Genomic DNA, 228,986 nt, shown 5'->3' on the forward strand with positions numbered 1-228,986 from the left:
GGGAAGTGGCCTCAGCGCCGTTCCCGTGTGCTGCGAAGTTTCCTTCGTAGCGAGCCGCCTATTATGCCGGACTTTTCGAGTCCGTCAACACCTTTCGTTCGATCATCTCGTTCGGCGGTGATGGCGTCCCTTGTGCCGCTGAAGCCCCTTGTTGGCGACCCCTGCGACGGGGGAGGGAAAGTATGTCCCTATTCGCGGCCTTTGTGAAGGGGGTGTGGCAACTTTTTTCATCGGATGTTGCATCCGTTCATGCAGAAGGTCCTGGCAGGGACTATTCCGCGGAGAGCAGAAGCAGCCGAGCGTGGGCTCGGCTCTACAAGAGCACAAGGAAGGGCCGGCTTGCGCCGGCCCTTCCTTGTTGTCAGGCAGCGACCAGGCGCACGCGGGCGAAGGTGCGCTTGCCGACCTGCAGCAGGCCCTCGAAGCCCGGCTGCAGCACCTGCTGGCCGTCTTCCACCACTTCGCCGTCCACCTTCACCGCACGCTCCTTGAGCTTGCGGTTGGCCTCGGAGTTGCTCGGGGTCAGTCCGGCAGCGGTCAGCAGAGCCGCGATGCGCAGGCCCTCGGCCGGGATCGCCACGTCCTGCAGCGGCAGCTGGGTGATATCGCCCTGCCCCGTGACAGCCGCTTCCCAGCCGGCAATCGCCTGTTCGGCGGCTGCAGCGTCGTGGAAGCGGGTGGCCAGTTCACGGGCCAGGCGCAGCTTCACCACGCGCGGGTTCAGGCCTGCGGCGATCTGCTCGCGCAGGGAGGCCGCTTCGGCCTGGCTGATATCGAAGGACAGCAGCTCGATCCAACGCCACATCAGGGCGTCATCCACCTTCATGGTCTTGGTGACGATGTCGATGGCCGGTTCGCTGATGCCGATGTAGTTGCCCAGCGACTTGGACATCTTGTTGACGCCATCCAGGCCTTCCAGCAACGGCATGGTCAGCACCACCTGCGGCTTCTGGCCGTGGTGCTCCTGCAGGCCACGGCCCATCAGCAGGTTGAACTTCTGGTCGGTACCGCCCAGCTCGACGTCCGCTTCCAGGGCCACCGAGTCGTAGCCCTGCACCAGCGGGTACAGGAATTCGTGGATGGCGATGGACTGCTGGGCGGCGTAGCGCTTGGCGAAGTCGTCGCGCTCGAGCATGCGCGCCACGGTGTGCTGGCCGGCCAGGCGGATCATGTCGGCCGCGCTCATCTTGCCGAACCACTCCGAATTGAAGCGGACCTCGGTGCGGCTGCGGTCCAGCACCTTGAACACCTGCTCTTCATAGGTGCGGGCGTTGGCCAGCACGTCGTCGCGGCTGAGCGGCTTGCGGGTGAGGCTCTTGCCGGAGGGGTCGCCGATCATGCCGGTGAAGTCGCCGATCAGGAAAATGACCTGGTGGCCGAGGTCCTGGAACTGACGCATCTTGTTCAGCAGCACCGTGTGGCCCAGGTGCAGGTCAGGCGCGGTGGGGTCGAAGCCGGCCTTGATGCGCAGCGGGCGGCCTTCCTGCAGGCGCGCGCGCAGATCCTCGAGCTTGAGGATCTCGTCGGCACCGCGGCCGATCAGGGCAAGGGCTTCTTCAATCGAGGACACGTGACTACTCCCGGCAACGCCGTTTCTTATGTGGGGTGTTAAAGCGAAGTTAACCCGATCGGCTTCACAAAAGCCAATAGGCACAAGGGTTTGACGCGAATTTGTTAGGTGTCTATGTTACCGGCGTTTGGGCCCGCGTTCCCGGGTCAGCCAGAGACCGACATCTGATGCTCAATTCCGATCAAGGCCGCGCACGCAAGCAGCGCTTCCAGGAACGACTCCACGTCCTGCACGACAACGCCCTGCACCGGAAGCTGAGGCAACACCTCCCCGCTGCGTTCAATGAGCGCTGGACGCGCCGTCATTGGATGCACGCCAGCCTGTTTGTGACCATCGGCGCACTGGTAGCCACCATCGTGCCGGGCTTCTCGCACACCATCGATGCCCCCTACGCCGACAGCCACACCAGCCTGGCCCTGCCGTTGCCCCCGCTGGCAATGGCCCGCCAGCAGCAGATCCCCGGTGACAGCTGGCAGGTGCTGCGGGTACAGCGCGGGCAGACCCTGAGCGACCTGTTCGACAAGGCCGGTATCTCCGCGACCACCCTGCACCGGGTGCTGGACCATCCAGGTGCGCGCGAATCGCTGACCAAGCTGCGCCCGGGCGCCGAGATCGCCTTCGACATGCCGCTGTCCGGTGACCTGCGCAGCATCCGCTTCGACCGCGATGCCGACAACCGGGTCGAGCTGAGCCTGAGCGGCGATGACATCAAGGAAACGGTGACCAAGCGCGAGACGTCCACGCGGACGGTGGTTACCAGTGGCGAGATCACCAGTTCGCTGTATGCGGCTGCGCGTCGCGCAGGACTGTCGCCATCGGCAATCGCGACGATGACCGACGACATCTTCAAGTACGACATCGACTTCTCCAAGGACCTGCAGCCGGGCGACCGCTTCAGCGTGGTGATGGACGAGACCTGGCGCGAGGGCGAGAAGGTCGATACCAGCAAGATCCTGGCCGCGACCTTCACTACTGGCGGCAAGACCTATTCCGGCTTCCGCTTCGACCGCAACGGCAAGTCCGAGTACTACGACATCAGTGGCCGTTCGCTGAAGAAGAGCTTCATCCGCATGCCGATCCCGTTTGCGCGGCTGAGCTCGACCTTCGGCGCGCGCAAGCACCCGGTGCTGGGCAAGATGCGCATGCACAAGGGCGTGGACTATGCCGCGCGCACCGGTACCCCGATCATGGCCGCCGGCGACGCGCGGGTGCAGTTTGTCGGCGTGCAGCGCGGTTACGGCAACGTGGTGATCCTCGACCATGGCCGCGGCCACACCACCCTGTACGGCCACATGTCGCGCTTTGCCGGGATCAAGAACGGCCAGCGCGTGGCCCAGGGCACGGTGATCGGCTACGTCGGCTCGACCGGCCTGGCGACCGGCCCGCACCTGCACTACGAATTCCGGGTCAACGGCGAGCACCGTAACCCCCTGACGGTGACCATGCCGCCGCCGGAGCCGCTGAAGGGCGCCGAGCTGGTGGCCTTCCGGGCGCAGACCGCGCCGGCGATGGCCCGCATCCAGGGCATGGAGAAGCTGATCTACGCCGACGCCAGCCCCGCCCCGGCCGCCGAAAGCGCGACCACCGAGGTGGCCAGCGCCAAGGACAAGGCGCCGGCAGGCCGCAAGCGCGGCTGAGCCCTGCGTTGACGAAGGAGGACACGGCAGCACAAGCTTGCCGTGTCCTTTTTTTATGCCCGCCATGAACACCACTGCCGATCCGTCCCTCCCCCTCTACCTGGGCCTGATGTCAGGCACCAGCGCTGACGGCATCGATGCCGCGCTGGTGCAGTTCCCGGCCGACGGAGGTTGCCGCTTCGTGCATGGGCTGACCGCCCGCTGGGAGCCGGTGCTGCGGGCGCGGCTGGTAGCGCTCGGTGAAGGCGGTCCGCTGCAGTCGCTGGAAGAGCTGGGCGAGCTGGACGCGCGGATTGCGATCAGCTTCGCCGCCGCCGCCAACCAGCTGCTGGACGAAGCCGGTTTCGAGCGTTCGCAGGTGCGGGCCATCGGCTCGCACGGGCAGACGGTGCGCCATCGACCGCTGGCCGATCCGGCGTTCACCCTGCAGCTGGGCGACGGCAACCGCATCGCCGAACTGACCGGCATCACCACCGTGTGCGATTTCCGCCGCCGCGACGTTGCCGCCGGCGGCCATGGCGCGCCGCTGATGCCGGCCTTCCACCTGGGCATGCTGGGTGCGGCCGATGAAGACCGTGCGGTGCTGAACCTGGGCGGGATCGCCAACCTGACCCTGATTCCGCGCGAAGGCGTCGTGCGTGGCTTCGATACCGGCCCCGCCAATGCGCTGATGGATGCCTGGTGCCAGCGCCATACCGGGCGCAGCTTCGACGCTGACGGTGCCTACGCGGCCAGTGGTGCGGTGGATGACAGCCTGCTGGCTGGCTGGCGCGCGGACCCGTGGTTTGCGCTGCCGCCGCCCAAGAGCACCGGGCGCGAGCAGTTCCACCTGCCGTGGGCCGAAGCGCACATGGAGGAAGGCCAGTTTGCCGCCGCCGATGTACAGGCGACGCTGCTGGAGCTGACCGCGGCGACGGTGGTGGATGCGCTGCTGGCCCAGCAGCCGGACACCCGCCGGGTACTGGTATGCGGCGGCGGTGTGCGCAACGCGCAGTTGATGCGGCGGCTGGCGGCGCGACTGCCGGGCGTGGTGGTCGAATCCACGGCACTGCACGGGCTGGACCCGGAGTATGTGGAGGCGATGGGGTTTGCGTGGCTGGCGCAGCGGACGATGGACGGGCTGGCGGGCAACCTGCCGAGCGTGACCGGGGCGAAGGGGCCGCGGATTCTCGGGGCGATCCATTTGGCATGAAGTGACGCCATCCGCCGGGCATGGCCCGGCGACCCGACATCAGATCAATCGAAGCCTTGGCCGGCAGGGAGGGCCTGCAGTGCGGCGATCGCGTCGGACAGGGCGTCGACTTCAGGATCGCCGAAACCGGAGCGGACCTCCAGTTCACTGCTGAACAGGCCCTGCTCCAGCAGGACCGCGCAGGTTTGTTCATGGGTCCAGCCTCGGGCAACCGAGACCCGTTTGATGCGTTCCAGCAGCAGCGGGTCCAGGTCCCGCAGCACTACGTCGGCCATGCTCACTTCCCCGTTCGCAAGGCACCGCCCCCTCGGCGCGTCGGGGCGATCATCCCGCAGTAAGCGCGGACAGGCAATCAGGCGGCGGGTGACGGTCCACGATCAAGGATGCGTGGCCACAGCCAGGCCAGCAGCAGCATGGTCGGCACCACCGTGACGGCGCTGAGCATGAAGAAGGTGCTGTAGGACGTCGCTTCCACGATGTAGCCGGAGACGCCGCCGACGAACTTGCCCGGCAGGTTGGCCAGCGATACCAGCAGGGCGTACTGGGTCGCGGTGAAGTTGCGATCGGTCAGCGAAGACATGAATGCCACCAGCACCGTGCCGGCGAAGCCCTGGAACAGGTTGTCGGCACTGAGCGCAGCGTAGAACGCCCACAACTGCCCCGGATTGTGCGCCATCAGCAGGAAGGCCAGGTTGGACAGGGCTACGCCCAGCGCCGCGACAAGCAGCATCCGGCGGAAACCGAAGGCGGCGACGGCGATACCGCCAATGAACGCGCCACCAATACCCATCCACACGCCGAACAGCTTCGATACGGTGGCGATGTCGGCCTTGTCGAAGCCCGAGTCGAGATAGAAAGGTCCGGCCATCACGCCGATGACCTGGTCGGGAAACTTGAAGAACCCGACGAACGCGAGCAATGCCAATGCCAGTGCCATGCCGTTGCGGCTGAAGAAGCTGGTGATCGGCTGTACGAACGCTTCGGCAATGTCGATGCGGCGTTGGACGGCGTTGGCCGGACGCTCGGGCTCGCGGCAGAACAGGGTGGTGATGATCGGCACGATCATCAGGGCGGCCATGGCCAGGTAGGCAATGATCCAGCCTTCGAACTGCGCGAGGTACAACGCGCCGGCACCGGCCAGGATCAGGCCGATGCGATAGCCCAGCGTGTACGTGGCGGCCAGGGCGGCCTGCGCGGTCTGCGGCGCGATCTCGATGCGGTAGGCGTCGACCACCGAATCCTGGGTGGCGCCTGCAAACGACGCCACCAGTACCCAGGCCACCAGCGGCCACACGCCCTGCTCCGGCCGCACGAACGCCAGTGCAACCAGGCCCACCAGCACCAGGATCTGCGAGACCAGCAGCCACGAGCGGCGGCGGCCGAGGAAACCCAGCAACGGAAACGCGTAGCGATCCAGCAGGGGCGCCCAGACGAATTTGAGCAGGTAGAAGAAGCTGGCCAGGCTGATCAGGCCGATGCTGCCCAGATCGAGGCCGACATCGCGCAGGCGGGTGGACAGGGTCTGCGAGGCGATCAGCAGGAACGGCAGGCCGCTGCCGAAGCCCAGCAGGGCCATGGTGAGCGCCGAGGGCGTGCCGAACGCACGCTTGATGCCGGCCCAGCCCTTGTAGCCGGCCGGCTTGGCAGCCTCGGTCACAGGTCGTAGTCCACGATGAACGGTGCGTGGTCGGAGAAGCGCTGGTCGCGGTAGATCGAGCAGCTGCGCAGGCGGTCACGCAGGCCTGGGGTGATGAACTGGTAGTCGATTCGCCAACCCACGTTGTTGGCGCGGGCGGCGCCACGGTTGCTCCACCAGGTGTAGTCCTCGCCGGTCGGATTGAGCAGGCGATAGGCATCGGCCCAGCCGCGACCGCTGGCCACATCGGTGGCCTGGCCGTGGTCGGCGCACAGGGCATTGAGCCAGTCGCGTTCTTCGGGCAGGCAGCCGGAGTTCTTCTGGTTGGACTTCCAGTTCTTGATGTCCAGCGCCGAGCGGACGATGTTCCAGTCGCCACACAGCACGTAGTCGCGGCCGCTGCGCGCCCACTCTTCGAGGATCGGCCGCAGCCACTCCATCACTTCGAACTTGAAGCCCTGCCGCAGGTCACCCGAGCTGCCGGACGGAATATAGAAGGAGACCACGCTGAGGTTGCCGAAGCGGGCCTCGATGTAGCGGCCTTCGTCGTCGAACGGCGCCCAGCCCAGCGAGGTGATGACCTGGTCCGGTTCGCGCTTGCTGTAGATCGCCACGCCGCTGTAGCCCTTCTTGGTGATGGCATCGCGGTAGAAGCAATGGTGGCCGTCCGGGCGGAACATCGGGTCGGTCAGCTGGTCTTCCTGGGCCTTGGTCTCCTGGATGCAGAGGACGTCGGCGTCCTGGCCACGGAACCAGTCGAGGAAGCCCTTGGTGGCGGCCGAACGGATGCCATTGGCATTGAAACTGATGATGCGCATGCGGAAGAACCTACGGCGGGAAACCGGGCAAGCATACCGGTTGCCTGCCGGGCTGAGCAGCCCGCGGGGGCCGCCCCGGATACCCGCGTGAAGGGGCCGGACGAGCGCAGAAAGCCCAGCTGGATTAGGATTTGCGCTCCAAATGAAGATGAATCGAGTTTTGATGAGCGACCACCGTCACCGTTTCCTGCAGCTGGCCCTGACCGCCGATGCCCTGCGCTTCGGCCAGTTCACCCTCAAGTCCGGCCGGCTGAGCCCCTATTTCTTCAACGCCGGCCGTTTCGACTCCGGCTCCCTGCTGTCGCAGCTGGGGGCGTGCTATTCCGACGCCATCGACGCCACCGGGATCAAGTACGACGTGGTGTTCGGCCCGGCCTACAAGGGCATTCCGCTGGCCACCGCAATGGCCTGCGAGCTGGCCCAGCGTGGCCGCGACCTGCCGCTGTCGTTCAACCGCAAGGAAGTGAAGGACCATGGTGAAGGCGGCCAGTTGATCGGCGCCGACATGACCGGCAAGCGCGTGCTGATCGTCGACGACGTGATCACCGCCGGCACCGCCATCCGCGAGGCGCTGGCGATCATCCGCGCCGCGGGCGGCATTCCGGCCGGCATCGTGGTGGCCCTGGACCGCCAGGAGATCGCCTCGGACAGCGACCATCGCTCCGCCGCACAGGCCGTGGCCGAAGAAGCCGGCATCCCGGTGATCGCCGTGGCGACGCTGGCCGACCTGCTTGATTTCGCGTCCGGAAATCCGGAACTTGTAGGCTACCGGCAGCCGCTGGAGGCCTATCGCGCCCAGTACGGCGTCCGTTCCACGCGCTGACCACCAGGGGGAAGGTCGCATGTTCCGAGTTCCTGCCATCGTCGCCGCCAGCCTGCTGCTGGTGATGCCGCAGATGCTGCTGGCACAGTCCGGCGGCAAGGCTGCAGACAAGAAGCTGTACTGCTGGAACGAGGGCAAGGAGCGGATCTGCAGCGATGCGCTGCCAGCCGATGCGGTCAACCACGCCCGCGATGAGTTCAGCGCCAACAGCGGCCTGCGTAATGCGCAGGTGCAGCGCGCGTTGAGCGATGAGGAACGCGCTGCCGCCAGCACGGCGGCGGCGCAGGCCCAGCTGGACCAGATGGCCGAACAGACCCGCCAGCGCACCGAACAGGCGATGCTGACCACCTACGGTGATGAGAACGCGCTGCGGCGCGTGTTCGCCGAGCGCCAGGAGGTGCTCGACAACAACCTCAAGACCGCCCAGTACAACGTGGCCAGCCTGCGCGATTCGCTGGTGGCCCTGCTTGCTGCCGCCGGTGACCGCGAACTGGCCGGCGGCAAGGTGGTCGACAAGCAGGCCCAGGCGATCGCCCAGCGCCATGCGCAGCTGAAGTCGCAGCAGCGGCTGCTGGCCAGCTTCGAACAGCAGCAGCAGGCATTGAAGGTCGAGATCGAAAGCAGCCTGCAGCGCTATCGGCAGCTGAAGGGCGTGGCACCGGCGAGCCAAGCCCCGTGATTGCCGGTAGAGCCGAGCGTAGGCTCGGCTCTACAGCAGGCGGGGCTGGTTACGGGTTGGCCCACGGAATTTATGCACTCTTTACGCGTCGGCCCGGTCCGGCGCGTAGTGCGTTTATGGGGGTGGGGACGACGATGACGGCCTGAGGTGGAGGGGTTCCACCAGGTCTCAATTCCATGTCCCCCTGGCTGTCGTTGCTGTGTGGCGTGCTGGTGCTGGTTGCCGCCGCCTATCTTCTTTATGTCGTGCTGCGGCCCGAGTCGTTCTGAGCGGAGCCTGCCATGACTGAAATTCTTGCCATTCTTGCCGCCAGCCTGCTGCTGGCCTGGCCCCTGGGCCTCTATCTTGCCCGGGTGATGCGCGGCACGCCGATGAAGGTCGACGTGCTGTTCCACTGGATCGAAAAGCCGCTGTACAAGGTGCTCGGCGTCGATCCTTCACGTTCGATGTCCTGGCGGGGCTACGTGCTGGCGTTCGTGCTCAGCAACGTGGTGATCGCGGTGCTGACCCAGGCCGTGTTCATGACCCAGGCGTGGTTGCCGTTGAATCCGGACCAGATCCCGAACATGCGCTGGGACACGGCGCTGCACACGATGATCTCGTTCCTGACCAACACCAACCAGCAGCACTACTCCGGCCAGGCGCAGCTGTCCTACTTCTCGCAGATGACCGGCATCACCGGCCTGCAGGTGGTGACGCCGATGATGGGCCTGGCGCTGGCCGTGGCGACGCTGCGGGCGTTGTTCTCGCGTGCGCCGAAATCGGTCGCCGCGCCCGTCGCGGGCGATGACCGCCAGGTGGCGGTGGGCAATTACTACACGGACGTCGTGCGCTTGTGCGTGCGCTTCCTGTTGCCGCTGTGCCTGGTATGGACGCTGCTGCTGACCAGCCAGGGCGTGCCCTCCACGATGGCCGGCGGCCCGCAGGCCACGCCGATCGACGCCAGTGCCGGCATGGCGCAGCAGAAGCTGCCGCTGGGTCCGGTTGCGGCGATGGTCGCGGCCAAACAACTGGGTGCCAATGGTGGCGGCTGGTATGGCCCGAACAGCAGCTTCCCGCTGGAGAACCCGACCCCGGTGTCGAACATGCTGGAGGTGATCGGCATCCTGCTGGTGCCGATGGCGGTGATCTTCATGATCGGTGCGTTCACCGGGCGCCGTCGTTTCGGCGCGCTGGTGTTCAGCTGCATGCTCGGCATGTCGCTGCTGTCCACCGGCGCGATGGTGTGGAGCGAGGGCCATAGCGCCAGCGCGGCCACGCCGCTGCTGATGGAAGGCAAGGAAGTGCGCTTCGGCGCCGATGGCACCGCGCTGTGGGCGGCGGTGACCACCCAGGTCTCCAACGGTTCGGTCAACGGCATGCACGATTCGCTGAGCCCGCTCTCTGGCGGCCTGGCAATGGTCAACATGCTGGTCAGCGCGATCTGGGGCGGCATCGGCTGCGGCCTGCAGCAGTTCATCGTGTACCTGCTGCTGGGTGTGTTCCTGGCCGGGCTGATGACCGGCCGTACGCCGGAGCTGTTCGGTCGCAAGCTGGAAACGCCACAGGTGCGCCTGCTGGCCCTGCTGGTGCTGCTGCAGCCGATCACCCTGCTGCTGTTCACCGCGATCACGCTGGCCGTGCCCGGTCTGGCCGGTACCTCCAATCCCGGTTTCCACGGCATCAGCCAGGTGTTCTACGAGTATGTCTCGGCCTACGCCAACAACGGCTCGGGCTTCGAGGGCCTGGGCGACGCCACGCCGTGGTGGAACCTGAGCTGCTCGCTGGTGCTGCTGCTGGGCCGCTTCCCGCTGCTGATCATCCCGCTGGTGGTGGCCGCGCAGCTGGCCGCCAAGCGGCAGGCCCCTGAATCGGCTGGCAGCCTGCAGATCGAAACGCCGACGTTCGCCCTGACCCTGGTCTCGGTGATCGTCATCCTGACCGTGCTGCAGTTCATGCCGGCGCTGGTACTCGGCCCGATCGCCGACCACCTGAGCCTGGGACTGCACTGAGGACACCCCCATGAGTAGTCACGCAACCGCAAACCGTTCCTCTTCCGTGGCGTCCCGCCCGGCCCTGCTCGATGCCGCCGGCCTGCGCCGCGCGCTCATCGAGGCCGTACGCAAGCTTTCGCCGATGCACCTGGTGCGCAGCCCGGTGATGGCGGTGGTGATGGCCGGCACGATCGTCGCCGCGATCATCACCCTCACCGGCAATGCGCCACTGGGCTTCGGCCTGGCGGTGACGGCGATCCTGCTGGTGACCGTGCTGTTCGGCAATTTCGCCGAGGCCGTGGCCGAGGCACGTGGCCGTGGTCAGGCCGCCTCGCTGCGCCGCGCCCGCCAGGACCTGGTGGCGCGCCGTCTGGCGTCGGCGCAGGCCGGTGCAAGTGAAACCCAGGTGCCCGCCGCGGAACTGCGCCCCGGCGACCACGTGATCGTCAGTGCCGGCGAGCTGGTGCCGGCCGACGGCGAGATCGTGCAGGGCCTGGCCACCATCAACGAAGCGGCGGTGACCGGCGAGTCGGCACCGGTGCTGCGCGAGGCGGGTACGGATCGCTCCGGCGTGATCGGCGGCACCAAGGTGCTGTCCGACCAGATCGTCGTGCGCATCACCGCCGAGCCGGGGCACAGCTTCCTGGACCGGATGATCGCGCTGGTGGAAGGCGCCAACCGGCAGAAGACACCGAATGAAATCGCGCTGACCCTGCTGCTGGCGGCGATGACGCTGACCTTCCTGGTGGTGGTGGCGACGCTGCCGGCAATCGGTGCCTCGGTGGGCGTCAAGGTGGATCCGCTGCTGCTGATCGCGCTGCTGGTATGCCTGATCCCGACCACCATCGGTGGCCTGCTGCCGGCCATCGGCATCGCCGGCATGAACCGTGCGCTGGCCGCCAACGTACTGGCCAAGTCGGGCAAGGCGGTGGAAGTGGCCGGTGACGTCGACGTGCTGCTGCTCGACAAGACCGGCACCATCACCTACGGCGACCGCCAGGCGAGCCACTTCCATGCACTGGCCGGGATCGACGCCGACCAGCTGCGTGAGGCAGCGCTGCTCTCTTCGCTGGCCGACCCGACGCCGGAAGGCAAGTCGATCGTGCGCCTGGCCCGTGAGCAGGGCTGCACCACCGCCGAGCCGGACCAGGCCGACTACCTGGCCTTCAGCGCGCAGACCCGCATGTCCGGTGTCGACCTGCTGCACGGCCGGCAGATCCGCAAGGGCGCTGCCGATGCGATCCGCACCCATGTGCTGGCGCTCGGCGGCACCGTGCCGGCGGAACTGGCCGGGCGCGTGGACCAGGTCGCACGCAATGGTGCCACGCCGCTGGTGGTGGCCGAGGGTCGCCATGTGCTGGGCGTGATCGAGCTGTCGGACGTGGTCAAGCACGGCATGCGCGAGAAGTTCGCACAGCTGCGGGCGATGGGCATCCGCACGGTGATGATCACCGGCGACAACCCGCTGACGGCCGCCGCGATCGCTGCCGAAGCCGGTGTGGACGACTACATCGCCGAGGCGCGGCCGGAGGACAAGCTGGCACGCATCCGTGCCGAGCAGGCCGGTGGCCGCCTGGTGGCGATGGTCGGCGACGGTACCAACGATGCGCCGGCGCTGGCCCAGGCAGACATCGGCCTGGCGATGAATTCGGGCACGCAGGCGGCCAAGGAGGCCGGCAACATGGTCGACCTGGATTCGGATCCGGCCAAGCTGCTGGCGGTGGTGGAGGTGGGCAAGCAGCAGCTGATCACCCGCGGCGCGCTGACCACGTTCTCGCTGGCCAACGATGTATCCAAGTACTTCGCGATCCTGCCGGCGTTGTTTGCCGCCACCGTGCCTGCGATGGCCGCGTTGAACGTGATGCAGCTGTCGAGCCCGCGCAATGCGGTGCTGGCGGCGCTGATCTTCAATGCCCTGGTGATTCCCGCCCTGATTCCGCTGGCGCTGCGCGGTGTGCGCTTCCGCCCGGCCACCGCAACGGCGCTGCTGCGCCGGAACATGCTGGTGTACGGCCTGGGTGGCGTGCTGCTGCCGTTCGCGGCAATCAAGTTGATCGACCTTCTTCTTGTCCTGGTATTCGGCGCATGAACCGTTCTGACTCCCCTTCCCTTTCCCGCGAGCTGAAGAGCGAGGCGCGCGTGGCGACGCTGCAGGATGGCGCCAGCTGGCGCCCGGCCATCGGCCTGGGCGTGGCCACCCTGCTGCTGGCCGGTGCGGTCTACGCCGGCATCGCCACAGGTTTCGCCGGCCTGTCCTTCCCGGCGCAGGCCGAAGGCAGCCTGCTGCGTGATGGCAGCGGCCAGGTGCGTGCTTCGGCATGGCTGTCGCAGCCATTCACCGGCGATGGCTACTTCCAGGCAAGACCGTCGGCGGCCAACTACGACCCGATGGCAGCGGCCGGTTCCAACCTGGCTCGCAGCAACCCGGCGCTGGCCGAACGCGTGGCGGCGAGCACTGCGGCAGTGGCCGCGCGCGAAGGCGTAACGCCTGCGCAGGTACCTGCCGATCTGGTCACCCAGTCCGGCGGCGGCCTCGATCCCCAGCTGTCGCCGGCGGCAGCACAGCTGCAGGTGGCACGCGTGGCGCGTGCACGAGGCCTGCCGGTGGAGCGCGTGCAGGCGCTGGTGAAGGCCAACACGCAGGGCCGGCAATGGGGCGTGTTCGGCCAGCCACGAGTGAACGTGGTGACGCTGAACTTCGCCCTGGACCACGCGGCACGCGCGCCGTGATGCAGGGCTGCACCCGCTGCGCGCACAATGGCGACCATGACAGCGGCTCCCATGACTGATCTGCGGACCCGCCAGGCCAATGCCCTGGTGGAAGGCCTGCAACGCGAAGCCGGTGGCAAGCTCACCGTGTTCCTCGGCGCTGCGCCCGGCGTAGGCAAGACCTACGCGATGCTGACCCGCGCGCAGGAACAGCTGCGACGTGGCGTGGACCTGGTAGTGGGGCTGGTGGAGACCCACGGCCGTGCCGATACCCAGGCCCTGCTGGAAGGGTTGCCGCGGTTGCCGCTGAAGGACGTGGCCTACCATGGCCACGTCCTGCAGGAGATGGATCTGGACGCCGTGCTGGCACGCAGGCCGGCGCTGGTGCTGGTGGACGAGTTGGCCCATCGCAATGCGCCGGGCAGCCGCCATGAACGGCGCTGGCAGGACGTGATGGAACTGCTGGACGCCGGCATCGACGTCTGGACCACGGTCAACATCCAGCATCTGGAAAGCCTCAACGATGTGGTGATGCGCATCACCGGCGTACGCGTCAGCGAGACCGTGCCCGACGGCGTGCTCGACCGCCTGCACGACATCGTGCTGGTCGATCTGCCGCCGCGCGAACTGATCGCACGCCTGCAGCAGGGCAAGGTGTACGTGCCCGAGCAGGCCGCGCAGGCACTGCAGGCGTTTTTCTCGCCGGCCAACCTGACCGCGCTGCGCGAACTGGCGATGCAGGAAGCGGCCGACCGCGTCGACAGCAGCCTGCGCGAAGCGCGCGCCGCGCGCGGTGAGAGCAATCTGCCGCTGCGACGTGGTGTGCTGGTGGCGATCGATGGCGGCGGCCAGAGTGAATACCTGGTGCGGGTGGCGCGACGCATCGCCGAACGCCGCGATGCACCGTGGACGGTGGTGACGGTGCAGGGACGCCGCCAGGACGAAGCAACGCGGCGCGAGATCGATGCGGCGTTCGCGCTGGCCCGCCGCCTCGGCGGCGAAGCCGAGCTGCTGCACGGCTCCAGCATCGCCGACGCATTGCTCGACCACGCCGCGCACAACGGCGTATCGACGCTGGTGCTGGGCCGCACCCGCGAGCGACCACTGGCGCGGATGTTCAACCGCACCCTGACCCAGCAGCTGATCCAGCGCGGCGCGCACTACGAGATCACCATCATCAGCACGCCGCAGGCGCGTGCGCGTTCCCGTCGTGAGGGGCTGCTGCCACCGATGCGTGGGATCAGCCACGAGCCGTTGCAGGCGCTGTTGGCTACTGCGCTGGCCTGCCTGGTGGCGTGGCTGGCCGAACGCTGGGTGGGCATGGCCGATCTGTCGATGGTGTTCATCGTGGCCGTTGTGGTGGTAGCCGCGCGTACCCGCGCCAGCGTCGCGGTGATGGCGGCGATCCTGTGTTTCCTCGCCTACAACTTCCTGTTCATCGCGCCACGCTTCACCTTCGCCATCGGCGCACGGCAGGGCGTGATCACCGTGTTCCTGTTCCTGGCGGCGGCACTGGTTGCCGGACGCCTGGCGTCGCGCCTGCGCATGCAGGTGATCGCCCTGCGCGCGGCCAACCGCCATGCGCGTGCGCGCCAGCAACTGGGCCGGCAGCTGGCCAGCGCAGCCGGCAACGGTGAAGTGGCACAGGCCGGCCGGCATGCGCTGGAACAGGCCATGGATGTTCCGGCATGGCTGCGGATCGGCGCCGATATCGCCGCCGGTGGCCGTCACCTGCCCGGTGATACCGACCTGGCAGCGGCCGACTGGGCCCTGCGCCATGGCCAGCCCAGTGGCCGCTTCACCGATACCCTCGCTGGCGCGCAATGGTGGTTCCTGCCGCTGTTGGACGGCGAGGACCGTGCGATCGGCGTGGCCGGCCTGTACCTGCCGGGTGCGCAGGCGCGGCTGCTGCCCGAACAGCGCCAACTGGCCGAAGCGATGGTTGATGACATCGCCCAGGCCGCCTTGCGCACGCGCCTGGTGGCCGAGCTGGAACAGGCGCACGTCAGCAACGAGACCGAACGGCTGCGCTCTGCCCTGCTCTCCTCGGTGTCGCACGACCTGCGTTCGCCACTGGCGGCGATGATCGGCTCGGCCGACAGCCTGGCCAGCTACGGCGCGGCGATGGATCTGGCCGACCGCCGCGCCTTGCTGGACACCATCCTGGTAGAAGGCGAGCGCTTGGACCGCTACATCCAGAACCTGCTGGACATGACCCGGTTGGGCCACGAGGGCCTGAAGATCAACCGCGACTGGATAGGCGTGGATGAGCTGATTGGTTCGGCCGCCCGCCGCCTGCAGCGTTACCAGCCGAAGGTGCGGCTGGAGCTGGATATTCCGGCGACGCTGGCACCGATCTGGGTGCATCCGGCACTGGTCGAGCAGGCAGTGTTCAATGTGATGGAGAACGCTGCCAAGTTCTCGCCGGCCGATGCCGCCGTGCAGGTGCTGGCGCGCGAACTGGATGGTCAGCTGCGTATCGACGTGATCGATGCCGGCCCCGGCATTCCCGACGACGAGCGCGCGCGGATCTTCGATATGTTCTACAGCGTCGAACGCGGCGACCGCGGCCGCCACGGCACCGGCCTCGGCCTGACCATCTGCCAGGGCATGATCGGCGCGCATGGCGGCAGCGTGCAGGCGCTGCCCGGGCGCGACGGTCGCGGTACCCTGATCCGCATCACCCTGCCCCTGCTCAAGCCAGCCTCCCACGATGAGTCCGACCCCGACTGACGCCAGCGCGCCGGCCCCGCGCGTGCTGGTGATCGACGATGAAACCCAGATCCGCCGGTTCCTGGACATCAGCCTGCGCGCGCAGGGCTACCAGGTGCGCCAGGCTGCGACCGGCCAGGAAGGCCTGCAGATGGCCGCCAGCGAGGACATGGACCTGGTGATCCTGGACATCGGCCTGCCGGACATGGAAGGCCACGAGGTGCTGGAACAGCTGCGGCAGTGGAGCCAGGTGCCGGTAATCATGCTGACCGTGCGTGCCGGTGAAACCGAGAAGGTGCGTGCACTGGACAACGGCGCCAACGACTACGTGACCAAACCCTTCGGTACCCAGGAGCTGATGGCACGGGTGCGGGCGCTGCTGCGCACACGCAGCGTGCCGACCGATGGCACGCCGCCGGTGTTCGACGACGGCCACCTGCATGTGGACCTGGTGCGCCGCGAAGTGGCGATCGATGGCGAACTGGTGGCGTTGACCCGCAAGGAGTACGCGTTGCTGTCGCTGCTGCTGCGCAATGCCGGGCGCGTGGTGACCCAACCGCAGATCCTGCAGGAAATCTGGGGACCCACCCACCAGCACGACACCCACTACCTGCGCATCCTGGTCGGCAAGCTGCGGCACAAGCTGGGCGATTCGGCGCTGGATTCACGCTACCTGTTCACCGAGCCCGGTGTGGGGTTGCGGTTCAAGGGGTGAGGTGTGCCGACCAACGGTCGGCACCCACCAGACAAGTAGATCCACGCCATGCGTGGATGGACATCCATTGAAGCGCATCCACGCATGGCGTGGATCTACTGTGTCGACCAAGGTCGACACCTACCAAGAGCAGCCGGACCCACCCCGCCATCCCGCAGGAAGCCAGCGGTTGAAGACGTTGACGTGGATTCGGCGGGTGCCGGGCGCAGCCCGGCGGCACCTCAGAATCCCAGCGGGGTGTCGCCCAGCACCGGCTGCAGCTGGCTGCGGAACAGCGCCTGGATGCGTTCCAGTGCCGCTTCGTCGTTGCCTTCGAAGCGCAGCACCAGCACCGGCGTGGTGTTGGACGCGCGCACCAAGCCCCAGCCGTCGGCGAAGTCCACCCGCAGGCCGTCGATGGTCGACAGGCGACCGCCGACATACGGGTTGTCCGGCGACTGCGCAGCAGCCACCAGCATCGCCACCAACGCATGCGGGGTTCCCTCGGCCACCGGCACCTTCAGCTCCGGCGTCGCCACCATTTCCGGTAGTTCGGCCAGCACTTCGTCCGGCGCTTCTTCGCGCTGGGCCAGGATCTCCAGCAGGCGTGCAGCGGCGTACAGGCCATCGTCGAAGCCGAACCAGCGCTCCTTGAAGAAGAAGTGGCCGCTCATCTCGCCCGCCAGTTCGGCGTCGGTCTCGCGCATCTTCGCCTTCATCAGCGAGTGCCCGGTCTTCCACATCAACGGGCTGCCGCCATTGCGCAGCACGTGATCGGACAACTTGCCCGTGCACTTCACGTCGTAGATCACCATCGCGCCCGGGTTGCGCATCAGCACATCGGCGGCGAACAGCATCAGCAGACGGTCGGCGTAGATGATCTTGCCTTCAGCGGTGACCACGCCGAGGCGATCGCCATCCCCATCGAACGCCACGCCGAGGTCGGCGCCGAAGCGCTTGACCGTCTGCACCAGGTCTTCCAGGTTGGCCGGTTCGCTGGGATCGGGGTGGTGGTTGGGGAAGGTGCCGTCGACATCGCAGTACAACGGAATGACTTCGGCGCCGATCGCTTCCAGCAGCTGCGGCGCGAGGGCACCGGCCACGCCGTTGCCCGCGTCGGCGACCACCTTCAACGGGCGGTCCAGCTGCACGTCATCGGCAATACGCTGGATGTAATCGGCGGCGACCTCGCGCTGCTGGTAATCACCCGGCTCCGCAGCCTGGACCAGACGGCCTTCGACAATGCGCTGGTAAAGGTCGGTGATCGCATCGCCGGACAGGGTCTCACCACCGATGACGATCTTGAAACCGTTGTAGTCCGGCGGATTGTGGCTGCCGGTGACCGCTACACAGGTACCGGTGCGCAGGTGGAAGGCGGCGAAATACACCACCGGGGTCGGCGCCAGGCCGATATCGATGACCGTACAGCCGGCACGCCGCAGGCCTTCGGCCAGCCCCGCCGACAGTTCCGGACCGGACAGGCGGCCATCGCGGCCGATCACCACCTCGCGCAGGCCCTGCTCGAGGGCGACGGTGCCAATGGCCTGGCCGATCAGCGCGGCGGTGCGCGCCGTCAGTTCGCTGCCGACCACGCCGCGGATGTCGTAGGCGCGGAAGATGCCCGCAGCCAGTTCCTCAGCGGGAACCGGTGGCGGCGGAGGCGGCGCAGCCTCGGCCACTGCCTCGCCGGGTACCGTCGGCGGCGCCATCTGCAGGCTTTCACGCAGGGTCGGGCCGTGATCGGCGTCGGCCACCGCGCTGCGCCGGCTGGGCAGCGGCAGTGACTTCGGCAGTCGGCCACGGCCTACCACCAGCAGTACCGCGATGAAGGCCAGCAGCAGGGCGACAATCGCGCTGGCCAGGGCTCCCAGTCCCAGTGGGCCGGGTTCCACATTGGGCACCCCGGCGGCCAGTCGCAGCGGGGTTCCGGCCACCGGGCGCGCCATTGCCTCGGCGCTCTCGGACAGGCCGGTATCGCCCTGCACCACGATGTTGTGCGTTCCCTGGCGCAGCGCCAGGAAACCGTTGCCGGGGGCGCGCACCTGGTCCAGCGGTGCGGTCAACCGCAGCAGCGGCTGGCGCACATACACCACCGCCGGTCCGACACCGGCCAGCTGTACCGGCGCGGCCAGACCCAGACGGTTGCCGCCGCCATCGCGGACCACGCGCAGGGTTGCCTTGCCATCGGCCAGCGCCGATTCCAGCAAGGCCAGACGTGCATATCCAAAGGTGGCCGCATCGACGTAGCCCGCGGCCAGGTCAGCGCCCAGCACCTCCACCTTCTCGACGCCGGTCCAGCTTTCCCGCAGCGCCAGCGCGGCGCCGGCGGCATCACCCGCCTGCAGCGCCTGCTGGACGCGGTCGCCCTTCAACTGCTGCTGCAGCTGTTGCAACTGGCCGGAGGCGGCCTGCTGCAGCCCTTGCACGGCCTGGTCGCGCGCCTGTTCCAGCGCGTCCCCGCTGGCTGCCTGCCGCCACTGCTGTACCGCGCTCCAGCCGAACCAAGCGGCCAGCAGTACCAGCAGCACACCCAACAATGGCGCGCTCCGTCCCAACGACTTTCCCCGCTGTGCTTCCCCGATGCCGCTCATCGATGTCCCCTGTCAACGCACCCCGGTATGGCCGAATCCACCCGTTCCCCGCACGCTGTCGGTGAAAGTATCCACCACCTGCAGGCTGACGCGGGCAATCGGCACGACCACCAGCTGCGCGATGCGATCGCCCGGCTCGATGGTGAAGGCCTCGCGGCCGCGGTTCCAGACACTGATCAGCAGCGGCCCCTGGTAGTCGGCGTCGATCAGGCCGGTGCCGTTGCCGAGCACGATGCCATGGCGGTGGCCCAGGCCCGAACGCGGCAGGATCACCGCACACAGATGCGGGTCGGCGATATGGATGGCCAGCCCGCTGGGGACCAGTGCGGTATCGCCCGGCTGCAGGGTCAGCGCGGTTTCCAGCGCCGCGCGCAGATCCATGCCGGCGCTGGCTTCGGTGGCATAGGCCGGCAGCGGCCAGCTGTCACCGAAGCGCGGGTCGAGCAGCTTGACCTGCAACGGTTGGGGGGTGAATCCGTGGGTGTTGCTTGCCTGGGTCATGCCTGGAGTCTCCGCGCGATCAGCGCCAGCAGTTGTTCGGCCAGCTCACGCTTGGAAGTAGCCGGGAATACCTGTTCGCCATCCTGCCAGAAGGCCGTGGCGGCATTGTTGTCGCTTTCGAAACCACCGCCGCTGATGCCCACCTGGTTGGCGATCACCAGGTCCAGGCGCTTGTCGACCAGCTTGCCGCGCGCATATTTCTCCACATCGTGGGTCTCGGCGGCAAAGCCGACCACCAGCTTCAACGACTGCGTCTGCGCGGCAACCTCGGCCAGGATGTCCGGGGTGCGCACCAGCTCGATCACCAGCGACTGGCTGTCGGCGGTCTTCTTCAGCTTCTGCGCGGCCACCTGGCGCGGGGTGTAATCGGAAACGGCAGCAGCACCGATGTAGATGTCGGCCGGCAGCGCATTCAGTACCGCCTCGCGCATCTGCGCCGCAGAGCGCACATCGATGCGCTGCACGCCGGGCGGCGTCGGCAGCTGCACCGGGCCACTGACCAGCACCACCTGGGCACCGAGCCCGGCGGCAGCGGCGGCCAGCGCGTAGCCCATCTTGCCGCTGCTGCGGTTGCCCACGTAACGCACCGGATCGATGTCTTCATAGGTCGGGCCGGCGCTGATCAGCAGGCGCAGACCCTGCAGCGCATGCGTCTCCGGCGCTGCAGCGACGGCGGCAGCAGTGCCGTTGGCGGCCAGGGCGGCGACGATGTCGCCCGGCTCGGCCAGACGGCCAGGGCCGGACTCGCCTTCGGCCAGCGGCCCATCGACCGGACCGATCACCTGCGCGCCACGCTGGCGCAGCAGGGCGATATTGGCCTGGGTGGCCGGATGCAGCCACATCCGATGGTTCATCGCCGGGCACACGGTCAGCGGCGCGGTGCTGGCCAGGCACAGGGTGCTGACCAGGTCGTCGGCGTGGCCCTGGGCAAGGCGTGCCAGCAGGTCGGCGGTGCCCGGCGCAATCACGATGCGATCGGCCCAGCGTGCCAGTTCAATGTGGCCCATGGCCTGTTCGGCCGCGCTGTCCCACAACGTGGTGCGGGTCGGCTGGCCGGAAAGGGCCTGGAAGCTGAGTGGTGTAACGAACTGCTGGGCGCCGGCCGTCATCGCCACCTGCACCAGCGCACCGGCATCACGCAGGCGTCGAACCAGTTCCAGGGCCTTGTAGGCCGCGATCCCGCCGCCGACACACAAGAGCAGTTTCTGGCCTTCCAGCGCGCGGATCCGCGTCGGGGAAGCGTTGGGAGAATCAGCCACCTGGAATTCCTGTGCAAACGAGGGCGTTAGCTTACCCGAAGGCCAGCAACGTCCCGGTGCACGCAGCACATAGCGGGCGGCTATCAGCACATGGACAGCCCCCACGGAGCTTTCCGGGTTTGCGGCGCTCCGTTTCGGAACTTTCCTATACCTCTTCGCGTCCCCGCTTTGCAGAATCGTCGCAGGCCACCTTGGTGCGCCGTTCGATTTCCCAGGAGTTCCCCGTGCAACCGCGCATCATCATTGCCGACGACCATCCGGTCGTCCTGCACGGCATCCGAATCGTGCTCGAGCGTCACCAGATGGACGTGGCCGGTGCCGCTGCTGACGGTGCTGGACTGCTGCAGCTGCTGGTGCAGCAGCCCTGCCATGCCGTACTCACCGACCTGTCCATGCCCGGCCCGGGCCCGGATGGTCCCGAACTGCTGGCCGTGCTGCGCCAACGCCATCCCGAACTTCCCGTGGTGGTACTGACCGGGGCCAGGCACCCGGGGTTGCTCGATGGCCTGCTACGCGATGGCGTACACGGCCTGGTCGACAAAAGCGCCGACTTCGCCGAGTTGCCGCAGGCCCTGCATGCCGCCATGGCAGGGCAGATATTCGTTTCCGATCAGCTGCGGCGCCACCTGCAGGCCCGCGATCTGCTGTTCCCGCATCCACCGGCCGCGTTGTCGACACGCGAACTGGAAGTGCTGCAACTGCTGACCGACGGCCTGAACATCAATGCCATCGCCGACCGCAGCGGGCGCAGCCCGAAGACGATCAGCCGGCAGAAGGCCGAAGCCATGCGCAAGCTGGGCCTGCAGAACAACCAGGAGCTGTACGACTACCTGCAGACCCGGCGCGACTGAGGACTTGGCCGACCCGCGGGTACGGCAAGGGCTTATGGGAGCGGTCGGCGATGATCGCCATGATGGGTGCCATGCCCATCCATGAATGGCCCGAAGAAGAGCGTCCCCGCGAAAAGCTGTTGGCCCGGGGCCCCACGTCACTGTCAGACGCCGAACTGCTGGCCCTGTTCCTGGGTTCCGGCATTGGCGGCCGGGACGCCGTACAGACCGCGCGCGACCTGTTGCTCGCCCACGGTCCATTGCGGGTGCTGCTGGACCGCCCCGCCCGCGAACTGTCGAAACTGCCTGGGTTGGGGCCGGCGCGCAGCTGCACGCTGGCCGCAGGGCTGGAACTGGCCCACCGCTACCTGGCCGCTGAACTGCAGCAGGGCGAAGCGGTCGGCAACAATCCCGTGACCGTCGGCCGCTACCTGCAGCACCGTCTGCGCGGGCAGGCCCGCGAGCTGTTCGTGGTCCTGTTCCTGGACAACCGCCACCGCCTGATCGCCTGCGAGGAACTGTTCGCCGGCACCATCAACGCAGCCCCGGTCTACCCCCGCGAAGTGGTGCGCAGAGCCCTGCTGCACAACGCCGCCGCGGTCATCCTCAGCCATAACCACCCCTCCGGCGACCCGGAACCCTCGGCCGCCGACGCACAGATCACCGAAGAGCTGCATCGGGCCCTCGCCCTGGTCGACATCCGCCTGCTGGACCACTTCGTGGTGGGCGAGGGGCGTCCCGTTTCGTTTGCTGAACGAGGCCTTCTACCACCACTGCAGGCCCGCCTGGTCGGATGAGCCCCCGGCAGCAGCCGGTGGCCAGACCTGCCCTGGCAGGCAGGCCCCGGTCAGCGTTGGGGCCGGCATCTGCGCTAAAATGGGCGATTCCGCCGCTCATTCTCACAGCAGGCCTCGTGAAAAATCTCCTCCGCGCCCTGATCAGCCAAGGCATCGAAGCCTTGCGCGCCAATGGCACCCTGCCCGTCGACTCCCTGCCGCCGGACTTCGTGGTCGAGCGCCCGAAGACCCGCGACCATGGCGACTTCGCCACCAACGCCGCGATGCTGCTGGCCAAAGCCGCGCGCAGCAATCCGCGCGCAGTGGCGCAGGCGCTGGTCGAGGCGCTGCCGCGCAGCGAAGACGTCAGCAAGGTCGAGATCGCCGGCCCCGGTTTCATCAATTTCCACCTGGCACCGGCCGCGTACCAGCGTGAAGCCGTCACCGTGATCAAGGAAGGCGCCGATTACGGCCGCAACCTGTCCGGCAATGGCCGCACGGTGGGCGTGGAGTATGTGTCGGCCAACCCGACCGGTCCCCTGCATGTCGGCCACGGCCGCGCTGCGGCCATCGGCGACTGCGTGGCACGCGTGCTCGATGCCAACGGCTGGAACGCCAAGCGCGAGTTCTACTACAACGATGCCGGCGTGCAGATCGAGAACCTGGCGCTGTCGACCCAGGCCCGGGTGAAAGGCATCGTTCCGGACCAGGAAGGCTGGCCGGAAGGCGGCTATCGCGGCGACTACATCGCCGACGTGGCGCGCGCCTACATGTCCGGCGCCAGCGTCGACCTGGAAGGCACCCTCGTGGTTGGCGCCAAGGACCCGGACGACATGCAGGCGATCCGTCGCTTCGCCGTGGCCTACCTGCGCAACGAGCAGAACCTGGACCTGGCCGCGTTCGGCGTGGATTTCGACATCTACTTCCTGGAAAGCTCGCTGTACGCCGACGGCAAGGTGGCCGAGGCGGTGGCCAAACTGCAGGCGTCCGGCCATACCTATGAAGAAGGCGGCGCGCTGTGGCTGCGCAGCACCGACTTCGGTGACGACAAGGACCGCGTCATGCGCAAGTCCGACGGCACCTTCACCTACTTCGTGCCGGACGTGGCCTACCACCTGTCGAAGTGGCAGCGCGGCTACGAGCGCGCGATCACCGAGCTGGGCGCTGACCACCACGGTTCGCTGGCGCGCGTGCGTGCCGGCCTGCAGGCGATGGAAGTGGGCATCCCGCAGGGCTGGCCGGAATACGTGCTGCACCAGATGGTGACCGTCATGCGCGGCGGCGAGGAAGTGAAGCTGTCCAAGCGTGCCGGCAGCTACTTCACCCTGCGCGACCTGATCGAAGAAGCCGGCCGCGACGCGACCCGCTGGTTCCTGATCGCGCGCAAGCCCGATTCGCAGCTGACCTTCGACATCGACCTGGCCCGCCAGCAGAGCAACGACAACCCGGTGTTCTACGTGCAGTACGCCCATGCCCGCGTGTGCAGCCTGCTGCGCCAGGCGCAGGAGAAGGGTCTGGTCTACGAACAGGGTACTGGCCTGTCCAACCTGGGCCGTCTGGACGATGACGCATCGCTGGCCCTGATGAACGAGATCTCGCGTTATCCGGAAGTGGTGGAAGCGGCCGGCGTGGCGCTGGAGCCGCACCTGGTCGCGCAGTACCTGCGCGAATTGGCACACGCCTTCCACACGTGGTATCACGGGACGCCGGTGCTGGTGGACGACGCGACCGATCGCAATGCCAAGTTGACCCTGGCCTGCGCAGCGCGCCAGGTACTGGCCAACGGCCTCGACCTCCTGGGCGTTTCCGCCCCGGAAAAAATGTAAGTCTCAGGAGACGCAGTAGACATGGCAGCACGACGCGGCAAGACACAGGCTCGGCGCAACAGCAGCCAAGGCACGCCCGGATGGGTGTGGCTGGTTGCCGGCGTGGCGATCGCCGCCGTGGTGTTCCTGGCGGCGCCGAACCTGTTCAAGGGCGAGGGCGATGGCTTCCTGCGCGCCGGTCCGCAGCCGAACCCGAACGCGCAGCCGGCGCCGGTGGCTGATGGCGAAAGCGATGTCGGCACCCAGCCGGCCGCACAACCGGCCACGCCGAAGCCGGCTGAACCGGAAAAGCCGGCGGCCACCCAGTACGACTTCTACACCCTGCTGCCGGGCAAGGAAGTTGAAATGTCCGACGCCGAACTGGCCGCCAGCGCGCGTGCCGAAGACCAGCGCCGGGCCAAGGCCGAAGCGCAGCGCGCGCAGGCCGCACTGGAAGGCAAGCCGGTGCCGGCGGTTGCGGCCGCCGCACCTGCGGCGACGGCGAGCGTTGCCAGCACCGCGCCGGTGACCGCCACCAGCCGTCCGCTGCCGACCCCGGTAAGTGAACGCCCGACAGCAGCGACGCCGGCAGCCGGCACCACCGCGCCGGCCAGCACCGTTGCCGCCACTCCTGCGGCACGCAGCGAAGCCGCGCCGGCCGCCGCCAGCGCTGCGGCAGCCCCGGCACCGGCCGACAATGCCCGCTACATCCTGCAGGCAGGTGCATTCGGCGCTTCCGGTGATGCTGAAGCGACCAAGGCCAAGCTGGCGATGATGGGCCTGGCTGCACGCGTGGAGTCGGCGCAGATCAACGGCAAGACCGTGTACCGCGTACGCATGGGGCCCTATGGCAGCGCTGGTGAGCTTTCCGAAGCCAAGCAGAAGCTGGATGGCACCGGCCTGCAGGCGATGGCGATCAAGGCGCAGTAAGTCTGCAGGCATGAATGAAAAAGCCGGGCGTTGCCCGGCTTTTTTTTGCCTGTGCGCATCCAGGGCGCAGATCAGCCCTCGCGGGCAACCTGGAAGCCGGCGAACGACTGGCTGACCGGCATCAGCTCCAGGCGATTGATGTTCAGGTGCGGCGGCAGGCTCGCTACCCAGAAGATCTGCTCGGCGATGTCCTCGGCGGTCATCGGATTGGCGCCGGTATACAGCTTGTCCGACGCGACCTGGTCGCCATGGGTGCGGACCACGGTGAACTCGGTTTCGGCCATGCCCGGCTCGATGGTGGTCACCCGCACGCCGGTACCGTGCAGGTCCGAACGCAGGCCCAGCGAGAACTGGCTGACGAAGGCCTTGGTGCCGCCATAGGCATTGCCGCCCGGATACGGGTAGACACCGGCCACCGACGAAATGTTGATGATGGCGCCCTTGCGCTCCACCAGCTGCGGCAACAGGCGATGGGTCAGGGTGACCAGCGCGGTGATGTTGGTGTCGATCATCGTCGTCCAGTCCTTCAGGCTGGCGCTCTGCGCCGGCGCGGTGCCCTGGGCGAGACCGGCATTGTTGACCAGCAGGTCGATGTCGCCGAAGGCCGGCGGCAGTGCCAGCAGCGCCGCTTCCATCGCGACCGGATCACGCACGTCGAACACGGCCGCGTGCACCACCTCCTTGCCGTAACGCTCGACCAGCGGCTGCAGGCGTTCACTGCGACGGCCGGTGGCGATCACTTTCCAGCCCGCCTGGGCGAAGCGGTGGACGGCAGCGGCGCCGAAGCCGGACGTGGCGCCGGTAATCAGGACGGTTCGGGTCATCAGACAACTCCGTGGGAAACCAGACCGCCATTCTGGCACCGTCGGTCCACGGCTGCGTTGCCTGATCGGCCCGCTGCGGTGCGCGCGGTCAGCGCAGGCGGAACACGCGTGCCTTCGGCAGGTCTTCGTCAACCTGCAGGAACCAGCGCCCGGCGATACCCGGGATCACCTCGATCTGCGGTGCCTGCAGGGTCTTGCGCAGCTTCATCTGGCCCTTCATCACCTGCCACTGCTGGCCGTTGTCGAGGGTGAACACCGTGCCCGGCTCCCAGCCCGCAACGTCGCCGACCACGCGGGCACTGACCGGGCCCTCTTCCAGGCCCAGGTGCATCGCCGCCGGGGCGGGAACGTTGGCCGGCAACGGTGCGCCGGGGCTGGCGGCAACCGGTGCGCGCATGGGGACAGGCGCAGATGCCTCTGCCTCGCGCAGCACGCGGTTCAGGGTCTGCAGCTGGGTCGCGTCCAGGCCCACTTCGGCCAGCTGGGCCGCGCTGAGACGCTGCTCCACGGGTACGTAGCGGTCCTGGGCGGTGGCGGCAAAGCTGCTGGTGACCAGCAGGAAGGAGAGGAGGTACCGGCGCATCGGAGAGGGTCTCTGCAGAACAGCGCTCACGATGCTGCAATCCGGTGACAGTCCGGTTACGGCCGCCGGGCCGGTACAATGGGCCATGATCAATAATGATGTGCTGCGCAGCGTGCGCTACTCCCTGGACCTCGGCGACCACCACGTGGTGACCCTGTGCCAGATGGCCGATCCGGCGTTCGAGGTGGATGTCGAGCAGGCCAAGGCCTGGCTGCTGCGTGAAGACGAGCCGGGCTTCCAGCCAATGAGCGACAGTGCGCTGGCGCACTTCCTTGATGGCCTGATCCTGCACCTGCGCGGTCAGGATGAGGGCCAGGCGCCGCGCGCGGTGGAAACCCGCATCGACAACAACCTGGTGCTGAAGAAGCTGCGCGTGGCCTTCCAGCTGCGCGATGTCGACATGATGGAGATCTTCACCAGCATCGGCTTCACTGTCTCCAAATCCGAACTCGGCGCGCTGTTCCGCCAGCCCGGCCACAAGAACTATCGGCGCTGCCTGGACCAGATGCTGCGCAACTTCCTCAAGGGCCTGAGCCTGCGCCTGCGCGGCTGAGCACGGCATCGACGAAGGCGCGTGCGGCTGGCGTCGGCAGGCGCTGCCAGACCAGATGTACGCGCCGGGTCGGGGTCGGTTGCAGAGGCACCTGCACCACCCCTTCGAAATCGTCGGCGATCAGCACCGGCACGATCCCCACCGCCAGGCCGTGGCGGACGAAGCGCTCGACCAGTTCCATCAGGTTGACCTCGAAACGCACCTGATGCGGCAGGCCCGCTGCGGCGAACGCATCATCGGTCTGCCGGCGCGCGCCGGTACCCCGCGGAAAATCGACCAGGGCTTCATCCTGCAGCGCCGCCAACGGCAATCGCTGGCGCGTGGCCAGCCGATGCTGCGGCGCCAGCACGGCCACCAGATCCTCTTCCTGCAGCATGTGGTGGCAGACGCCTTCAAGATCGGCCGACGGTGCCAGCCCCACCAGCGCCACGTCCAATGCACGTGACTGCACCTGCTCCAGCAGGGTCTCGCTCTTGTCCACCCGCAACTGGAATTCGACCTGCGGGTGCTGCTGCTGGAAGGCCGCCAGCAACGCCACCACGTCGATGCCGGTCAGCGACGATATCTGCCCGATCGCCAGCAGCCCGCGCACCTCACCACTGACGGCAGCGACGTCGGCACGCAGGTGGCGCAGGCTGGCCAGCACCTGCCGCGCGTGCACCAGCAACGCTTCGCCCGCGGCCGTAGCGCGCACCTGGCGCGGCAGTCGCTCGAACAACACGGTGCCCAGCTCCTGCTCCAGATGGGCGATCTGGTGGCTCAAGGCGGACTGCACCACGTGGCAGCGCGCGGCCGCACGGGTGAAGTTGCCCTCTTCAGCCAGGGCCACGGCGAATTCGAGCTGCTTGAGGTTCACGCCTGTATCTCAATTCCAGATGACAGGGATGATGATGATTCATTTCCATCATGCCTGCAGCAGGCGGACACTGTGCTGCCCTGCTTCAACGGAACATCGCGTGTCCCCTTCCCTTCCTCCCCTGCAGCGCTGGCAGATCCTGCTGATGGCGGTCGCCACCGGCGTCGCGGTAGCCAGCAACTACTACGCGCAGCCATTGCTGCATACCATCGCCGATGCCTTCGGCGTGCCGTTCGGCCAGGTCGGCATGGTGGTCACCGCTGCCCAGTTGAGCTACGCCGCCGGCCTCATCCTGCTGGTGCCGTTGGGTGATCTGTTCGAGCGCCGCCGGCTGATCGTGGTGATGACGTTGTTGTCGGCCAGCGGACTGGTGATCAGCGCGTGCGCGCCGTCGTTGCCGTGGCTGCTGGCCGGGACCGCGATCACCGGGTTGTTCTCGGTGGTGGCGCAGGTACTGGTGCCGTTCGCCGCCACCCTGGCCGCACCGGAGCATCGCGGCCGCGTGGTCGGCACCCTGATGAGCGGACTGCTGCTGGGCATCCTGCTGGCACGCACCGTGGCCGGGCTGCTGTCGAGCCTGGGCGACTGGCGCCTGGTCTATGCGATCGCCGCTGGTACGCTGGTGCTGACCGCACTGGCCCTGCAGCGTGGATTGCCGCGCTTCCACCACACCGCCGGGCTGGGCTATTTCGCGTTGCTGCGCTCGATCGGCACGCTGTTCCTGCAGGAACCGGTGCTGCGCCAGCGCACACTGCTCGGCGCATGCAGCTTTGCGATGTTCGCGATCTTCTGGACGCCGTTGGCCTTCCTGCTGGCGCAGCCGCCCTATGCCTACAGCGACGCCACCATCGGCCTGTTCGGGCTGGTCGGGGCCGCCGGTACGCTGGCTGCCGGCCTTGCCGGGCGCATGTCGGATCGTGGCCAGACCGGCCGGGCCACGGCCATTGCGCTGGTGCTGTTGTTGCTGTCCTGGCTGCCTCTTGGGCTGTCGGCGCACTCGCTGCTGGCGCTGCTGGTCGGCGTGGTGGTGCTGGACCTGGCCGCGCAGCTGCTGCATGTCAGCAACCAGAACCTGATCTACGCGCTGCAGCCGGAGGCCCGCAACCGCCTCAATGCCGGTTACATGACCGGCTACTTCATCGGCGGCTCGCTGGGCTCGCTGCTGTCGGCGCAGGTCTACCAGCGCTTCGGCTGGACCGGTGTGTGCGTGGCCGGTACCGCGGTGGCGGTACTGGCCCTGCTGGTGTGGCTGCCCTCTGCCTGGCGCACCCGCCAGGCAGCATCGGCCGACTAGAAGCTGCCCTGCAGCGCCAGCTCCCAACGTCCACCGGCATTACCCGGGAACAGCCGCTTGGCGGCGCTGTCGGTGTCATGTACGGTGGCGCGCACTTCCCAGGCCGGCGTCAACGTGGCAATGGCACTGAGCTGGCCATGCAGGTAGTCCGGCCCCTGCGCGGTGGCCAGCCAGTACTGCCCCACCGCTGCTTCCAGGCGCACGCGCTCGTTCAACGGCACCCGCACGCCCAGCTGCGCGTAGGTGCCGCGACGGCCGCCGGCCAGCGCATCGTTGGAGTGGGCGACCTGCAGCCAGGCGCGTTGCTTCCAGGTGGTGGTGACATTGAGTTCGGTCCAGTCCAGTGCGCGACCGGTACCCGGATAGACATAACGGGTGAGGTTCGCATCCAGGCTCCAGTCCGGCGACAGCGCACCGGACCAGCCGGCGACCAGATCGAACTCGCTGCGTGCACCGTTGTCCGGCGTGAACGAGACATTGGAGCCCCACGCGCTGGCATACCAGCCCGACCCCACCGTCACCTTTGCCCCCACCTGCGCGGCCGGATCGCCGTCGCTCTGCGAGCTGCCGCGCCACACATAGTCGCTGGTCACTGCCGCCGTGCCACTCACCTGTACCTGCGCCTGCACGCTGCCGGCGCACAGCAGCCCCGCCAGTGCGGCCGCGCTGGCCACGATCGTCCCCTTGCTCTTCACTGCACTCACTTCCTCGTCGAAGGCGGTCTGTCCGCCCGGGACGGCAGTGTCGACGGCATGGCCGTAACGGTTCGATGGCGATGCCGCCGCGCCAGCGCAAATTCAGCGTAAATCCGCGCCGCAACGAGCGCGGTATCATGCAGTCCTATTTCCAGGAACCAACCACGTGGACGCCATCCTGACCCCGGTATCGATCGGCGAGCTGATCGACAAGATCACCATTCTCGAGATCAAGGCCGAGCGCATCGACGATGCGACCAAGCTGGCCAACGTGCGCACCGAACTTGACGGCCTGCTGCCCCTGCTGCAGCAGCAGCTTGACGCACAGCCGGCACTGGCCGCGCTGAAGACGCAGCTGAAGGCCATCAACGAGCGCATGTGGGAGATCCAGGACCAGCTGCGCGACAAGGAAGCAGCGCAGGTATTCGACGAGGCGTTCATCCAGCTGGCGCGCGGCGTGTACGGCACCAATGGCGAACGCGTGCAGGTGAAGAACGAGATCAACCGTGTCGCCGGTTCGGCGCTGGTCGAGGAAAAGCAGTACCAGGGCGAGTAAGCACGCCCGTCAGCCGCACTCCAGCAGGTGGCGGATGCGGAACAGTTCGACATCGCTGCGGATGCCCAGCTTCTGGTAGGCGGCTTTCTTCTGTGTGCTGATGGTGCTGGCCGAGCGCTGGAAGCGCCGGGCCACTTCGCCGGTGCTGCAGCCCTGCAGCAGCAGCCGCAGCACTTCGCGCTCACGCCTGCTCAAGGGCGCCAGGGTGGGCGCCGACATGCGCCGCGAGCGTGATCGATTCAGCTGCGTGCGCAGATCCGGGGGCACGAAACGCCCACCGCGGGCAACCACGTCCACCGCGCGCAGCAGCATTTCCGGCGTGGTCGCCTTGGACAGGAAGCCGCGTGCACCGGCCTGCATCGTCGTGGCCACGGTGCTGGCATTGCAGTGTGCCGACAGCACCAGTATCGGCACGCAGGGCCAGCGCCGGGACAACCCGCGCAGCAGCTGCAGGCCGTCGCCAAGATCGCCCAGCGGCAGCGCATCGATCAGCAGCAGGTCAACGCTGCCCGGTTCGCTCTCCAGCAGTTCCAACAGGTCACGTTCGTTGGCGTAGCTGCCGCGCACGTGGACGCCGCTGTGCTGGCGCAGCAACACCTCCACCCCCAGCCGCAGCACCGGATGCGGATCCAGCAGTGCCAGGCGGCGCGGCCGATCGGGGAGCAGCGGTGGGAGGACGGGCGGCATCGCGGTGTATCCGGCAGCACGGGATATCCACCGTAGGCCACCACTGGCGGTGGCGGAATCCAATTCATTGCAATGCAACATGACGCCCGCATCGCAGTCAGGCTCTGTTCTGATTCCCCACAACGCAACAGGCCCGGCAATACCGGGCCTGTTGCAGCACGAACAGCGCGCGGGCGCGCCGTAGATGCAATTACCAGCTGAAGCGCGGGCCGACGGTGTATTCCTTGTCGCCGTGACGGTTCATCTTCAGCTCGCCGTTCAGGCCCCAGTTCTGGTTCAGCTTGACCTGACCACCCAGACGGCCGTACCACTGGCCGTCGATGTCGACGCCGTGCTTCTTCGAATAGTCTTCGTAACCGACCAGGCCGTAGACCTCAGCGTGGGCACCGAACGCGGTACGGATACCGGCTTCAGCGCTGTAGCCGTTGAAATCCAGGCCGTGCTTGCGGTCGAACTTCTGGTAGGCAACGCGGGCAACGAAGTCGGTCGACGGAGCGATTTCGACGTTGTAGCCGGCACCGACCTTCCACTGGTCAACCTTGATGTTGGTGTGGTCGACTTCCTGGCGGCTGTATTCGCCGAACGCGTGGAAGTTCGGCAGGAAGCCGTAGGAACCCTTCACGCCCCAGCCATCAGCCTTGATGCCGTCAACGTCGGTCTTGGCGTAATCAGCCTCGGCGTAGTTGTAGGACAGGTTCTCGGCGGCCGAAGCGGTGAACGGCAGGGCAGCGGCCAGAGCCAGAGCAATCAGCGAATTCTTCATGGGGGTACACCTTTACTTTCTTATGGTGTGCAGCAGCGCCAGGGCGCCATCGCATCGGGAATGTAAATTCTCCGTTATTCGCCACAACGCTCCCTGAAAACAGCGGTCTTCGCATTGCTGAATTTTTTGCATTGATTCAGCAAGGCTCAGGCATACGCGCGCGGTACGCGCACGCGCTTCGATTCAACGGTGCAGCAATCGATGTCGATTTTCCGCGCCCTGAAGCGTCGACTCATTGAAGGCCGTGCACCTGGCATGGTCCATTCCGGAGGCAAGCGATGAGCTACATCGATGGTTTCGTACTGGCAGTGCCGACCGCCAACAAGGAGAAGTTCCTCGCCCATGCACGCACAGGTGATCCCGTTTTCATCGAGTACGGCGCGCTGCGCGTGGTCGAGTGCTGGGGCGATGACGTGCCGCACGGCAAGACCACCGACTTCTTCGGCGCGGTGAAAGCCACGGCGGAGGAAACGGTGGTGTTTTCCTGGATCGAGTGGCCGGACAAGGCCACCCGCGATGCAGGCATGCAGAAGATGATGGAAGACCCGCGGTTGGACCCGACGAAGAATCCCATGCCGTTCGACGGTGCGCGGATGATCTACGGCGGATTCGAGCCGATCTTCGAACTCAAGCGCTGACCCCGGCGGGCGTCCTCAGCGGGCGCCCGCTTCATCCTCGCCGGCCGCATGGCCGGCACCCAGCGCAGCACCCGCGCCAACACCCAGCCCGCCCATTCCGGCGCCCATGCCACCGCCGCCGCCACCACCGGTGCGACCGCCCTTGCCTTCGCCCTCGCTGCGGCCCTTGCCACTTCCGCCACCGCTACCTGCGGGTCGGGTAGGCCCCTGCGGCGGGATCTCCAGGTCGGCCGGCACCGGCGCAAGGTCCAGCGCTTCGCGGACGAAGTCGCGCAGCGAGATCACCAGTTCGTGTGTGTGCACCGGGCGCCCCTGCGCCAGTTCACTGGCAGCGCGGGCAGCCAGTCGTACCTGCTCGTCGGTGCCCAGCAGCAGAATGTCCGACAACGCCGCTTCGACCGCATCGCGGATGCGCCGGGCCCGATCCGAGCCTGGCTCGGCGATGCCTTCTTCGTGGGCGCGCTGGCGCAGGTCGCGCAGATGGGCCGGGTCGACCCCCAGCTCACCGGTGAAGGAACCACCCAGCGTCTTGTAGGCCGCCATCAAGGTACGCAGCCGCTCGTTGATCTGGCGGTTCTCGCGTTCGCGACGCTGCTGCAGGGTCTGCATCACCAGCAGGCGGATACCCACGCCGAGCAGGGTGATCAGGACCAACCCGGCCAGGGTCGACAGCACGCCCTGCCAGGAACTGAAATCGATACCGCGCATGGCCAGGACTCCTGCGGAAGACCTTCATCTTGCCCCAGCCTGCTGCCGCAGATCCACGTCAGGCGCGGATGAGCGCCCCCGAAAACGCAGAAGGCCCTCCCGCCCGATGAGCGGAAGGGCCTTCGAACGAAGCGCGATTACTTGCGCTTGGCAGCCTTACGCACGGCCTTCTTGGCCGGAGCCTTCTTGGCCACAGCCTTCTTCAGCGGTGCAGCCTTCTTGGCCACGGTCTTGCGGGTAGCGGCGACCTTCTTGCCGACAACCTTCTTGGCGACGGCGGTCTTCTTGCCGACGACCTTCTTGGCAGCGACGGTCTTCTTGCCGGCAACCTTCTTGGCAGCGACAGTCTTCTTGCCGGCGACCTTCCTGGCGGCGACGGTCTTCTTGCCGGCGACCTTCTTGGCAGCGACAGTCTTCTTGGCCACAGCCTTCTTGGCGGTAGCGACCTTCTTGCCGACAACCTTCTTGGCGGCCACGGTCTTCTTGGCTACAGCCTTCTTGGCGGTAGCGACCTTCTTGCCGACAACCTTCTTGGCAGCAGCGGTCTTCTTGGCAACAGCCTTCTTGGCGGTCGCAACCTTCTTGGTGGCGGCCTTCTTCACGGTGGCGACCTTCTTGCCGGCAGCCTTGGTGGTCTTCTTGGCAGCAGCAGCCTTCTTGGTCACGGTCTTGCCGGCAGCCGCCTTCTTCTTGGCCACTTCCTTCTTCAGGGCAGCCGCTTCGGCCTTGGCGCTCTTCTTGGCCGCTTCCAGTTTCTTCTTGGCGTTGGCAACGGTCTTGCCGACCGACTTGGCGGCCTTCTCGGCCTTCTTGGCAACGGTCTTCTCGACCTTGGCCACGACCTTCTTGGCCTTGGCGACGCGGGTGGTGGCAGCCTTGCTGGCGCGCTTGACGGTCTTCTTGACCGACTTCACTGCGTCTTCGGCGGCGTGGGCGATGGTCTCGCCGACGTTGGTGGCGGTTTCTTTCACGTTCTCGACGGCGTCGGTCACGACCGACACACCATTACCGTTGCTCATGTTGCCCTCCTAGGGGCCTGGATTGTCAAAACGGGGCGATGCTATACCGACAATGGCTATCGTGGAACGGGCACGGCCGGTCAATCGCATCCGGTGCGACGCAACTGGTGTAAGTGATGGCGGCGACTGACGCGCCGCGCAGTCAGGAAATCCCTTTTTTTAAGCAGTGTGCTGCGCCGCCTGCCTGTTGCCGGCATGCCGATGCAGGCACTGGCCGCCGTAACACGTCCGCGCAGCAATGAGCGTCATCGCAAGGTCAGGATGCGCGGAACTGCGCAAGTGTCGCGGTGTGTCACGGCGCTGTCGACCTGCCTTGCGGCGCTCGCACGCGGCTGTCGCGAACAGCGGTATGACGCGCGCGCCACCTTTCCGGCGCCCTCGGCACGGGTCGGATTTTCATGGGGCATTTATCCAGATCGCGACACACTCATTCAGCTTGTTCTACCGTATGCGTCAACGGCCCCCATCCCAGCCTGCGAACCGACTCCCATGCGACCGCTTCCCACCCTGCTTACGCTCGCAATCGCTGCTGCCTTCGGCGGCTTCGTTGCCACTGGCCTCAACGCGCACCTGGACAACCGAGCCGACGCCGCTCCACTGCCTGCGGTGTTGCCCACCACCGCAGCGCTGCCGGCATCGGTCGCCGGGCAGGCGGTGCCATCGCTTGCACCGATGCTGGAAAAAGCCATGCCGGCGGTGGTCAGCGTCAACACCAAGCAGGTGGTGCGGGTACGCAACCCGTTCTTCAACGACCCGTTCTTCCGCCGCCTGTTCCCGGATATTCCGCAGGAGCGGATCAACGAGTCACTCGGTTCGGGTGTCATCATCGATGCCACCGAAGGCCTGGTGCTGACCAACCACCACGTCATCGACAACGCCGATGACGTGCAGGTGACACTGGCCGACGGGCGCACGGTCAAGGCCGAATTCCTCGGCTCGGACCGCGACACCGACATCGCGCTGATCCGCATTCCGGCGCAGAACCTGACCGACATCAAGCTGGGCAACAGCGACCAGCTGCGGGTGGGCGACTTCGTGGTCGCCATCGGCAATCCGTTCGGTTTCAGCCAGACGGTCACCTCGGGCATCGTCTCGGCGGTGGGCCGCAGTGGCATCCGCGGGCTGGGCTACCAGAACTTCATCCAGACCGATGCATCGATCAACCCGGGCAATTCCGGTGGCGCACTGGTCAACCTGCAGGGCCAGCTGGTGGGCATCAACACCGCCAGCTTCAACCCGCAGGGCAGCATGGCCGGCAACATCGGCCTGGGCCTGGCGATTCCGTCGAACCTGGCCCGCAGCGTGGTCGACCAGCTGGTCAAGCATGGCGTGGTGGTGCGCGGCACGCTGGGCATCGAAAGCCAGAACCTGAGCGCGCAGATCGCGCAAGGCCTGGGCCTGGGCGAAACCCGTGGCGCACTGGTGACCCGCGTGCTGGCCGGTTCGGCCGGTGCCGCCGCAGGGCTGAAGCCGGGCGACGTGGTGGTCTCGGCCAACGGCCAGCGGGTGGACAGTGCCGAAGCACTGCACAACGTGGAAGGCCTGGCGGCGGTGGGCAGCGTGCTGACCCTCGACGTCCGCCGCGAAGGCAAGCCGCTGCAGATCAAGGCAACGCTGAAGGAACAGGCGCGCGTGGTCAGCGGCGAGAGCCTGGACCCGCGCCTGACCGGTGCCAGCTTCGTCGACCTGCCCGAATCGCTGCGCCAGTCCGGCGTGGGCGGCGTGCTGGTCAGCGAGGTCAAGCGCGGCAGCCGCGCGGCGACCAATGGCCTGCAGCAGGGCGACATCATCACCGATGCCACGGTTGGCGAATTCGCCGACCTGGCCAGCTGGCGCGCCAATTTCCAGCAGCGCCCGCCAACCCTGGTGCTGCGCGTGCTGCGCAACAATGGCCAGCAGCAGGGCCAGTTGGTGATGCGGTGATCGCCTGGCCGTAACGCCCCCTATACCCCCGTGATGCTATTGCTGTATGTCCAGGTCGGCTGAGCCGATCGCCCGTTCCCCCATCGCAACAGGAGTGATTCGATGAGCCCCACCAATACCGAAAACCTGAAGGACCACCTGGGTGAAGCCGGTTCCCACCTGAAGCAGGCCGCCAGCGCTGCCGGCGGTGCGATCAAGGGCGCTACCGGTGCCGCGACTGACGAACTGCGCATCGGCAAGGCCAACGTCAAGGCTGAACTGTCCGACAGCGCGCTGTCGGGCCTGGCTGCCGCCGAGTTCGGTGGTGCCGCCGCCAAGGAACAGGTCGACGCACTGATGGACAAGGGCAAGGACCTGATCGACAGCGCCGCTGAACTGATCCGCGAACGTCCGCTGGCCTCGTTCGGTGTGGCCTTCGCTACCGGCTGGATCATCGCCAAGCTGGCCCGCGGCAGCGACAAGTAAGCTGCGGCGTGAGCGAAGACACCACGCAACGTCCCGATCCGGCGGCCACGCCGCCGTTGGACGAGAGCATCCGCCAGGTCGGCGCTGCCGGCCGGGCGACCGCCGATTCGGCCAAGCACTCGCTGCGTTCGCTGCGCCGGTTGGCGTCGGCGGACTTCGCGCTTGCACGCAGTGCGTTCGGGCGTGCGTTGGCCTGGGCCGGCGTCGCCATCGTATTCGGCGCCTCGGCCTGGTTGTTGCTGGCCGCCACCCTGATCGCCCTGCTGCAGAGCTTCGGCCTGAGCTGGCTGCAGGCACTGCTGATCACCTCGTTGCTGAGCCTGGCCGTCACCGGCTATGCGATCTGGCGCGTTTCGTACTTCTTCCACCACACCGGCATGCACGCCACCCGGCGCCAGTTGTCCCGGTTGGGCCTGTTCGATGAGCCCACCGATGATGATCCCGATGCCGGCGTGCAGATTCCGGAGGGCAAGCCATGAAGTTCGGTGCACTGCAGCGGCGGGTAAAGCGCTGCGAACAGGTGATGGCCGTGCGCATCGGCGAGACCCAGGACAACTGGGGCGTACTCAGCCAGGTCTGGCGACAGGGCTGGTCACCACTGCGCATCGTGCTGGTCGGCCTGGCCGGCGGTTTCATCGCCGGCAAGCTGGAGGTTCCAGGCAAGGTCAACGGTGCGCGTTGGCTGCAGATGGTGGGTTCGGTGTCCAGCCTGTTCGCCAGCGCACAGGCCGCGTTTGCCACCGTGGTGGCGGCGCAGGCGGCGGAAACCGCAGACGATGCCGCCGACCAGACCGATGAGGCCACCGAGCAGCCGGCGCCCGCAGCTGCACGGCCGGCAGCGCAGCCGGCGCCCACGGTGGACACCGAGCTGCGTGGGCCGCGTCCGGCCGAAGCGGCCACCGAGATGTCCGAACGTTGATGATCCTTACCCGCCGCGTTGATCGCGGCGGGTCGATAATGGGCTTCTTTTCCCGGTCGGTACGTCGATGAGCGAGTCCCTGTTGTCCCCGTCGTCGCCTGCGCCGGACGCCCCCGCACCGCTGCCCCCCGCCCCGCGCCCACGTGGCCCGATGTCGCTGGTGATACTGGCGACCCTGGCCGTGGCGTTCACCCTGTGGGCGGCGCAGGACATCATCCTGCCGGTCCTGCTGGCGATGTTCTTCGCCCTGGTCGGCAACCCGATCCTGCGGCTGCTGCAGAAGCTGTGGATTCCGCGCGCGCTCGGCGCCCTGCTGGTGCTGGGCGCCGGACTGGGCGTGACCGGTGCATTGGCGGTGCAGCTGATCGGCCCGGCGATGGACTGGGCACAGGAAGCACCGCAGCAGCTGCGCAAGGTCGCGCGCCAGGTGCAGGACCTGACCAAGCCGGTGCAGCAGGCCAACCAGGCGGCGGAGAATTTCGCGCGCGTGGCCGGTGGCGATGGCAACCGCAAGGTGCAGGTGATCCGCACCCAGCTGGACGATCCGTACCGCATGCTGACGCGCGCGCCGCGGCTGGCCGCCTCGGTGCTGGCCGTGGTGCTGCTGACATTGTTCTTCATGATCTACGGCCAGAGTCTGCAGCGCGCGGCGATCGCCCTGTTCCCGAACCGGCAGCAGCAGCGCTTCACCAGCGACATCCTGCGCTCGATCGAGCATGAGGTATCGCGCTACGTGTTGACCATCAGCGTGATCAACACCGTGGTCGGCCTGCTGTTGGCCGGCGTGCTGATGCTGCTGGGCATCGGCCTGCAGGAGGCCCTGCTGTGGGGCACCGTGGCGGCGCTGCTGAATTTCGCGCCCTATGTCGGCCCGCTGCTCGGCGTGGCATTGATGCTGCTGATGGGCTTCGTCGAGTTCCGCGACCCGCTGCAGGCGCTGCTGCCTGCGGCCGCCTACCTGACCCTGCATACCCTGGAAGGGCAGATGGTGACGCCGATCGTGCTTGGCAGGCAGATGAAACTGTCACCGCTGGTGCTGATCCTGGCGCTGATGGTCTTCGGCTGGGCCTGGGGCATGATCGGCCTGCTGCTGGCGGTGCCGCTGCTGGTCTGCATCAAGCTGGTGCTGGCACGACTGGAGGGCATGCAGGGCTGGGCGCGCTTGCTGGAGTGAGCCGGCCAGGACAATGATCGCGCCGATGGCAGGGCCGGAAACAAGGGCAGAACTGGCAGAATAGTCCCCCTTTTTTCGGATGGATCCGTTCGGATGACCTCGTTCGCCACACGCTGCCTCGCCCTCGCCTGCCTTGCCACCCCTGCTTTCGCCGCGACGCCGCCGGCAATCGAGCAGGCGCGTGCCCAGCTGGTCGAAGCGGTCACCTGCCAGCGCCACCTCAGCCCCAAGCAGTTCGAAACGATCGCCCAGTTGCTGGCGCCGCCGCCGCTGCAGGCGGAAAACGGGGAGTCCAGCGGTGAGTTCCTGTTGACCACGCGGCTGATGGTGCTTGGCCAGCCAGTGAACCGCCTGCAGGCGTACGACGGCGACAGCGGCGAGGATGGCGTCGACAGTTTCACCGCGTACTTCAGCACCGCCAGCGTCGAACAGATCGCGGCACTGGCGAAGCTGTCCGACCCGGTGGCAGGCAGCTACACGCGGGAAGTGGGCCGGCACAACCTGGATGTGCGGCGATTCGACGGCCAGACCACCATCAGCTGCTCCTACGACCTGCGCTGACGCACCCTGCAGCGCCCCCTGCCCGTCGCGCGCATGAAAGCGCGCGCGGGCAGGCGTAGAATGGCGGGGTGAAATTCCCTGTCCTTGCCATCACCCTCGACCTCGACGATACGCTGTGGCCGTTCGCTCCGATCGGCGCCCGCATCGACCAGGTCCTGTTCGACTGGATGCGTGAACACAGCCCCGCCACCGCCGCAATGTATCCGGTGGCGGCCATGCGCGAACTGCGCGAGCGCTCGTTCCGCGACAACCCCCACCTGCATTTCGACCTGAGCGCGCTGCGCCGGCTGACGATCCAGGAGGCGCTGGAAAACAGTGGCGCCAGCCTGGACCTTCTGGAACCGGCGTATGAAGTGTTCTACGCCGCGCGCAACCAGGTGGAGTGCTACCCCGATGCGCTCGACGCCCTGGCGCGGATCGCCGCGCGGGTGCCGGTGGCCGCGTTGAGCAACGGCAACGCCGACCTGGAACGGATCGGCCTGGCCCATCACTTCAGCTTCCAGCTGGCCGCGCGCGAGCATGGCGCGGCCAAGCCCGAAGCGAGCATTTTCCACGCCGCCTGCGACCGCCTGGGCGTCGCCCCGGCGCAGGTGCTGCACGTGGGCGACCACGTCGAGATGGACGTGGCCGGCGCGATGGCTGCCGGCCTGCGCGGCTGCTGGATCAACCGCGAAGCGGCCACCTGGAACCATCCGCAGCTGCAGCCTGACCTGCAGTTCGACACCCTCACCGGCCTGGCCGATTGGCTCGACGCCAACCTCGACGCCGCCGACGCTGACGCATCCCGGAGTACCTGACGCATGAGCGAGATCACTGGTTTCACCGCCGACACCACCGCCGCGCTGCCGTTGCACGTGCTGGACCGCAGCCAGTTCGAGGCGTGGAAAAACAGCCAGTCCGCTGCGACCCAGGCGTGGTTGAAGTCGCAGGGCTTCACTGCGGGCGCGCATTCGGTTGCGCTGCTGCCCGGCGCCGATGGCCTGGCGGGCGCGGTGATCGGTGTCGGCGATCGTGCCGATGCCTACAGCTACGCCCACGCACCGCACGCCCTGCCGGAAGGCAGCGTGTGGCAGCTGGCCAGCGAACTGCCGGCCGCCGAACAGGCGCTGCTGCAGCTGGGCTGGGGCCTGGGCAGCTATCGCTTCGACCGCTACCGCAAGCGCAACCGCACGCCGGCCCAGCTGGTTGCCACACCGACCGGCGAGGTGGCCGACCTGATCGCCGCCAGCCTGCGCGTGCGTGACTGGGTCAACACGCCGACCGAAGACATGGGCCCGCAGCAGCTGGAAGACGCCGCGCGTGCCCTGGCTGAAGCGCATGGCGCGCAGGTTGAAGCGATCACCGGCGACGAACTGCTGGCGCAGAACTTCCCGGCCATCCATGCCGTGGGCCGCGCCTCGCACCGCGCGCCGCGGCTGATCGTGCTGCGCTGGGGCAAGGAGACGGACCCGGCGCTGGCGCTGGTCGGCAAGGGCGTGTGCTTCGATACCGGCGGCCTGGACATCAAGCCGGCCGATGGCATGCGCAACATGAAGAAGGACATGGGCGGCGCCGCCCACGCGCTGGCACTGGCCGGGCTGGTGATGGCCCAGCAGTTGCCGGTGCGCCTGACCCTGCTGGTGCCAGCGGTGGAAAACGCGATCGGCCCGGATGCCTTCCGTCCGGGCGAAGTGATCGCCACCCGCAAGGGCCTGAGCGTGGAGATCGACAATACCGACGCCGAAGGCCGGGTGATCCTGTGCGACGCGCTGACCTTCGCCGGTGAGCAGAAGCCGGACCTGGTGCTGGACTTCGCCACCCTGACCGGCGCGGCGCGCATCGCGCTGGGCCCGGATCTGCCGGCGCTGTTCAGCAACGATGACACGCTCGCCCAGCAGTGGCTGCAGGCTGGCGACGCCACCCGCGACCCGGTGTGGCGCATGCCGCTGTGGCGCCCGTACCTGCGTTACCTGAGCAGCGGCATCGCCGACCTGGCCAACGCCGGTTCGCGCATGGCCGGCTCGGTGACCGCCGCGCTGTACCTGGAACGCTTCCTGGAAGATGGTCAGCGCTGGGCACATCTGGACGTGTATGCCTGGAACGATGGCGAGCGCCCGGGCCGCCCGGCCGGTGGCGAAGCCCTGGCCCTGCGTTCGGCCTGGGCGATGCTGAAAGCGCGTTACGCCTGATGCAGCCGCCGGGCATGGCCCGGCGCTACCGATGCCGGTGCGGGTGCTGATCCGCAATTCCAGTAGGTGCCGGCCTTGGTCGGTACCCGGCAAATCTGACGAAAAATTGAATTTCGGCTCCGGCCGGGTTCTGCGAGGATGTGGTGGTCGCCCACCCACACGTCCGTGAAGGCAGGACTCCGACCATGTCGCTCTTCCGCTACACCCGTGCCGGCCAAGGGCCGCAGTCACCGCGCACGCATTCACCGCTGCCCTGGATCGCCCTGATCGCGCTGATCCTGGGCGTCGTCGCCCTCGCTTTTGCCTGGTTGGCCGGCTGGATCGGCCGCGACCGGCTGACCGCGCAGCGCTTCACCGACACCATCGAGGCCACCGGCCCTGCGCATCCCGGCTTCCGCCGCGCGCACAGCAAGGGCGTGTGCGTGAGTGGTTGGTTCGAACCCAGCGCGCAGGCACCCACGCTTTCCAGTGCGAGGGTGTTCTCGCAGGCGCGCGTGCCGGTGATGGGCCGCCTGTCGATCGGCGGCGGTGACCCCTACGGCGCCGACAACACCGCACGGGTGCGCAGCATCGCGGTGCAGATGGTCAGCGATGATGGCCAGGAATGGCGGATGGCGATGAACAGCTTTCCGTTCTTCGCCGTGCCCACCGCCGAAGCCTTCTACGAGCAGACCAGCGCGCAGATTCCGGACCCGGCCACCGGCAAGCCCGACCCGCAGAAGATGGCCGCCGTGCTGGCGAAATACCCCAGCGCGCAGGCGTTCCAGCAGTGGGCCAAGAGCGCACCGTGGACCAGCAGCTGGGCCAACACCACCTTCAACAGCGTCAACAGCTTCTGGTTCACCAACGCACAGGGGCAGAAGCGCGCGGTGCGCTGGCGCTGGCAGCCGCAGGCACCGGTGGTGGAAATGGATGCGGACGCACGCAAGCAGGCCGATGTCGATTTTCTCAGCCAGGAACTGCAGCAACGCCTGGCCACCGGCCCGGTGCGCTGGAACCTGGTGGTCAGCCTGGCTGCGCCCGGCGATGCCATCGATGACCCCTCGGTGCCGTGGCCGGAATCGCGCGATCAGGTGGTGGCCGGTGTGCTCAGCCTCGACCGCATGCAGTCGCAGGAAGAAGGCGCCTGCGGCCAGCTCAACTTCGATCCGCTGATCGTGCCCAGCGGCGTGCGCGGCAGCGATGACCCGATCCTGGCGGCGCGCTCGGCGGTGTATTCGCAGTCGTTCAACCGCCGCGAACGCGAGCGCGCCAGCGGCAACGTCGAGCAACCGAAGGAGGCTGCGCAATGAACACCGGCAACGGCCACTTCAACCTGCTCGCCCGGATGCTGCATTGGTCCATGGCGTTGATGATCATCGCGATGCTTTTCATCGGCGTGACCATGGTCGCCTCGCTGCACCTGCGCCCCCTGCTGATCGACCTGCACCGGCCGCTGGGCATCGCCATCCTGCTGCTGGTGGTGCTGCGCCTGTACAACCGCCTGCGCCATCGCCCACCGCCGCTGCCGGCAGATCTTCCGGCGTGGCAGGTGCTGGCGGCGAAGGCCTCGCACTGGATGCTGTACGCGTTGATGCTGGCGATGCCGCTGATCGGCTGGGCGATGCTGTCGGCCGGCGGCTACCCGATCGTGCTGGGCGGTAGCCTGCACCTGCCACCGATCGTGCCGCACACCCCGGCGCTGTATGCCGCGCTGCGCAATGCGCACAGCCTGCTGGCCTATGTGTTGTTCGCCACGGTACTGATGCACGTGGGTGCGGCGCTGTTCCACCTGTGGGTGCGCCGCGATGGCGTGTTCCAGGCGATGGCACGCGGGAAGGATTGAAAGGGTTCGCCGGGAGTTCCCGGCGGATCGTTTCCGCGACCGTGGGGGGTGTCACTTTCTTGCTCGTGCAAGAAAGTAACCAAAGAACACGCCGCCAAGTCGCGAGCCGGTGCTGCGCACCGGTACCCTGCGCTTCTCGGTGAATCAGGGGACGGCGCCGAACTCGCTGCGCTCAGACATCGGCGCCTCTACGCCCCTGATTCCCCTGCGATGCTCGGCTCGCTAGAAGGCGGACCCAACGTCAAACGCCACACCTGCACCCAGTAGGTCCACGCCGCGCGTGGATGCTTTTGTTGTTGATCTTGACCTTCCAGTCCGCCTTGAGCGAGCCGAGCACCGCAGGTCCGGCGAGGGCGAAGAGGCGCGGGTGTCTGAGCGCAGCGAGTTCCCGCGCCGTCCCTCGACGGACCGAGGAGCACAGGGCACCGGTGCGCAGCACCGGCTCGCGACCTGGCGGCGTGTTTCTTTGGTTACTTTCTTTGCACGAGCAAAGAAAGTGACACCCCTCCGCGGTCGCGGAAATGACCTCTACAACCACCCCTTCTGCCGCGCCAGCCGATACGCCTCGATCCTGTTGGCCACGCCCAGCTTGCCGATGCATTCGGACAGGTAATTGCGCACTGTGCCGTGCGACAGCCCCAGCTGCTCGGCGATCTCGCTGGCGGTACGGCCTTCGCCCGCCAGGCGCAGCACGCGGCGCTCGCGGTCGGTCAGCGGATCGGCCTGCGACCACGCATCCAGCGCCAACTGCGGGTCGATCGCGCGGATGCCCTGCTTCACCTTGCGCAGCGCCTCGGCCAGGTTCTCGGCCGGTGCATCCTTCAACAGATAGCCCAGCACGCCTGCTTCCAGCGCGCGGCGCAGGAAACCGGCGCGGGCGAAGGTGGTCACGATCACCACCTTGATCGGCAGTTCATGGCGGGCGATGCGCTGGGCCAGCTCCAGCCCGCTCAGCCCGGGCATTTCAATGTCGGTGACCAGGATGTCCGGCTGCAGCTGCTGCAGCATGCGCCAGGCGGCTTCGCCGTCGGCGGCACTGCCCAGTACCTCGATATCCGGTTCCAGGCTCAGCAGCGCCGACAATGCACCACGCACCATCGCCTGGTCCTCGGCCAGCAGGATGCGGATCATGCCGCGCCCCCCTGTGCCAGCGATGCCGGCGACAGCGGCATAGTCGCGGCCACCAAGGGTACGCGCACGGTCAGCAGCGTGCCTTCCCCGCGCGGCGACTGCAGCGTCAAATGGCCACCCAGCGCCGCTGCCCGCTCACGCATGCCACACAATCCATTGCCCTCGGCCTGCACGCCACCACGGCCGTCATCGCGTATCTGCATTGCCAACTGTCGGTCCTCAAGCATGAAATCCACCTGCACCCGGGTCGCCTGCGCGTGGCGCACGATGTTGGTCGCCGCCTCGCGCAGCACCAGTGCCAGCCCACGCTCTACCTCCACTGGCATCGGCGGCGGCGGCATGTACTGCAGGTGTACCTGTTGGCATTCCAGCAGCAGGCGAGCCGAGGCCAGTTCGCCGGCCAGGTCGCTGGCGCGGATGCCGGTGACCGCACTGCGTACCTGTGCCAGCGCCTCGCGCGCGATGTCCTCGGCCTCGCCGATTTCCTGCCGGGCACGCGCGTCATCGCGGTCGTACAGCTTGCGCGCCAGTTCCAGCTTCAGCGTGATCAATGACAGCGTATGCCCCAGCAGGTCATGCAGATCACGGCCGATGCGCTCGCGCTCGGCGGTGGTCGCCAGGCGCCGCACCTCATCCTGGGACAGCTGCAGGGCGACGTCGCGCTGATGGCTCAAGGCCTCCACGTTCACCACCAGCCCGACAATGAACGATACCGCCGGCATCCACACCATGGCCTGCCACGGATAACCGAAGTAGAGCGCGGTGCTGCAGAACAGCAGATTCAGGCCAGTGAGCTGCAACAGGTACACCCACCAACCGCCGCGGCTGCTCATGCGGATCATCACGCAGCCGAACACGAAGTAGCTCAGTCCCGACGGATACCACGGTAGCAGTACAAGGGCCATCGCAATCATGGCCAGCGCGTAGCGCCAGGCGTGGTGCCGTGGCGCCAGCATCACCTTGGCATAGAACAGCAGGAACAACGGATAGCTGGCCAGCGTCAGCAACAACCAGCGCAGCGTGAAGCCATTGCCGAGCACCGGGGTGAGGAAGATCCAGACCGACCACAGCAGATGGATCGCACCACTCCAGGGCGACTTGCCCCGCCGCAGCAGTTCGGCCACCGCCGAATCCGGTGCGGGGCGCAGCAGGGACGCAAGCCAGCTCGGTGGCACGGAAGATTCCAGGCGGGGACGATCGCTGCCGATCATGCCAGTTCAGCCGACCCGGCGCAGGCGGCGACGCGCCAGCAGCAGTGCGACCGCACTCACACCCAGCAACACCAGCAGATGGCCAACGGTGCCGCCACGTGCCGGCTGGCCAAGAATGGGCAGGGCCAGCTGCGCCAGGTGCCAGGTCGGCCACAGCGGCGCCATCGTCGAAAACACCGTCGGCAATGCCGACAACGGCAGCCACAGCCCCGACAACAGTGCCAGCGGCAGGTAGACCAGGTTGACGATGGCCGGTGCCGCGCTGGCGCCGACATGGCTGCCGATCAGCAGGCCGATCGACCCCAGCGGCAATGCCGCAAACGCCGCCACGACCAGCAGCTGCAGTACTTGCACCGCCTGCAGCTGCACGCCGCCGAAGAGGCACGCCACCGCCATCAGCATCGCGGCGATCAGCACCGCGAACAGCAGGGCCATTGCCAGCCGCGCCAGCAGCGGCGCTGCGGCAGGCAGCGGCAGTGCGCGCTTGAGGGTCAGCAGACCACCTTCGCGGTCCAGCGCCAGCTGCACGCCGAAGCCAAACAGCGAGGGCGCCATCGCGCCGAACACGCAATAAGTCGCCAGCAGATAGACCGGCGCGTGGCCACGGCCCAGCAGTACGCCGAACAACAGGTAGAACAGCACCGGGAACAACAACGAGGGCAGCACGAACGACGGCGAGCGCCAGGCGCGACGCAGCTCGGCCAGCAGTTCGGCGCGATACGGACGCAGGGCACGCCAGACCGAGGGCGCGGCACCGGCGGCGGTGGGACGGGTCAAGGTGTTCATGCGGCCTCCCGGGTCAGGTCGAGGAAGGCGTCGGCCAGTGCCGCGCCCTGTACTTCCAGTTCTCGCAGCTGCGCATCGGCGGCCAGCAGGCGCGCCACCACCGGCTCGGCCGGGCTGGCCAGCATCTGCAGATGTTCGCCATCGCGCTGCACCTGCTGGACGCCGGGCCAGTGCTGCACCTCATCGGCGGCCAGCGTGCTGCGGCAGCGGATGCGTCGCGGGCGGTCGGCCAGGCGCAGTTCGGACAGCGGCGCATCGGCCACTACCCTGCCCTGCTCCAGCACCACCACCCGTTGCGCCAGCGCCTCGGCTTCTTCCAGGTAGTGGGTGGTCAGCAGCACGCCGCAGCCTTCGGCCACCAGTTGCCGGATCGCCTGCCACATCGCCTGCCGCGCCTGGATGTCCAGGCCGGTGGTGGGCTCATCGAGGAACAGCACGCGCGGGCGGCCGCAGATGGCGATGGCGAACTGCACGCAGCGCTGCTGACCGCCGGACAGCTGGCCATAGCGACGCCGGGCAAGGTCCTGCAGGCCCACACGCTGCAGTACGTCGCCCAGCGGCAATGGATCGGGATAGCAGGCGCTGGCCTGCGCCACCAGTTCATCCACCTGCAGCATCGGCGGCAGGCTGGTGCTCTGCAGCATCACGCCGAGGCCGAGCCGATGATCGCGTTGCTGCGGATCACCGCCCAGCAGCTCGACCTGGCCGGCGTCGGCGCGACGCAGGCCCAACAACACGCTGATCGCGGTACTCTTGCCGGCACCGTTGCGGCCCAGCAGGGCCAGTACCTGGCCAGCGCGGACCTGCAGGTCGATGCCGTGCAGGGCGGTATGGTCGCGGTAACGCACCTGCACCTGCTGCAGGCGGGACAGCGACGGAGCGATCGGATCCATGGGCAGTACCGGTAGCGGGGACGTTGCCATCCTGTGCCGCCGTGGTCACATTTCGCAGTTGCCGCCGTCAATGACATCGGATGACAGCTGTCACTGCCATCACCGATGCACCTGCCTTCATGCTGTGCCGCACGCTCCACCGCCGGAACCGCCGCTGCCTGCCCTTCCGGTCATACCCGCCCGAACGCCTGTGATGGAACGAATGAACGCTTCTGCCGAGCTGTTGAAGGAACTCCGTATCGACCGCAAGTCGCCGCCGCCTGCCTCCAGTGGTGGCAGTGGTGGCCGCCGCTGGCTGTGGATCGCCGTGGTCGTGATCATCGTGTTGCTGGCCGGCGGTGCATTCGCGCTGTTCGGCCGCGCGCCCACCGTGGAAGTGGACACCGCGCCGGCCGTGGCCATCCAGCAGGGCAGCGCCAGCAGTTCGGTGCTCGATGCCAGCGGCTACGTCGTCGCCCGGCGCATGGCCACGGTGTCGGCCAAGATCACCGGCAAGGTGCGCGAGGTGATGATCGAAGAAGGCATGCGGGTGGAACAGGGGCAGGTCATGGCCACCCTGGACCCGATCGATGCCGACGCGCAGCGCAGCCTGTATGCCTCGCAGCTGCAGGCCGCACGCAGCCAGGTGGTCGGCCTGGAAGCCCAGCAGAAGCAGGCCGCCGCCGAGGCCAGCCGCCTGCAGGCACTGGTCGACCAGCAACTGGTCTCGCGTTCGCAGTACGACCAGGCCGTGGCCCAGCGTGACAGCCTGCGTGCGCAGCTGGAAACCGCACGGCGCAACGTCAAGGTGGCCAACGACCAGCTGTCCATCGCCGATCTCGGCGTGGACAACAACATCGTGCGCGCGCCGTTCTCCGGGGTGGTCACCGCCAAGGCCGCGCAGCCCGGCGAGATCGTCTCGCCGCTGTCGGCCGGTGGCGGTTTCACCCGTACTGGCATCGGCACCATCGTCGACATGGAATCGCTGGAGATCGAAGTCGAGGTCGGTGAAGCCTTCATCGGCCGCGTGCAGCCGAAGATGCCGGTGGAAGCCACGCTCAACGCCTATCCGGACTGGAAGATCCCGGCCGAGGTGATCGCCATCATTCCCACCGCTGATCGCGGCAAGGCCACGGTGAAGGTGCGGGTGGCGCTGAAAGTGAAAGACCCGCGCATCGTGCCGGAGATGGGCGTGCGGGTCAGCTTCCTGGAACAGGCGCAGCCGCAGGCGGCCAGCAAACCGCAGGGCGTTCGCGTGCCGGGCGGAGCGGTGGTCCAGCGCGAGGGCGCCTCGGTGGCTTTCGTGCTGAACGACGAGAACCGCGTGCAGCAGCGCATGGTCGAGGCCGGCCAGGCGATGGGCAAGGACCGCCAGATCCTCAAGGGCGTGAGCGCAGGTGAATCGGTGGTGGTCAACCCGCCGGACACCCTGCGCGATGGCGCCAAGGTGCAACAGAAACAAGCGCAGTAACGGCCTGGCGCCCACGGGCGCCGCCGGCAGCACCGCTCGACGCACGCCTGCGGCCTCCGCCGGTGCGCTTCCCCGTTTCCCGCCTTCCGTGGAGAACCACCCATGTCGACCCTGGTTTCACTGCGCAACATCACCAAGACCTACCAGCGTGGCCCCGAAAAGGTGCAGGTGCTGCACGGCATCGACCTGGATATCGCCAGCGGCGACTTCGTCGCGCTGATGGGCCCTTCCGGTTCCGGCAAGACCACCCTGCTCAACCTGATCGGTGGCCTGGACAACCCCACGGGCGGCGAGATCAGCATCGAAGGCGAGCGCATCGACCAGATGAGCGGCGGCCAGCTGTCGACGTGGCGCAGCCATCACGTCGGCTTCGTGTTCCAGTTCTACAACCTGATGCCGATGCTGACCGCGCAGAAGAACGTGGAACTGCCATTGCTGCTGACCCATCTCAGCGCGGCGCAGCGCAAGCGCAATGCCGAGATCGCGCTGACCCTGGTCGGCCTGGCCGACCGCCGCAGCCATCGCCCCAACGAACTGTCCGGCGGCCAGCAGCAGCGCGTGGCGATTGCCCGCGCGATCGTCTCCGACCCGACCTTCCTGATCTGCGACGAACCGACCGGCGATCTCGACCGCCAGTCCGCCGAAGAGATCCTGGGCCTGCTGCAGCAGCTCAACCGCGAACACGGCAAGACCATCATCATGGTCACCCATGACCCGAAGGCCGCCGAGTACGCTACCCACACGGTGCACCTGGACAAGGGCGAGCTGGCCGACGCCCCGCTGGCCCACTGACGGAGGCCACAGCGATGAAATACTTCTCGTTGGTGTGGGCGCAGCTGTTCCGCAGCCGCACCCGCACCCTGTTGACCCTGCTGTCGGTGGTGGCCGCGTTCCTGCTGTTCGGCATGCTCGATTCGGTACGCGTGGCGTTCTCTTCCGGTGGCAGTGTGGAAGGCGCCAACCGGCTGGTGACAGCCTCGCGCCTGTCGATCACCCAGTCGCTGCCGATCCGCCTGGAAGCGCAGATCCGCCAGGTCAGCGGCGTGCGCGATGTCACCTACGGCATGTGGTTCGGCGGCATCTACCAGGACCCGAAGAACTTCTTCCCCAACTTCTCGGTGGCGCCGAACTACTTCGATGTCTACCGCGAGCTGCAGATCGACCCGGCGCAGCTGCAGGACTGGCAGCAGACCCGCACCGGCGCGATCGTCGGCGAGACGCTGGCCAAGCAGTTCGGCTGGAAGGTCGGCGACACCATCCCGCTGCAGGCCACCATCTTCCCGCGCGGCGGCAGCAACGACTGGCCGCTGGAACTGAAGGGCATCTACCGCTCGAAGGATCGCGCGCTGGCGGCCAACGAAGAACGCCAGTTGATGATGAACTGGAAGTACTTCGATGAATCCAACGACTACATCAAGAACCAGGTGAGCTGGTACACGGTGACGCTGGACAACCCGGATCAGTCTTCGCGGGTGGCACAGGCCATCGATGCGATCTCGGCCAACTCCGACCACGAAACCAAGACCCAGACCGAGTCGGCGTTCCAGCAGGCGTTCGTCAAGCAGTTCGCCGACATCGGCATGATCGTCACCTCGATCATGGGTGCGGTGTTCTTCACCCTGCTGCTGTTGACCGGCAACACCATGGCGCAGGCGGTGCGCGAGCGTATCCCGGAACTGGCGACGCTGAAGACGCTGGGCTTCAAGGACAGCACCGTGCTGACCCTGGTGATGGTCGAATCGGTGCTGCTGATCGGCCTCGGTGGACTGCTCGGCATGGGCCTGGCGGCATTGATCCTGCCGGCCATCAGCCCGAAGAGCATGGGCATGCTGCCGCCGCACGTACCGACGCCGACCTGGCTGGTGGGCATCGTCCTGATCGTGGTGATCGGCATCGTGGTCGGGCTGCTGCCCGCACTGCGTGCCAAGCGCCTGAAGATCGTCGACGCGCTCGCCGGCCGCTGAAGAGGACACCGACATGAACAAGCTCAAGAAGTGGCTGGGAAACGCGGTGACCGTGCTGTTGCTGGCCGTCGGCCTGGCCGTGTGGATCGGCCTGCCGTGGATCGGCGTGCTGGCCATCGCGGTGCTGGTGGGGTTGTGGCTGGCGCTCACCCGCAGTGGACGGCTGGCGCTGGCCGCCACCCGCATCGGCATTGCCAGCCTGCCGCAGCGCTGGGGTGCGTCCTCGGTGATCGTGGTCGGCATCGCCGGCGTGGTCGGCGTGCTGGTGGCGATGCTGGCGATGGGCGAAGGCTTCCAGGCCACGCTCAACAACACCGGCGATGACACCACCGCGATCGTGCTGCGCGGCGGTTCGCAGGCCGAGACCAACTCGGTCATCACCCGCGAACAGGTCCCTACGCTGTCCACGCTGCCCGGCATCACCCGCGATGCGCAGGGGCGACCGCTGCTGTCGCCGGAGCTGTCGCAGGTGGTCAACCTGGTGTCCAAGGCCGATGGTACCGACGTCAACGCGCAATTCCGCGGCGTCGGCCCGCAGGCGTGGGCCGTGCATGACAAGGTCAAGATCGTCGAAGGCCGCCGGTTCGCTGCCGGCCTGCGCGAAATCGTGGTCGGCCAAGGTGCCAAAAGCCAGTTCCGCGACATGGACGTTGGCAAGACGCTCACTCTGGGCAACCAGACCTGGACGGTGGTCGGCGTGTTCGCTACCGGCGATGCGCATGACTCGGAACTGTGGACCGACGCCGATACGCTGGCCACCACCTACCAGCGCAGTGCCTGGCAGTCGATCAGCGTGCGCACCGACGGCAAGGCCGGCTTCGAGCAGTTCAAGGCTGCCGTCGCCGCCGATCCGCGTCTGAAGCTGGACGTGGAAACCACGCGTGTCTACTACAGCAAGCAGGGTGGCGGGTTGACCAAACTGATCGACATCCTCGGCAAGGTGATCGGCACCATCATGGCAGTAGGCGCCGTGTTCGGCGCGCTCAACACCATGTATGCCGCCGTGGCTACGCGCGCGCGCGAGATCGCCACGATGCGTGCGATCGGCTTCCGCGGCCTGCCGGTGGTGACTGCGGTGATGCTGGAAACCATGCTTTTGGCGCTGCTGGGTGGCCTGCTGGGGTGTGCGGTGGCGTGGTTGTTGTTCAACGGCTACAGCGTGTCCACCATCGGCAGCAATTTCAGCGCGGTGGTGTTCAAGTTCCATGTTTCGCCGGAACTGCTGTGGAGCGGGTTGAAGTGGGCGCTGGGCATCGGCCTGGTGGGGGGATTGTTCCCGGCGCTGCGTGCGGCACGATTGCCGATCACCACGGCGCTGCGCGAGACCTGAGCACCAGGCATTGATGGAATGAGCGTTGCGCAGGGGACGGAGCGAAGGCTCCGTCCCTTTTTTTGGTTGCGCGCCATCCACGCGTGGCGTGGATCTACTGTGGGCTATCCACGCATGGCGTGGATCTACTGTGCGGCCATCCACGCATGGCGTGGATCTGCCGATGTGGCGCGTGCGGGATCCAGTAGATCCACGCCATGCGTGGATGGATGCATGCGCACTCGCATCGCTACAGATTGCGCAAACACCGCCGCTATCGATGCCTCTGCCCATCGCAGACACAACGCGCGTGACGTTGCGCACAGTGCACCTGTGGATTGTTGGTTGCGATTCATTTTCGCGGCGTTACAGCGCGCGCGGACAAACAGTTACCAATGAAAACACTCTAGAATCCGGCCCCCACGTTGGTTTGCAGCACCCCACGCGTCCATAGAACGGACGCATGTTTTTTCTGAAACACGAGATTTCACGGATGTCCCTGAAGACCACCCCGCTGCGCAACGCGATCGTCATCGCGCTGGCCGCCAGCTGCACCACGCCCGCCTTCGCACAGGAAGCCGGCGATACCCCCACCAACCTCGACCGCATCGAGATCACCGGCTCGCGCATCCGCCAGGCCAGTGTCGAGACCGCGCAGCCGGTGGTGGCACTCAACCGCGCCGACATCGAGAAGAAGGGCTACGTCAACGTTGCCGACATCCTGCAGGACGTCACTGCAGCCGGCGCACCGAGCCTGAGCCGTTCGTCCTCGCTTAGCTCTTCGCGCGATTTCGGCGGCATGTATGTCAGCCTGCGCAACCTCGGCCCGGAACGCAGCCTGGTGCTGATCGACGGCCGCCGCATGGGCGTCAGCGCCGGCGGTTACTCCGACCTGGCCTCGATTCCGTCCGCCATCGTCGAGCGCGTGGAAGTGCTGACCGACGGCGCTTCGGCACTGTACGGCTCGGACGCCATCGCCGGCGTGGTCAACATCATCACCCGCAAGAACTTCGATGGTGGCGAAGCCAGCGTCTATGTCGGCCAGTACGGTGAAGGCGACGGCCAGAAGCGCTCCTACAGCGCAACCTTCGGCAAGACCTTCGACCGCGGCTGGTTCAGCGTCGGTGCCGAGCGCACCAAGGAAGACGAAATCCTCGGCGATGCGCGCGAGTTCAGCCGTTACCCGGGTGGCCCGCGCCATGCCGACGACGTCGACGCGCTGAGCCCGACCACCCAGTGGGGCACCGTTACCGTCGGTGGCAAGCCGCTGACCGTTGGCCCGGGCGGCGACCCGAGCAGCGCTGGCAACTTCCACACGCCGAACCCGGCCGACGGCGCCAACGCCAAGACCAACATGAGCCTGCTGAGCGGCCTGGAGCGCACCTCGGTGTTCGCCAACGGCGGCTTCTCGATCACCGACAACCTGCGCATCGTCGCCGACGCGCTGTACAGCAAGCGCGAGTCGACCAAGCACCTGGCCGGCTACCCGTACTCGGTCTCGGCTGCGCAGTCGCGCAACGGCACGCGCGCTGCGCTGTCCAAGGACAGCACCTTCAACAAGTGGGGCCAGGACGTGCTGTTCTCGCACCGCACCGAAGAGCTGCCGCGCGGTACCGAGAACACGCTGGAAACCAAGCGTGCCAGCCTCGGCCTGGAAGGCAGCTTCGAAACCGGTTCGCGTTACTGGGACTGGAACGTCAGCTACATGTACAACCGCAATGAAGGCGAGCGCGTCGGCACCGGCAGCATGTACCAGCCGCACGTCAACCTGGCCGTCGGCCCGTCCTTCATGGACGGCGACGTTGCCCGCTGCGGTACGCCGGGTGCGGTGATCGCCGGCTGCGTGCCGTGGAATCCGGCTGCGCCGATGGGCTACACCGGCCCGGGCTCGCTGGGCAACCAGGACGTGCAGGACTACCTGTTCACCCGCTTCGTCGACAAGATGCGCAGCACCACCAAGGTCGCCAGCGCCAACATCTCCGGCTCGCTGTTCACCCTGCCGGCCGGTGACATCATGGGCGCGATGGGCTTCGAGCACCGCAGCGAAGAAGCCAGCTACACCCCGGACCTGATGGTGCAGAAGGGCCAGATCGCCGGTACCACCGGCCAGCCGACGCGTGGCGACTACTCGCTCAACGAGGTCTACCTGGAAATGCAGGTGCCGCTGCTGGCCGACATGGCCTTCGCCCGTGAGCTGTCGCTGGACCTGGCCGGTCGCTACACCGACTACAACACCTTCGGTTCGACCACCAACAGCAAGTTCGGCCTGAAGTGGAAGCCGATCGACAGCCTGCTGGTGCGTGCGACCTACGGCACCGGCTTCCGTGCCCCCACCGTGGACGATCTCTACGGCGGCGCAGTGTCCAGCCGCGATTCGTTCACCGATCCGTGCGATACGAAGTTCGGCATCGCCGCCAGCAGCCCGACCGTGGCAGCACGCTGCCAGGCGCTGAACGTGCCGGCCAACTTCCGTCAGCAGACCGGTTCGGACGGCAACCTTGCCAACCGCCCGGGCCAGCAGGCCACCTCCGATTTCAACTCTGGTTCCAACGCGGAACTGAAGCCGGAAACCGCCAAGACCTGGACCGTCGGCCTGGTCTACAGCCCGGACTTCGTGCAGGGCCTGGATGTCAGCCTGGACTGGTGGAAGATCCGCATCGACAACGCCATCGTCGGCGAGTCGGCCACCGACATCCTCAACCAGTGCTACGTGCAGGGTGTGGATTCGGCGTGCGGCCGCTTCACCCGTTCCACCGCTGCGGCCACCCGTGGCCAGGTCTCGGCGCTGGATCGCTCGCTGGTCAACGCCGGCTACCGCGAAACCGCCGGCTATGACATCGGTGTGCGTTACCGCCTGCCGGAAACCGCGTACGGCAAGTTCGCCATCAACTGGAACACCACCTACACCGACTACCTGGAGCGGCGCAACGACAGCGCCGCCACCACCCCGGTGGAGCAGCGCGTGGGTTGGGCCGGTGACTTCCGCGTGCGTTCGACCTTCAACCTGGATTGGCAGTACGGCAACCTGGGCATCGGCTGGACCGCCCGTTACTACTCGGGCATGAAGGAAGCCTGCTCGTACGATCTGGGCGGTGGCCCGGACTGCAACATGGCCGACTTCTCCTCGCCGTATACCGATGCACAGCCGAGCCGCAAGGTGGGTTCCAACACCTTCCACGACCTGCAGGTGCGTTACAGCCTGCCGTGGGATGGCACCGTGTCACTGGGCCTGAACAACGTGTTCGACCACCAGGGTCCGATCATGTACAGCCAGCCGAACAGCAGCTTCACCTACTACGGTGGCTTCGATATCGGTCGTTTCATGTACATGAAGTACCAGCAGCGCTTCTAAGCCTGCAACCGCGTTCCCGCCCCGGCCAACTCTCTCCTGGCCGTGGATGGAAGCAGAACGGCGCCCCTCGGGGCGCCGTTCTTTTTTGCAGGGTCGGATCCCATCGCTCCGCGAAGGGCTCTGACCCCATGGGTTCGCCGGGCATGGCCCGGCGCTACCGCTTCGCGCGCATCGCACGCACGTTGTCTGCGACGAACAGGATCAACCCGGCCCAGATCGCCGCAAAACCAATCGCCTTGCCGGTGTCGAAGGCCTCGTGGAAGAAGAACACGCCCAGCAGCAGCTGCAGGCTCGGAGCGATGTACTGCAGGATGCCGACCAGCGACAGCGGAATGCGCTTCACCCCGTAGGCGAAACCGATCAGCGGCACCGCCGTGACCACGCCACCGAAGATCAACAACAGATCGTTGCCCCAGCCCCAGCCACCGAAGAAGCCGCCGCCATGGCCGTTCTCGGCCCACAGCGCAAAGCCCAGCGCCGGCAGGAACAGATACAGGCTTTCCACCCCCAGCCCCGCCACCGGGTCGACCGACACCAGCTTGCGCAGCAGCCCATACAAGCCGAACGAGCAGGCCAGGCCCAGCGCGATCCACGGCGGCGTACCCGCATCGATGGTCAACCAGGCCACGCCCACCGCAGCGATGGCCACGGCCAGCCACTGCACGCGGCGCAGGCGCTCTTTCAGCACCAGCACGCCCAGCAGCACGTTCACCAGCGGGTTGATGAAGTAACCCAGGCTGGTCTCGATCACGTGACCGGCGTTGACCGCCCAGATGTACAGGCCCCAGTTGAAGGCGATGGTCAGGCTCGATACCGCCAGGATCGGCAGCGCGCGCGGTTGCGCGGCGATCTTCTTCCACCAGCCCAGCCGCGAGGCGATCAGCAGCCAGGCCACCACCAGCACCGTGCTCCAGATGATGCGGTGGGCGATGATCTGGAACGACGGCACCTCGTTCAGCAGATGCCAGTAGACCGGCACCAGCCCCCACAGCACGAAGGTGGACGCGGTGACCAGCAGGCCCCGGCGTTGTTCTTTCTCGTCCATGCTCATCGCTTGCGTGTCCTTGCCATCGTCAGTACCACCACACCCAGAAGTATCACCGCCATCGCCAGGAAGTCGCGCCAGCCGAAACGTTCGCCGTTCAACGCCGCACCCAGCAGGACGGCAATCACCGGATTGACGTAGGCATAGCTGCCGGCCAGCGCCGGGCGTACGTTCTGCAGCAGCCAGACGTAGGCGGTGAACGCCACGATCGAACCGAACACGCACAGGTAGGCCATCGCCAGCAGGCCACCGGTATCGGGCAGGGTGGTGGGGCGCTCGCCGACGACCAGGCCGATCAGCACCAGCAGCACGCCCCCGCAGATCATCTGCCCGGCGGCCGTCATGAACGGGCCCGGCAGGTCCTGCCCGCGTGCCCACACCGAGCCGAACGCCCAGCCGACCGGTGCGATCAGCAGCAGCACCAGCCCGGTCGGCGAGGCAGTCAGGCTGCTGCCCGCGTTGAGCCAGACCACGCCGACGAAGCCGACGGCGATGCCCAGCCATTCACCCTTGCTGGCGTGCTGGCCGCGCAGGGCCGAGAACAACGCCATCCACAGCGGTACCGAGGCCACCGCCGTGGCGGCCAGGCCGGATGACACCTCGCGCTCGGCCAGCACGACCATGCCGTTGCCCAGCACCAGCATGGTCACGCCCATGACGGCCAGGTTGCGCCACTGCCGCAGGCTCGGCTTCGGCATCTTCCAGAACAGGCGCAGTGCCAGGTACATCACGCCGCCGGCAATGATGAACCGGCTGCCGGAAACCATCGTCAGCGGCAGCGCGCCGCCGTGCAGGGCCTTGGCGATACCCAGGTAGGTCGAGCCCCAGACCACGTAGACCAGCAGCAATGCCAGCACGACAAGGCCGCCCCGTGGGGCAGCCGCAGACGGAACGGGGGGAGCCGACATGACACACCAGGGAGCTGGGGGAACCCGGATTTTAGGACGTTTTGGTTATGGTCCGGCAGCCCGTGTAGTGGCACGCTGTCATCCATCCATGTCCCGCCCGCCCTTCCGGCACCCGGCGTTGACGTGGGATGCAGTACTCAGGAGGCTGGCCGGCAGCGCACTGCGCGCCCCTGGCACCGATCTTTCCCGCATGGACGCACCGCATCGAGGATTTCCACCCAGATGAGCACCACGTCCCAACCCGCCGTACCCGCCAGCGATGGCGCCGCCCTGCGGCGTTCCATCTCCAACACCCTCAAAGGCTCCGCCGGCAACCTGGTGGAGTGGTACGACGTCTACGTGTACTCGGTATTCGCCGTGTACTTCGAGTCGCAGTTCTTCTCGCCTGAAGACAAGAACTCCACCATGTACGTGTGGGCGATCTTCGCCGCGACCTTCCTGATGCGCCCGATCGGCGCATGGTTCTTCGGCCGTTTCGCCGACCGTCATGGCCGTCGCCTGGCGTTGACCGTGTCGGTCACGCTGATGGCCTTCTGCTCGTTCATCATCGCCATCACCCCCACCGCTGCCAGCATCGGCATCTGGGCGGCGATCATCCTGCTGTTCGCACGTCTGCTGCAGGGCTTCGCCACCGGTGGCGAGTACGGTGCCAGTGCCACGTACATGTCCGAGGCCGCCATCCCCGGCCGCCGCGGCTTCCTGTCCTCGTTCCACTACGTCACCCTGGTGGGCGGCCACGTGCTGGCCCAGCTGACCCTGTTCGTGATGCTGACGTTCTGGGCCAAGCCGGAAATCTCCGAGTGGGGCTGGCGCATTGCCTTCGGCATCGGTGGCATCGCCGCCGTGGTGGTGTTCTGGCTGCGCCGTGGCATGGACGAGTCGCTGTCGGAATCCTCCATCGAAGCCGCGCGCGAGGGCAAGGACAAGAAGTCCGGCTCGATGTACGAACTGTTCGTGCACCAGTGGCGTCCGCTGCTGCTGTGCTTCCTGATCACCGCCGGTGGCACCATCGCCTTCTACACCTACTCGGTGAACGGCCCGAAGATGATCCAGAGTGCGTTCGCCGGCAACGATCCGATGACCGGCACGCTGATCAACCTGGGTGTGCTGGCCTTCCTGATGGTGTTGCAGCCGGTGGGCGGCTGGCTGTCTGACATCATCGGCCGCAAGAGCCTGCTGGTGTTCTTCGGCGTGGGCGGCGTGCTGTACAGCTGGTACCTGATCACCCAGCTGCCGCACCAGCACGATGCCACCCTCGCCTTCCTCACCCTGGCACTGGGCTTTGTCATCCTCACCGGCTACACCTCCATCAATGCCGTGGTGAAGGCAGAGCTGTTCCCCACCCACATCCGTGCACTGGGCGTGGGCTTCGGCTATGCATTGGCCAACTCGCTGTTCGGCGGTACCGCGCCGCTGCTGTACCAGGGCGCATTGAAGACCGGCCACGTGGACTGGTTCGCCATCTACGTCACCGCGACGATCGCGGTATCGTTGGTGGTCTATGTGTTCTTCCTCACCAACAAGGGCCCCAACTGGCTCGACGGCACCCGCAAGTAAGCGCGCCGTAGTGATCGCGGCCACCGGTGCAATGCCGGTGGCCGTCGCTTCTCCTGCCACGCCGCTGGTGTGGCTCGCACTGGGTCTGGGCGCAGCCACGCTGCTGGCATGGCTGATCCGCCGGCCCGGCGCCCGGGCGAGTTGGCCACGTATCGGCTTCGGCATGGCCCTGCTGGCGTTCTGCGCTGCACTGGTGCTGCAGCTGGCAGCGGATCTGGGCAGCGGTGCCAGCTCACTGCATCTGCGTCTGAGCCGGGGTAGCAACCCGGCTCCGGTGGCCGGCCTGCGCACGATGGTGGCCTGCTATCTGGCCGCGCTTGTGGTTGCCGGCTGGGGCGCCTGGAAGCTGCTGCGGAAGACGTGATAATGCCGGCCGCTGGCCGGCAACTGCACATTCCTTCGGAAGGTTCTTGAGGTTGCCGGCCGGCGGCCGGCATTGCCGTGCGCTTACCGGCGGGCGGCTTCGCTCTTCTCACGGGCGCCGTGGAATTCCGATTCCTTCTCCCACTGCGGCCAGCGACGGCTGTTGGCCAGCTCCGCGCCCAGGTCGTAGACCAGCAGGGTATCGGCTGCGTGACCGGCCGGATCCCAGCTCGGCGTCCACGCATCGCAGGCCTGGTGATAGCAATCGGCAAAGTACTTCTCGCGCAGCGCGCGGCCAGCCTCGACACCGCCGTCCAGCTTGTCCAGGCCCGGGCCGATGGTGATCGCCGGCACGCCCAGGCGGGCGAAGGCGAAGTGGTCGGCACGGTAGAAGAAGCCGGCTTCCAGATTCGGGTCCGGGCTGTAGCTGCGGCCACGGGCCTTGGCCACGCGTTCCAGGTCGCCTTCCAGCGACACCCGGCCCTTGCCCCACGACGCGATGTCACGGGTGGCACCATCCGGGCTGAACATCTCGATGTTCAGTACCGCAGCGGTCTTGTCCAGCGGCGCCAGCGGGTGCGCGGCGTAGTAGCTGGCGCCCAGCAGGCCCTTCTCTTCGGCGGTCAGCGCGACGAAGTACAGGCTGCGCTGCGGCTGCGGGCCGGCGGCGAACACCCGGCCCAGTTCCAGCACGGTGGCCACGCCGGTGGCGTTGTCGATCGCACCGCGGCGGATGCGGTCGCCCTTGGCGTCGGCCTGGCCGATGCCGAAGGCATCCCAGTGCGCCGAGAAGATCACCGCCTCATCGGCGTGCTCGCCGCCGGGCAGCTTGGCCACCACGTTGCGGGTCACCACCTGCTCGCGCTTGAGCGCGAAATCGACGCTCAGCTTGGCGTTGTCCAGCGCAACCGGACGGAAGTCCGCGCTCATCGCCTTGCGCTTCTCGGCATCGAAATCCAGGCCGGCGTCGGCGAAGATCGCCTCGGCCAGCTCGCGCTGCATCCAGCCACGCAGCGGCGTGTGCTGGGTCATCGCTTCGGCCTGGCCGCGCTCGATATCGAACAGCGGCGAGGTGCCCGAACTCTTCACCGTGGCCCAGCCATAGGCGGCCGGTGCGGTCTCATGCACGATCAGCACGCCTTCGGCACCACGGCGCGCGGCTTCCTCGAACTTGTAGGTCCAGCGGCCGTAGTAGGTCACCGCCTTGCCATCGAACGCACCCGGCGCATCGGCCTCGAAATCGGCGTCGTTGATCAGCATCACGGCGATCTTGCCGTGCAGGTCCACGTCCTTGTAGTCGTTCCAATGGCGCTCGGGCGCGTCGATGCCGTAGCCGACGAACACCAGCGGCGCATCCTTGATCTGCACGCGCTTGCGCGGCTGCAGGCTCTGCAGGGTCACGTCCACGCCATTGGCCAGCGCACGCTTGCCGCCCTTCAGCGCGAGACTGGCCTTGGCCGGGCCATCCAGCTGCGCGCGCACCAGCGGCACCGGCTGCACCCAGCTGCCGTCCACGCCACCCGGCTGCAGGCCGTAGCTGCGGAACTGCTCGATCAGGTACTGCACGGTGCGTTCTTCGCCTTCGGTGGCCGGCGCACGGCCTTCGAATTCGTCCGATGCCAGCACGCGCACATGACGCGACAGCGCCTGCGGATCGATGCCGCCGCCGGGCAGGTCATTGGCCGCATGGGCCAGGCCACCGACGAACAGGCAGGACGACAGCAGCAACACGCGCATCGGGTTCACGGCAGTACCACGGCTAGCTTGGAAGTCACCAGAGTGTAACGTGGTCGTGACATCGCGGCGCAGCCTGGGCGCGCGTCATTCACGCGTGGCGTGGATCTACCGCGACGCGCGGTCCAGCCAGCAGGCCAAGCCTTGCGCGTTGAGTTCGATATCCATCGCCAGCACCTCGGTTACCGCAGCCTGGTCCAGTGCGCAGCCATGCTGCTGTGCACGCTCCAGGTACAACGCCTGCAGCGCGGCCAGCAGGCAGCGATGACGGTCGGGACGGCCGTCGCACTGTCGGCCGATTGCCGCCATCGCATCGATCTGTTCGAACAGATCCTCGGCCAGCTTTTCGACCTGTTCGACACGACCATAGTGGGTCAGGTACATCGCCTGTGGTGCGTAGCCGAGCATGCGTTGGATCGACGCCTTCATCGCGTCCGGATCGAACTGCACCGGCGATGAGGTGGGGAAGATGAAAGCGCCCTGCGCACTGTCCAGCTCGCGGTAGGAGATACCGAAGGTATCGCCGGTGAACCAGCTGCGGCTGCGCGCATCCCATACGCAGTAGTGGTGCAGCGCATGGCCCGGGGTATGCAGCAGCACCAGCTCGCGGCCTGCCAGGTCGATGCGCTGGCCGTCGTCAGCCACCACCACGCGCTGCTCGGGAATCGCCTCGATGCGGCCATAGCTGCGCGCGATTTCCTCGGCGCCATAGACGGCGGTGGCGCCGGCGATCAGCCGGGTCGGATCGATCATGTGTGGCGCGCCGCGCGGGTGCAGCACCGCACGCGCATTCGGCAGCTGCTGCATCAGCAGGCCAGCGCCGCCGGCATGATCCAGATGCACGTGGGTCAGCAGCAGCCAGTCCACCGCCTCCACGCCCAGCCCGTTGTCGGTCAAGGCCTGCAGCATCGCCGGCACCGACAGGCCGGTACCGCAGTCGACGAACGCGGCACGGCCGTTTTCGATGATCAGGTAGGCGGCATCGAAATCAGGCCGTTGGAAACCGGTATCGATGGTGTGGATGCTGGGATCGGCGGTCATCGACGCGCACCTGGCAGGATCGGGAACAGAGGCCCATGGTAGGCGCGCCGGCATGGCGTGATCGATGCGGCTTTGGTCGGAGGGTACCGGCCGCTGGCCGGTAACCCCGTGGGGGCTATGGTGAATGCAATTGCCGGCCAGCGGCCGGCACTACCAATCAGCCTCAGCGCAATGCGAACCGCGGGCGCAGCAACAAGGCCATCACCAGCACCGCCAGGAACGCGCCATAGGCGTACAGCACCGCCAGCACCTGCGGCCAGATCGGTCCGGCGCCCGGCTGTACCAGACCGATGTGGTGGCCCCACAGCATCGCCACGATGCTCAGGGCGAGCGCCAGCGCCAGGGTGGCGCCATCGAACAGGCGTCGCCGCGCGGTACGCGGCTGGCGCGGAAACAGCCAATACAGGCTGCCCAGCAGGATGAACCAGGGCAGGAACAGCAGCAGCGACAACCAGGCCATCGCAGACTCCATGTCATCGCGCCTGAGGCGCGCGGACATCATGCCATGGCCGCTGTTCCCGGGTAGTGCCGGCCGCTGGCCGGCATCCACCCCTGCGCCGACCAAGGTCGGCATCTACCGATCAGTCGGCGCGCAGCACGGCCAACGCCGCCAGCACCGCATCGACCTCGGCTTCCAGCTTGAACAGATCGCTCTGCAGCTGGTCGCCCTGCTCGGCCTGCTTCAGCACGGCGATCAGCTGGCCGGCATCGCGCGGCGAGTCGAAGCCTTCGCTCTGGATCAGCAGCGTGCCGTCGCCTGCGGTCAGCTTGAAGTAGAAACGGCCATCCTTCTCGCGGTACTGCTTGAACAGCGGCGGCGCGGCGCGGGCTTCACCGGCATCTTCGCTGGCGATGTCGCCGGCATCGGACAGATCACGCAGGCCCACCGCATGGCGCAGCTCGTCCAGCAGCGGTGCCGCCAGCTGCTCACGTAGCTGCTGGCCACGGCGCTTGAGCAGTGCCTCGATCTTTTCCGGCTCGGCCATCAGCGCGTTGTAGCGCTCGCGCAGCGGCGACAGTTCGCTGTCGATGCGCTCGAACAGCTGCTGCTTGGCATCGCCCCAGCTGATGCCATCGGCGAAGGCCTTGGCGAAGGCAGCGGTCTGCTCCGGGGTGGCGAACGCCTGGTACATCTGGAACAGCGCCGAACCTTCGGTGTCCTTCGGCTCGCCCGGTGCACGCGAGTCGGTCAGGATCGAGAACACCAGCTTCTTCAGCTCCTCGCGCGGCACGAACAGCGGAATGGTGTTGTGGTAACTCTTGCTCATCTTGCGGCCATCCAGGCCCGCCAGCGTTGCCACCTGCTCGTCGATCACCACGTCCGGCAGCGGGAAATACTCCTTGCCGTACACGTGGTTGAAGCGCTGGGCGAAGTCGCGCGCCATCTCGATGTGCTGGATCTGGTCACGGCCCACCGGTACCTGGTTGGCCTTGAAGATCAGGATGTCGGCCGCCATCAGCACCGGGTACATGAACAGGCCGGCGCTGACCCCTGCGTCCTCGTCCTGGCCTTCCTCACGGTTCTTGTCCACCGCCGCCTTGTAGGCATGGGCGCGGTTGAGGATGCCCTTGCTGGCGATGGCGGTCAGGAACCACATCAGCTCGGTGGTCTCGCGGATGTCGCTCTGGCGGTAGAACCACACGTGTTCCGGGTCCAGGCCACAGGCCAGCCAGCTGGCAGCGATCTCCAGGGTCGCGCGCTGGGTGCGCTGCGGGTCCTGCGACTTGATCAGGCTGTGCAGATCGGCCAGGAAGAAGAAGCTCTCGATGTCCGGCACGCGGCTGGCCGCAATGGCCGGGCGGATGGCGCCAACGTAGTTGCCCAGGTGGGGCGTGCCGGAGGGGGTGATGCCGGTAAGGACTCGGGTCGTCATGACTGCGTGCGGAAACCTTCTATGAACGGAGCCAGTTTACCGTGCGCACGGTCAACCCCGTCAGGGCCCCCGGCACGTTCATTCACCCAACCCCGCTGGAGACGCCCGATGAAACGCCTGCTGCCCCTGCTGCTGATCCTGCCCCTGGCCGGCTTCCGCCCGGCCCCGCTGCCCCCGCCGATGCCGCAGGACGGCCCGGTGCGCGTGGCCCTGGTTGACCGCGACCGCGGCACCGAGCTGCGCAGCTACCCGGCCGACGGCCAGCGCTGGGTGGCCGGTGAGCGCGGCCATCGCTATGCGGTGCGCCTGTACAACGACAGCCCGCGCCGGGTGCTGGTGGTGCTGTCGGTGGACGGGGTCAACGCCATCTCCGGCGAAGATGCCGATCCCTCGCAGACCGGTTACGTGCTCAACCCCGGCCAGCGCGCCGACATCACCGGCTGGCGCAAGACCCAGGACGAGGTGGCCCAGTTCGTCTTCAGCAGCCCCAGCGGCAGCTACGCCAGCCGCACCGGCCGCCCCGACAACGTCGGCGTGGTTGGCGTAGCAGTGTTCGAGGAAGCGCGCCGCTGGTACCCGCGTCCGCAGCCGATCCTGCGCGAGCGCGCCGGGCCGGCACCGGCGGCGGCCGAAGCCTCGGCGGCCGCCGACGCCAGCGCCAGCCGTATCGAAGGCTACTCGGCCAAGTCGCAGGCACCTGCGCTCGGCACCGGCCACGGTGCGCGCGAGAGTTCCTCGGTGCGCGATACCGATTTCGAACGCGCCACCCGCAGCCCGGCACAGGTGCTGCAGCTGCGCTACGACAGCGCCCGCAACCTGCGCGCACGCGGCATCCTGCTCGATTCGCCGTCGCGCCTGGACCGCCAGCCGCAGGCGTTCCCCAACCGCTACGTGCCCGACCCGCCGGCACGTTGATCGCCACACAGCGCAACGCCCGCACCTTCCGGCGCGGGCGTTGTCTGTGGGGGCAGAACGCGAGCGTGCGGCGCCCGGTTACTTGTAGTCCGGATAATCCTTGTGCATCGCCTTCTCGAAATCGCGCACTTCGGTTTCTGCGCGATCCTTGGCCCAGCCATAGCGCTCCTGCAGGCGGCCGGCCAGATACTCGGCATTGCCCTCGGCCACATCGAAATCGTCATTGGTCAGATCGCCCCACTTCGCCTGGGCCTTGCCCTTGAGCTGGGACCACTTGCCGGAAATGATGTCTTTGTTCATTGCTGAGGCTTCCTTGGAATGCAACGGCGTTGTTACCGTGGCTGCAGCATCGCGCAGTGCACGTTGAAGCACGGTCAACCGGCCATGAAAACGCTGCTCACCTGCTTGAATGGTTCACTACGCATCGACACGCGGCGTCCACACTTGGCAATTACGCATGAAAAAGGCCGGGAAGATCCCGGCCTTTTCCGTACTGCGCACCACCTCAGGCTCAGTTGCCCTTGGCGGCATCCTCAACCTTCTCGCCAGCCTTCTGCACGTCCTTGCCGGCACCGGCAACGGTGTTGCAACCGGCCAGCAGGGCCACCGAGAACATCGACAACAGCATCAGGGCAACTACGCGCTTCATGGGCTTCTCCTTGGGTTTGCCGCTACCCCGCTCAATCACGGGGTTCGGTTGTATTGATCGGGGCGGCAGGCTGGTTCGAAGCCAACACTGCCGCGTGAGGTGCAATCTGGCGGCAGGGGCGTGGAGCGCGTGTGAACGGTTCGTCCAACCGTTCAGGCTGGACCCTCTCAGTCGCGCATCAGGGTCGATTTTCCGAACAGGCTTTCCACCAGGTCCACGGCCAGTTCGGCGGTGCTGTTGTGGTTGTCCAGCAGCGGATTGAGTTCGACGATATCCAGCGAACCCATGCGCCCGCTGTCGGCGATCATCTCCATCACCAGCTGCGCTTCGCGGTAGTTCACCCCGCCCGGCACGGTGGTGCCCACGCCCGGGGCGATGCTCGGGTCAAGGAAATCGACATCGAAGCTGACGTGCAGGTGGGTGTTCTCGTCGATGCCGGCCAGCGCCGCTTCCACGGTGCGCTTCATGCCGTTCTCGTCGATGTAGCGCATGTCGTAGACATCGACCTTGTGGGTCTTGATCAGGCGCTTTTCTTCCGGATCCACCGAACGGATGCCGATCTGGTGCATCTGCGAAGGCTTGATGGCCGGCGAGGTGCCACCCAGCTTGGTCAGCGCATCCGGGCCGAGGCCGCACAGGCAGGCCACCGGCATGCCGTGGATGTTGCCCGACGGGGTGACATCGCTGGTGTTGAAATCCGAATGCGCATCCAGCCACAGCACGCGCAGGTCCTTGCCCTGCTCGCGGCACCAGCGTGCCACGGCGGTGATCGAACCGATGCCCAGGCAGTGGTCGCCACCGAGCATGATCGGCATTCGCCCGGCCTGCAGCTCGGCGTAGCTGGCTTCCATCAGCGCATGGTTCCACGCCACCACTTCGTCCAGGTGACGATAGCCCTGCACCGGGGCGGTCCACGGGTTGCGCGGGCCGTCCAGGTTGCCGAGGTCGCGCACGTCCACGCCTCGCGCTTCCAGTGCTTCAGGCAGGCCAGCCACGCGCAGGGCTTCCGGCCCCAGCCGGGCGCCGCGATGGCCCGCCCCGATGTCGGTGGGGACGCCGATCAGGGTAACGGCGGGATGATGGGCCATGGGTGCCTCCTGCGAACGAAAAAGAAGCACAGTCTAGCCAGACGCATGTGACACCACTCGCGGCGGTGCAGCAGGACCACCGACGGGTAGTGCCGGCCGCTGGCCGGCAACCATTCTGCCCTCAGGGTTCGCGGAGTCTGCCGGCCAGCGGCCGGCACTAACCCATCGTGATCAACGATGACGTATCGGCGTCACGCTCTGCAGCCGGCCGTTGTTGCTCATCATGCACAGGAAACGGCCATCGGGATAATCGATGATCAGTTCCTGGTAATCGGTTCCGACCGGTACTTGGGTCACAAGCGTGCCCTGCGCGCCTTTGCTTGCGTTGCACGCACCGAGCGCGGTATCGCCCGCTGGCGCGTTGGCTGCGGCCTTGGACATGTTGCGGAACGTCGCACGGCAGCCACCGTTGACCCACACCGAATGCCGCGACAGGCCCCAGTTGCTGCCCTGCTCGCAACGGGTACGGCTGAGCTGGCGCACGATCTCCACATTGCCGCGCGTGTCCATGTCACAGGACACCTGGCGCTGGTCGGTGGATTCGCAGGTCACTTCCCGTGGCAGTGCCGCATCGTCATCGCGATCCTGATCCCGGTGATGCCTGCCGCCTTCTGCGGCCGCAGGCGTGCCGCCGCTGCTGACCTGGCAGATGCCGTTGGCGCCGCCGCGCCCGGTGTAGCTGACCTGCGGCGCACCGTCGTCGCCGGTGCTGATTGAAAGCGTGGTGCCGCTGTTGGCATCGCGCGCCTCGAAATAGCGATCGTTGAAGCGCTTGAGCGTGGCCTCGCGGCCCTGCACGTAGACCGGCCCGCCTTCGTCGGCGTGCACGTCGATGCCACCCGGACAACTGGCGTTGAAGAACGGCACGGCGGCCATCGCCGGTGCTGCGAAGGCGCTGGCGAGCAGCGCGACGGTCAACGACAGGCGGTGGCGGCGCATGGTCGGCTTCCTGGCAAGAGATGTGCAGTGGGCACCAGTATGAGGGCTGCCGGAGTCGCTCTGTCGTGAGGAACATCAAGCCAACGATCACCGGCCGCAGACCACCGCAAGCGGGCCAGCGCTATCATCGGGGCATCACACGGACGTCCGGTACACACACATGACCGCTCTGCCCTTCGACCACGCGCAACAGCAGCTGCTGGCGCTGCAACAACGCATCCATGCGTTCAATCTGGACAGCGCGGCCGAGCATGAACTGGACATCAAGGACCCGGCCGGCCCGCTGTGGGCAGCGCTGCAGGAACGGGTGACCGTGGCGCCGTTGTACGGCGGCCTGCACGTGGAGTTCTTCGGCAACCCATGGGACGAGCCATTCGCGTGGACGCTGGTCTGCCTGTCCGACCCCGAGGTGGCCGCCGGAGTGATGTCGCTGTGCTTCACCGGCGGCGATGAAGGCGCCAACGGCACCCGAGAATGGGAGTTCACCGCCCTGCTGGACAGCCAGGTGCAGTTCCCGCGCCTGCGCTCGCTGGTGATCACGCCCACCGCGCCGGAGCACCACAACACGTCGCTGGTGCAACGCGCGGGCACGATCATGGAAGAAGGTGGCGAGATTGCCCGCTTTGCCAGCCGCGCGCCCTACCTGACCGAACTGGTGGTGCCCAACGCGCCTGATGCCAGCTTCTTCGAGGTGGCGCTGCCGCACCTGAACATCCTGCAGATTGGCGCTGGCTGCGACACCCAGCACTTCATCGAACACCTGGCCGCATCGCGCAACCTGCCCGCGCTGGGCCTGCTGGATTTCACCGAGTCCACCGAACTGCAGTTCACCTGGGCCGATGTGCGTGAGGCCGAGGCGGTGACACCATTGGCCGCCTACGAGCGCCTGTTCGCCAGCGATGCACTCGCACCGGTGCACAGCTTCCGCCTGCGCAACAGCGCGCTGTCGCTGGAACAGCTGCAGGCGCTGCAGGCCATGCGGCCGGGACTGCAGCTCATGGTCATCCAGGCGGGTATGGGCGGCTATGTCAGCCATTTCGAGAAGAACGTATTCCCGTGGCGGCATCTGGTGCCGGGGGATACGGGGCAGCGCTGAGGGGTGCGCTTGGTGCTGCGCGGATTGTGTGAGAGGTACGGCACGGCGGTTAAGGCTGCTTTGCAGTGCAGGTGCCGATTGGCCTGCAGCGTGATAGCTTGTGCCAGCGCATTGCGATCACGCCCGCGTGAATTGTCGCTTCTGCCTAGAAGACGAGCGAAATAAGCCGATCGCGATAATTCATTTTTCCTTTCGGGAACGGCGAATTCATCAGAACAATTGATTGGTGCGTCTCGACTTGGCGTGCCCAAGATGAATTGCTGCCTGCATCGGGTAGCCGGGACTTCCAAGCCCGAGGTGTGAAGATGTTTACGCTTGTCAGTCGGCGTCGCTGGGTTGTGGGCGACGCCGACTGGCAATCCGTCTGCCGCGCTATGGCGGGCGGTGCGTGGGGGCCTCGTGCCCGCCGGCTCTTCACACGGTCTTGGAAGCCACGCATCGCCTGCCACCCTTCCCGGTGGCACCTCCGTTCCTGCCGAGGATGCCCGCATGTCCAAATCCCGCCACCCGTATCTGGCCGCCACGCTCGGAGACGCCATTACCCGCCTGCCGCCCGAGTTGGCCCAGCCGCTGGAAGCCGCCTTCGCTGCCGCGAACGAAGCGCCCTCCCCCATCACCCTGCGCAGCTGCCTGCAGCAGATTGCGGCCGGCGATACAGCCGACGGACAGCCATGGCATGGCCCGGTCCGCACACCCGGCGAGGCCGTCGCCAACGCCCGGCGGGATCGCGCCGCCACTGGCCTGGTGTCGCTGCTGGAGCTTTACCACGCTACCGAACGCGTGCGCGTGGATGGCGAGGAGAAAGACGATATCGGCGACGGCTCGCGCGAAGGCCTGATGCTGGCCTGCAGGGGCCTGGCCGAGTACGTGGCGTTGCAGTCGCTGGCGGGGTGAGCATCGGCGCCGTAGCACCGACTGTCGGCATTTGCCTTGTAAAGGGATGCGCGCGCCGATAGAGAATGGCCGCACCACTCCTCCTTTGCCGCGTCAATCGGTTGACTCACCGGCTCAGGACGAAAAAACCGCCGAAAGGCGGTTTTTTCACATTTGCAGGAAGCAGTATGGCAATCACGACAGCGGTGTAGGTGGACGGCTACAACCTGTACTGCGGACGCATCAGAAGCACGCGCTTCAAATGGATCGATGTCGTGAGGATTTTCGAGATCCTGCTTCGCGACCAGGACCCGACCAGCGAACTTGTGCACATGCACTGTTTCTCAAGGGCGAGACATTGACGCCGGGATCAAGACTCCCCTGATGCGATATCCACGAACGTGGGCATCGTCCAGCGATTGAATACTTGCCGCAGAAATGAACGCCGCACAATCGATCATCGCTGGCTCTGTAAATGAAATCAGAAATTCATCTAAGCTGATTCGGCAGGGTAATTCTATGGTTCTTACCAAGCCTACCCCTGCTTTGGCGTGATGGTATCAGGCGATTTATTGACTAAAACGATCGGTTGCAACGCAAGGTTCCAGTGTGCCTTGAGTACGCCCACGAGGCGCTTCTGCCGTTCAGTCAATAGTGCCGGTGTCCATCTGTCCACCGAGCGGACTTCCTGCGTCAACACGAATGGCGATGCGACTCCCCTTCCTTTGAAGTAAGCATCCTTCTTTTTGGAGAAGTCGTAGTTCCTAGCAGATGAGTTCTTACTCCTGTCTAGTGGAACCAGATTAGCGAGGCGGTGCATCCAGCCATCGCGCTCACCCTTGTCGGGGAACCACTGGAGCCAGTCCGAGCCATCCGGAGGTGTCTGCGGTAGCACGTGCTCAAGCGAAAGAGCATTCTGCAGTTGTACGCCCGGGGCTCGCACCAGTGACTCAAGACGTAGAACCAGCGCCATCCGTGCCTTGGGAAGACTGTCGTAGACATCGCCATCGAGTGCCTCGATGAACTTGCGCTTCTGTGCATCGGTCAGGTCTAGCGTGATGAGCACATCCAGCTCACCCTTGAACGTATCCGGCTCGACTTCTTTTGTGAGCGCAGCATAGGTTTCGATGCGCTCGCTGATGCCCGCCTTGGTGACCAGCAGAAAGTACGTGAGCCGTTCTAGTGACGAGAAGAACTCGGCGAGCAATGCTGGCTTCTGCCTGAAGCGCTTGAAATAAACCAGCGCTGGGGGCACCCAGTCCTTGAAGTCCACGCGATTGAGCCAAGACAGGTGCTCGTTAATCGCCCCAGCGTGCTCGGTAGCTTCAAAGTCGGCTTCGCGCACGAACCCCCACACCTCGGCGTAAGGTTTGATGACGCTATCAATCAATTCGATGGGCGCATTGTACTCGGTGACATGCTCCTTGAACTCCTTGACCAGCGTGTGCTTCTGCTTCTTCCTAGCGTAGATGCTGCGGATGTGGCCGAACAAGTCGCCAAAAGCATCACGGCCCAAGGCAGTCTCAATGCGGCTCCACTCCCTTGCATAAGCTCCGCTTTTGATGTCACCTTGCGTGGCACGAATCAAGCCAAGCACTTCCGCCTTGATAATGTCGATTGGCGCGAGGTCAAGCCCTCGGTTGTTGAGAACCGAAAAAATGCGGTACGCGGCTTCGAGGTCGGGCGTGGATATCACAACCAGCGAGCAATCGTTGGCAAGGAACTGCCACAACGCGATCAGATCGCCGAGGGACAGGGCTTTGGCCTTACTCAGCAGCAGCGTGGCGTTTTCACGATAACGCAGGCGACTGTCCTCCAGTTTGTCGGTGTTTACGACTAGGCGCGCAATGCCACCAGGCTCCTGAATGTTAGCTCGAAAATAGTCGGCATCTTGTTCACGAGCTGTCAGGCGGTATTCGTTCTTCTCGCCAAGGCTGACCTTACCCTTCTTGTAGAGAAAGTCAGTGATGTCGTCTGCGGCATGCGGCATGGCCTCGCGCAACGCGGCAAACAGCATTGTCAGCGTGGATAGACGCTGCTGGCCATCCACCACCGATGATTTCGGTTCGCGGTCGTTCTTGATCAGAACGATGCTTCCGAGGAAGTACTGGCTGGCCGCACCAGAGTCGCGCGCTTCCTGCATCGCCGAGATCAAATCTTCGAACAACTCGCCTGCCTGCTCGATCGTCCAGGCGTAAGGGCGCTGATAGTCCGGAATCTCGAACTGGTAGCTACCCTCGAAAATTTCGCGGATCAGTTTGTCGTGCGCTTCCAGTGTCTTAGCCATTTTTCCTACTCCGATCCCTCTTCTTCAATGCGATCGCACTACAAACTGATTTCCTGAAGGATCGTCATTGATCAATCGAACAACCGCGTTTGCTTTACGATGTAGCCCGCAGGCTTCTTCTGCCTTTCCAACAGGCCTTCGTCGACCAAGCGCTGCAACCATGCCTTCGCCTGTGCATTAGAAACGTCTAACGCGGCTGCAACTTCGGCATCTTTCATTGGCGAACTCAAAAGTTGCTTAATCGCAGCGCGTACTGCCGCGATGAGCACTTCGGCAGGAGACGATTCTGACTGCAAAGACTCCTCGGCATCGTCTATTGGCGCCACCGCATCTAGCGCGACTGTCAGTGGGTCTTCGACTGCAAGAGCAGGTGCCTGCACATCGGACACAAGGTCGACCGGCACCGGTGGTTCGCTATCGGCCAGGCCTGCTGGCACGGCGTCGCTGGACCCGGATTCCGTGGACTTGCTATCGGCCGACGCTGGCTCCTCTTTCGAAAGCATCGCAAAGCCAACCTGCGGGGAGCCCTTCGGTGTGGCTATCGCCACGTTGAACACGTCCTCAAACGAATCCACGTCTTGCGGGTTCGGCCAGGCAAGGGCGCCCTTCTTTCGCAAACCATCCAATCCAGCAGAAGACTCACCCGTCGATCTAATGAAAATCGGGACAAAGTTGAGCTTGTCAAGCTGCTCGGCAGCACCGGCCCAAGTACCACCTTTGTTGAGGTCAGAGCTGACCACCAGTGAGGTGTCCGCCAATGCATAGATGAGCTTATTTCGCTGCATAGCGTTGCCCACATTGAACCCGGCGTTCGGGTCGTAGGGGGAAATCAACACCAGTTTCCCACCGATCAGCAGATTGCGATGCTCGCGATTCATGGCAGTCCTTTCCAGACTGTCCGCTAGCACGCCACAAGCGCTTCCACCGCCCTCAAAGGCACCGCGCATGGCGGCCTGATCGATGCCTTTTGCGCCACCCGAGACGACCGCTCTACCTGCCCGAGCAGCAAGCCGGCCAATTGCCACTGTGTAGTCGATGAGGTCGTCGTGCACATGCCGCGACCCTACGACCGCGAGCCCACCGGTTTCGAGCAAAGTGATATCGCCACAGCCGTAGAGCACTGCCGGCGCGTCCTCACGAAGGCGGTTCTTCAGGCGACGCGGATACTCGGCATCGGCGCGACTGACCACCCAAATGGCGCGGGCTTGCCAGCGCTCGACTGCTTGACTCAGCAGGAATCCACGCCCCAGCAATATCTGTAGGCGGCTCTCGTCAATTATCGGTTGGCAGCTATGCATGATCTCGGCTGCGTCCATTGAAAGGAGATCACCAGGCTGCTTCTTGATCTCGCGCAAGTGACGTGCGAGGCGTTTGTATTCACCCGGCGAAAGCAGATCCGATGACGCAGTGCCTCGCCCGGCAAGCAGCGGTGCGGTCAGCAGCAGGATCGCCTGGGTGTTGGGTGAGAGGACTGGCGTCATTCGTCGTGTCCGGTCTGAGAAAGAGCCATAGGCAAGACCGCGCCGCTGCCACCTTTACGCAGCAGCCATGCAGACACTGTCAGTGTCCAGCGCGAGTCGACCATGTCATCCACCAGGAGGACTGGACCGGGAGGAATGGGCTGGCCATTGAGTGCGAGAGAGCCATCAATGTTGCGCGCCTGTTGCGTGCTGTTTGCCATTGTTTTCTGTTCAGGCCTTTCGTCTGTTTTTGCGATGACCATATGAAACGGCAGACCCAATGCAGCGGCCAAGCGCTGCGCGAAATTCGGCACCAAGTCGGGATGTCGAAGTGAAGGAACGCAGGTAATCCAGGCAGGGCTCTGCTGCGGGTTCCACTCTTGAATCATCTTCACGCATGCAGCAATAAGGTCATCGGAGAAGTGGCCATCTTGGTACTTCCCCCGTCGAACCAGGCCACCCCAACCGGCATCGCCCCAAATGCATAGCGCCTTCCCGAATTCGGCCTGATCACCGGGTGTGATGCGGCCCTTGACATCGTACTGGGGCATTCCACCATCGGGCCACTTTTTCCGTGGCTCGATGGGCAAGCTGGTACGACGGAGAAATTCAACGGCAGTCTTTACCAGTTCTTCGCTCACGGTTTCAGGCAATGGCGGCAAGGCAGGTTCTGTGACAGCGCTTGGATCGCCGTCGAGCGCGCCAATCAGGAAGCCCATGTGCTCACCAAACGGCAGGCTGACGTAGTTCTGCATCTGCTGATGTTCGTCACGCCGCAGTGCAGTGAGGCGCCCTGCTCGATGCCAAAACGCCTCACTCAGCGTTGCCGCCGTAAGTTGCCATTTACTTCCTTGCTTGGCGAGGGGTGCCGGCGCTTCGAGGGAAAGCAGCGCAATCGTTTTGTCGACACGCGCTTTGCTCAGATTGACTCGGCTCAGCAGCTCTGGGACAGACAGCCCGCTGGGCTCGTCTTCAAGCGCTCGCAGGACTTCGGCAACTTCCTGTCGAGCCGGGAAGGCGCTCCGGATGAACCATTCCGTGATGTCGGACTCTTCCTGGCCGCTGAGAAGTACTCCATAGGCGGAGTTCAGTGCACGGCCAGCGCGGCCAACCTGCTGGTAGTAGGCGACGACCGATCCAGGCATTTGATAGTGGATGACAAACGCTAGATCCGGCTTGTCGTAACCCATGCCTAGCGCCGTTGTGGCGACCAGCGCTTTGACCTGATTGTTAAGCAGTGCCTGTTCAAGTTGCTCTCGTCGATCGCCGGATTCACCGGTGTAGGCCTCCACGTTGAGGCCTTGGGTCTTCAGCCATTGTGCCACTTGATTGGCATCACGAACCGTCAATGTGTAGATGATGCCGTGACCCTGCAACGTTGCCAGTTGCTCTGCCAACCAGGCAAGACGCTCGGCCTGCCGTGGTAGTCGGATCGTTTGCAGGGAAAGCGAGGTCCTATTCAAGTCACCACGCGAGACGTCCAGCTTCGGACCGAGCACTGCGGCAAGGTCCTCCATTACTCGGTTATTCGCAGTTGCCGTGGTGGCGAGTAGTCGTAAGTTTGGCGGAAGCGTTTTGACGATCCGCTCCAGCAGGCGATAGTGAGGGCGGAAGTCGTGGCCCCAATCGGAAATGCAATGCGCCTCGTCGATGACCAGCATCGAAATTTGAGCAGCGATCCCGGCAAGAACCTGCGTCCGAAAGCGCTCGTTCGCTAAGCGCTCCGGCGAGATCAAGAGAATGTCGATTTCCCCGTTGGCAAGCCTGCGCTCAACTGCAGTCCAATCGTCCATGTTGTCAGAGTTGATGGTGGCGGCGCTAACCCCCATCCGTTCTGCCGCCACGATCTGATTTCGCATCAGCGCCAGAAGCGGCGAGATCAATAGCGCAGGACCGGCGCCAGCTTCGCGCAGCAACTTGGTCGCAATAAAGTAGACGAAGCTCTTACCCCACCCGGTTTTCTGCACGACCAGCAAGCGGCCGTTGCCTTCGACGACGTGACGAATGGCGTCTTCTTGGCCGTCGCGAAAAGTGGCATCGGCGCGTCCGGAGCCTATCCGGAGCAGTTCCATCGCACGTCTTGAATCGTAGGCCACGTTATTGCTCTCCTTTGTTTGGTCGGGCGAGCGGTATCACGAGTAGATACAGACCCGCCACAACGGGCAACTCCTAATGTTTTTCCTTCCCCTTCGTGTTCCGAGCCGCCATTTCCGCCAAAGACTCACGAGTCATTTAGGGTACGTCCCGCTTTCGCACGGTCGGAACCGCCTTCTATACCCCACGTCGAATAGCGAACTTGCGTAGATGGCGTTGGGCTCCGATGGACGTTAAGGCACAAAAAAACCCGCCGTATCAGCGGGTTGATTGTGCCTGCGAGACGCCTATGGGCGCCAGCGAAACATAAGATGGTGCCGCTTATCCGAATCGAACGGATGACCTACTGTTTACAAGACAGTTGCTCTACCAACTGAGCTAAAGCGGCACAGGGTGAAACGCCGACGGCAGTGCCGTGGTTTGGGAATTCTAGCGCAGTCGCGTGCATTCCAGCGACCGTTGCTGCGCGGCACCGCTGCGCTGCTGCGCCTGGGCCGGTTCGGCCGCAGCCGCCAGCTGCCCTTCCAGCCACCATTGGCCGGCATCACCACTGGCGATCAGACGCGGCTGGAAGCCGGCGGCCTGCACCGCGGCCATGCGCCGTTCGGCGCCTTCGCGGTTGCGGTACTGGCCCAGCGCAATGGCGTTGGTCTCTTCGCCCTGGCTGATGATGTAGTAGTCGCTGAGGCCGGCGGCGACGATGCGCTTGACCGTGGCCTGCGCGTCATCGCGGGTGGCGGCGGCGGGCAGCAGCACGCGATAACGGGCACTGCCGCTGGCGGCGGGCTGCTCGCGCAGGCGTACCTGGCTCAGCAGGTTGCCCGCACGGCCCTGTGCGGCGGTGGCAGCGGCGCGGTCGGCGAACGGGCCCAGCGCCAGGCAGCGCGGCGGTACGGCCGGGGCTGCGGGCTTCTCGGCCACCGGTTCGGGCGCTGGCTTGGCGATGGCGGCGACCGGCTCGGGCGACTTCACCGGTTCGGCGGGTTTGCTGGAAGCTGGGGGAGTGGCCGGCGCAGGCGCAGGCGCAGCGGCCACTGCAGTAGCCGGCGCGGCCTCACGCTCCACCAGTGCTTCCGTAGGTGCCGCTGCCGAGGCCTGCGCGGCCACGGCCGCATCGGTCCCGCCGGGCAGCCAGCGCAGTTCGGCCACGCCGGTCGGGGGCGGCGGCAACGGCGCGCGCGCCGGCTCATCGCGCAGCAGCCACCAGGTGGCGACACCAAGATTGAGGATCGCCAGCACGACGATCAGGGCACGGGTCAGCATGCGCCGATACTAGCCTGCGGGCTGGTGCACCGCCCAGCGGGCGAGGCCATCCAGCACCAGCGACGGGTGGTAGTCGGCGCCGCCCAGCAGCGGCATCAGCGCGGGCGCGCCACCGCCATGCACCAGCAGCGACGGCATCACGCCCAGCAGCGCCTGCGCCTGGCGGGCACTGCGTTCGACCAAGGCAACGGCGGCACCATCGCAACCGGACGCCAACGCATCGGCGGTGTCGTTGGCGAATTCGCTGTAGTCACCACCGCTGGCCGGCAACTGCACCGCGCGTGCGTGCAACGCCTCGCGCATGGTGGTCGGCGAGGCGGAAATGCGTCCGCCGTGATGCTGGCCATCGGCATCAAGCAGGTCGATGGTCAGGGCAGTGCCAACACCGACCACCAGCACCGGCCGTTGCGCCTTGGCGGCGGCAAGCAGGGCCAGGAAACGGTCGACACCGAATTTTTCCGGCTTGGCGTAGGCAATGCGTACGCCTGCACACTGGGCGCTGGTGCGCACCACATGCACGTGCTCGAAGCGGCGCTGCAGCTGATCCAGCATGGCGCTGGTCAGCGACGGCGCGGCGACGCTGGCGACAAACGCGGTTTCACCACTGGGCAGGCTGTGCGGCGGTTGCCCGGCCATGCCTTCGGCACCATGCGCCCAGGCTTGTACGTCGCCAGCACGGTCGCCGTGCAGGGGGGCAAACTTGAAACGCGAATTGCCCAGATCGAACAACCAGTCGCTCATGCTTTTCTCACACTGACTTCGCCGGCATGCAGCAGGCGCTCGCGGCCATCGATGTCCACGCGCAGCGCGCCATCATCGGCCAGGCCCAGCGCGGTACCGTGCTGCCACTGGCCATCCAGCTGCACGCGCACTTCGCGTCCGGCCAGCATGTCGAACGCTGCATAGCGCGGCAGGAACGGCGCCAGCCCTTCGCGGTCGAACTCTTCCAGCGCCGGCAGCAGGCGTGCCAGCACCGCGGCCACCACCGTGTTGCGATCCACGGATGCACCGGCCAGCGTGTCCAGGTCCACCCAGGGCTGGGTGATCTGCTCGGCGAAGGCCGGCGGCATGTGCACGTTGATGCCGATACCGATCACGGCGCGCGCCGGCCCGGCGTACTCGCCACCGCCCTCGGCCAGCAGGCCGACCAGCTTGCGGCCATCCACCAGCACGTCGTTTGGCCATTTCAGCTGTGCCTGCGCGTAGCCCAGGTCGTGCAGCGCTTCGGCCACGGCGACACCAGCGACCAGGCTCAGGCCGGCCAGTCGGCCCAGCCCACCCTCGAACAGACGCAGCACCGACAGATACACATGCGCGGCCAAAGGCGAGGCCCAGGTGCGGCCACGACGGCCACGGCCACCGGTCTGGCGCTCGGCCAGCAGGACGCTGACACCGCGCTGGGGCGCGCTGCAGCGCAGCAATTCGGCGTTGGTGGAGTCCACCGTCCAGGCCACCTGCAGGTCGTGCAGCAGCGCGGCGGCGTCCTTGGGCAGGCCGGCGCGGATGGTCTTGGCCTCCAGCAGGTCTACCGGCCGGGTCAGCCCGTAGCCCTCGCCCGCGCGCCCTTCCACCTCGACACCGGCGGCCCTAAGCCCTTGAATACGCTTCCAAATGGCGGCCCGGGTCTGGCCCAGCTCACGGGCCAGGGCGTCGCCGGACAGGCGACCGGCAGCGAGTTTGGCCAGCAGTTGGCGATCGTCCACGGCAGCTTCCACAAGGTCAGAACGGAATTATGCGGGAAAGCCGCCAGCGACGCCCGCAAGGCCCGGTTCCGGCGGGCTTCCAATCTGGCGCCGGGTTCGGGCTAGAATCGAGAGCTCACCCTCCCTTAACGTGGATGTCGTCAATGCGCCGTTATGCCCATTGCCTGATCCTGCTGACGATGCCCTTCGCGGCGTCTGCCACAGCAGCGCTTGATGACAGCCGTGGCGCCTGCGTCTATTCGGCAGGCGATGCGGCCTCGCAGCGCACTCCGACCACTGCGCCTGCCGCAGCTGCCGCCAAGCCGGCACCGGTACGCCCTGCAGCTACCACCAGCAGCGGCGGTGGCGGTGACGACGATGTACTGCAGCGCATCCGCGCGCCGAAGTGGCACAGCTACCTGCCGGGTATGTTCCGCTGATCAAGTCGTTGCTGCAGTGGCTGCGGCCCGCGCCGCGGCCGATCGAAGATGCACACTGGAGCGATGCCTGCCACCGCGCAGCATGGTTACGCGGCCTGGACGACGAACGGCGTACACGCCTGCGCGCGCTGACCACGCGCTTCCTGCATGAGAAGACCATCTCACCGATCGGCGACCTGCAACTTCAGCCGGCCGATGGCGTGCTGCTGGCCGCACTGTGCTGCCTGCCACTGCTGGAGTTCGGCGAAGTGGGGCTGGAGGGTTGGTCGCAGCTGATCGTCTACCCCGATGCGTTCCGCGTGCATCGCAGCCACATGGATGCCGCCGGGGTACTGCACGAGTGGGATGACGAGTTGATCGGCGAGTCGTGGGACAGCGGCCCGTTGATTCTGTCGTGGGCCGATGTGCAGGCCGACCTGGCGGCACCGCATGAGGGCTACTGCGTGGCCGTACATGAGATGGTGCACAAGCTGGATGGGCTGGACGGTGCGATGGACGGCACGCCGCCGTTGCCGCGTGCATGGCAACGCGAGTGGGCTGCGGACTTCCAGAAATCGTACGACGCGTTCTGTGCGCAGGTGGATGCAGGCGTGGAAACGCTGATCGATCCCTACGCGGCGGAAGCACCGGAAGAGTTTTTTGCGGTGGCCAGCGAGTACCACTTCTCTGCGCCGGATCTGCTGGCGGAAGCGTTGCCGGAAGTGGCTGCGCATCTCAAGCGGTTCTACGGCGAGCCGCCGAAGATCGAAATACGGTAGTGCCGGCCAGTGGCGGGCAGTACCGATTGCGGAGGTTTACGGCCCCGGCGGCAGCTGCACTTCGAAACGGGCGCCACCCAGTTCGCTGGAACGGGACACCTGCAGCTCGCCGCGGTAATCCTTGATCAGGTCCTGCACGATCGACAGACCGATGCCGTGGCCCTGCACGCGCTCGTCGCCGCGCACGCCACGCTGCAGCACCTTGCCGATGTCTTCCGGTGCGATACCCGGGCCATCGTCATCCACCGCCAGCAGCAGGCCGGCGCGACGCGCGTTCGGCGCCGGCAGCGGCTGCGCGGTCAGCAGCACGCGGCGCTTGGCCCACTTGAACGCGTTCTCCAGCAGGTTGCCCAGCAGTTCCTGCAGGTCACCCGGTTCGCCGTGGAAGCGTGCGGCCGGGTCGATGTCGAATTCGCACAGCACGCCCTTCGACGCATAGACCTTCTCCAGGCCGCGCACGATTTCCTCGGCATTGGATTCGATCGGCAGCGGTGCCGAGAACAACTTGTGGCCCGACGAGGCCGCACGTGCCAGCTGGTAGGACACCAGGTTGTTCATGCGCTGCAGCTGCACGTCCAGCTCTTCGCGCAGCGCGCCATCACCGGCACCGCTGTCCATCTGCGTGCGCAGCACCGCGATCGGCGTCTTCAGGCTGTGCGCCAGGTCGGCCAGGGTATTGCGCTGGCGCTCGAGATTCTCACGCTCGCCCTCGATGAAGGCATTGATGCTGTCGGTCAACGGCTCCAGCTCGCGCGGGTGGCGCTCGCTCATGCGCTCGGTCTCGCCGCGCTGGACCTTGGTCAGCTCGGTGATCACGCGCCGCAACGGACGCAGGCTCCACTGCAGGATGACCGTCTGCAGCAGCAGCAGGATCAGGCCGATGCCGCCCAGGTAGAACCAGACCCGGCTGCGGAACACGCGCAGCTGTGCACCCAGCGCGCGCGAGTCTTCCATCACGTAGATGGTGTACGGGAATTCGGTGGCGGGGTCGGCGTCGGCATCCCACACCAGGCCCAGGCCATAGCGGTACACCGAGCCCTGGCTGCCGTCGATCTGGATCATCGGCAGCGGGCCTTCGAACACTTCCTGGCGCGGGGCCAGCAGGCCGCCGCCGACGGTGGGCAGCATCGGGCCTTCAGCGGACATGGAATTGCCCTTGCCGTCGGGCATCACCACCTGCAGGTACAGGCCGCTGCCGGGCACGTCGAAGCGCGGATCCGGCGGCTGCTCGCGGATGTACAGCGAGCGGTCGCGGGTGAAGTCGATGCCGGCCGCGTAGGAGGTGGCGTAGTTCTTCAGGCGCTCACGCAGGTTCGCCTTCGCCGTGTCGGCGAAGGCGGCATCGAGCGCGTAACCGGCCAGGGCCAGGAACGCGACCAGACCCACGGACGCGGCGAACATCTGGCGCGCCTGCAGAGAGCGCGGCCGCCAGCGTCGGAAGAACCACAGACGGCCGGACATCGTTTATCGCCTGCTGAAGGCCTCAGCCCTCGTTGCGTGGAATCGCGAAACGGTAACCACGACCGCGCACGGTCTCGATCGGCTTCAGTTCGCCATCCGGGTCCAGCTTCTTGCGCAGGCGGCCAATGAACACTTCCAGCACGTTCGAGTCACGATCGAAGTCCTGCTGGTAGATATGCTCGGTGAGGTCGGCCTTGGAGACCAGTTCACCGGCATGCATCATCAGGTACTCCAGCACCTTGTACTCGTAGCTGGTGAGGTCGACATTGCTGCCGGCCACGCTGACGGTCTGCGCTGCCAGATCCAGGGCAACCGGACCGCATTCCAGGGTCGGCTTGCTCCAGCCTGCGGCGCGGCGCAGCAGCGCGTTGACGCGGGCCAGCAGCTCTTCCACATGGAACGGCTTGACCAGGTAATCGTCGGCGCCCTGCTTCAGGCCCTCGACCTTGTCCTGCCAGCTCGAACGCGCGGTCAGGATCAGCACCGGGAACTTCTTGCCTTCGTCGCGCAGGGCCTTGATCAGCTCCATGCCCGACATCTTGGGCAGGCCAAGGTCGATGATGCCGACGTCGAACGGTACTTCGCGGCCCATGTACAGGCCTTCTTCGCCGTCCTGCGCTGCATCGACGGCAAAACCTTCGCGCTTGAGCCGGGCTGCCAGGGTCTCACGCAGCGGGGCTTCGTCTTCGACCAGAAGGATACGCATGAACTCTCCCTAGTGTGCTGGGTGCGGCCCGGAGGCCTGTGGGTACGGGTTGATAGCGACAACTATCCCTGTTCAGGGGTTATCGCCGCGTAGTGATGACATATCCGACCGCGGCGTGCGCGGCTGTGAACGTGCCGGGGCGGGGTCGTCCATGTAGCGGACCCGACCGCGGTCGTCCATGTATTTGACCCGGTTGATGTCACGACCATCGAACGGCACCCGCTCGGCGCCCAGGATGTGGCCGCCGGTGGTGCGCTGCACGCGGCGCACTGCATCGGACAGCGAACGCTCGTTGCTGGCGCCACGGCCACCGCGCTCCATCATTTCAGCGCGCCCCTGTTCCCGCTGTGGGTCCTGCGCCAACGCCGAAGACAGCGGGGCAGCCGCCAGGACCACGCAGGTGGCCAGGGCAAAACAGCGGTGGAAGGGAGCGGAAGACATCGATGCGATCCTAGCCGAGCACGGCGATTCGTTCAAAAGTCGTAAATCCGGGCACCGGAATGGAACCCGGCGTTTTACAAATCTTTTGCAAATTCTTGGTTTCGGGCGGTGAATCCGGTCTGAACTTTTCGGGATGCTCCGTCGTGTCGTTCAGCTAAGTGAACATTCGGAACGAATCCGCTCCGCTTGTCAAGTCAGGAATGTGACGACGGTCACGCTGCAGCGCGATCAGCGCCACGATCGGTCACTTCCAGCGCCTGCTCGATCAGGGCCCAGCCGGCGCCCGGGCGGTGTGCGCCCTCGCTCAGTACCTGGCGGAATGCGCGGCCACCGGGTTGGCCGTGGAACAGGCCAAGGATGTGGCGGGTGATGTGCTTCAGGGCCAGGCCCTCGCCCAGGCGGGCTTCGATGTAAGGACGCAGGGCGCGCAGCAGTTCTCCGCGCGGTCGCAGCGGCGCGCCGGTGTGCAGGGCCTCCAGCTGATGCAGCAGGTAGGGGTCGTGGTAGGCCGCGCGGCCGAGCATCACGCCATCGACGTGCGCGGCCTGCGCCTGCACCGCCTCGATGCTGGCCAGGCCGCCATTGAGCACCACCGGCAGCGCCGGGCGCTCCTGCTTCAGCCGATAGGCCCAGTCGTACTTCAGCGGCGGAACCTCGCGGTTCTCCTTCGGCGACAGGCCCTTCAACCAGGCATTGCGGGCGTGCACCACCACCATCGCGGCACCGGCATCGACCTGGCGGTCGACGAAGCTGGCGAATACGTCGTAGTTGTCGTCCTCGTCCACGCCCAGGCGGCACTTCACCGTCACCGGGATGTCCACCGCCTCGACCATGGCCGATACGCACTCGGCCACCAGCACCGGCTCGCGCATCAGGCAGGCACCGAAACGGCCGGCCTGCACGCGGTCGGACGGGCAGCCGCAGTTGAGGTTGACCTCGTCGTAGCCCCACTCGGCGGCGATGCGCGCGGCCTGTGCCAACAGGGCCGGATCGCTGCCGCCGAGCTGCAGCGCCAGCGGTTGTTCGCTGGCATCGAAACCAAGCAGGCGCTGGCGATCACCGTGGATCACCGCGTTGGCGTGCACCATTTCGGTGTACAGCCGCGCGCCCGGCGCCAGCAGGCGATGGAACACCCGGCAATGGCGGTCGGTCCAGTCCATCATGGGGGCGACGGACAGGCGCAGGGAATCAGCGTAACGGGCGGTGGCGGACGTCATCGGGCGGTTGATCGTGGAGACTGGCATTGCCAGTGAGATCAATAGTTTACACCGCTGGGCTGAACGGCGACGACGACGCCCGGAGTACTGCCCGGAGCCGGCATACGACCGGCCCGGGAACCCACGCGGCGACCTTACTGCGCGCGCCCCTTCACCTGCTCCTGCTGCTGTTCCTGCACACGCTGGTTGAACTGGATATCCAGTTCCTCGGTCTGGCGGGTGCTGGCCTCGACCGACTGCGACACGGCCTGTCGGCTGTCGACGAAGGTGCGCTGCGCGGCCGGGTCACCGACGTTGCCCTGCACGGCAAACAGACCGCTGCCATCCGGGCGCGCGACCACGTGGTCGATCTGGCGCATGCCGGCGACCTTGCTCTCGTAGGCCAGCTGGCCAGCAGCACGTTCGGTCTCCTGCGCGTTGGCGAACAGCGGGCAGAGCCCGGCCTGCACGCGCTGCTGTTGCAGCGCCTGCAGTTTCTCCAGCGCCTGGTTGAAGCGCGGATTCTCGGCGTGCGAAGGATCGCGCATGCTCGGGGCCGCCGGTGCGGTCGGTTCGGTGCGTGCCGGGGCGGCGGCGGTCTGCGCGCCGGCTTTCAATGCAGCCGGGTCATCCAGGCGCGCCAGGGTCTGGCGGCCGGCCTTGCCATCCTGCTCCAGGCCGTTGTTGGCCTGGAACTGCTTGACCGCCGCAAAGGTGTCCTTGCCGTAGATGCCATCGGTCGCCAGCGGCTTGCCGTCGGCGCCCACGTGGCCCAGGGCTGCCAGCTTGCCCTGCAGCGCCTTGACCTCGTCACCGCGTTCGCCCTTCACCAGCATGCCATCGGCCATCGGCGCCTGCTGCGTGGCGCGTGCGGCCTGCGCGGCTTCGGGCCCCTGCGCGTGCACCTTGCCACCGAGGGTGATGCGGTCGTTGAGCATGTCGCCGAGGTAGCGCCGGAACTGCGCCGGCTCCACTTCAATATGCGCGTGCACCGCGCCGGGCGAGCCCACATCGGACTGGCGCACCAGCGGCGCACCGTACTCGACGAAATCGCCGGTCTTGTACGGGATGGAGCCGACGGCGCCGTGCAACACCTGGCCCACCAGCTCGCGGCGGGCGTCGCCGACCGGATGGCTGTAGATGCTGATGGAATTGGTGCCGTCGTTGTTGAGCTTGACGTAGCCGGCCACCGGACTGGGAATCATCAGGCTGCGCCCGCCGGCACGGTCGGTCAGGATCAGGTCCTTCTGCACCAGCGGAATGCCGTTGATGTCCTCGCGCTTGCGCACGGCCTCCAGTTCACCGTCGACCATGCCCGCGGTGCGGTCAACCTTGCTGGCATCGCCGGCGCGCACGGCGGCGGCGTTGGTGTTGGGATGGTGGATCTTCAGCTCGCGGAACGCTTCCTCGCCGCTGATGCCGTGGTGAAGGACGCGGTTGCTCTTGCCGTTGCCGAAGGGTTCCACCACGGAAATGCGCCCGCCACCGGGTGCTGCGGCGTTGGCAGGACCGGTGTGCTGCTGCGCGGCGGGTGGCGCAGCCCTCGTCGGGGCTGCCGGCGCGGTCGGGGCAGCAGGCGAAGGCGCGGCAGGGCGATGCTGTGCGGCCTCGGCATCGATGGCGCGGCGCGTCTGTGCGTCGGCCATGCCGGTGGCCGGCAGATGGTGCTGCTGCTGGAACACGTTGATGGCGTGCTGGCTGCCAGCCCCCAGGTAGCCATCGGCGGTGATCGCTTTGCCATGCGCATCGGTCAAGCCCAGCGCGGCCATGTCACGTTGCAGCGCGCGCGCCTCGCGGTCGATCGCACCCAGCGTCGCAGGCCCCACCTTGCCATCGACCGGATTCAGACGGTGGTCGCGCTGGAAAGCTTCGACGGCCTGCCGGGTTGCGGCATCGAACTGGCGATCGGGGTGGATGGCCTGGGCTCCCACGCCGCCATAGCCCAGCGCGTGCAGGTTGTGCTCCAGCTTCTCCACCGCACGGCCGGTAGAGCCCTCTTTCAGCACCTGCGGGCCACCGCCACCGTGCTTGTGCGAGCGCGCCTGTTCCAGCGCTACGCGGATGTCGGGATCGTTGCCTTCGTTGGCCGGCGCGAAGTCGCGGCGACCCACTTTCAGATGCGCGCGATCCATCTCCGCCGAGTGGCGGGGATAGGCCTCTTCATAGCCAGCGGCGACGTCAGCGGCCGCCAGGCCGGCATAGTATTTCTTGTCCTGGCGGATCTCGGCCGCCTTGTCGCGCAGGTCCTGGTAGTCGCCGCCCCGCTTCAGTACCGCTTCCAGCTGCGGCAGTGTCCCCGGCAACTGGTTGGCGGACTTTGCGATCAGCGCGATCGCTTCGAAACGCTTGTCTTCTGCAATGCCACTACCGTGCTTGTCCAGCATGGTCATGGCGATGCGGGTGGCGTTGCGCACCTGCGGGTAGTCCACGTGGGTGTGGATCCACTGCTTGCCTTCGGGCGACCCGGCCCAGGCGTTGATGCTGTCGCGGGTCGGGACATCGATGAAGCGGATCGAGGAACGCTTTCCCTGGCCGTCGCCGTGGCTGAGCAGGTCGGCGCGCAGGTCGGCATGGTCGTTGGTGAAGGGCAGATGGTGCGCCTTGGCGTAGCTGCTGGCCTGCTGGATGACCGCGTCCACGTAGGTCGTCTCGCCGGGCTTCAGCGCACGCTCTTCGGTGGCACCCAGCGGCCATTTGCCACGCTGGCCGAAGTCGACCTGGATGGTCCCCAGCGAATAGCCACTGTTGGCGGCCACCGCGCTGACCGTGCCCCACTTCGGCTCATCCAGTCCCTTGGTGATACCGGCGATGCTGAGGTGGTACGACGATCCGCCACCTTCGGTGCCGCGTCCGACGGCGAAAAACACCGCGCCGGCGGTTGCGTCCAGGTTACGGGTATCGATGTTGTTTGGCATGGCTCACTTCCTGATCCGTGGAGGGATGACCGTATTGCGGATTACGAACCGATCAAGCGCAGATAGGTTTCCAGCTGATCGGCGCGCGCGCGCAGGCGCTCGGTGTCATTCAATTTCTGTTGCAGGTTGCCCGGCTGCGAATCGTCGTACAGCGCGGTTTCCAGTTCGCCATCGCGCTGGCGCGACTGCAACCACGCCCGTTGCGCGGTCAGCAGATGGGCCTTGGCCGTGGCGTCGAGGCGTTCCTGCAACTGTTGGTACGCCTGGTTCAACCGGCGGTCCTGCCGGTCCGATTCGCTGGACAGGCAGGCGGCTTCTTCGATGATGCCCTGCGCGCGGCCTGAGCACGCCTGATAGGCCGCGCTCAGCGCGGACGCGGCATGCACCTGGCCGGTGCACAGCACCGCCATCGCCGCCACCACAATGCCCAAGGTCCTGCTCGCCATGGTCTGCTTCCTACCGGTCAATGCTTCGATGCGCTGCACACGCCGGAGGCCCCGTCAGGGGGCCAGCATGCGCTTCTGCAGTTCCACTGCGCGATTGGCGTAGCGGTTGATGCGGCACGACTGCGCGTCCAGCGCCTGACCCACGCTCTCCGTGGCCGCACTGCAGCGCTTGTCGGTGTCCTCGGCCCAGTTGGCCTGCTCGTCCATCCAGCGGTCCTTGGCCGGGCCGTCAGGGCTGTCCATCAGCCGCGCAACCTGTGCTTCCAGCAGCGCTTTGTGGTGGGCGAGCTCGGTCGTATCGCAGACTTCCAGCTGGTCGTCCATGCCCCGGGCATCCTGCACGCAACGGGTGTATTCGGGCCGCAGCGTTGCCTGGGTATAGGAGGTATCGGGCGGAGCACTCTGCGCCAGCAATGCGTCAGCGCGGTTGGCCACCCGGAACAGGCGGCACTCCTGTGCCTTCTGCAGGTCATCCACCCCGGCATTGGCCGGAGCGGCGCAATGACGGTCGGTATCGCTGCGCCAGGTCGCCTGGGTGGCCAGGAACGCATTCTTCGCAGCAGCGTCGAGCCCGGTCACGGCTTTGCTGGCACCCTCCTGCAGGCGCCCTTCCTGATAGGCCAGTTCGTCCTTGCCGCAGGCCTGCAGCTTGCCCGCATCCTCCACGCCATCCACGCACCAGCCATAAGCCGGGCGCAGGCGACCGTCCGTGTAGGACGCATCGGGGTACCCGGAGGAATCACCAGACGCTGGATTGGGGGTCGCTGCCGGCGATGCCGCGGCGAGCGGTGCCGGGGTGGACGCCGCTTCGGCCGACGCAGGGGAAGACGGTGCCTGGCACGCGGTGAGCGCCAGGCACAGGGCCAGCACCTTCCAGTACCGACGGCCGGAGGCGATCTGTTCATTGCCCCGACGGGCATCCATTGCCTGCATTGCTTGTATCTCCCTTGCGTGTCGCCAGCAGTCGCTGGCAGGGAGGGGCCGTCCATCGGCCCCATCACGGGGGCAATCCTACGACAGCGGCGGTTTCAGATGGCTGACTGGATTCAGCTTGCGCGCACGGCATCGCAGAAATCCGGCTTGCCAGACCGATGCATGGATCCCGGCACAGGTTTGGACCGGGCGCGCGGTCAATGTGCGCCGCCGCGCCCTCCCACCCGTTCGATCAGCGTCTGGCTGGCGGCGTTGAGGCCGACAACGCTGACCTCGGCGCCGTGCGCAGCGAGCTTTTCCTGCGCGCGTTGCAGCGCTGCGACCGCAGTCAGATCCCACAGGTTGGCCTCGCGCAGGTCGATCTCGACCTTCGCTGCCACATGCTGGTAATCAAACGCCGCCCCGAGCTGTCCGGCCGAGGCGAAGAACACCTGGCCGCGTACACGGTAGACCTGCATGTCCGCGACGTCTTCGAGTTGCACGTCCAGCATGCGGCCCACCTTGCGGGCGAAGAACAGGGCGGACAACAACACGCCGCTGAGCACACCCTTGGCCAGGTCGTGAGTGGCCACGGTGACCACCACGGTCAGCAGCATCACCGCCGACGAACTGCGCGGATGCGTGCGCAGGTCACGCAGCGAGCGCCAGCTGAAGGTACCGATGCTGACCATGATCATCACCGCCACCAACGCCGCCATCGGAATCTGCTGCACCAGATCGCTGCCGTACACCACCAGCACCAGCAGCAGTACACCGGCCACCAGGCAGGACAGCCGGCCTCGACCGCCGGAGGTCACGTTGATGACCGACTGGCCGATCATCGCGCAGCCGGCCATGCCACCGAGGAAACCGGTGACCGTGTTGGCCAGGCCCTGGCCGACGCATTCGCGGTTGCGCTCGCTGGGCGTCTCGGTGATGTCCTCGACAATCTGCAGGGTCATCATCGATTCGAGCAGCCCGACCACCGCCAGCGTCGCCGACACCGGCAGCAGGATGCGCAGGGTTTCCCACGTCATCGGCACGTCGGGAATGAAGAAGTGCGGCAGGCTGTCGGGCAGCCGGCCCATGTCGCCAACGCTGCGCACGTCGATGCCGAACCCCATCACCACCGCTGTCAACACGGCAATAGCCACCAGCGGCGAAGGTACGGCTCGGGTGACCCGTGGCAGCAGGTAAATGATCGCCAGCGCGGCAGCGCACAGGACGTAGACGGTGGGGCCGCGGCCGATCAGTTCCGGCATCTGCGCCAGGAAGATCAGTATGGCCAGTGCGTTGACGAAGCCGGTGATGACCGACCGCGATACGAAGCGCATCAACGAACCGAGTTTGAACACGCCGGCCACTACCTGCAGCAGGCCGGCCAGGATGCTGGCGGCGAACAGGTACTGCAGGCCGTGATCACGAACGAGGTCGACCATCACCAATGCCATCGCACCGGTGGCAGCGGAAATCATGCCCGGCCGGCCACCGGCGATGGCGGTGATCACGGCGATGGAGAACGCGGCATACAGGCCGACCTTGGGGTCGACGCCAGCGATCAGCGAGAACGCGATGGCTTCGGGAATCAGCGCCAGGGCAACAACGGCGCCGGACAGCAGATCACCACGGAGGTTGCCGAGCCATTGCTGGCGCAGGGGATAGGACGTTTGCATGGAAAAGCTCCGCGCACACGCGGGCGGGGCCACGTGGCGCTGCAGTGGAAAGACACGGGTTCCTGAGCCGGATGGGCCGGCTGCCGAAGGGCGGCAAGGTTCAGGGTGGCGTGATCACTGCAGTGCGTCGTCTGGGAGCGTGGGAGGGGCGCAGTCTACGGGAAGGGGCCGGGGGGCTCAAATGGCTCCCCCGGCTGCGCGGCCGCGTCAGTAGGTGTGGGCCGCGATCAGGAAATTAGGTAGCTGCCCGGCAAAGCTCTGATAGGACGCTCCATTCAACGATCGTGGTCGATTTTCCCGGCGGCGACAGTAGTTCAAGCGTAGCTGCGAGCTATTCGGGGTATTGATGAAAGGCTGGTAGCGCATGTTGCCGCGCAGGGTTGGACCACTGCCATGGAAGGCATAGATGTCGTGGCAAAGGCCAATGTCGGACATGAGGTAGGCAAGGTTTTCCCCAGGGCCGTTGAACAGTGGCCCCTGACGCAAATTGTCGGTTGACATCTCGGTGAAGCTCGGCACGCTGGCGCCGGACTTGTCGACCAGGCCGGCTATGCGCAAAGGGCGATTGGACATGTCCCATTGAATGGAGCCATCTGGATTGAACACTTGCATACCGGTGCTCCCACTGACCGTTGCACGCCCCCAGGCCCACCAGTCAAAGCTGGTGGTGCCTTGTGCCATGTTCCAGGAAAAACCATTCGTGGAAGATGCCACCTGCGCGGATCCGCCATTGCAGCGGATGAACACAAGATACGGAACGCTCTGAGGCGGAAGGCTGACGTATCCGCCCACGCCATAAACAGATGGGTTGCTTGCAACCGCCTGCGTCCCCTTGGCGATAGCGAAAAAGACGAAAGAGTGCGCGTTCACCAGCACGGGGACGCCACTATCGTTGGTGACTTCAAGACCGACGGACATCAGAAGGTTCCATAGAAAATGTAAGTGGAGGGATTGGCGATCGGTGAGAAAGTGAACCGCATCATCAGCGTGTTGCCCCCATCAATGAATGACATGACGCCCATGTTCGGGGCGGAGAACTGATTTCCGTTCTGGTCCTGCCAGCTGTCGGAGGTCGGACTGGGCAGAATGGCAAATGGCTGCCCCAGCCCCGCCAGGCCGACCGGACTCTGGGAATTGCCGGTGATCGTCATGCCACCCATCACCTTTCCGGCCCGATCATTGGTGTCGAACCACATCTGCCCATCCGGGCCGAAAATCTGCATACCTGTTGCCATTACCAGATCCCCATGCGGACGCGCACGCGACCGCTGCTGTCGTAAACGTGGATGACACTGTCATTGATGGTCAGGCGGCCACCGTTCTCGGGGCCGCTCATCGTCAACGTGCCGTTCTTGTCGAGTCTCCATCGGGGCTGGCCATCGGCACCTACGGCGTTGGACTGGATTACATCGCCGATCATCGCGTTCTGGATCCAGCCATTGCCGATCAGTGCTTGGCTGATGAAGGTCTGCCCGCCCTGCACTACGAATGGCGCGCTGACCTGGCCGCTGTTGGTGTTGAACAACGCGAAGCGATCCGCCTGCATCAGGATCTGGCTCTGGTAGCTGCCATCAGGCTGCTGCTCCACACCCAGGCCCATACCGGCCATGTAGATCTGCCCGGCGCTGGTGATCTGTGCCTTGACCGTATAGGTCGCACTGACCTTCCCATCCAGGTTGACCACGGCCTGTGAGACCTGCTGCACGGCCGCGCTGACACCTTCAATCTTGCCAGGAACACCATCGATGGATGCCTCGACCGTATCCACCCGCTTGGCCAGCGCCGCGTCCTTCTCCGCCATTACGCTGTAGACGGTGATGGCACCGGCAGTGACGTCGTTCTCACCGACGTTGTAATCCTCCTCGCCCGCGCTGTGGTCACTGACCTGGGCGAACAATCCGTCGACCTTCTGACCCTGCGCGGCCACCTTGCCATCAACCTCGGTGACGTCCATCTCAAGCTGGTCGACACGACCAACAACGGCGCCAGCGTCAGCGATGGCATCACCCACATCCTTCCAGTGGGTACCGGGTGGCGTTTCGTTGCCCGCTGCGGTTCCCTGCCAGCTCCAGATCCGGCCGTCATGGATGACGGTCTGGCCCGGACTGTACGAAGCAGCCGCGTCCCAGACCAGCGGCAATACCTCGGTGACACGCTCGATCTTGTGCTGCAGTTGCTGGCCAAGTGCACTCTCGTTGATGCGACCGGCGAAGTACGCGTCATAGTCCGCCTGGTTGCTGCTGGACTCTCCCAGCACGCCAGCGCCCACGGGATGCCATGGACCAATGTTGCCGCTGCGATCAACCAGGCGGCCCCAGAACCAGAAGCGCGCGCCTGCTGCCAGGCCATTCATCTGGTGCCGCGCCTGCGGATAGGCAAAGTCGCCGAGCTTGATGGCCGCTGCACGGTCAGGACTGGTGCTGTACCAGAGCTCGGTACGCTCGGTATCGGTAGCGCCAACAGGGAACTGCCAGGCCAGTTCGATGCTGAACACACGACTTTGCGTGGTCAGCGATGTCAGCGCTGGCGGTGGCGTGGTCTTGCCCTCAATCGTCGTCAGTGCGCTGACCATCGGCTGCGACACCGCACCCAGCGCATTGACCGCACGCACCCGGGCCAGGTACTGGCCGGCATACACGCCACGCACTTCCAGGCTCTGCGTACCCACGCGACCGGCGCGTACCCAGTTGAGATCGCCACGACGCCATTCCACGTCATAGGCGATCGCTTTTTCTGCCGCATCCCATTCGATGGTAAGCATCGACGTGGCAATACCCTGATCGACCACGACATGCGAGGCCATCCGCACGTTGTTCGGCGGCGGCTGCACGCTGGGTGGCACGATGCTGATCGGCAGTTGCTCCAGGCGCGTACCATCGTCGATGGCAGCGTACTTGCCCGGCACATGCTTGAGCGCGGTGATCTGGTAGGTCAGCTCTTCGCCTTCACTGATCGACAGCACGCGGTACTGCTGCAGTGCCAGCTCCGGCGACTCCAATGCCCAGACCGACTGCGCGACCGGCACTGCCGACCATGGTGCAGTGACCATGACCGTATCGCCGTCAACCGACTGCACCGTGCGCGCTTCGGAATGGCCGTTGGGGAGCGTGGCGCGCAGGATGTCACCTGCTTCAATCTTCTCTGGCAACTGGTCCAGCACCAAGCTACGGGCACCCGCGCTGCGGATACGACCTGCGTTGCGGCGACCGGCGCGGTTCGGGTCGGCCACCTGGATCACGTCACCCGGCATGCAGCCCAGTGCATCGAGCCCCACGGAGAAGCTGATCGTCTCGGTCTCCAGCATCTCGGTATGCAGGATATGGTTGCCCACGCGCTGCGCCTGCGAGCGGGAATGGCAACCCACCGCCGTTACTTCAGTCTGGTTGATGCCATAGCGGGCAACACCAGGCAGATGCTGCACCACTTCCACCTTCTGCCGGCCGAAGTCATCCGGATCGATCCAGGACACCAGAGCGACGGTATGCCGCGCCGTACGGCTGCTGCCCGCATAGTGGAAGCGGCCTTCGATGACGTTGGCCTGGCTGTAGGTGAGCAGCGGGTCCTTGGGCATATCGGCCGAAGCCATGACCTGCCCGGCCGCATAAAAGCTGATGCCACGGAACATGGTGGCGATGTCCTGCAGCACCCTGTATGCCTCAGCGCGGGTCTGCAGGTACAGGCTGCAGGTGAAGCGCGGTTCCTTGCCGCCTTGGCCGTTGCTGACCAGCTCGTCGCAGTAGCGGGCGATCTGGTACAGGCGCCACTTGTCCACCCAGTCCAGCGGGATGCGATGTCCCAGGCCGAAGCGGTCGTTGGTGACGATGTCGAAGAACACCCACGCCGGGTTGTTGGTCCAGCCACTCTTGAAGGTGCCGTCCCACACGCCACTGTAGATGCGGCTGAGCGGATCGTAGTTGGACGGGATGCGCACGATGCGCCCCCACAACTGATAGGAGCGGGTTGGAATGTTCTGGAACTGGCTGGCATCGACCTGCACCGCCGCCAACGCGCAGTTGGGATAGCGCAGCTTGGCATCGATGATCTCGGTCATCGACAGCACATTGACGGTGTCGGCGATGGTGCTGCTGTTGGCGTTCGCGGTCAGCCGGCGGATGCGCACCTGCCACTGGCTGCCCGCCGGAAGATCGATGCGGCGGCTGCGCTCGTACTGGCTGGTGGTCTTGCCACTGAAGGCATCGTTCAGCACGGTGCTGAACGGGCCACCATCGGTGGACAGGTCCACCGCATACATGATGCGGTAGCCCTCGGTATCACCGTTCTCGGTGTTGGTCTTCTGCAGCGCGGGCACCGCAAAACGGATACGGACCGCTGACAGATCGGCACCGGACACGGTGCGTACCACGGGCGCATCGCTGCGCAGTTCGACGTTGACGCCGACTTCGTTCTCGATCGAGGGGAAGCCGCTGATGTGCTCCTGGTCCTGCGTACCCGAACGCGTCTGCACGTCCACGCCGGAGAAGTTCAGCGTGCCGTCCGGATTCTCGATCGGCACCTGGTCCAGGTAGATCGACTGCTTGCCGGCAACCAGGCCACGGATCTCGCCTTCACTGGCCAGGTCGATGATACGGGCAACCGCCATGGAATGCAGGCTGTCTGGCGTTTCCACCGGCGTGCGTGCATTGCTGGAGCCCTTTTTTGCACCGGCCAACGTGGGCATGGGTGCACTGCGCTCACGCTGTGCGGATTGAATGATCTGGTTCAAAACTGGTCCTCCGCCAGGATGCCGCCGCTGATCACGGCCGAGCCGATGAACATGCCTTTCTTGTCATGCCCGCCGTAAGCGACCGGTACGGGATTGCCCTGTGCCTGGGTGTTGACGGTGCCGTTCATGCTGTAGCTGGGGGCGTTGTCGGGGCTGTCTTTTGCCGCCAGCCCCTTGGGCTGGGGAGAGAGCATCTGCGTTACGCCGCCAATGACCATGGACACGCCCATCTTGATCATTGGCTCGCCGATTGCTCCGTATCCATAGGCCGATGCAATCGCGCCGACGACGATCAGAACGACACCCGCAATCGTCTGCAGCACACCGCCTCGTTTGCTACCCACCATCACCGGCGCGATACGGATATCGTCCTGGCCAGGCGGATCGTGCAACTGTTCCTTCGACAAGTTCTGCCTGCCAGCGAAAACGGCGAATTCAATGCCCTTGGACTTTGCACCCATCAGGTACTGCTGGAAGCCCGGCAGCATCACGCACAGTGCATGCACAGCCTCGGCTGGGCTGTTCACCGCCAGCCGGAACTTGCGCCCGAAGCGCGCACCCAGCTTGCCGTACAGGCGGATGGTACGAAGACGGTCAGTCATGGCGCACCTCGCGATGGCGGACGATGCAACGGGTGCGCTCGGCCCACATTCCGCCGTAGGGCACGGTTTCGGACAGGCGGCCATGCAGGTGATGCAGCATCTGCCCGTCGCCCAGGTAGACGCCGGCGTGATTGGTCACTGGCGAGCGGATCTGCATCAGGATCATGTCGCCCCGCCGCGGCTCGCCTTCGATCAGGTCGAAGCCTTCCGCATGCAGTCGCTCAAGGCTGTACAGGTCCTGGCCCTTGTCCCACCAGTCGTCGTCGCGGGTGTAGTCGGACAACGAGATGCCCAGTTCACGCTCGTGGAAGTCGCGTACCAGGCTGTAGCAGTCCAGCACACCGTGGGCGAACTGGCGGCCGACCAGCGGCGCGACATAGCCAGCCGGGTGGATGGTCTGCAGATCACCGCATTCGGGCGCCTCGCCGTCCACCTGGCCGACGCTGACTATGTGCCAGGTCAGGCCACTGTGCTCGCACATCACCCGATCCGCATCCGACGGTGTGGCCGCCGCGTCCGGATGGCTGTGCACCAGGGCCAGCACCTCGCCCTTGTCCTCGGCGACGGCATAGTCCTCGGCCGGCAGGCGGAAGTGTTCACTGGGCGTACCCGCAAGGTTGCGGCACGGCAGATAGTGCTCGTGGCCTTCGATGGCCACGATCAGCCCGCAGCATTCGCGCGGGTACTCGGCCACGGCGTGTGCCTGGATGGCCTGCAGGGTTGTAGGTTGCATGTTTCACCCATGAAAAAAGCCCGCGAGAGCGGGCTTGGAAGTGGAGAGTCGGAAGCGCTGGATCAGGAGCGAAGCAGACCGGCCGCCGGGAAGCCGCCATAGGGCAAAGGCTTGTCCTGGCCGAAGCGCATCTTGCAGCTGCGCACACGGCCGCCGCACTGGTCGCGGGCGGGATCGTCGGTGGCAACGTCGTCGCCATCGGCAACTGCGGGACCGTTGTAGCCGCAGTAAGGGCCGCGGTAGCCACCGCGTACCAGCCAACCGCACATGCCGGCGATGATCTGCCGGCCGGGCAGCTGTTCGCCGTTGAGATCGATGGCTGTGGTCAGCTCGAACTCCACCGTCTGCTTGTCTTCACCAATCTTGCGCTCGATGAACCAGACCTCGTCGGGGAAGTGCTCGGCGGGGTCGGCAGTCGGATTGCCCTCTTCGAAGTTGGCGGCATCCAGGTACTTGGCCAGCGTCTGCCGGCGTATGACGCGGGCGCCGACCAGATCATCGAACAGCAGGCACATCGCAGTGATGCGGCCATCGATGTTGCTGACCCGAAGCTTCGGGTTCGGCGGCTGGTCGCTGGTTCGTTCAAAGCCACTGGCCTCGATCGGCCATGGGCCGTATTCCTGACCTTGCCAGGTGATCACACCGCTCTGCAGGTGTGCGTGGAAGAACAGCTGGTCGGCACCGAAACTGCTGGCGTCCAGTTCGAAGACGGTAATGCGGCCACCCGGCTCAAGTTGCTGGGCATCGGCGGTGATCATGAGTGGGTCTCCTGTGTCGCGGCACGCAGTTCGCGTGAAAGTGGCAGGCCGGATGGTTCATTGCTGGGTGCCGGTTTCCCGGCGCCGCAAACGAGGACACGATGACCAGGCGGCAGGGATGCATTGGTGGTGAAACAGTGGAGCTGGCTGTGCCGGATGGCGGGTGTCTTCATGTCAAAGCTCCGCATCGCCGGAGACCAGGATCTGCGAAGTGGTGGACCACACCAGAACCGCGCCTGCGGCCTGCATGTTGCTGGAGAGGGACGCCATGACCGCCATATCGGGAGTGCCTTGCCATCCGGGCATGCCGCCGTCGAAATTGACGAGCTCGGCCACCCGTCCGAAGCCGACAAGGTTCAAGTGGCTGGATGATGAGGTAACAACGGGCGAGACGCGCTTGCGCACTTTGAACGGCACGCAGGCACGCGTGTCACCGTTGGCGGTATAGATGATACCCACCAGGCGATTCACATCAACCACTTCGTAGTAGCGTTGGCACAACAGCAGTTCCAGTGCCTCCGGCCGGCGATCGAAGTCGGTCGCGATATCGCCCTCCTCGATCTGTACTTCAGCCAGATAGACCACGCCACTCTTCTGCCCCGCCCCGAAGGCGCGGCCGGCGAAGGTGGCGCCGGCGTCAAGCCACAGGCTGAGCTGCAGGTAGTCGTCGGTTCCAAGGGTTCTGCCGGCGATGCCAGGGACGTCCACCGTCAACTGATGCCAACGCCACATCGTATCGAGCGTGATCGCACCGCCAATACTGTCAGCGGCCGTCGATCCATTGGTGCCGAAGGATTGCTGGAACTCAAGACCGACCTTGAAATTGTCGACCGTGGCCCGCGCCTTGAAGCTGATCGTGACCCGTTTCCCGGCGAACGTCCGCACATCCTCGATACGCTGCTGGACGAGTGCCATGTTGTCCGCACCTGCAGCGCTTTCAACAGCGAGCTTCAGCATGTGCCTGGAGCCCGCAAGCAACCTTCCACCCGCACCGCCACCTGCGGCGATATCGTCGCGTGACGCTGAGATGGTGCTGCCCTGCGCATTCACCCGCCATCGGTCTGCGGTGTAGCGCGCCCCTGTCGCAGCCGCGAAGGTGCTTCCACGTTGCCACACCCGGAAGTCGCCATTGATCAGGCGGTTGCGGCCTGCCATGCGGCTGTCCAGGCTGTCGACCGCTGCCTGGACCTCGTCCAGGCCCGCGTAGACGTCGGCGAAATTCTCGTTGACCTTGGTGAACGCCGGACGCTGTGTTTCCCCTCGCTTACCATTCGCTTGAATGGTATCGAGGTCGATGATCTTTCTAGCCATTGCTGTATTCCCGATTCTCGGCGATCCGCACTGCGGCGGGCCCTGGTGCTCTGGCCACTATGACCAGCGCTGAGTGCCTCAGATCTCGGCCTCGAAGATGATGCTGATGCCACCGGATTTCGGCGCGACATAGCCCGAGGCACCTGGTGACATGCCACCGGTTGCAACGCCAGCTGTGATCGCCGCGCCCGATACCGAAACCGGGATGACGTTGAAGGACGAGCCAGGAGCATTACCCCCGTTGATGCCAAATCCGGTCATGTTCACACCGCTGCCAAGGGTCCGCGCAGACGGTTTGCTGCGCATCGGCTGGAATGCCAACTGGCCTACGCAGTCGAACTGCCCCAGGGCCGTACACACTGAAAATGCGTCTCCTGCATTGATGTCGATGCGCTGCGCATACCAGCCACACAGCGCTGCTTCATGGGACAGAAGCCGGGTGTCATAGCCGGTCGCCGTGCCTCCCTCCTCCCACTGCAACTGCCCGAAGAACAGCTGCCCCGACTGCGCCCCGAGACCTGCGTTCCGCACGTCGAATCCGCTACCGGATGACAGCCATATGGCCACTGCCACGTAGTGATTCGTGCTCGCCACTGTCTTGCCGGAGACCGACGGCAGCGTGGTCGTCTTGCTGATGTGGTTGATACCCACATCCAGGCTGAAGACCTCTGCGTTCAACCCCAGTATCGTCTCTGAGCCACCGGTACCGAAATTCTGCAGGAACTCAACCGCGATCTTTCGCCCAGGTGCCCCCGAGTTGTAGACGGTGAAGGACACAGTGCTGAGCACGCCAGCAAACGTGCGGACATTCTCAACCCGTTGTTCGAACACAAAGTAGTGCCCGAAGGCATCGGTGTTGTCGTTCGAATTGGCACCCATCGAGAGACGCGCATCACCGAATACACCGTCCCCTGGCACATTGTTGTTTGCAAAAAGCCCAGCGTCGACCATCGATCCAATCTGAACGAACCACCGATCCGGACCATAGCCGGTCTGCGTCACCGGCGTTCCTCTTGTCCAGAAGTCGAAATTGCCATTGATAAGCCGGTTCTTGCCGGGAATGCGCCCATGAATGGCATTGTCAACGGCAGCAGGAAGCGTTCCTATGGCCGCTTGAACCTCCGCCTTTGCCTGGTCTGCTTCAGCCTGGATCTCCGTCTTCAGTTGCTCGACGTCTTCCACGATGGTCGCAACACTGCCCAAGGCGCCATACACCTCGGCGAAATTCTCGTTGATCTTGGTAAAGGCCGGGCGCTGTGTTTCACCCCGTTTACCATTCGCCTGAATGGTATCGAGGTCGATTATCTTTCTTGTCATGTTCTGGTCCTCGTTGCCTACGACATGCCTCAGGCACGATGGCAACAATGGCGTTTGTGGGTCACGAGGCAGCGTCCGCCGCTGGCCATTCGAATGCCTCGGGCTGTGGTAACAACACCTTCAGCTGCTCCCAGGTCTGCAGTCCGTGCGTGCACTCGATCGCCATTCGCTGCAGGGCAATGCTCACCGCATCACGCCAGGCGACCATGGCGGCAGCCTCCTGGGCAAAGCGCTGAACGGAGCTGTTGATGTAGCTGCAGCAACTCTCGATGGAGTCGTAGCCGCGCGCTTGAATGTGCGTCAGCATCCATTCCCACGCGTGCCCACGCAGCACCCGCTGATGTTCGGGCGAATTGACTACGTAAGGAGGCGGAGCCGGCTGCGCTACATTTCCGGCCATCAGCCACTCCTGGTAGCCCCCCCACATCCAATGTCCGCGAGGAATGAAGGTGCCGGTCTCCGTGCACTTGATGATGTCGGCTTGGTCGGTAAGTTGATACATGTCAGATCTCCGCGTCCGCCGTCCAATGGAAGGAGGAACCCCAGGTTCCCGCAGCCGAAACGTAATTGACCTGCGCGCCGGACTGGCCTGGATTGACGATCGCGGTAACTGTGCCAACGCCACCATCTGCACCCGCTATTCTGCCGGCCGCGCCGGTGACATCGCTGTAGACGGTGTAGGCCGGCGTCGCCCGCTTCAGCACCCGGCATCGGATATGCGATGTACTGCCTGCACCGACCGACCGGTCATAGAACTGGTTGTCTCGACCGGCACCATCGGCAGTTCCCGGAGCAACGTCGACGTTGTAGCTCTTCTCGTAGTAACGCTGGCACAGAAGCAGCTCCTCCGAATCGTTGCGATGCTCGTACTCGGTTGCCACGGCGCCCTTCTGCAGCTGCATGCAGGTGAACGAGAAGGAGCCAGACTGAGCCGTGAGCGCACCTGCGTAGGCCGCCGGTGCGGCCAGGTCCACGATCACATGGAGCTTGCTGTTCGGCCCCACTTTCTTGCCTGTGATGCTCGGCAGATCAACAGTGAAGGAGCGCAGGGATGCTGCCGTTCCGATCTCCTGTGCCTGGGCGTGAACGATGACGTCGGTCGATCCATTCGTCCCGAAACTCTGGATGAAGCGCACACCGATCTTCTTCCCGGGCGTGCTCGCCCAGGTCTGCATGCTCAACGTCACCTTCGAGCCTGCCAGTGTCTGTACACCTTCTACCGGCTGGGTGAAGAACGCCTCGGTGGAGGCCGTCGATCCGGAGAGATCGCAGTTCATGTAGCTGGCTACACCGAACTCCGGCGTTGCAAATTCCTGCCGGCTTGCCGCTATCTGCCCGGCACCGGTGCACACGATCTGGAACCTGTCCGGAACATACACCGCAAGAGGGGAAACAACCGTCCTGCTCAACCCTCGCTGCCAGAAGCGGAAGGCACCATTGATCAGGCGGTTCCCCGCTGAGATCCGCAGGCCGGTGGTCCCATCCAACGTCTCTCGGATTGCGTTCTGCACATCATCCAGACCGTCGTAAACCTCCGCAAAGTTCTCGTTGATCTTGGTGAACGCCGGGCGCTGTGTTTCACCTCGCTTTCCATTCGGCTGAATGGAATCAAGGTCGATCGTCTTTCTTGCCATTGCTGGTTTCCTGAAGTCTGGATGGCCGCGAGGTACAACGTCGTGGCCGTTGATGGGCTGGCATTTCCTGATCAGAGCTCAGCGTCGGCCCACCAGTGCCACCACCCGCCCCATCGGCCTGGGTTGTTGGTCCAGCTCACTTCGTAGCCGGATGGAGATGCGTAGTTGACCAGGCAGGGAACGCGGGAGATGTTGTCTTCCGCGATGTGTCCATCCTGCTGAATGTTGTCGGCCGAGATGATCATCACGTACGGATGGGCGCGCTTGCTGACCTGGAATCGCACGCTCTGGTAGTGGGCCGTCCCCTGGGTATTCAGCGAGAATGCCTCACGGCCCTCGTTGTGCGGCGTATTGGGCTGGATCTCCAGGTTGTAGCTCTTCTCGTAATAGCGCTGACACAGGGCCAGTTCCACGCCGGGTGGTCGCCAATCGAATCGCGTCGCGGCACGCCCGGACTCGACCTGGAACTGGGTGAAACCGAATGAGCCGTTCTGGCCTGCCAGTGCACCTCCGTAGCCACCGGCGCAGAGATCGAAGACCACGTAGATGTGGTCGTTACCGTTGCTACCCAGCTGCTTGCCCTTGGTGCTCGGCAACGTAACGGTAAGCGACTGCCGCGTTGCCCCGGTGGTCAACGTCAGCACACCCGCCTCGGTGGATGTCTGTGCCGCAGGCGATCCACCGGTTCCGAAATCCTGGATGACCCGCACCCCCACCTTGCGGCCGGCCACGTCGCCGTTCGCCCAGACCGAAATCGTGATTGCGCCGCCGGCACTGCGCACACCTTCGATCCTCTGCCCCATCCAGGCACCACTGCTGGCGACGGCCCCGGAGACCGTGCAGACAAGGATGGAGCGGGTGTCGTCCGGATAGCCGATCTGCTGGCCGTCATACACCACGCGCTGGATGTCCTGGCTGCAGTTCAACGCAGAGTTGGAGAAGCGATCGGCGAAGAATGTTTCCGCCCCGAGCGTTCCTGCCCCGCTGCCGACCCGGCCAGAGTTCCGGCGTTGCCAGAACTGCAGGCCACCGTTGATGAGGAGATTTCTACCCGGGACGCGCTCGGTAATGGCATCGTCCACGGTCTCCGGGATCTTCGCCACGTCGACCAAGGCATCGTAGACCTCCGCGAAGTTCTCATTGATCTTGGTGAATGCCGGGCGCTGTGTTTCACCCCGCTTTCCGTTCGGCTGAACGGAATCGAGGTCGATGATTTTCCTTGCCATTGCCATCTCCTACGGCTGGTACGTCTGTTCGAACGTCGCGGTGATGCTGAACACCGATCCACCCAGATGGCTGTCGGTATAGGTGTCGCAGCCGTACAGACCGGTTCCCAGCGGGCCTCGCCAGAAGAAGCTCTGGCCCACATGGCCATCCAGGAAGGCCACGATCTCGCTGATCGTCCTGCGATTGCCGACGAACTGCAGCTGGTAGCTGCGCAGGCGGGCATTGAGCCCATCCGGCGCGGCCTGTGCGTATCCATCGCCGAAGCGCGCACGCTTGACGGTGGCGGTGGTGGTGCCAGTGCTCTGGCTGGTTGCTGCCCAGGTAAAGGTGTCGGTCATCGTGCTGCACTCCTGCTGAGGACGCCGCCAGCCTTCATGTCACGCATCTGCAGGTCGCGGTACTTGCGTTCCACGAACTGGCCGATCTCGTTGCCGAACTGCTGCAGCATGCTTTCGTTGCTGGTGACTTCCTTGCCGCCGTTGTTGTCGATGCGGATGCTCACACCCACTCCACCGCTACCGCCACCGCCGTGCGCGGCCACTCCGAGACGACCGTCCGGCCCGCGCTGCAGCGGCATGATCGCTTCCGGTCCCGCTTCACCGAATACGCCGGCGCCTTTGGCGAAGGCGAACAACTGCGGAGTGTTGTAGATGCCACCGGAGTAGGCCGACAGGCTGGGCGACTGGTAGACACCGCCCTTGGCATTGGCCTCCACCCCCGTGCCATAGCCGAGCAGGCCCGTGATCTTTTTGACGCCCCAGACGATTGCCTGCTGGATGGCGATCATCTTGAGGTCGGCGATGATCGACTTGGCCAGTTCCTTGTAATTGGACTTGCCCGTCTTCACGAAGCTCTGCAGTGCCGCCTCGGCTCCGGTGAATGCCTTGGAAAATGCATCCTGGGTGGACTTGGCGGAGTTCTCGGTCTTTTCCATGTAGTCGCCGAGCGCGCTGCCGAAACCCTTGCGGAACCCCGACAGACCCTTGGCGTCCTTGTCGTCCTTGCCGCCCTTGCCATCGCCGGCCTTGGCGTCCTTGGGAGCTGCCAGGACCGTTGCGGCCGCCGCCTCCGTCGCTGTGTCCTTGGGCGTCAGGTCGACCCCCATCAGGCCGGCGATCTTCCTCGCCCCCCAGACCAGCGCCTGCTGTGCGGCAATCACCTTCAGGTCGGACAGGATGGACTGGGCCAGCTCCTTGTACTTGGACTTGCCGGTGGTCACGAAGCTGCGCAATGCTTCGTCGGCGCCGGTGAATGCCTTGTCGAAGGCCTTCTTGGCGGCCGTGGCGGTGTTTTCGGTCTTTCCGATGTAGTCACCGAGCGCGCCACCCAGGCCCTTGCGGATGCCCGCCAGGCCCATGTCGTCCTTTTCCGCCTTTTCTTCCTTCTTCGCGGCCTTGCCTGCGTCACCGCCCGCTGCGGCCGCGCCGCCCTTCGCTGTCGCCTGCATCTGCGCGCTCAGGGCGGCCAGCTGCGTGGACAGTGCGGTGACCAACGAGGCGCTGGTGGTCAGCACAGCGTTGAATGCCTGCTGCACCGTATTGATCTTTTCCAGCTGTCGCTGGAATTCCTGTGTGGTGCTGGTCATCTCGGTCATGCTGCGCCTTGCCGCCTGCATGGCTGTTTCCAGTGCGTTGCTGGCCTCCACGGTGGCCCGTGTGCTGCCAGGCGATGTAGTGCTCATTGAGTGTTCCTCGGGAGAGTCGGCTCCGCATCGGCGGAGTCGGGACCGGCCATCAGCGTTGCCGCGATGGCCGGCTCATTCCTGTTGCATCTGCTCCAGGGCAGCGCGTTCGATGACGCGGATGGCCGCCATCACCTCGTCGTACTGATCGCTGTCGAGCGTTTCGCGCTGCAGCTCCTGGTAGACCACGTTGTAGTCCAGCCCGATCGGGCCACCTGCGCCGACGCGCCACTGGGTGGCAACCCGCGAGAAAAGTTCGATGGGAAGCACGCACTCCGGCCACAACTCGACCTGTGGTGGCGGAAAGTGCTTTGCCTTCAATCCAAGCTGCGTCAGCTCGGATTCGGTGGGGGCCCGCCAGTACAGGGCCCCCACCGCCTCGATCAGTTTCCCTTGCGTGCGACCTGCAGGGCCTGGGTGTAGCCACCGATGATCGCGCCATCAAGGCCGGCCTGCTGCTGCAGCGCCAGCTCGACGCCGGCGGTGTCCAGCGCCACATCGGCATCCCAATCCACCACGATGTCCAGGATCGCCTGTGCCACGCTCAGCTCGTCCTCGGCCAACCGCTCCAGCAGACTGGCGTAGTCAGCCACCGGCAGATGACGGTAGGTCAGGTTGAGCTTCTGCTCGCGACCGTGACCGATGATGGTCAGGGTGCTCCTGAAGCTCTCCGGCGCCTTTACCTGGAACATCAGGCGCCCTCGACCAGGATGGAATCGGCCAGCGCGGTGAAGGTCGCGGTGGTACCCATCGGGGTGTTGGCGGCCATGGTCGGGTCGCCGTTGTAGCTCAGGTAGCCGTACCAGTACAGCACGTCGCCGCCGACCAGCTTGGCACGCAGGATCACCGGTTCGCCCTTGGCGTCGACGTTCTTCAGGGCCGAGTACCACGGCTTCTTCGGATCGTAGAACAGCGGCAGGGTGATGGTCTTGGCGTTCTTGAAGGTCGGCATCTGCACCTGGCGACCGGTCGGGTCCTCCAGCAGCGTGCCGCTCCAGTACTGCTGCTCGCCACCGGCGGTGGTCGGGTCGCCCTGCTGGTCCAGGTCGACGAAGACACCGGCCTTGCGCAGCACGCCGGCACCGCTGGTGGCGGGGAACAGCACGTTGTCGGTGGTGTCGATGCCCAGCAGTTCAACGCTGCCGGTGGCTTCAGCACCGGCACGGGTCGCGCGGTTGTTCAGTGCCGGCCAGCCCGGCAGTTCAATGACCACCACATCACCGGTGTCGACGCTGTTGGCAGCGACGCTGGCCAGTGCCGGCGCGGCCTTGGAGATGGCGGTGGTAGCGATGGCGGTGGAGATGACCGGTGCGAAGCCGAACTGGGTGCCCTTGGGGAGCTTGAGTGCCATGGTGTATTTCCTCGTTGGATAAGAAAAACCCGGCGGTTGCCGGGTTGGGGTGTTGCACGGATGAAGCGGTTTACAGGTCGGCGTACCACAGGCCGAAATCGAGCCGCGCGCCGTACTTGCGCAGCACGGGTTCATGCACGGCGATTGCAGCGCCGAATGACTCGGCCGTCGGCAGACCGGCGCATACCTGATCTTCGATGTCGCGGATCAGGGTGTTGGCCTGGGCACGGGTATCGGCCCAGACGGTCAGCTGCACGCGAGCGTGCTTCTGTCCGGGAATGGAACCTTCGTTGAACCACACGGACTGTCCACCCACCTGCTGGTAGACAGCACACGGGTAGATGACTGGTTCCGGCGGAACATCGGGATGCAGCCGGCCCTGCAGCAGGGGGCCCAGCAACGCATGCAGCTGTGCTTCGTAACTCATCGCAGTGTCCTGGTTGGCGTCACTCAGGCCGTGCCTGAAGACTGTTCGGTGAACAGCACCGTGGTCTGGCGCCGACTGAAGTCCGGGGCAACACCGGTGATGTCGAAGACCCTGCCGTCGTGCACGATGCGCATGCCGGCCTGGATGCCGGCCTGCCGCGCGGCCGCAAGGCGGACATGGAACCGCTGGCGGCGGATCGTTGCCGGCAGTCGGCTGTCAAGCGTCAGCCGCTGCACGCTGTCGGTGGCATCGGCGGTGATGGCGGTCCATAGTTCCGCCACCGGCTGCCAGGCATCCAGCGGCTGTCCCCACGCATCGAGTCGACCGTCCTGCCGCTCGATCCGGATGCGACGGTTGAAGTGTCCGGCGTTCATGGGGTCGCCGCCAGTCGGTAGGGATCGAGCAGCGCGGCGACGCCAAACGGCAGCGCCATCGCGATGGCGACACTGCCAATCGGCACGTCGATGGCGGACGTGGAAACCACCACCGCTTCCCGATGCGCATACAGATGGCCCAGCAGCAGGCGCACCGCAGCGCGGATGCTGTCGTTGGCCGGCAGGCCCTGCAGCAGCTGCGCGCTGCGCTCGGTGGCCACGGCCAAGCGGCGATCAGCAACGTCGCGCATGGCCTTGGCCTTGGCCGCGTTGGTCTCGGCATTGGCGGCGGCAACCGCGGCTTCATGCCCGGTCACCGCCGCCGCCATGTCCTGCGGCAACTGGTCAAGCGCCAGGTCCAGTGCCGCCTGGTCGGCAAACAGCGTCCGTCCCAGGTAGGCCGACGCCGCGTCGGTTGCGGCCGCCAGCAGGTCGCCCAGGATGGCGTCGTCGTAGTCGCCGTCGATACGGCAGTGCGTGCGGCACTGCTCAAGTGTCAGCAGGGGCATCGAATCCTCCTTCGTTGATGGATGTTGGATGCCCCGACCCTGCGCACGCGGCTACGCCGCACGCTGTCATCTAGGACGGCGCGAAAAGGGGCAGGGTCGGGGCGGAAACAGAAACGGCCCCACCAGGAATGGCAGGGCCGCAAGCACGATGACAGGGCGCCGCAGGCGGCGTAAACGCAAAAAGCCCCCGGCGGTCGCCAGAGGCTTGTATGTCATCGTGGTTGAAAAGATACGCTGCAGGTGTGCACCCGTCAATCCGTAAACCGTCACCAGTCTGGTGACTTTTCCGGGGCCTGCGTCAGTGCGGCCACAGAGGCGTGCGGTGGTCTGGATAGAATGGTGTAGCGCCGCTTCCGCAGCGCGTTCACCGCTGGATTCCCGGATGCCTGCCACCACCGAACGCTACTTCGATACACGCACCGAACAGGGCGTGCTACGCCTGTCCATCGTCGGCTCGCTGCTGTTGGCTGCAGCGGCGGTGGTGTTCGGCCTGCTGGCCAATTCTTCGCTGATCATCTTCGATGGCATCTACGGCCTGATCGACGTCGTGATGACCTGGTTGTCATTGCTGGTCGCGCGGCTGATCGCGCTGTCCACCCAGACCGACGCCCTGCAGTCGCGCCTCAACCAGCGCTTCACCATGGGGTTCTGGCACCTGGAACCGATCGTGCTGGGAGTGAGCGGTACGTTGATGATCGGCGCGGCGTTGTATGCGCTGGTCAATGCGGTCGATGCGTTGATGTCGGGTGGGCGGCAGATCGCGCTTGGCCCCGCGATCATTTTCGCGGCGCTGTCGATCGTGGCCGAGAGCGCACTGGCCTGGTTCGTGCTGCGTGCGAACCGGCGCATCGGCTCGGAGTTCATCGCGCTGGATGCGAAGAACTGGGTGATCGCCGCGAGCATGTCGGCCTGCTACCTGGCGGCCTTCCTCGGCGGTGTGCTGGTGCACGGCACGTCGTGGGCATGGGTCGGACCGTACATCGATCCGGCCATCCTGGCGTTCGTCTGCGTGCTGGTGATGATCGCGCCGCTGGGCACGGTGCGGCGTGCGCTGGCCGGCATCCTGCTGGTCACGCCGCCGGAACTGCAGGCGCATGTCGATGCGGTCGCGCGGGCGATCGTTGCAAAGCACGGCTTCGTCGAACACCGCAGCTACGTGGCGCAGGTAGGCCGTGGCGAACAGATCGAGCTGTTCTTCGTGGTGCGCGAGGACGACCCACCGCGGCCCCTGCTGGAGTGGGACCACCTGCGCGACGAAATCGGTGATGCGCTGGGCGAATCATCGCCGGACCGCTGGCTGACCATCATGTTCACCACTGACCGGGAATGGACGATCTAGGCTGACAGGACGTTCAATCAAATTTTTCGGACTTGTTGTAACCCAACGTGTGCAGAATCCGGGCAAAGTAGGCTCCAACGCACCACCCACCCACTGACCAGGAGCATCCCGATGTCCATCGAAAAGGTTCTGTACACCGCCCAGGCCACCTCCACCGGCGGCCGCGAAGGCCGTTCCGTGTCCTCCGACAACGTGCTGGACATCCAGCTGTCGACCCCGCGCGAGCTGGGCGGCGCTGGCGGCCCCGGCACCAATCCGGAACAGCTGTTCGCTGCGGGCTATTCGGCCTGCTTCCTCGGCGCACTGAAGTTCGTCGCCGGCCAGGCCAAGGTCGCACTGCCGGCCGACACCACCGTGACCGGCAAGGTCGGCATCGGCCAGATCCCGACCGGTTTCGGCATCGAAGCCGAGCTGACCATCAACGTGCCGGGCGTGCCGCGCGAGCAGGTGGAAGAACTGGTGCAGAAGGCGCACATCGTCTGCCCGTACTCCAACGCTACCCGCGGCAACATCGACGTGACGCTGATCGTTGCCTGATGCGGTGATGCCGGCCAGCGGCCGGCACTACCAAACGACTGGGCAAAAAAAAGGGCGGATGCCGGTCGAAACCGTGCATCCGCCCATCCCACCTTCGCTGTCCCGCAAGGGGGCATGAGGTTGCCGGCCAGCGGCCGGCACTACCAGGTCACTTCTCGCTCGTAATGAGCTGCACGACGCTGGAGAAATCCAGCTTGCCGCGCCCGGCCTGGTGATTCATCGAATACAGATTGCGGGCCACTTCACCCAGCGGGATCGAGGCGCCGACGCTCATCGCCGCTTCCACCGCAAGGCCCATGTCCTTCAGCATCAGGTCGCTGCCGAAGCCGCCGCTGTAGCCGCGCGACGCCGGTGCGTTCTCCAGCACGCCCGGCCAGGGGTTGCACACTTCGGTAGCCCAGCTGCGGCCAGTGCTGACCGCCATCATCTGCGACAGCACCTTGGGGTCCAGCCCGTGCGCCACGCCAAGCGCGATGGCTTCGCCGGTGACGGCCATGATCACACCCAACGCCATGTTGTTGCACAGCTTGGCAACCTGGCCGGCGCCACTGGCGCCCACATGGAAGATGTTCTTGCCCATTGCCTGCAGCACCGGGCGGGCGCGTTCCAGCGCGTCCTCCTCACCACCGACGATGAAGGTCAGCGTGCCAGCCTGCGCGCCAGCAGTGCCGCCGGACACCGGCGCGTCGATCATCTGCAGGCCTCGTGCGGCGGCCGCTTCGGAAACCTTGCGCGCGCTGGCCGGGGCGATCGTGCTGCAGTCGATGACCAGCGCACCGGCGGGAATCGCGGCAAGGATGCCGTCGTCGCCCAGGTACACGCCTTCGACATGGCGACTGGCCGGCAGCATCGAGATCACCACCTCGGCGTCAGCCAGGGTTTCGCGTGCCGATGCAGAAGCACTGGCGCCCGCGTCGACTGCGGCCTGTACAGCAGCCGGCACCAGATCGAACACGCGCACGGTGTGGCCGTTCTTGACCAGATTGGCGGCCATCGGGCCACCCATGTTGCCCAACCCAATGAATGCAATGCGGCTCATGCCAGGCTCCTTTCAGCGACAGGGGTACCCAGGTCGGCCAGCGGATGCGCGGCATCGGCCCAGGGAGAAGCGAAGAACGTATCGGCCCATGCGCGGCTGGCATCGACCAAAGTGGCCGGGTTCCACGATGGAGTGCGGTCCTTGTCGATCAGCAGCGCGCGGATGCCTTCGGCAAAATTGCCATGCGCAGCACAATGCAGGGCCGTGATGTATTCCAGCCGGTACACGCTCGCCAGGTCCTGACCAGCACTGCGGCGCTGCAGTTCGAAGGCCAGCCGTGCCGAACCCGGCGCACCGGCAGCCAGCGTCTTCTGTGCGGCCTGCAACCAGGCATCATCGGTCTGCAGGGTGCTGATGCGTTCGACGATGGCGGCGAGATCATCGCCTTCGCACAGCGCATCGACCTGCGCGGCATTGGCCAGCAGCGGGCCGGTAGCCGCGTCGCTGGCGAACGACAGCAGCAGCTGTGACAAGCGTTCGTGGTTGCGTGCGGCATCGGCCGACCACGCGACCTGCAGAAGCGCATCGAACACCGCGCTGCGGCGTTCCTCGGCCACGTGCACGTCGGCCAGGCCGGCATAGATCGCATCGCCGGGGTTGAGCAGCGCACCGGTCAGGGCCAGGAACAGGCCGCCGTTGCCCGGCACACGCGGCAGCAGCCAGCTGCCACCCACGTCCGGGAACAGACCGACAGTGATTTCCGGGAAGGCCAGCTTGGAACGCGCGCTGACCACGCGATGGCTGGCGCCGGACATCAGACCGATGCCGCCGCCCATCACGATGCCATGGCCCCAGCACAGGATCGGCTTGGCGTAGGTATGGATCAGGTAGTCGACGCGGTACTCGACGTCGAAGAACTCGGCGGCGTAGTCGTTCTCGCGGATGTCCGTGTGGCCGGCCTCGCGGTAGGCGAGCATGCTCTGGTACAGGCTGTGCAGATCACCGCCGGCACAGAATGCCTTTTCGCCGGCACCCTGCAGTACCACCAGCGCGATGCCGTCGTCGTCAGCCCAGGCGTTGAGCTGCGTCAGCAGCAGATGTGCCATCGGCAGCGAGAAGCCATTGAGCGTACGCGGTGCGTTGAGCGTGGCGATGCCGATGCGCGTGCCGTTGCCAGCGGCGCGTTCTTCGAACAGTACCGGTGCTTCGGCAACGTTCGTGTCAACCGCGGTCATGCGTTCTTCCACTGCGCGGCGCGCTTTTCAAGGAAGGCACTCACGCCCTCGACCTGATCGGCGGTGTCGAACAGATCGACGAAGGCCTCGCGCTCGGCCACCAGTGCCGACGCATGGGTGCCGGTGCGGGTGGACTGCACCAGGGTCTTGCAGGCGGCGATGCTGGTCGGGCTCTGCTTGCCAGCCTTCTTCGCCCATTCCAGTGCCAGCGCCTTGGATTCGCCCTTGCCGACCTTTTCTTCGGCCAGGCCAATCCGCACCGCGGTCTCGGCGTTGATGCGCTCGCCGAGAAGGATCATGCGCTTGGCCCAGCCCTCGCCGACCAGGCGCGGCAGGTTCTGGGTGCCACCGGCGCACGGCAGCAGGCCAACGGTGGCCTCCGGCAGCGCGACCTGGGCGTGGTCTTCGATGATGCGCAGATCGCAGGCCAGCGCGCATTCCAGGCCGCCGCCCATGGCGTAGCCGTTGATCGCGGCAATCGATACGCCACGGAACGCGGACAGCGCCTCGAAGGCTTCACCGAAACGGCGCGCCGCTTCGCGTGCGGCCGCCTTGTCGCCGGAGGCAAACTGGTTGAGGTCGGCACCGGCGGAGAAGAACTTCTCGCCGTCACCGGTGATCACCAGCGCGTAGATGTCGCGGTCTGCGTTCAGCGCGCCCACCAGGTCGCGCAGCGCCGACAGGCTGTGCACGGTCCAGGTATGCGCCGGCGGGTTGTTCAGGGTGACCACGGCGGTGTGGCCATCGGCCTCGACCTTCAGGCCCACGTGCTCCTGGGTACGCCAATCCTTCATCGCAGTTCCTCTTCGGTGTTGAGCAGGTGACGGGCAACGATCACCCGCATGATCTCGTTGGTGCCTTCCAGGATCTGGTGCACGCGGCTGTCGCGCAGCAGGCGCTCGATCGGATATTCGCGGATGTAGCCGTAGCCACCGTGAATCTGCAGGGCTTCGTTGCAGATGTTGAAGCCGGCATCGGTGGCAAAACGCTTGGCCATCGCGCACCACACGTTGGCATCGCTGGCACCGGCATCGAGCTTGCGCGCAGCGGTATGCACCATCTGCCGCGCCGCGACCAGCTCGATGGCCATGTCGGCCAGCTTGAACTGCAGTGCCTGGAATTCGGACAACGCCTTGCCGAACTGGCGGCGCTCGCCCATGTAGCGGCGCGCTGCATCCAGCGCACCCTGCGCAGCACCCAGCGAGCAGGCGGCGATGTTGATACGGCCACCATCGAGCCCCTTCATCGCCAGCTTGAAGCCGCCGCCTTCCTCTCCCAGAAGATGGCTGACCGGCACGCGGACGTTTTCGAAGGTGATGCCGCGGGTGGGCTGGCTGTTCCAGCCCATCTTCTCTTCCTTGCGGCCGTAGCTGATGCCCGGCAGGTCGGCTGGCACGGCGATCGCGCTGACCCCGCCTGCACCAGCACCGCCGGTGCGTGCCATCACCACCAGCAGTTCGGTGGCACCGGCGCCGGAAATGAAGGCCTTGGAGCCATTCAACACGTAGAAATCGCCATCGCGCACAGCGCTGGTCTTCAGCGAGGCCGCATCGGAACCGGCACCCGGTTCGGTCAGGCAGTACGAGGCCAGCTTGCTGCCCGATGACAGGTCATTGCCCCAGGCATCGCGCAGGGCCGGCTGGCCCCACGTGGACACCATCCACGACGCCATGTTGTGGATGCTGATGTAGGCCGCGGTCGACGGGTCGACGTTGGCGAGCTCCTCGATGACGACGGCGGCGTCCAGTCGGCTCAGGCCGCTGCCGCCCACTTCCGGGTCCATGTACAGACCGCAGAAGCCCAGTTCACCGGCCTTGGCGATCGCCTCGCGCGGAAAGATGCCCTCCGCATCCCATCGCGCGGCGTGCGGCGCCAGTTCGGCCTGTGCGAAGTCGCGCGCCGCTTCGCGGTACGCCTGCTGCGCTTCTTCCTGTTCCGTCGTCATCGAGTGGCTCATGGCTGCTCCCTGCTGTTACTTCAGGCTGATCGTGGTGTTGACGCCGTGGCTCAGCGTCTCGTCGTCGAACCAGCGCGCGGTGACGGTCTTGGTCTGCGTGTAGAACAGCACCACCTGCTTGCCGTACGGGCCCAGGTCGCCGAGCTTGGAAGCGCGCGAACCGGTGAACGAGAACAGCGGCACCGGCACCGGGATCGGCACGTTGATGCCGACCTGGCCGACGTCGATGTCTTCCTGGAAGCGACGTGCAGCGGCGCCGCTCTGGGTGAACAGCGCGGTGCCGTTGCCGTTCGGATTGCTGTTGACCATGGCGATGGCCTCATCCAGCGTTTCCGCTTCGAGGATGACCAGCACCGGCCCGAAGATTTCTTCCTGGTAGATGCGCATGTCGGTGGTGACACCGGCAAAGATGGTCGGGCCGACGAAGTTGCCCTTCTCGAACCCATCAACCTGCGGCTTGCGGCCATCGAGCACCAGCTTGGCGCCCTGCTCCACACCCGACGCGATCAGGCCTTCGACGCGATCGCGGGCGCTGCAGGAAATGACCGGGCCGACGTCGGTGCCGGCAACCGTGCCACCGCTGACCTTCAGGGTCTTGGCCTTCTCGACCAGGTCCTGTACCCAACCGCGCGCTTCACCGACCAGCACCAGGGTCGAGGCGGCCATGCAGCGCTGGCCGGCCGCACCGAACGCAGCACCGACCATCGCGTTGAGGGTCTGCTCCTTGTTGGCGTCCGGCAGCACCACGGCGTGGTTCTTGGCGCCCATCATGCACTGCACGCGCTTGCCGGCCAGCGAGGCGCGGTTGTACACGTGGGTGCCGACGCGGGTGGAACCGACGAACGAAACGGCCTTGATGTCCGGGTGGTCGCAGATGGCGTTGACCACTTCCTCGCCACCGTGGACGACGTTCAGCACGCCCTTCGGGATGCCCGCTTCCAGGGCAAGCTCGACCAGGCGCATGGTGACCATCGGGTCCTGCTCGGACGGCTTGAGGATGAAGGTGTTGCCGGTGGCAATGGCCATCGGGAACATCCACAGCGGGATCATCGCCGGGAAGTTGAACGGGGTGATGCCTGCGCACACGCCCAGCGGCTGCATGATCGAGTAGGTGTCCACGCCATTGGCCACGTTGTTGGCCAGCTCGCCCAGCTGCAGGTTGCCGATGGCGGCCGCATGCTCGACCACTTCCAGGCCGCGGAACACATCGCCTTCGGCGTCCGGCAGCGTCTTGCCCTGTTCGGCGGTGAGGATGTGCGCCAGCTCGCTCATGTTTTCGCGGATCAACTGCTGGTACTTCAGGAAGATGCGCGCGCGGGTACCGATCGGGGTCTTGCGCCAGGTCTTGAAGGCTTCCTTGGCGGCGGCCACGGCCGCGTCGACTTCACCCGTGGTGGCGAACGGCACCTGGGCCAGCACGTCCTGGGTGGCCGGATTGATCACGTCCTGCCAGTGGGAGGTGGCCGATTCAACGAACTGGCCATCGATCAGCATGCGGATACGGGGCGCTGCAACAGTCATGACGACAATCCACGGGGTGCGAAAGATGCTTGGCATTATTCACAGCACGCACCTCGATTTCCGGCCTGAATCCGCTTAATCTGGCCAATGCCCGCCACGATTCCTGTTAATCCTGTGAATTATTCAGCCCCCCAGCGCCAACTCGGTCTGCGCCTGCTGCGCCTGCGCGAGCAGCGCGGCTACAGCCAGGCCGACCTTGCCCGCGCACTGGGGCTGTCGGCCAGCTACCTGAACCAGATCGAGCGCAACAAGCGCCCGCTGACGCCGGCGGTGCAGAAGAAGCTGGGCGAGGTGTTGGGCGATGTTTCCGACCTGTTCGACGACAATGAGCCCGCCGCGCTGCAGGAGTCGCTGGGCGAGACCCTGCGCGACCTGGGCCTGGCCGATGTCAGCGCCACCGAGCTGCGCGCGCTGGCCGGCAACCTGCCGCAGGTCAGCCGCGCGCTGCTGGACCTGCACCGCCGCCACCTCGCATTGCGCGAGCACGCCGCCGCGCTGGAGTTCCAGCTGGGCGAGCCAGGCGCGGGCAGCACGCTGCCGGCCGGTGACCAGGTGCGCGAGTTCTTCAACCGGATGCACAACCACATCCCCGAACTGGATGAACTGGCCGAGCAGCTGTTCGCCGAATGGGGGCTGGCGCCGGGACACGTGGCACCCCGGCTGCGCCAGTTGCTGGCCGATCGCCACGGTGTGCTGGTGGAAGTGGCCGCGCTGCAGGCCGGGCGCGAGAAGCGCCAGTACGATGCCGGCAGCCGCACGTTGTGGCTGCCCGATTACCTGGAGCCGGGCCAGCAGGCGTTCCAGATGGCGGTCGAGCTGGCGCTGCGCGGCTACCTGCCGCAGATCGATGCGGTGATCGCGCGCACCGGCTTCACTGACGATGCGCGCATCGCGCAGGCGCGCATCGGCCTGTCCAACTATTTCGCCGGGGCGCTGGTGATGCCGTACATGCGCTTCCTGCGCGCGGCCGAAGCCAGCAGCTATGACATCGAGCTGCTGGCGCACCAGTTCGGCGTGGGATTCGAGGCGGTCTGCCATCGCTTGAGTACGCTGGCACGCCGCAGCGCACCCGGCCTGCCGTTCTTCTTCATCCGCGTGGACCGCGCCGGCAATGTCTCCAAGCGCCACTCGGCCACCGATTTCCACTTCTCGCAGGTGGGCGGTTCATGCCCGTTGTGGATCGTCTACGAGGCGTTCAACCAGCCCGGACGCATCCTCACCCAGACCGCGCGCATGCCTGATGGCCGCCGTCATTTCTGGCTGGCACGGCAGGTCAGCAGCGGCCCGGTGGGCCACGGCCAGCCGCGCAAGACCTTCGCGGTGGCACTGGGCTGTGACCTGCAGCATGCCGACAGGCTGGTGTATTCGCTGGGGCTGGACGTGCAGAGCCCGGGCAATTCGGTGTCGATCGGACCGGGCTGCCGGGTGTGCCCGCGCGAGGACTGCATGCAGCGCGCGTTTACCCAGCTGCCGGGAAGGTAGGGGTTGGTTCGGCAGGGCTGCGCCCTGCACCCGCCGAAGCGGTAGTGCCGGCCGCTGGCCGGCAACCTCAACAGCAACAGCGGGCATTCCGTGGGATGGCCTGCTTTTGGTGGGTGTCGACCTTGTTCGACACGGTAGATCCACGCCATGCGTGGATGTTCTTCGATGAATTGTCGACTATTCGATTTCGATGGAGATTCATCCACGCATGGCGTGGATCTACTAAACCTTCCGCGCGTAGGCTGCATCCCATTGCAATGCCCGCCCTGGAGATGCCCCATGTGCCTGTTGCGTTCCTGCCTGGCTTTTCTGCTCGCTGCCGTCGCTGCGCCGGCATGGGCCACGTTCTCCATTGCCGCCTGCAACGACGCCGGCGACTGTGGGGTGGCCGTCGCCACCCACAACCTCGCCGTTGGCGGTGTCGGCGTGCCGTGGGCGCAGGCGAAGGTCGGCGCGGTCGCCAGCCAGTTCGAAACCAACCCGACCTACGGCTCGAAGGGGCTTGCGCTGTTGGCCAAAGGCCGTGCGCCGGGGCAGGTGCTCAAGCAGCTGCTGGACGAGGATGGTGACTTCGATGGCACCACCATCGCCGAGCGCCAGGTCGGGCTGGTCAGTGCGCGTGGCGGCAACGCGCAGTACACCGGCGCCACCGCACAGCAGGCCGATTGGGCGGGTGCCGTTGGCGAGGGCAAGGTGAGCGTGCAAGGCAACGGACTGGCCGGGCCGGAGGTGCTGGCGGCGATGCAACGCGCGTTTGCGGCCACCCACGGTGAGCTTGCCGCGCGGCTGTTGGCCGCGCTGCAAGCAGGACAAGCGGCAGGCGGGCAACGCAGCGGGCAATGGTCGGCGGCGCTGCTGGTGCGCACACCCGGCGGCGACTGGCAGGACACCGACCTGCGCGTGGATGCCGACCCGCGCGCCGTGGCGCGTTTGCGCGAGTTGTACGACATGCGGCTTTCAAATGACGCGATCATCCGCGCCGAACAACAGTGGGAACGCGGCGATGTTGCGGCTGCTCGCGCATCGCTGGCTACATCGCTTGCGCTCGCGCATGGCTGGGACCGCACGTGGGCGCGTGCCGCGCGATTGGCAATGTCGCACGGTGAAGCCGCATTGGCCCGCGAGTACCTGGCGGGATTGCGCGCGCTCAACCCGGGATGGGTGAAGCTGGAGCTGGCATTGCCGTTGTATGCACCATTGCGGGGCGATGCGGTGGTCGAGGCGTGGCGATAGGCGGTAGCGCCGGGCCATCCCCGGCGAGCGCAGCGGTACGAAAGGCCGCCGGGCATGGCCCGGCGCTACCGGACAGCGATCAATAGATCGGCGTCACCTTCATCTGCGGCAACGGCCGTGGCGAGCCGTCGGTGAGGTCGGGACCGAGGTCATCCCAACTGCGTCCCTGCTCCACCATCAACCCCCAAAGCTGCTGCGACGCCAACCGCTTGTCTTCCGAACCCAGCTTGTACGACGGCGGCGGCGGCGTGCCCGTGGCCACCATCGCATAGGCCGCGCGATAGGCCAGCACCTGCTGCGCCGGATCGTCGGTGCGCGAAATCTCCAGCGTGTAGCGCTGGTAGGCCGAGGCCAGGTTGCGCCAACGGATCCAGTAATGGTTCTCGAACGAGAACGAACAGAAACGTGCGCCGGCCAGGCTGCCCTTGTCGGCGATGCGGGTCAGCACCTCCTGTGGCATGTCCAGGTTCATGCCGCCCTCATCGCCCTGCAGGCTCACATGCACGATGCGGTCGCGATAGCCGGGCGCGCGCGCCTGCAGCAGGTCGCGCCAGTTCTGCATGGTGGCCACCACCGCAAACAGGAAGCGGCCCAGTTCGCCGGCCGCCAACGGCGTGGCAATGGACTGGTAGTGCCGCTGCCATCCATGGCGGTTCTCGGTGGGCAGGAACACCGAGCGTTCCAGCGCCTGGCGGCTGTCACCCTCGCGCTGCACCGGCTCGGGCCGTTGCGGATAGACCAGGTTGATGGCGAAGGTCGGCCAGCGCGGCAGCGCGGCATCGAACAGGTGGATCGGGAAGTTGCTGCTGATGCCGCCATCGGAGAACCAGCACACCCGGAACGCGGTGATCACCGGACCACAGGCCTGGCCTGCGCTGGTCAGGCCTTCCATGCTGTCGGCCACGTTGTGTCCGGCCTCGCCTCCAGCCGTCGATGTCGGCTCGCAGCGACGCTCGCGACGCGAGGGCTCATGCAGCGGCACCGCGCTGATCAGCAGCGGGAAGCTGAGGCTCATGCGCGTGGCCACCAGTACCGGCAGCGACGCGCCCTGCGGCAGATGGTAGTAGTTGCGGCCTTCAACTTCACGCGGTGGGCCGGCGCGGTCGACCATCCACTGCACCACGCTGGCCGGGAACAGCTGCTCGAATTCCTCGCGCAGGAACCAGAACTGCGCGCCGCCCAGCGGCAAGGTACGCGGTTCATTGTGCGACACGCAGGTGGTGATCATCTGCAGCGTGATCGCATGCGGGCTGTCCGGCTCGCCCGCATAACGCGGCGCGTCGTGCAGATCGGCGAAGGTCAGCGGTGCATCCATCGGTTTGCCTGACAACTGCTGCAGGCTTTCATGCAGCCACTCGGTCAGCGCCGGCGTGCCTGCGTCCCGGCTCAGTCCACTGCACAGCCCCAGCAGGTTGCGCCGCGCCACCCGTGCCACGCGCAGCGCCGCACCGGCTACACCTGCACCATAGGCACACAACAGCGACGGCAGCAGAGTTGCCGCCACGCCGCTCCAGCCACCGCCCCACCAGCCCAGGCCGAGCAGCAGTGCAAGCGACACCAGCACTTCCAGCGGCGCGATCTGGAACACCGCGATAGCCAGGCACAGCAGCTTGCGCGGCCAGCCGGCGTTGCCGGTCAGCACCACCAGCAGCCGATACGCAGCGCGCGCGCCAGCGGCCGGCTGGAACAGGCTGTAGATGAACCCACGCCGCGACAGCTGTGCCGACACCGCCGACAGGCCGCCATATCCCGCATCGCCCGGCAGGTGTTCGCCCAGTTGCTGGCGGCGGTCGCCGTATGCCGCAGCGGCGGCCACGGCAGCGGCGATCGCACCGGCCGAAGTGCCACCGATGCTCTTGAAGCGGTATTCGCGGGCCAGCGCGAGCACCGCGTTGGGATACACGATGCCGCTGGTGATGCCGCCTTTCATGACCAGATCGCAGTACTTGTCTGCCACTACCCTTCCTCCGCTTGCCAACGGCGCGCCGCAGCGCGTATTGCCATCCCTGGACCGGTGAGACCTGCCTGTCATTGCCATAGCGCTTGGGCGCGGGGCACGGAACGTGTGAAAGGCTCCCATCCAACGCCAGGAATGCAGTATGACGTGGAGCCCTCTCACTGCCTGAGACCACCGCCGCAGTTGTGCAGGCACGTGGCCGGCAGGCAGCCGCCATACCGTGCTGGCAGCTGTCTGGCACCACTGGCGGAGACTTGACCGGCGGCACCGAAGGCGTAGCATCTGCAGCAAGCCAAGGGACAGACCCTTCGCTGCCACAACGACATGAGGGATTCTCATGGAATTCGACTATCTCGTCTTCATCGGGCGTTTCGAGCCCTTCCACAACGGCCATGCCGCCGTTGCCCGCCTTGCCCTGAGCAGGGCCCGCAAGCTGATCTTCCTGGTCGGCTCTGCCGATACCCCCCGCAGCCTGCGCAATCCCTGGACCGTGGCCGAACGCGCCGTGATGATCCAGGCCGCCCTCGATGGCAACGCCGATCGCCTGCTGATCCAGCCACTGCGTGACCACCTGTACAACGAAGCCCAGTGGATCGCCAGCGTGCAGCGTCATGTGGCCGAAGCCCTGCGCAACGATGGCGCCGCATCCGATGCGAAGGTCGGCCTGATCGGCATGGACAAGGATGCTTCCAGCTACTACCTGCGGGAGTTCCCTCAATGGCCGCTGGTCGACGTGCAGCACACTGCTACCTTGTCGGCCACCGAGCTGCGCCGTTACCTGTTCGAAGCCGGCGACGTGGATTTCCACGGTGCACTGCTGATGCTGCGCGGCAATGTACCGGCACCGGTGTACGACATGCTCGAGGCGTTCCGCAGAAGCTCGCCGGCCTACGCGCAGCTGGTGGCCGAGTACCGTTTCATCGAGCAGTACAAGGCCGCCTGGAAGGATGCGCCATACGCACCGACCTTCGTCACCACCGATGCGGTGGTCGTGCACTCGGGCCACGTACTGCTGGTCCGCCGTCGTTCGGCACCGGGCAAGGGCCTGTGGGCGCTGCCCGGCGGCTTCGTCGGCCAGGAACAGAGCCTGCTCGACAGCTGCCTGCGCGAACTGCGCGAGGAAACCCGGCTGAAGATTCCACTGCCGGTGCTGAAAGGCTCGCTGAAGGGCCAGCAGGTGTTCGACCACCCCGAGCGCAGCCAGCGCGGCCGCACCATCACCCATGCCTTCCACTTCGAATTCCCCGCTGGCGAACTGCCGGCGGTGCGCGGTGGCGACGACGCCGACAAGGCGCGCTGGATTCCGGTCAGCGAGGCGCTGGACATGGGCCCGCAGCTGTTTGAAGACCACCTGCACATCCTGGAGTACTTCCTGGGCCGGGGCTGATCGCACTGGACCCTGCAGAACCCGTTTTCCCCACCGGCGGACAGACCGCCGGTGCCACTCGACGCGAAGGAGCTTCCGTCATGCATTACCTCGATAACCTTCTCCTCAACACCGACAGCTACAAGGCCAGCCACTGGCTGCAGTATCCGCCGGGTACCGACGCCACGTTCTTCTACGTGGAGTCGCGCGGCGGCCTGCACGATCGCACGGTGTTCTTCGGCCTGCAGGCGATCCTCAAGGATGCCCTGGCACGGCCGGTCACCCACGCCGACATCGACGACGCCGCAGCGCTGTTCGCCGCGCATGGCGAACCGTTCAACGAAGCCGGCTGGCGCGATATCGTCGACCGTCTCGGCGGCCATCTGCCGGTACGCATCCGCGCCGTACCCGAAGGCAGCGTGGTGCCCACGCACCAGGCACTGATGACCATCGAGTCGACCGACCCCGCCGCCTTCTGGGTGCCGTCCTACCTGGAAACCCTGCTGCTGCGCGTGTGGTACCCGGTCACCGTGGCGACCATCAGCTGGCATGCGCGGCAGACCATCGCCGGCTTCCTGCAGCAGACCAGCGATGACCCCCAGGGGCAGCTGCCGTTCAAGCTGCACGACTTCGGCGCACGCGGCGTCTCCAGCCTGGAATCTGCCGCACTTGGCGGTGCCGCGCACCTGGTCAACTTCCTCGGCACCGATACGGTGTCGGCGCTGTGCCTTGCACGTGCGCATTACCACGCGCCGATGGCGGGCTGTTCGATTCCGGCCGCCGAGCACAGCACCATCACCAGCTGGGGCCGCGAGCGCGAAGTGGATGCGTACCGCAACATGCTGCGCCAGTTCGGCACGCCCGGTGCGATCGTAGCGGTGGTGTCGGACAGCTATGACATCTACCGTGCCATCAGCGAACACTGGGGTACCACCCTGCGCGAAGAAGTGATCGCTTCCGGCGCCACCCTGGTCATCCGCCCCGATTCGGGCGACCCGGTCGAGGTGGTCGCCGAGAGCCTGCTGCGGCTGGATGCCGCGTTCGGTCACACGATCAACGGCAAGGGCTACAAGGTGCTCAACCACGTCCGTGTCATCCAGGGCGATGGCATCAACCCGGATACGATCCGCGCGATCCTGCAGCGCACCACCGATGATGGCTACTCGGCCGACAACGTGGCCTTCGGCATGGGCGGCGCCCTGCTGCAGCGGCTGGACCGTGATACGCAGAAGTTCGCACTGAAGTGCTCGGCCGCGCGGGTGGACGGTGATTGGATCGATGTCTACAAGGATCCGATCACCGATGCCGGCAAGGCCAGCAAGCGCGGCCGTATGCGCCTGCTGCGCCGTCTGGACGACGGCAGCCTGCATACGGTGCCGCTGCCGGCCGGTGGCGATGACACCCTTCCGGCTGGCTTCGAGGATGCGATGGTGACCGTGTGGGAGAACGGCCGACTGCTGCACGACCAGCGCCTGGATGACATCCGCGCGCGGGCCGCTGCCCAGCGTTGAGGACCCATCCACGCATGGCGTGGATCCAGCTGGGGGTCAGAGCCTGTTGCGGGGCAGCGGGATCCGGCCCCTGGGCCTTGACCGGCGCCGCCAACGCGTCCACCGTGGGCGCGCCGAAGGTATCCCTGCCATGGCTGGATGGTGGCAGGGATTTAAACGGGAATCCGGTGAAGGCGCCTCGCGCGCCCATTCCGGAGCTGCCCCGCAGCGGTGAATGGAAACGAATCCTGCCAACAGCACTGGGCTCGCGCCTGGGAAGCGGCAGGTAGTAGGTGGGCTGCGGCCCGTGTCCATCAGCCCGAATACCGGCCCCGGCCGGGGGACTCGACCGTCCCCTGACTCGACCTGGAATCTCCGCGGGGAGGTTGCCGGGGCCATCGTCGTCCTGCGCGTGCAGGTGGCGTGGCCGCGCGCGTCCTGTTCACGGTTTCCGGCCAGACCCGTTGCCCACGCCCAGACGCACCCGACGATGACCGAGCTCCAACGCCCCACCCTGACTCTTCCCGACAACGGCCAGCGCCTGCTGCTGCATTCGTGCTGCGCGCCGTGCTCGGGCGAAGTGATGGAGGCGATCACCGCCTCCGGGATCGACTACGCGATCTTCTTCTACAACCCCAACATCCACCCGGTGAAGGAATACGAGCTGCGCAAGCAGGAGAACATCCGCTTCGCCGAGCAGCACAACATTCCCTTCATCGACTGCGACTACGACACCGACAACTGGTTCAGCCGTGCGCGTGGCATGGAGAATGAACCCGAGCGCGGCATCCGCTGCACGATGTGCTTCGACATGCGTTTCGAGCGCACCGCGCTGTACGCACACGAACACGGCTACGACACCATCAGCTCCTCGCTGGGCATCTCGCGCTGGAAGAACATGGCGCAGATCAACGACTGCGGCGTGCGCGCCGCCTCGCACTACGAAGGCCTGCAGTACTGGGACTACAACTGGCGCAAGGGTGGTGGTGCCAGCCGCATGGTCGAGATCAGCAAACGCGAGCAGTTCTACCAGCAGGAATACTGTGGCTGCGTATATTCGCTGCGCGATGCCAACCGCCACCGCCGCGAGAACGGCCGCGAGCGCATCAAGATCGGCCTGCTGTATTACGGGCAGGACAACGACGCCGCCAGCAGCGATTGACGTGCGCGCGAGTGGCGGCCACGCTGGTCGCCCTTCTTCCGTTGTGCCGGACCTGCCATGACCGCCCTGCCCGCTGACGTCGCCCTGCTGGTGATCGACCTGCAGCCGGACTTCATGCCCGGTGGCGCCCTCGCCTGCGAAGAGGGCGATGCGCTGGTGGCGCCGATCACGGCACTGCTGGCCGAGCGCCGCTACCGCACCGTGGTCGCAACCCAGGACTGGCACCCGGCCGACCATGCCTCGTTTGCCAGCCAGCATCCGGGGCATCTGCCTTTTGAAGCGATCCTGCTGCACGCACAGCCGCAGACCCTGTGGCCGGACCACTGCGTGCAGGGCAGCGCGGGCGCCGCACTGCACCCGGGAGTGGACTGGACCGTGGCCGACCTGATCCTGCGCAAGGGCACCCGCCAGCAGGTGGATTCGTACAGCGCCTTCCGCGAGAACCACGGCCCCGACGGCACGCGCCCGGCGACCGGACTGGCCGGCTGGCTGCACGAACGTGGAATCCGCGAGGTGCACGTGTGCGGGTTGGCACGCGATTACTGTGTGCTGTGGAGCGCGCAGGACGCGGTGAAGTCCGGCTTCCGGGTGAAGTTCCTGTGGGAGCTGACCCGCCCGGTGACCGATGCCAACGACGGCATGGTGCGCGAGGCCCTGGCGAAGGCGAGGATTGCGATCCTCTGACCCGCTTCCGCCGGGCATGGCCCGGCGCTACCCGTCGTCCGATCCTGGTAGCGCCGGGCCATGCCCGGCGAGCGGGCGACGCGGCCGTTACCTGAACACCACCGTGCGGTGCCCGTTGAGCAGGATGCGGTGCTCCACGTGGCGGCGTACCGCCCGCGCCAGCACCTGCGATTCGGTATCGCTGCCCAGCCGCACCAGCTCCCTCGGGGTCATCGCGTGGTCCACGCGGGCCACGTCCTGCTCGATGATCGGACCTTCGTCCAGATCCTCGGTGACGTAGTGCGCGGTGGCGCCGATGATCTTGACCCCGCGTGCGTGCGCCTGGTGGTACGGCTGTGCGCCCTTGAAGCTGGGCAGGAAGCTGTGGTGGATGTTGATTGCCCTGCCCGCCAGCGCACGGCACAGCGTGGGCGAAAGAATCTGCATGTAGCGCGCCAGCACCACCAGGTCGATGCGCTCGCGTTCGACCAGGTCGATGATCTGCTGTTCCTGCGCCGCGCGCGTGTCCGCGTTCACCGGCAGGTGGTGGAACGGCACCTGGTAGGACGCCGCCAGCGCTGCGAAGTCCGCATGGTTGGATGCCACCGCGGCGATATCCACCTTCAGCTGGCCGCTATGTGCACGGAACAGCAGGTCGTTCAGGCAATGACCCTGCTTGCTGACCAGTACCAGCAGGCGTGGCCGGCGGCGCCCGTCATGCAGCTGCCAGTCCATGCCGAAGCCGGCAGCGAGCGTGGCCATGGCGGTGTGCACGGTCTCCAGCGGCAGGCCCGCATCGCGGTCGAAGTGCACGCGCAGGAAGAAGCGACCGCTCTCCTCATCGCCGAACTGCTGGGCGTCGAGGATGTTGCAGCCGTGGTCGAACAACAGGCCCGACACGCGATAGACGATGCCGGTGCGGTCGGGACAGGAGAGGGTGAGGATGGAATCGGGGCGCATGGCCCGAGTGTAGGGCAGCACTGCGGCGTGGTGGACGATGGTCACCGATGCAACCGACTGCTTCGTACAGACCCAAGCGATACTTGGCCTTCCGCATGGCAAGCTGGTCGGTCATGAACCTGTTGCAGCTCATCCGCAGCTTCACCCGCACCGCAGAGACCGGCAGCATTGCCGCTGCGGCACGCACCCTTGGCATCAGCGCCACCGCCGTGGGCCAGAACATCAACCGTCTGGAAGCCCACCTGGGCGTGCGTCTGCTGAACCGCAGCACGCGCCAGCTGGCGCTGAGCGAGGCCGGCACGGTGTATCTGGCACAGGTGCGGCATATCGAAGCCGACCTGGCGCGCGCGCAGGCGATGATCACCGGCGACGTGGAACCGGCCGGCCCCCTGCGCATCGCCAGCAGCAGCGCGTTCGGCCGACACGTGCTGGCACCGCTGCTGCCGTCGCTGCAGCAGCGCTACCCGCAGCTGCGACTGGAACTGCGCCTGACCGATCGCGCCGTGCAGCACGGGCCGGAAGCGGTGGATGCCAGCCTCCGCATCGGCGCGCAGCTGGAGGACGGGCTGGTGGCGCGGCCCTTGGCACGCATTCCGTTCGTGTTCTGCGCATCGCCAGCGTACCTGCAGGCACACGGCACGCCGCTGGAACCGGCGCAGCTGGCCGCCCATCGCGGCCTGCTGCACCGCTTCCCCACCGACGGCCGGCCACTGCGCTGGGGCCTGCTGAAAGAAGGGCAACGCGTGGACGCGGCACTGCCGCCGAGCATGGTCTGCGATGACATCGATGCGCTGGCCGAACTGGCCGCTGCCGGTGCCGGTGTCACCCGGCTGGCGGCGTTCGTGGCCGAACCGTACCTGCGCGACGGGCGCCTGCAGGCGGTGTTCGGGCCCGCCACCGACTGGAAGCCGGAGCCGATGGAGGTCTATTTCTGCGTGAGTGACCGCCGCGATTTCACCGCCAAGATCCGCGCGCTGTTCGAGCACCTGCAGGCCGGCCTGCCGCCGGCCTGGCAGGTGTAGGTCTCAGCGTGGATTGAACACGCCGCGTGCGTCGCGCGGCTCGCAGCGCAGGTACTGCGGTGCCGGCACCACGCTGTCACCGAGCGCAGCAGCGGCGTGCCACGGCCAACGCGGGTCGTACAGAATGCCGCGGGCCAGCGCGATGGCATCGGCCTGGTTGTGGCGCAGGATCGATTCGGCCTGCTCCGGCTCGGTGATCATGCCCACCGCAATCACCGGCATCCGCACCTTCTTGGCCTTGATCGCCGCCGCGAACGGCACCTGGTAGCCGGGGCCGACGCTGATCTTCTGGCGCTCGTGCAGGCCGCCACTGGAAACGTGCAGGAAGTTGCAGCCACGTGCGTCCAGTACCTGTGCCAGCGCCTCGCTCTGCACGATGTCCCAGCCACCCTCGACCCAGTCGCTGGCGGAGATGCGCACGCCCACGGCGACCTTGTCCGACACCGCGGCACGCACCGCGTCGAACACTTCCACCAGCATCCGCAGCCGGTTCGGCAGCGAGCCGCCGTAGCCATCGGTGCGGCGGTTGCTCAGCGGCGACAGGAACTGGTGCAGCAGGTAACCGTGCGCGGCATGGATCTCGATCAGCTCGAAGCCCAGGCGCTCGGCGCGCACCGCGCTGGCGGCGAAGGCGGCAACGATCTCGGCGATGCCGGCCTCGTCCAGCTCCTGCGGCGCCGGATCGGTTGCATGGAAGGGCAGCGGCGACGGCGCGACCGTGGTCCAACCGCGCGCATCGTCGGCCGGCAACTGGCCGCCGCCATCCCACGGACGCGCCGTAGAGGCCTTGCGGCCGGCATGGGCCAACTGCACACCCAATGGCATCGGCGACCAGCGGCGTACGCTGGCCAGCACCTGTGCCAGTGCCGCTTCGGTGCCGTCGTCCCACAGGCCCAGATCGGCCCAGCTGATGCGGCCGCGCGCTTCGACCGCGGTGGCCTCCAGGATCAGCAGGCCCGCACCGGACTGCGCCAGGTTGCCCAGATGCATGGCGTGCCAGTCACTGGCGCGGCCGTCTTCGGCGGAGTACTGGCACATCGGCGCGACGACGATGCGGTTGGACAGGGTCAGGGGGCCGAAGGAGATCGGCGAAAACAGCTGGCTCACGGCAGTGGGGGTGTATCAAAGGGGGTGCGTATTGCACCGCTGTACGGCCGATAGATCAACCGTGTGGGTGGATCGCTGTTTCGTGGGCAAGACCCAGCCGATGTGTCAGCGCACCCAGCCGGCCAGCGCCTCGGCGCAATCGCGCTCGTCCTTGAACTGCAGCATGTCGTCGGCACGGGTGCGGCCACGGTTCAGCGCGGCCACCGGCAGGCCAGCCTTGGCCGCGGCCTGCACGAAGCGGAAGCCGGAATAGACCATCAGCGAGGAGCCCACCACCAGTACCGCATCCGCCTGCTGCAGGTGCTCGTGCACGGCATCCACACGCTCACGCGGCACGTTCTCGCCGAAGAACACCACGTCCGGCTTCAGCAGGCCGCCGCAGTGCGGGCAGTCCGGCACCGCAAACGCGGAGAAGTCGGTTTCCAGGTCGGCGTCGCCGTCGGGCGCGATACCGGCCTCCAGCGACTCCCAGCCGGGGTTGGCGTGCAGCAGTTGCTGCTGGAAGTCCTCACGCTCGCTGCGACGTTCGCAGCCCATGCAGCGCACCAGGTCCAGGCGGCCGTGCAGGTCGATCACGTTGCGGCTGCCGGCACGCTGGTGCAGGCCATCCACGTTCTGGGTCAGCAGCACCTGCAGCTTGCCGCTGTCCTCCAGTGCGGCCAGCGCCTGATGCGTGCCGTTGGGCCGGGCCTGGCCGAAGCGCGGCCAGCCCAGCAGACTGCGCGCCCAGTAACGCTGGCGGGTGGCGGCCTCGCCCATGAACGCCTGGTAGGTCACCGGCGGCGTGCGCTTCCACTGGCCATCGGCATCGCGGTAATCGGGAATGCCCGAAGCGGTGCTGCAGCCGGCGCCGGTCAGCACGAACAGGCGTTGGGCGCGGTCGATGAAGTCGGTGAGCGGCAGGGTCATGGCAGCCAGATGGGGGCGCGCGGGCGCCCCCGCAAGCACGGGCTCAGGCCGCCGGCGCGCCGGGAAGCTGCGGCACGGTCACCGGGTGGCCATCCTCGCCCAGCGCGATCATCACGAAGTGGCCGCGGGTGCACAGCTTGCGCTCGCCGCTGTGCAGGTCCTCGGCGATCAGCTCCACCTCGACCTTCATCGAGCTGCGACCGACCTCGACGATGCGGCCGATGGTCTCGACCATCTGGCCGATACGGATCGGAAGCTTGAAATCGACCTGGTCGCTGCGCGCGGTCACCACGGTGCGGCGCGAATAGCGGGCGGCGGCCAGGAAGGCGGCCTTGTCCATCCATGCCAGCGCCTGGCCACCGAACAGGGTGCCCATGTGGTTGGTGTGGTTGGGAAAGACGATTTCGGCCATGCGCACTTCGGTCGGCGGCACGGTCTCGGGGATGGGGGTCATGGGGGCGGTTCGGGTGTGGGGTAAGACGGATTTTAAGGCAGGTGGCGTGCAGGCGGCGCTACACTTCGGCACCCCCACTGCGTGAAACCGCCATGCCCGCCACCTCCGACCTGCTGGCCTTCGCCCTTGTCTCGCTGGCCATGGTGCTGACGCCCGGGCCGAACATGATCTACGTGATCTCGCGCTCGATCTGCCAGGGCCGCGTGGCCGGGTTGATCTCGCTGGGCGGGGTGGCGCTGGGCTTCGTGTTCTACATGCTGTGCGCGGCGCTGGGCATCACCGCACTGCTGATGACCGTGCCGTTCGCCTACGACGCGCTGCGCATCGGCGGCGCGCTGTACCTGCTGTACTTGGCTTGGCAGGCATTGAAGCCGGGCGGGCGGTCGCCGTTCGCGGTGCGTGACCTGCCGGTGGATGGCCCGCGCAAGCTGTTCGCGGTGGGTTTCCTGACCAATGTGCTGAACCCCAAGGTCGCGGTGATGTACCTGTCCCTGCTGCCGCAGTTCCTGCACCCGGACAGCGAAGGCGGCGTGCTGATGCAGTCGCTGGTTCTGGGTTCCACCCAGCTGCTGGTCAGCGTGAGCGTGAACGCGGTGATCGCGATAATGGCCGGCAGCATCGCGGGCTTCCTGGCGGCCCGCCCCACCTGGCAGGCGGTGCAGCGGTGGTTCATGGGCACGGTACTGGCCGGACTGGCCGTGCGCATGGCGGTGGATGGGCGGCGGTAGGGGGCCATGCCCGGCGGAATGCGCACGACACCCTGAAAACCTTCCGCGCTGCGCGCTCGCCGGGCGTGGCCCGACGCTACCGTGGAAACGAAAAACCCCGGCGTTGGCCGGGGTTTCTCGTTGCGACAGTCCTGACCGGTTCGATCAGAAGTTCATGTCGAAGGCGACTTCGCCCTTCACGCCCACCTGGTAGGCCGAGGCGCGGCGTTCGAAGAAGTTGGTCAGTTCCTGCACGTCCTGCAGTTCCATGAAGCTCAGCGGGTTGCGCACGTTGTACTTGCGCTCCATGCCCAGGCGATGGAAATGGTTGTCGGCGCAGTGCTGCAGGTACTGGCGCATGTCACGGGTGGAAATGCCTGCCACGCCACCGGACAGCACGTCCTCGGCGAACTGCACTTCACACTCGATGGCTTCGGCCAGCATGTCGTAGACATCCTGCTTCATCTTGTCGTCGAACAGATCCGGCTCTTCCTCGCGGATCACGTCCACGCACTCGAAGGCGAACTCCATGTGCGCGCTTTCGTCGCGGAACACCCAGTTGGTGCCCGAGGCCAGGCCGTTAAGCAGGCCGCGCGAACGGAAGTAGTACACGTAGGCGAACGCGGCGAAGAAGAACAGGCCCTCGATGCACGCAGCGAAGCAGATCTGGTTGAGCAGGAACTGGCGGCGCTCTTCGCGGGTCTCGATGCGCTTCAGGTCCTGGATCGAGTCGATCCACTTGAAGCAGAAATCGGCCTTCTTCTTGATCGAGTCGATGTTCTCCACCGCAGCGAAGGCTTTGACGCGCTCGTCCGGATCCGGCAGGTAGTTGTCCAGCAGGGTCAGGTAGAACTGCACGTGCAGCGCTTCTTCATACAGCTGGCGCGACAGGTACATGCGCGCTTCGGGCGCGTTCAAGTGCTGGTACAGGTTCAGCACCAGGTTGTTGGACACGATCGAATCGCCGGTGGCGAAGAACGCGACCAGGCGGTGGATCAGGTGACGCTCGCCCGGCGACATCTTGCTGTGCAGGTCGCTGATGTCGATCTGGAAGTTGATCTCTTCCACCGTCCAGGTGTTCTTGATCGCATTCCGGTACATGTCATAGAACTGCGGGTAGCGCATCGGGCGCAGGGTCAGTTCAAAACCGGGATCGAGCAGCATCTGCTTGGGCTTGTCGGCCATGGGTGTTTCCTTGAATTCCTAGGTGAGCGGCCAGGCATGGCCCGGCGCTACCGTGGGTGTCTCTCTGCAGCCGAGCATGGCTCGGCTCTACAGGTATGAGGTGCCGGCGATCGCCGGCACGGCGCGTCTTACTGGCAGGCCTCGCAGGCTTCCGGGTTCTCCAGCGAGCAGGCGATGGCCTCTTCCGGGCTGAACACCTTCTCCGGGCCGGCGGTGGCCACGTGGCTGACGGTGGTCTTGGCGATCTTGGTGGCCGGACGCGAACGCAGGTAGTAGGTGGTCTTGATGCCCTGCTTCCAGGCGTACATGTACATGGACGACATCGCGCCGATGCTCGGGCTTTCCATGAACAGGTTGAGCGAGGCGGACTGGTCGATGAAGGCACCACGATCGGCGGCCATGTCGATCAGCGAACGCATCGGCAGCTCCCACGCGGTGCGATAGACGTGGCGCAGCGTTTCCGGGATCTGGGTGATGGCCTGGATCGAGCCGTCGGCCAGCTTGATCGCATCGCGCATTTCCGGGGTCCAGTGGCCCAGCTTCTTCAGCTCGTTCACCAGGTAACGGTTCACCTGCAGGAAGTCACCGGACAGGGTCTCGCGCTTGAACAGGTTGGACACCTGCGGTTCCACGCACTCGTAGCAGCCGGCGATGGAGGCGATGGTGGCGGTCGGGGCAATCGCGATCATCAGCGAGTTGCGCAGGCCGTGTTCCTTGATGCGCTCACGCAGGGCGTCCCAGCGAGCGGCATCTTCCGGCACCACGTTCCAGGCATCGAACTGCAGCTCGCCGCTGGCCGCACGGGTGTCGGCGAAGGACGGGTGCTTGCCGCGTTCCTGGGCCAGTTCCACCGAGGTTTCCAGCGCGTGGAAGTAGATGGTCTCGGCAATCTTCTTCGACAGCGCGCGGGCTTCGGCACCATCGAACGGCAGGCGCTTGCGGAAGAACACGTCCTGCAGGCCCATGCAGCCCAGGCCGACCGGACGCCAGCGCAGGTTGCCGCGACGTGCCGATTCGATCGGGTAGAAGTTCAGGTCGATCACGCGGTCCAGCTGGCGCACGGCCAGGCGCACGGTGTCGGCCAGCTTGTCGAAATCGAACTCGCCGTTGCCGTCGAAGTGGTTGCCGAGGTTGATCGAACCCAGGTTGCACACCGCGGTCTCTTCGGCCGAGGTGACTTCCAGGATCTCGGTGCACAGGTTGGACAGGTGGATCACGTTGCCGGCGCGCAGGGTCTGGTTGCTGGCGCGGTTGCACTTGTCCTTGAAGGTCATCCAGCCGTTGCCGGTCTCGGCCAGGGTGCGCATCATCCGCGAGTACAGCTTGCGTGCGGAGATGGTGCGGTTGGCCTTGCCCTGTGCCTCGGCCTGCAGGTAGGCAGCCTCGAAGGCTTCACCGAACAGGTCGGTGAACTCGGGCACCACGCGCGGATCGAACAGCGACCATTCCTGGTCCGACTCGACACGCTTCATGAACAGGTCCGGGATCCAGTTGGCCAGGTTCAGGTTGTGCGCACGGCGCGATTCGTCGCCGGTGTTGTCACGCAGCTCGAGGAAGTCCTCGATATCGGCGTGCCAGGTCTCCAGGTACACACAGGCCGCGCCCTTGCGCTTGCCGCCCTGGTTCACCGCAGCCACCGACGAATCCATGGTCTTCAGCCACGGCACGATGCCGTTGGAATGGCCGTTGGTCGACTTGATCAGCGAGCCACGCGAACGCACGCGGGTGTAGCTGACGCCGATGCCGCCGGAGAACTTGGACAGCTGGGCGATGTCGCCGTACTTGGAGTAGATCGATTCCAGCGAATCCTGCGGCGAGTCCAGCAGGAAGCACGAGGACAGCTGCTCGTGGGTGGTGCCGGAGTTGAACAGGGTCGGGCTGGACGGCAGGTAGTCCAGGTTGCCCATGCGCTTGTACAGCGCCAGGGTTTCCGGCACGTCCTCGCTCAGCGCGCTGGCGATGCGCAGGAAGAACTGCTGCGGGGTCTCGATCACCTTGCGGGTGTGCGGATGGCGCAGCAGGTAGCGGTCGTACAGGGTACGCAGGCCGAAGTAATCGAAGTTCAGGTCGAGCGAGATGTCGATGGCATCGTTGAGCTTGCGTGCGTTGGTCTGCACGAAGTTCAGCAGGCGGTCGTTGATCAGGCCCACTTCGTGGCCACGACCCACCGACTGCGAGAACGCGTGGATTTCCTGGTTGGACACTTCCTTGGCGATGAAGTTGGCCAGCAGGCGCGCGGCCAGGCGGCCGTACTCGGGTTCTTCGCCGATCAGCAGCGCCGCGGTGCGGATGGACAGTTCGTCCAGCTCCTGGGTGGTGGCGCCGTTGTACAGGCCGGAAATGGTGCGGGTGGCCACGCGCATCGGATCGACGGCGTGCAGGCCTTCAGAGGAACGCTGCACCGCGCGGACGATCTTGTTCAGATCCACCAGTTCGGTCGTGCCATTGCGCTTGGTCACACTCATCGCGTTGGACGTCGGCGGCGACGTCAGCAGGAACTCGCTTTCCTTCTCGATGGTGGCGCTGGTCTCGGTGGTCACGGCGTGTGTCCTCTTGGCGTGATGGATGGTGGCTCGGTGCATCGGATGACGCGGCCCGGGACGTGACACCCCAGGGTGGCAGACCGGTGTCGCAGGAATTGAGACCTGCGCCTGTGGCTGCTGCTGGCAGTGCTGACCGGTGCCGCTGCGGGCATGGAGGGCGTATCACCGGAGGCTCCGGTGATCCCTTCCATGGACCCGGCGGCTTGGGGTCCCCACAACCGACAGCCACAAGATAGTGGGGGTAGTTGGGTCCGTCAACGCCAAATGTAGTGAAATTCGGCAATCCCTTGCGCCGCAAGGATCGTGCCATCGGCGCCCGCTTTGGACGCTTTGCACCTGCTGGATCGGGCTGCGCAGTCAAGCCCGAAAAGCGTCGTGGTGGCGGTAATCAGCACCCCACCAGCGGAACAATGACAGCTTCACATGACAGGGCCATGCAGGCGAGGGACAAGTCTGTGGATAGGTGGTGGGCAGCCAGTGGGCGGCCGGTGGACGGGCGGCACCGGGTAGTGCCGGCCGCCGGCCGGCAGCCCATGGGCCCGGATGCATCGTGCGGATGCCGGCCAGCGGCCGGCACTACCCCTCACGCGCGGTGCGGGGTACCCAGGTACTCGGCGCTCTGCATTTCGATCAGGCGCGAGGCCGTACGCTCGAACGCGCCCTGCAGGCGGGTACCGGTGTAAAGCTCGACCGGTGAAGTACTGGCGGTACAGACCAGGTTGACGTGGCGGTCGTACAGTTCGTCGATCAGGTTGACGAAGCGGCGCGCGGCATCCTCGTTCAGGCGATCGAAGGCCGGAATGCCGCCCAGCAGCACGGTGTTGAACTCGTGCGCGATCTCGATGTAATCCGACGGCCCACGCGGGCCTTCACACAGGGCGGCGAAGTCGAACCAGGCAATGCTCTTGCCACGCGCGCGCACCGGGATCTTGCGGCTCTCGATCTCGATGTTGCCGGCCTTGGCCGGTTGGCCACCACTCAGTTCGCCCCAGCGCGTGGCCAGCCAGCTGTCGCTGTCAGCGGCCAACGGCGCGCGGTACACCGGCGAACGGGTCAGCGCGCGCATCCGGTAGTCCTCGGTGCCCTCGGCGTACAGTTCCACGCAATAGCGCTGCAGCAGGCCGATGGCCGGCATGAAGCTCTCGCGCTGCAGGCCGTTGAGGTACAGGTTTTCCACCGCCGTGTTGGAGGTGGTGACCAGGGTCACGCCTTCGGCGAACATCCGCTCCAGCAGGCGCGCCAGCAGCATGGCATCGCCGATGTCGGTGACGAAGAATTCGTCCAGTACCAGCACGCGCAGGTTGCTGCGCCATTCCTGGGCGATCTTCGCCAGCGGGTCGCTCTGGCCCTGGTGCTCGCGCAGGCGCTCGTGGACGCTGCGCATGAAGCGATGGAAGTGGGTGCGGTACTTCTGCTTGATCGGCAGGCCGTCGTAGAACAGGTCGACCAGGAAGGTCTTGCCGCGGCCAACGCCGCCCCAGAAGTACAGGCCCTTGACCGGCTCGGGTTTCTTCCAGAACGAGGACAGGCGGTCCAGCCAGCCATCCTCGGCGCTGTCCACCAAGGCCAGGTGGATCCGGTCCAGCTCGGCCAGGGCCGCATGCTGGGCCGGGTCGTTCTGCCAATCGCCGCGTTCCACCCCGGCCGCGTAGCGCTGCGTCGGGGTCAGTTCCACCTCGCTCATGCCGCCGTGCCCAGCCAATGCTTGACGCCGTGGGTGAGCGCGCCACGCAGGTCGATCAGCTTGCGGTGGAAGAAGTGGCTGGTGTCCGGCATGCGCACCAGCTCATGCGCCGCATCGAGGGTGTCCAGCCACTGGTAGACAGCCTGCGGGTCGACGATTTCATCCTGCTCGCCCTGGATCACCAGCCAGCGCGCCGGCGGCGCGATGCCGCCGAAGTCCCAACGGCCTGCCGGCGGCGCGATCGAGATCAGCGCTTCGGGCTGCAGTTCGGCGGCGGCCTTCAGCGAAACGAACGCGCCGAAGCTGAAGCCCGCCAGCCACAGGCGGTCGTCGGGACGCTGCTGGCGGACCCAGGCGGTAACGGCCTTCAGGTCTTCCTGCTCACCCACGCCGTGGTCGAATTCTCCGGCAGAACCACCGACGCTGCGGAAGTTGAAGCGCACCGTGGCGATGCCCAGCTCACGCAGGGTGGTGGCGGTCATGGTGACCACCTTGTTGTGCAGGGTGCCACCTTCGGTGGACAGCGGATGGCAGATGATGGCCACGATCGGCTGCACCGGCACATCGGCCTTGGGCAGGTCGATGAGCACTTCCAGCGGGCCAACCGGGCCTTCCAGTGAGATGCAGGCGGTTTCGCCGGGGGCGACGGGGAACGAGGGCTTGTGCATGGCACCATGATAGCGTCCCCCGCCGCTGCCCTGTGCCCGCCCCATGCTCTACCTGTCCCTGGCCGTGATCTGCAGTGTGCTGGTTTCGGTGTTGTTGAAGCTGGCTGGCCGTCGCCAGCTGGATATTGCGCAGATGGTGACCTGGAACTATCTGGTCGCCGCGACGATGACGGCGGTGGTGCTGCAGCCGCCGCTGGACGCCTTGCGCGCACCGCACGCACCGTGGGTTTCGCTGCTGGCGCTGGCGGTGGTGCTGCCCTCGATCTTCCTGGTACTCGGCCGCGCGGTAGCGGTGGCCGGCATCGTCCGCAGCGACGTGGCACAGCGCTTGTCGCTGCTGCTGTCGCTGGCAGCGGCATTCCTGTTCTTCGGGCAGACCGCCACGCCGTGGAAGCTGGTCGGGCTGGGCCTGGGCCTGCTGGCGATGGTGGCCATCAGCCTGCGTCCACGCGGCCCGGCAGTGGCCGCTTCCGCCGGTGGCTGGGGCTGGCTGCTGGGCGTGTGGGCCGGCTTTGCAGTGGTGGATGTGCTGCTGAAGCAGGTGGCGCTGTCGGGCACGCCGTCGATGGCGGCGGTGCTGGCCAGTTTCAGCGTGGCCTTCGTACTGATGCTGGTGCTGCAGCTGTGGCGGCATTTCAGTGGGCGCAGCCGTCTGGCCTGGCGCAACCTCGGTGCCGGCGCGCTGCTGGGCCTGCTCAACGGCGGCAACATCCTGTTCTACGTACATGCGCACCAGTCGATGCCGGAAAGCCCGGCCACCGTGTTCGCCGGCATGAACATCGGCGTGGTGGTGCTGGGTGCGCTGGTGGGCGTGTTCGCCTTCGGCGAAGCGACCACGCGCTGGAACCGTGCCGGCCTGGCGCTGGCGGTGCTGGCGATTGGTTTGATCGCCTGGGGGTAAGACATCGGTAGCGCCGCGCCATCCCCGGCGAATCGTTTCCGCAACCGCGGAGAGGTGTCACTTTCTTTGCGCGCAAAGAAAGTAACCAAAGAAACGCTCCGCCGACCACGAGCCGGTGCTGTGCACCGGTACCCTGCGCTTCTCGGGGAATCAGGGGACGGCGCCAAACTCGCTGCGCTCAGACATCGGCGCCTCTTCGCCCCTGATTCCCCTGCGATGCTCGGCTCGCTTGAAGGCGGACGGGAAGATCAAAAGCAGCAGCAGGGTCAGTGCGGGCCAAGGTCCGCACCCACCCAGGCAGATTCCCGGCGCCGGGTTATCTGTCGAAGCCCAGCAACAGCGGGTCGTGGTCGGAGCTGCGCCATGGGCCCTGCACATTGCGGCCCTGGTAGCCGCTGGCGTCCTGCTCGTCGGCGTTGCTGTGCCACTCGGCAGCGCCACGCAGGCGCTTGGCCATCGTCGGGCTGAGCAGCGCGTGATCGAGGCGGCCGGTATAGCCGTTGTAGACGTAGCTGTAGGGCTGTTCGACCTTCGCTACCTTGAAGGCATCCTGCCAGCCCAGGTCGTGCAGGGTGCGGATCGGATCTTCCATGGCGTAGGCGTTGAAGTCGCCCATCAGCACCACGTCCGTCACCTTCATGCGCGCGGCTTCGGCCTGCACCCAGGTGTTGAGCTGCCTGGCCGATTCCACACGCGTGGCGTTCCAGCAGCCCTGCCCGTCATTGCGGTCGGCGTCGGCGCCGCTGGCCTCGCGGCAGCCCTTGGACTTGAAGTGGTTGGCGACCACCATGAACGGTGCGCCCTTGCCCTGGAAAGCCTGCGCCAGCGGCGCACGGCTGTGCTCGACGAAGGGACCGTCGAGCTTGGTCAGCGGCTTGCCGAGCGGCTTGAATTCGCTCTTGCGGTAGATGATGCCGACGCGGATCGGATTGCTGCCGGGGCCTTCACCGGCATCGACGAACGCCCACTGCTTGTCGGCCGCGAGACCGGCGTTGAGTGCGTTTACCAGTTCAGCGATGGCCGACTGCGGGCCGTAGCCGTCGTTCTCCAGTTCCATCAGCGCGGCGATATCGGCGCCCAGCGCGTTGACGGTGGCGACCAGCTTGCCGACCTGCGCCTTGTGCTCGTCCAGCGTGCGCGCGCCGCGCAGGGTCGGGAATCCACCGCCCTGGCCGTCACCATTGAAGAAGTTCTCCAGGTTGAAGGCGGCGATATGCAGGCTGCCGGGCACGCTCGGCACGGCCGGCCGCTGTAGTTCCGGCAGCTTCAATGTGCCGTCGACCTGCAGGCTGGGGCGGCCCTGTGCATCCACACGCACGGTGCCTTCCACGTTGCGCAGCTGCATGCCGGTACGCAGCACCGGGTTGCCCGGCAGATAGGCGACGCTGGCCGGGTCACGTGCATCGCTGCCGTCGTCCAGCACCAAGCGACGGCGCTGGTTGTCGGCCATCACCTGTTCGATACCGGCACTGCCGGGCACGGCCACTTCCGTCGGCTGCCACAGGCGGCCATCGAAGGCGACGGTGAGCTGGCCGAAGCGTTCCAGGCCATCGGTGCCGGCCAGGGTGAGCGGCGCGGCGATGCGCACGTGCTGGCCCTCCAGTGCACGCCAGTCGGCCGGCGCGGCGGTCAGGGGGACGGTGGCCGGGCTGCGCGGCGCGGGCGCCGGGGTCGGCGCAACCTGCGGCTGGGCCTGGGCGAAAGCGGATGCCGGCAGCAGCAGGGACAGGGCAAGGGCGAGGGAACGGCGACGCATCGACAGACGACTCCACGGAAGAGGCGCACAGACTAACTCTGAAATGCGAAACCCCGCCTGCGCAGCGGGGTTTCGGCCTTGGTGAGCAAAGGGAGTGCCGGCCACCTGAGCGGGCACGCGTATCCGTAGTAGATCCACGCCATGCGTGGATGCGGCCGCGCGCTATTTCAGATTGCCCAGCATCCAGTCCACGGTGGCGTGGATCTGCTCCTCGGTGAGCGCCGGGTTGCCACCCTTGGGCGGCATGATGCCGCCGTCGGGGCCGGTGTAGCCCTCGATGGCGTGCTTGTAGAGGGTGTCCTTGCCCTGCGCCAGGCGCTTGTCCCAGTGCGAGTGGTCCAGCGTCGGCGCCATGCCCACGCCGGTGGTATGGCAGGCGGTGCACAGGTTGTCGAAGATCACCTTGCCGTCCTTGGTACCGCCGTAGGCCACCTGCGAGGCGGCCTTGGCCAGCGTAGCGGCATGCGCCGCAGCCTGCGCGGCCGCGCCGGTGCTGCCGGCGTACACCGCGCCGGTGGGCGAAATGCGCTGTTCGGTGCGTTTGGCGGCGGTAGGCGACACCTCGGGCGGAATCCGGGTGTGGATGAACGCGGCCAGGAGGATCAGACCGAGGGTGATGGCCATCAACAGCGCGATCACCATGGAGAAGCGTTTCAGGAACTCCAGATCGTAATTCCGCACTCTTCGTTACCCCTGGCTGATAGTCGTTGGACCACGGCTGAGCGACTGCGTGATGGGCCGAGTATAGAACGCACGCCGCGCCCGACAACAGGCGTCAGGGCTGGTGCGGCGCAGCATGCGGCCGTGGCCGCATGCGGGTAGCGCCGGGCCGCGCCCGGCGAGCGCGAAGCGCGGCAGAAGTCGCCCGGCACCCGCAACAGCGGCATCACCCTGCGCCAACAGCCCGCAGGCAGAAACTGCAGATGGCCTCGACCAGTGCGTCCTCGTCGCGATGCGCTTCGCGGCTGGGCGCGGTCGGGCCGACCATCGCTTCGGTGAAGGCACCCACCAGGCAAGCGGCGGCAGCGTGCGCGTCCTGCGCCGGCAGTTCACCGGCCGCCACACCCTCTTCCACCAGGCGCAGGAACACATCACCGAAGGCACGGCGGCCGCGCATGCGCTCGGCTTCCACGTCCGGGTCCACCGGCTCGACGATGAAGGCGTGGGCCAGGCCAGGGCCAGCCAGGGCTCGGCGGACAAAGGCGGTGATGGCCTGGCGCAGGCGCACGCTGGCCGGCTCCGGCGCACTGGCGATGCGTTCCATGATCGCCACCTCGTGGGCCACGGCGGCGTTGAGCACTTCCACGAACAGCTCGGCCTTGGACGGGAAGTGGCGGTAGATCAAGCCGGTGGAGACCCCGGCCTGGGTTGCCACGGCCGTTACCGGCGCGTTGCGCCAGCCGCCGGTGGCGACCAGTTCGCGGGTGGCCAGCAGGATCCGTTCACGGGCCCCGGCCAGGCGTTCTTCCATCAATGCTGAGCGTTTATAGGCCATGTTCTGAGTCTGGTTTCAATTTTTGAATTTGTATTCACTTCTTACCCGAACCCCGCTACGCTGGGGTCCAATCGCCCGCGCGGGCTGCTGCTGTGAACAGCTGCCCGCTTCCCCCTTCCGGGTGCGTCCATTCCCCACCTTCCCTCGTGGAGCCATCGCAATGCACGTGCCATCCCTGAACTTCGACCTCGGCGAAGATATCGACCTGCTGCGCCAGAGCGTGGCCCATTTTGCCGCTGCCGAGATCGCGCCGCTCGCGGCCGAGACCGATGCGACCAACCAGTTCCCGTTGGCACTATGGCCCAAGCTGGGCGAGCAGGGCCTGCTGGGCCTGACCGTGGAAGAAGAATACGGCGGCACCGGCATGGGCTACCTGGCCCACGTGGTGGCGATGGAAGAAGTCTCGCGTGCTTCCGGTGGCATCGGCCTGTCCTACGGTGCGCATTCGAACCTGTGCGTGAACCAGCTGCGCAAGAACGGCACCGAGGCGCAGAAGCAGCGTTTCCTGCCGGACCTGTGCAGCGGCGCCAAGATCGGTGCGCTGGCGATGAGCGAACCGGGCGCGGGTTCGGACGTGGTGTCGATGAAGCTGCGCGCAGACAAGCGTGGTGACCGCTACGTGCTCAACGGCAACAAGATGTGGATCACCAACGGCCCCGACGCCGACGTGCTGGTGGTCTACGCCAAGACCGATGTCGAGGCCGGTGCCAAGGGCATCACCGCCTTCCTGGTCGAGAAGGGCATGAAGGGTTTCTCCACCGCGCAGAAGCTGGACAAGCTGGGCATGCGCTCCTCGCCCACCTGCGAACTGGTGTTCCAGGACTGTGAGATTCCCGAAGAGAACGTGCTGGGTGCGGTCGGCGGCGGTGTACGCGTGCTGATGTCCGGCCTGGACTACGAGCGCGTGGTGCTGTCCGGCGGCCCGCTGGGCCTGATGGCCGCCGCGATGGACGTGGTGATGCCGTATGTGCACGAACGCCACCAGTTCGGTGAACCGATCGGCAGTTTCCAGCTGATCCAGGCCAAGATCGCCGACATGTACGTGGGCCTGGGTGCCTGCCGCGCCTATGTGTATGCGGTGGCGCGCGCCTGCGACCAGGGCCGCACCACCCGCCAGGATGCGGCCGGCGCGATCCTGTACGCCGCCGAGAAGGCGACCTGGCTGACCGGCCAGGCGATCCAGATCCTCGGCGGCAACGGCTACATCAACGAATACCCGACCGGCCGTTTGTGGCGCGACGCCAAGCTGTATGAAATCGGCGCCGGCACTTCGGAGATCCGCCGCATGCTGATCGGTCGCGAACTGTTCCAGCGCACCCTGTAAGGCACCCCATGAGCATCCTAGGCAGCCAGCTGCAACCGGGCAGCGATACGTTTGAAAGCAACCGCGCGGCGATGCAGGCCGTAGTCGACGACCTGCACGCCACCCTCGCCCGCACCGCCCTGGGCGGCAGCGAAGCGGCGCGCGCCAAGCACACCGCACGCGGCAAGCTGCTGGTGCGCGACCGCATCGATGCCCTGCTCGACCCGGGCAGCGCCTTCCTGGAAATCGCGCCGCTGGCCGCGCACGGCATGTATGACGATGCCGTGCCCGCCGCCGGCGTGGTTGCCGGCATCGGCCGCGTGAGTGGCGTGGAGTGCGTGATCGTGGCCAACGATGCCACGGTCAAGGGCGGCACCTATTACCCGGTGACGGTGAAGAAGCATCTGCGCGCGCAGGAGATCGCCGAGCAGAACCACCTGCCGTGCATCTACCTGGTCGATTCCGGTGGCGCCTTCCTGCCGTTGCAGGATGAGGTGTTCCCCGACCGCGACCATTTCGGCCGCATCTTCTACAACCAGGCCAATCTCTCCGCGCAGGGCATTCCGCAGATCGCCTGCGTGATGGGCAGCTGCACCGCCGGTGGCGCCTATGTGCCGGCGATGAGCGACGAGACGGTGATCGTGCGCGAGCAGGGCACGATCTTCCTCGGTGGCCCGCCGCTGGTGAAGGCGGCCACCGGTGAAGTGGTGACGGCCGAAGAGCTGGGCGGTGCCGACGTGCATACGCGTATTTCCGGCGTGGCCGACCACATGGCCGACAACGACCTGCAGGCACTGGCACGGGTACGCGCGATCATCGCCCAGCTCAACTGGCGCAAGCCCGAAGCAGCAATGGCGCTGCAGCCGGTGGAAGAACCGCTGCTGCCAGCGCACGAACTGTACGGGGTGATCCCGGCCGACACGCGCAAGCCGTACGACGTGCGTGAGGTGATCGCGCGGTTGGTCGACGGTTCGCGCTTCGACGAGTTCAAGCCGCGCTATGGCGCAACGCTGGTCACCGGCTTTGCCCATCTGCATGGCTACCCGATCGGCATCATCGCCAACAACGGCATCCTGTTTTCCGAGTCCGCACTGAAGGGCGCGCACTTCATCGAGCTGTGCACCCAGCGCAACATCCCGCTGGTGTTCCTGCAGAACATCACCGGCTTCATGGTCGGCCGCAAGTATGAGCAGGGCGGCATCGCCAAGGACGGCGCCAAGCTGGTGATGGCCGTGGCCTGCGCCAAGGTACCCAAGTTCACCGTGGTGATCGGCGGTTCGTTCGGTGCCGGCAACTACGGCATGTGTGGCCGCGCGTACTCGCCCAACTTCCTGTGGATGTGGCCGAACGCACGCATCGGCGTGATGGGCGGCGAACAGGCGGCCAGCGTGCTGGCCACGGTCAAGCGTGATGGCATCGAGGCCAAGGGCGGGCAGTGGCCGGGCGAGGAAGAGGATGCATTCAAGGCACCGATCCGCGACCAGTTCGAACAGCAGGGCCACCCGTATTACGCCAGTGCGCGCCTGTGGGACGACGGTGTGATCGATCCGGTCGATACCCGCCGGGTACTGGCTCTGGCCCTGTCGGCCAGCCTCAACGCTCCCCCGCAGCAGACGCGCTTCGGCGTGTTCCGCATGTGACCTGTGCCATGACCGAGTCTGTTGCCATGTTCAGCAAAGTCCTGATCGCCAACCGCGGCGAGATCGCCTGCCGCGTCATCGCCACCTGCCGTCGCCTCGGCATCGCCACCGTGGCGGTGTATTCCGATGCGGACCGCAATGCACGCCATGTGCGCCTGGCCGACGAGGCCATCCACATCGGCCCGGCCGCTGCGCGCGAGAGCTACCTGCGCAGCGATGCCATCCTCGACGCCGCACGCCGCACCGGCGCGCAGGCCATCCATCCTGGCTACGGCTTCCTCTCCGAGAACGCCGATTTCGCTGACGCCTGCGTCGCGGCGGGGATCACCTTCATCGGTCCGCCCGCCAGTGCGATCCGCGCGATGGGCGACAAGAGCGCGGCCAAGGCCTTGATGGCCAGGGCCGGCGTGCCGCTGACGCCGGGCTACCACGGCGACCAGCAGGCGCCGGAGTTCCTGCGCACCCAGGCCGACGGCATCGGCTACCCGGTGCTGATCAAAGCCAGCGCCGGCGGCGGCGGCAAGGGCATGCGCAAGGTCGAGCGCAGCGAGGACTTCGTCGATGCGCTGGCCAGCTGCCAGCGCGAGGCAGCCTCGGCGTTCGGCAACGACCACGTGCTGGTCGAGAAGTATGTCGAGCGCCCGCGCCACATCGAGATCCAGGTATTCGGCAGTGGTCATGGCGAGGCGGTGTATCTGTTCGAGCGCGACTGCTCGGTGCAGCGTCGCCACCAGAAGGTGCTGGAAGAAGCGCCGGCCCCGGGCATGAGCGCCGACCGCCGCGCCGCGATGGGCAAGGCCGCCGTCGATGCCGCGCGCGCGGTGGGCTACGTCGGTGCGGGCACGGTGGAGTTCATCGCCGGTCCGGACGGCGATTTCTACTTCATGGAAATGAACACCCGCCTGCAGGTCGAACATCCGGTCACCGAGTTCATCACCGGTACCGACCTGGTGGAATGGCAGCTGCGCGTTGCAGCCGGCCAGCCGCTGCCCAAGCGCCAGGACGAACTGACCATCCACGGCCATGCGCTCGAAGCGCGCTTGTACGCCGAAGATGCCGACCGTGGCTTCCTGCCGTCCACCGGCACCCTGCGCCGCCTGCGCCTGCCGACCCCGTCGGCGAACGTGCGGGTGGACACCGGTGTGGAGGAAGGCGACAGCATCACCCCGTACTACGATCCCATGATTGCCAAGCTGATCGTCTGGGACGTGGACCGCGACGCCGCGCTGCGGCGCATGAGCCAGGCCCTGGCCGACTGCCAGGTGGTGGGCGTGACCACCAATGCCGGCTTCCTGCGCCGCCTGCTGCACACCGATTCGTTCGCCCACGCAAAGCTGGATACCGCACTGATCGAGCGTGAGCAGGCCGCACTGGCGGCGACCGGTGACGGTGAGCAGGCGCTGTGGGAACTGGCAGCGATCGCCGCCGTAGTGAGCACACCGGCCGCTGCCGCCGACGCGCGCGACCCACATTCGCCGTGGCAGGCACAGGATGGCTGGCGGCTGGGCGCGCCTGCCGCACGCGTGGTGCCGCTGCAGCAGGGAGAGCGGGCGCACACGCTGAAGGTGTGGGCCACGGCCGATGGCTGGCATGTGCAGTGCGATGACGCCGCGCCGAAGCAGGTCGTCGGCCATGCCGATGGCCACACCCTGTCGGTTCAGCTGGACGCGCGTCGCTGGCGGTTGCAGCTGCAGCGCGACGGCGACCAGCTGTACCTGTTCGGCAGCGATGGCCAGCACCGCTTCACCCTGCACGACCCGGTGGGCGAATCGGAACAGGGCAGCGCCGACGCCGGCAGCCTGCTGGCACCGATGCCCGGCAGGATCGTGGCAACGCTGGTGGCGGCAGGCACGCTGGTGAAGCGCGGCACGCCGCTGGTGGTGCTGGAAGCGATGAAGATGGAGCACACCCTGCAGGCACCGGCCGATGGCACGGTGAAGGGTTATCGCGCCAAGGCCGGTGACCAGGTGGGCGATGGCGCGGTGCTGGTGGATTTCGAAGCGGCGTGATGCCGTCCGGTCACGCGTTGTCGATCAACGCGTGACCGGCCACACCTGGCCAAGCGGGTCCAGTTCGGCCGTCACCCGCTCCGCTGCACGCCAGCCAACGCCACAGACCGCCAATACGCCCTCGGCCATCGGCTGCAGGCCAAGCCCCCGCTCGGCCTCGGCCTCGTTGATCGCTGCGGTGACGAATGCGCCCAGCCCCTGCGCGGTTGCCGCGCTGTAGATCGCCTGCGATACGTGGCCAGCATCCAGAGTGAGCGCGCGATAGGCCTTGGCATGGCCGCGGTACTTCCAGAACATGCGCTCGAAGCGGCATACCAGGATCAGCTGCACCGGCGCGTTGGCGAACCAGTGCTGACCCGCCAGCAGGCGTTGGCAGAAGCTGTGCAGGTCGCCGGGCGGTACCGCTATCGGGCCCAGTTCGTGTGCGGTGGCATGGTAGTGGTAGAGGCCCGGTGGCAGCCCTTCCACGTTGCGCGCCACCACATACGCTTCCAATGGATGCAGACTGCCGGCCGACGGAATGTTCTTCTTCAGGAAGCGCACCCCCGGTTCGGTTTCCACCTGCGCCTGCGCCATCAGCACCTGCTGCAGCAGCCGGGCCAGCATCGGCAACGGCACAGCGCGCGCATCGTCGAAATTGCGGCAGGTCGCACGCGCCTGCAGCTGCGCCTGCATCGGGTCGTCATCGCAGCGCGGCAAGGGCCGCGCATCGGACCGACGGGCCGGCGCTTCGGCGGGCGGCGGGCCGAAGCTGCGCACCAAGTCCTGCGCGGTCATCAGCTGGCTGCGCTCCATGTCGCCGACACTGTCCACGCCATCCCACCGCGAGTGCTGGTAGTGCAGCGCCGATAGCGGCCACCATTGGCTGTCACGTACCTGCTGTTCGACCGCTGCTGCCCCGGCATGCGCCGGATCGTCGCTGACCAGCAGCCCCTGCTCCAGCAGCGCCAGCACACGCTGCCGTGCCTGCGGCTCTGCCGGTAGTGGCTGCCACTGCTCCGCGCTGCACTGGAGCAGCCACAGGCAGCTGACCGCGTCGACCCTGCATGGCGCCGGCAGATGTGCGGCGCGTACCTGCAGGGATTGTTCGAAGCCAACGCCACTGCCGCCGGCAAGCAGCGCATCCAGGTCGAAATGCGCTCGCTCCACCGGTTCGACGATCATCGTCCTGCAGCGACGGAAGTTCATTCGATGCGCATCCGGAAGCGTGGGTGGCCGGCGATGATAGCGTGGTGGCCGACACGCACCATCAATTCCCGCTGCGTCCAGCCGATACTGTTTTTTTCCCCTCCCTGCCGGTAGTGAACCATGTCCCGTGCTCCTCTCTCCCCCGAAGTGGTCCAGACCCTGCTCAAGCATCTTTCTAGCGACGATGCCTTCCGCAGTGCCTTCGCTGCCGACCCGGCAAAGGCACTGATTGCGCTGGGCGCAGATGCTGACAGCGTTGGTGCGTGCAACACGCCGCTGGACTCGCTGGGCGGCAAGGAAGAATTTGCCCGGGCGGCGGCGCTGTTGAGCGAACGCCTGGCCGTGACCGGACCGTTCAAGGTGCCCTTCATGTTCGAAAGCGGCCTGAAGGGGCTGCAGGACTGATCCGCCCTCAGGGTGCGCCTGCTGCCTGCTGCGCGCTGGCCGCATCGGCCAGCCGGCGCGCATCGGCCACGTTCAATGGCAGCAGGACCAGGGCACCGGCGTCTTCGGCGAAGGCCATGCCCGTGCGCTGGCGCAACCAGCGCTCCCGGCGCTGCACGGCCTGATCGCGGCCGAGCGCGCGATCGATATCCAGCTGCAGTACATGCCACTGGTACAGCGTGCCGTTGGCCAGCGGCTTCAACAGTGCCGAAGCGGCCTCTGCATTGCCGGCGTCCAGTTCGCCACGCGCGCGAAGCAGCAGCCACAATTCCTGCAGCCGCGGGTCGGTGCTGCGTTCAACCAACGCCTGCAGTGCAGGCCGGCGGGAGCGCAGCTCGGCGTCCAGGCCGGCGCGCTGCAGGTGGTAGGCCACGGACAGCGCAATGAAAGCCCGATGACGCGGTGCCGCACCGACTCCCTCATCGACTGCCGCAAGGGTACGGTCCAGCAACCGTGCGTATTGCACTCGGGAACCGCTGCCGCCGGCCTGTGCAGTCCATGCCAGTGACTGCAGGGCCAGGATGTCGCACAGCTCCGGCACACTCGCGCACTGCTCGACGGCCTGCGTCATCTCAGCGGCCGCATCGTTGACCCGACCTTGCAGGGCGAGAAGTCCGCCGTACTCCATGCGCGCGCCGAGCCCGCGAGAGGTAATGGCTTCACTGCGCTCGTGCGCCTTCTGTACCTCGCCATCCAGCAGCAGCGCGACCGCCTCCAGCATGTCGCCGTGCCAGTTCGGCAACGCGCCTGCTTCCTTGAACGCAGCGACGGCGGCCTTGACCTCGCCACGCGCAAGCTGGGTGCGGCCAACGAAGGACAGGACCAGCGCGCGATGTGTCTGATGGCGTTCCAACAGCGGCATCATGTCGGCCAACGCGCCGTCATAGTCGCCATAGGCAAACAGGGCCATCGCGTGATTCATCCAACCGGCCGGATCATCCGGATACAGCTGGGTCAGCATCCGCCACTTTTCCGCACTGCGCTGCGGGGGAGCGCCACTGAAGTCCGCACCCCAGGCGTCCAGATACAGCTGGTCGCGCGCACTCAACCGCGTGCGCCCCGACACCGCCTGACGGTACAGTTCGCCGGCCGCCGACACGTTGCCCATGGCGTACTGCAGCCGCATCTGCCCGATGTAGGCAAAGGTGAACTGGGGATCCAGGCGGGTCGCCTGCTGGAAGAACAGCAGCGCTTCATCGAAACGCTCCTGTGCCAGCGCATCGCTGCCTTTGGCGTAGGCATGCAGCGCATCAAGATTGGCGGTAGCCACCGTGGGCAGGGGTTTCTGCTCGCGGCTGACATCGTGCAGCGCCTCACCCAGGTCGCTGCGCAGTGCCTTCACCACGGTATCGGTGGAGGCCAGGATCGAATCCAGGCCGTTGCCATCGGCGAAATGCGTGTACACCGTCTGCCCAGTGCGTGGGTCCACCACCTCCACGCCCACCCGTACCTTGCCGTTGAGCTCGAGCACGGTGGGCATCAGCACCGCACGCGCGCCATCGCGCAGCGCAACCTCGATCGCCAGGCCGCGGTCCAGCCGTGCATTGGCCGGGCGCTGCATCAACTGCAGGGTGTCACGCACCTTCAGTTCACTGAGGATGTTGACGAAGCGCGACTGCCCCAGGCTGATGTAGAGCGCCTGTTCCAGGCTGGAATCCAGCTGCGGATAGGCCGTGCTGTTGCTGACCGCCGCCAGGATCACCCAGTCGCGCTCGGCGAATGCGATTGCCGGCGCCGGCCGCAGCAGCGTCCACATCACCACGGCCAGCGCCACCGCCAGCGTCGCCTCGGTGAACAGCGCAGCCGGGCGACGCCACAGCGGCAGATCCCGCCAGGCCTTGTCGCCCGAACGCGGCCGGCGCAGCGGCGCGCGGCCACGGATGCCGACTTCGAACACATGCTGGCGCTCGCCAATGCCCTTGAAGCGCCAAAGCCCATGGTCCTTCCAACGCAGTTCGTCCGCCGCCCAAGGCAACTCGCTGTCGGCCCGCCGCGCCATCTGTTCGGCCGCTGAGGACAGCAGCACCTGCCCAGGCCACGCCAGCTGCATCAAACGCGCGGCCATCGGCTTGGCCAGGCCCTCGACCTCCACCGCCTTTGCGCCGTGGGCAACGGCCTCGGCACTGTTGTCCCACAGCAGCACGTCACCCACGTGCAGACCAGCGCGAGCGCGCAGCACGATGCCGCGCTCGTGGCCCATCGCGTCGACCGCATTCTGGTAGGAAATGGCGAAACCGATGCCATCGATGGGGCGTTCGAACAGAACGAACAAGCCATCGGAGCGATCGATCAGCTGGCCGTTCCACTGCTGCTGCAGCCCCAGGACCAGACGGTCATGCTGCTGGAAGAATTCGGCGGCGGCGACATCGCCGATACGCTCCACCAGCTGCAGCGAATCGCACAGGTCGGTGAACAGCAGCGCCCGCAGCTGGGCGTTATGCGGGGCCGACGTTCCGTTGTCGCCATTCATCGCCTGGATCTCCGCTCAGTGTCCATCCGGACCATCGGTCCACCGCAGGCAGTTGCCGCCTGCGCGCTTGGCTTGGTACAGCGCACGATCGGCGCGAGCGTACCACTCGCTCCAGTCCGCGTCAGGGGCCAGCAGGCTGGCCCCGATGCTGGCCAGACTCACGTGCGGGGTGCCATGGCTGCGCTCGAGCAGGCCGTGCACCGCACTCAGGATGAACTCGGCGGCGTGCTGCACGATCTCGACGTTGGCCCGGCGCAGGATCAGGCAGAACTCGTCGCCGCCCAAGCGACAGGCCAGGTCATGTTCACCAGCCATCGAGCGCAGGATGTTGCCCATGCTCTGCAGCACCCGGTCACCGGCCTGGTGGCCGTGGCGGTCGTTGATCTGCTTGAAGCGGTCACAGTCAATCAGCAGCAGGGCCTGTGGGGGCCCTTCTTCCTGCGTGCGGCATTCCTGCAGGTACAGGGCCAGGCCGCGGCGGTTGTGCAGGCCGGTCAGTTCGTCGGTGCGCACCAGCTCACGCGTGTGCGTCAGCTGGTGGGTGGTGATGTACAGGTTGTCCAGCGCAGCTTCCAGGTCATGGTTGCGCCGCCGCAGCTGGCTGATCAGGGCCTGCTCGTTGGTCAGCACGCGCAGGATCGTGCGTCGCAGGAAGTAGGCCACCAGGCCCGGGTCGGACTCGACCAGGCGATGGAAATCCGCCGGCCCCAGTTCCAGCACGTGGCAGTCGGCCATCACCCGCGCGCTGGCGCTGCGCAGATGGTCGCCCATCAACAGGCCGAGCTCACCGAAAAATTCATGCCGGCCGAGCGTCTTGAGCACCAGGTCCTCGCCGAAATCCAGCTCGATCAGGCCTTCGAGGATGATGTACATGCACTCGCCGCGGTGGCCGCGATGGAACAGCCACTGGCCCGCCTGCAGCCTGCAGGGCTGGGCGAACCGGGCGAACAGGGCAACCTCTTCTTCGGAGAGCAGCGCGTGCACGATCTCGGCCATCGCCACCTTGGCGATACCGGTTGTCGTGTCGATGTTCTCGGCCGCACCCCTGCCGGTCATTCCCTGCACCCGCCGCCAGCGTCCCCTGGTGAGCCGCGGAGCATATCAGTGAATCAAACTGTGCGCCGCTTCTCATTTTTGTGAAGACGCAGCGCTCTGCCTCATCCACAGGGAAATGCCCCATTCACGCGTATTGGTGGCAGAGGGAAAGCAAGCCATTTCAATATCTTGGCGTGGCCGCGACGCCGATTGTCGCAGCGGCCACAGATACAACGACGCCGGCAGATCCCCCGATCTGCCGGCGTCGTCTGGCCCTTCCCTGGCCACCCTGATCGGATCCGCAGCCCCGGTAGAGCCGGCTGCTGGCCGGCTGCCACGCAGCGCCCGGAGCACCGTGTGGTTGCCGGCCAGCAGCCGGCCCTACCGGATCACGCGGCGCGTTCGCTGCGCTCGCCGTGGAACTGCTCTTCCTCGGTCGAACCGGTCAGCGCGGTGGTCGAGGACTGCCCCTGCTGGATCGCCTGGGTCACCGCATCGAAGTAGCCGGTGCCGACCTCGCGCTGGTGCTTGACTGCAGTGAAGCCACGCTCGGCCGCTTCGAACTCGGCTTCCTGCAGCTCCACGAAGGCGCTCATCTGCCGGCGCGCATAGCCATGGGCCAGGTTGAACATGCCGTAGTTCAGCGCATGGAAACCGGCCAGGGTGATGAACTGGAACTTGTAGCCGTAGCTGCCCAGCTCCTTCTGGAACTTGGCGATGGTGGCGTCGTCCAGATTCTTCTTCCAGTTGAAGCTGGGCGAGCAGTTGTAGGCCAGCAGCTTGCCCGGGAACTTCGCATGGATCGCCTCAGCGAATTTCCGGGCGAATTCCAGGTCCGGCTTGCCGGTCTCGCACCACACCAGATCGGCATAGGGCGCGTACGCCAGGCCACGGCTGATGGCCTGGTCCAGACCGTTGCGGGTCTTGTAGAAGCCTTCCACGGTGCGCTCACCGGTGGCGAATGGGGTGTCGTTCGCATCGATGTCACTGGTCAGCAGATCGGCCGCTTCGGCATCGGTACGCGCCACCAGCAGGGTCGGCACACCCAGCACGTCGGCGGCCAGTCGCGCGGCGTTGAGCTTCTCGATCGCCTCGCGGGTCGGCACCAGCACCTTGCCGCCCATGTGCCCGCACTTCTTCACCGAAGCCAGCTGATCTTCGAAGTGCACGCCGGCCGCACCGGCTTCGATCATCGCCTTCATCAGTTCGAAGGCGTTGAGCACGCCGCCGAAACCGGCTTCGGCATCGGCCACGATCGGCTGCAGGAAGTCGATGTCATCCTTGCCTTCGGCATGGTGCAGCTGGTCGGCGCGCAGCAGCGTGTTGTTGATGCGCTTGACCACCGCCGGCACCGAATCGGCCGGATACAGCGACTGGTCCGGGTACATCTGCCCGGCCAGGTTGGCATCGGCCGCCACCTGCCAACCGGACAGGTAGATCGCCTTCAGCCCGGCCTTCACCTGCTGCATGGCCTGGTTGCCGGTCAGCGCGCCGAGCGCGTTGACGAAGTCGCGCTCATGCAGCGATTTCCACAGCTTTTCCGCACCCAGCCGGGCCAGCGAATGCTCGATATGGACGGTGCCGCGCAGGCGCACCACGTCGGCGGCGCTGTAGTTGCGCTGGATGCCTTCCCAGCGCGGATTGGTGTCCCAGTCGTGCTGGATCTGTTCGGCAGTGGGCAGCGTGCTCATGTCTATCTCCAGTTCGGTTCGTGCGGATGCAGCGGGGAAGGAAGCGGCGAGGAAAGTGGCGTGCAGCGATCAGTCGATGCGCGCGTACGCCGGCAGGGTCAGGAAATCGGTCAGTTCGTTGCTGCGGCTCAGCTCGGCCAGCAGGGTGATGGCTTCTTCGATGCGGCCGCCACCGGGCAGCGCCGAGGTATCGCCAAGGCGCGCCGGCAGCTGCGCCAGGGTGGTATCGAGCAGTGCCAGATCAATCGCGGTGCCGTCGTCCAGCTGCTGGCCCGGCGTGTGCAGCCACTGCCACAGCTGGCTGCGGCTGATCTCGGCGGTCGCTGCGTCCTCCATCAGGTGGTGGATCGGCACGCAGCCGTTGCCGTCCAGCCACGCGGCCAGGTAGCGCACGCAGACTTCGACATTGCCTTCGAAGCCGGCGCGGGTGATCGTGCCCGGCGGACGCGCGATCAGTTCATCGCGGCCCACGCGCACATCCTGGCGCAGCACGTGGTGCTGGTTGGGCGTGGGCATGTGTTCGTCGAAGATCGCCATCGCCACCGGAATCAGCGCCGGGTGCGCGACCCACGTGCCATCGTGCCCGGCGGTCACTTCGCGCAGCTTGTCGGCACGCACCCGCGCCATCGCCTGCTCGTTGGCGGCGGCATCGTTGTTGATCGGAATCTGCGCGGCCATGCCACCCATCGCATGTGCGCCGCGGCGATGGCAGGTCTGAATCAGCAGTTCCGAATACGCCTTCAGGAACGGCTGGGTCATGGTCACCTGGCCGCGCTCGGGCAGCACGCGGTCAGCGTGGCGGCGGAAGGTCTTCAGGTACGAGAAGATGTAATCCCAGCGCCCACAGTTGAGGCCGACGATGCGATCGCGCAGGGCATGCAGGATCTCGTCCATCTCGAACACTGCCGGCAGCGTTTCGATCAGCACGGTCACCTTGATCTGCCCGTGCGGCAGGCCGAGCATGCCTTCGATGTGCGACAGCGCGGTCTCCCACAGCGCCGCCTCTTCCATGCTCTGCAGCTTGGGCAGGTAGAAGTACGGGCCGCGATCCCTGGACTGCAGCGCGCGCGCATTGTGGAAGGCGAACACCGCCGCATCGAACAGGCCGCCGGCGAGGAACTGGCCATCGACGCGCACATGCTTTTCGTCCAGGTGCCAGCCGCGCGGACGCACGATCAGCACCGCCTGCTCGTCGTAGGGGCGCAGCGCATAGTGCTTGGCCGCCTTGCCGTTGGACGCCGGTGCGGTGTACTGCAGGTCGCCGCGCACCGCGGCAGCCAGCGACTGCTGACCGGCCAGCAGGTTGCGCCAGGTCGGCGAGGTCGAATCCTCGAAGTCGGCCATGAACACCTTGGCGCCGGAGTTCAGCGCGTTGATGACCATCTTCGGGTCGGTCGGCCCGGTGATCTCGACGCGGCGGTCCTGCAGCGCGGCCGGCAGCGGCGCCACGGTCCAGTCACCGCTGCGGATCGCGGTGGTGTCCTGGCGGAAGTCCGGCAAGCCGCCCTGGTCGAAGAATGCCTGGCGCTCGCGGCGGGCCTGCAGCCGCGCCTGCCGGCCGGGTTCCACTGCCCGGTGCAGGGACACCAGCAGGGCCAGCAAGGGCGCCGGCAGCACGGTGGCCTGGCCCGCCACCTGGGTCGCCAGGGCGATGCCCGGCGTGGCCTTGGCAGCGGTGGAAGGAACAGCGGAAGCGACGGCGGACATGGGAAGACTCCAGCGTGGGGGAACGACTCCACCGTGCGGCCGCAGCCCTGTATTTGGCAAAACAGTTTTTGCAATGCTTTACATAATTTGTGCTAATACTTGTGACGCCATGACCACGCGCACCTCGCCAAGTCCCCGTTTTTCCTACAAATCCGATCGGCTGAAGCCGCTGCGCGCGTTCTGTCAGACCGTGCGTCTAGGCTCGGTCTCACGGGCCGCTGAGGCGCTTTTCGTCAGCCAACCGGCCATCAGCCTGCAGTTGCAGGCGCTGGAGCGTGAGTTGGGGGTGCCGCTGTTCGAGCGTAGCGGCCGGCGCCTGGTGCCCAGCCGCGAGGGCCAGCTGCTGTATGAAATGGCGCAGCCGCTGGTGGAAAGCCTGGACGGCCTGGAAGCGCGCTTCCGCGACAAGGTGCGCGGGCTGGACGCGGGCGAGCTGAACATCGCCGCCAACAGCTCGACCATCCTGTACCTGCTGCCGAAGATCGTCGAACGCTTCCGCCAGCACTACCCCGACGTTCGCCTGACCCTGCACAACGCCATCAGTGCCGACGGGACCGACCTGTTGCGCGAGGATGCCGCCGACCTGGCGATCGGCTCGATGACCGATGTGCCGGCCGACCTCAGCTACGCCCCGGCCTACCGTTTCGAACAGGTGCTGATCGCCCCGCATGACCATCCGCTGGCCAGCGGTGGCGAGCTGGAACTGGCCGACATCGCCCGTTACCCGCTGGTGCTGCCGCCGAAGCGGCAGATCACTTACCGGCTGGTGGACCAGGTGTTCCAGCGCCACCGCATCGCCTACACGGTTGCGCTGGAAGTGGGCGGCTGGGAAGTGATCAAGCAGTACGTGGCGATGGGCATGGGCATTTCCATCGTGCCGGCGCTGTGCCTGAACGATGCCGACCACGAGCGGTTGGCCGCACGCTCGATGAAGCGTTGGTTCCCGGAGCGGAGTTATGGGGTGATCGTGCGCCGCGGCAAGGCGCTGTCGGCGCAGGCGCGGGCGTTTGTCGAGCTGATCCAGCCGGAGTTGTTCAGTCCGCGCGATTACGATCAGAGCGGACATTCGGAACGGTGAGGGGTGTTCGGCAGGGCTGCGCCCTGCACCTGCCGAATCAACGGCAACGGCAACGGCAACGGCAACGGCAACATCAACGGCAACATCAACGGCAACAGCGGGGATTCCGTGGGATGGCGGGGTGGGTCCAGTTGCGGGGGACGCCGTGAACCCATCCCTGGGGGCTTGGCCGCGGCATCCATGCCGCGGACACCCCCGCAACCGGACCCACCCCGCCTTCGACAGGTTCCCGCGGCTGTCGGAACGGCGTTCTGTGCTGCTGTTGGTGGGTGTCGACCTTGGTCGACACGGTAGATCCACGCCATGCGTGGATGGGGACTCGCGGGGTCGGGCTGGATAGACTGCATGCATGTCCATCGAACTGCGCCACCTGCGCTACTTCCTCGCCGTTGCCGATACCCTGCACTTCGGCCAGGCGGCCGAGCGGTTGGGGATGTCACAGCCGCCGCTCAGCCAGCAGATCCGGCAGCCGGAGGAGCTGATCGGTGCGCGGTTGTTCGTGCGCAGCCATCGACGTGTGCAGCTGACGCCTGCGGGAGAGCTGCTGCAGGAACGTGCGCGCGGCATCGTGCAGCAGGTGGAATCGGCAGTGGATGAAGTGCAGCGCGCGCAGCGGGGCGAGCAGGGTGAGCTGCGTATCGGCCTGACCCGGGCTACGCCGTTGTCGCCGCAGATTCCACGTTCGATCCTGCAGTACCGGCAGCAGTACCCGCAGGTGCGGTTGCAGCTGAGCGAGATGAACACCCTGCAGCAGATCGATGCGCTGCTCGATGGCTCACTGGACGTGGGCATCATCCGCAAGCGCAGGCTGCCGGCCGAGCTGGTGGCGCACAGCCTGTTCGTCGATCCACTGGCGTTGATCGTGCACGCCGACCACCCTGCCCTGCGTCGCCTGTCGAAAGGCGGCACGCTGGCGTTGCGTGATCTGGCGCAGGAACCGTTCGTGGCGTTCCGCCGCAGCGCCGGGGCGGGCATCCATGACCACATGATCGCGCTGTGCGCTGCGGCGGGCTTCACGCCGCGCATCGTGCAGGAAGCCGGTGAGGCTTCGACGTTGATCAGCCTGGCTGCAGCCGGCCTCGGTGCGGCGATCCTGCCTTCGTCGTGCGACCACATCCGGGTGGAGGGTGCGCGCTTCGTGCCGCTGGCCGACGCCGGCGCGCATTCGGAAGTGCAGCTGGCGTGGCGCCGCGAGGGTGTGACGCCGTTGATCCGCAATTTCGCCGGGCTGCTGCGCGAGGCGTTTGCCGAAGAGTGACGTGCATCGCACCCGGTAGTGGCCAACCTTGGTTGGCCCAGGGGCACAACGCCGACCAAGGTCGGCATCTACCGGAGCAGGATCAGGCCGTCACCGGCTGCGGCGCGCGCTGCTGCAGCGCCCAGACGATGCCACCGCCGATCAGGGTCAGCAGCGCGGCGAACGCGCACACGCCCAGCCAGTCCCACGCGGCATAGGCCAGGCCGCCCACGCCGCCCAGCACGCTGGAACCCAGGTAATAAGCGAACAGGTACAACGCTGAAGCTTCCGCACGCATCGAACCGGCGCGGCTGCCGACCCAGCTGCTGGCCACCGAATGGCCACCGAAGAAACCGAACGTCACCAGCGCGATGCCCACGGCCATCGCCGACAGCCACGGCATCGCCAGCAGCACGATGCCGGCGGCGATCAGGCCGAAGGAGATCGACAGGATGCGGCCGCGCCCATAGCGCGTCGCCTGCTGGCCCATCCACGCCGAACTGAAGGTACCGACGAGGTACACGCTGAAGATCAACCCGACCACGGTCTGGCTGAGGTGGTACGGCGGCGCCAGCAGGTGGTAACCGAGGTAGTTGTAGAGGGTGACGAACACGCCCATAAGCACGAACGAGGTGGCGAACAACCACGGCAGGCCAGGATCGGCGAACAGCGTGCGCCAGCGCGCGGGCAACTGGCGCAGGCCACTGCGGCTCGCCTGGAAGTGGCGCGACGGCGGCAGCTGCAGCCACAGCAGCACGGTGCTGGCCACGGCGATGATCGAGACCACGCCGATGCCCCAGCGCCAGCCCCAATGGTCGGCGATGATGCCCGCCAGCAGGCGCCCGCTCATGCCACCGATGGCATTGCCGCCGATGTACAGGCCCATCGCCAGGCCCAGCGCGCGGCTGTCCATCTCTTCGACCAGATAGGTCATCGCCACTGCCGGTACGCCGCTCAGCGCCAGCCCCAGCAGGGTGCGCAGCACCAGCAGGGTGGCCCAGTCATCGACCAGTGCGGTGCACAGCGACAACGTGGCCGAAGCCAGCAGCGCAACGATCATCAGCGGGCGCCGGCCAACCGCATCGGACAGCAGGCCGGCCAGCAGCATGGCCACGGCCAGGGTGCCGGTGGTCAGCGACAGCGACATCGCGCTGCCCGCAGCGGACACGCCGAAGTGGCGGCTGAACTCGGGCAGCAGCGGCTGCACCGTGTACAGCAGGCCGAAGGTCGAAAAGCCGGCCAGGAACAGTGCCAGCGCGGTGCGGCGGAAGGCCGGCGTTCCCTGCTGGATGCGGGTGTCGGCGGCAGCGTGGTCAGTACGGAAACGGTCGGCAAGGGCCGCCGGAGTTTCGCCAGTCATGGGGGGCGGTGGGCCGTGGGGGCGGCCGGAATGGAGGGGACGGGCCTCAGACTAGGCCCGTCCATCCAGTCGATCCATAACCTGCTAGGTCAGGATTGATACTTCTGGCATATCGATTCAGCTTACAGCCGCTGCCATTCGAAGCCGTCACCACGGCGGTAATAGACCGCCACCGCACGGCCGTAGATCTTGTCCGCATCGACGAAGCCGAAGAAGCGGCCATCGAAGCTGTTGCCGCGATGGTCGCCCAGCACCAGCACCTTGCCGGCGGGCACCTGCAGATCCGCGATGTCCGGGCCACCGCCCCTGTCCAGGTCGAGGCTGGCGCGGCGCTCACCAAAGGCTTCGGTGTCGGCCAGGTCGGCGATCTGCAGCGGCTGGCCGTTGATGCTCAGGTGGCCATCGTGCAGTTGCACGTGGTCGCCGGCCACGGCGGCGACGCGCTTGATCAGGCGGGTGCCGTCGGCCGGTGAATCGAACACGGCCACCTCACCACGCTGCGGCGTGCCGGTACCGAGCAATTCCTTGCTGGTGAACGGCAGGCGCAGGCCGTAGGCACGCATGTCCACCACCACCCGGTCACCCGGTTGCAGCGTCGGCTGCATCGAGCCGCTGGGCACGACGTAGTGGTTGGCGAGGGTATCGCGGGCGGCGGCGAGCAGGCCCAGCATCACCAGCAGGGGCAGCGCTTCTTTCTTCAGCCAAGCAAGCGTGCGCTGCGAAAACGGGGGGTGGGCAACAGCATCCATGACAGGCTCCGGGTGGGTGGTATCGGCATCAGACCACATCAGGCCCGAAGAGGTTCCCGCGCCCGCATCCTGTAGAGCCGAGCCCATGCTCGGCTGCTGTTCCGTAGCGTCGAGCAAGCCGAGCATGGGCTCGGCGCTACAGGAGGGGTTACGCAGGTTTTACGCCCAGGCCCGGCACGGGGCATCGAACCTTTACGGCCACCACGCGCATCGTGTGCCTACCGCGCCGCAGGGCGCTTTGCGCAAGGTGTTGTATGACCCTCCTGGTGATCCGGCATGCGTCGCCGTCGGTGCCGCGTCCGCTGCTGCCGGCCGAGTTGTCCGGCCATCCGGTGCTGTGCACCGACTGCGCCAGCCTGGCCGATGTGCGCCAGTGCCTGTGCCAGCCGCAGGCGCGCAGCGCGGACTGGGTGCTGCTTGATGTCGGCGCGGCCGACGAGGCGCAATGGTGTGCCGAGGGCGGTGCGCTGCAGGCGGCACTGGACGGTCTGCCTGCGGAGTACATCGAACTGCAGTCACCCCATCAGCCTGGTCTGGAAGCGCGCCTGCGCCTGCAGCATGGTCCGGCCGCCGTGGTGGTCGACCAGCGCAGCCAGCAGGCGGGCTATCCGCTGTCGTTGGCCATCGTCGGCCGCCGCCTGGCACGGGAGGGCTGAGCCATGTCGATCTTCATCATCCGTGGCCCAGAAGCGGCGGGCGCGCTGATCCGTACCGCCGCGCCGCTGCCGGCGCCGGTGCTGAAATCACTGGTGCATCGTGCGATCGATGCGGGCACCAGCGTGGCGATCCGTGCCTGCGGTTCGGAACAGGAACTGCTGGACGCGCTGCGCGTGGCCGACCACAGCCGTGGCGAGGTGACGCTGCTCGATCCGGGCGCATGTGCCGACAGCCTGCGCCTGCAGCGGCTGCTGCCGTACCTGCACAACGCGTACGTGGAAGTGCATGACGACGGCGCGGTGGCCGAGCCGTGCCTGCCGGCGGGCGTGGGTCAGCGATTGGGGATCGCGGCCGGCTATGGCGCGCAGAGCTACGTGCTGGCGCTGGATATCGCGCTGGATCATCTGGGGCTGGCCGAGCAGGCGAACCGGGTGCACGTAGGGACCTGATGGCCGGGCTGCGCCCGGCACCCGGTAGTGCCGGCCGCTGGCCGGCAACCTCAACAGCAACAGCAGAGGCTGGATTTCCGTGGGATGGCGGGGTGGATCCGGTTGCGGGGGACGCTGCAAGTCCCCCTCCGGGGCCCGGCCCAGCCGCTGGCGGCTGTGCGTTCGGGCGCTTGCGAAGCAGTGCTTCGCAAGCAAAGCGCCCTCACCCCTGTAAGCTCGGTCGCGCCATCCATGGCGCTCACGCCCCCGCAACCGGACCCACCCCGCCTTCGACAGATTTCCGCGAACTGTCGGAATGGCATGGCCTGCTCTTGGTAGGTGTCGACCTTGGTCGACACATGGATCCACGCCATGCGTGGATGAGCGACAAACTGCGGAATCCGTCGATGGCATCGACGCAAAGAAAAACGGCGGGGTTGCCCCCGCCGTTTTTTCTTTCGTACTTCAGGCCGCGCTTACTTCAGCCCGCGGAACTTCAGCAGCGGTTCCACCGACGGGTCCTTGCCGCGGAAATCGCGGTACAGGGTCGACAGTTCCACGCTGTTGCCACGCGAGAGGATCTTGTCGCGGAATTCCTGGCCGTTGGCGGCGGTCAGGCCACCGTGTTCGGTGAACCACTGGTAGGCGTCATGGTCCAGCACTTCCGCCCAGAAGTAGGCGTAGTAGCCGGCCGAATAGCCGCCACCCCAGATGTGGTCGAAGTAGGTGGTGCGGTAACGCGGCGGCACCTGCGGCAGGTCGACCTTGAACTTTTTCAGCGCGCTGGCTTCGAAGGCGCCGACATCCTGCAGCGGGGCATCGGCCTTCTGCGTGTGCCAGGCCAGGTCGAGCAGCGCGGCCGACAGGTACTCGGTGGTCGCATAGCCCTGGTTGAAGCTGCGTGCCTTGAGGATCTTGTCGACCAGTTCCTGCGGCATCGCTTCGCCGGTCTTGTAGTGCTTGGCGTAGTTGGCGAACACCTTCGGGTCCAGCGCCCAGTGTTCGTTGAACTGCGACGGGAACTCGACGAAATCGCGCGAGGTGGCGGTGCCGGCGATCGACGGGTACTTCACGTTCGAGAACATGCCATGCAGTGCATGGCCGAACTCATGGAACATGGTGGTGACGTCGTCGAAGCTGATCAGCGCAGGCTGGCCAGCGGCCGGCTTGGTGAAGTTGCAGACGTTGTAGACCACCGGCTTGGCACCGGTCAGGCCGTCCTGTTCGACGAACACGTCCATCCAGGCGCCACCGGACTTGCTGTCACGCTTGAAGTAGTCGGTGTAGAACAGGGCCAGCGAGGTGCCGTCCTTGTCGAACACTTCGTACACCTTCATGTCCGGGTTGTAGGTCGGAATGTCGGTACGCGGCTTGAAGGTGATGCCGTACAGCTGGGTGGCGGCGTAGAAGACGCCGTTCTGCAGCACGTTGTCCAGCTCGAAGTACGGCTTGATCTGCGACTCGTCCAGATCGTACTTGGCCTTGCGCACCTGCTCGGCGTAGAAGTCCCAATCCGAGGCGGCCACCTGGAAGCCACCCTTCTGCGCGTCGATCACCTTCTGGATCTCGCCGGCTTCGGCGCGGGCCTTGGCGGTGGCGGCCGGCACGGTGTCGGTCAGCAGCTTGAGCGCGGCGGCCGGGGTCTTGGCCATCTGGTCGCCCAGCTGGTAGTCGGCGAAGGTGTCGAAGCCGAGCAGCTTGGCCTTCTGCGCACGCAGCTGGGCCAGGCGCTGCACGGTCTGCCGGGTGTCATTGGCATCGCCGCGCTCGGCACGGGTTTCCGAAGCCTTCAGCACGGCGGCGCGCTGGTCGCGGTCGGTCAGCGAACCGAGCACCGGCTGCTGGGTGGTGTTCTGCAGCGGCAGCAGGAACTTGCCGTCCAGCTTGCGGTCCTTCGCAGCGGCGGCGGCATTGTTGACCGCGCCCTCGTCCAGGCCGGCCAGCTTGGCCTTGTCGTCCACCACCACCGCGGCAGCGGCGGTTGCCGCCACCAGGCGGGTGTGGAACTGGGTGGACAACGTGGTTTCTTCCACGTTGAGCTTGCGCAGGCTCGCCTTGTCGGCGTCGGACAGCTGCGCGCCCGAGCGCACCAGGCCGTCGTAGTAATGCTCGACCAGGCGCTTCTGCACCGGATCCAGGCCCAGCGTCTCGCGCTGGTCGTACAGCGACTTCACGCGCGCGAACAGCTTCGGATCGAGGTTGATCTCGTCCTGGTGCGCGGCCAGCTTCGGCGCTACTTCTTCCTGGATCTTCTGGCGGGCATCGTTGGTATCGGCCTGGACCAGGCCGAAGAAGATGCGCGACACGCGGGTCAGGGTCTCGCCGCTGCGCTCCATCGCCACGATGGTGTTGTCGAAGGTGGCCGGCTCGGCGCTGTCGGCGATCTTGCGCACGTCGGCCAGATGCAGGCGCATGCCTTCTTCGAAGGCCGGCAGGTAATCGCTGTCCTTGATCTTGTCGAACGGCGGTGCCTGGAACGGCAGGCTGCTGGCGGTCAGCAGCGGGTTGGTGGAGGCTTCGGCCGGCTGCTGGGCCGGTGCTTTCTGGGCTTCGGACACGGGGGTGGACTCCTTGCCGGAACAGGCCGCCAGCGCCAGGCTGATGGCGGCGGCCAGGACTACGGTACGCGACATGTAAAACGCTCCTTGGGCAGACGGTACGGGATGGCAGCCGTCCACCCTACTCCTGTCACGGGCGCCCGGCATGTGCCGGACGTGGCGTCTACGCTGCCGGCAGCGATCGGCTCAGACCGTGCCGCGGGTCTTGCCGATCCACGGCCGGTAGAACTCGCGGATGGTCGCCATGTCGGCGGCATCATCGCCGGTCGGCGTGAACAGCGGACCGATGCCGATGATCTTCTCCGGATAGTGGAAGTACGCCGCCAGGATCGGCACGTCCGCCATCCGCGCGATCTTCAGGAAACCGGCCTTCCATTCCTTGACGGCCTTGCGGGTGCCTTCCGGAGTGATCGCGAACCACATCTTCTCGTTGTTGCGCAGCAGGTCCACGGCCTGGCCCACGGTGCCCTGCGGCGAGCTGCGGTCCAGCGGGATCACGCCCAGCCTGTGCAGCAGCGGGCCCAGTGGCCACCAGAACAGCGAGGCCTTGCCCAGCACCTTCACTTTCATGCCCAGTGCGATCTTGGCGGCCATGCCCCACAGCCCATCCCAGTTGGACGAATGCGGGGCGATGATGAAGACCACTTTCGGCACATCCGGCAGGGTGCCGGTCACCTTCCAGCCGCCCATGCGCAGCGTGCAGCGCGCCAGCCAGCGCAGGAAACGGTTGGGCTTGACCTGCGGCATGTTCGGCGGAATGGCCGGCAGCAACGGCGTCGGGTTGTTCAAGCAATCACTCCCAGTCACGTGATGAGCGCCCGCGCTTGATCTGCGCGCGCCCGCGTTTGGCGTCCAGACGACGCAGTTTCGACCCGAAGGTCGGCTTGGTGGCCTTGCGTGGTTTGGGCACGCTCAGCCCGGCCTGGATGAAGGCCGCCAGCCGCTCGCGCGCATCCTCGCGATTGCGATCCTGGGTGCGGAACCGTTGCGCGTCGATGACCAGCACGCCTTCGCCGGTCATGCGCCGGTCGCGCCGCGCCAGCAGGCGCTCGCGCAACGGTTCGGGCAACGAGGGCGAACCGGCCACGTCGAAACGCAGTTCCACCGCGGTGGAGACCTTGTTGACGTTCTGGCCGCCGGCGCCACTGGCACGCACGAAACGCTCGACGATCTCGCCGTCGGGGATTTCAAGCTGCGCGCTGATGGTGACCGGTCCGTTGCCCATCCGCGCATTGTAGCGGCAGCCGCGTTGCCGTGGCTGCCATCGCGCACCGTATGCCGCCGATCAGGCACCGAACACGCCGCCTTCGCCTTTGCCGGGGGTATGCTTGCCGTCCCGTGTACTGCAGGACGCTCCGCATGACCCGCTTGCTCCCCTCCCTGTTGCGCCGCGCGACCCTGCTGCTGGTGCTGGCCGCAGCAAGCGCGCCGGTGCTGGCCGCAGCGCCCACCGATGGCGACATCAACCGCCTGCTGTCGGCCTCGCGTGCGCAGAGCATGATCGACACCATGCTGCCGCAGATCGAAGCGATGCAGCAGCAGCAGTTCCAGCAGGTGGCCGCACAGCGCCAGCTCAACGCCCAGCAGCAGGAACAGCTGCAGCGCATCCAGGCGCGTACCAGCCAGACCCTGCGCCAGGCACTGTCGTGGCAGCAGCTGCGGCCGATGTACGTGGACCTGTACAAGAAGACCTTCAGCAAGGAAGACGTGCTGGCCATGGCCGAGTTCTACGAGAGCCCGGCTGGCCAGAGCCTGCTCGACAAGACCCCGGCGCTGATGCAGAACGTGATGGTGGCGATCCAGACGCGCATGCAGCCGCTGTTCGCCGATCTGCAGAAGGATCTGGAAGCGATCGTCAACGAGCCGGAAAAAAAGTGAGGTAGCGCCGGCCGCTGGCCGGCAACCCGGATTTCCGTAGCGCCCGAGCCCATGCTCGGGCGGCGGCGCGCAGCGCCGGGAAGCGCAGCCGAGCGTGGGCTCGGCTCTACAGGTGCTGGCTCCAGCCGAACAGGTCCAGCGCCTTCTGGAACTCACCGTCGACCGGGGCGCGCACGTCCACCATGCCGCCATCCGGATGCGGGAAGCGCAGCCGCTCCGCATGCAGCAGCATGCGGTGCACGCCCTGCATGCGGAAGTTGCGGTTGTGCCGGCCATCACCATGGCTGGTATCGCCGATCAGGTGATGTGACAGGTGCTTCAGATGCCGGCGGATCTGCCGGAAGCGACCCGTCAGCGGCTGGCAGCGCAGCAGCGCATAGCGCGAACTGGCGAACTCCCCCACTGGTACCGACAGTTCGCCGGCTGCCAGGCGCTGGAAGTCGGTCACCGCTGGCTTCTTTACCGGCTTGCCCGGGCCACCATCCAAGTCATGATCGACCTGCCAGGCGTCCTCGGCAGGCCAGCCGCGGCAGATCGCCAGGTAATCCTTGCTCACCTCGCCGCCCATCAGCGCCTTGCCCAGCATGCTGGCCGCGTCGCGGTCGAAGGCCAGCAGCAGGCAGCCACTGGTGGCGCGATCCAGGCGATGGACCAGGAAGATCGGCCGACCCAGCTGCTCGCGCAGGCGATCGGCGAGGAAATCATCTTCGCCACGGGCCAGCTTGCTGTCGTGGACCATCAGCCCGGCCGGCTTGTTGACCACGGCCAGGCGTTCGTCCAGGTGCAGCAGCTGCAGGGGCGCGGTTTCAATCTCGACCGCAGCGAGGGTGTCGGGTTCGGTGCTCACCGCGCGATTATAAAGGCCTGCCCTCTGTAGAGCCGAGCCCACGCTCGGCTGCTCCGCGCGCCAGGCAGTAGCGTGCCAACCAAGGTTGGCACCTACCTGTAAAGCAGTCAGGCGTTGCGCAGCGCCAGCAGTTCGCCATTGCCCACCGGCACCAGGCTGGTGGTGAACGCCGCGTCGGCGGCCAGGAGGGCGCGCAGCGGCTCCATCTCAGCGGCATGCGAGGTGGCGTTGTCGACCACCAGCAGGCCGCCGGGGCGCAGTACACGGCGCAGCTGCGGCCACCAGCCTGCGTACTGCCCGCGATCCGAATCCAGGAACAGCAGGTCGATGCAGCCATCGGCCGCCTGCGCCAGCCACTGCCCGGCATCAGCGTGGACCTGTTCGATGCGCTCACCCAATCCACTGCGCGCGAAATTCGCACGGGCCATCGCCACCTTGTCGGCGGCGAACTCCAGCGTGGTCACCCTGCCATCAATGGCAGCGGCGGCCTCGGCCAGCCACAGCGTGGAATAGCCATTGGACGTGCCGATCTCCAGCACGCGACGGGCATTGCCGAACCGCACCAGCACCGACAGCAGTTCACCGGTGTCGGCGGTGATGTTGAGCATGCGCCGGCCACGATCGGTTTCGCGCGCATCGTTGTCACTGCCGAACTGCGCCAGCTCGTGCTTGAGCGCGCTCAGCGCATCACTCATCGCCACCACGCACGCGCCAATGCGAACACGCCGACGGTACCGGACACCCAGCTCCATGCCGGCACGTCGCCCCAGTACCAGCCCGGCGGCTGCAGCACGTACATCAATGCGGCAATCGCCAGTAGACCAACGCCGGTGATCGCCCCGACCGCGCGCTTCTGCAGCCGCTGCAGGCTGGCATCGAGCGCAACCAAGTCGCGCGAACGCATCGCCAGTTCATGGCGGCCTTCCACCTGCTGGGTCAGCCAGGCGTGCACCAGGCGCGGCATGTCCGGCGCATGGGTCATGATTTCCGGCAGGCGCTTGCCGATCTCGCGCACCACGCGGCGCGGGCTGTAGCGCTCGCGCAGGATCTTCGCCAGCACCGGCTTGGCCACCGCCCAGATGTCGATCTGCGGATCGAGCTGGCGGCCGACGCCTTCGATGTTGAGCAGGGTCTTCTGCAGCAGGATCAACTGCGGCTGCAGGGTCAACTGGTAGCGCTGGGCCACGCGGAACAGCTTCATCAGCACTTCGGCCAGCGAGATCTGCGACAGCGGGCGGGTGAAGTACGGCTCGCACACCGAGCGCACTGCCGCTTCCAGATCATCGATGCGCACGTTGTCGGGCATCCAGCGCGCCTGCACGTGCAGTTCGGCGATGCGGCGGTAATCGCGGTTGAAGATGGCCATGAAATTCTCGGCCAGGTAGTACTGATCTTCCTGCGAGAGCTGGCCCATGATGCCGAAGTCCAGCGCGATGAAGCGCGGGTTGTCGCGGCGTGCCGGATCGATGTCGACCCAGATGTTGCCGGCGTGCGCGTCGGCATGGAAGAAGTTGTCGCGGAACACCTGGGTGTAGAACACCCGTACGCCCTTGGCAGCCAGCGCCTTGCGGTCGATGCCGGCCTTGTCCAGCGCGGCGATGTCATCGGAGGGAATGCCCCATACGCGCTCCAGGGTCAGCGCGCGCTCGGCGGTATGGCTCCAGATCACTTCCGGCACGTACAGGTCGTCGGAGTTCTCCCAGAAACGGCGCAGCACGCTGGCGTTGGCCCCTTCGCGCTGCAGGTCCAGCTCGGCGGCCAGGGTGTTCTCGACCTCGGCCACCACTTCGCGCGGACGGATCTTGTCGGCACGCGGATGGGTGCGCTCGACCAGCGTTGCCAGCGAATTGAGCAGGGCGATGTCGGCGTCGATCTGCTTCTCGATACCCGGGCGCAGCACCTTGACCACCACCTGGCGGCCATCGGCCAGGGTGGCCGCGTGTACCTGCGCGATCGACGCCGAGGCCAGCGGTTCGGTATCGAAACTGGCGAAGGCTTCGCTGACCGGCAGGCCGAGCGCTTCCTCGACGATGCGGCGCGCCGCGTCGCCGTCGAAGGGCTTGACCCGGTCCTGCAGCAGGGTCAGCTCATTGGCCACATCCGGCGGCACCAGATCGCGGCGGGTCGACAGGATCTGCCCGAACTTGACGAAGATCGGCCCCAGGTCCTGCAGCGCCAGGCGCAGGCGCGCACCGCGCGACTGTGCGGCGATGTCGGCCGAAGCGCGCGGCACGAACGGCTTGGCCAGACGCAGCCAGCGCTCTGCAGGCGTGTCCTGCAGCAGGTCGTCAAGGCGGTAACGCAGGATCACCCGGCCGATGCGGCTGGCCCGCAGCAGCGCCTTCATGCGGCACCCCGCAGGCGCTGCACGCGTGCGCCGAGGCGCTCGACATCGTCGCGCAGTACGTCCACGTCGTCGTGGAAGGCATCCAGTTCGGCACGTGGCACCACGTCGCGCGATTCCTCGGTGATGAATTCAGCGGCGCTGTGGGCCAGATCGATCGCGCCCTGGCGGGCGTGCTGCAAGGCACTGCGCAGGGTGTTGGCCACCTGCACGCCCAGCACGTCGCCGAACACGCTGACGAACGGCTGCTGCCAGTCCGGATCGAAGCCCTTGGCCAGTTGCTGCAGGCGGCGCGCCAGTTCAGCGTCGCCGGCCACGCGCACGCGGCCCTTGCCGTTGTCAGCGCCCTGGCGGGCACGCGCCAGCAGCGGCAGCTGCGCCAGCACGCCGGCCAGGCTGCTGCGCACGGCCAGGTCGGCTTCCTGCGCATCCACCGGGCCAACCCGCAACTGGTTGCCGTCGACGCTGATGCGCATCGCCAGCGGCGGCGCGTCCAGGGTCAGGTCGATATGGCGACCGTCGAGGCTGGCCAGTGCGTGGCGGGTATCCGGATCCAGCGCCAGCGCGCGGTTCAGGGCGATCTGCAGAGCGCGGCCAGCGACCGGCTTGAGGGACTTGAGCAGGGAAAGAGCCATGTGCGCATTCTACCTGCGTGGGTGGGGGGCTTGGGCCGGGCTGCCGCCCGGCACCCGCAGACGCAACGGCCAGGGCAACGGCAACATCAACATCAAAGGCGGGCTATCTGTGGAATGGCGGGGTGGGTCCGGTTGCGGGGGACGCCGTAAACCCATCCCTGGGGGCTTGGCCGCGGCATCCATGCCGCGGACACCCCCGCAACCGGACCCACCCCGCCTTCGACAGGCTTCTGCTGCTGTTGGTGGGTGTCGACCTTGGTCGACACGGTAGATCCACGCCATGCGTGGATGACACGCGCGACTGGATTTCTGGTTCATCTGTGCCTCACGCGGAAGGCCGATGAAGGTTCATGCTATGGAGCCACGCAACGCATAGGACATCGCACTTCCATGGCACGGACCCGGGTCGGCATCATCTTCGGTGGCAGGTCTTCCGAACACGAAGTTTCGCTGCAGTCGGCGAAGAACATTCTCGATGCGCTGGATCGGGAGCGCTTCGAGCCGGTGCTGGTCGGCATCGACAAGCAGGGCCAATGGCACCTGAGCCAGCCGGATACTTTCCTGCTCAATGCGGATGATCCGGCGCGCATCGCCCTGCATGCTTCCGGTACCGCGCTGGCGGTGCTGCCGGGTACCGAGCAGGCACAGCTGCAGCCGACCGATGCGGGCAGCGCGCTGGGGCAGATCGATGTGGTGTTGCCGATCGTGCACGGCCCGCTGGGCGAGGACGGTGCGCTGCAGGGGCTGCTGCGCATGGCCAACCTGCCCTTCGTCGGTTCGCCGGTGCTGGGCTCGGCGGTGGCCATGGACAAGGACGTGACCAAGCGCCTGCTGCGTGATGCGGGCCTGCAGGTGGCGCCCTGGGTGTGCATCCGTCGCCACGAGGCCGATGCGGTCGATGTCGCGGCATTGATCGAAGCGCTTGGCCTGCCGCTGTTCGTCAAGCCGGCCAACCAGGGCTCATCGGTGGGCGTGAGCAAGGTCAAGGATGCAGAGGGTTTCGCCGAGGCATTGCAGACTGCGCTGCGCTACGACCACAAGGTCCTGGTGGAATCGGCCGTGGTCGGCCGCGAGATCGAATGTGCAGTGCTCGGCAACGAGCGGCCGCAGGCCAGCGTCTGTGGCGAGGTTGTACTGCACGACGAGTTCTACGCCTACGACACCAAGTACATCAACGAAGACGGCGCTGAGGTGGTGGTGCCGGCCGCAATCGATGCGGCGACGCAGGCGCGTATCCAGCAGATCGCGTTGCAGGCCTATCAGGCGCTGGAGTGCGCCGGCATGGCGCGGGTCGATGTGTTCCTCACCGCCGATGGCCAGATCGTCATCAACGAGGTGAACACGCTGCCCGGCTTCACCCGCATCAGCATGTATCCGAAGCTGTGGGGTGCCAGTGGCTTGGGCTACACCGCCTTGATCACGCGGTTGATCGAACTGGCGCTGCAACGGCACGAGGCCGATCGCGGGCTGCATAGCGCGGTGCGGTAACAGCGCGCTGGTAGTGCCGGCCGCTGGCCGGCAACCCCGGGTTGTCGAGGTTGCCGGCCAGCGGCCGGCACTACCGCTCAAGCGGTCATGTGCGCTTGCGGAACATCGAGATCACGGCCAGCACCAGGAACACCACGAACAGGATCCAGGCAATGTTGCTGGCGGCACCGGCAATGCCGGAGAAACCGAGCACGGCGGCGATGATGGCGATGACAAAGAAGATGACGGCGTAATGCAGCATGGTGCTCCTCGCAGGTGGTCGGCCGTGGGTGGCGTTGTGTCCATCCTGCGCATCTGCCGGTGTGCAACCGGTGATGGCGATCTCTGCGCGTAATGAAGGCTTCAGCGCGGTGATGCCGCCGTCATGATGCCGCCTTCAGCCGTCGCAGTCCTTCTTCGATGCTGACCTGCGGCACGTAGCCGAAATCACGACGTGCCGGCTCCATGCTGTACCAGTGCGGCGTGCACAGCTGCTCGGCCAGGAAGCGCGTCAGCGGCGGCTCGCCACGCAGGCGCAGCAGCGGCCACAGCCGCTCGCAGATCGCGCCGATGCGATACGCGGTCTTGAAGCTGATCGCCTTGTCCACGGTTGGAGCACCCACCGCCTGCAGCAGCTTGTTGACCAGCTCGCGCATCGGCAGCGGCTCGCCATTGGAAATGAAGTACGCCTTGCCGGCGCAGGCCGCGCCCGGTGCCAGCGTCTCGAAGGCGAGGAAATGCGCCAGCGCGGCGTTGTCGATGTAGGTGGTGTCGACCTTGTTGTTGCCGTCGCCCACCAGGCGCAGGCGGCCAGCGCGTGCACGATCGGCCAGGCGCGGCACCAGCTGCTGGTCGCCCGGGCCCCAGATCAACCGCGGGCGCAGCGCCACGGTCGCCAGCGTGGCGTCGTTGGCCGCCAGCACCCGCTGTTCGGCAATCGCCTTGGTTGCTGCATACGGCGCCTGGAAATCCTCGCCATAGGGGACTTCGTCCGCACCCAGTCCTTCCACCGGGTGCGTGGCGCGATGGGTCACGCTGGGCGTTGAGGTGTAGACCAGCTTGCCGATGCCATGGGCGCGGCAGGCCGCGATGACGTTGTCGGTGCCGACCACGTTGGCCTGGTGATAGCTGTCATAGCTGCCCCAGGCACCGGCCTTGGCACCGTTGTGGAACACCGCATCGACGCCGGCCACCGCATGCAGCACTGCCTGCGGGTCAGCCAGGTCGCCGCGGATCTGGCCCACGCCCAGCGCCTGCAGTTCCGGGTAATGGCTGCGGTTGAACGCCAGCACCTGGTGGCCACGTTCGAGCAGGCCACGGCACAGCGCCTGGCCAAGGAACCCACCACCACCGGTGACCAGGATCTTCATGCGCGCTTCTCCAGTTCGGCGCGGGCCCAGACGGCGAGCTTCTCGCGGCCGATCTTGGCGTTGTGACGGATATCGACGGGGAACGCCGGGTGCATCAGCACGTGTTCCAGCGTCAGCTCGGGCAGACGCGCAGCGGCCGTGGCATGCAGCGCCTCACGCAACGCAGGGCTGTCGGACTGGCCACGCTGCAGCTCCACGCACAGCACCGGCACCTGCGCACCGGCTGCGCCGACGCCGACCAAGGCCGTGCGTGCCACCCCGGGCACGGTGTTGAACACCGGCTCGACCTGTTCGGTGTACAGCGGCCCGTGCGCGGTTTCCACGCGATGGGTCTTGCGGCCACAGAACCACAGCCGCCCCTGCGCATCGAAGTAGCCGACATCGCCCATGCGATGCACGATGCGGACGCTGCCATCGGCCAGGGTTTCGCTGATCTTCGCCGCCGCCGTCGCCTGCGGGCGGTTGAAATAGCTGTCAGTGGCGGTCGGCCCTGCCACGGTGATCTCGCCGACTTCGCCCACGGCCAGCAGGCGCGCCTGCGACCAGTCCGGCAGCGGCGCGTCGTCGATGGCGATGATGCGTACTTCGTTCGGTGCGACCACGCTGCCGACGCAGGTGCCGGCGCCGCCCTCGGTGGCCGCGCGCGTACGCTCCAGCTCGCGCCCCTCGACCACTGCCACCGGCAGGCACTCGGTGGCGCCATACGGTGTCCAGAACTGGGCATCGGCCGGCAGCAGGCTGCGGATGGTGGCGACCACGTCCGGCGGCACCGGTGCACCGGCGGAGGTCACCCGGGTCACCGATGGCAGCGGCCGCCCGTGCCGTGCCAGCACCCGCATCAACGCCGGCGAGCCGAACAGCTGGGTCACCCCGAAGCGCTGGATGGCGTCATGCAGGCGCGCCGGGTCGGCCTGTGCCGGCCGGGTCGGATCCATGTCCGGAATGACCGAGGTCAGGCCCAGCGCGGGATCGAACAGGGCAAACGGCGGGAAGGTCGGCAGATCCACCCCACCCGCCTCCATGCCGAAGGCGCTGCCCAGCAGCTCGATCTGACCGACGAAGTGGCGGTGGCGGTAAACCACGCCCTTGGGCACGCCGGTGGAGCCGCTGGTGAACAGGATCGCCGCGGTGTCCTCGCCATCGGTATCGGCCAGCATCGCGCCGCTGTTGGCGCCGGCACGCTCCAGCGCGGCCAGGGTGGTACCGCCCCAGCCGAGCCGACGGCCCACCGTGACCAAACGGGTCGCCGCGGGCGCCCAGCGCAGCGCCAGCCGCGCCACGTGGGCCAGCGGGATACCGATGAAGGCCTGCGGCTGTGCCTCGTCCAGGCACTGCTTCAGCGCGCGCTTGTCGATGCCCGGATCGACCAGCACCGGCACCGCGCCCAGCTTGAACAGGGCGAACATCAGCAGGAAGAACTCCGGCGACGGCCGCACCATCACCACCGTACGCACCCCGCGGCCGATCCCGTAGCCGGCCAGGCCGGCCGCCATCGCATCGCTGCGGGCGTCCAGCTGGCGGTAATCCAGGGTCACGTCGTAGGCCGCCATGCCGTTGCCGGCGCCGCGGCGGCCGGGGCAGCGGATGGCGATCTGGTGGGGGCGTTCACGCGCCAGCTCGGGCAGCCGCGCGGCGATATTGCAGGATCGGTTCATCCGTTCATTGTCGCCGCTTACGGAATTTCTTGCGCGGCGGCCGCCAGCGTGGAAAATCCGCATCCTCGTCCCTTTCCCGATGCCGCCCGAGGCGGCTTGCCCATGCAACATCCCTGCATGACCTGCGGCGCCTGCTGCACCCAGTACCGCGTGGCCTTCCACTGGATGGAATCGGACGAGGTCACCCCCGGCGGCGTGCCGCACCAGCTCACCGAGGTGCTCGACCCGCATCGCCTGTGCATGCGCGGCACCCATTCCAAGCCGGTGCGCTGCGTGGCGCTGGATGCGCAGATCGGCGTCTATTCGCGCTGCACGATCCATCCCAACCGGCCCAGCGTGTGCCGCGAAGTGGATGCGTCATGGGAATACGGCAAGGCCAGCGCGCAGTGCGACAAGGCGCGCATCGCCTATGGCCTGGATCCGCTGACCCTGGCCGATTGGCGCTGGCGCGACGAAGCAGGCAACGACGACGACCACCCGGACGACAACGGCAACAGCCCCTCGCCGCAGGCCCCGATCGCGGCGTAGTCCGGCGTGCCGACCAACGGTCGACACCTACCCACTCCTTCTCCCGGTGGGTGCCGACCGTTGGTCGGCACACCTCTCAGATCGGATTCGCGTCCAGGAACGCGCGGATCTCCGGCACCAGCACTTCATGCTTGTCTTCCAGCACGTAGTGGCCAGCATCCTCGAAGGCATGTACCTGCGCCTGCGGCAATGCGGCCTGGAAGCCCTTCAGGAAGTGGTGATCGAACACGAAATCGCGCAGGCCCCAGCCGAGGAAAGCCGGGCGATCGGCGAAGGACGGCAGTGCCTTGCCAGCGCGCTCCAGCAGTGACCACGCCTTGTCGGCCGGCGACAGCGGGATGTCCTGCATGAAGCGGATGGTGCTGATGCGGTTGGCGTAGCTGTTGTACGGCGACACATAGGCGCGGCGCACGTCGGCCGGCATCTTCCGCTCCACGCCCAGCCACGACGCGCCGGAGGAGAACGCATTGAAGGTGCGGATGATCCACTCGCCGATCTTCCAGTGCCGCCCCAGCGCGATCTGCCACGGCATCTTCTTCGCCGCCGGCATCGGGAACGCGGCGGTGTTGAGCACCACCAGGCACTTGACCTGGTCGTGGTGCGACAGCGCCCAGCCGAAGCCGATCATGCCGCCCCAGTCGTGCACGGCCAGGGTCACCGGGCCGGTGATGCCCAGATGCTTCAGCAGTGCATCCAGATCATCCACGCGCGACTGCAGCGTGTACTCGTAGCGGCTGTCGTCGGGCTTGTCCGACAGGCCCATGCCGATATGGTCCGGCACGATGCAGCGGTAGCGGTCCGACAGGCCGGCCACCAGCGTGCGCCAGTAATAGCTCCACGACGGGTTGCCGTGCACCATCACCACCACCTCGCCGTCGCGCGGGCCTTCGTCGAGATAGTTCATCGACAGGCCGGGGCGGACCTCAAAGCGCTGCGGGTGGGCGGGGTAACCGGGAAGATCGCGCATGCGGAACACCTTGGAAGAATCGCGGCGCAGTGTAGAGCCGAGCCGATGCTCGGCTGCTCTCCGGTCAGGCCGCGGAAGAACCGCGCTGCGCGCGTGAGCCGAGCGTGGGCTCGGCTCTACAGGGAGTCTGGCAGAAGGGTCTTACCAGACCACTTCGGCCATCGAGCAGTTCAGGCCCGAGCCGATGCCCAGAAGCGCGATGCGATCGCCCTTCTTCAGCTTGCCCAGCTGCTTGAGCTTGCTCAGCACGATCGGCACCGAGGCCGGACCGATGTTGCCGTGCTCGCCGAAGATGGTCATGACCTTCTTCGGGTCGATGCCGAAATTCTTGATGAACGCCGCGGTGTGCGGCTGGCTGACCTGGTGGATGACGAACTGGTCCAGCTCTTCCACGGCCCAGCCCAGTGCGATCTTGGCGGCGGTGAAGGTCTTCTGGGCCAGCTTGATGCCCTCGATCAGCAGCATGCGGGTGTCGGTGACCATGCGGTCCAGGTTGCCCAGGCACAGCTGGTTCCACTCGGTGGCCGAACGGGTCACGCCACCCTTGTAGCGCGGCGCGTCGGGCACCAGCTCCGAACGGGCCATCACCATCGCGGCCGCACCGGAACCGGTGGTCAGCGCCGCCAACTCGTTGCGGAAGTCGTCGGCGGTGACGTCCGGCGCGGTCATCCGCTCCAAGGTCTTTTCGTACACCAGGTTGGCGGTCTCGCCATCCACCACCAGCGCGTAGTCGATCTCACCGCGCTCGAGCATGCGCGCCGCGATATCCATGCCGTTGATGAAGGCCAGGCAGGCATTGGCGACGTCGAAGGTCATGCACTCGTCGCTGACACCGAGGTTGCCGGACACGATGGACGCGGTGGACGGCTCCAGGTAGTCACGGCTGACCGAGGTATTGATCAACAGGCCCACCTGCGTCGCATCGATGCCTGCGTCTTCCAGCGCCTTGCGGCCAGCCATGGTGGCCGCGTCGGACGCCAGCACGCCGTTGTCCCACAGGCGGCGCGCGTGGATGCCGGCGATATCGCCGAGGACATCGGTACGGATACCAAGGCGATCCAGCGTCGGCTGCAGCCGTTCGTTGATTTCCTTGGTCGTCAGCGTGTGCGGCGCATCAACGTGAGCCAGGCCGGCAATCGAGACATTCTTGAAGAGCATCGAGGTTAGCGCCAAGGCTCAGGCAAAGGGGGCGCTATTCTATAACCCCCCGGGCCTTCACCGCATCTTTACGAATTCAGCCTTGGCCGTATGGTGAAGGATTCAGCGCGGCGGGCACTGGAAAGCAGCGAAGCGCTGGCTGCCATCGGCCGGGGCCGCAGCGGCCTGCACGGCGTTGGCGCCGGTGGTCGGGGCTTCATTGCGGGCCAGGGTTTCCAGCTCTTCCTGCACCCGCAGCGGGTTGCGGTTGTAGAAGCCGACCTTGCTCTTCACGGTCACCACCACTTCGCCCTTGGAGATGCACCCGGCCGGTACCGGGCCTGCCGGCAGCACGCGGGTCGCCTTGCCGGCCGGTTCGATCGGCACCCAGGTGCAGGCGGTGACGGTGAGCAACAGGGACGACAGCAGCAGAACGCGCATGGGCAGGATCCTGGAAGGGAATGTCAGGAGTGTGCCTGAACCGTCTGAATCAGGGATAGCCGGGCGGGGTCACGGGGTTGCCGGCCAGCGGCCGGCACTACCGCGGCAGGCCTGCCCGCTAGAGCGGGCAGGCCTGTCCCTTATTTCTTGACCGGGTTGCCTTCGGCATCAATCACGGTCACTTCGCCCAGTTTCAAGGCGCGTACGGCCGCTTCGGTCTGCTTGAGGTCACCCACCACCACCCAGGTCAGCGCCTGCGGCTTGATCTCCGCCGCCGCCTGCTGCACCTGTGCCGGGGTCATCGCTTCGATCTCGGCCTTGCGGCGCAGCACGTAGTCATCCGGACGCTTGAACTGCACGATCGTGCCGATGGTCGCGGCCACCGCGCTGGCGGTCTCGTAGGCACCGGGCAGGCTCAGGGTCTGGATGTTGCGGATGCGCGCCACTTCAGCGTCGGTCGCCGGCTTGCTGCCGTTGGCGAACTCGGCGATCTCCTTGCGCATTTCGGCCATGGCCGGGCCGGTCTTGTCGATCTGCACCGGTGCCATCGCCATCCACGGGCGCTGGCCCACGGTGTTGCTGGCGCTGGTGCGGGCACCGTAGGACCAGTGCTTGTCCTCGCGCAGGTTCATGTTCAGGCGCGAGGTGAAGTCGCCACCGATCACACCGTTGGCGATGTCGAAGCGGGTCGAGCTGGCGTCGCTGGACGGCGGCACGACCTGGCCGGCGAACAGGTTGGCCTGCACCGCGCCCGGCTGGTCGATCAGGAACACGCGCGGGCTCTTCGGCAGTGCCACGGCGGTGGTGGCCTTGATCGTCGGCGCATCACCGGTGGCCTTCCAGTCGCCCAGCTGCTTGTCCAGCAGCGGCACGATCTCGGCCAGGGTGGTGTCGCCGACCACGATCAGGGTGCCGTCCTGCGGACGCAGCCAGTCGCGGTGGAAGTCGACCAGGTCTTCGCGGCCCAGGCTGCTGATCGCTGCTTCATCACCGCTGCCGGTGAACGGGATCGCGTAGGGGTGGCCCTTGCCGTACAGCAGCGGCGGCAGCACGCGCATCGCCACCGCACCCGGATTGACCTTCTCCTGCTGGATACCGGCGATCCACGTCGCCTTGACCCGGTCGATCTCGCTCTGCTCGAAGCGCGGCTCGCGCAGCAGGCTGGCATACAGCGCCAGCGACGGCACCAGGTTCTCCTTCAGCGCGGACAGTTCCACGTCCACCGAATCCAGGCCGGCGGAAGCGTCCAGGTCCGCACCCAGCGCATCGGCTGCATCGGCGAAGGCCAGCGAACCCAGCTTGCCGGCGCCTTCAGTCATCAGGCTCATGGTGAAGTTGGCGGTGCCCGGCTTGCGGCCCTGATCAGCGGTGAAGCCGCCCGGGAACTGGTAGCTGAACTGCACCACCGGAATTTCATGGCGTTCGGCCAGCACCACCTGGGTGCCGTTCTTCAGCGTGGCGCGCTGCAGTGCCGGGAACTTCAGCTGCGGGAACTCGCGGGTCTGCGGCACGCCGGCCTTGCGGTCCACCTGCTCGGGCAGGGTGCTGTACTTGCTGTCCACGGCCGGCACGTTGAACGGCTTCGGCGCCTGCGACGGATCTTCCTTCAGCGCAACGCGTTCACCGGGCTCGACCACCAGGGTGTGGCTGCCCTTGTCCAGCCACTGCGCGCCCAGGCGCTTGAGGTCGGCAGCGGTGGCCTTGTCGATGTTGGCCAGCGAGGTGCGGAAGCAGCCCGGGTCGCCGGTGTACACCGTGCATTCGGCCAGCGCGTCGGCCTTGCCGCCGAAGCCGCCGATGCGCTCGATGCCGCGGATGAAGGCAGCGCGCGAGCCGGTCTTGGCGCGCGCCAGTTCTTCGGCGGTCGGGCCCTCCTTGAGCAGGCGCTCGATTTCCTCATCGATGATCTTTTCGACCTTGGCCGGATCCTGGCCCTGCTTCACCGTCGCCATCACCATGAAGTTGGAACCCAGCTGCGAGGCGTAGGCGCCGGCGCTGATGTTGTCCACCAGCTTGTCCTGGTGCTGCAGGCGCTGGCTCAGGCGCGAAGACTTGGCGCCGCCGAGCACATAGGCCAGCAGCTGCAGCTGGTCGACGTCGGTGGTGCCAACCTGGGCCACGTTCCAGGCGCGGTAGATGCGCGCCTGCGGCACCTTGTCGGTCATCACCTCGCGGGTGTCGGCCGGGCGCTTGGCAACGTCCACCTTCGGCTGCGCCATGGTCGGGCCGGCCGGGATGCTGCCGAAGTACTTCGCCGCCTTTTCCTTTGCCGTGGCCAGATCGATGTCACCGGCCAGCACCAGCACTGCGTTGTTCGGGCCATACCAGGTGCGGAACCAGGTCTTGACGTCATCCAGCGAGGCGGCGTTGAGATCGTTCATCGAGCCGATCACGCTGTGGTGGTACGGGTGGCCCACCGGGTACAGCGCGCGGTTGAGCTGTTCCCACACCTGGCCATAGGGCTGGTTCTCGCCCTGGCGCTTCTCGTTCTGCACCACACCACGCTGCTCGTCGAGCGCGGCCTGGTCGATCGCGCCGACCAGATGGCCCATGCGATCCGATTCCATCCACAACGCCATGTCCAGCGCGGTGGTCGGCACGTTCTCGAAGTAATTGGTGCGGTCGGTATTGGTGGTGCCGTTCTGGCCGGTGGCGCCCACCTGCTTGAAGGGCTCGAAGTACTCGCCGTCGTGGTTCTCGCTGCTCTGGAACATCAGGTGTTCAAACAGATGCGCGAAGCCGGTACGGCCGGCGGGCTCGTCCTTGCTGCCGACGTGGTACCAGATGTTGACCGCAACGATCGGTGCCTTGCGATCGGTATGCACCACCACCCGCAGGCCGTTGGGCAGGGTGAACTGCTCGAACGGGATGTCGACCTTGCTGGTCGCGGCCGGCTTGGCCGCCAGCGCGTAGGTCGGCGCGAGCGTGCCGAGAGCAGTACTGAGAGCAACAGCGAGCAGCGCGGCGCGCGGGCGCAGGGTGAGCGACATATCCGGGTCCTTGGTCACATAGGTGAATCCCGATCCTAGCGCGGGCGTGCGGCCACCGGTATCGGCCACCAGTCACTGGGGGTGATCGGCCACATCGGCCATCGCGATCGGCGTTTCAGGGTCACGAACGGCGGTGATTCACGTCCGGACAGTGTCCGCGGCACCCCGAATGGACAGGTGTCCGCCCGGCGGACACTTTTCATTCGCCATAAAACCCTTACGAATCAATAGGTAAAAGTTGGCACGGGGATTGCTTTGTCCTTCCTGCGCCAGCAAGGGCTTCAGACAAAACCTGACTGAAGACTGAACATAGGAAGGAAATCGAAAATTCCGCTTGCATTCCCAGAACTGGTGTTCTACCTTACTACCACACCACTGCTCACCAACACTAAACAGGCCCCGTCATGAACGCCAAGACCATTGCCATCGCCATCGCCCTGATCGCCGGCACCGCGGTTGTTTCGTCGGTGCAGGCCTCCGAATCCATCAAGACCCTGTCCACCGTGCAGGTCCGCCCGGCCGCCGACCAGCTGGTCCAGCAGGCCTGGGAACAGGCCAGCGGCATCCGCACCCTGGCCACCGTTGAAGTGCGCCCGAGCGCGGACCAGCTGAGCGAGCGCGACGGCTTCATCGCCCCCCCGGTCGCCGCCGCGCTGCCGATCACCACCCTGGCCTCGGTTGAAGTCCGCCCGAGCCTGGAACAGCGTGTCGCCCTGGCTGCCGAGCAGGAAGCCCAGCGCTACGCCGCCACCCTGGCCGCCGCCGCCACCAGCGTCGCCAACCAGGTGATCGTCAACCTGCCGGCCCTGCAGGTGCGTCCGAGCGCTGCCCAGCTGCAGGCCTTCGCTGCCGAAACCGCCCAGGTCCTGCTGCGCCCGTAAGCGACGTCCGCCCTGCCCATCGCAGGGCGTGCGTCGTAAAGGCGGCGGCCGTCGCAGGTACACTGCGCCGATGAATGCCGCGCCCCAGTTCCACGTGATCCTGTTCGAACCGGAAATCCCGCCCAACACGGGCAATGTGATCCGGCTCTGCGCCAACACCGGCGCGCAGCTGCACCTGGTCGAGCCGCTCGGCTTCGCACTGGAAGACAAGCAGCTCAAGCGCGCCGGCCTGGACTACCACGAGTACTCGCGCCTGCAGGTGCATCCAGACCTGGACACTGCGCTGGCACGGATCGCACCGAAGCGGTTGTTCGCCCTGAGTACGCGTGCCAGCGTCCGCTATGACAGCGTGGCGTTCGAAGACGGTGATGCCTTTCTGTTCGGCCCGGAAAGTCGTGGCCTGCCGCAGGACGTGCTCGATGCACTGCCCGATGGTTGTCGCCTGCGCCTGCCGATGCGGCCGGACAACCGCAGCCTCAATCTTTCCAACACCGTTGCGGTGGTGATGTACGAAGCGTGGCGCCAGCACGGGTTTGCCGGCGGCCAGTAGATCCACGCCCCGCGTGGATGATCGTCTGGTAGATGCCGACCTTGGTCGGCACGGGAGCGCCAACCAAGGTTGGCGACTACCGCCATCCCGGTAGATCCACGCCATGCGTGGATTCCTGTCAGAACGCGTTGATGCCGGTCAGCTCACGGCCGATCACCAGCTGGTGCACGGTTTCGGTGCCTTCATAGGTGATCACCGATTCCAGGTTCAGCGCATGGCGGATCGCCACGTGCTCGGTGGTGATGCCGGCGCCACCCAGCAGATCGCGACACTCGCGGGCGATGTCGATCGCCATGCGGCAGTTGTTCCACTTGGCCAGGCTGACCTGCTGCGGCTGCACCTGCCCGGCCTCCTTCAGTCGGCCGAGCTGCAGCGCCAGCAGCTGCGCCATGGTGATGCGCCGGGCCATGTCGGCCAGCTTGATCTGCGCGCTCTGCGTGGCGGCCAACGGACGGCCGAACAGCACCCGCTCCTTGGCATAGCCCAGCGCTTCATCCAGGCAGGCGATGGCCGAGCCGATCGGGCCCCAGCTGATGCCGAAGCGCGCCTGGGTCAGGCAGCCCAGCGGACCCTTCAGCCCCTTCACGTTCGGCAGGCGGTGGCTGTCGGGCACGCGCACGTCGTCGAAGAACAGCGCGCCGGTCAGCGACGCGCGCAGGCTCATCTTGTGCTTGATTTCCTGGGTGGTGAAGCCGGCCATGCCCTTTTCCAGCACGAAGCCCTGGATGCCGTCTTCGGTCTGCGCCCAGATGATGGCCAGGTCGGCCACCGGGCCGCTGGTGATCCACATCTTGCTGCCGCTGATGCGCCAGTCGCTGCCATCGCGCACCGCGCGGGTCTTCATGCTGGCCGGGTCGGAACCACCATGCGCCTCGGTCAGGCCGAAGCAACCGATCAGTTCGCCGCGCGCCATCGCCGGCAGCCACTGCCGGCGTTGCTCTTCGCTGCCGTACGCGTAGATGGGATACATGCACAGCGAGCTCTGCACCGACACGAAGCTGCGCAGGCCCGAATCGCCGCGCTCCAGTTCCTGGCAGATCAGCCCGTAACTGACCGCGCCCAGATCGCCGCCGCCGTACTCGGCCGGAAGCGTGGCGCCGAGCAGGCCAAGCGAGGCGATCTCCGGCACCAGTTCCGACGGGAACCGCGCCTGGTCGAAGGCATCGCCGATGATCGGCAGCACGCGCTCGTTGGTGAAGCGGGCCACGCTTTCCTGTACCGCGCGCTCTTCCTCGCTGAGCAGGGAACGGACATCGAACAGGTCGTACGGATCCAAAGCCATGGCACTCACACGCAGACGGGACCCGGCCATTGTCGGTCATCCGGGTGGGTTTGGTGTGCCGGTAGAGACCGACCTCGGTCGGCGCTGGCGTTCCCGCGGACGCCAACCAAGGTTGGCGGCTACCGACGCTGCGTACGCTGCACTGCAGCAATCGCGGTGTGAACATCGGCGATCTAGCTCGATCACGCGCAGCCCGGTACCCTGACAACATTCAAACAACCGTTTCGCCCGTGGCTGCACGCGCGATTCCCAGGCAACCGCCGGTGGCCCCGATGCCGGCACTACCCACGAGTCATGCAATCGATGAGTGCTGAAGCCAACGCCCTGCCCCCGCGTGAAGTCATGGAATTCGACGTGGTCATCGTCGGTGCCGGCCCGGCCGGCCTGGCCACCGCGATCCGCCTGCGCCAGCGCGCGATCGAAGCCGGTCGTGAACTGTCGGTCTGTGTGCTGGAGAAGGGTTCCGAGCCCGGCGCGCACGTGCTGTCCGGTGCGGTGATGGACCCGCGCGCGCTGACCGAACTGTTCCCTGACTGGGCCGAGCGCGGCGCACCGCTGAAGCAGAAGGTCACCCGTGACGAGTTCCTGTTCCTCAGCGAGACCGGCGCGCGCACCACCCCGCACGCGCTGTTGCCCGAGTGCTTCCACAACGAAGGCAACTACATCATCAGCCTCGGCGAGGTCACCCGCTGGCTGGCGCAGCAGGCCGAAGCGCTGGAAGTGGCGATCTTCCCCGGCTTTGCCGCCGCCGAAGTGCTGTACGGCGATGATGGCGCGGTGATCGGCGTGGCCACCGGCGACATGGGCATCGAAAAGGACGGCAGCATCGGCCCGGCCTTCGAACGCGGCATGGCGCTGCAGGCGAAGTACACGATCTTCGCCGAAGGCGCGCGCGGCCATCTGGGCCGCCAGCTGATCAGCCGTTTCAAGCTGGACGAAGGCAAGGATCCGCAGGCCTACGGCATCGGCATCAAGGAACTGTGGCAGATCGACCCGGCCAAGCATGAGCCGGGCCTGGTGGTGCACGCCGCCGGCTGGCCGCTGGACACCGATACCTACGGCGGTGCGTTCCTGTACCACGCCGACGGCGGCAAGGTCGCCATCGGCTACGTGGTCGGCCTGGACTACAGGAACCCGTGGCTGAGCCCGTTCGAAGAGTTCCAGCGCTTCAAGACCCATCCGTCGATCCGCAAGCACCTGGAAGGTGGCACCCGCATCGGTTACGGCGCGCGTGCGATCACCGCCGGCGGCCTGATGTCGCTGCCGAAGACCGTGTTCCCCGGCGGTGCACTGGTCGGCTGCGAGGCCGGCTACCTCAATGTCAGCCGCATCAAGGGCAGCCACGCGGCGATCAAGACCGGCATGCTGTGCGCCGATGCCGCCTTCGACGCGCTGGTGGCCGATCGCCAGCACGACGAGCTCAGCGCCTACCCGGCCGCCTTTGAAACCAGCTGGCTGCACGACGAACTGAAGCTGTCGAAGAACTTCAAGCAGTGGTTCAAGAAGGGCCAGACCGTGGCCACGCTGATGACCGGCATCGAGCAGTGGCTGCTGCCGAAGCTGGGCGTGCGCAATCCGCCGTGGACCCTGCGCCACAGCATCCCGGACCATGCCTGCCTGGAGCCGGCGTCGAAGCACACGCGCATTGCCTATCCCAAGCCCGATGGCGTGCTGACCTTCGACCGCCTCAGCTCGGTGTTCCTCAGCAGCACCAACCACGACGAGAACCAGCCCAGCCACCTGACATTGAAGGATGCGAGCATCCCGGTGAAGGTGAATCTGGCCGAGTACGCTGGTCCGGAAGCACGCTACTGCCCGGCGGGTGTGTACGAATTCGTCGGCGACGGCAACGATGCGCGGCTGCAGATCAATGCGCAGAACTGCGTGCACTGCAAGACCTGCGACATCAAGGACCCGACCCAGAACATCGTCTGGGTGACCCCGCAGGGCGGCGGCGGACCGAACTACTCCGGCATGTGACCGGTGAGGGGGCTGCGACCGCCGGTCGCAGCTCCACGTTGCGTGCGACCGTTATCCTGCCCGCCATGCGCGCCTTTCATCTGCTTCTTGTTGCTGCCACGACCCTGGCCGCCAGCGCGTGCCAGCGCCCACCGGCTGCGCCCAGCACGCCGGAACAGGCACGCCAGCAGGCGATGCAGCAGGCATTCGAACTGTGTGCCGGCTGCCACACCGTCAAGGCCGGCGGCATCCACCGCTACGGGCCCAACCTGCACGGAGTGATCGGCCGTCGTGCGGGCAGCCTGCCCGACTACGGATACTCGCAGGCCATGCGCCGCGCCGACATCGTGTGGAGCGCGCAGACGCTGGATACGTTCCTGCAGTCACCCACCCATCTGGTGCCCGGCACGCGCATGTACAACGCCTTCCCGAGCGCGGAGCGTCGCGCACTGGTGATCGCCTACCTGCAGGAATACGCGGCTCAGTGAGCCAAGCGCTGCAGCTGGTGCTGCAGATGCTCCACGAACTGTCCGGCATCAGCGATCGCCGCTGCGATCTCAGCCTCGCCTGAGGCCTGCAACCGTTCGACCAGCGCGTTGGCGCGATCGGCCAGCCCCCGTGCACCCACCGCGCCCAGCGCACCGGCTTGCCGGTGCAGATGCAGCGCGGCCGTCACCCGGTCGCCTTCCTGCAGCGCACGCTGCAGGGTCGCGATGTCCTCGTTGCTGGCCTTGATCATGCTGTCGTGCAGCTGCTGGGCAATCTCGCGCGAACCGAAGCGCCGCTGCAGAGTCGACAAGTCGGGCAGGCCCTCGTCGCCATCGGGTTCATCGTCGCTGTCCACTGCGGTCTGGTCATCCTCCACACCGTCCGCGCGCGGCAGCCAGCGCAGCAGCGCCTGTCGCAGCGTCGCCAACGACAACGGTTTGGCCAGCACGTCATCCATGCCGGCTTCGCGGCAGCGGCGTGCGTCGTCGTCAAGCACGCTGGCGGTCAGCGCCAGTACCGGCATCCGCGGCTGGCCGTTGCGGCCCTCGCGCTCGCGCAGCAGGCGGGTGAAGCCGAATCCATCCAGCACCGGCATGCGGCAATCGGTGATGACCAGATCGAAGGATTCCGATTCCTCCGCCAGCCGGTCCAGGGCCTGCTGCCCGTCATCGACCAGCACATGTGGCACGCCCAGCTGCTGCAGGCGCCAGGCCATCATCGCCTGGTTGGTGGGATGGTCTTCAATGACCATCACCCGCGCCTGGCGCAGATCAGGGGGCAGCAGCGCGATCTGCTGATGCTCGGCCTGCAGCGCCATCACATCCTCGCTGCGCGCCTCCACCAGCGACAGCAGCACCTCGACCCGCGTCCCTTCGCCCAGCGTGCTTTCCAGCTTCAGTTCGCCGTCCATCTTCTGCACCAGGCGCCGGCAGATGCTCAGGCCCAGCCCGGCACCCCCATGGTCGCGCTGGATGTACGCGCCGGCTTGGGTGAAGGGTTCGAACAGGGTCGGCAACTGCTCCGGCGCAATGCCGATGCCGGTATCGGTGACACTCAGGCGCAGCGGCTGGCTGCCATCCTCCGCAGTGGGCCCCAGCACCTCCAGCTGCAGCCGCACCGAGCCCTTCACGGTGAACTTGATGGCATTGCTGACCAGGTTGAACACGATCTGTCGAAAACGCACGCCATCCACTTCATGGGCCTGGGCCAGCTGTTCGTCGATGTCCAGCTGCAGGTCCAGGCCGCGCGCCGTGGCCTGCGGCAACAACAATCGATGCACCCCCTCCAGCAGGGGCCGCACCGGCAGCGGTACCGGCTCCAGGCGCAGCGCGCCCGCTTCCATCCGCGAATAGTCGAGGATGTCGTCCAGGATCTGCCGCAGCATCTGCGCCGAGTCTTCGATCACGCCAAGGATGCGTTGCTGTTCGGCGTCCAACGGCGAATGCGCCAGCACTTCCAGCATGCCCAGCACACCACTCATCGGCGTGCGGATTTCATGGCTCATGGTAGCCAGGAAGCGCGACTTCGCTGCCGCTGCCTGTTCGGCTTCGACCATCGCCGCGGCCAGCGCGTCGGCCTGCGCGCGCGCCTGGCTCACGTCCACCCAGTAACCACTCCAGGTCACCGCGCCCGCTTCGGTGGAATACGGGTGCGCCTGGCTGCGCACCCAGCAGGGTGCGCTTCCTTCGCGATGGACTTGGAACTCGAAGGAAAGCGGTGCGAAATTGCGCGCCGCCAGTTCCATCGCGCGCAACACCTTTTCGCGGTCATCGGCATCGATGCATGCCAACAGCGCCTGCCCATCCGTCTCCGCCTGCTGGCGGCTGATGCCGAACATCGACTGCACATCGCCGGCAATGAAGGGAAAGCTCAAGGTACCGTCCGCTTCGCGGCGGGCCTGGTAGACGATGGCAGGCAGGTTGTCGGTCACCTCGGCCAGGCGCTGCTCCAGCTCACGGCGGCCGGCCACTTCGCGGCGCAACCGCCAGTGCCCCAGCCCGTGCACCGCCACCGCAGTGGCCAGCACCAGCAGCAGGGGAAGGCCCCAGCGCAGGAGCGTGCGCCAGTCCACCCCATCGCGATATTCAACCGCCAGCCAATCGCCGCGCAGGGCCTCGCGCTGGCGTGGCCCCATCTGCAGCAGCAGGCGGTCGAAGGTGGTGGCCAAGGCCGCATGACGACGCTCCACCGCCAGCGCCAGCTGGTCGTTGAACCCCGCAGGTGCGGCCAGTTGCAGGCGCCCCGGAAAGCGGTTGCGCAGCAGCTGGTCGACCAGCGCCAGGTTGCCCACGTAGGCATCGGCCTCGCCATCAGCAAGGCGTTGCAGGGCCTGCTCGGCGCTGCGCGCGGCGACGATCTTCACCGATGGTGCCTGCTGCTGCACGTAGCCGCGGATGCGCTCCGGATCGGACAGCAGCACGCGTTTGCCGTCCAGGTCCGACAAGCCCAGCATCGACGGACTATCCGTGCGGGTGACGATCACGTTGGGCACGGTGATGAAGGGCTGGCTGAACACCCATTCCGGCCCGAGATAGCGCGAATCGGAAGGAATGCCGATCACCGCCTGCAGTTCCCCGCGACGCGCCTTCTCGCGCACCTCGTACCAGTCATGGCTGTTTTCAACCTGCAGGTTGGCGCCGGCCTGCAGCAGGCGCTGCAGGTATTTATTGGTCAGGCCACTGGGCTTGCCATTCCTGTCGGCGAACGACAGGGGAGCGGCATTGGGCGCAAAGCCGATCTTCAACGGCTGCTGCAGCACGCGTTTTTCGGCCTGGCTCAACGCCAGCTGCGCCGATGCCGACCACTGCGGCGGTGGCAGCCAGCGCTGCGCGAGGGCGTCGCGCTGGGCTTCGCTGACCGCGGCCAGCGCCAGATCCAGTGCTTCGGACAACGGCTGCTTGCTGTTGGGCACACCGAAGTGCAAGCGCTCCGGGGGCAGATCGCTGGGCCGCAGCAACACCACGCCCTTCAACTTGGCGGCGGCGATCAGTTCCGTTGCCACGTAGGCGTTACCGATGAAAATGTCGGCTTTGTCGTCTCTGACCATATTCAAGGCGGTCAGCGTGTTGTCTGCGACAAGTTGTCGTGCCCTTGGGAATCGCGCACGCACCTGCGGCCCGGTCATGAAGTCCTGCTCGACCACGACGCGCAGGCCATCCAGATCGGGGGCCTCCGAAGCACGCAGGTCCTGGGGACGCCCGACCATGGCCAGCGGTGCTTCGGCATAGGCGGCGGTGTAGACCATGCAACGGGTACGCTCGGCGCTGAGCGCGATGTTCATTACCACGTCGATCTCGCCGCGACATGCCGCATCCAGCACCGAGGGCCAGTCTGCAAAGCGGCGCGTCTCCACCTTCAGTCCAAGCTGACGGGCCGAAAGCGTCAGGTAGTCCGGGCCGAGGCCCACCTGCTTCCCGTCCTGGATCGACTCAAAAGGGGGCCAGCCACTGTCATACTGTCCAACAACGACAACAGGATGTGCGGCCAGGTATTCGCGCTGCAGGGGACTGAGCGGCAACGGTCCCGGCGCGGACGCGGACTGGGCCAGCGCCGGCAGAGCCAGCAGGGTCGTCAACAGGATCAGTCCACGAGCCGCCCAGCTGCGCATCTGCAACGATCTCCTGGAAGTCCTGCCAAGGACCGCGATAGTCGCGGTCCGGCGTGCCGATGGCCATACTAGAGCATGACCTTGCGCATCATCATCGCAGACGATCACCCCGTGGTCCGCATCGGTACCCGCGCCGTCATCGAGTCCAGCGGCGTTGGCAAAGTCGTTGGCGAGGCCGACAACGCCCAGGCGCTGATGACCCTGCTGACCACCCAGCCCTGCGACCTGCTGGTCACCGACTATTCGATGCCCGGCAGCCCCCAGGCCGATGGCTTCGCCATGATCGGCATGATCCGCCGCCGCCATCCCGACCTGCCGGTGCTCATGCTCAGCGTTTCCAACAACCTGGCGATCCTGCGCATGGTGCTCGACAGCGGCGTGCTCGGCCTGGTCGACAAGAGTTCGTCAATGGATGAACTGCCGCAGGCGATCCAGGCGGTCTATCGCGGCCAGTCCTACATCAGCCGCAGCCTGCGTGAGCGGGTGGAGGAAGCCGGCAGCTGGCGCATGCGCGAGGGCGATGGCAAGCCGTTGTCACCGCGCGAAGTGGAGGTGCTGCGCCTGCTCGGCACTGGCATGACGGTGAAGGAAATCTCGCTGCAGCTGCACAAGAGCGTCAGCACCATCAGCCGTCAGAAGGGCGATGCCATGCTCAAGCTGGGGCTGAAGGGTGACGCGGAACTGTTCGACTACCTGCGCGACGGCAGGATCTGAGACACCGTTCACAGCTCTTTGGGGAGCCTCCCCCCTGCCCCCCTGTGATCATCGTCGCATCTGTGCCATCATCCGCCCTGATGGGTTTTCCTATGCGAGGTCGAAGGAATCGACCGGCTCATCACGACGTTCCCCCTCACTGAGGGTGGGGCGTGTTCTGCGTTGGCCTTCCTGTCCGACGCCCGCAAACCATGGAGAGGTGCATGAAGATCCTTCCGCAATCCCGCTTGGCCCGTGTCCGCCCACGTCTGTGTGCGACGTTCGCCGGCCTGCTCGTTGCGTTGCTTGCCAGCGCCTGCACCCCCTCGACTTCGACCGCGTCACCACAGGGCGCCACCGCGCCACGACAGGATGTTGCCCCGATGCAGAGCTCCGCCACACCCGCCACCACGGCCACCGCCACGCCCCCCGATGCCGGCAGCGTGCTGTATTTCATCTACGACGTCGACGGCGATGGTGCCGTTTCGTATGAAGTAGCCAATGGCAGTGTCGCCACCTTCTGGTTCGGCCATGCCTTCGAAGTGGCCGGCACCCGCTATTACACCGGCTTTGCCTGGAACACGCCGCAGAAGTACGGCAAGCCCGGCGAAGACGACGTCGGTCCGGACAGCCAGGTCACGCTCACCGAGGCCACCTTCACCCTGACCGGCGACAAGCCGGATCGGCCGTGGGTGTTCAAGGGTGCCGAACCGTGGATCGGCACCGTCGGCGCCTACGGCACCGCGCCGGACATAGACAGCAAGCGCAAGCCGCTGGAGTACCGCACCCCGGCCGGCAAGCTGGTGCTGGCGGTGCCGACCAGCACCTTCGCCACCGGTACCAGCATCGAAAGCTACACCGTGCTGGTGTTCAACCCGGACTACGAGAAATCCGAAGACGGCCAGGTCTGGGCCAGCCTCGGCACGGTGATCACCGGCGAAGACAATTCGGCCGCCTGCGACGACGGCCAGGTGATGCCGTGCGTCAGCAACCAGGGCGTTCTGGCCTTCAACGCCGTCGCCGGCAGCGACCTGCCCAGCATCAGTGTCACCGCCACCGGCACCACCATTTCCGGCCCGGGCCAGACCCGTGCGCTGGGTGTGGCCGATGCACGCCAGTACCACTACGACGCCGCCCGCAAGGCCTACGTCGAAAAGTAAGACGCACCACCCCGCAGCACCTGTTGACCGACATGTTGAAGACTCACGGATGAGTCCGGTTGGCGTATCGCGGCAAAGGCCGCACCATCAACCCCAGAGGAAGTGTCATGGCACAACGTGACTACAGCAGAAAGGAAGTTCTCGACATCATCGAGCAGGTTGCACAGCGCAAGGGCATCGCCAGCGAAGACTTCCTGCGCTTTGCCCACATCGAGACCGGTGGCCGCTTTGACGAGCGCGCGCACAACGACAAGACCGATGCCAAGGGCCTGTTCCAGTTCCTGCCGTCGTCGGCCAAGCAGTACGGCCTGACCGGCCACGAGTACGACCCGACCCGCAACACTGAAGCGGCAGCGGAGATGTTCAAGCGCAACCTGGTGGACATGGAAAAGCGCCATGACCGCACCGGCCACCCGTACCTGTCCGGTGATGACAAGCCGAGCGGCCTGGACCTGTATCTGGCACACCAGCAGGGTGCGGCCGGCTACGGTTCGATCCAGACCGCGATCGCCACCGGCACGTTCGGCCTGGTGCGCGACGGCCACGGCGATCCGATCGACATGCGCCCGCGCATCATGGGCCAGATCGGCGGTGACGTGGAAGCGCTGACCGGGCATACGCGCGCCGAGATGCGCACGATGAATGATCGTGACCTGGCCAGTACCTTCGCCCAGTACTACGACCGCAAGTACGACGCGATCAGCATCCCGGAAAAGAACATCGCGCCGATCACCGAGGCCCAGGCACGTCCGGCACCGGTGCAGGCCGCACCGACGCAGACCGTGGCCCCGGCCGCGCAGGCCGCTGTTGCCACCGGTGCCGCGACCATCGCCGCCACCGCCACGGCTGCCGCAGCCAAGCCGGATGCACCCGGCATTTCGCTGGATGCGGCCTACAACGCCGGCGTGAAGTACGACAACGTCAAGTACGCGATCAACATCGAATCCAGCCAGTACTACCGTGGCAAGGGCGTCACCGGCAAGAACGTCGACCAGGGCTACATCGACTGCTCCGGCTGGGTCGGCACGATGCTCAACAAGACCCAGGACGAGATCAACCAGAAGGCCGGCCACGCGGTGTTCGCCGACGCCGACAAGATCAAGCTGGGCTTCGCCGGCTCCGGCGGGATCGTGCACGAGGCCTACAAGGACTCGGGCGTGCTGCTCAAGCGCGACGACATCCTCAAGCCGGGTGCGCTGAAGGAAGGCATCGTGATCGGCCTGGATACGGCCAAGACCAAGCACGAGCACTGGAATGGCATCGACCACATCGTGATGGTGGTGCGTGACCCGAACACCGACAAGCTGCTGATCAGCCAGTCCACCGGCAAGCTGGGCGTGCACACGATGCCGGTGGAGGATTACCTCAAGCAGGTGAAGGACCACCCGAACTGGAAGCTGTTCGCCTCTGATCCGCTGCACCAGGCACGCGACCTGCTGGAAAACCGCAGCCAGACGCATGAGCAGGCGCAAGCCAAGAGCGCGGCCGAGCCGAAGCCGGCGGCGCAGGAAAAGCCGCAGACCAGCAACGAAGTGCATAAGCAGGGCGCGCACGGCGAAGGTGTGCGCAGGGCGCAGGAACAGCTGGGCCACCTGGGATATGTGGGCGCCGACGGCAAACCGCTGGTCGAAGATGGAAAGTTCGGTCGCAACACCGAGGCTGCCGTGCGCCAGTTGCAGAAGGACAACGGTCTGGCAGTGGACGGCATCATCGGCCCGAAGACGCTGGATGCGATCAAGGACGCGCGCGAGCGCCCGCTGCTCAATGACGAGCGCCATCCGCAGAACCCGATGTACAACCAGGCCGTGAAGGGCATGGAGGGCCTACCGGCAGGCACCTTCAAGGACCGCCATGCACTGGAGGCGGCCGCCGCTGCACTGACCAAGGAAGCGCAGGCCAGCGGCATGCAGCGCATCGACTCGGTGGTGCCCAGCACCAATGGTGAGCGCATGTTTGCCGTACAGGGTACCGCCGGCGACCCGGCCGCCTGCCGCGCGGCGGTGGACACCCGCGCTGCCAGCGAGCAGAGCATGGCGCTCAGCAGTGGGGCGGTGCACGGTGCACCGAATGTCCTACAGCAGCAGGACGCCCAGCAGGAGCAGGTGAAGCAGGCCCAGCGCGCCATGGGCCACTGAGCCAGGCAGGGGAAGGGCCGCGTACTGCGGCCCTTTTCCTTTCTGGCAGCTGAGCGGCCGCAGCGCTTTCAGCCTCGCTTCATGCCGCCTGACGCTAGATGAATGCGCAAGCCGCACGGGGATCGCGCGCAATGTTCCGGCAATGTCCGGGCACCAGCGTGGTCCCTACGGCAGCCGGGGCGCCCAGCGCCCTCCCTGCCCACCGTGGCATGCACCTCACAGGAGAACCCAACATGCTCAGCACTTCCGCACTCAGCTTCCGTGGTCTGGCGATGGCCCTGGCACTTCTTGCTGGCGTGGCCGTGGTCAGTGATGCCAGCGCGATGTCGAGGAAGGACAAGCGCACCGTGGTCGGTGCCGTCGTCGGCGGCGTGGCGGGTCACCTGATCTCCAACGGCGACCCGGCCGCCACCGTCGGCGGCGCGGTTGCCGGCGGCGCCATCGGCAACCTGACCACCTCCGACCGCCATGACCGCCGCTACGACGGGCGCTATGACCGCCGTTATGACCGTGGCTACGATCGCCGTTATGACCGGGGCTACAACCGCGGTTATGGCTATGACCGCCGCGATGACCGTCGCTGGCAGCGCGAGCGCCATGACAACCGTTACTACCACGACCGCGGCCGCCATCGCGGCTGGTAAGCGCGCCGGCCACAGGCCGCACATGATGTGTCCCTGACGGGCGGGTCGATGACCCGCCCGTTTGCGTCTGTGGCGTCCATGGCGTTGAATGCGCAGCCTTGGATGTTCCTTTACTCACCAGCGGCCGTGGCATGACTTCTTCCCCCCATCGCGTGCAGGGCCTCAACAACGACGAGGTCGCCGCCGACTGGCCGGCGATCGACGCGCAGGAGATCACCTGGCTGCGTGGCCATTTTCCGCAGCTGGGCGCAGACAGCACGCTGCGCTGGCACAGCCCGCGTCCGTTGTCGGCCGCGGCCATCGTCGACGGCACGGGCGGTCCGGTCTTCATCAAGCGCCACCACCACAGTGTGCGCAGCGCTGGAAGCCTGGAAGAGGAACACCGTTTCATCGCGCATCTGGCGACTGCCGGCATGCCGGTAGTGCAGGTACTGGCCAGCAACGAGGGCCGCACCGCACTCGAACACGGCCAGTGGACCTACGAACTGCATGCGGTGGGCGCCGGCAGGGACCTGTATCGCGAGCTGCCGTCATGGTCGCCGTTGACCGACGTCGCCCAGGCCCGCGAGGCAGGGCGCATGCTGGCCACGCTGCACCGCGCGGCAGCCGGCTACCACGCCCCGCAACGCAGTACCCATCTGCTGGTGGCACGCGACGACCTGATCCGCGCCGATGACCCGATCGCCGCGCTGAAGGCCGACCTCGGCAACCGCCCCGGGTTGGCCCGCTACCTGGCGCGCATTCCCTGGGAAGAACAACTGCACCGCGATGTGCTGCCCTGGCACCATGGCCTGGCCGCGCGCCTGCAGGACGAACCACGGCTGTGGGCGCACAACGACTGGCACGTCTCCAACCTGCTGTGGAACGACGACGGCACGATTGCCACGGTGCTCGATTTCGGTCTGGCCTCGCCGACCAGCGCGCTGTTCGACCTGGCCACCGCGATCGAACGCAACGCGGTGGCCTGGCTGCAGCTGGAGCGCGGCACCGACGCGGTACGCATCGATATCGCCCTGGCCCTGTTGGATGGCTACCGACAGGAACTGCCGCTGTCGCCCACGCGCGTGCACCTGCTGGCCGACCTGCTGCCGATGGTCCATTTCGACTTCGCTCTGTCCGAAGTGGAGTACTTCGAGGGGGTCACCCGCTCCACCGCGAATGCCGACGTCGCCTGGCAGCCGTTCATGCTCGGGCATCCGGCCTGGTTCGCCACGGCCTCCGGCCAGGCCCTGCTGGCGGCCCTGCACGCCGCTGCGTAAGCCGCGAGCCACCCAACCCGCTGGGTACCGAGTAGATCGACGACATGCGTCGATGATGCGCTCGGCCGGGGCCAGATGCCTTTCCGCTGGAAAGAGATCTGACCCCGCCTGAAGGGTGGCGGCTCGCAAATCCGTACCATTTGTAGTGAAATGGTCACCTGAAGCGGGGGTGCCTGGATCTGCTAGGCTGAGAGAGTCCCTTGGAACCTGATCCGGTTTGCACCGGCGTAGGGAGCTTTGAGCCGCAGCCACACCCCCGTCATGGGCCGGTGCACCTGCGCGCCGTCGCTTCGTCTCCCTTGTTGTCTGAAGACGAATCGAATGAACCGCTGCCTGCGCCCCACCCTGCTCGCCCTTGCCCTCTGCGCTGCCCTGCCGCTGTACGCCAGCGAGGCAGGCACCGACGCCGTTGATGCTCCGCCGTCCTCGCCCACCGATCTGGCGGCGGTACGCGTGCAGGCCGGCAAGCCGGCCACCGACACCTCGCGCGTCAACGCATTCGGTGGCGGCTCCTGGAAGGACACCCCCGCCTCGGTGAACGTGCTGGAGCGCGACTACCTCGACCGTCGCCAGGTGCGTTCGCTGTCCGAGCTGGCCAGCAACGATGCCTCGCTGGGCGATGCCTATGCGCCGGTGGGCTACTACCAGAACATCGCCATCCGCGGCTTCGCGCTGGATGCGGCCACCGGCTACCGCTTCAACGGCATGTCCATCGCCGGCGAACAGCGCCTAGCGCTGGAGAACATCCAGGAAGTGCAGATCCTGAAGGGCGAAGCCGGCCTCGCGGCTGGCGTGATGGCGCCCGGCGGCATCATCAACTACGTGGGCAAGCGCCCGGCGGAAGTGCGCACGGTCACCCTGGGCACCGATTCGGAAGGCTCGCGCTATGCCGCCGTGGATGTCGGCCACTGGCTGACCCCGCGCTTCGGCGTCCGCTTCAATGCCGCCTGGGATGCCAGCGATTCCTACGTTGAGCATGCCGACGGCCGCCGCAACTTCTATTCGCTGGCCACCGACTGGCTGATCGGCGAACACGGCAAGCTGGAAGTGGATGCCAACTACCAGACCAGCTCGCAGCGCTCGGTGTCCGGCTTCCAGCTGCTGGGCGCGCGGGACCTGCCACGCGGCGTCGACCGCGAGCGCCTGCTCGGCTACCAGCCGTGGCAGCGGCCGGTGGACATCGCCAGCACCAACATCACCGCCCTGCACACCTACGACTTCAACGACGCCTGGCAGTCGCGGCTGTCGATCGGCCACAGCCGCTCGGTGATCGATGACAACGTCGCTTTCGCCTACGGCTGCTACTACACCGCAGGGTGCGCAGACGGCAGCGTGCCGGGCAACTATTTCGCCCCCAACGGCGACTACGACATCTACGACTACCGCAGCCCGGATGACACCCGCCGTAACCAGCAGGCACGTGCCGAACTGCGCGGCAGCTTCGACACCGGCAGCGTCGGCCACCAGCTGAGCATCGGCGCCGACTACTTCCGCCGCACCGTCGACAAGCGCCCGAGCGTCAACGAGTACGTCGGCACCAGCAACATCCACGATGCGCAGGTGCCGGTGTTCGAGCCCTCGCCGAAGATGCCGGGTGCATCGGCACGACGCCTGGACAGCCGCCAGACCGCGTTCTTCGCACTGGACCGGATGAGTTTCGGCGATGACTGGCAGTGGCTGGCCGGTGGCCGCTTCGTGCGCCTGGACGAGCGCGCCTATGACAAGCGGGGCACGCCGCAGCGCCACAGCCGCCTGTCGCGCTTCCTGCCGCAGACCGCGCTGGTGTGGAAGGCCACCGACCAGCTCAACGCCTATGCCAGCTACGTGCGCGGCATTTCGCTGGGCCAGGAAGCACCGTTCTGGACGTCCAACGCCGATACCTTCCTGCCGTCGATGCAGTCGCGGCAGCTGGAAGTGGGTGTGAAGTACGTACCGGTGGACGCTCTTACCCTGGGCGCCGCAGTGTTCCGCACTACCCAGCCCTACCAGTACGCAAAGCCGGACGGCAGTGATGCCGGCTACACCTTCGTCGAAGAAGGCAAGCAGACCCATACCGGGCTGGAACTGACCGCCAACGGCCAGCTGACCGACGCGCTGCAGATCGTCGCCAGCGCCAGCGTGCTGCAGGCGCGCGCACGCGACAGCGGTACTCCGGCCTATGAAGGCCATCAGCTGGTGAACGTGCCGAAGGTGCGCGCCAGCGTGCATCTGGCCTATGCACTGCCGTTCGCCGAGGGCTTGGACGTGACCGGTGGTTGGCGCTACGCCGCCGCCAACGTCGCCCGCGCCGATGGCGGTGTACGCGCACCGGACTACTCGGTGTTCGACGCTGGCCTGCGCTTCCAGCACCGCATGCACGAGCGTGCCGTGACCTGGAACCTGTCGGTGGACAACCTGTTCAACCGCTTCTACTGGCGCGACACCGGCAGCAGCGGCGGTGACTACTACCTGTTCCCCGGTGCGCCGCGACAGGCTCGCCTGTCGGTGACGTTCGCGCTGTGAGCGGCGTCGCGCTCGAGTGGACCGCAGCCCTCTTCAGCATCCTCGGGGTGTGGCTGATGGCAAAGCGACGGCTGGCCGCGTGGCCGGTCGGCCTGCTGTCGGTCGCGCTGTACGGCGCGGTGTTCGCCGAGGCCAAGCTGTACTCGGACACGCTGCTGCAGGTCGCCTTCGGTGGTTTCCTGGTCTACGGCTGGATCAACTGGCGCCAGCACGCGGCCGATGAGGGCAGCATCCGCATCGTGCCGCTGGCGCGCGGCACGCTGCTGCGCGACCTCGCCATCGGCCTGTGCGCCGGCGTCGCGCTTGGCGCCGGCATGCACACCTTCACCGATGCGGCGCTGCCATGGCTGGACGCGATGCTGACCGCGTTGAGCCTGGTCGGGCAGTGGTGGCAGGCACGCCGACACGCCGCCTGCTGGTGGGTGTGGATCGTGGTGGACGTGGTCTACGTGGGCGCGTACCTGTTCAAGTCGCTGCACGTGACTGCTGCGTTGTACGTGTTCTTCCTGGGCCTGGCATTGTTCGGGCTGCGGGCGTGGCGTGCAGCCGCGCGGGAACCGCAGGCAGTACCTGCGCGGTAGAGCCATGCCATGCGTGGCTGTTGTGGGGCGACCGTCGCGCCATCCACGCATGGCGTGGATCTACTGGTAGTCGCCAACCTTGGTTGGCACCTGCCAAACGCAGCCACGCATGCGGAGACACATAGTAGAGCCTCGCCATGCGTGGCTGTTGTGGGCAATCGGCACGCGATCCACGCATGGCGTGGATCTACTGGGGTTGCAGAACCAGCCCCAAGCGCAGCGGTTGGCGCATGTCCTTCGGCGGTGCCGCCGGCAACGCCGTGGCCCGCAGCGTCGCGCGCAGATCGGCATCCACCTGGGCATCACCCAAGCTGTCGAATTCCAGTTTGGAGATCGCGCCATCGCGGGCGATCCACACGCTCACCACCAGCGGTGTCGGCGTATCGGGATGCTCCTGCAGCCAGGCCAGCAGGCGCTGGGCGCGTGGAACCTGTTCCTGCTGCAGGCGCTGCTGCAGTTCGCCGCTGACGGAGGCCGCATAGGCCATCCAATGCGCAGGCGCGTCCTGTGCGGACACGCTGGCGCTGCCCAGCGCCAGCAGGCCCAGCAACCATGCCAACGGGCGCCAACCACGGCGCGTGGTGCGCCTGTTGCCTGCAGAATCCATCACCCACGTCTCCACTGCCGTCCAACGCGCCATGGTCGGCGCTGCAGATGACAGGCAGATGGCGGCGCAGTAGAGCCACGCCATGCGTGGCTGTTCTGGGCAACCGGTTGATCCATCCACGCATGGCGTGGATCTACCTGGCTGCCCCGCCCGGCGTGATCAGTCGCCCAAGTCGGCCAGCACCTTGCGCGAGGGGGCGAAGAAGGTGACGCCGGTGGTCGCGGTGGAGAAATCGAGGATGCGGTCGTGCAACGGCGCGGGATTGCCGATGAACATCCGCTCCAGCATCTGCTCGATCACCCACAGCCGACGCGTGTAGCCGATGAAATAGGTGCCGTACTCGCCGCGCCCCGGATTGGCGAAGGGCATGTTGTCGCGCAGGATCTCGTGCTCGCCGTCGGCATCCTCGATGGTGCACAGCGTCTTGTGCGACTTCTGCGCGTCGGCCGGCGCGTCATCCAGCTCGATGTTGTCGTGCTTGGTGCGGCCGATGATCGCTTCCTGCGCTTCGGTCTTCTGCGCACGCCAGGCATCGAGGTTGTGCAGGTACTTCTGCACCACCACGTAGCTGCCACCGGCATGGTCGGGATCTTCGTCGCCGACGATGGTCGCCTCCGGCAGCGACAGCCCCTCCGGGTTGGCGGTACCGTCGACGAAATCGAGCAGGTCACGGCCATCGAAGTAGCGGAAACCGGCCACGTCATCCACCGCTTCCACGGCATCACCGAAGGCGAGGAGCAGGTTCTTCTCGAACGCCACGATAAGATCCATCGTGCGCGCACGGATGTGGTACAGCAGGTCGCCCGGCGTGGATACCGCCGTATGGGTGGCACCCTTCACTTCCTGGAACGGCTTCAACTCGCGCGGTGGCGTGCTGCCCACCAGCGGCGCCCACACGCGGTGGCCAATGGCCACATTGCAGGTAAAGGTGCGTTCGATCTCGCGGATGGCGGTGTTCTTGATCAGGTCATCGGTGCTGGCCAGCACCTCGCGCACTTTCGCCAGCGACGCTTCATCGTCCTTCACGGTCAGCACCAGGAACGCGGCCGAATGGGTCAGCGGCGCGGTGATCTGCTGCGGCTCGTTGTCGAGCGTGTGGTTGAGGGCGGTGATGGGGGCGGGCTGGGCGTTCACGGCAGTTCCTGCTGGCTTGAGGCGGGCACATCGCATGCGGCGATGTGCGGGCGATCATAGCGGAACGGCCTGGCCGGCGACGGAGCGGTTCTCAGTTCGCGGCGAGCGTGAGCCATTCGTTGGCGAGCGCGCGTGCCCGCTGTTCGCTGTCGGTGATCGAATGCTCCGGCTGCTGCAGCCACCACTCTCCCTGCCATTGCGGCAGCATGTGTCCGCGCAGGAAACGCTGGACGCGGAAGCTCTGCCCGACAGCATGGATGCAGACCAGCCGGATGCCGTCCTGGGAGACAACAGCGTCCAGCAGCTGCCAGCCATCCGCAGCATCGCGCAGCAGATGCGCCCCGGCGATCTCGATCACGTCCATGCTGTGCGACTACGCCGTGGTCACGGTGAACTGTTGCGGCGTGCGCCACGCAACCCGGAGGTAGACGCCCTGCAGCAAGCCGCCATCGCGAAAGTGTTCGAACACGTCGGCCGGGCACCACTCCCTGCCCGCCGAGAAGGCTACGCCGAGGTCACGCAGACGGATGAAGACGATGGCCTTGGCTGCGTCGTCGGCGACCGGCAGGGTGAGGGTGTCTGCCTCGCCAGCGGTGAAGCCCAGCGCCTGCAGCGAGGTCCGCGGGCGGCCGTTCAACAACATCACCTTGATGCAGTTGCCGTCGGCCTGCCTCACGTAGGCGTCGATGTGCGTTTCCATTGGCGGATTGTAGAGGCAACGCGACCCCACTTGCAGCGTGCTGCTGGTCGATCATTTGAGGCCTGGCCATGACACTGCTAGCCTGCGGATGTGCGGCCTGCAGAGGCTCGCCATCCACACACTTCACGGAGGAAGCAGTCGATGGTCCACTCACCGATGCAATGGAGGCATGGGCCCGTTGCTGCGGCGCTGGCGTTGCTGCTGGCCGCCCCGCTGCAGGTACACGCCGCAAACGAAGGGTCTTTCTTCGACGCACTTGAGCGCTATGGTGCCGATGACTTCAGCGGCTGTGCGCATTTTCTGGATGACCTGCTGCAACGTGGAGGCCATTTTCCCGAGGGTGGCGAACTGCTGCTGGTTGAATGCACGGCAGCGGCCGGCGACCTGGGAAAAGCGATGGACCATGTAACCACGCTGCTTCCCAGCGGCAGGCTGTCGGCCGATGACCTGCTGCACAAGGATCGGCCAGGATTGAATGCGCTGCGCAACGGCCCGGCGTGGCCGGACATGCGCAAGCGCGTGCTGGCCGCCGAGCAGCAGCGCCTCGCATTGCTGGACACGCCCCTGCGCAGGGAACTGCTGGAGCGCGCCGAGCGCGACCAGGCGGCACAGCATGCGGCTGTCGACGCTGGTGGTGGCGAGGCATTCAAAGCGACAGCTCCAGTGATCAAGGCCAACGCCGATTGGCTGAAATCGGTGGTAGCCGACAAGGGTTGGCCGACGTATGCCCTGGTCGGACATGATGCTGCCAAAGCCGCGTGGCTGCTGGTCCAGCACGCCGATCACGATCCCGTATTCCAGGCCGATATGTTGCCGTTGATCGAAAAGGCCGCCAAAGCCGGTGAAGCTGATTCTGCAGATCTGGCGCTACTGACTGATCGCGTGCTGCTGGCGCAGGGCAAGCCGCAGCGCTATGGCAGCCAGTTCACACAGGCCGATGATGGCGCGATGGAACTCCGCCCTACCGAAGACATGGAAGGCCTGGATGCGCGCCGCGAGGCGATGGGGCTGCAGCCACTGGCGCAGTACAAGGCCACGCTTTCAGAGATGTATGGCAAGCCGGTCCGATAGCACGGCGCTTGCCGAGGCTTAGTCCCGGTCGCTCCACACCGCCAGCACGTAACCGTCCAGATCGCGGAAGTGAAAGCGACGGCCACCGGGGAAAGCGAACACGTCCTGCACGATTTCGCCGCCGGCCGCGACGATGCGCTGCTGTGCATCGGCCAGATCCGAAAAGTAGAGAATCACCAGCGCGCCTCCCGCGGCTGTCACCGCCTCGTCAGCCACGAAACCCCCTTTGAGGCGGCCATCATCGAACTCGGTATAGGCCGGACCGTAGTCGGTGAAGGACCAGCCGAAGACCTGCCCATAGAACTGCTTGCTGCGGGCGATGTCGGCGACGTTGAATTCGATGTTGTCGATGCGGCGTTCGGCAGCGGTGGTCTCTGCGTGGCTCATGGTGCGGCTCCGTGGTTGGAGCGCACAGCATCGATCAGGGTTGAGCCGGCGTCTTGAACGAAACGGCCATCAACGCCCCCACTCCTGGCGCAGCGCACTGGCCGTCAGGCCGGACAGCTCGCGGGCCTCGCGGCTGAGGTGCGCCTGGTCGGCATAGCCCGCCTCGGCGGCCAGCATCGCCAGACTGTGCGCGGGCTGTGCCTGGCTGCAGCGCAGGAACCGCTGCAGGCGCAGGATCCGCTCCAGCGACTTTGCACCGTAACCGAACTGCGCCTGGCTGAAGCGGCGCAGGGTGCGCGGGCTCATCGCCAGGTGGGTGGCGAGTGCATCGACGCTGACGTCGCCCTTGGCAGCGTGCGCGAACAGCACATGCGCACGTTTCGTGTGTTCGTCCACCACGGCCGCAGGCATGTTCTGTTGCAGGCAATCGGCCAGACGTTGCAGACGCTGCTCAGGCGCGGCATCACCAATCGAGGCCGCAACCTGCGTTGCCCATCGGGCATTGAATTCAATCAGCGGCACGGCCTGACCGACGATGTCAGACAAGTCGATGCCAAGTGCCGCCGATGCCTGCCCGGGCCGGAAACGCGCCCCCAACACCTGCGCACCGGGCGCCAGTTGTGGATGTGCAGCGGTCCGATCCGGCCCCACCACGAACAGCGCACCGTCACGCCAAAGGATATCCACGCAGCCATCGGGCAGCACGGTGATGCTGCCGCTGGCGTCGGCCGACAACTGGCTCTGCCAGAGCTGGCCGAACTGGCCACGCAGCGGCGCAGGCGCCAGGTGTTCCTGGTAGGCCGTGCCAGTGCCAGCGAGAGTGGAGGGATCGCCCATGCCCCATTGTGGCAAAGCGATGCCGGAAAAAGAGAAGCCCGGCACGAGGCCGGGCTTCACTGGCGTATGGGAGAGAGGTCACACGCCAGTTACACGCACTAACGACAGGCGTTTGTTACCAGCTGAAGCGCGGGCCCACGAACCACTCGCGGTCGCCGGCCTTGGCCAGCTTCACTTCGCCACTCAGGCCCCAGTTCTGGTTGAACTTGGCGGTGGCGCCGACGCGGCCGTAGAACTCGCCGTCCGGGTTGATACCGTGCTTCTTGCTGTAATCCTCGTAACCGGCCAGCGCATAGCCTTCCAGGTACGGGTTGAACGCGGTGCGCACGCCCACTTCAGTGGAGTAGCCGTTGAAGTCCAGGCCGTGCTTCATATCAAACTTCTGGTACGCAACACGAGCCACCAGGTCGGTGTTCGGTGCGATGCCGTAGTTGTAGCCGGCACCGATGCGCCACTGGGCGACATCATTCTTGAAGGTGTCGGTTTCCTGCTTGCTGTAATCACCGAAGACATGGAAGTTCGGGTGCACGGCAACCGAGCCCTTCACGCCCCAGCCATCAGCGTCGCCGCCCTTGGCATCGGTGTTCACATAGCCGCCTTCAACGTAGTTGTACGACAGACCATCGGCAGCCGATGCGGCGAACGGCAGCGCGGCCAACAGACCCAGGGCAAGCAGCGAATTCTTGATCATCGGGATACACCTTTAATTATTTTGGTTTCGTCGAACGCCCCTCGGGAGGGGAGGGATAAGGGGCGTTCGACAGGTGTGAATTATCCGTTTGTTGATGAAATCAGCCCTGAATATTGAACTGACCGGTACATGAATGAGGTTCCTGTTCAGGGAACTCTCGATACGTCATGTGGGGCGAACACCATAGTTGGTGCAGTTTTGGAGGAACTATGGTGACGCGGGACCTGCACAACTATGGTGTACAACGGTCCTAGCTGATCTGAGTGGTGAGAATTCTGGTTGAGTGCCCCAGCGTCGGACCTACTGCGATGCGCAGGCAGCGCTGGATGGTGAGGGCACCGCGAGCGTTGGTATGGTGCCCCGCGAGCAGGCTGCAGAGGAAGCCATGGTATTGGGTGCGCTGTCCGATCCGCCGGCGCGCCCGAGCACGGGCGCTGAGCTTCGCGCCGTACCGGGCGCGGGTGCCTTGCACCTGCCGCTGCGTGAGCGCTGATCGAGACATATCTACGGCCTTCCCGTAATTTGCGTCGGCCATGTTGCTGGTACGTGAGCAATGCCCTTCAACTAGCCCATGTCTGCTTCTGGCCGATAGGAGACCCAGCGAGGCAGGCGGCTGTCGACGGCATCCTGGGCGATTCAGTCAGGTGCGGACCGACGGTCAGAAGGCTACCTACTACTAAGCGTCTAACGTCAGTCCGCAACCAGTGGCTCGCGGAATCCTCGAGCACATCTGTTCTGTGGGCCTTAGCAGGTACGACGAGCGGTAGAGTAGGCACCTCTTCGACTCCGCCTCTGACATTCCTCACGAAGCGCGGGTTAGCTATTGGGTTTGCCTAGTCAGCTTTGGCCAGAGCAGGTGCAGGACAGTCACTACGCAGGCGTGCATGACGCAGGTGCTTTCATCGCCCGGAAAGGGATCACAAAAGAGCACCGCGCAAGTAGCCCCACGTGGTGCCTTAAGAAGCAGGGCCGGCACGTCTCGCAGCGGTGCTCATGGTCAAGCTGCGCTCACGACAGACCTAAGGGATGTGCCTGGCGTAGCTGCGGATATCCAGCATCGGAACTGTCCCCAGCTCCTGTAATCTGGCCATGAACTCCAATAGGAATCGCGTTGCTGCGCGTGATCCAGGCTTGACTTCCAGCCCACCCTCATCGCTCATGAAATATGCCCCCGCATCGGCGACGCAGCCCATATCGAGCTGAAAACCTTTCCCTCTGGCATGAACATGTTGGGCCAAAGTATCTCCAAGCGGAGGCTTCCAAGAGCAGCTCAGTGAGAGTAGACCGGCCAGGATGCGACCCGGCTCCTTGGCCGGCTTGGGGCCATCTACCGTGGGCACTGGCATGCTGGTTCTGATCAGCCTCCTCACGCTCTCTGCTTTGATCTGCGCATAGCCCACCGTCTCAGCGTTGGTCTCTTGCTTAGCCTCAAAGACCGCATAGACACTTTCCGCAGGCACGTACTGAACTCCCTGGAAGGTGAATACCAATGGGGAGTACTGACGATCGTGTACGACCACATCGATCTGCTGGCTGAAGTTCCCCTCGCTATCGACCACATGCGCTTTGCTAACGACGTAGCGTTTGGGCAAGTAGTTGGTCAGCAAATTGATCCAAACCTGCTCACTGGCGTCGCCCTTGTCGGTAGGGTGGTGCAACGCGGAGCGGGCGGATTTCAGTTCTAACTCGACCTGCAGATGCAGGTGGTCCAGAAGCTTAGCCAAGGATGGTTGTGTCATTTGACGATGTTGCCCCATGTCTGCTGTGCAAGCGAAACTTGAGCCGTGCGCTCGATAGCCAGCTTCTGTACGAAAGTCAGGTCATCTGACACCACATTGCTCCCATTGGCCGGATCAACGATTCGAGCTGCGGCAAGATCAGCGGACAGGAACTGTAGTACCGCCCAAACCCGCTCAGCCAAACTTGCCGAGAAGTTCAATTGCAAGGCTCTGATCACCACCAGCTCCAAGTAGACAGATGGGAAGTCCAGATTATTCTGGTCTCGCCAAAGCTTGACGATCCTCGTCTCCGGCTGCCTTCCGGCTGCGCGGACCACGTCAATGTGAGTTTGGACGTTGGTCTTGGTCCACGTATCGGCCCGGCTGCGATAGAGGCTATGGTCGGTGGTGAGCGGCGTCTGTTGCTTTCCAGGAACCAAATCCACATCGATCAAGCCTACGCGGATGCCCAGGGACACGTCCTGCTTACGAGCGGCGTAGCCCGCGTCCATCAGAGCATTGAAGAGCGTCAGGTAGATATCCCTGAGGCTGCGAGGTGTGGACGGATGCAAGGAAATGAACAGGTCCAAGTCGGTGCCGCTGGCGTTCGCCGTACCCTTGGCGAAGGATCCGCTTGGGCTAACCGACTGTACCAAAGGGCCACCCCAGGCATTGATCACCGGCGTCAACGTAGCCTTCGCTGAGAATGCGGGGGAGAGGAAGGACGTATCGACGGCCTCCCGCGCGAGAATCGCATTCAGGTACTGGTCGCCCATCAAGTCCGATCTCCGTATCGTAGTTCCTAATTGTACGGCTCTTCCCAGCAGTGAAAGCCCTGCCTCAAAGCTCGCGGGCTCCCCTGACCCGACCCTCCCAATGAGCCGCCCGAAGGCGACACCTGCCCCTTCAATCAGACGTAGCATGGGAACCGATCATCAGGGGCTGATGCCATGAGCGTACCCTTCGCCACACATGACGTCAGGCTTGCAGGGGCGGCCCGCCAAGCTTTCAACCAGATCGCGCTGGCTTGGTCCCTGCCCAATTCGGACCTGCCCAATTCGGAGCAGCATGCGCTCTTTGGCCGACGGCTTAGGCTGCCTTTCTTCACGCCACTGGGTGACTCAGGGCAGCCCGGTATGGATTGGAGGCTCAGTACTTGATACGAGTCATATCGTCCTTGAGGCTGTCATCGTGGGCAATCGGAACGTAATCGCCTTGGATGAATGCAACGGCCTCAGCTTGAGCGACATCGAGGACGCTTTCAGCCACTGACCGAACTTTCGAACCGGGCCATGGTAGGCGGCCGCGGGGTTCCGGGGTAGCCCAAGCGCAGGTCAGCAACAAGCCAACGAGTACCTGCGCTGAGCTCCTAAGCGTGGCGACCCCGAGAGAAAGCGCGCAGATGTATGGGTCAACTCGCCCCGTGCCCCAAGATACCCACTTTAGGTTTCCTTATGGATACTCATTGGGCGTCTGGTTTTGGTCGCAAGCGGAAGCTTGTACTGGCTGGTGCGTCCCTGCGAGAATCGGACGACACAGATCCCCTAGCGGGTCAGCTAAAACCACGCCCTAGGTACCACGGGAAGAAGAAATATGCCGTATGGGAAGTCAGTCCGAATCTTTCTTCCAGATGCGACGGTGACGGGTATCCGTCACGCAGAGATCGTAAATCGTACCGGGCAAACGGTAGCTTGTCCGAGGGCACGTCTTGATGAGTTGAAGAGTTGGCCCGAGACAGCCAAGCCAGGTATTTACTTCCTCTTCGAGGCTCGCCTTGGCGACTCAAAGCCACTTGCCTACATTGGCGAGTCTGAGAACGTCGCCGATCGTCTCCTGACACACGATAGGAAGAAGGAGTTCTGGAACGATGTTGTCGTCTTCACTAGCAAAGACGACAACTTAACGAAGTCGCATATCAAGTACTTGGAGTCTCGACTTGAAGCGTCCGCGAAAGCTGCGGATCGCTATGAGTTGGAGAACGGAAACACGCCTACTCAGTCGAGCCTCCCTCGCGCAGAGCGTGACGCAATGGATGAGCTTCTTGAAGATGTTCGGTTGGTACTCGGTACACTGGGTTATCCAATCCTGGAGCCTCTCCTTCAACCCAAAATCGCTCCGTCAATGATCGCTTCATTGGCCTCACCCGGCACATCTGCTGGCGAGGAGCTGACCTTTACGGTTCACGATTTTTCGGCGCGAGGCGTACGGACAAACGAGGGCTTCGTAATAAACGCGGGCTCGACGGCGTCTAAAACCAACAGTGACAGCGTCACCGGGAAGATTGTAAAGCTGAAAGAACAGCTACTAGCCGATGGTCGGCTTGTGGACAATGGTGATCATCTACTGCTTGCCGAAGATGTTCTCATGAGCTCGTCGAGCTACGCAGCTGCGTTTATCGCTGGAACCGCGAGAAGTGGACCGCAAAGTTGGTTCGCAGCCAATGGGAAGTCCCTCAAAGAGATTGAGGAGTCAGCACTCAGAGTCTCCGCCACGACAATCGCTGTAGATGGCGCTTAGTAATTTATTCGAAGCGAAGCGGTATCACCCCACAGACTAGCTTAGGTGTTCGGAGGTAGACCAAGCATCATGGCGAACCAACCCCCACTTACAGACGCCATAATCGTAGCGATTGCCCGCCTCGTAGATGATTCACAGATTGAAAAGAGAGAGCCCACACACTCTGACATCGAGTTCCAGATTGACCAAGCCAAGCTTACATGCGCCGATCCGGGCAGGTTGAGTAGCAAGCCTGTCGGAAAATCAAAACGAGTGCGTGGTGTCCTCAATTGGGCACTATCGAACAATCCATCTGCTGGTGAGGCACTTGTTTCAGGGATCATTTCAACCGTCCAAGGCTACGGTGGATTTCGTTCGACCTCAAGCAACTACTGCGGCTCTGAAGCGATTGCAAACCTCACTGCGGTCTTTGCTACACAAGGGTGGGATCTCTCCTCGGACGGTTCACTTCAGCCACGACTTCTTGATTCACTGACTGGCAAAGCTCTCACTGAGGCATTGCAGACTTACGCCGACCGCGCACGACGCGGGTCGTTGGATAGCCCATTGTTAGCTGGGACGGCCAAAGATCTACTGGAGGCCACGGCGGCTCACGCGCTTATGCAAAGGTGGGGCTCGTATCCAAGTACCTCCAACTTCCCAACTTTGTTAGGTCAAGCATTTACGGCTCTTGGGCTTGCCACGCCGAGCGATCCAGTTGTCACAGGAGAGCCTGCGCACAAGCGCATGGAGCGGGCTGCCTATGACCTGGGGTGTGCCTTGAATGCTCTGCGCAACAAAGTGGGCACTGGTCATGGCCGGCCTTGGATCAGCACTATCACGCCCGCGCAGGCTCGATTTTCCATTGAGTCTATGGGCAACATCGCGTCGTTGATGCTCGACGCCCTTACTCCTTCACGCTGCCCCTAACAGGTCATGCCAGCAAAATTCGCTCTGTGGCCCGGCTCAATTTCTGCGTTGGACGTCCGCTATTGGCCGGTAGGCCTGCCGCCGACAACCTACGTGGCGGGCGGCCTCGAGAGCGCCGACATCCAAGTCCGTCTGCGATATCCTCGAAGGCGGCGAGGCGGCATTTCGCGAGCGGGCGAGACGCCTGCGAGTGAGGCTTGAGCGGTGGCCTCGCGTGTCGTACCAACGGATGCGCCCGTCACGAGGGGGAGATTGGAATGAGGTTTGTCGTTAAGTTCAGGTCAGGCGACTCGCCCACGACCAATCGTTACCCCCATGCTGTGCTCGTACAGGACAATTGGGATGACTATGGCTATAAGACCACCTTCCACGTCACCCTGCACGTGTCGGCCGATGAGAGCCATGATCTCGGCAGCATCAAGATCATCGAGGCGGGTCGAACGAGTGGCTACACCGAAATGCCTAAGCGGCCTTTTGTTAAATTGCCCGCAGGCCATGCTTCGCTAGGTGCCGACCTCGATTATTATGAAACAGTTTATAAACTCGGGCGCGACGTCTTCGAACCGTACTTCAGAGGTCTTCGAGATGTTGCGTTCGACGACGAGATCAAGGCCAGCGTCGAAGATAGCGAGGCGTATCGGGTTTCGTTGTTGCGTTTTGGCGGTGCCGAGCGGACGATTGGTGACGCCGCACGATTGCTGCGTGCACCCACCCTTCCTACGAAACGGCGAAGCGCGGGGTTTAGAGTCAAGTTCAAGACACGGGTGGCGCAGCGCTCGAACGCCTTCACAGTCGACTTCGATTTTCGGCGCCGCGGTCGGCTGCCGAACCGCATCAACGCTCTGATCGGATACAACGGCACTGGCAAGACTCGGCTACTTTCGAACCTCGCGATCGTGGCGAGCGGATACGGCTATGGCAGCAAAAAGGACGTGTTGGACGACGCGGCTGGTCGGTTCGTCGGCACCGCGCCACCGTTCAAGACCGTGGTCGTGGTGTCCTATAGTGCGTTCGACACCTTCGTCATTCCTGGGCGCACCGAGGAAGAGAAGGAGAGGCTGCAAGAGCGTGGAGAAATTTTCGGATACGTCTATTGCGGCCTTCGAGAACGATCGGACGATGACGCGCTAAACGGTGAGCAGGCCTATCGGCTGCGCACGCCCGCGGAGATCGAGGCAGAGTTCCTGTCGGCGCTCGAGCGCGTCCGCCAAGCCGACCGCCTGGAGAACCTACTGGAGATCTTGAAGCCGCTCCTGCGCGACCCATCGTTCCAGCGCATCGGATTGACTCAACTCTACGCCAATCGCGATGATGAGGAGCTGGGCGAGCTTTTCCGCGGACTGAGCAGCGGTCACAAGGTTGTCCTTAAGATTGTCACCGAACTCACAGCACACATTTCGGGATCGGAGCCCACCTTAGTCCTCATCGATGAGCCCGAAACGCACCTCCATCCGCCGCTGCTCGCTGCATTTCTCAAGAGCGTGCGAGCCTGCCTGGAGGCGTTCGACGGCTATGCGATCATCGCCACACACTCGCCGGTGGTCCTGCAGGAGACTCCCGCGAAATACGTCCAGGTGCTGCGCCGAGCGGCTGACCAGAGCCGCGTCGTGGCGCCAAGTGTGGAGACGTTCGCAGAAAATATCGGCGTCATCACGCAGGAGGTCTTCAATCTTGGCGACGGCTCAGCCGATTGGCACGAGACGCTGAGCGCACTGGCGCGTCGGAGCACGCTTGAGAAGATCGAAGAGGCGTTCGGTCGGAAGCTCGGCTTCGCAGCACGCTCCTACGTTCTAAGCATTCGCGATGAGATCGAGGAGTAGCGGATGCGCTCGATTCCACTGCTCGCCGTCGATGCGACGAATTTGTTCGATGAGATCGCCGCAGCCAAGCGCCAACCGCGAAGAAGTCGGATGCAGGCGGCGCGCGCGAAGGTGCTTGCCGCCTGTCAGGGCTACGAGGATTCGGTGCCTGAGGTTGGCGAGCTAGACGAAGCCGCGTTAACCGACCCGCAGAAGGAGGCGATGCGCCACGCATTCACCGTGGAGACCAAGCCGATGACGGAACTCCGCGGCAATCTCCTGAAGCGGATCAGCGTCGCGCGTTGCCCGTTCTGCGGGATCAGCGAATCGTCGACGCTCGACCACTATCTGCCGAAGGAGCAATATCCCGAGTTCTCGGTGTTCCCGAAGAACCTCGTGCCGAGCTGTGCGTTCTGCAACACGCGCAAACGAGACCGCATCCTGGACGAGGGGACGAAGGTACGGATGTTTCTGCACCCTTGTTACGATGTAATCCCGGATACGGAGTTTCTGACGGTGCGCGCGCGCATGGAGGCGGACGCCCTGATCCTCTCCTACAGGCTGACGCGACCGGCGGGGATGGCACTCCGAACTTTCAGGCATCTGCGTTCGCACTTTAACGAGCTCGACCTCGCCGATCGTTACAGGCGGATGGGCCTCGAGCATCTGGGTGGGCAGTATCCTGCGCTTCATCGGGCTTATGGGTCTAGTGAAAATGCGGAGCGCGTCGCGGAGAAGCTGATCGAGGGAGCAGTCGACTTCGAGGAAGTGTCAGGTCCCAACTACTGGCTCGCCAAGCTGTATCGAGCATTGGCGGGCAACGATGACTTTTGCGACGGCGGGTTCGAGGTAGTTCGGGTTCGGGCTGGGCTGTAATGGTTGGTCAAGCCGCGTTCCCGCAGACTGTGTAGATCTAGCGCGGGCGTGCCAGAGCGAGATGTTCGCTTCTGGCCGAAAGCAGACAACGCTTACCGATCAGCAGTGCGCGGACTGGAGATGGGCAGCCAGATCAGCCTATTCTCGTTCATTGAAATTATCATCTAGGCGACCGGTCGACACCATCCATGCCATGCGAAGAGCATTCGCATCGACCAATGCGTGATGTCGACGCAAGAGTAGATCTGGATGTTTAGAGAACCACCTCTCTAAATGGGAAGTGGTGAAGCGATCCCTTTCCATCAAGGTACATGGGACGCTCGGTAGCTCTTCCAGCCGGCACACTGCTCCAGGGCGGTGCCACGATATGACCTGGCGAAACAGTCCAAGGTCATTCGGATGGTCCGCGATGACATGAGGGTAGCGCTGGGCCCTCAGGAATGCGACGAGCGCCATTGCGAGACTTTGGTCAGGCAGGGCGTGACCACCCCGCTGCAGTAGTGGATAGACCGTTGTCCTCACGAACTCCGTTGGCGCCAACGGCAGCGGGTCGCGCTCGGCATAGAACGTATTCGCTCCATCTTCGCTCACCAGCGCGATGCTCACGAGCTCAAGCCCTTTTTCATCGGCCCACTCAGTGTCTAGGAAGAGGTATGTCAATGAAGACGCTGTGCTCGGCATAAGTGCCGCCTCATGATTGGTCGCAGGGAATTGGCTGCAAGATGACGATCTACAAGACTGCGGCTCGGGCCTCGCCCTCTAGCACTAAGACCCTTCCAACACATCTAACGTAGGGCTCGAGTGCCCTGACACTGATTCGTGTCGACTCGCTCAGATTCTGCACTGCCTTTTCAGTGGTCACACCGGAATCGAGCATACTGAAGGCAGCGGCGATGATCGGCCTGCTCGCTCTGCTGGTCAGAAGGCATTTCTGTAGCTTATGCCTTCTGAGATAGCACTGATAGGAGTTTCGCTCCTTCAGTTGTTTGACCGATGCCGAAAGGCCATATCTGTCGAGAAGGACGACCAAGGGCGGAACGAGACCATGGCGCTCCCTTGCTAGTGCGTCTAATAGGTACTCCAAACGTCGTAGCTGCAGGTTCCTCGACTCCACAGGTACAGAAAGCAGTCGGCGTTCCTCTTCGCCATCAACTAGGCGGTCGACAGGCAGATCATCTGGGCACAGCAGCACGTCCACCAGGTGGACTCCCATGTACGCGCAGACGTTAAGCAATGACCTGATACTGGGAGCGCCTCGCCGGAAAGCATGATGACTTTTGGACAGTGCCCCCATCTTTGACAACCGGTCAATATATGACTCATATCCCCCTGGCACGACCATTGGCGGATTGGAGCTTAGGAAGCCAACGAGCTCTTCTATGCATCCGTCAGTCCATAGCGCCTGCTTCGCGACGCCCTTGGCGGACTGTGCGCCTGCAGAGAGGCTGGCTCCGCACAGCACGCAACTCTGGATGTTTGCACTTCCCGGCGCGAACGGTTGCTGCGACTTGCATCTCCAGCAGCAGCTTTCGATTCTCGCGAAATGCAACGAGCAGTGCGACAGATCAGAGAACACCCAACTAAGTCGCCCGCTGACTCCGGATTGAACAAATTCATCCAGGCACACAGGACACCAATGGCGCGCATTTGCCAGTCCCTCACTTCCTGGGCGAATAGCTGCAGCAATGGCGTACAGAGTGCCTGGCCTGAGAATTTGGCCGCCAGTAAGCTCTTCCAAGGCAATCAGGCGCACCATGAACCTCCTGCCCGGGCCAATGAGGGCGCATCGTACTCGATCATTCCGCAGAGGCCTCTCATTGCAGAGCTCGTCGAGAGAGTCCAGGAAGGCCAACGTGCTCTGTCCTTGAGTTGCAGACAGACGAGCGACGTAGCTCGCCATCGACTCGACATGTGCAGTTCCCAACCCGCTCAGGGCCAACGGCGGAAGGGTCGACCACTTCCACGCGCGCGTATCGGTCACTGGCCCACCCTCCCTTCTACCGCTCCCCACTTGAGATTTAGGTAGCCTAGGTCCGCCGCATCCGTATTGATTTCGCAGAGCCCATCAAACGCCTTCGCCTGCTCCCACATGCCGAGCAGATGGTCTCGGCTATAAGACGCTTGATGGAGGTCGCACAAATCGATCGTGTGAGAGCCACGTCGAACTCTCGCTTGATCCGCTCGGAGCAAGAACTGCTTTATTTCGCCGTACGACCCTGCTGAGTTCGCTAGCGCCAGTTCCAGATTCTGGACAAGTAGATCAGGCCTTTCCAGCGGCAGATTCTTTCCTAGGGAAGAGACCAGACTGGCAAATGGTCGATAATCCTCAGACCGATCCTCCCTGTACCGCTGCGCCCACACGAAGAGTGACCGCCGGCGTATATCAGGATGGCAGTCCCATAGCGCCGCGGCGCGCGGCGTGCCGAACAGGATGATCGTAAGACCACACTCTTCAGCCAACTGCATCAGACCGAGGACATAGTTGTGCACGGATCGCCCGCGCGACAATGTGCCTATCGACGCGCACTCTTCTATGAAGATCCAGCGGAGTCGACGCGCTCTCGCATGGCGCTCAAACTCAAATCGAAGCGCGTGCTCGGTGGTTGATCTACGTGCATCTAGCCACGGCTGAGCCTTCTCTGCGATCTCCAGTTTGGCGTGGACTACTTCAGGATCATCTATCTGATCTCTATCGCTCAGCCATGTGAGGTCTGGTACCCGTAGAGCGTGAGCGAGCCGCATAGCAAGATCCTTGGGATTGAAGAACCCCCGATCCGTCAGCGTCGCTCTGACAGCAATTGCAGGAAGGATGCCCCTGTCCCAACCTGAGGGAGCACCGGCAACCGATCGCATGCTCCGGTACCGAAGCTCGCTCTTGCCCACGCCAGATATGCCGATCAAGAACACGAGGCTTCCAGGTTGGGCCAACGTGAGCGTCGCCGCTAGATCACGCTCCGTGGACTGGAACTTTGGATGAAGAAGGACTTGGCTAGATGGCATCTCTACCTCCTTCCCTCAGTTCCTGTCCGTAGTCATCCAACCCTTCCAAAGACACGGAGATGCTTCGCGAGGCCGAGCGGTCCTTAGTCGACCTACGCGTGGCTTTCGACGCTGACGGCTTCTGCTGGCTCGCGTTCGAGTCATTGGTCGTGAGGACTTCTTGGACCTTTCGGTGATGCGATACGTGGGCATCTAGCCTCCTCTCAACGACCTTCGATCCTCGTTGATGCAGGTAGTAGGCAAGGAACTTGAGCTCTATGTCAGGTAATCCGGCCACCTTATTTGCCATTCCCGACCAGGCCTTGCAACGACCAGAAGACATCTGGACGTGCATCACCGTAGGATCTTCGCAGTCTCGACGGACCTCGATGACATCTCCGCGTCGCGCCGCCTGAAGCAGCTCAGAACTCGCATATCGAGTTCGCTCCGTCTTGATGCCTCGCTTCGGATCCAAGGCACTGGCACGGGTAGGTATGGAGCTGTGAAAGAGGAAGTTATCGTCAATTTCCACGGCGTGGCCGGCGATACCCGTTTCATCAATGAGTCGAGCCTTGCGCTCAATCGGAGACTCGCCATCTGCACCAGGGACGTCACGCAACAGCTCGATAGCGTCGTGTACTACTTCGTGAAGAGCTGAGAACTGCAGCCTTGCGGTTTGACGACTTTTGAACCTTCCGTCGACATATCTTCCTTTCTTATCTGGAAGCGTGCTCCCCGGCAGAGAGTGAAGCCGTGAGTTGATTCGGCCCAGCCAGTTTTCGGCAGCACTATTGAAAACAGAAGCACCAGTAGGGTGAATCATGAGAGTAATGTGATACTCCCTGCAGAAGGCAGCCAGCCAGTTGGATCTGTTCTCAGCCCCCCGATCAAGCTGAATGATGTTAGGCAATGAGCCAGTAGTTCGCACATAGGTACGAAGAAGGGCCGCAAGCGCATCTGATCTCGCTGGTCCGAACCCTAGTTCGTAGCAAATGGGTAGACCCGTGGCGTTGTCGACGGCGACATAGATGATCGGGCGATCGAGTAGGAGCTTGTCTTCAACCCCGGGGAAGACTCGGGCGTCAATTTGGGTAGAGTCAATGTGAATTCGAAGCCCAAAGGCCAGAGATGCTATTGAGCGATGCCGCGGGTCCGTTACCTCTCTCTGCTTCTGGTATTCGCGGAGGCCGCCGGTTAGAAGAGCTCGCTTTGAAGCATTCGCAGCTGACAGCTTTCTATAGAGAGTTGTTCTCGAAACGGGGGCGCAGCTAGCGTCCTGGCAATGAGCAACGTGCTCAGCGTAGGCATGTCCCCTGCTATGTGTCTTGCCAGCCTCCCATCTGCGCACGGCAAGATCCACGGCAAGTTTCTGCACTGTACCTAGCCTTCCACTTCTATTGCCGGATCTTCGAAAGTTGGTCAGGCATGGCTCTAGCTCAGCCATCCCATCCAGTACAGCCTGATGAACAAGGCGATCCAGATCTCTATACCAGCGTGTGAATGGCCTATCACCACGGCGCATGGCTCTCAGTGTCTCTAGTCGTTGGCGACCTGCGCAGAGATCCCGGTATGAAGCTGTCGCTATGGGGCCCGACGGCTGACGAAGGCGGCCGTCGACGAATTGAGCCGCATCGGCCTCCGCAGCGCGGCATTGCTGAGGATCTAAGAAGAGTCGGAAAGTCTCAGTAAGCGCTATCGGTTGGCTTTTGATGGTGCCGCATACCAGTCCCATTCGAAGGAGCTGATGAATCGCCAGTGGCGTCAGCCCTGAGACGCGCCGTATCAGTTCCCCAATCGTCAGTGAAGAGCGCTCCAGTTGCCGTAGGGCTTGACGGTGCACCTTGCCTGGCTCATCAGGTGGCTTTACCGAGCACAAGAGCTCAAGATTTGCCAAGAGACACGCAAATAGTGACGGCTGAACCCATACTGCGTAGTTGAGCCCCCAGGCGGATGCCCAGCTGCTTAGCGCCGGACGCTCAACCACCCCATCGTCGGATCGCACCCACTCAAGTGGCTTCTGTTGCAGCAGTGATTCGATGCGCTGCGCCGCCTTGCATTCCACCACCGTAACTGAGTCGGCACGAATGACCAGGAAGTCCGCTGTGGCGTTCCCTAAGTGTCGTCTTCCATTCGCGTTGCGACGCTCAATTCCCCGGCAAGGAATTTGTGAGTAGTAGGCCAAGACGGTGGGGTCGAGCTCGAGCTCATAGGCAAACAGACGTTCAACCGTGTGACTTTCGATCCAGATAGGCGCCCTGTTCTTGTCTGACCAAAACTGTGCAATGACATTGTTCAGTGCCGCGCCGCCTGGTCGTCGGCTCGGTGTCTCCGCAATCATGGCCAGGAGGTGTTCTCTCTGCGGTCCGGTTAGCGCTGCTCGTTCAAAGCAGGCGCGAAGTTGCAACTCGTGCATTTCTGCTCCTTAGGCAAAGCGATGCCCGCCCTGCCTTGACAAGGGGAAAAATCTGAGAGCAGAATGCACGTGTCGGTCCTCGCAAGACGCGGCAAATAAAGGCCCAGGAGTGTCCAGCTCCTGGGCTTTTTCCGTCTCAGCCGTTTATAGCTTCTCTGCAAGCCCTATTTATCTCAGCTCATCATCACTCGTCATAGAGGGTCTGGAATGAGGTTATCCCGCGGGCTACGCAACGTGTACCCCCTCTTATCGAGCAGAATCGCTCGTAAGTGCTAGGCGTGTTCCATTTCAGCGCCGATGTTCCGTTAAATGGAACATGTGACGAGTGGCCTCGCAGGCCGGGGCATGCCGGCAGAGAACTGGTGCTTCGGACCCGGACGCTAGTCTGGGCGGCCTTCGTTCACGAGAGGCAGCGACAGGCGAGGCGAGATCACTATCGGCATTTCGGCACAGTCACTGGTGCCTTTCCGAAGAGTGTTGAGGTTGCAGACCCCTTCGCTCCAGGCGGCGAGCTGCCTACACCCCGACGGCAGCGGATAGAGACTATTGACGAGCACGTGATAGGCAGTTCTGGCGTCTTCAATCACATGCTATGGAAGGTTCTCGATCCTCAATCGGATCTTCGATCGTGCTATGACCATCATCGGTCTCTGATGAGGGTCTTGGACGAGGCCAATCAGCACGATCCATTGAGGCCGATGCATGCCTACGGTGCCAAGCCTTCGCTGGATGCCTTGGGCGCGCTCTGCGCACGTGTGAGGCTGGCAAAGCACGCCGGCGATAACGCGACGGCCTTTGCTGCGGGGCGCGACATCACAAAGGCCCTGTACTATTTGTCCCTGTCGAAAGAGTTCCGAAGCTGCATTGAAGAGCTAGTGACTGTTGTCGTACGCACAGTCCTCGCGGGGCTATGCGACGAATCAGTACGCTTTGCCGCAGATGTTGAGAAGTATCAGAGTTTTGTCCAAGCTCTTTGGCAAATGCAGAAGAACGTCGACTCAGTGACAGGCAGGTCGCCACTGGGGTTCGAGGCACATGGCTGGCACGTGTACGTTGAGGTCTTCTCTCAGCTCATTGAGGCGTTCTGCCTGCCCGGCGGCACCAGCCGCGACGAGCTGGAAGAGGCCCTGGGCACGGCGTTGGGGCCGACGCAAGGAGATAGGGAGAGGCCGGCGCTGAGTCCATTTGAGCGTCTCTGAGCTTTATACAAATTGACCATCCTGATTCCGGATGTCGGCCACGACGATCGGCAAGAGGTGGTGAGGCGACATGAGTACAAACAGCACCGTCCATAAAGCGACCTGCTCCACCTCGTTCAGGAACACCTTGAGGCACGGACGCTTTCGCTGCCCAAGACCCTCGGCGTTCCCGAACGTAAACTGCGTGATCGTCAAAGCATGGAGCTCGGTTGCCGCTCGGCGACGGTCCGATTCGCACCGATCTTCCCTAGCCGCCAGACGGCCTGACTTGTCCGTTCATCAGCAGCGGGAGCAGCCAATCCCGAAGTCGGATCAGCTCATGGTTCTCCAACTCCGCCTGTCGTTGCCTTTCGACGATGGGCTGGACCTTTTTGCAGAAGGCGTCTGTCACTACTTTCCCTGGTAGAACCGTTTGCACTGACCTCAGTACACCACCCGATATTTCCACGAAAGTGGAACCGGATGCGTATCGAATAATCGTAGGCAGCGATCGTTGAACAGTGTAGTAGACGAATGAAGTGCCATAGCCTTTAGATGGTACGAAAGATTTGAAACCCTGGTTCGTTGTCACTGCGTTGAGCGCAATAGCCAGATAGCCGACGGGGGCACGAGAGCTCATCAGTACTGTTCCCGGAGGATATAGCGTCAGCGAGGCACTTTGCATGCCCGCCTCGGAAACGTCTGTCTCGCCACGTGCAATGAACTTGTTGCCCTTGTTGTTCGACAAGTCTTTGGGCGTAATCCAAGGAATCATACCTCGACCAAAATGCGTCGGATTTACTGTTGATGGCGTTCCGCCGCCAACGATCCGTCCGAGATCATCCAACGAACCAGCACTCCACGCCGCCGGGATCTCCCGCTTCAGCGCGTCGCTCCAGACCATCTTACCGCCGCTGGTCTTGTAGGGGCGGCCATTAGCGTCGGGGAAGTCGAACTGCACAAACCAGTAGTCGTAGATCGTCTTTGCCAGCGCTTCCAGTTCGGCATTGATGCGGTTGTTGAGGTCTATTTTCTCCATCAACGAATGTAGCAACTCGCCAATCTTCGTCTGCTCGTCGAAATCTGGAAGCAGGAGGTCTAAGTAGGAGAATATTTGTTCATTCAAACTTGCGCGCAATACCATGACCGCATTGTTAGTCATGGCTTTGCGGAACAACTCACTGCGTAGATAGAACGCAATGAACTTAGAGTCAACTATGCCTTGCTGCTTCGGTCGCAATCGCTTAAGGAAGCCGCTGTAGGTGGCATGCGGGAAATCGTTGAGAGCTACACAACTCATGCCCAGCTCATCGACAGTCTCACTGGTTCGGGTCAAAAATATGTCGCCAGCGCGAACCGAGTAGGATTTCTGCTCGGATGCGGAGGTATCCATAAAGTCAGGAAGATCTTTTGGTACGAAGTAATTGTTAAATGCAGTTGAGAACGAAAGGAAAGGCGCGCCATGTCCAGCTTGCGCCGGCGTAGATGATATTCCTGAGCTCATCTCATACAGGTCTGAAAACTTATGGCGTACGATTCTATTCAAGGGTCAATCCCTTCAACGATGCAGCAATGTGCTTTTCGAGCTTCTTGGATTCCAAGAACATCGCGTCTAGCCGCGATTTAAAGCCCTCCATCTTTTCGGAGAACTGTTTCGGGCTGATGTTCTCGTAAGAAATCTTAACGTCAAAGTACTGTCCCGCACTGAACGAGTAGTTCTTTGTGGCAATCGCGGCGTAATCCACGACAACGGAGAAGTCCTCCACCGATTCTCGTGCGATAAAGGTATCGACGATGCGCCGTTCTTCTGTCGGGCTAAGTAGGGTCTTCTGGTTCTTGCCCTCCTTCACCTTTTTGCCAAGTGCAGAAGCATCTATCAGCACCACATTGTCACGCGCCGTGCCGTCGAGGAACAGAATCGAAACGTTTGTCCCGGTAGTGGCAAATATGTTGCTCGGCATAGACACAACGCCGGCTAACATCTTTTCGTTCACTAGCTTCTGGCGAATCTTCAATTCGATGCCCTTCGCCGCTGTAATGAAGCCTGTAGGCACCACAATGGCCGCCCTACCGCCAGATTTGAGGCTGGCGATGATGTGCTGGATGAACAAGAGGTAGATTTCCATCTTGTCCTTGTCTTTCGGCTTGACCTTGGGGATGCCAGCAAAGAACCGGGTTTTGTTCTTGTCCGTGTCCAGGTCATCGCGAAAGTCAGAAAAATCCATCTTAAATGGCGGGTTGCTGACAATGTAGTCGAACTGCTTCTGCGTCTTTCCATCCTCGCCCATATGAACAGGGTGGAGGAGGGTATTGCCCTGGGTGATATTCGGGATGGAGTGCACCAGCCGGTTCAACACCAGGTTCAAGCGCAGCAGGCTAGAGGATTTCTGTGAGATGTCTTGCGACCAGATGCTGCAGTTCTCCTCACCAATGGCATGGGCCAGTGCCATCAGCAAGGTGCCCGAGCCACTGGCCGGGTCGTAGCAGGTCACATTCCTCACCTTACCAGGCTTGTGCTTGGGCACCAGGATGTCAGCGATGATGGTGGCCACCGCGTGCGGGGTGTAGTACTCAGCGTACTTGCCGCCGTTGTCCTTGTTGTAGTCCTTGATGAGATATTCAAATAGCGTGGCCCAGAAGTCATACTTTTGACTGAACAGGTGCTCAAAGCTCACCCCGGTGAGCTTGTTGAACAAGGCGCGGGCAAAAGCGTCCTTCTTCTCCGCGCCACCGGTGACGTATTCACTGAGCCGATCAAACAGCGGCACCCGCTCGCCATCTTCAGCTTTGATAGCAAAAATCTTGCTGTTTTTCGCGGCAATAGCAATCAAGGCGTCATCAAACACCTGAGCAAACCCTGCCTCGGCCTGACGGTTGAACAAGCTGGGGATAAGCTGATCCGCGTCCAACAGCGGCGTTTCTGGCGGCAAGCCATCTTTGAGCTTGTCCCGCTGGACCTTCGACAACTTCTCCCAGGTGGAAATCCAGTTGGGAGCACTGGCGAGCTTCGGGTCGAGCTGCTTCATTTCATAGGCAAATTTGTCGCACAGCAGCTTGTACAGGAATGTCTGGGAGATGATCTTGTATTCGTTGCCGTCGTTGCCCAGGCCGTTGCTGGCACATACGGCTTTCAGGTCATCAATCAACTGGCGGGTCTGTTGCTGGTAGTTCGTGTACTTCATAGGTTAATGCAGCTCAGAAAGGCAGGCGGCCCTGGGCTTGGCCCAGGTATTCATTGACCAGCAACTGCTGGATCATCTGGCGGGTATCAGCATCCGGCTCGGGCCGGCTGCCACTGAAGCGGTGCATGACAATGCGCATGACACTGCGTTCGAAGAAATCCGGGTTTCCCAACAGTTCGCGATTGCGCAGGACCATGTCGTCCACCTCGTGTTTGACACCGCTCAGCGCGGTATGCAGTGGGGCCTGGCTCCGACCTAGGCGGCCCGACTCCAACAGACGCTTGTGCACGCGCATCAGCTTTGAATCGCCACCATAGCGGCCGGCAAGGTTGGCATTATCGTTGTTCAGCGCCTGGACGCGCATGTCCAGGCCCTTGAGCGTGGCGATGTTGGCTCGCATCTCGGACTGGCTCACTTCACTGAGCTTCTTAGCCTTGAACAGGCGCTCCAGTTCATCCTTCAGGGCCAGCCATTTCGGGTCCCCGGGGTCTTGCGTCCCGGCTAGGCCTTCGCGGGTGCGGCGCAGGATGTCCTTCAGCTCATCAGCCAACTTAAGCTCGGCCTGGCCTACCTTCTTGAAGTGGAACACGATGTCTTCTAGCGCCTGATTCAGCAGGCCACGGGTGTCGTTGGCTATCTCCATCTGGTGCTTCAGGTTCAGCGCATCCATTGCGCGCTGCGCCTCGGCGTGCAGCTGCCGCAGCCTGGCAAAATCCTGCAGCTCCAGTAGCTCTTCCTGCCCGGACAGACGGATCAGGTTGTACAGCTCGCGCGCAGTGGACAGCGCCTTGACGATGGCGCGCAGCGTGTCGCGGTCTTGGATTCTGGCCACCTGCTGGGAGAACAGCTCGGCATCGTCAAGTGCGTAGCCGAACAGCACCTCTTTGACGGCGTCCAGATCCGCCTGGATCTCGGCTGCACTCCTGAACAGGTTGGAATAGTGCTCCATCTCGTCGCCAAGTTCTTCGTTCAGCTCGTCGTAGTAGCTCTTGTTGGCCTTGTCGAACTCGCTTTGGATATCGGCGAAATCCACCACGTAACCGTAGCGCGCGGTGCGATAGGGGCGGTTGACCCGGGTCAGCGCCTGCAGCAGATTGTGGTCCTTGATGACGCGACCCATGTACAGCTTCTTCAGCCGAGGCGCGTCAAACCCGGTCAGCAGCATGTTGTAGACAAACAACAGATCAACCGATTGCTTGCCCGGCTTCGGGCGCTTGAACTGCTCAATGATCTGCCTGCGCGAACCCTTATCCCCCTCGTCATACAGAATCAGCGCCGCATTGAGAGCCTTGGCGCGACCAGGCTGCGGCTCGGCTACGCGCTGTTGCATGTGGCCGTCATCGTTGGCAGCTTCCACAATGGACGGCGGCGCCGGCATGCGCTCGTGGAACTGGCGGTATAGCTCTCGCGCCTGGTCAGCGCTGTCGCAGATCACCATGCCGCCAATGCTGTCGTCACCCGATGTGATACGAGCTTGGGTGAAGTCATCCAAAATGTAGTCCAGCATGGCCGCGCAGAAGCGCCGATGCGCGTACAACGCCGTCCCCTCGATGCCTCCCTGCTGCACCTTCACGCTCTGCAGGGCCTCGTGCAACTGCATCTTGTAGCGGGTGGCAATTTCCTCGCGGATCAGGCGCAGGGTATAGCCGTCGGCAATGGAGGCGTTGTAGTAATACTTGTGGAGGTAGTTTCCGAACAGTTCCTTTGATTGCACGTTGCCAATCAACGGTGTGCCAGTCAGGCCAATCTTTATGGCGTTGCGGTCGGACTGCTCCAGGTTGGCCAGGAAGCTACCCTTTGGGTTGTAGCTGCGGTGCACCTCGTCCAGGAAATATACGCGCTGGATGTTCACCGCGTAGTCTTCGGCGGCGGCAACCGCCGGGTCATCCTTGAACTTTTGGATGTTGACCACGGTGATTTCTGGCTCACCTCGGTTGTTGTCGATGGCCACGGCTTTTTTCATGTCACGAGCAAAGGCATCGCGGCTGGCAATGACGTTGACCGTCAAGCCGCGCAACCTGAACTCCGTTTCGGCTTGCTCCAGAAGGTCAATGCGGTCGACTATGAAATAGAACCGGGCAACCTGCCCGCGCTGTTGGAACCAGTCGGTCAGGTACTTGACATTAAAGTACGCCAGCGCGGTCTTGCCGCTGCCCTGCGTGTGCCAGACGATGCCCTTGCGTGCGCCTGCGGCCAACGCATCGGCAATTGCTCGCGTGGCGAACAGCTGAGGATAGCGCATGACGTGCTTTTCCGGCCCCTTTTCGGTCGCCAGCCACGCAAAGCCGTAACGCAGTGCAAAGACAAACCGCTCGCGACTGAACAAGGATGTGCACAGGCGGTGGGTGGGCGAGTCAGGCGACTTGTTGCGTTCGTACTCCGGGGTGCCCTTGATCGCAACCAGATTGGTATCGGTAAGAATTCTGTCCTCTGCAGCTTCATCCAATGAGCCGATGCAGGAAGCAAGCTCGTCGCCGCGCTCCTCGCGGAAGTGGTTGAAATGCGCATGACCATACGTTGAGGCAGCGTAGAACGCTCCCTGAAGGGGCTCCGCCTCGGTGTCGTCGTACTCCATGTTGTTGGAGAACGCCATCAGTTGGACCAGGTTGAAGAAGTGCCGGTACTTGCCATTGCCATGGCGCTGATCCATGCGCTTGCGCTCTTCCAGCACGCCGCCGGCGTTGAGCGGCTTTTTAACCTCGACGAAGGCCAGCGGCATTCCGTTGACCAGCAAGGTGATATCAGGGCGAAAGTTGTCCTGCCCGTTTACGAATGCCAGCTCAGTAACGACATGCCAAGTATTGTTGTTGAGATCTTCGTAGTCGATCAGGCGAACACCCGCGCGTGCGGTTAGGCGTTGATGAAAGCCGCGGCCGATATCATCAGCTGAGAGCTTAAGGTGAATTTCGTTAAGAAGGGCGGGCAGATCTTCCCGACGGAGCTCTGGATTTATGCGTAGGACGGCTTCCTCGAAAAGCTCGGGGAAAATGTTGTTGCGGGCGTCCCAGTTTGCGTGCTTCAGCGAGATGTACGTGTATCCAAGTCGCGTGAGGTGTAGCAACGCAGGGATCTTGACTCGTGAGTCCTCGTTGAACAAGGTCATTTGGAGCCATCCTGCAAGGCAGAGCCATCGGTGGCGAGGATGCTCGGAACTTGCTTGGTTTTAGCACCTGAATGGAAGGATGGGGCGACAACGTTTGCTCCGACTCCGTTCGGAGCGCTTGCCTTGCCAATGCTGTTGGCGATCCATTGATCCAGATCCCTGCGTCGGAAGCGCCAGGAGCCGCCGACCTTGAATGCGGGAATACCAGCGGCGGCTGCGAGGCGGTAAACGGTGCGCTCGGTGACCTGCAGGTATGCAGCCACTTGCTTGATGGTGAGGATTTCAGCTTCCTGCGTAGACGTCGCCCCTGCCATCTGCCCCCTCCATTTAGACATGGAGGATTGTACAAAATTTTCAAAGTTCCGAGGCTCGGCTTTCGGGAAGATCCGGGCAATTCGAGTCAGATGCCGTAGATCGGTGACCCTGCTGTTGACGGGTTCCGCAAGCCATTGATTGTTCGTTCCACCGGCCGCCATCTCGCATGAATTTCAAGCCGTGCCGAGCGGGAGTTTTTCAGACCTCCCTTAGGCCGGAAGCGGACACCCACGCCAGCCAGCTGAAGATCAGCTTCAGTTGCTTGCTATGCGGGAGACCAGGCGGCCCTTGCAGAAGGTGGACTACGGCTGCCTCAGGACCAGCAACCTACAAAATACGTTCAGCGTTAGGTGTGGCATCGCTTCTCGGCGGACTCTTCAATGACGGCTGCAATGATCAATCTACGCCCGGTTGTCCGGTATTGACCTGAAGCAGCAGCCACAAGAAGGCGCATCGGGTCTGAGTCGACCGAAGTGCAGAAACTATGCATGACACCGAGCACGTTGCGAAATGAGCTAAGTGGATGAATTTTCTAATAAAATCTAGATTGAACGGACTGTGGTGTACACGGACACCATAGTTGGTGCCTGATTCCCTCCGATCTGCACAAACTATGAGTTCATTTGCTACACGAACTATGGTGTAAGACCTACATGTAGTAGCCGTCGGGCGCAGGACGAAGGGCATGACCGCTTCGTGCATCTGATCGACGAGGAGAACTGCACGTGTAGCAGTGAGGTGCGGGCGTCGCTGTTGCGCGACGCTCATCTGCGCCCATTCATTAGGACAGCGTGAGCCCGCTTCATCCTGATGAATTGGCTGTATCGAAGCGGCGCAAGGGCATCGACCGATGCAGCACAGCTCGCTTGTTCCCGCTTGTTAAGGTTGGCTGCTTGCCGCACCTTCACGGCCCATCCACGTCTTCCAACTGCAGCTGAAAGCACTTCGCAGCGCCGGGAACAAACGCCGCTATATTCCAGACTCCCCAGACGAAGGAGGGAGTGGAATGTTCCTGACCAAGCAGCAAATCAACGCGGCACGTGCCGTCACCGTAGCCATCGTTGCTACCGTAAGCCTCGGTGCTTGCGCCACCTACAAAGACGAATTCGCTTCGATCAACTCACGTCTCGACCAGCTCGACGTGAAGGTGCAAGGCGCGGCGCAGAGCGCCGAATCCGCCAACCAGTCCGCACAGCAGGCCAACCAGCGTCTGGATCAGATTGAAGGCCGCGTCCAGCAGCTCGAAAGGGTCCCGGGCCGCAAGCCGCGCGGGTAACCGCTCTCCCACCCACTTTGATGAACGCTTGAACCAGACACCAGTGGCCTTCGCCGGCCACTGGTGTCTTTCAACCTCTCGGTCTTGATCCGAAGGAGCCGACCCATTCGTACGTACTCATTCCCTGCACGCCGGGCCGTGTCGGCCGCGCTGACCATCGCGCTGGCATTGGCAGGCACCAGCGTGGCCAGTGCCAAGAATGGCAAGGAAGCAAAAGAAGCACCTGCCGCGGAAACGGCGAACGCCGCCGATGAACTTCCGCAGGGCCAGGAAGTATCCGAGACCGTCATTGCACTGGCCGGCTGGGTAGTCGCCAGCAAGGACAACCAGGGCTATCCGTTCGCGATCATGGACAAGGCCGCTGCGCAGGTCCTGGTCTTCGGCGGTGACGGCAAGCTGCGTGGCGCGGCGCCGGCATTGTTTGGTTCGGCCATCGGCGATCACTCGGCGCCCGGCGTCGCCAAGCTCGCGCTGAGCGCGATTCCAGGCCACGACCGCACTACCCCGGCCGGCCGCTTCATTGGCGGCTATGGCCCGTCCGAGGACGCCGGACGCGTGCTGTGGGTGGACTACGATTCCGCCGTGTCGATGCACCCGCTCCCCCCGGGCACCCCGAAAGAGAAGCGCAGCGAACGACTGGCATCCGCCACGCCGGACGACAACCGCGTCACCCACGGCTGCATCAACGTCTCGCCTGCGTTCTACGAGCAGATCGTGCATTCCACGTTCGAGAAGGGCGGCGTGTTCTACGTGCTGCCGGACAAGGACTCGATCGAGGAAACGTTCCCAGAGTTTGCGCAGAGTCGCGCGGCTGCGAAGGGCGACGATGAGAAGGACGCACGCCACGCCCGCAAATGAAGCGCGGTTGTGAAGGCTGAGGAAGCAGTCACGGCGGAGCGCAGCAAGACGTGCTTCGCTACGCAAGCTCCAGCCGCGGCATCTTGAACGTGAACAAGGTGCCGGTGGCCGCGCTGGACTGCACCTCCAGCGTGCCGCCATGAGCGCGCGCAATCTCCGACGCAATGTAGATGCCGAGGCCGAGGCCGGGCCGTGGCTGCTCACTCTTCTCGCGAGAGAACGGACTGAATATGGCGTCCATCCTCTCTGATGGAATGTGTCCGTCGTTGTGTACTTCGAGCGTAAACATTTCGGCCGTGGCGTTGACGGTCAGCGTAATTGCAGACGAGCGCGCTCCGTGTTCGGCTGCATTGGTGAGCAGGTTGGCCAGGAGCTGCGCCAATCTGCTCGGATCACAGACCACGTTGTCGTCCATCTGCATGCGGACCTTGATGTCCTGGCGGCCAGTGGCGATGGCCACCTCTTCCACAACCTTTTTCAGGTCTTCTTCCAGCGTGCTGGTCAGCTGCAGCGCGATGGGAATGCCGCCACCCAGGCGCCCCCTGGCGAAATCAAGCACGTCGTTGATCAGTCCATCCATTCTGGCAACGCCTGAGGCGATGTGCGCGAGCATTCGTTGCTGACGCTCAGCGTTCAGCTCACATGCCAGCGACTCCGCAGCGATGCTGATTGCCTGCAGAGGACTGCGCAGGTCATGACCCAGCACGGCAATGAACTGGTCGCGCAGGTCGGCGACGCGGTGCGCGTCGGAGAGCGCAGTTTCCGCTCGCTCGAGGCGATCTTCCTTGTCGAGGTAGCTTCCTACCAGATCGGCCAGCAGCTCCATGGATCTCTGCACGTGGGCGACGTCGAAGCTGGCCGGTGCCGAGTCAATCGCGCAGAGTGTGCCGAAGAAACTTCCGTCTGGCCGATGGATGGGAACGGACGCATAACTCTCGAGCCCGTAGATCCGCGGCGTGTGATGCGTGGCGTAAACCGGGTGCTTGCTCGCATGCGCAAATACCACCGACGTCGCCGACTGCCTGATTTCATCGCAGATGGTTGTCTCGAGCACCAGTTGGCCACCGGGAACCAGCCCAAACCCCAGGGTGTCGAACGTGGCGCAGGCGGTCCAGGTGGTCTGGGTCACGCGGGCAATGGCGGTGAATCGTGAGCCCGTAATGTGGGCTACGGTCTCCAGGATGCGCGGCACGGCCTGGATTCGACCAATCTCGGCGATGTCGTCCAGCAGATGGGGGTCCGTCAGCTTCTGCATGGTCGTTCGTCCGGTGGGCAGCGCATCATCCCATGGAACCCGGGAGAAGGTTGATGCGAGGGCGATTGCCGCCTTTTCAGGCCAAGCCGTGACGGGCCGATGAGGCTGTCGCCTGAGGTAAACGAGCGGTTCTGGCTGGAAGCGGTCCCTGGACCGTAGCGCTTCAGCGCAGACCTTTTGCGCCCAGGCTACGTTGCTACGAACGTTCCGCTCGTTCCCCAGGCACCTCACAGCACTTTCGATTCGTTGGTGGACGACGCCATGGAGTGACGACTGCCCCGGAACGCAAGCGCACTGGCAACTGCCAGGACACAGGCACATGCGCCCGAGTAAGCCATGGCGAGTCGATAGCCGAAAAGCAGAGACTGATGCGCGACGTCACTGGACACAACTTGGCCAGTGGCCGCCAATTCATCCAGACGCGCAGTACCTGCGGACAAGCCCTCCGCAAGCGATCGCAGATGCGAAGGGTCGCCCCAGGGCAGGTTCGTTCCAAGTGCGTAGTCGGTACCTTTCACCAGGATCAACCCCACTACGGCGATGTTGATGGCGAGGCTGATGAATCTGGCGCTGGTATCCATGCCGGACGCCATGCCGGCACGATCACTGGGCACCGAGTTGGTCGTTGTGTTGGTGATGGGCGTATTGATCACGCCCAGGCCTGAGCCTGCAAGAACGCAGCCTGGCAGCATCGTCAGCCAGCTCGCGTTGTCCGCGCCTGCACCGATCGCCATCATGAGCATTCCGCCACCCATGACAGACATCCCGACAGGGATCACACGCTCGGGCCCGAAGCGCACAGCGAGACGCTCGCCATAAGGCGGAAGCAGCAGCGACGGCAATGTGTATGCCAGGACGGATAGGCCGGTCGCGATGTTCGAGTAGCCCAGTCCGTGCTGGAAGAACAATGGCAGGTACACCATAAGTGGCCAGAAACTGAAGTTCATGCCCATCGAGCCCAGCGATGCGCCCGAAAAGCGCCGGTTGCCAAAGATGGAGAAATCGAACATCGGGTCCGGCGCCCTGCGCTCGACCGCGATGAATACCGCCAGGCTGATGACGGCAACCAGAGCGGCCGCCATGGAAGAGCCGCTTGCCAGGCCTGCAGGAATGCCCTGAGTGATGTACCAGGTGAAGGAGAAGACGGCCACCGAGAGCGAGACGATCCCCGCAAGGTCCAGTTTGCGGCGACTTGGCGCTCGGGATTCCCTGAAGCCCAGCACGGCAAGAACCGTCGCGCCAATTGCCAAGGGCGCATGCACCAGAAACACCCAACTCCAGTTGCTGATGGCCACGACGCCAGCCCCAATGACCGGGCCGAAACCCAGTCCCACGCCAAAGACCACGCCCCAGATACCAAATGCCTTGGCTCGCTGTGCGGAATCACTGAACTGGTGGGAAAGCACCGTAAACACGCAGACCAGCATTGCGCCTCCCGCCGCGCCCTGCAGCGATCGAGCCACGATCAAGGCTGGCCCGCTGCGCGCAAGGCCGCAGGCCAAGGATGTGATACCGAACAGCAGCAGGCTGACCACGAATACACGCTTGCGCCCATAGCGATCCGCCAGTGCACCAGCCGCCATCAGCACCGTCGTGCAGGCCAGGGTGTAGGCATTCATGATCCACTGCAGGCCACTGAAGCTGCTACCCAGCTCTGCCTCCAGTATCGGCAGGATGACCGGCACGCTCGAGATTTCCAGCCCGAACATCAGGGATGCCACGCATGCCGCTGAAAGCGTCAGGCGGTCTCGAGCAGCAGGTGAAAGGGAAGTCATGGGTCTCCTCAGGCAGGTCCGGGATCTGGCACGCAGCAGCGTCGAATGAAGCTGCGCGTGTCGAATGAGCTGCCATCTTGGGGAAACCTCAAAGATGATAAAAATGATTTGATTTAATAGAATTGATCAATCTTCATCATGGATCGCTCCGGTGTTCTTTGACCCCGACCTGCTACGCGCCTTTGTCGCCGTCGTAGAGACAGGTGGCTTCACCAAGGCGGGTGAGCGCATGAGCCTTAGCCAATCCGCCATCAGCCACCAGATCCGGAAGCTGGAAGAGCAGGCGGGCAGCGCCTTGCTGAAGCGGACCACGAGAAGCGTGACACTCACCGAAGACGGCGAGGACTTCCTGCGTCATGCGGAGCAGATCCTTGCTGCCCAGAGCCTGCTGGTTCGCCGATTCCAGAAGGCTCCCGTTACCGGCGCAGTGCGCCTTGGCGTGCCCGAGACCTATGCCGGCGATCTGTTGACCGCAATGCTGTCACGCTTCTCCCGCAGATTTCCCGCGGTGCGGTTGGATGTAACCGTGGAGCCCTACGGAGCGCTGAACGAGCAGATACATGCAGGAACACTCGATCTTGCGGTCAACCTGTTTCTGCGGGAGGACGTTGACTGGCCGCTTCTGAGGCGAACGCGTTTCGTCTGGGCCATCGGTTCGGGGTACGAGCATGAATCGGAGAAGGCGCTGCCACTCGCCCTCGCGCCCAGTCCGTGCATGCACCGGGACGTGTGCGTTGAAGCACTTGTTGAAGCCGGCCTCGAGTGGCGCGTCGCCTTCAGCTCGGCGAGCCAGCAGGGCTTACGATCGGCTGCAAAGTCGGGGCTCGCCATCACTATCGCGCTTGAGGATGACATCCATGATGGCTTGCTCATTGCCGGCGATGACTTGGGACTTCCTGCGCTCCCCGCAGCGAGCTTTCGGCTGATGCGTAGTGCGGCCGCCGGCACACCCGCGGTAGAGGCATTGGAAGAGCAGTTGATTGGCACAGGCGACGTCGCGTCTTCGATTCGTACGCTCGCTCAGCGCAGCGGCTGAAACCCAGCGAGTGACCGGTAGGCTTGTTGATGGCCGGAAATGGATATCAGCGTGAGATCAGGGTTGTTGATCGGGAGCCGGGCGGAAGTCCGCTCCTGGCCCGAAGCTGACACGGTCCTGCAGGCGCGCCCTACATGCGCCGTTTGTTCAATCCAGCGCGTGCTCGACCAGACATGATCTATCGGTCCCAATGCAATCTCGCACCGATGACAGATTCCGACACGCGCCGTTCGCCAGTCCAAAGTACCTTCCGACGTTGTGTCATCGGCGGAGAACGAAAGGACAGATCGGCCCCACCGCAGGTAACGGATGGGGCGATAGCCTTCTCGACCCTGTCTTCCCTGGCCGCAGTATTGAGCGATGAGAACCGCCGGCTGTTGCGACTGCTGCGCGAACTTCAACCCAGGTCCCTCACCCAGCTGTCTGAGCAATGCGGGCGCAAGGTTCCGAGCCTTTCTCGTACCCTTCGGATGATGGAAGGCTATGGACTGGTTGAACTGAAGCGGGTCGGGGCGTCTGTCGTGCCATCCGCCATAGCCACGCGCTTTCTCATAGAGCTCGACTAGAACCACGTTGTACCGCCCAATCGCGGAGCTCTGTCGTCATTGCCTCGCTGAGGTGACAGCACACTACGCAGGCAACCACGACGCATGTCGCATATCCCTCTATCGCTCAGGGCCCTTACGCCATCGGCGTCTGGGGCGGCTTAACAGCATGCAAGAATGCCGAAAGCGTCTTGCATCAAGCGTTGAATGCAACTCTTCTGATTGGCACTCCGCGTCGGCACAGGTACAGATGACGGGCCATCAAGAAAAGATGGCCGGGCCTCGAAAACCCGTGCTTCTGTTTGATTACGCTTGCCAGCCGGCGTCACCCCGTGTGGCGCCGGCTGGCAATCCGTCTGCCGGCTATGGCGGGCGGAGCGTGGAGGCCTTGTGCCTGCCGGTTCAACAGGAGCCCGGTTTTCGAGCCACGTCTCCGCCCGCCACCCTTATGTGGCGGCTACCGTCTGTCCTGCACGGAGCCCCAGCCATGACTACACCGGAATTCCCTCGCCCCCACCCCTATCGCGTTGCGGGCGATGAGGTATCAGAGCCACCACCTGCGCTCGACCCCACGGCTTTCATTGCCACCCTGACGCGGATTGGAAAAGGTACAGCCGCCGATGGCCAACCCTGGCCGGAGCGTCACCAGATGCCGGGCCGTCGCATGGCGCTGGCCGATGCGGACTGCGCACTGGCAGGCCTGCGCATCGCGCTGGAGATGCTGCTGGCGGCCGAGCGGGTCCGCCAGAACGGCCCGGACGACGAATACGTGGGCGATCGGGTGATGGAAGGCCTGATGATGGCGTGCCTGGCGCTGACCGCGCAGGTCAGCGCGCGGATGCGACCGGAGGAATAACGCCGGCAACGCTTCCGGCGTTACCGCCCATCATTCGCAGGGATCGCCTTCTTCTTTCAGCATCGCCTCGTCCACCGGTCGCTCGCGATCGATCAGGGCACGCTGCTCCGCGTTCGGCTCGCCCAGCCACCACACTTTGCAGCGGGCGGTAAGGCGGCCGACCATCTTCGACTGCGTCGGCGAGTACAGCATCGCCAACGCGGTGGTCGGGCACTGGTGCGCCTGGCAGGCGGTGTAAAGCCACCACGGCTCGCCCTGCAGCACCATCAGTTCGCCGGGCCCGCTGGGACCGCTCAGCAGGCGTTCGCGCAGGGAGGGGATGCTCTTGTCGGGCGATTCGGCCGCCGCAGTGTTCTTCATCAGAGCGTCGAACGCGGCCAGCACCTTCGGGTCCTTGCGGCCGCAGTCGTCCACGCTATTGCCGCCGACCAGGGTGAAGAAATAGGTGGCCAGCGGATTGTCCTTGCAGGTGAGCTCCGCGCCGGGGCTCTCTCCTTCCGGTTCACCTTCGTTGTCCCACACCGAAGGGTCCACGCCGTCTTCAATGGACGGCTCGTTCTCGACCACCGTGGCCGTAGCGGCTGGGGCTTCCGTTGCCGGTGCGGCGGCGGGCGCGGCAGCTGTGCCTGCGTCCGGTGCGGGTGCCGGTGTCTGCGTGCAGGCGGCCAGCAACGCGACCATCGCCGCCATTCCAATCATTCGAGACTTCATTCCCTGTCCTGTTTCCATTCGCCCAGCCGGCGACCGCGTGATTCTACCCGCCAGCCAGTAGATCCACGCCATGCGTGGATGGGTCGCGCACAAAAAAAACCCCGGCGCTGAGCCGGGGTTTTCGATTCACTTGAACAGCGTATCCGGATACTCCGGTTTCTGCTCGCGTGCCAACAGCGCACGCAATCCTTCTTCCGGGGTCTGCTCGCCATGCAGCACGGCGCGCACACGGTCTGAGATCGGCAGGTCGATGCCATGACGGCGCGCCTGTCGCATCACTTCGTCGGCGGTCTGCACCGACTCGACCACCTGGCCGATTTCGCGGATGGCGTCCTGCAGCGTCTGCCCGCGGCCCAGGGCCAGGCCCAGGCGGCGGTTGCGCGACAGGTCGCCGGTGCAGGTCAGCACCAGGTCGCCCAAGCCAGCAAGGCCCATCAGCGTTTCCGGCTTGGCGCCGATTGCTGCGGCCAGGCGCAGCATCTCGTT

205 protein-coding genes, 1 tRNA gene, 1 pseudogene and 2 riboswitches (1 of these 209 running past the window's edge) are annotated in these 228,986 nt (G+C 65.3%); of the genes and pseudogenes, 85 read left to right on the forward strand and 122 right to left on the reverse strand.

Translation table 11 applies throughout. The features are described 5' to 3' along the window. Positions 1-361: 361 nt before the first annotated feature. Positions 362-1,570 (reverse strand): tyrosine--tRNA ligase, encoded by a 1,209-nt coding sequence (tyrS, locus tag HFK18_RS03165; protein ID WP_032977018.1) that lies wholly within the window; start codon positions 1,568-1,570, stop codon positions 362-364. A 167-nt stretch (positions 1,571-1,737) separates the two neighbouring features. Between tyrS and HFK18_RS03170 the strand changes: the two genes are divergently transcribed. Both HFK18_RS03170 and HFK18_RS03175 read left to right on the forward strand, forming a co-directional pair. Continuing rightward, on the forward strand, positions 1,738-3,207 hold the full coding sequence (locus HFK18_RS03170; RefSeq protein ID WP_089241321.1) for a peptidoglycan DD-metalloendopeptidase family protein: 1,470 nt from the start codon (positions 1,738-1,740) through the stop codon (positions 3,205-3,207). A 64-nt stretch (positions 3,208-3,271) separates the two neighbouring features. Further along, positions 3,272-4,399 (forward strand): anhydro-N-acetylmuramic acid kinase, encoded by a 1,128-nt coding sequence (locus tag HFK18_RS03175; RefSeq protein WP_180164341.1) that lies wholly within the window; start codon positions 3,272-3,274, stop codon positions 4,397-4,399. 44 nt (positions 4,400-4,443) lie between these two features. On the opposite strand, the gene HFK18_RS03180 is transcribed toward HFK18_RS03175, so the two are convergent. The 3 genes from HFK18_RS03180 to HFK18_RS03190 form a co-directional block, all read right to left on the reverse strand. After that, on the reverse strand, positions 4,444-4,674 hold the full coding sequence (locus tag HFK18_RS03180; RefSeq protein WP_025879428.1) for a hypothetical protein: 231 nt from the start codon (positions 4,672-4,674) through the stop codon (positions 4,444-4,446). Between the two features lie 77 nt (positions 4,675-4,751). After that, entirely contained in the window at positions 4,752-6,056 is a 1,305-nt protein-coding gene (locus tag HFK18_RS03185) for an MFS transporter (RefSeq protein WP_180164342.1), read from the reverse strand. Then, positions 6,053-6,853, reverse strand: coding sequence for an exodeoxyribonuclease III (locus tag HFK18_RS03190; RefSeq protein ID WP_099819668.1), 801 nt, complete (start codon positions 6,851-6,853; stop codon positions 6,053-6,055). The genes HFK18_RS03185 and HFK18_RS03190 overlap by 4 nt, the downstream gene beginning before the upstream one ends. A gap of 163 nt (positions 6,854-7,016) precedes the next feature. On the opposite strand from HFK18_RS03190, the gene pyrE reads away from it, so the two are divergent. The 8 genes from pyrE (at position 7,017) to HFK18_RS03230 (ending at position 16,464) form a co-directional block, all read left to right on the forward strand. Then, positions 7,017-7,676, forward strand: coding sequence for an orotate phosphoribosyltransferase (pyrE, locus tag HFK18_RS03195; protein ID WP_025879424.1), 660 nt, complete (start codon positions 7,017-7,019; stop codon positions 7,674-7,676). A gap of 19 nt (positions 7,677-7,695) precedes the next feature. Further along, the gene (locus HFK18_RS03200; RefSeq protein WP_180164344.1) at positions 7,696-8,355 is read left to right on the forward strand and encodes a hypothetical protein; all 660 of its coding nucleotides are present in this window, start codon (positions 7,696-7,698) and stop codon (positions 8,353-8,355) included. Between the two features lie 176 nt (positions 8,356-8,531). Continuing rightward, on the forward strand, positions 8,532-8,624 hold the full coding sequence (locus HFK18_RS03205; protein ID WP_005407770.1) for a potassium-transporting ATPase subunit F: 93 nt from the start codon (positions 8,532-8,534) through the stop codon (positions 8,622-8,624). Positions 8,625-8,636: 12 nt separating this feature from the next. Further along, positions 8,637-10,346: a potassium-transporting ATPase subunit KdpA gene (gene kdpA / locus HFK18_RS03210; RefSeq protein WP_180164346.1), complete on the forward strand. Its 1,710-nt coding sequence runs from the start codon at positions 8,637-8,639 to the stop codon at positions 10,344-10,346. A gap of 10 nt (positions 10,347-10,356) precedes the next feature. Then, on the forward strand, positions 10,357-12,417 hold the full coding sequence (gene kdpB / locus HFK18_RS03215) for a potassium-transporting ATPase subunit KdpB (protein WP_180164348.1): 2,061 nt from the start codon (positions 10,357-10,359) through the stop codon (positions 12,415-12,417). Beyond that, positions 12,414-13,058, forward strand: coding sequence for a potassium-transporting ATPase subunit KdpC (gene kdpC / locus HFK18_RS03220; protein ID WP_180164350.1), 645 nt, complete (start codon positions 12,414-12,416; stop codon positions 13,056-13,058). The genes kdpB and kdpC overlap by 4 nt, the downstream gene beginning before the upstream one ends. 51 nt (positions 13,059-13,109) lie before the next feature. Continuing rightward, a complete protein-coding gene (locus HFK18_RS03225; RefSeq protein WP_180164352.1) occupies positions 13,110-15,770 on the forward strand; it encodes a sensor histidine kinase KdpD in 2,661 nt (886 codons plus the stop codon). Next, entirely contained in the window at positions 15,751-16,464 is a 714-nt protein-coding gene (locus HFK18_RS03230; RefSeq protein ID WP_025879418.1) for a response regulator transcription factor, read from the forward strand. The genes HFK18_RS03225 and HFK18_RS03230 overlap by 20 nt, the downstream gene beginning before the upstream one ends. Positions 16,465-16,685: 221 nt before the next feature. On the opposite strand, the gene HFK18_RS03235 is transcribed toward HFK18_RS03230, so the two are convergent. The 3 genes from HFK18_RS03235 to coaBC are packed head-to-tail and all read right to left on the reverse strand — an operon-like array spanning position 16,686 to position 20,794. Continuing rightward, positions 16,686-19,034, reverse strand: coding sequence for a phosphomannomutase/phosphoglucomutase (locus HFK18_RS03235; RefSeq protein WP_180164354.1), 2,349 nt, complete (start codon positions 19,032-19,034; stop codon positions 16,686-16,688). A 12-nt stretch (positions 19,035-19,046) separates the two neighbouring features. Next, on the reverse strand, positions 19,047-19,535 hold the full coding sequence (dut, locus tag HFK18_RS03240; RefSeq protein WP_089241345.1) for a dUTP diphosphatase: 489 nt from the start codon (positions 19,533-19,535) through the stop codon (positions 19,047-19,049). Beyond that, positions 19,532-20,794, reverse strand: a complete 1,263-nt coding sequence (gene coaBC / locus HFK18_RS03245; protein ID WP_089241347.1) for a bifunctional phosphopantothenoylcysteine decarboxylase/phosphopantothenate--cysteine ligase CoaBC — start codon at positions 20,792-20,794, stop codon at positions 19,532-19,534. The genes dut and coaBC overlap by 4 nt, the downstream gene beginning before the upstream one ends. A 224-nt stretch (positions 20,795-21,018) precedes the next feature. Here coaBC and HFK18_RS03250 point away from each other — a divergent pair, with 224 nt between their 5' ends. From HFK18_RS03250 to HFK18_RS03265, 4 genes are all read left to right on the forward strand, one after another. After that, positions 21,019-21,645, forward strand: coding sequence for a response regulator transcription factor (locus HFK18_RS03250; RefSeq protein WP_089241998.1), 627 nt, complete (start codon positions 21,019-21,021; stop codon positions 21,643-21,645). Between the two features lie 71 nt (positions 21,646-21,716). Further along, positions 21,717-22,421, forward strand: coding sequence for a DNA repair protein RadC (gene radC / locus HFK18_RS03255; RefSeq protein ID WP_100554525.1), 705 nt, complete (start codon positions 21,717-21,719; stop codon positions 22,419-22,421). Positions 22,422-22,537: 116 nt separating this feature from the next. Then, the gene (argS, locus tag HFK18_RS03260; protein ID WP_100554494.1) at positions 22,538-24,226 is read left to right on the forward strand and encodes an arginine--tRNA ligase; all 1,689 of its coding nucleotides are present in this window, start codon (positions 22,538-22,540) and stop codon (positions 24,224-24,226) included. A 21-nt stretch (positions 24,227-24,247) separates the two neighbouring features. Next, positions 24,248-25,135 carry an SPOR domain-containing protein gene (locus tag HFK18_RS03265; protein ID WP_180164356.1) on the forward strand — a complete coding sequence of 296 codons (888 nt, stop codon included), beginning with the start codon at positions 24,248-24,250 and terminating at the stop codon, positions 25,133-25,135. A gap of 71 nt (positions 25,136-25,206) precedes the next feature. Here HFK18_RS03265 and HFK18_RS03270 read toward each other — a convergent pair whose 3' ends face one another. Both HFK18_RS03270 and HFK18_RS03275 read right to left on the reverse strand, forming a co-directional pair. Further along, complete coding sequence (locus HFK18_RS03270) at positions 25,207-25,959, reverse strand: SDR family NAD(P)-dependent oxidoreductase (protein WP_100554492.1); 753 nt, start codon at positions 25,957-25,959, stop codon at positions 25,207-25,209. A gap of 88 nt (positions 25,960-26,047) precedes the next feature. Beyond that, complete coding sequence (locus tag HFK18_RS03275) at positions 26,048-26,542, reverse strand: hypothetical protein (RefSeq protein ID WP_180164358.1); 495 nt, start codon at positions 26,540-26,542, stop codon at positions 26,048-26,050. 85 nt (positions 26,543-26,627) lie between these two features. Between HFK18_RS03275 and HFK18_RS03280 the strand changes: the two genes are divergently transcribed. Continuing rightward, positions 26,628-27,095 (forward strand): DUF1456 family protein, encoded by a 468-nt coding sequence (locus HFK18_RS03280; RefSeq protein ID WP_180164360.1) that lies wholly within the window; start codon positions 26,628-26,630, stop codon positions 27,093-27,095. Here the strand turns inward: HFK18_RS03280 and HFK18_RS03285 are convergent. After that, positions 27,064-27,951, reverse strand: a complete 888-nt coding sequence (locus HFK18_RS03285; RefSeq protein WP_180164362.1) for a LysR family transcriptional regulator — start codon at positions 27,949-27,951, stop codon at positions 27,064-27,066. The two genes, HFK18_RS03280 and HFK18_RS03285, sit on opposite strands and share 32 nt — an antisense overlap. Positions 27,952-28,051: 100 nt before the next feature. On the opposite strand from HFK18_RS03285, the gene HFK18_RS03290 reads away from it, so the two are divergent. Continuing rightward, positions 28,052-29,245: an MFS transporter gene (locus HFK18_RS03290; protein ID WP_180164364.1), complete on the forward strand. Its 1,194-nt coding sequence runs from the start codon at positions 28,052-28,054 to the stop codon at positions 29,243-29,245. On the opposite strand, the gene HFK18_RS03295 is transcribed toward HFK18_RS03290, so the two are convergent. Beyond that, on the reverse strand, positions 29,242-29,940 hold the full coding sequence (locus tag HFK18_RS03295) for a TorF family putative porin (protein ID WP_180164366.1): 699 nt from the start codon (positions 29,938-29,940) through the stop codon (positions 29,242-29,244). The genes HFK18_RS03290 and HFK18_RS03295 overlap by 4 nt on opposite strands. Before the next feature lie 166 nt (positions 29,941-30,106). On the opposite strand from HFK18_RS03295, the gene HFK18_RS03300 reads away from it, so the two are divergent. After that, a complete protein-coding gene (locus HFK18_RS03300; RefSeq protein ID WP_025878366.1) occupies positions 30,107-30,496 on the forward strand; it encodes a DUF6165 family protein in 390 nt (129 codons plus the stop codon). A gap of 9 nt (positions 30,497-30,505) precedes the next feature. Here HFK18_RS03300 and HFK18_RS03305 read toward each other — a convergent pair whose 3' ends face one another. Together HFK18_RS03305 and HFK18_RS03310 are read right to left on the reverse strand one after the other, a co-directional pair. After that, positions 30,506-31,183, reverse strand: coding sequence for a response regulator transcription factor (locus tag HFK18_RS03305; RefSeq protein ID WP_180164368.1), 678 nt, complete (start codon positions 31,181-31,183; stop codon positions 30,506-30,508). 190 nt (positions 31,184-31,373) lie between these two features. Further along, a complete protein-coding gene (locus HFK18_RS03310) occupies positions 31,374-31,946 on the reverse strand; it encodes an Ax21 family protein (RefSeq protein WP_180164370.1) in 573 nt (190 codons plus the stop codon). A gap of 278 nt (positions 31,947-32,224) precedes the next feature. Here HFK18_RS03310 and HFK18_RS03315 point away from each other — a divergent pair, with 278 nt between their 5' ends. Then, positions 32,225-32,584 carry a DUF1428 domain-containing protein gene (locus tag HFK18_RS03315; RefSeq protein ID WP_180164372.1) on the forward strand — a complete coding sequence of 120 codons (360 nt, stop codon included), beginning with the start codon at positions 32,225-32,227 and terminating at the stop codon, positions 32,582-32,584. A 15-nt stretch (positions 32,585-32,599) separates the two neighbouring features. Here the strand turns inward: HFK18_RS03315 and HFK18_RS03320 are convergent, their stop codons facing one another. Continuing rightward, positions 32,600-33,292 carry a hypothetical protein gene (locus HFK18_RS03320; RefSeq protein ID WP_180164374.1) on the reverse strand — a complete coding sequence of 231 codons (693 nt, stop codon included), beginning with the start codon at positions 33,290-33,292 and terminating at the stop codon, positions 32,600-32,602. A 137-nt stretch (positions 33,293-33,429) separates the two neighbouring features. Beyond that, positions 33,430-34,311: a histone gene (locus tag HFK18_RS03325; protein ID WP_180164376.1), complete on the reverse strand. Its 882-nt coding sequence runs from the start codon at positions 34,309-34,311 to the stop codon at positions 33,430-33,432. 489 nt (positions 34,312-34,800) lie between these two features. Between HFK18_RS03325 and HFK18_RS03330 the strand changes: the two genes are divergently transcribed. The 10 genes from HFK18_RS03330 to HFK18_RS03375 all read left to right on the forward strand — a co-directional run bounded on the left by HFK18_RS03330 (position 34,801) and on the right by HFK18_RS03375 (position 43,346). Then, the gene (locus tag HFK18_RS03330) at positions 34,801-36,234 is read left to right on the forward strand and encodes a Do family serine endopeptidase (protein WP_099819644.1); all 1,434 of its coding nucleotides are present in this window, start codon (positions 34,801-34,803) and stop codon (positions 36,232-36,234) included. 102 nt (positions 36,235-36,336) lie between these two features. Then, entirely contained in the window at positions 36,337-36,699 is a 363-nt protein-coding gene (locus HFK18_RS03335; RefSeq protein WP_025878359.1) for a hypothetical protein, read from the forward strand. 8 nt (positions 36,700-36,707) lie between these two features. Further along, positions 36,708-37,178 (forward strand): phage holin family protein, encoded by a 471-nt coding sequence (locus HFK18_RS03340; RefSeq protein WP_025878358.1) that lies wholly within the window; start codon positions 36,708-36,710, stop codon positions 37,176-37,178. After that, positions 37,175-37,618, forward strand: a complete 444-nt coding sequence (locus HFK18_RS03345; RefSeq protein WP_180164378.1) for a protein sip-5 — start codon at positions 37,175-37,177, stop codon at positions 37,616-37,618. Before HFK18_RS03340 ends, HFK18_RS03345 begins: the two co-directional genes overlap by 4 nt. 67 nt (positions 37,619-37,685) lie before the next feature. Continuing rightward, on the forward strand, positions 37,686-38,792 hold the full coding sequence (locus HFK18_RS03350) for an AI-2E family transporter (protein WP_100554483.1): 1,107 nt from the start codon (positions 37,686-37,688) through the stop codon (positions 38,790-38,792). A 93-nt stretch (positions 38,793-38,885) separates the two neighbouring features. Continuing rightward, on the forward strand, positions 38,886-39,353 hold the full coding sequence (locus HFK18_RS03355) for a hypothetical protein (protein WP_180164380.1): 468 nt from the start codon (positions 38,886-38,888) through the stop codon (positions 39,351-39,353). Positions 39,354-39,421: 68 nt separating this feature from the next. Further along, the gene (locus tag HFK18_RS03360; RefSeq protein ID WP_180164382.1) at positions 39,422-40,150 is read left to right on the forward strand and encodes an HAD-IA family hydrolase; all 729 of its coding nucleotides are present in this window, start codon (positions 39,422-39,424) and stop codon (positions 40,148-40,150) included. A gap of 3 nt (positions 40,151-40,153) precedes the next feature. Continuing rightward, a complete protein-coding gene (locus HFK18_RS03365) occupies positions 40,154-41,521 on the forward strand; it encodes a M17 family metallopeptidase (protein ID WP_180164383.1) in 1,368 nt (455 codons plus the stop codon). A 185-nt stretch (positions 41,522-41,706) separates the two neighbouring features. Beyond that, a complete protein-coding gene (locus tag HFK18_RS03370) occupies positions 41,707-42,813 on the forward strand; it encodes a catalase family peroxidase (RefSeq protein WP_180164385.1) in 1,107 nt (368 codons plus the stop codon). Then, positions 42,810-43,346, forward strand: coding sequence for a cytochrome b (locus HFK18_RS03375; RefSeq protein WP_180164387.1), 537 nt, complete (start codon positions 42,810-42,812; stop codon positions 43,344-43,346). Before HFK18_RS03370 ends, HFK18_RS03375 begins: the two co-directional genes overlap by 4 nt. Before the next feature lie 528 nt (positions 43,347-43,874). On the opposite strand, the gene HFK18_RS03380 is transcribed toward HFK18_RS03375, so the two are convergent. The 4 genes from HFK18_RS03380 to HFK18_RS03395 are packed head-to-tail and all read right to left on the reverse strand — an operon-like array spanning position 43,875 to position 47,367. Then, complete coding sequence (locus HFK18_RS03380) at positions 43,875-44,477, reverse strand: response regulator transcription factor (RefSeq protein ID WP_180164389.1); 603 nt, start codon at positions 44,475-44,477, stop codon at positions 43,875-43,877. Continuing rightward, complete coding sequence (locus tag HFK18_RS03385; protein WP_180164391.1) at positions 44,474-45,688, reverse strand: sensor histidine kinase; 1,215 nt, start codon at positions 45,686-45,688, stop codon at positions 44,474-44,476. Before HFK18_RS03385 ends, HFK18_RS03380 begins: the two co-directional genes overlap by 4 nt. Positions 45,689-45,694: 6 nt before the next feature. Continuing rightward, the gene (locus HFK18_RS03390) at positions 45,695-46,474 is read right to left on the reverse strand and encodes an ABC transporter permease (protein ID WP_180164393.1); all 780 of its coding nucleotides are present in this window, start codon (positions 46,472-46,474) and stop codon (positions 45,695-45,697) included. Next, on the reverse strand, positions 46,471-47,367 hold the full coding sequence (locus HFK18_RS03395; protein WP_180164395.1) for an ABC transporter ATP-binding protein: 897 nt from the start codon (positions 47,365-47,367) through the stop codon (positions 46,471-46,473). Before HFK18_RS03395 ends, HFK18_RS03390 begins: the two co-directional genes overlap by 4 nt. A gap of 202 nt (positions 47,368-47,569) precedes the next feature. On the opposite strand from HFK18_RS03395, the gene HFK18_RS03400 reads away from it, so the two are divergent. The 5 genes from HFK18_RS03400 (at position 47,570) to HFK18_RS03420 (ending at position 55,442) form a co-directional block, all read left to right on the forward strand. Beyond that, positions 47,570-48,817 (forward strand): efflux RND transporter periplasmic adaptor subunit, encoded by a 1,248-nt coding sequence (locus HFK18_RS03400; RefSeq protein WP_180164396.1) that lies wholly within the window; start codon positions 47,570-47,572, stop codon positions 48,815-48,817. Between the two features lie 102 nt (positions 48,818-48,919). Then, a complete protein-coding gene (locus HFK18_RS03405) occupies positions 48,920-49,609 on the forward strand; it encodes an ABC transporter ATP-binding protein (protein WP_025878346.1) in 690 nt (229 codons plus the stop codon). A 14-nt stretch (positions 49,610-49,623) separates the two neighbouring features. Beyond that, positions 49,624-50,781, forward strand: a complete 1,158-nt coding sequence (locus tag HFK18_RS03410) for an FtsX-like permease family protein (RefSeq protein WP_099819632.1) — start codon at positions 49,624-49,626, stop codon at positions 50,779-50,781. Positions 50,782-50,794: 13 nt separating this feature from the next. Continuing rightward, complete coding sequence (locus HFK18_RS03415) at positions 50,795-52,111, forward strand: ABC transporter permease (protein ID WP_089241407.1); 1,317 nt, start codon at positions 50,795-50,797, stop codon at positions 52,109-52,111. 472 nt (positions 52,112-52,583) lie between these two features. After that, entirely contained in the window at positions 52,584-55,442 is a 2,859-nt protein-coding gene (locus HFK18_RS03420) for a TonB-dependent receptor (RefSeq protein WP_180164398.1), read from the forward strand. 154 nt (positions 55,443-55,596) lie between these two features. Here the strand turns inward: HFK18_RS03420 and rarD are convergent, their stop codons facing one another. Together rarD and yedA are read right to left on the reverse strand one after the other, a co-directional pair. Further along, on the reverse strand, positions 55,597-56,493 hold the full coding sequence (rarD, locus tag HFK18_RS03425; RefSeq protein ID WP_180164400.1) for an EamA family transporter RarD: 897 nt from the start codon (positions 56,491-56,493) through the stop codon (positions 55,597-55,599). After that, positions 56,490-57,395: a drug/metabolite exporter YedA gene (gene yedA / locus HFK18_RS03430; RefSeq protein ID WP_180164402.1), complete on the reverse strand. Its 906-nt coding sequence runs from the start codon at positions 57,393-57,395 to the stop codon at positions 56,490-56,492. The genes rarD and yedA overlap by 4 nt, the downstream gene beginning before the upstream one ends. A 222-nt stretch (positions 57,396-57,617) precedes the next feature. On the opposite strand from yedA, the gene HFK18_RS03435 reads away from it, so the two are divergent. Further along, complete coding sequence (locus tag HFK18_RS03435) at positions 57,618-58,952, forward strand: MFS transporter (RefSeq protein WP_099819627.1); 1,335 nt, start codon at positions 57,618-57,620, stop codon at positions 58,950-58,952. Positions 58,953-58,983: 31 nt separating this feature from the next. Then, complete coding sequence (locus HFK18_RS03440; protein ID WP_180164843.1) at positions 58,984-59,316, forward strand: hypothetical protein; 333 nt, start codon at positions 58,984-58,986, stop codon at positions 59,314-59,316. A gap of 83 nt (positions 59,317-59,399) precedes the next feature. On the opposite strand, the gene HFK18_RS03445 is transcribed toward HFK18_RS03440, so the two are convergent. The 4 genes from HFK18_RS03445 to HFK18_RS03460 form a co-directional block, all read right to left on the reverse strand. After that, positions 59,400-61,052: a M28 family metallopeptidase gene (locus tag HFK18_RS03445; protein ID WP_180164845.1), complete on the reverse strand. Its 1,653-nt coding sequence runs from the start codon at positions 61,050-61,052 to the stop codon at positions 59,400-59,402. A 105-nt stretch (positions 61,053-61,157) separates the two neighbouring features. Continuing rightward, positions 61,158-62,090: an MBL fold metallo-hydrolase gene (locus tag HFK18_RS03450; protein ID WP_099819625.1), complete on the reverse strand. Its 933-nt coding sequence runs from the start codon at positions 62,088-62,090 to the stop codon at positions 61,158-61,160. A gap of 163 nt (positions 62,091-62,253) precedes the next feature. After that, positions 62,254-62,550: a hypothetical protein gene (locus HFK18_RS03455; RefSeq protein ID WP_100554469.1), complete on the reverse strand. Its 297-nt coding sequence runs from the start codon at positions 62,548-62,550 to the stop codon at positions 62,254-62,256. A 121-nt stretch (positions 62,551-62,671) separates the two neighbouring features. After that, the gene (locus HFK18_RS03460; RefSeq protein WP_180164403.1) at positions 62,672-63,964 is read right to left on the reverse strand and encodes a tryptophan--tRNA ligase; all 1,293 of its coding nucleotides are present in this window, start codon (positions 63,962-63,964) and stop codon (positions 62,672-62,674) included. Positions 63,965-64,072: 108 nt separating this feature from the next. On the opposite strand from HFK18_RS03460, the gene HFK18_RS03465 reads away from it, so the two are divergent. Next, complete coding sequence (locus HFK18_RS03465) at positions 64,073-64,879, forward strand: hypothetical protein (RefSeq protein WP_180164405.1); 807 nt, start codon at positions 64,073-64,075, stop codon at positions 64,877-64,879. A gap of 78 nt (positions 64,880-64,957) precedes the next feature. Here the strand turns inward: HFK18_RS03465 and HFK18_RS03470 are convergent, their stop codons facing one another. The 4 genes from HFK18_RS03470 to HFK18_RS03485 all read right to left on the reverse strand — a co-directional run bounded on the left by HFK18_RS03470 (position 64,958) and on the right by HFK18_RS03485 (position 67,555). Continuing rightward, positions 64,958-65,179, reverse strand: a complete 222-nt coding sequence (locus HFK18_RS03470; protein ID WP_025878332.1) for a CsbD family protein — start codon at positions 65,177-65,179, stop codon at positions 64,958-64,960. Between the two features lie 211 nt (positions 65,180-65,390). After that, positions 65,391-65,528 (reverse strand): entericidin A/B family lipoprotein, encoded by a 138-nt coding sequence (locus tag HFK18_RS03475; RefSeq protein WP_019661832.1) that lies wholly within the window; start codon positions 65,526-65,528, stop codon positions 65,391-65,393. Between the two features lie 167 nt (positions 65,529-65,695). After that, a complete protein-coding gene (rocF, locus tag HFK18_RS03480) occupies positions 65,696-66,616 on the reverse strand; it encodes an arginase (protein ID WP_089241432.1) in 921 nt (306 codons plus the stop codon). Positions 66,617-66,787: 171 nt separating this feature from the next. Next, positions 66,788-67,555: a DUF3011 domain-containing protein gene (locus tag HFK18_RS03485; RefSeq protein ID WP_180164407.1), complete on the reverse strand. Its 768-nt coding sequence runs from the start codon at positions 67,553-67,555 to the stop codon at positions 66,788-66,790. A 160-nt stretch (positions 67,556-67,715) separates the two neighbouring features. On the opposite strand from HFK18_RS03485, the gene HFK18_RS03490 reads away from it, so the two are divergent. Then, complete coding sequence (locus tag HFK18_RS03490) at positions 67,716-68,651, forward strand: hypothetical protein (RefSeq protein ID WP_180164409.1); 936 nt, start codon at positions 67,716-67,718, stop codon at positions 68,649-68,651. A 489-nt stretch (positions 68,652-69,140) separates the two neighbouring features. Then, complete coding sequence (locus HFK18_RS03495; protein ID WP_180164411.1) at positions 69,141-69,545, forward strand: hypothetical protein; 405 nt, start codon at positions 69,141-69,143, stop codon at positions 69,543-69,545. A gap of 514 nt (positions 69,546-70,059) precedes the next feature. Here the strand turns inward: HFK18_RS03495 and HFK18_RS03500 are convergent. The 7 genes from HFK18_RS03500 to birA all read right to left on the reverse strand — a co-directional run bounded on the left by HFK18_RS03500 (position 70,060) and on the right by birA (position 78,331). Further along, positions 70,060-71,811, reverse strand: coding sequence for a DUF262 domain-containing protein (locus tag HFK18_RS03500; RefSeq protein ID WP_180164413.1), 1,752 nt, complete (start codon positions 71,809-71,811; stop codon positions 70,060-70,062). 71 nt (positions 71,812-71,882) lie between these two features. Next, positions 71,883-73,292, reverse strand: a complete 1,410-nt coding sequence (locus HFK18_RS03505) for a DNA-processing protein DprA (RefSeq protein ID WP_180164415.1) — start codon at positions 73,290-73,292, stop codon at positions 71,883-71,885. Then, the gene (locus tag HFK18_RS03510) at positions 73,289-75,367 is read right to left on the reverse strand and encodes a RecQ family ATP-dependent DNA helicase (protein WP_180164417.1); all 2,079 of its coding nucleotides are present in this window, start codon (positions 75,365-75,367) and stop codon (positions 73,289-73,291) included. Before HFK18_RS03510 ends, HFK18_RS03505 begins: the two co-directional genes overlap by 4 nt. Before the next feature lie 310 nt (positions 75,368-75,677). After that, positions 75,678-75,753: transfer RNA gene (locus HFK18_RS03515), tRNA-Thr, on the reverse strand. Positions 75,754-75,794: 41 nt separating this feature from the next. Beyond that, complete coding sequence (locus tag HFK18_RS03520; RefSeq protein ID WP_180164419.1) at positions 75,795-76,628, reverse strand: SPOR domain-containing protein; 834 nt, start codon at positions 76,626-76,628, stop codon at positions 75,795-75,797. Between the two features lie 9 nt (positions 76,629-76,637). Next, positions 76,638-77,369 carry a type III pantothenate kinase gene (locus HFK18_RS03525; RefSeq protein WP_180164421.1) on the reverse strand — a complete coding sequence of 244 codons (732 nt, stop codon included), beginning with the start codon at positions 77,367-77,369 and terminating at the stop codon, positions 76,638-76,640. After that, positions 77,366-78,331 (reverse strand): bifunctional biotin--[acetyl-CoA-carboxylase] ligase/biotin operon repressor BirA, encoded by a 966-nt coding sequence (birA, locus tag HFK18_RS03530; RefSeq protein WP_089242004.1) that lies wholly within the window; start codon positions 78,329-78,331, stop codon positions 77,366-77,368. Before birA ends, HFK18_RS03525 begins: the two co-directional genes overlap by 4 nt. Positions 78,332-78,474: 143 nt before the next feature. Between birA and HFK18_RS03535 the strand changes: the two genes are divergently transcribed. Then, complete coding sequence (locus HFK18_RS03535; RefSeq protein WP_180164423.1) at positions 78,475-78,750, forward strand: hypothetical protein; 276 nt, start codon at positions 78,475-78,477, stop codon at positions 78,748-78,750. Beyond that, positions 78,717-79,508, forward strand: coding sequence for a M90 family metallopeptidase (locus HFK18_RS03540; protein ID WP_180164425.1), 792 nt, complete (start codon positions 78,717-78,719; stop codon positions 79,506-79,508). Before HFK18_RS03535 ends, HFK18_RS03540 begins: the two co-directional genes overlap by 34 nt. Before the next feature lie 36 nt (positions 79,509-79,544). Here the strand turns inward: HFK18_RS03540 and HFK18_RS03545 are convergent, their stop codons facing one another. The 27 genes from HFK18_RS03545 to HFK18_RS03675 form a co-directional block, all read right to left on the reverse strand. After that, entirely contained in the window at positions 79,545-80,969 is a 1,425-nt protein-coding gene (locus HFK18_RS03545; protein ID WP_089241450.1) for a sensor histidine kinase, read from the reverse strand. Positions 80,970-80,991: 22 nt separating this feature from the next. Next, positions 80,992-81,675 carry a response regulator transcription factor gene (locus tag HFK18_RS03550; RefSeq protein ID WP_004136763.1) on the reverse strand — a complete coding sequence of 228 codons (684 nt, stop codon included), beginning with the start codon at positions 81,673-81,675 and terminating at the stop codon, positions 80,992-80,994. Between the two features lie 72 nt (positions 81,676-81,747). Beyond that, on the reverse strand, positions 81,748-82,116 hold the full coding sequence (locus tag HFK18_RS03555; protein ID WP_180164427.1) for a hypothetical protein: 369 nt from the start codon (positions 82,114-82,116) through the stop codon (positions 81,748-81,750). A 212-nt stretch (positions 82,117-82,328) separates the two neighbouring features. Then, positions 82,329-83,360, reverse strand: coding sequence for a tRNA dihydrouridine(20/20a) synthase DusA (dusA, locus tag HFK18_RS03560; protein WP_100554458.1), 1,032 nt, complete (start codon positions 83,358-83,360; stop codon positions 82,329-82,331). A gap of 107 nt (positions 83,361-83,467) precedes the next feature. Next, positions 83,468-86,227, reverse strand: coding sequence for a peptidoglycan-binding protein (locus HFK18_RS03565; RefSeq protein ID WP_180164429.1), 2,760 nt, complete (start codon positions 86,225-86,227; stop codon positions 83,468-83,470). Positions 86,228-86,268: 41 nt separating this feature from the next. Beyond that, positions 86,269-86,673, reverse strand: coding sequence for a lysozyme inhibitor LprI family protein (locus HFK18_RS03570; protein ID WP_180164431.1), 405 nt, complete (start codon positions 86,671-86,673; stop codon positions 86,269-86,271). A gap of 54 nt (positions 86,674-86,727) precedes the next feature. Next, positions 86,728-87,597: a hypothetical protein gene (locus HFK18_RS03575; RefSeq protein WP_180164433.1), complete on the reverse strand. Its 870-nt coding sequence runs from the start codon at positions 87,595-87,597 to the stop codon at positions 86,728-86,730. Between the two features lie 206 nt (positions 87,598-87,803). After that, positions 87,804-89,258: a SulP family inorganic anion transporter gene (locus HFK18_RS03580; RefSeq protein WP_180164435.1), complete on the reverse strand. Its 1,455-nt coding sequence runs from the start codon at positions 89,256-89,258 to the stop codon at positions 87,804-87,806. A 207-nt stretch (positions 89,259-89,465) separates the two neighbouring features. After that, positions 89,466-90,176 carry a hypothetical protein gene (locus tag HFK18_RS03585; RefSeq protein WP_180164437.1) on the reverse strand — a complete coding sequence of 237 codons (711 nt, stop codon included), beginning with the start codon at positions 90,174-90,176 and terminating at the stop codon, positions 89,466-89,468. After that, positions 90,176-90,493, reverse strand: a complete 318-nt coding sequence (locus HFK18_RS03590; RefSeq protein WP_032978211.1) for a hypothetical protein — start codon at positions 90,491-90,493, stop codon at positions 90,176-90,178. The genes HFK18_RS03585 and HFK18_RS03590 overlap by 1 nt, the downstream gene beginning before the upstream one ends. Next, positions 90,493-93,981 carry a host specificity protein J gene (locus tag HFK18_RS03595; RefSeq protein WP_257216060.1) on the reverse strand — a complete coding sequence of 1,163 codons (3,489 nt, stop codon included), beginning with the start codon at positions 93,979-93,981 and terminating at the stop codon, positions 90,493-90,495. The genes HFK18_RS03590 and HFK18_RS03595 overlap by 1 nt, the downstream gene beginning before the upstream one ends. Further along, on the reverse strand, positions 93,978-94,583 hold the full coding sequence (locus HFK18_RS03600; RefSeq protein ID WP_180164439.1) for a tail assembly protein: 606 nt from the start codon (positions 94,581-94,583) through the stop codon (positions 93,978-93,980). The genes HFK18_RS03595 and HFK18_RS03600 overlap by 4 nt, the downstream gene beginning before the upstream one ends. After that, the gene (locus tag HFK18_RS03605) at positions 94,576-95,316 is read right to left on the reverse strand and encodes a C40 family peptidase (protein ID WP_180164441.1); all 741 of its coding nucleotides are present in this window, start codon (positions 95,314-95,316) and stop codon (positions 94,576-94,578) included. The genes HFK18_RS03600 and HFK18_RS03605 overlap by 8 nt, the downstream gene beginning before the upstream one ends. A gap of 62 nt (positions 95,317-95,378) precedes the next feature. Next, entirely contained in the window at positions 95,379-96,074 is a 696-nt protein-coding gene (locus HFK18_RS03610) for a phage minor tail protein L (RefSeq protein ID WP_180164443.1), read from the reverse strand. 174 nt (positions 96,075-96,248) lie between these two features. Next, on the reverse strand, positions 96,249-97,385 hold the full coding sequence (locus tag HFK18_RS03615) for a hypothetical protein (RefSeq protein ID WP_180164445.1): 1,137 nt from the start codon (positions 97,383-97,385) through the stop codon (positions 96,249-96,251). Positions 97,386-97,463: 78 nt separating this feature from the next. Beyond that, positions 97,464-98,702, reverse strand: coding sequence for a hypothetical protein (locus tag HFK18_RS03620; protein ID WP_180164446.1), 1,239 nt, complete (start codon positions 98,700-98,702; stop codon positions 97,464-97,466). A gap of 61 nt (positions 98,703-98,763) precedes the next feature. After that, complete coding sequence (locus HFK18_RS03625) at positions 98,764-99,204, reverse strand: hypothetical protein (protein WP_180164448.1); 441 nt, start codon at positions 99,202-99,204, stop codon at positions 98,764-98,766. 1 nt (position 99,205) lies between these two features. Then, on the reverse strand, positions 99,206-100,336 hold the full coding sequence (locus HFK18_RS03630; RefSeq protein WP_180164450.1) for a hypothetical protein: 1,131 nt from the start codon (positions 100,334-100,336) through the stop codon (positions 99,206-99,208). 71 nt (positions 100,337-100,407) lie between these two features. Further along, entirely contained in the window at positions 100,408-101,562 is a 1,155-nt protein-coding gene (locus HFK18_RS03635) for a hypothetical protein (protein ID WP_180164452.1), read from the reverse strand. Between the two features lie 9 nt (positions 101,563-101,571). Next, the gene (locus HFK18_RS03640; RefSeq protein ID WP_100554442.1) at positions 101,572-101,901 is read right to left on the reverse strand and encodes a phage tail protein; all 330 of its coding nucleotides are present in this window, start codon (positions 101,899-101,901) and stop codon (positions 101,572-101,574) included. Next, on the reverse strand, positions 101,898-103,244 hold the full coding sequence (locus tag HFK18_RS03645) for a phage tail tape measure C-terminal domain-containing protein (RefSeq protein WP_180164453.1): 1,347 nt from the start codon (positions 103,242-103,244) through the stop codon (positions 101,898-101,900). Before HFK18_RS03645 ends, HFK18_RS03640 begins: the two co-directional genes overlap by 4 nt. A 75-nt stretch (positions 103,245-103,319) precedes the next feature. Next, positions 103,320-103,565, reverse strand: coding sequence for a DUF1799 domain-containing protein (locus HFK18_RS03650; RefSeq protein WP_257216061.1), 246 nt, complete (start codon positions 103,563-103,565; stop codon positions 103,320-103,322). 62 nt (positions 103,566-103,627) lie between these two features. Then, positions 103,628-103,936: a phage tail assembly chaperone gene (locus HFK18_RS03655; protein ID WP_100554440.1), complete on the reverse strand. Its 309-nt coding sequence runs from the start codon at positions 103,934-103,936 to the stop codon at positions 103,628-103,630. Further along, the gene (locus tag HFK18_RS03660) at positions 103,936-104,595 is read right to left on the reverse strand and encodes a phage tail protein (protein ID WP_100554439.1); all 660 of its coding nucleotides are present in this window, start codon (positions 104,593-104,595) and stop codon (positions 103,936-103,938) included. Before HFK18_RS03660 ends, HFK18_RS03655 begins: the two co-directional genes overlap by 1 nt. A 70-nt stretch (positions 104,596-104,665) precedes the next feature. Next, a complete protein-coding gene (locus HFK18_RS03665; RefSeq protein ID WP_180164457.1) occupies positions 104,666-105,022 on the reverse strand; it encodes a DUF3168 domain-containing protein in 357 nt (118 codons plus the stop codon). A 23-nt stretch (positions 105,023-105,045) separates the two neighbouring features. Continuing rightward, the gene (locus HFK18_RS03670) at positions 105,046-105,396 is read right to left on the reverse strand and encodes a head-tail adaptor protein (RefSeq protein ID WP_180164458.1); all 351 of its coding nucleotides are present in this window, start codon (positions 105,394-105,396) and stop codon (positions 105,046-105,048) included. Next, the gene (locus tag HFK18_RS03675) at positions 105,393-105,905 is read right to left on the reverse strand and encodes a head-tail connector protein (RefSeq protein WP_180164460.1); all 513 of its coding nucleotides are present in this window, start codon (positions 105,903-105,905) and stop codon (positions 105,393-105,395) included. The genes HFK18_RS03670 and HFK18_RS03675 overlap by 4 nt, the downstream gene beginning before the upstream one ends. Positions 105,906-106,287: 382 nt before the next feature. Between HFK18_RS03675 and HFK18_RS03680 the strand changes: the two genes are divergently transcribed. After that, a complete protein-coding gene (locus tag HFK18_RS03680; protein ID WP_108266102.1) occupies positions 106,288-107,244 on the forward strand; it encodes a cation transporter in 957 nt (318 codons plus the stop codon). A gap of 111 nt (positions 107,245-107,355) precedes the next feature. After that, positions 107,356-107,781, forward strand: coding sequence for an organic hydroperoxide resistance protein (locus HFK18_RS03685; protein ID WP_004153735.1), 426 nt, complete (start codon positions 107,356-107,358; stop codon positions 107,779-107,781). Between the two features lie 148 nt (positions 107,782-107,929). Here the strand turns inward: HFK18_RS03685 and mmsB are convergent, their stop codons facing one another. Genes mmsB through HFK18_RS03710 form a run of 5 tightly spaced genes read right to left on the reverse strand, consistent with a single transcriptional unit; the run spans position 107,930 to position 113,473 of the window. After that, positions 107,930-108,820 carry a 3-hydroxyisobutyrate dehydrogenase gene (gene mmsB / locus HFK18_RS03690; RefSeq protein WP_089241468.1) on the reverse strand — a complete coding sequence of 297 codons (891 nt, stop codon included), beginning with the start codon at positions 108,818-108,820 and terminating at the stop codon, positions 107,930-107,932. Continuing rightward, complete coding sequence (locus tag HFK18_RS03695; RefSeq protein WP_180164461.1) at positions 108,817-109,995, reverse strand: enoyl-CoA hydratase/isomerase family protein; 1,179 nt, start codon at positions 109,993-109,995, stop codon at positions 108,817-108,819. Before HFK18_RS03695 ends, mmsB begins: the two co-directional genes overlap by 4 nt. Further along, entirely contained in the window at positions 109,992-110,789 is a 798-nt protein-coding gene (locus HFK18_RS03700) for an enoyl-CoA hydratase (RefSeq protein WP_100554433.1), read from the reverse strand. Before HFK18_RS03700 ends, HFK18_RS03695 begins: the two co-directional genes overlap by 4 nt. After that, positions 110,786-111,952: an acyl-CoA dehydrogenase family protein gene (locus HFK18_RS03705; RefSeq protein ID WP_180164463.1), complete on the reverse strand. Its 1,167-nt coding sequence runs from the start codon at positions 111,950-111,952 to the stop codon at positions 110,786-110,788. Before HFK18_RS03705 ends, HFK18_RS03700 begins: the two co-directional genes overlap by 4 nt. Positions 111,953-111,967: 15 nt before the next feature. After that, positions 111,968-113,473: a CoA-acylating methylmalonate-semialdehyde dehydrogenase gene (locus HFK18_RS03710; protein ID WP_025875748.1), complete on the reverse strand. Its 1,506-nt coding sequence runs from the start codon at positions 113,471-113,473 to the stop codon at positions 111,968-111,970. 87 nt (positions 113,474-113,560) lie between these two features. Between HFK18_RS03710 and HFK18_RS03715 the strand changes: the two genes are divergently transcribed. Beyond that, a complete protein-coding gene (locus tag HFK18_RS03715) occupies positions 113,561-114,955 on the forward strand; it encodes a short-chain fatty acyl-CoA regulator family protein (RefSeq protein ID WP_180164465.1) in 1,395 nt (464 codons plus the stop codon). 279 nt (positions 114,956-115,234) lie between these two features. After that, a complete protein-coding gene (locus HFK18_RS03720; protein ID WP_180164467.1) occupies positions 115,235-116,188 on the forward strand; it encodes a DUF1028 domain-containing protein in 954 nt (317 codons plus the stop codon). 79 nt (positions 116,189-116,267) lie between these two features. Here HFK18_RS03720 and HFK18_RS03725 read toward each other — a convergent pair whose 3' ends face one another. After that, complete coding sequence (locus tag HFK18_RS03725; protein WP_286041077.1) at positions 116,268-118,145, reverse strand: patatin-like phospholipase family protein; 1,878 nt, start codon at positions 118,143-118,145, stop codon at positions 116,268-116,270. 331 nt (positions 118,146-118,476) lie between these two features. On the opposite strand from HFK18_RS03725, the gene HFK18_RS03730 reads away from it, so the two are divergent. The 4 genes from HFK18_RS03730 (at position 118,477) to pncA (ending at position 122,847) form a co-directional block, all read left to right on the forward strand. Further along, on the forward strand, positions 118,477-119,532 hold the full coding sequence (locus tag HFK18_RS03730; protein ID WP_180164849.1) for a bifunctional nicotinamide-nucleotide adenylyltransferase/Nudix hydroxylase: 1,056 nt from the start codon (positions 118,477-118,479) through the stop codon (positions 119,530-119,532). Between the two features lie 80 nt (positions 119,533-119,612). Then, positions 119,613-121,022 carry a nicotinate phosphoribosyltransferase gene (locus tag HFK18_RS03735; RefSeq protein WP_180164469.1) on the forward strand — a complete coding sequence of 470 codons (1,410 nt, stop codon included), beginning with the start codon at positions 119,613-119,615 and terminating at the stop codon, positions 121,020-121,022. A 114-nt stretch (positions 121,023-121,136) separates the two neighbouring features. After that, positions 121,137-121,351, forward strand: a riboswitch (cobalamin riboswitch). Positions 121,352-121,491: 140 nt separating this feature from the next. After that, on the forward strand, positions 121,492-122,163 hold the full coding sequence (locus tag HFK18_RS03740) for an epoxyqueuosine reductase QueH (protein ID WP_099819597.1): 672 nt from the start codon (positions 121,492-121,494) through the stop codon (positions 122,161-122,163). Between the two features lie 57 nt (positions 122,164-122,220). Next, positions 122,221-122,847, forward strand: coding sequence for a bifunctional nicotinamidase/pyrazinamidase (gene pncA / locus HFK18_RS03745; RefSeq protein WP_180164471.1), 627 nt, complete (start codon positions 122,221-122,223; stop codon positions 122,845-122,847). Between the two features lie 87 nt (positions 122,848-122,934). Here the strand turns inward: pncA and purU are convergent, their stop codons facing one another. Continuing rightward, entirely contained in the window at positions 122,935-123,786 is an 852-nt protein-coding gene (gene purU / locus HFK18_RS03750; RefSeq protein ID WP_180164473.1) for a formyltetrahydrofolate deformylase, read from the reverse strand. Between the two features lie 113 nt (positions 123,787-123,899). On the opposite strand from purU, the gene HFK18_RS03755 reads away from it, so the two are divergent. After that, complete coding sequence (locus HFK18_RS03755) at positions 123,900-124,808, forward strand: LysR family transcriptional regulator (protein WP_180164476.1); 909 nt, start codon at positions 123,900-123,902, stop codon at positions 124,806-124,808. 3 nt (positions 124,809-124,811) lie between these two features. Here HFK18_RS03755 and HFK18_RS03760 read toward each other — a convergent pair whose 3' ends face one another. The 3 genes from HFK18_RS03760 to HFK18_RS03770 form a co-directional block, all read right to left on the reverse strand. Further along, on the reverse strand, positions 124,812-125,915 hold the full coding sequence (locus HFK18_RS03760; RefSeq protein ID WP_180164478.1) for an NADH:flavin oxidoreductase/NADH oxidase: 1,104 nt from the start codon (positions 125,913-125,915) through the stop codon (positions 124,812-124,814). Positions 125,916-126,020: 105 nt separating this feature from the next. Next, positions 126,021-126,824 carry an NAD-dependent protein deacetylase gene (locus tag HFK18_RS03765; RefSeq protein ID WP_180164480.1) on the reverse strand — a complete coding sequence of 268 codons (804 nt, stop codon included), beginning with the start codon at positions 126,822-126,824 and terminating at the stop codon, positions 126,021-126,023. A gap of 43 nt (positions 126,825-126,867) precedes the next feature. After that, positions 126,868-127,278 carry an acyl-CoA thioesterase gene (locus HFK18_RS03770; protein WP_089241503.1) on the reverse strand — a complete coding sequence of 137 codons (411 nt, stop codon included), beginning with the start codon at positions 127,276-127,278 and terminating at the stop codon, positions 126,868-126,870. A 92-nt stretch (positions 127,279-127,370) separates the two neighbouring features. Between HFK18_RS03770 and HFK18_RS03775 the strand changes: the two genes are divergently transcribed. Beyond that, complete coding sequence (locus tag HFK18_RS03775; protein ID WP_180164482.1) at positions 127,371-128,006, forward strand: LysE family translocator; 636 nt, start codon at positions 127,371-127,373, stop codon at positions 128,004-128,006. Positions 128,007-128,150: 144 nt separating this feature from the next. Here HFK18_RS03775 and HFK18_RS03780 read toward each other — a convergent pair whose 3' ends face one another. From HFK18_RS03780 to HFK18_RS03795, 4 genes are all read right to left on the reverse strand, one after another. After that, complete coding sequence (locus HFK18_RS03780) at positions 128,151-129,170, reverse strand: ribonucleotide-diphosphate reductase subunit beta (protein WP_025875781.1); 1,020 nt, start codon at positions 129,168-129,170, stop codon at positions 128,151-128,153. Between the two features lie 128 nt (positions 129,171-129,298). Continuing rightward, positions 129,299-131,710: a ribonucleoside-diphosphate reductase subunit alpha gene (locus tag HFK18_RS03785; RefSeq protein ID WP_100461879.1), complete on the reverse strand. Its 2,412-nt coding sequence runs from the start codon at positions 131,708-131,710 to the stop codon at positions 129,299-129,301. 586 nt (positions 131,711-132,296) lie between these two features. After that, positions 132,297-133,397 carry a cell division protein ZapE gene (gene zapE, locus HFK18_RS03790; RefSeq protein ID WP_089241515.1) on the reverse strand — a complete coding sequence of 367 codons (1,101 nt, stop codon included), beginning with the start codon at positions 133,395-133,397 and terminating at the stop codon, positions 132,297-132,299. Continuing rightward, positions 133,394-134,065 (reverse strand): CocE/NonD family hydrolase, encoded by a 672-nt coding sequence (locus HFK18_RS03795; RefSeq protein WP_180164484.1) that lies wholly within the window; start codon positions 134,063-134,065, stop codon positions 133,394-133,396. Before HFK18_RS03795 ends, zapE begins: the two co-directional genes overlap by 4 nt. 43 nt (positions 134,066-134,108) lie before the next feature. On the opposite strand from HFK18_RS03795, the gene HFK18_RS03800 reads away from it, so the two are divergent. After that, positions 134,109-134,966: an EamA/RhaT family transporter gene (locus tag HFK18_RS03800; RefSeq protein WP_180164486.1), complete on the forward strand. Its 858-nt coding sequence runs from the start codon at positions 134,109-134,111 to the stop codon at positions 134,964-134,966. A gap of 316 nt (positions 134,967-135,282) precedes the next feature. Here HFK18_RS03800 and HFK18_RS03805 read toward each other — a convergent pair whose 3' ends face one another. The 3 genes from HFK18_RS03805 to HFK18_RS03815 form a co-directional block, all read right to left on the reverse strand. Next, the gene (locus HFK18_RS03805; RefSeq protein WP_180164488.1) at positions 135,283-136,722 is read right to left on the reverse strand and encodes an ExeM/NucH family extracellular endonuclease; all 1,440 of its coding nucleotides are present in this window, start codon (positions 136,720-136,722) and stop codon (positions 135,283-135,285) included. A 162-nt stretch (positions 136,723-136,884) separates the two neighbouring features. After that, entirely contained in the window at positions 136,885-137,403 is a 519-nt protein-coding gene (locus HFK18_RS03810; protein WP_180164490.1) for a c-type cytochrome, read from the reverse strand. Positions 137,404-137,608: 205 nt separating this feature from the next. Continuing rightward, entirely contained in the window at positions 137,609-138,217 is a 609-nt protein-coding gene (locus HFK18_RS03815; RefSeq protein WP_089241525.1) for a TetR/AcrR family transcriptional regulator, read from the reverse strand. Positions 138,218-138,377: 160 nt separating this feature from the next. Between HFK18_RS03815 and HFK18_RS03820 the strand changes: the two genes are divergently transcribed. The 3 genes from HFK18_RS03820 to HFK18_RS03830 are packed head-to-tail and all read left to right on the forward strand — an operon-like array spanning position 138,378 to position 143,169. Continuing rightward, entirely contained in the window at positions 138,378-139,541 is a 1,164-nt protein-coding gene (locus tag HFK18_RS03820) for an isovaleryl-CoA dehydrogenase (RefSeq protein WP_089241527.1), read from the forward strand. Between the two features lie 8 nt (positions 139,542-139,549). Then, positions 139,550-141,160, forward strand: coding sequence for a carboxyl transferase domain-containing protein (locus HFK18_RS03825; protein ID WP_180164492.1), 1,611 nt, complete (start codon positions 139,550-139,552; stop codon positions 141,158-141,160). Between the two features lie 26 nt (positions 141,161-141,186). Next, on the forward strand, positions 141,187-143,169 hold the full coding sequence (locus HFK18_RS03830) for an acetyl/propionyl/methylcrotonyl-CoA carboxylase subunit alpha (protein WP_180164494.1): 1,983 nt from the start codon (positions 141,187-141,189) through the stop codon (positions 143,167-143,169). A 24-nt stretch (positions 143,170-143,193) separates the two neighbouring features. On the opposite strand, the gene HFK18_RS03835 is transcribed toward HFK18_RS03830, so the two are convergent. Together HFK18_RS03835 and HFK18_RS21750 are read right to left on the reverse strand one after the other, a co-directional pair. Then, a complete protein-coding gene (locus HFK18_RS03835; protein ID WP_180164496.1) occupies positions 143,194-144,357 on the reverse strand; it encodes a putative peptide maturation dehydrogenase in 1,164 nt (387 codons plus the stop codon). After that, positions 144,354-144,479 carry a hypothetical protein gene (locus HFK18_RS21750; RefSeq protein ID WP_257216062.1) on the reverse strand — a complete coding sequence of 42 codons (126 nt, stop codon included), beginning with the start codon at positions 144,477-144,479 and terminating at the stop codon, positions 144,354-144,356. Before HFK18_RS21750 ends, HFK18_RS03835 begins: the two co-directional genes overlap by 4 nt. Here HFK18_RS21750 and HFK18_RS03840 point away from each other — a divergent pair. Beyond that, the gene (locus HFK18_RS03840) at positions 144,478-144,762 is read left to right on the forward strand and encodes an NHLP-related RiPP peptide (protein WP_180164498.1); all 285 of its coding nucleotides are present in this window, start codon (positions 144,478-144,480) and stop codon (positions 144,760-144,762) included. The two genes, HFK18_RS21750 and HFK18_RS03840, sit on opposite strands and share 2 nt — an antisense overlap. Positions 144,763-144,769: 7 nt before the next feature. Here the strand turns inward: HFK18_RS03840 and HFK18_RS03845 are convergent, their stop codons facing one another. From HFK18_RS03845 to aceB, 4 genes are all read right to left on the reverse strand, one after another. Next, a complete protein-coding gene (locus tag HFK18_RS03845) occupies positions 144,770-147,271 on the reverse strand; it encodes a putative peptide modification system cyclase (protein ID WP_180164500.1) in 2,502 nt (833 codons plus the stop codon). 15 nt (positions 147,272-147,286) lie between these two features. Continuing rightward, positions 147,287-148,327 (reverse strand): GGDEF domain-containing protein, encoded by a 1,041-nt coding sequence (locus tag HFK18_RS03850; RefSeq protein WP_180164502.1) that lies wholly within the window; start codon positions 148,325-148,327, stop codon positions 147,287-147,289. 368 nt (positions 148,328-148,695) lie between these two features. After that, positions 148,696-149,997, reverse strand: a complete 1,302-nt coding sequence (aceA, locus tag HFK18_RS03855; RefSeq protein ID WP_180164504.1) for an isocitrate lyase — start codon at positions 149,995-149,997, stop codon at positions 148,696-148,698. A 69-nt stretch (positions 149,998-150,066) separates the two neighbouring features. Beyond that, a complete protein-coding gene (gene aceB, locus HFK18_RS03860) occupies positions 150,067-151,704 on the reverse strand; it encodes a malate synthase A (protein ID WP_180164506.1) in 1,638 nt (545 codons plus the stop codon). Between the two features lie 109 nt (positions 151,705-151,813). Here aceB and HFK18_RS03865 point away from each other — a divergent pair, with 109 nt between their 5' ends. Continuing rightward, positions 151,814-152,782: a LysR family transcriptional regulator gene (locus tag HFK18_RS03865; RefSeq protein WP_099819576.1), complete on the forward strand. Its 969-nt coding sequence runs from the start codon at positions 151,814-151,816 to the stop codon at positions 152,780-152,782. A gap of 349 nt (positions 152,783-153,131) precedes the next feature. Beyond that, entirely contained in the window at positions 153,132-154,040 is a 909-nt protein-coding gene (locus tag HFK18_RS03870; RefSeq protein ID WP_180164508.1) for a LysR family transcriptional regulator, read from the forward strand. An 82-nt stretch (positions 154,041-154,122) separates the two neighbouring features. Here the strand turns inward: HFK18_RS03870 and HFK18_RS03875 are convergent, their stop codons facing one another. Both HFK18_RS03875 and lepB read right to left on the reverse strand, forming a co-directional pair. Further along, positions 154,123-155,379 (reverse strand): MFS transporter, encoded by a 1,257-nt coding sequence (locus HFK18_RS03875; RefSeq protein ID WP_180164510.1) that lies wholly within the window; start codon positions 155,377-155,379, stop codon positions 154,123-154,125. A gap of 122 nt (positions 155,380-155,501) precedes the next feature. Beyond that, the gene (lepB, locus tag HFK18_RS03880) at positions 155,502-156,128 is read right to left on the reverse strand and encodes a signal peptidase I (RefSeq protein ID WP_180164512.1); all 627 of its coding nucleotides are present in this window, start codon (positions 156,126-156,128) and stop codon (positions 155,502-155,504) included. Positions 156,129-156,382: 254 nt separating this feature from the next. Here lepB and HFK18_RS03885 point away from each other — a divergent pair, with 254 nt between their 5' ends. Together HFK18_RS03885 and HFK18_RS03890 are read left to right on the forward strand one after the other, a co-directional pair. After that, the gene (locus HFK18_RS03885) at positions 156,383-156,784 is read left to right on the forward strand and encodes a hypothetical protein (protein ID WP_100554399.1); all 402 of its coding nucleotides are present in this window, start codon (positions 156,383-156,385) and stop codon (positions 156,782-156,784) included. A 3-nt stretch (positions 156,785-156,787) separates the two neighbouring features. Beyond that, complete coding sequence (locus HFK18_RS03890; RefSeq protein ID WP_025875822.1) at positions 156,788-157,234, forward strand: hypothetical protein; 447 nt, start codon at positions 156,788-156,790, stop codon at positions 157,232-157,234. A 455-nt stretch (positions 157,235-157,689) separates the two neighbouring features. Here HFK18_RS03890 and dcp read toward each other — a convergent pair whose 3' ends face one another. The 3 genes from dcp to arfB form a co-directional block, all read right to left on the reverse strand. Continuing rightward, the gene (gene dcp, locus HFK18_RS03895; RefSeq protein ID WP_176019336.1) at positions 157,690-159,846 is read right to left on the reverse strand and encodes a peptidyl-dipeptidase Dcp; all 2,157 of its coding nucleotides are present in this window, start codon (positions 159,844-159,846) and stop codon (positions 157,690-157,692) included. Between the two features lie 111 nt (positions 159,847-159,957). Next, positions 159,958-160,560 carry a lysophospholipid acyltransferase family protein gene (locus tag HFK18_RS03900; RefSeq protein ID WP_089241558.1) on the reverse strand — a complete coding sequence of 201 codons (603 nt, stop codon included), beginning with the start codon at positions 160,558-160,560 and terminating at the stop codon, positions 159,958-159,960. Between the two features lie 4 nt (positions 160,561-160,564). Then, a complete protein-coding gene (arfB, locus tag HFK18_RS03905; RefSeq protein WP_089241560.1) occupies positions 160,565-160,996 on the reverse strand; it encodes an alternative ribosome rescue aminoacyl-tRNA hydrolase ArfB in 432 nt (143 codons plus the stop codon). 134 nt (positions 160,997-161,130) lie between these two features. Here arfB and HFK18_RS03910 point away from each other — a divergent pair, with 134 nt between their 5' ends. Continuing rightward, on the forward strand, positions 161,131-161,649 hold the full coding sequence (locus HFK18_RS03910; protein WP_089241562.1) for a DUF2059 domain-containing protein: 519 nt from the start codon (positions 161,131-161,133) through the stop codon (positions 161,647-161,649). 106 nt (positions 161,650-161,755) lie between these two features. Here HFK18_RS03910 and HFK18_RS03915 read toward each other — a convergent pair whose 3' ends face one another. The 4 genes from HFK18_RS03915 to HFK18_RS03930 form a co-directional block, all read right to left on the reverse strand. Continuing rightward, complete coding sequence (locus HFK18_RS03915) at positions 161,756-162,496, reverse strand: pseudouridine synthase (RefSeq protein ID WP_180164514.1); 741 nt, start codon at positions 162,494-162,496, stop codon at positions 161,756-161,758. 107 nt (positions 162,497-162,603) lie between these two features. Continuing rightward, positions 162,604-163,191 carry an O-methyltransferase gene (locus HFK18_RS03920; RefSeq protein ID WP_180164516.1) on the reverse strand — a complete coding sequence of 196 codons (588 nt, stop codon included), beginning with the start codon at positions 163,189-163,191 and terminating at the stop codon, positions 162,604-162,606. After that, a complete protein-coding gene (ubiB, locus tag HFK18_RS03925; RefSeq protein ID WP_180164518.1) occupies positions 163,188-164,843 on the reverse strand; it encodes a ubiquinone biosynthesis regulatory protein kinase UbiB in 1,656 nt (551 codons plus the stop codon). Before ubiB ends, HFK18_RS03920 begins: the two co-directional genes overlap by 4 nt. Further along, positions 164,840-165,475, reverse strand: a complete 636-nt coding sequence (locus HFK18_RS03930; RefSeq protein WP_099819562.1) for an SCP2 sterol-binding domain-containing protein — start codon at positions 165,473-165,475, stop codon at positions 164,840-164,842. Before HFK18_RS03930 ends, ubiB begins: the two co-directional genes overlap by 4 nt. A 390-nt stretch (positions 165,476-165,865) precedes the next feature. On the opposite strand from HFK18_RS03930, the gene ddlA reads away from it, so the two are divergent. Next, the gene (gene ddlA, locus HFK18_RS03935; RefSeq protein WP_180164520.1) at positions 165,866-166,963 is read left to right on the forward strand and encodes a D-alanine--D-alanine ligase; all 1,098 of its coding nucleotides are present in this window, start codon (positions 165,866-165,868) and stop codon (positions 166,961-166,963) included. 85 nt (positions 166,964-167,048) lie between these two features. On the opposite strand, the gene HFK18_RS03940 is transcribed toward ddlA, so the two are convergent. From HFK18_RS03940 to oleC, 3 genes are all read right to left on the reverse strand, one after another. Then, the gene (locus HFK18_RS03940) at positions 167,049-167,204 is read right to left on the reverse strand and encodes a DUF1328 domain-containing protein (RefSeq protein WP_025875842.1); all 156 of its coding nucleotides are present in this window, start codon (positions 167,202-167,204) and stop codon (positions 167,049-167,051) included. Between the two features lie 121 nt (positions 167,205-167,325). Beyond that, complete coding sequence (gene oleD, locus HFK18_RS03945) at positions 167,326-168,312, reverse strand: 2-alkyl-3-oxoalkanoate reductase (protein ID WP_180164522.1); 987 nt, start codon at positions 168,310-168,312, stop codon at positions 167,326-167,328. Then, a complete protein-coding gene (oleC, locus tag HFK18_RS03950) occupies positions 168,309-169,967 on the reverse strand; it encodes an olefin beta-lactone synthetase (protein ID WP_180164524.1) in 1,659 nt (552 codons plus the stop codon). Before oleC ends, oleD begins: the two co-directional genes overlap by 4 nt. 102 nt (positions 169,968-170,069) lie before the next feature. On the opposite strand from oleC, the gene HFK18_RS03955 reads away from it, so the two are divergent. After that, positions 170,070-170,495, forward strand: coding sequence for a YkgJ family cysteine cluster protein (locus tag HFK18_RS03955; RefSeq protein ID WP_089241582.1), 426 nt, complete (start codon positions 170,070-170,072; stop codon positions 170,493-170,495). A gap of 76 nt (positions 170,496-170,571) precedes the next feature. Here the strand turns inward: HFK18_RS03955 and HFK18_RS03960 are convergent, their stop codons facing one another. The 4 genes from HFK18_RS03960 to HFK18_RS03975 all read right to left on the reverse strand — a co-directional run bounded on the left by HFK18_RS03960 (position 170,572) and on the right by HFK18_RS03975 (position 176,030). Beyond that, complete coding sequence (locus HFK18_RS03960; protein WP_180164526.1) at positions 170,572-171,462, reverse strand: alpha/beta fold hydrolase; 891 nt, start codon at positions 171,460-171,462, stop codon at positions 170,572-170,574. 141 nt (positions 171,463-171,603) lie between these two features. Further along, positions 171,604-172,620 (reverse strand): 3-oxoacyl-ACP synthase III, encoded by a 1,017-nt coding sequence (locus tag HFK18_RS03965; protein ID WP_025875853.1) that lies wholly within the window; start codon positions 172,618-172,620, stop codon positions 171,604-171,606. 102 nt (positions 172,621-172,722) lie between these two features. Beyond that, on the reverse strand, positions 172,723-173,040 hold the full coding sequence (locus tag HFK18_RS03970; protein WP_025875855.1) for a DUF4156 domain-containing protein: 318 nt from the start codon (positions 173,038-173,040) through the stop codon (positions 172,723-172,725). 140 nt (positions 173,041-173,180) lie between these two features. Then, on the reverse strand, positions 173,181-176,030 hold the full coding sequence (locus tag HFK18_RS03975; RefSeq protein ID WP_180164528.1) for a pitrilysin family protein: 2,850 nt from the start codon (positions 176,028-176,030) through the stop codon (positions 173,181-173,183). A gap of 404 nt (positions 176,031-176,434) precedes the next feature. Here HFK18_RS03975 and HFK18_RS03980 point away from each other — a divergent pair, with 404 nt between their 5' ends. Further along, positions 176,435-176,911 (forward strand): hypothetical protein, encoded by a 477-nt coding sequence (locus HFK18_RS03980; protein WP_180164530.1) that lies wholly within the window; start codon positions 176,435-176,437, stop codon positions 176,909-176,911. A gap of 70 nt (positions 176,912-176,981) precedes the next feature. Then, a complete protein-coding gene (locus HFK18_RS03985) occupies positions 176,982-177,461 on the forward strand; it encodes a tRNA (cytidine(34)-2'-O)-methyltransferase (RefSeq protein ID WP_180164532.1) in 480 nt (159 codons plus the stop codon). A gap of 118 nt (positions 177,462-177,579) precedes the next feature. On the opposite strand, the gene HFK18_RS03990 is transcribed toward HFK18_RS03985, so the two are convergent. Next, positions 177,580-178,743, reverse strand: a complete 1,164-nt coding sequence (locus HFK18_RS03990) for an acyl-CoA dehydrogenase family protein (protein WP_100461852.1) — start codon at positions 178,741-178,743, stop codon at positions 177,580-177,582. A 303-nt stretch (positions 178,744-179,046) separates the two neighbouring features. Between HFK18_RS03990 and HFK18_RS03995 the strand changes: the two genes are divergently transcribed. Then, positions 179,047-180,723 carry an electron transfer flavoprotein-ubiquinone oxidoreductase gene (locus tag HFK18_RS03995; protein WP_180164534.1) on the forward strand — a complete coding sequence of 559 codons (1,677 nt, stop codon included), beginning with the start codon at positions 179,047-179,049 and terminating at the stop codon, positions 180,721-180,723. A 65-nt stretch (positions 180,724-180,788) separates the two neighbouring features. Beyond that, positions 180,789-181,190, forward strand: coding sequence for a c-type cytochrome (locus HFK18_RS04000; RefSeq protein ID WP_180164536.1), 402 nt, complete (start codon positions 180,789-180,791; stop codon positions 181,188-181,190). Here HFK18_RS04000 and HFK18_RS04005 read toward each other — a convergent pair. Further along, positions 181,184-184,798, reverse strand: coding sequence for a transporter substrate-binding domain-containing protein (locus tag HFK18_RS04005; RefSeq protein WP_180164538.1), 3,615 nt, complete (start codon positions 184,796-184,798; stop codon positions 181,184-181,186). The two genes, HFK18_RS04000 and HFK18_RS04005, sit on opposite strands and share 7 nt — an antisense overlap. A 75-nt stretch (positions 184,799-184,873) precedes the next feature. Between HFK18_RS04005 and HFK18_RS04010 the strand changes: the two genes are divergently transcribed. The 7 genes from HFK18_RS04010 (at position 184,874) to pnuC (ending at position 193,772) form a co-directional block, all read left to right on the forward strand. Further along, entirely contained in the window at positions 184,874-185,512 is a 639-nt protein-coding gene (locus HFK18_RS04010; RefSeq protein WP_100554383.1) for a response regulator transcription factor, read from the forward strand. Positions 185,513-185,715: 203 nt separating this feature from the next. Further along, a complete protein-coding gene (locus tag HFK18_RS04015; RefSeq protein ID WP_257216064.1) occupies positions 185,716-186,651 on the forward strand; it encodes a hypothetical protein in 936 nt (311 codons plus the stop codon). A gap of 107 nt (positions 186,652-186,758) precedes the next feature. Continuing rightward, positions 186,759-188,786 carry a peptidoglycan-binding protein gene (locus tag HFK18_RS04020; protein ID WP_180164540.1) on the forward strand — a complete coding sequence of 676 codons (2,028 nt, stop codon included), beginning with the start codon at positions 186,759-186,761 and terminating at the stop codon, positions 188,784-188,786. 233 nt (positions 188,787-189,019) lie between these two features. Beyond that, positions 189,020-189,430 carry a glycine zipper 2TM domain-containing protein gene (locus tag HFK18_RS04025; protein ID WP_059063181.1) on the forward strand — a complete coding sequence of 137 codons (411 nt, stop codon included), beginning with the start codon at positions 189,020-189,022 and terminating at the stop codon, positions 189,428-189,430. 131 nt (positions 189,431-189,561) lie between these two features. Continuing rightward, a complete protein-coding gene (locus HFK18_RS04030) occupies positions 189,562-190,689 on the forward strand; it encodes a phosphotransferase (protein ID WP_180164542.1) in 1,128 nt (375 codons plus the stop codon). Between the two features lie 155 nt (positions 190,690-190,844). Then, positions 190,845-190,940: riboswitch (TPP riboswitch) on the forward strand. A gap of 70 nt (positions 190,941-191,010) precedes the next feature. Then, a complete protein-coding gene (locus tag HFK18_RS04035; RefSeq protein WP_180164544.1) occupies positions 191,011-193,191 on the forward strand; it encodes a TonB-dependent siderophore receptor in 2,181 nt (726 codons plus the stop codon). After that, entirely contained in the window at positions 193,188-193,772 is a 585-nt protein-coding gene (gene pnuC / locus HFK18_RS04040; RefSeq protein ID WP_180164546.1) for a nicotinamide riboside transporter PnuC, read from the forward strand. The genes HFK18_RS04035 and pnuC overlap by 4 nt, the downstream gene beginning before the upstream one ends. A gap of 187 nt (positions 193,773-193,959) precedes the next feature. Here the strand turns inward: pnuC and HFK18_RS04045 are convergent, their stop codons facing one another. The 4 genes from HFK18_RS04045 to HFK18_RS04060 all read right to left on the reverse strand — a co-directional run bounded on the left by HFK18_RS04045 (position 193,960) and on the right by HFK18_RS04060 (position 196,213). Next, positions 193,960-194,379: a TonB C-terminal domain-containing protein gene (locus HFK18_RS04045; RefSeq protein WP_180164852.1), complete on the reverse strand. Its 420-nt coding sequence runs from the start codon at positions 194,377-194,379 to the stop codon at positions 193,960-193,962. A 159-nt stretch (positions 194,380-194,538) separates the two neighbouring features. Further along, positions 194,539-195,513: a Dyp-type peroxidase gene (locus HFK18_RS04050; RefSeq protein ID WP_100461846.1), complete on the reverse strand. Its 975-nt coding sequence runs from the start codon at positions 195,511-195,513 to the stop codon at positions 194,539-194,541. A 91-nt stretch (positions 195,514-195,604) separates the two neighbouring features. Then, positions 195,605-195,877 (reverse strand): hypothetical protein, encoded by a 273-nt coding sequence (locus HFK18_RS04055; RefSeq protein ID WP_099819543.1) that lies wholly within the window; start codon positions 195,875-195,877, stop codon positions 195,605-195,607. Between the two features lie 9 nt (positions 195,878-195,886). Then, a complete protein-coding gene (locus HFK18_RS04060) occupies positions 195,887-196,213 on the reverse strand; it encodes a hypothetical protein (protein WP_180164548.1) in 327 nt (108 codons plus the stop codon). Positions 196,214-196,354: 141 nt separating this feature from the next. Here HFK18_RS04060 and HFK18_RS04065 point away from each other — a divergent pair, with 141 nt between their 5' ends. Continuing rightward, entirely contained in the window at positions 196,355-197,284 is a 930-nt protein-coding gene (locus HFK18_RS04065) for a DUF6624 domain-containing protein (RefSeq protein ID WP_180164550.1), read from the forward strand. 18 nt (positions 197,285-197,302) lie between these two features. On the opposite strand, the gene HFK18_RS04070 is transcribed toward HFK18_RS04065, so the two are convergent. The 5 genes from HFK18_RS04070 to HFK18_RS04090 all read right to left on the reverse strand — a co-directional run bounded on the left by HFK18_RS04070 (position 197,303) and on the right by HFK18_RS04090 (position 201,693). Next, entirely contained in the window at positions 197,303-197,671 is a 369-nt protein-coding gene (locus HFK18_RS04070; RefSeq protein ID WP_180164552.1) for a VOC family protein, read from the reverse strand. 69 nt (positions 197,672-197,740) lie between these two features. Then, positions 197,741-198,508, reverse strand: a complete 768-nt coding sequence (locus tag HFK18_RS04075) for a DUF6597 domain-containing transcriptional factor (protein ID WP_180164554.1) — start codon at positions 198,506-198,508, stop codon at positions 197,741-197,743. 115 nt (positions 198,509-198,623) lie between these two features. Beyond that, on the reverse strand, positions 198,624-199,196 hold the full coding sequence (locus HFK18_RS04080) for an Ax21 family protein (protein ID WP_176022450.1): 573 nt from the start codon (positions 199,194-199,196) through the stop codon (positions 198,624-198,626). Positions 199,197-200,218: 1,022 nt separating this feature from the next. Continuing rightward, a complete protein-coding gene (locus HFK18_RS04085; protein ID WP_306669823.1) occupies positions 200,219-200,923 on the reverse strand; it encodes a DUF6602 domain-containing protein in 705 nt (234 codons plus the stop codon). Between the two features lie 11 nt (positions 200,924-200,934). After that, positions 200,935-201,693 (reverse strand): nucleotidyltransferase, encoded by a 759-nt coding sequence (locus HFK18_RS04090; protein ID WP_180164558.1) that lies wholly within the window; start codon positions 201,691-201,693, stop codon positions 200,935-200,937. Between the two features lie 817 nt (positions 201,694-202,510). Here HFK18_RS04090 and HFK18_RS04095 point away from each other — a divergent pair. The 4 genes from HFK18_RS04095 (at position 202,511) to HFK18_RS04110 (ending at position 207,018) form a co-directional block, all read left to right on the forward strand. Next, on the forward strand, positions 202,511-203,434 hold the full coding sequence (locus tag HFK18_RS04095; RefSeq protein WP_180164560.1) for a GIY-YIG nuclease family protein: 924 nt from the start codon (positions 202,511-202,513) through the stop codon (positions 203,432-203,434). A 69-nt stretch (positions 203,435-203,503) separates the two neighbouring features. After that, entirely contained in the window at positions 203,504-204,343 is an 840-nt protein-coding gene (locus tag HFK18_RS04100) for an abortive infection family protein (RefSeq protein ID WP_180164562.1), read from the forward strand. A 257-nt stretch (positions 204,344-204,600) separates the two neighbouring features. Continuing rightward, on the forward strand, positions 204,601-206,163 hold the full coding sequence (locus HFK18_RS04105) for an AAA family ATPase (RefSeq protein WP_180164564.1): 1,563 nt from the start codon (positions 204,601-204,603) through the stop codon (positions 206,161-206,163). A 3-nt stretch (positions 206,164-206,166) separates the two neighbouring features. After that, a complete protein-coding gene (locus HFK18_RS04110; protein ID WP_180164566.1) occupies positions 206,167-207,018 on the forward strand; it encodes an HNH endonuclease in 852 nt (283 codons plus the stop codon). Between the two features lie 1,977 nt (positions 207,019-208,995). On the opposite strand, the gene HFK18_RS04125 is transcribed toward HFK18_RS04110, so the two are convergent. Then, positions 208,996-209,925: an AAA family ATPase gene (locus tag HFK18_RS04125; RefSeq protein WP_180164572.1), complete on the reverse strand. Its 930-nt coding sequence runs from the start codon at positions 209,923-209,925 to the stop codon at positions 208,996-208,998. A gap of 574 nt (positions 209,926-210,499) precedes the next feature. On the opposite strand from HFK18_RS04125, the gene HFK18_RS21755 reads away from it, so the two are divergent. Together HFK18_RS21755 and HFK18_RS04135 are read left to right on the forward strand one after the other, a co-directional pair. Beyond that, positions 210,500-210,655: a hypothetical protein gene (locus HFK18_RS21755; protein WP_257216066.1), complete on the forward strand. Its 156-nt coding sequence runs from the start codon at positions 210,500-210,502 to the stop codon at positions 210,653-210,655. Positions 210,656-213,072: 2,417 nt separating this feature from the next. Then, entirely contained in the window at positions 213,073-213,609 is a 537-nt protein-coding gene (locus tag HFK18_RS04135; RefSeq protein ID WP_180164576.1) for a hypothetical protein, read from the forward strand. Positions 213,610-213,856: 247 nt separating this feature from the next. On the opposite strand, the gene HFK18_RS21640 is transcribed toward HFK18_RS04135, so the two are convergent. The 4 genes and pseudogenes from HFK18_RS21640 to HFK18_RS21760 all read right to left on the reverse strand — a co-directional run. Then, positions 213,857-215,134 carry a restriction endonuclease subunit S gene (locus HFK18_RS21640; protein WP_218946532.1) on the reverse strand — a complete coding sequence of 426 codons (1,278 nt, stop codon included), beginning with the start codon at positions 215,132-215,134 and terminating at the stop codon, positions 213,857-213,859. Next, positions 215,127-216,770 carry a class I SAM-dependent DNA methyltransferase gene (locus HFK18_RS04150; RefSeq protein ID WP_180164577.1) on the reverse strand — a complete coding sequence of 548 codons (1,644 nt, stop codon included), beginning with the start codon at positions 216,768-216,770 and terminating at the stop codon, positions 215,127-215,129. The genes HFK18_RS21640 and HFK18_RS04150 overlap by 8 nt, the downstream gene beginning before the upstream one ends. Before the next feature lie 13 nt (positions 216,771-216,783). Beyond that, complete coding sequence (locus HFK18_RS04155; protein ID WP_180164579.1) at positions 216,784-219,873, reverse strand: type I restriction endonuclease; 3,090 nt, start codon at positions 219,871-219,873, stop codon at positions 216,784-216,786. Positions 219,874-220,010: 137 nt separating this feature from the next. Continuing rightward, positions 220,011-220,187: pseudogene (locus HFK18_RS21760) on the reverse strand (helix-turn-helix domain-containing protein); the annotation flags it as partial. Positions 220,188-221,194: 1,007 nt separating this feature from the next. On the opposite strand from HFK18_RS21760, the gene HFK18_RS04165 reads away from it, so the two are divergent. Further along, positions 221,195-221,464, forward strand: a complete 270-nt coding sequence (locus HFK18_RS04165; RefSeq protein ID WP_089241667.1) for a hypothetical protein — start codon at positions 221,195-221,197, stop codon at positions 221,462-221,464. A 156-nt stretch (positions 221,465-221,620) separates the two neighbouring features. Beyond that, positions 221,621-222,322, forward strand: coding sequence for a hypothetical protein (locus tag HFK18_RS04170; protein WP_180164854.1), 702 nt, complete (start codon positions 221,621-221,623; stop codon positions 222,320-222,322). Between the two features lie 58 nt (positions 222,323-222,380). On the opposite strand, the gene HFK18_RS04175 is transcribed toward HFK18_RS04170, so the two are convergent. Then, on the reverse strand, positions 222,381-223,577 hold the full coding sequence (locus tag HFK18_RS04175) for an ATP-binding protein (protein WP_180164583.1): 1,197 nt from the start codon (positions 223,575-223,577) through the stop codon (positions 222,381-222,383). A 227-nt stretch (positions 223,578-223,804) separates the two neighbouring features. Beyond that, on the reverse strand, positions 223,805-225,352 hold the full coding sequence (locus tag HFK18_RS04180) for an MFS transporter (RefSeq protein WP_180164585.1): 1,548 nt from the start codon (positions 225,350-225,352) through the stop codon (positions 223,805-223,807). Between the two features lie 151 nt (positions 225,353-225,503). Here HFK18_RS04180 and HFK18_RS04185 point away from each other — a divergent pair, with 151 nt between their 5' ends. From HFK18_RS04185 to HFK18_RS04195, 3 genes are all read left to right on the forward strand, one after another. Continuing rightward, on the forward strand, positions 225,504-226,388 hold the full coding sequence (locus HFK18_RS04185) for a LysR family transcriptional regulator (RefSeq protein WP_180164587.1): 885 nt from the start codon (positions 225,504-225,506) through the stop codon (positions 226,386-226,388). 206 nt (positions 226,389-226,594) lie between these two features. Next, the gene (locus tag HFK18_RS21995) at positions 226,595-226,954 is read left to right on the forward strand and encodes a helix-turn-helix domain-containing protein (protein ID WP_180164855.1); all 360 of its coding nucleotides are present in this window, start codon (positions 226,595-226,597) and stop codon (positions 226,952-226,954) included. Positions 226,955-227,420: 466 nt separating this feature from the next. Next, positions 227,421-227,789, forward strand: coding sequence for a hypothetical protein (locus HFK18_RS04195; protein WP_180164588.1), 369 nt, complete (start codon positions 227,421-227,423; stop codon positions 227,787-227,789). 30 nt (positions 227,790-227,819) lie between these two features. Here HFK18_RS04195 and HFK18_RS04200 read toward each other — a convergent pair whose 3' ends face one another. Continuing rightward, positions 227,820-228,500, reverse strand: a complete 681-nt coding sequence (locus tag HFK18_RS04200; RefSeq protein ID WP_180164590.1) for a hypothetical protein — start codon at positions 228,498-228,500, stop codon at positions 227,820-227,822. Between the two features lie 126 nt (positions 228,501-228,626). Next, positions 228,627-228,986 carry the 3' end of an NAD(P)H-dependent glycerol-3-phosphate dehydrogenase gene (locus tag HFK18_RS04205; RefSeq protein WP_025875929.1) on the reverse strand. It continues 666 nt past the right edge of the window, so only the last 360 of its 1,026 coding nucleotides appear in the window; the start codon falls outside the window, past its right edge; it ends in the stop codon at positions 228,627-228,629.

Origin of the sequence: Stenotrophomonas sp. SbOxS2 (assembly GCF_013416715.1) — a bacterium.
GTDB classification, from domain to species: domain Bacteria; phylum Pseudomonadota; class Gammaproteobacteria; order Xanthomonadales; family Xanthomonadaceae; genus Stenotrophomonas; species Stenotrophomonas lactitubi.

Bases quoted from the DNA above. Each gene is read 5' to 3' on its own strand.
- rarD (WP_180164400.1), bottom strand. From the start codon at position 56,493: ATGAGCATGGACGAGAAAGAACAACGCCGGGGCCTGCTGGTCACCGCG.
- HFK18_RS04090 (WP_180164558.1), bottom strand. From the start codon at position 201,693: ATGGGCGACCAGTACCTGAATGCGATTCTCGCGCGGGAGGCCGTCGAT.
- HFK18_RS03720 (WP_180164467.1), top strand. From the start codon at position 115,235: ATGTGCCTGTTGCGTTCCTGCCTGGCTTTTCTGCTCGCTGCCGTCGCT.
- ddlA (WP_180164520.1), top strand. From the start codon at position 165,866: ATGGCACGGACCCGGGTCGGCATCATCTTCGGTGGCAGGTCTTCCGAA.
- oleD (WP_180164522.1), bottom strand. From the start codon at position 168,312: ATGAAGATCCTGGTCACCGGTGGTGGTGGGTTCCTTGGCCAGGCGCTG.
- HFK18_RS03345 (WP_180164378.1), top strand. From the start codon at position 37,175: ATGAAGTTCGGTGCACTGCAGCGGCGGGTAAAGCGCTGCGAACAGGTG.
- HFK18_RS03315 (WP_180164372.1), top strand. From the start codon at position 32,225: ATGAGCTACATCGATGGTTTCGTACTGGCAGTGCCGACCGCCAACAAG.
- HFK18_RS03795 (WP_180164484.1), bottom strand. From the start codon at position 134,065: ATGCACAAGCCCTCGTTCCCCGTCGCCCCCGGCGAAACCGCCTGCATC.
- HFK18_RS03815 (WP_089241525.1), bottom strand. From the start codon at position 138,217: ATGGCCTATAAACGCTCAGCATTGATGGAAGAACGCCTGGCCGGGGCC.
- HFK18_RS03400 (WP_180164396.1), top strand. From the start codon at position 47,570: ATGAACGCTTCTGCCGAGCTGTTGAAGGAACTCCGTATCGACCGCAAG.
- HFK18_RS03580 (WP_180164435.1), bottom strand. From the start codon at position 89,258: ATGCAAACGTCCTATCCCCTGCGCCAGCAATGGCTCGGCAACCTCCGT.
- HFK18_RS03410 (WP_099819632.1), top strand. From the start codon at position 49,624: ATGAAATACTTCTCGTTGGTGTGGGCGCAGCTGTTCCGCAGCCGCACC.
- HFK18_RS03755 (WP_180164476.1), top strand. From the start codon at position 123,900: ATGAACCTGTTGCAGCTCATCCGCAGCTTCACCCGCACCGCAGAGACC.
- HFK18_RS03840 (WP_180164498.1), top strand. From the start codon at position 144,478: ATGTCCCGTGCTCCTCTCTCCCCCGAAGTGGTCCAGACCCTGCTCAAG.
- HFK18_RS04165 (WP_089241667.1), top strand. From the start codon at position 221,195: ATGTTCCTGACCAAGCAGCAAATCAACGCGGCACGTGCCGTCACCGTA.
- HFK18_RS03930 (WP_099819562.1), bottom strand. From the start codon at position 165,475: ATGGCTCTTTCCCTGCTCAAGTCCCTCAAGCCGGTCGCTGGCCGCGCT.
- HFK18_RS03405 (WP_025878346.1), top strand. From the start codon at position 48,920: ATGTCGACCCTGGTTTCACTGCGCAACATCACCAAGACCTACCAGCGT.
- HFK18_RS03695 (WP_180164461.1), bottom strand. From the start codon at position 109,995: ATGACCGCGGTTGACACGAACGTTGCCGAAGCACCGGTACTGTTCGAA.
- aceB (WP_180164506.1), bottom strand. From the start codon at position 151,704: ATGTCCGCCGTCGCTTCCGCTGTTCCTTCCACCGCTGCCAAGGCCACG.
- HFK18_RS03475 (WP_019661832.1), bottom strand. From the start codon at position 65,528: ATGAAGCGCGTAGTTGCCCTGATGCTGTTGTCGATGTTCTCGGTGGCC.
- HFK18_RS03495 (WP_180164411.1), top strand. From the start codon at position 69,141: ATGTCCAAATCCCGCCACCCGTATCTGGCCGCCACGCTCGGAGACGCC.
- HFK18_RS03270 (WP_100554492.1), bottom strand. From the start codon at position 25,959: ATGACCCGAACCGTCCTGATTACCGGCGCCACGTCCGGCTTCGGCGCC.
- rocF (WP_089241432.1), bottom strand. From the start codon at position 66,616: ATGGCCCATCATCCCGCCGTTACCCTGATCGGCGTCCCCACCGACATC.
- dut (WP_089241345.1), bottom strand. From the start codon at position 19,535: ATGACCCAGGCAAGCAACACCCACGGATTCACCCCCCAACCGTTGCAG.
- HFK18_RS03445 (WP_180164845.1), bottom strand. From the start codon at position 61,052: ATGCGCGTGTTGCTGCTGTCGTCCTGCCTGTTCGTCGGTGGCCTGGCC.
- HFK18_RS03980 (WP_180164530.1), top strand. From the start codon at position 176,435: ATGAACGCCAAGACCATTGCCATCGCCATCGCCCTGATCGCCGGCACC.
- HFK18_RS03735 (WP_180164469.1), top strand. From the start codon at position 119,613: ATGCATTACCTCGATAACCTTCTCCTCAACACCGACAGCTACAAGGCC.
- HFK18_RS03820 (WP_089241527.1), top strand. From the start codon at position 138,378: ATGCACGTGCCATCCCTGAACTTCGACCTCGGCGAAGATATCGACCTG.
- HFK18_RS03620 (WP_180164446.1), bottom strand. From the start codon at position 98,702: ATGACAAGAAAGATAATCGACCTCGATACCATTCAGGCGAATGGTAAA.
- HFK18_RS04015 (WP_257216064.1), top strand. From the start codon at position 185,716: ATGAAGATCCTTCCGCAATCCCGCTTGGCCCGTGTCCGCCCACGTCTG.
- HFK18_RS03835 (WP_180164496.1), bottom strand. From the start codon at position 144,357: ATGAACTTCCGTCGCTGCAGGACGATGATCGTCGAACCGGTGGAGCGA.
- HFK18_RS03395 (WP_180164395.1), bottom strand. From the start codon at position 47,367: ATGGATCCGATCGCTCCGTCGCTGTCCCGCCTGCAGCAGGTGCAGGTG.
- HFK18_RS03385 (WP_180164391.1), bottom strand. From the start codon at position 45,688: ATGATCGGCAGCGATCGTCCCCGCCTGGAATCTTCCGTGCCACCGAGC.
- HFK18_RS03705 (WP_180164463.1), bottom strand. From the start codon at position 111,952: ATGAGCCACTCGATGACGACGGAACAGGAAGAAGCGCAGCAGGCGTAC.
- HFK18_RS04025 (WP_059063181.1), top strand. From the start codon at position 189,020: ATGCTCAGCACTTCCGCACTCAGCTTCCGTGGTCTGGCGATGGCCCTG.
- HFK18_RS03770 (WP_089241503.1), bottom strand. From the start codon at position 127,278: ATGACCCCCATCCCCGAGACCGTGCCGCCGACCGAAGTGCGCATGGCC.
- HFK18_RS04020 (WP_180164540.1), top strand. From the start codon at position 186,759: ATGGCACAACGTGACTACAGCAGAAAGGAAGTTCTCGACATCATCGAG.
- HFK18_RS03985 (WP_180164532.1), top strand. From the start codon at position 176,982: ATGAATGCCGCGCCCCAGTTCCACGTGATCCTGTTCGAACCGGAAATC.
- HFK18_RS21995 (WP_180164855.1), top strand. From the start codon at position 226,595: ATGACAGATTCCGACACGCGCCGTTCGCCAGTCCAAAGTACCTTCCGA.
- HFK18_RS03575 (WP_180164433.1), bottom strand. From the start codon at position 87,597: ATGGATGCCCGTCGGGGCAATGAACAGATCGCCTCCGGCCGTCGGTAC.
- HFK18_RS03625 (WP_180164448.1), bottom strand. From the start codon at position 99,204: ATGTATCAACTTACCGACCAAGCCGACATCATCAAGTGCACGGAGACC.
- HFK18_RS03670 (WP_180164458.1), bottom strand. From the start codon at position 105,396: ATGAACGCCGGACACTTCAACCGTCGCATCCGGATCGAGCGGCAGGAC.
- HFK18_RS03490 (WP_180164409.1), top strand. From the start codon at position 67,716: ATGACCGCTCTGCCCTTCGACCACGCGCAACAGCAGCTGCTGGCGCTG.
- HFK18_RS03205 (WP_005407770.1), top strand. From the start codon at position 8,532: ATGTCCCCCTGGCTGTCGTTGCTGTGTGGCGTGCTGGTGCTGGTTGCC.
- HFK18_RS03875 (WP_180164510.1), bottom strand. From the start codon at position 155,379: ATGACTGGCGAAACTCCGGCGGCCCTTGCCGACCGTTTCCGTACTGAC.
- aceA (WP_180164504.1), bottom strand. From the start codon at position 149,997: ATGAGCACGCTGCCCACTGCCGAACAGATCCAGCACGACTGGGACACC.
- HFK18_RS03415 (WP_089241407.1), top strand. From the start codon at position 50,795: ATGAACAAGCTCAAGAAGTGGCTGGGAAACGCGGTGACCGTGCTGTTG.
- HFK18_RS03615 (WP_180164445.1), bottom strand. From the start codon at position 97,385: ATGGCTAGAAAGATCATCGACCTCGATACCATTCAAGCGAATGGTAAG.
- HFK18_RS03740 (WP_099819597.1), top strand. From the start codon at position 121,492: ATGACCGAGCTCCAACGCCCCACCCTGACTCTTCCCGACAACGGCCAG.
- HFK18_RS03960 (WP_180164526.1), bottom strand. From the start codon at position 171,462: ATGCGCGATCTTCCCGGTTACCCCGCCCACCCGCAGCGCTTTGAGGTC.
- HFK18_RS03375 (WP_180164387.1), top strand. From the start codon at position 42,810: ATGAACACCGGCAACGGCCACTTCAACCTGCTCGCCCGGATGCTGCAT.
- HFK18_RS03655 (WP_100554440.1), bottom strand. From the start codon at position 103,936: ATGTTCCAGGTAAAGGCGCCGGAGAGCTTCAGGAGCACCCTGACCATC.
- HFK18_RS04060 (WP_180164548.1), bottom strand. From the start codon at position 196,213: ATGGAAACGCACATCGACGCCTACGTGAGGCAGGCCGACGGCAACTGC.
- kdpA (WP_180164346.1), top strand. From the start codon at position 8,637: ATGACTGAAATTCTTGCCATTCTTGCCGCCAGCCTGCTGCTGGCCTGG.
- HFK18_RS03500 (WP_180164413.1), bottom strand. From the start codon at position 71,811: ATGGCTAAGACACTGGAAGCGCACGACAAACTGATCCGCGAAATTTTC.
- HFK18_RS03675 (WP_180164460.1), bottom strand. From the start codon at position 105,905: ATGCCCCTGCTGACACTTGAGCAGTGCCGCACGCACTGCCGTATCGAC.
- oleC (WP_180164524.1), bottom strand. From the start codon at position 169,967: ATGAACCGATCCTGCAATATCGCCGCGCGGCTGCCCGAGCTGGCGCGT.
- HFK18_RS03275 (WP_180164358.1), bottom strand. From the start codon at position 26,542: ATGCGCCGGTACCTCCTCTCCTTCCTGCTGGTCACCAGCAGCTTTGCC.
- dcp (WP_176019336.1), bottom strand. From the start codon at position 159,846: ATGTCGCGTACCGTAGTCCTGGCCGCCGCCATCAGCCTGGCGCTGGCG.
- HFK18_RS03320 (WP_180164374.1), bottom strand. From the start codon at position 33,292: ATGCGCGGTATCGATTTCAGTTCCTGGCAGGGCGTGCTGTCGACCCTG.
- HFK18_RS03635 (WP_180164452.1), bottom strand. From the start codon at position 101,562: ATGGCAAGGAAAATCATCGACCTCGATTCCGTTCAGCCGAACGGAAAG.
- HFK18_RS03890 (WP_025875822.1), top strand. From the start codon at position 156,788: ATGTCGATCTTCATCATCCGTGGCCCAGAAGCGGCGGGCGCGCTGATC.
- HFK18_RS03325 (WP_180164376.1), bottom strand. From the start codon at position 34,311: ATGAGCAACGGTAATGGTGTGTCGGTCGTGACCGACGCCGTCGAGAAC.
- HFK18_RS03470 (WP_025878332.1), bottom strand. From the start codon at position 65,179: ATGAACAAAGACATCATTTCCGGCAAGTGGTCCCAGCTCAAGGGCAAG.
- HFK18_RS03265 (WP_180164356.1), top strand. From the start codon at position 24,248: ATGGCAGCACGACGCGGCAAGACACAGGCTCGGCGCAACAGCAGCCAA.
- kdpC (WP_180164350.1), top strand. From the start codon at position 12,414: ATGAACCGTTCTGACTCCCCTTCCCTTTCCCGCGAGCTGAAGAGCGAG.
- HFK18_RS04030 (WP_180164542.1), top strand. From the start codon at position 189,562: ATGACTTCTTCCCCCCATCGCGTGCAGGGCCTCAACAACGACGAGGTC.
- HFK18_RS03940 (WP_025875842.1), bottom strand. From the start codon at position 167,204: ATGCTGCATTACGCCGTCATCTTCTTTGTCATCGCCATCATCGCCGCC.
- HFK18_RS03545 (WP_089241450.1), bottom strand. From the start codon at position 80,969: ATGTCCGGCCGTCTGTGGTTCTTCCGACGCTGGCGGCCGCGCTCTCTG.
- HFK18_RS03910 (WP_089241562.1), top strand. From the start codon at position 161,131: ATGACCCGCTTGCTCCCCTCCCTGTTGCGCCGCGCGACCCTGCTGCTG.
- HFK18_RS03805 (WP_180164488.1), bottom strand. From the start codon at position 136,722: ATGCGTCGCCGTTCCCTCGCCCTTGCCCTGTCCCTGCTGCTGCCGGCA.
- HFK18_RS04100 (WP_180164562.1), top strand. From the start codon at position 203,504: ATGGCGAACCAACCCCCACTTACAGACGCCATAATCGTAGCGATTGCC.
- HFK18_RS04065 (WP_180164550.1), top strand. From the start codon at position 196,355: ATGGTCCACTCACCGATGCAATGGAGGCATGGGCCCGTTGCTGCGGCG.
- HFK18_RS03660 (WP_100554439.1), bottom strand. From the start codon at position 104,595: ATGGCACTCAAGCTCCCCAAGGGCACCCAGTTCGGCTTCGCACCGGTC.
- HFK18_RS03845 (WP_180164500.1), bottom strand. From the start codon at position 147,271: ATGAATGGCGACAACGGAACGTCGGCCCCGCATAACGCCCAGCTGCGG.
- HFK18_RS04095 (WP_180164560.1), top strand. From the start codon at position 202,511: ATGCCGTATGGGAAGTCAGTCCGAATCTTTCTTCCAGATGCGACGGTG.
- HFK18_RS04110 (WP_180164566.1), top strand. From the start codon at position 206,167: ATGCGCTCGATTCCACTGCTCGCCGTCGATGCGACGAATTTGTTCGAT.
- dusA (WP_100554458.1), bottom strand. From the start codon at position 83,360: ATGCCAGTCTCCACGATCAACCGCCCGATGACGTCCGCCACCGCCCGT.
- HFK18_RS04075 (WP_180164554.1), bottom strand. From the start codon at position 198,508: ATGGGCGATCCCTCCACTCTCGCTGGCACTGGCACGGCCTACCAGGAA.
- HFK18_RS03865 (WP_099819576.1), top strand. From the start codon at position 151,814: ATGACCACGCGCACCTCGCCAAGTCCCCGTTTTTCCTACAAATCCGAT.
- HFK18_RS03520 (WP_180164419.1), bottom strand. From the start codon at position 76,628: ATGCTGACCCGTGCCCTGATCGTCGTGCTGGCGATCCTCAATCTTGGT.
- HFK18_RS03180 (WP_025879428.1), bottom strand. From the start codon at position 4,674: ATGGCCGACGTAGTGCTGCGGGACCTGGACCCGCTGCTGCTGGAACGC.
- HFK18_RS04195 (WP_180164588.1), top strand. From the start codon at position 227,421: ATGACTACACCGGAATTCCCTCGCCCCCACCCCTATCGCGTTGCGGGC.
- HFK18_RS03970 (WP_025875855.1), bottom strand. From the start codon at position 173,040: ATGCGCGTTCTGCTGCTGTCGTCCCTGTTGCTCACCGTCACCGCCTGC.
- HFK18_RS03465 (WP_180164405.1), top strand. From the start codon at position 64,073: ATGAAACGCCTGCTGCCCCTGCTGCTGATCCTGCCCCTGGCCGGCTTC.
- HFK18_RS03555 (WP_180164427.1), bottom strand. From the start codon at position 82,116: ATGTCTTCCGCTCCCTTCCACCGCTGTTTTGCCCTGGCCACCTGCGTG.
- HFK18_RS04175 (WP_180164583.1), bottom strand. From the start codon at position 223,577: ATGCAGAAGCTGACGGACCCCCATCTGCTGGACGACATCGCCGAGATT.
- HFK18_RS04045 (WP_180164852.1), bottom strand. From the start codon at position 194,379: ATGGATTCTGCAGGCAACAGGCGCACCACGCGCCGTGGTTGGCGCCCG.
- HFK18_RS03450 (WP_099819625.1), bottom strand. From the start codon at position 62,090: ATGACCGCCGATCCCAGCATCCACACCATCGATACCGGTTTCCAACGG.
- HFK18_RS04005 (WP_180164538.1), bottom strand. From the start codon at position 184,798: ATGCGCAGCTGGGCGGCTCGTGGACTGATCCTGTTGACGACCCTGCTG.
- HFK18_RS03585 (WP_180164437.1), bottom strand. From the start codon at position 90,176: ATGTCCGTCGGTCTTGAAGTCACCAACGATAGTGGCGTCCCCGTGCTG.
- HFK18_RS03190 (WP_099819668.1), bottom strand. From the start codon at position 6,853: ATGCGCATCATCAGTTTCAATGCCAATGGCATCCGTTCGGCCGCCACC.
- HFK18_RS04200 (WP_180164590.1), bottom strand. From the start codon at position 228,500: ATGAAGTCTCGAATGATTGGAATGGCGGCGATGGTCGCGTTGCTGGCC.
- HFK18_RS03640 (WP_100554442.1), bottom strand. From the start codon at position 101,901: ATGACCGACACCTTTACCTGGGCAGCAACCAGCCAGAGCACTGGCACC.
- HFK18_RS03570 (WP_180164431.1), bottom strand. From the start codon at position 86,673: ATGGCGAGCAGGACCTTGGGCATTGTGGTGGCGGCGATGGCGGTGCTG.
- HFK18_RS03990 (WP_100461852.1), bottom strand. From the start codon at position 178,743: ATGGCTTTGGATCCGTACGACCTGTTCGATGTCCGTTCCCTGCTCAGC.
- HFK18_RS03995 (WP_180164534.1), top strand. From the start codon at position 179,047: ATGAGTGCTGAAGCCAACGCCCTGCCCCCGCGTGAAGTCATGGAATTC.
- HFK18_RS04180 (WP_180164585.1), bottom strand. From the start codon at position 225,352: ATGACTTCCCTTTCACCTGCTGCTCGAGACCGCCTGACGCTTTCAGCG.
- HFK18_RS03435 (WP_099819627.1), top strand. From the start codon at position 57,618: ATGAGCACCACGTCCCAACCCGCCGTACCCGCCAGCGATGGCGCCGCC.
- radC (WP_100554525.1), top strand. From the start codon at position 21,717: ATGCCCATCCATGAATGGCCCGAAGAAGAGCGTCCCCGCGAAAAGCTG.
- pyrE (WP_025879424.1), top strand. From the start codon at position 7,017: ATGAGCGACCACCGTCACCGTTTCCTGCAGCTGGCCCTGACCGCCGAT.
- HFK18_RS03630 (WP_180164450.1), bottom strand. From the start codon at position 100,336: ATGGCAAGAAAGACGATCGACCTTGATTCCATTCAGCCGAATGGAAAG.
- HFK18_RS03715 (WP_180164465.1), top strand. From the start codon at position 113,561: ATGCCCGCCACGATTCCTGTTAATCCTGTGAATTATTCAGCCCCCCAG.
- arfB (WP_089241560.1), bottom strand. From the start codon at position 160,996: ATGGGCAACGGACCGGTCACCATCAGCGCGCAGCTTGAAATCCCCGAC.
- HFK18_RS03965 (WP_025875853.1), bottom strand. From the start codon at position 172,620: ATGCTCTTCAAGAATGTCTCGATTGCCGGCCTGGCTCACGTTGATGCG.
- HFK18_RS03885 (WP_100554399.1), top strand. From the start codon at position 156,383: ATGACCCTCCTGGTGATCCGGCATGCGTCGCCGTCGGTGCCGCGTCCG.
- HFK18_RS03645 (WP_180164453.1), bottom strand. From the start codon at position 103,244: ATGAGCACTACATCGCCTGGCAGCACACGGGCCACCGTGGAGGCCAGC.
- HFK18_RS03850 (WP_180164502.1), bottom strand. From the start codon at position 148,327: ATGACCGGCAGGGGTGCGGCCGAGAACATCGACACGACAACCGGTATC.
- HFK18_RS03600 (WP_180164439.1), bottom strand. From the start codon at position 94,583: ATGACTGACCGTCTTCGTACCATCCGCCTGTACGGCAAGCTGGGTGCG.
- HFK18_RS03330 (WP_099819644.1), top strand. From the start codon at position 34,801: ATGCGACCGCTTCCCACCCTGCTTACGCTCGCAATCGCTGCTGCCTTC.
- HFK18_RS03230 (WP_025879418.1), top strand. From the start codon at position 15,751: ATGAGTCCGACCCCGACTGACGCCAGCGCGCCGGCCCCGCGCGTGCTG.
- HFK18_RS03420 (WP_180164398.1), top strand. From the start codon at position 52,584: ATGTCCCTGAAGACCACCCCGCTGCGCAACGCGATCGTCATCGCGCTG.
- HFK18_RS21750 (WP_257216062.1), bottom strand. From the start codon at position 144,479: ATGGTTCACTACCGGCAGGGAGGGGAAAAAAACAGTATCGGCTGGACG.
- HFK18_RS03280 (WP_180164360.1), top strand. From the start codon at position 26,628: ATGATCAATAATGATGTGCTGCGCAGCGTGCGCTACTCCCTGGACCTC.
- HFK18_RS03200 (WP_180164344.1), top strand. From the start codon at position 7,696: ATGTTCCGAGTTCCTGCCATCGTCGCCGCCAGCCTGCTGCTGGTGATG.
- HFK18_RS03370 (WP_180164385.1), top strand. From the start codon at position 41,707: ATGTCGCTCTTCCGCTACACCCGTGCCGGCCAAGGGCCGCAGTCACCG.
- HFK18_RS03460 (WP_180164403.1), bottom strand. From the start codon at position 63,964: ATGACGACCCGAGTCCTTACCGGCATCACCCCCTCCGGCACGCCCCAC.
- HFK18_RS04150 (WP_180164577.1), bottom strand. From the start codon at position 216,770: ATGAAGTACACGAACTACCAGCAACAGACCCGCCAGTTGATTGATGAC.
- HFK18_RS03535 (WP_180164423.1), top strand. From the start codon at position 78,475: ATGCGCCGTTATGCCCATTGCCTGATCCTGCTGACGATGCCCTTCGCG.
- HFK18_RS03565 (WP_180164429.1), bottom strand. From the start codon at position 86,227: ATGCCAAACAACATCGATACCCGTAACCTGGACGCAACCGCCGGCGCG.
- HFK18_RS03355 (WP_180164380.1), top strand. From the start codon at position 38,886: ATGACCTCGTTCGCCACACGCTGCCTCGCCCTCGCCTGCCTTGCCACC.
- HFK18_RS03870 (WP_180164508.1), top strand. From the start codon at position 153,132: ATGTCCATCGAACTGCGCCACCTGCGCTACTTCCTCGCCGTTGCCGAT.
- HFK18_RS04055 (WP_099819543.1), bottom strand. From the start codon at position 195,877: ATGGACGTGATCGAGATCGCCGGGGCGCATCTGCTGCGCGATGCTGCG.
- HFK18_RS04070 (WP_180164552.1), bottom strand. From the start codon at position 197,671: ATGAGCCACGCAGAGACCACCGCTGCCGAACGCCGCATCGACAACATC.
- HFK18_RS03710 (WP_025875748.1), bottom strand. From the start codon at position 113,473: ATGACTGTTGCAGCGCCCCGTATCCGCATGCTGATCGATGGCCAGTTC.
- HFK18_RS03800 (WP_180164486.1), top strand. From the start codon at position 134,109: ATGCTCTACCTGTCCCTGGCCGTGATCTGCAGTGTGCTGGTTTCGGTG.
- HFK18_RS03455 (WP_100554469.1), bottom strand. From the start codon at position 62,550: ATGGCCTGGTTGTCGCTGCTGCTGTTCCTGCCCTGGTTCATCCTGCTG.
- HFK18_RS03955 (WP_089241582.1), top strand. From the start codon at position 170,070: ATGCAACATCCCTGCATGACCTGCGGCGCCTGCTGCACCCAGTACCGC.
- HFK18_RS03700 (WP_100554433.1), bottom strand. From the start codon at position 110,789: ATGAAGGATTGGCGTACCCAGGAGCACGTGGGCCTGAAGGTCGAGGCC.
- HFK18_RS03550 (WP_004136763.1), bottom strand. From the start codon at position 81,675: ATGCGTATCCTTCTGGTCGAAGACGAAGCCCCGCTGCGTGAGACCCTG.
- HFK18_RS03390 (WP_180164393.1), bottom strand. From the start codon at position 46,474: ATGAACACCTTGACCCGTCCCACCGCCGCCGGTGCCGCGCCCTCGGTC.
- HFK18_RS03505 (WP_180164415.1), bottom strand. From the start codon at position 73,292: ATGACGCCAGTCCTCTCACCCAACACCCAGGCGATCCTGCTGCTGACC.
- HFK18_RS03780 (WP_025875781.1), bottom strand. From the start codon at position 129,170: ATGGCCGACAAGCCCAAGCAGATGCTGCTCGATCCCGGTTTTGAACTG.
- ubiB (WP_180164518.1), bottom strand. From the start codon at position 164,843: ATGAAGGCGCTGCTGCGGGCCAGCCGCATCGGCCGGGTGATCCTGCGT.
- mmsB (WP_089241468.1), bottom strand. From the start codon at position 108,820: ATGAGCCGCATTGCATTCATTGGGTTGGGCAACATGGGTGGCCCGATG.
- HFK18_RS03825 (WP_180164492.1), top strand. From the start codon at position 139,550: ATGAGCATCCTAGGCAGCCAGCTGCAACCGGGCAGCGATACGTTTGAA.
- HFK18_RS03525 (WP_180164421.1), bottom strand. From the start codon at position 77,369: ATGAGCGACTGGTTGTTCGATCTGGGCAATTCGCGTTTCAAGTTTGCC.
- HFK18_RS03365 (WP_180164383.1), top strand. From the start codon at position 40,154: ATGAGCGAGATCACTGGTTTCACCGCCGACACCACCGCCGCGCTGCCG.
- HFK18_RS03605 (WP_180164441.1), bottom strand. From the start codon at position 95,316: ATGCAACCTACAACCCTGCAGGCCATCCAGGCACACGCCGTGGCCGAG.
- HFK18_RS03305 (WP_180164368.1), bottom strand. From the start codon at position 31,183: ATGCCGCCCGTCCTCCCACCGCTGCTCCCCGATCGGCCGCGCCGCCTG.
- lepB (WP_180164512.1), bottom strand. From the start codon at position 156,128: ATGGATGCTGTTGCCCACCCCCCGTTTTCGCAGCGCACGCTTGCTTGG.
- HFK18_RS03485 (WP_180164407.1), bottom strand. From the start codon at position 67,555: ATGCGCCGCCACCGCCTGTCGTTGACCGTCGCGCTGCTCGCCAGCGCC.
- HFK18_RS03685 (WP_004153735.1), top strand. From the start codon at position 107,356: ATGTCCATCGAAAAGGTTCTGTACACCGCCCAGGCCACCTCCACCGGC.
- HFK18_RS03665 (WP_180164457.1), bottom strand. From the start codon at position 105,022: ATGAGTTACGAAGCACAGCTGCATGCGTTGCTGGGCCCCCTGCTGCAG.
- HFK18_RS04105 (WP_180164564.1), top strand. From the start codon at position 204,601: ATGAGGTTTGTCGTTAAGTTCAGGTCAGGCGACTCGCCCACGACCAAT.
- HFK18_RS03765 (WP_180164480.1), bottom strand. From the start codon at position 126,824: ATGACCCTGCCGCTCACCGACTTCATCGACCGCGCCCAACGCCTGTTC.
- HFK18_RS03775 (WP_180164482.1), top strand. From the start codon at position 127,371: ATGCCCGCCACCTCCGACCTGCTGGCCTTCGCCCTTGTCTCGCTGGCC.
- HFK18_RS03380 (WP_180164389.1), bottom strand. From the start codon at position 44,477: ATGATCCGCATCCTGCTGGCCGAGGACCAGGCGATGGTGCGTGGTGCA.
- HFK18_RS03590 (WP_032978211.1), bottom strand. From the start codon at position 90,493: ATGGCAACAGGTATGCAGATTTTCGGCCCGGATGGGCAGATGTGGTTC.
- HFK18_RS03170 (WP_089241321.1), top strand. From the start codon at position 1,738: ATGCTCAATTCCGATCAAGGCCGCGCACGCAAGCAGCGCTTCCAGGAA.
- HFK18_RS03350 (WP_100554483.1), top strand. From the start codon at position 37,686: ATGAGCGAGTCCCTGTTGTCCCCGTCGTCGCCTGCGCCGGACGCCCCC.
- HFK18_RS03175 (WP_180164341.1), top strand. From the start codon at position 3,272: ATGAACACCACTGCCGATCCGTCCCTCCCCCTCTACCTGGGCCTGATG.
- HFK18_RS04010 (WP_100554383.1), top strand. From the start codon at position 184,874: ATGACCTTGCGCATCATCATCGCAGACGATCACCCCGTGGTCCGCATC.
- HFK18_RS03440 (WP_180164843.1), top strand. From the start codon at position 58,984: ATGCCGGTGGCCGTCGCTTCTCCTGCCACGCCGCTGGTGTGGCTCGCA.
- pncA (WP_180164471.1), top strand. From the start codon at position 122,221: ATGACCGCCCTGCCCGCTGACGTCGCCCTGCTGGTGATCGACCTGCAG.
- zapE (WP_089241515.1), bottom strand. From the start codon at position 133,397: ATGAGCGAGGTGGAACTGACCCCGACGCAGCGCTACGCGGCCGGGGTG.
- HFK18_RS03335 (WP_025878359.1), top strand. From the start codon at position 36,337: ATGAGCCCCACCAATACCGAAAACCTGAAGGACCACCTGGGTGAAGCC.
- HFK18_RS03610 (WP_180164443.1), bottom strand. From the start codon at position 96,074: ATGATCACCGCCGATGCCCAGCAACTTGAGCCGGGTGGCCGCATTACC.
- HFK18_RS03310 (WP_180164370.1), bottom strand. From the start codon at position 31,946: ATGAAGAATTCGCTGATTGCTCTGGCTCTGGCCGCTGCCCTGCCGTTC.
- HFK18_RS03680 (WP_108266102.1), top strand. From the start codon at position 106,288: ATGCCTGCCACCACCGAACGCTACTTCGATACACGCACCGAACAGGGC.
- HFK18_RS03920 (WP_180164516.1), bottom strand. From the start codon at position 163,191: ATGAGTGATGCGCTGAGCGCGCTCAAGCACGAGCTGGCGCAGTTCGGC.
- HFK18_RS04155 (WP_180164579.1), bottom strand. From the start codon at position 219,873: ATGACCTTGTTCAACGAGGACTCACGAGTCAAGATCCCTGCGTTGCTA.
- yedA (WP_180164402.1), bottom strand. From the start codon at position 57,395: ATGTCGGCTCCCCCCGTTCCGTCTGCGGCTGCCCCACGGGGCGGCCTT.
- purU (WP_180164473.1), bottom strand. From the start codon at position 123,786: ATGCGCCCCGATTCCATCCTCACCCTCTCCTGTCCCGACCGCACCGGC.
- HFK18_RS03975 (WP_180164528.1), bottom strand. From the start codon at position 176,030: ATGTCGCTCACCCTGCGCCCGCGCGCCGCGCTGCTCGCTGTTGCTCTC.
- HFK18_RS03830 (WP_180164494.1), top strand. From the start codon at position 141,187: ATGTTCAGCAAAGTCCTGATCGCCAACCGCGGCGAGATCGCCTGCCGC.
- HFK18_RS04000 (WP_180164536.1), top strand. From the start codon at position 180,789: ATGCGCGCCTTTCATCTGCTTCTTGTTGCTGCCACGACCCTGGCCGCC.
- HFK18_RS03225 (WP_180164352.1), top strand. From the start codon at position 13,110: ATGACTGATCTGCGGACCCGCCAGGCCAATGCCCTGGTGGAAGGCCTG.
- kdpB (WP_180164348.1), top strand. From the start codon at position 10,357: ATGAGTAGTCACGCAACCGCAAACCGTTCCTCTTCCGTGGCGTCCCGC.
- HFK18_RS04035 (WP_180164544.1), top strand. From the start codon at position 191,011: ATGAACCGCTGCCTGCGCCCCACCCTGCTCGCCCTTGCCCTCTGCGCT.
- HFK18_RS03235 (WP_180164354.1), bottom strand. From the start codon at position 19,034: ATGAGCGGCATCGGGGAAGCACAGCGGGGAAAGTCGTTGGGACGGAGC.